The 230,686-nt window shown below is 45.5% G+C and carries 214 protein-coding genes, 1 tRNA gene and 1 other annotated feature (1 of these 216 cut by a window edge); of the genes, 125 read left to right on the top strand and 90 right to left on the bottom strand.

Annotated elements, in window-relative coordinates; all coding sequences use genetic code 11:
- Positions 1–35 precede the first annotated feature (35 nt).
- A tRNA-Glu gene (locus KO537_RS08770) sits at positions 36–111 on the top strand.
- A 280-nt stretch (positions 112–391) separates the two neighbouring features.
- Here KO537_RS08770 and KO537_RS08775 read toward each other — a convergent pair.
- Positions 392–532: a hypothetical protein gene (locus KO537_RS08775; protein WP_219234270.1), complete on the bottom strand. Its 141-nt coding sequence runs from the start codon at positions 530–532 to the stop codon at positions 392–394.
- Between the two features lie 165 nt (positions 533–697).
- Entirely contained in the window at positions 698–2,527 is a 1,830-nt protein-coding gene (locus KO537_RS08780; RefSeq protein ID WP_219234271.1) for an ABC transporter ATP-binding protein, read from the bottom strand.
- A 172-nt stretch (positions 2,528–2,699) separates the two neighbouring features.
- On the opposite strand from KO537_RS08780, the gene KO537_RS08785 reads away from it, so the two are divergent.
- The 7 genes from KO537_RS08785 (at position 2,700) to KO537_RS08815 (ending at position 9,963) form a co-directional block, all read left to right on the top strand.
- Positions 2,700–4,391, top strand: a complete 1,692-nt coding sequence (locus KO537_RS08785) for an Ada metal-binding domain-containing protein (protein ID WP_219234272.1) — start codon at positions 2,700–2,702, stop codon at positions 4,389–4,391.
- Positions 4,392–4,494: 103 nt separating this feature from the next.
- Positions 4,495–5,052: a methylated-DNA--[protein]-cysteine S-methyltransferase gene (locus tag KO537_RS08790; RefSeq protein ID WP_219234273.1), complete on the top strand. Its 558-nt coding sequence runs from the start codon at positions 4,495–4,497 to the stop codon at positions 5,050–5,052.
- Between the two features lie 47 nt (positions 5,053–5,099).
- Positions 5,100–6,383, top strand: a complete 1,284-nt coding sequence (locus KO537_RS08795) for a DEAD/DEAH box helicase (protein WP_219234274.1) — start codon at positions 5,100–5,102, stop codon at positions 6,381–6,383.
- Positions 6,384–6,455: 72 nt separating this feature from the next.
- Positions 6,456–6,926: a dual specificity protein phosphatase family protein gene (locus KO537_RS08800; RefSeq protein ID WP_028761083.1), complete on the top strand. Its 471-nt coding sequence runs from the start codon at positions 6,456–6,458 to the stop codon at positions 6,924–6,926.
- A gap of 139 nt (positions 6,927–7,065) precedes the next feature.
- A complete protein-coding gene (locus tag KO537_RS08805; RefSeq protein ID WP_028761082.1) occupies positions 7,066–7,965 on the top strand; it encodes a chemotaxis protein CheV in 900 nt (299 codons plus the stop codon).
- Between the two features lie 171 nt (positions 7,966–8,136).
- Entirely contained in the window at positions 8,137–9,363 is a 1,227-nt protein-coding gene (gene sstT, locus KO537_RS08810) for a serine/threonine transporter SstT (RefSeq protein ID WP_113941009.1), read from the top strand.
- Positions 9,364–9,438: 75 nt separating this feature from the next.
- Complete coding sequence (locus tag KO537_RS08815; RefSeq protein WP_173243988.1) at positions 9,439–9,963, top strand: CIA30 family protein; 525 nt, start codon at positions 9,439–9,441, stop codon at positions 9,961–9,963.
- Between the two features lie 169 nt (positions 9,964–10,132).
- Here KO537_RS08815 and KO537_RS08820 read toward each other — a convergent pair whose 3' ends face one another.
- Positions 10,133–11,512 (bottom strand): Gfo/Idh/MocA family oxidoreductase, encoded by a 1,380-nt coding sequence (locus KO537_RS08820; protein ID WP_168824295.1) that lies wholly within the window; start codon positions 11,510–11,512, stop codon positions 10,133–10,135.
- Positions 11,513–11,864: 352 nt separating this feature from the next.
- Here KO537_RS08820 and KO537_RS08825 point away from each other — a divergent pair, with 352 nt between their 5' ends.
- A complete protein-coding gene (locus KO537_RS08825; protein WP_131523165.1) occupies positions 11,865–12,305 on the top strand; it encodes a hypothetical protein in 441 nt (146 codons plus the stop codon).
- Positions 12,306–12,403: 98 nt separating this feature from the next.
- On the opposite strand, the gene KO537_RS08830 is transcribed toward KO537_RS08825, so the two are convergent.
- Complete coding sequence (locus tag KO537_RS08830; protein ID WP_028761077.1) at positions 12,404–13,075, bottom strand: pseudouridine synthase; 672 nt, start codon at positions 13,073–13,075, stop codon at positions 12,404–12,406.
- A 75-nt stretch (positions 13,076–13,150) separates the two neighbouring features.
- Entirely contained in the window at positions 13,151–13,774 is a 624-nt protein-coding gene (locus tag KO537_RS08835) for an acyl carrier protein phosphodiesterase (RefSeq protein WP_173243991.1), read from the bottom strand.
- A gap of 207 nt (positions 13,775–13,981) precedes the next feature.
- Here KO537_RS08835 and KO537_RS08840 point away from each other — a divergent pair, with 207 nt between their 5' ends.
- From KO537_RS08840 to KO537_RS08885, 10 genes are all read left to right on the top strand, one after another.
- Positions 13,982–14,191, top strand: coding sequence for a hypothetical protein (locus tag KO537_RS08840; protein WP_105252070.1), 210 nt, complete (start codon positions 13,982–13,984; stop codon positions 14,189–14,191).
- Between the two features lie 62 nt (positions 14,192–14,253).
- A complete protein-coding gene (gene queA, locus KO537_RS08845) occupies positions 14,254–15,291 on the top strand; it encodes a tRNA preQ1(34) S-adenosylmethionine ribosyltransferase-isomerase QueA (RefSeq protein ID WP_198572755.1) in 1,038 nt (345 codons plus the stop codon).
- A 161-nt stretch (positions 15,292–15,452) separates the two neighbouring features.
- Positions 15,453–16,577 carry a tRNA guanosine(34) transglycosylase Tgt gene (gene tgt, locus KO537_RS08850; RefSeq protein ID WP_006082277.1) on the top strand — a complete coding sequence of 375 codons (1,125 nt, stop codon included), beginning with the start codon at positions 15,453–15,455 and terminating at the stop codon, positions 16,575–16,577.
- Positions 16,578–16,604: 27 nt separating this feature from the next.
- Positions 16,605–16,937: a preprotein translocase subunit YajC gene (yajC, locus tag KO537_RS08855; RefSeq protein WP_007649452.1), complete on the top strand. Its 333-nt coding sequence runs from the start codon at positions 16,605–16,607 to the stop codon at positions 16,935–16,937.
- Between the two features lie 17 nt (positions 16,938–16,954).
- Complete coding sequence (gene secD / locus KO537_RS08860) at positions 16,955–18,805, top strand: protein translocase subunit SecD (protein WP_113941670.1); 1,851 nt, start codon at positions 16,955–16,957, stop codon at positions 18,803–18,805.
- A gap of 12 nt (positions 18,806–18,817) precedes the next feature.
- Positions 18,818–19,765: a protein translocase subunit SecF gene (gene secF / locus KO537_RS08865; protein ID WP_173243997.1), complete on the top strand. Its 948-nt coding sequence runs from the start codon at positions 18,818–18,820 to the stop codon at positions 19,763–19,765.
- Between the two features lie 234 nt (positions 19,766–19,999).
- Positions 20,000–20,317, top strand: a complete 318-nt coding sequence (locus KO537_RS08870; RefSeq protein WP_028761071.1) for a DUF2007 domain-containing protein — start codon at positions 20,000–20,002, stop codon at positions 20,315–20,317.
- A gap of 128 nt (positions 20,318–20,445) precedes the next feature.
- Positions 20,446–20,805, top strand: a complete 360-nt coding sequence (locus KO537_RS08875; RefSeq protein ID WP_131523169.1) for a rhodanese-like domain-containing protein — start codon at positions 20,446–20,448, stop codon at positions 20,803–20,805.
- 19 nt (positions 20,806–20,824) lie between these two features.
- The gene (locus tag KO537_RS08880; RefSeq protein WP_219234275.1) at positions 20,825–21,736 is read left to right on the top strand and encodes a bifunctional precorrin-2 dehydrogenase/sirohydrochlorin ferrochelatase; all 912 of its coding nucleotides are present in this window, start codon (positions 20,825–20,827) and stop codon (positions 21,734–21,736) included.
- A gap of 176 nt (positions 21,737–21,912) precedes the next feature.
- A complete protein-coding gene (locus tag KO537_RS08885) occupies positions 21,913–22,458 on the top strand; it encodes a YaeQ family protein (protein WP_219234276.1) in 546 nt (181 codons plus the stop codon).
- 83 nt (positions 22,459–22,541) lie between these two features.
- Here KO537_RS08885 and KO537_RS08890 read toward each other — a convergent pair whose 3' ends face one another.
- The 17 genes from KO537_RS08890 to KO537_RS08970 all read right to left on the bottom strand — a co-directional run bounded on the left by KO537_RS08890 (position 22,542) and on the right by KO537_RS08970 (position 44,261).
- Positions 22,542–24,998 (bottom strand): S8 family serine peptidase, encoded by a 2,457-nt coding sequence (locus tag KO537_RS08890; protein ID WP_219234277.1) that lies wholly within the window; start codon positions 24,996–24,998, stop codon positions 22,542–22,544.
- A 721-nt stretch (positions 24,999–25,719) separates the two neighbouring features.
- A complete protein-coding gene (locus KO537_RS08895; RefSeq protein WP_219234278.1) occupies positions 25,720–26,136 on the bottom strand; it encodes a rhodanese-like domain-containing protein in 417 nt (138 codons plus the stop codon).
- A 108-nt stretch (positions 26,137–26,244) separates the two neighbouring features.
- Positions 26,245–26,457, bottom strand: a complete 213-nt coding sequence (locus KO537_RS08900; RefSeq protein ID WP_105252075.1) for a DUF2892 domain-containing protein — start codon at positions 26,455–26,457, stop codon at positions 26,245–26,247.
- A 43-nt stretch (positions 26,458–26,500) separates the two neighbouring features.
- Positions 26,501–29,743, bottom strand: coding sequence for an efflux RND transporter permease subunit (locus tag KO537_RS08905; RefSeq protein ID WP_219234279.1), 3,243 nt, complete (start codon positions 29,741–29,743; stop codon positions 26,501–26,503).
- Between the two features lie 36 nt (positions 29,744–29,779).
- Positions 29,780–30,793: an efflux RND transporter periplasmic adaptor subunit gene (locus KO537_RS08910; protein ID WP_219234280.1), complete on the bottom strand. Its 1,014-nt coding sequence runs from the start codon at positions 30,791–30,793 to the stop codon at positions 29,780–29,782.
- Between the two features lie 176 nt (positions 30,794–30,969).
- Positions 30,970–31,686, bottom strand: coding sequence for an SIMPL domain-containing protein (locus tag KO537_RS08915; RefSeq protein WP_028761062.1), 717 nt, complete (start codon positions 31,684–31,686; stop codon positions 30,970–30,972).
- Positions 31,687–31,829: 143 nt separating this feature from the next.
- The gene (locus tag KO537_RS08920) at positions 31,830–32,216 is read right to left on the bottom strand and encodes a VOC family protein (RefSeq protein WP_173244012.1); all 387 of its coding nucleotides are present in this window, start codon (positions 32,214–32,216) and stop codon (positions 31,830–31,832) included.
- Positions 32,217–32,318: 102 nt separating this feature from the next.
- On the bottom strand, positions 32,319–33,635 hold the full coding sequence (locus KO537_RS08925; protein WP_105252077.1) for an outer membrane protein transport protein: 1,317 nt from the start codon (positions 33,633–33,635) through the stop codon (positions 32,319–32,321).
- Positions 33,636–33,988: 353 nt separating this feature from the next.
- Positions 33,989–35,440, bottom strand: coding sequence for a sodium/proline symporter PutP (gene putP / locus KO537_RS08930; protein ID WP_105253092.1), 1,452 nt, complete (start codon positions 35,438–35,440; stop codon positions 33,989–33,991).
- Positions 35,441–35,597: 157 nt separating this feature from the next.
- Positions 35,598–36,302 (bottom strand): DUF3379 domain-containing protein, encoded by a 705-nt coding sequence (locus tag KO537_RS08935; protein WP_219234281.1) that lies wholly within the window; start codon positions 36,300–36,302, stop codon positions 35,598–35,600.
- A complete protein-coding gene (locus KO537_RS08940) occupies positions 36,295–36,858 on the bottom strand; it encodes a sigma-70 family RNA polymerase sigma factor (RefSeq protein WP_006085483.1) in 564 nt (187 codons plus the stop codon). The genes KO537_RS08935 and KO537_RS08940 overlap by 8 nt, the downstream gene beginning before the upstream one ends.
- Before the next feature lie 72 nt (positions 36,859–36,930).
- Positions 36,931–38,652, bottom strand: coding sequence for a BatD family protein (locus KO537_RS08945; RefSeq protein WP_219234282.1), 1,722 nt, complete (start codon positions 38,650–38,652; stop codon positions 36,931–36,933).
- Complete coding sequence (locus KO537_RS08950) at positions 38,646–40,667, bottom strand: VWA domain-containing protein (protein ID WP_219234283.1); 2,022 nt, start codon at positions 40,665–40,667, stop codon at positions 38,646–38,648. Before KO537_RS08950 ends, KO537_RS08945 begins: the two co-directional genes overlap by 7 nt.
- Positions 40,667–41,686: a VWA domain-containing protein gene (locus tag KO537_RS08955; protein ID WP_219234284.1), complete on the bottom strand. Its 1,020-nt coding sequence runs from the start codon at positions 41,684–41,686 to the stop codon at positions 40,667–40,669. Before KO537_RS08955 ends, KO537_RS08950 begins: the two co-directional genes overlap by 1 nt.
- Positions 41,680–42,324, bottom strand: a complete 645-nt coding sequence (locus KO537_RS08960) for a DUF4381 domain-containing protein (protein WP_219234285.1) — start codon at positions 42,322–42,324, stop codon at positions 41,680–41,682. The genes KO537_RS08955 and KO537_RS08960 overlap by 7 nt, the downstream gene beginning before the upstream one ends.
- Positions 42,325–42,326: 2 nt before the next feature.
- Complete coding sequence (locus KO537_RS08965) at positions 42,327–43,280, bottom strand: DUF58 domain-containing protein (protein ID WP_219234286.1); 954 nt, start codon at positions 43,278–43,280, stop codon at positions 42,327–42,329.
- Between the two features lie 24 nt (positions 43,281–43,304).
- The gene (locus KO537_RS08970; RefSeq protein WP_028761051.1) at positions 43,305–44,261 is read right to left on the bottom strand and encodes a MoxR family ATPase; all 957 of its coding nucleotides are present in this window, start codon (positions 44,259–44,261) and stop codon (positions 43,305–43,307) included.
- 262 nt (positions 44,262–44,523) lie between these two features.
- On the opposite strand from KO537_RS08970, the gene fadI reads away from it, so the two are divergent.
- From fadI to KO537_RS23155, 3 genes are all read left to right on the top strand, one after another.
- Positions 44,524–45,834, top strand: coding sequence for an acetyl-CoA C-acyltransferase FadI (fadI, locus tag KO537_RS08975; RefSeq protein WP_028761050.1), 1,311 nt, complete (start codon positions 44,524–44,526; stop codon positions 45,832–45,834).
- A 5-nt stretch (positions 45,835–45,839) separates the two neighbouring features.
- Entirely contained in the window at positions 45,840–47,966 is a 2,127-nt protein-coding gene (gene fadJ, locus KO537_RS08980) for a fatty acid oxidation complex subunit alpha FadJ (protein WP_173244029.1), read from the top strand.
- Between the two features lie 379 nt (positions 47,967–48,345).
- On the top strand, positions 48,346–48,546 hold the full coding sequence (locus KO537_RS23155) for a hypothetical protein (protein WP_309247075.1): 201 nt from the start codon (positions 48,346–48,348) through the stop codon (positions 48,544–48,546).
- 298 nt (positions 48,547–48,844) lie between these two features.
- Here KO537_RS23155 and KO537_RS08985 read toward each other — a convergent pair whose 3' ends face one another.
- The 3 genes from KO537_RS08985 to KO537_RS08995 form a co-directional block, all read right to left on the bottom strand.
- Positions 48,845–49,312 (bottom strand): hypothetical protein, encoded by a 468-nt coding sequence (locus KO537_RS08985; RefSeq protein ID WP_219234287.1) that lies wholly within the window; start codon positions 49,310–49,312, stop codon positions 48,845–48,847.
- 106 nt (positions 49,313–49,418) lie between these two features.
- A complete protein-coding gene (locus KO537_RS08990; protein ID WP_173244032.1) occupies positions 49,419–53,678 on the bottom strand; it encodes an EAL domain-containing protein in 4,260 nt (1,419 codons plus the stop codon).
- Between the two features lie 284 nt (positions 53,679–53,962).
- Positions 53,963–56,752 (bottom strand): insulinase family protein, encoded by a 2,790-nt coding sequence (locus KO537_RS08995; protein WP_219234288.1) that lies wholly within the window; start codon positions 56,750–56,752, stop codon positions 53,963–53,965.
- Positions 56,753–56,921: 169 nt separating this feature from the next.
- Between KO537_RS08995 and sixA the strand changes: the two genes are divergently transcribed.
- On the top strand, positions 56,922–57,392 hold the full coding sequence (sixA, locus tag KO537_RS09000; protein WP_028761045.1) for a phosphohistidine phosphatase SixA: 471 nt from the start codon (positions 56,922–56,924) through the stop codon (positions 57,390–57,392).
- Positions 57,393–57,490: 98 nt separating this feature from the next.
- Here sixA and smrB read toward each other — a convergent pair whose 3' ends face one another.
- On the bottom strand, positions 57,491–58,021 hold the full coding sequence (gene smrB / locus KO537_RS09005) for an endonuclease SmrB (protein ID WP_028761044.1): 531 nt from the start codon (positions 58,019–58,021) through the stop codon (positions 57,491–57,493).
- An 80-nt stretch (positions 58,022–58,101) separates the two neighbouring features.
- Here smrB and prmB point away from each other — a divergent pair, with 80 nt between their 5' ends.
- The 6 genes from prmB (at position 58,102) to KO537_RS09035 (ending at position 63,823) form a co-directional block, all read left to right on the top strand.
- Positions 58,102–59,046, top strand: coding sequence for a 50S ribosomal protein L3 N(5)-glutamine methyltransferase (gene prmB, locus KO537_RS09010; RefSeq protein WP_011788895.1), 945 nt, complete (start codon positions 58,102–58,104; stop codon positions 59,044–59,046).
- A 124-nt stretch (positions 59,047–59,170) separates the two neighbouring features.
- A complete protein-coding gene (gene aroC / locus KO537_RS09015) occupies positions 59,171–60,265 on the top strand; it encodes a chorismate synthase (protein WP_028761043.1) in 1,095 nt (364 codons plus the stop codon).
- 91 nt (positions 60,266–60,356) lie between these two features.
- Positions 60,357–61,532, top strand: a complete 1,176-nt coding sequence (locus KO537_RS09020; RefSeq protein WP_219234289.1) for an MFS transporter — start codon at positions 60,357–60,359, stop codon at positions 61,530–61,532.
- Between the two features lie 60 nt (positions 61,533–61,592).
- Positions 61,593–62,771: an ATP-NAD kinase family protein gene (locus KO537_RS09025; RefSeq protein ID WP_219234290.1), complete on the top strand. Its 1,179-nt coding sequence runs from the start codon at positions 61,593–61,595 to the stop codon at positions 62,769–62,771.
- A 4-nt stretch (positions 62,772–62,775) separates the two neighbouring features.
- Entirely contained in the window at positions 62,776–63,060 is a 285-nt protein-coding gene (locus KO537_RS09030) for a YfcL family protein (RefSeq protein WP_011788898.1), read from the top strand.
- Complete coding sequence (locus KO537_RS09035; protein ID WP_219234291.1) at positions 63,050–63,823, top strand: RNA methyltransferase; 774 nt, start codon at positions 63,050–63,052, stop codon at positions 63,821–63,823. Before KO537_RS09030 ends, KO537_RS09035 begins: the two co-directional genes overlap by 11 nt.
- 96 nt (positions 63,824–63,919) lie before the next feature.
- Here KO537_RS09035 and mnmC read toward each other — a convergent pair whose 3' ends face one another.
- The gene (mnmC, locus tag KO537_RS09040) at positions 63,920–65,962 is read right to left on the bottom strand and encodes an FAD-dependent 5-carboxymethylaminomethyl-2-thiouridine(34) oxidoreductase MnmC (protein WP_219234292.1); all 2,043 of its coding nucleotides are present in this window, start codon (positions 65,960–65,962) and stop codon (positions 63,920–63,922) included.
- Between the two features lie 138 nt (positions 65,963–66,100).
- Between mnmC and fabB the strand changes: the two genes are divergently transcribed.
- From fabB to purF, 9 genes are all read left to right on the top strand, one after another.
- Positions 66,101–67,312 (top strand): beta-ketoacyl-ACP synthase I, encoded by a 1,212-nt coding sequence (gene fabB, locus KO537_RS09045; RefSeq protein WP_168824238.1) that lies wholly within the window; start codon positions 66,101–66,103, stop codon positions 67,310–67,312.
- Between the two features lie 159 nt (positions 67,313–67,471).
- The gene (locus KO537_RS09050; protein WP_173244050.1) at positions 67,472–68,602 is read left to right on the top strand and encodes a 4-phosphoerythronate dehydrogenase; all 1,131 of its coding nucleotides are present in this window, start codon (positions 67,472–67,474) and stop codon (positions 68,600–68,602) included.
- 2 nt (positions 68,603–68,604) lie between these two features.
- The gene (locus KO537_RS09055; protein ID WP_028761035.1) at positions 68,605–69,621 is read left to right on the top strand and encodes an aspartate-semialdehyde dehydrogenase; all 1,017 of its coding nucleotides are present in this window, start codon (positions 68,605–68,607) and stop codon (positions 69,619–69,621) included.
- A gap of 177 nt (positions 69,622–69,798) precedes the next feature.
- Complete coding sequence (locus KO537_RS09060; RefSeq protein WP_219234293.1) at positions 69,799–73,230, top strand: FimV/HubP family polar landmark protein; 3,432 nt, start codon at positions 69,799–69,801, stop codon at positions 73,228–73,230.
- Positions 73,231–73,332: 102 nt separating this feature from the next.
- Positions 73,333–74,118, top strand: coding sequence for a tRNA pseudouridine(38-40) synthase TruA (truA, locus tag KO537_RS09065; protein WP_028761033.1), 786 nt, complete (start codon positions 73,333–73,335; stop codon positions 74,116–74,118).
- Positions 74,119–74,162: 44 nt separating this feature from the next.
- Positions 74,163–75,434 (top strand): bifunctional tetrahydrofolate synthase/dihydrofolate synthase, encoded by a 1,272-nt coding sequence (gene folC, locus KO537_RS09070; protein ID WP_173244056.1) that lies wholly within the window; start codon positions 74,163–74,165, stop codon positions 75,432–75,434.
- On the top strand, positions 75,427–76,200 hold the full coding sequence (locus tag KO537_RS09075; RefSeq protein WP_219234294.1) for an SPOR domain-containing protein: 774 nt from the start codon (positions 75,427–75,429) through the stop codon (positions 76,198–76,200). Before folC ends, KO537_RS09075 begins: the two co-directional genes overlap by 8 nt.
- Before the next feature lie 115 nt (positions 76,201–76,315).
- Positions 76,316–76,804, top strand: a complete 489-nt coding sequence (locus KO537_RS09080; RefSeq protein WP_028761030.1) for a CvpA family protein — start codon at positions 76,316–76,318, stop codon at positions 76,802–76,804.
- Between the two features lie 57 nt (positions 76,805–76,861).
- Positions 76,862–78,376 carry an amidophosphoribosyltransferase gene (purF, locus tag KO537_RS09085; RefSeq protein WP_028761029.1) on the top strand — a complete coding sequence of 505 codons (1,515 nt, stop codon included), beginning with the start codon at positions 76,862–76,864 and terminating at the stop codon, positions 78,374–78,376.
- A gap of 126 nt (positions 78,377–78,502) precedes the next feature.
- On the opposite strand, the gene KO537_RS09090 is transcribed toward purF, so the two are convergent.
- Entirely contained in the window at positions 78,503–79,981 is a 1,479-nt protein-coding gene (locus KO537_RS09090; protein ID WP_212600669.1) for an alanine/glycine:cation symporter family protein, read from the bottom strand.
- A gap of 267 nt (positions 79,982–80,248) precedes the next feature.
- Positions 80,249–80,536 carry a hypothetical protein gene (locus tag KO537_RS09095; protein WP_219234295.1) on the bottom strand — a complete coding sequence of 96 codons (288 nt, stop codon included), beginning with the start codon at positions 80,534–80,536 and terminating at the stop codon, positions 80,249–80,251.
- Between the two features lie 166 nt (positions 80,537–80,702).
- On the opposite strand from KO537_RS09095, the gene KO537_RS09100 reads away from it, so the two are divergent.
- Both KO537_RS09100 and KO537_RS09105 read left to right on the top strand, forming a co-directional pair.
- Entirely contained in the window at positions 80,703–82,829 is a 2,127-nt protein-coding gene (locus KO537_RS09100) for a DNA topoisomerase III (protein ID WP_219234296.1), read from the top strand.
- 248 nt (positions 82,830–83,077) lie between these two features.
- A complete protein-coding gene (locus KO537_RS09105; protein WP_198572785.1) occupies positions 83,078–84,247 on the top strand; it encodes a porin in 1,170 nt (389 codons plus the stop codon).
- Between the two features lie 115 nt (positions 84,248–84,362).
- On the opposite strand, the gene KO537_RS09110 is transcribed toward KO537_RS09105, so the two are convergent.
- Positions 84,363–85,889 (bottom strand): sigma-54 dependent transcriptional regulator, encoded by a 1,527-nt coding sequence (locus KO537_RS09110; RefSeq protein WP_028761024.1) that lies wholly within the window; start codon positions 85,887–85,889, stop codon positions 84,363–84,365.
- 165 nt (positions 85,890–86,054) lie between these two features.
- Between KO537_RS09110 and KO537_RS09115 the strand changes: the two genes are divergently transcribed.
- Genes KO537_RS09115 through KO537_RS09125 form a run of 3 tightly spaced genes read left to right on the top strand, consistent with a single transcriptional unit; the run spans position 86,055 to position 89,713 of the window.
- Entirely contained in the window at positions 86,055–87,608 is a 1,554-nt protein-coding gene (locus tag KO537_RS09115; protein WP_173244074.1) for a flavocytochrome c, read from the top strand.
- A 41-nt stretch (positions 87,609–87,649) separates the two neighbouring features.
- Positions 87,650–89,287, top strand: coding sequence for an aromatic amino acid ammonia-lyase (locus KO537_RS09120; protein WP_173244077.1), 1,638 nt, complete (start codon positions 87,650–87,652; stop codon positions 89,285–89,287).
- A gap of 42 nt (positions 89,288–89,329) precedes the next feature.
- Positions 89,330–89,713 (top strand): cytochrome c3 family protein, encoded by a 384-nt coding sequence (locus tag KO537_RS09125; RefSeq protein WP_173244080.1) that lies wholly within the window; start codon positions 89,330–89,332, stop codon positions 89,711–89,713.
- Positions 89,714–89,920: 207 nt separating this feature from the next.
- On the opposite strand, the gene KO537_RS09130 is transcribed toward KO537_RS09125, so the two are convergent.
- Positions 89,921–91,210 carry an alpha/beta fold hydrolase gene (locus tag KO537_RS09130; protein ID WP_173244083.1) on the bottom strand — a complete coding sequence of 430 codons (1,290 nt, stop codon included), beginning with the start codon at positions 91,208–91,210 and terminating at the stop codon, positions 89,921–89,923.
- Between the two features lie 255 nt (positions 91,211–91,465).
- Here KO537_RS09130 and KO537_RS09135 point away from each other — a divergent pair, with 255 nt between their 5' ends.
- From KO537_RS09135 to KO537_RS09180, 10 genes are all read left to right on the top strand, one after another.
- A complete protein-coding gene (locus tag KO537_RS09135) occupies positions 91,466–92,110 on the top strand; it encodes an MBL fold metallo-hydrolase (protein WP_173244087.1) in 645 nt (214 codons plus the stop codon).
- A 145-nt stretch (positions 92,111–92,255) separates the two neighbouring features.
- Positions 92,256–93,995: a methyl-accepting chemotaxis protein gene (locus KO537_RS09140; protein ID WP_028761018.1), complete on the top strand. Its 1,740-nt coding sequence runs from the start codon at positions 92,256–92,258 to the stop codon at positions 93,993–93,995.
- Positions 93,996–94,316: 321 nt separating this feature from the next.
- A complete protein-coding gene (locus KO537_RS09145) occupies positions 94,317–95,333 on the top strand; it encodes an XdhC/CoxI family protein (RefSeq protein ID WP_028761017.1) in 1,017 nt (338 codons plus the stop codon).
- Between the two features lie 35 nt (positions 95,334–95,368).
- Positions 95,369–96,100, top strand: a complete 732-nt coding sequence (locus tag KO537_RS09150) for a nucleotidyltransferase family protein (RefSeq protein WP_173248602.1) — start codon at positions 95,369–95,371, stop codon at positions 96,098–96,100.
- Between the two features lie 3 nt (positions 96,101–96,103).
- The gene (locus KO537_RS09155; RefSeq protein WP_028761015.1) at positions 96,104–96,607 is read left to right on the top strand and encodes a (2Fe-2S)-binding protein; all 504 of its coding nucleotides are present in this window, start codon (positions 96,104–96,106) and stop codon (positions 96,605–96,607) included.
- Position 96,608: 1 nt separating this feature from the next.
- Complete coding sequence (locus KO537_RS09160) at positions 96,609–98,855, top strand: molybdopterin cofactor-binding domain-containing protein (RefSeq protein WP_173244090.1); 2,247 nt, start codon at positions 96,609–96,611, stop codon at positions 98,853–98,855.
- A gap of 260 nt (positions 98,856–99,115) precedes the next feature.
- Positions 99,116–99,607: a DUF1097 domain-containing protein gene (locus KO537_RS09165; RefSeq protein WP_028761013.1), complete on the top strand. Its 492-nt coding sequence runs from the start codon at positions 99,116–99,118 to the stop codon at positions 99,605–99,607.
- A 104-nt stretch (positions 99,608–99,711) separates the two neighbouring features.
- Positions 99,712–101,163, top strand: a complete 1,452-nt coding sequence (locus KO537_RS09170; protein ID WP_219234297.1) for a methyl-accepting chemotaxis protein — start codon at positions 99,712–99,714, stop codon at positions 101,161–101,163.
- Positions 101,164–101,666: 503 nt separating this feature from the next.
- The gene (locus tag KO537_RS09175) at positions 101,667–102,035 is read left to right on the top strand and encodes an SMI1/KNR4 family protein (RefSeq protein WP_168824216.1); all 369 of its coding nucleotides are present in this window, start codon (positions 101,667–101,669) and stop codon (positions 102,033–102,035) included.
- A 187-nt stretch (positions 102,036–102,222) separates the two neighbouring features.
- Positions 102,223–102,648, top strand: coding sequence for an SMI1/KNR4 family protein (locus tag KO537_RS09180; RefSeq protein ID WP_105252108.1), 426 nt, complete (start codon positions 102,223–102,225; stop codon positions 102,646–102,648).
- A gap of 992 nt (positions 102,649–103,640) precedes the next feature.
- Here KO537_RS09180 and xthA read toward each other — a convergent pair.
- The 16 genes from xthA to KO537_RS09260 all read right to left on the bottom strand — a co-directional run bounded on the left by xthA (position 103,641) and on the right by KO537_RS09260 (position 121,898).
- On the bottom strand, positions 103,641–104,453 hold the full coding sequence (xthA, locus tag KO537_RS09185; RefSeq protein ID WP_168824214.1) for an exodeoxyribonuclease III: 813 nt from the start codon (positions 104,451–104,453) through the stop codon (positions 103,641–103,643).
- Positions 104,453–104,752 (bottom strand): YciI family protein, encoded by a 300-nt coding sequence (locus KO537_RS09190; protein WP_028761008.1) that lies wholly within the window; start codon positions 104,750–104,752, stop codon positions 104,453–104,455. Before KO537_RS09190 ends, xthA begins: the two co-directional genes overlap by 1 nt.
- Positions 104,752–105,297, bottom strand: coding sequence for a septation protein A (locus KO537_RS09195; protein WP_028761007.1), 546 nt, complete (start codon positions 105,295–105,297; stop codon positions 104,752–104,754). Before KO537_RS09195 ends, KO537_RS09190 begins: the two co-directional genes overlap by 1 nt.
- Positions 105,298–105,410: 113 nt before the next feature.
- Positions 105,411–106,499 (bottom strand): siderophore-iron reductase FhuF, encoded by a 1,089-nt coding sequence (fhuF, locus tag KO537_RS09200; protein ID WP_219234298.1) that lies wholly within the window; start codon positions 106,497–106,499, stop codon positions 105,411–105,413.
- A gap of 123 nt (positions 106,500–106,622) precedes the next feature.
- Positions 106,623–108,827: a TonB-dependent siderophore receptor gene (locus KO537_RS09205; RefSeq protein WP_173496384.1), complete on the bottom strand. Its 2,205-nt coding sequence runs from the start codon at positions 108,825–108,827 to the stop codon at positions 106,623–106,625.
- Between the two features lie 96 nt (positions 108,828–108,923).
- A complete protein-coding gene (locus tag KO537_RS09210) occupies positions 108,924–110,852 on the bottom strand; it encodes an IucA/IucC family siderophore biosynthesis protein (protein ID WP_219234299.1) in 1,929 nt (642 codons plus the stop codon).
- Positions 110,853–111,617, bottom strand: a complete 765-nt coding sequence (locus KO537_RS09215; protein ID WP_219234300.1) for a GNAT family N-acetyltransferase — start codon at positions 111,615–111,617, stop codon at positions 110,853–110,855.
- A gap of 2 nt (positions 111,618–111,619) precedes the next feature.
- Entirely contained in the window at positions 111,620–113,134 is a 1,515-nt protein-coding gene (locus KO537_RS09220; RefSeq protein WP_173496381.1) for a lysine N(6)-hydroxylase/L-ornithine N(5)-oxygenase family protein, read from the bottom strand.
- Between the two features lie 733 nt (positions 113,135–113,867).
- Positions 113,868–114,152, bottom strand: a complete 285-nt coding sequence (locus KO537_RS09225) for a DUF2798 domain-containing protein (protein ID WP_028761002.1) — start codon at positions 114,150–114,152, stop codon at positions 113,868–113,870.
- 71 nt (positions 114,153–114,223) lie between these two features.
- Complete coding sequence (locus KO537_RS09230) at positions 114,224–114,655, bottom strand: glycerate kinase (RefSeq protein ID WP_105252115.1); 432 nt, start codon at positions 114,653–114,655, stop codon at positions 114,224–114,226.
- A 246-nt stretch (positions 114,656–114,901) separates the two neighbouring features.
- Entirely contained in the window at positions 114,902–115,723 is an 822-nt protein-coding gene (trpA, locus tag KO537_RS09235; protein WP_219234301.1) for a tryptophan synthase subunit alpha, read from the bottom strand.
- 5 nt (positions 115,724–115,728) lie between these two features.
- A complete protein-coding gene (gene trpB / locus KO537_RS09240) occupies positions 115,729–116,919 on the bottom strand; it encodes a tryptophan synthase subunit beta (RefSeq protein ID WP_063884781.1) in 1,191 nt (396 codons plus the stop codon).
- 180 nt (positions 116,920–117,099) lie between these two features.
- Complete coding sequence (gene trpCF / locus KO537_RS09245) at positions 117,100–118,578, bottom strand: bifunctional indole-3-glycerol-phosphate synthase TrpC/phosphoribosylanthranilate isomerase TrpF (protein ID WP_219234302.1); 1,479 nt, start codon at positions 118,576–118,578, stop codon at positions 117,100–117,102.
- 6 nt (positions 118,579–118,584) lie between these two features.
- Positions 118,585–119,631: an anthranilate phosphoribosyltransferase gene (trpD, locus tag KO537_RS09250; RefSeq protein WP_219234303.1), complete on the bottom strand. Its 1,047-nt coding sequence runs from the start codon at positions 119,629–119,631 to the stop codon at positions 118,585–118,587.
- On the bottom strand, positions 119,628–120,230 hold the full coding sequence (locus KO537_RS09255; protein ID WP_219234304.1) for an aminodeoxychorismate/anthranilate synthase component II: 603 nt from the start codon (positions 120,228–120,230) through the stop codon (positions 119,628–119,630). Before KO537_RS09255 ends, trpD begins: the two co-directional genes overlap by 4 nt.
- A gap of 9 nt (positions 120,231–120,239) precedes the next feature.
- On the bottom strand, positions 120,240–121,898 hold the full coding sequence (locus KO537_RS09260; RefSeq protein ID WP_219234305.1) for an anthranilate synthase component 1: 1,659 nt from the start codon (positions 121,896–121,898) through the stop codon (positions 120,240–120,242).
- 97 nt (positions 121,899–121,995) lie between these two features.
- Positions 121,996–122,103: a sequence feature (Trp leader region), on the bottom strand.
- 210 nt (positions 122,104–122,313) lie between these two features.
- Here KO537_RS09260 and KO537_RS09265 point away from each other — a divergent pair.
- The 5 genes from KO537_RS09265 to KO537_RS09285 all read left to right on the top strand — a co-directional run bounded on the left by KO537_RS09265 (position 122,314) and on the right by KO537_RS09285 (position 126,783).
- The gene (locus KO537_RS09265; protein WP_219234306.1) at positions 122,314–123,174 is read left to right on the top strand and encodes a PHP domain-containing protein; all 861 of its coding nucleotides are present in this window, start codon (positions 122,314–122,316) and stop codon (positions 123,172–123,174) included.
- Entirely contained in the window at positions 123,171–123,791 is a 621-nt protein-coding gene (locus KO537_RS09270) for an L-threonylcarbamoyladenylate synthase (RefSeq protein ID WP_028760994.1), read from the top strand. Before KO537_RS09265 ends, KO537_RS09270 begins: the two co-directional genes overlap by 4 nt.
- Before the next feature lie 159 nt (positions 123,792–123,950).
- Positions 123,951–124,739, top strand: coding sequence for a ScpA family protein (locus KO537_RS09275; RefSeq protein ID WP_028760993.1), 789 nt, complete (start codon positions 123,951–123,953; stop codon positions 124,737–124,739).
- 3 nt (positions 124,740–124,742) lie between these two features.
- The gene (gene scpB, locus KO537_RS09280; protein ID WP_198572804.1) at positions 124,743–125,339 is read left to right on the top strand and encodes an SMC-Scp complex subunit ScpB; all 597 of its coding nucleotides are present in this window, start codon (positions 124,743–124,745) and stop codon (positions 125,337–125,339) included.
- Between the two features lie 181 nt (positions 125,340–125,520).
- Entirely contained in the window at positions 125,521–126,783 is a 1,263-nt protein-coding gene (locus KO537_RS09285) for an integrase arm-type DNA-binding domain-containing protein (protein ID WP_219234307.1), read from the top strand.
- 8 nt (positions 126,784–126,791) lie between these two features.
- Here the strand turns inward: KO537_RS09285 and KO537_RS09290 are convergent, their stop codons facing one another.
- The 20 genes from KO537_RS09290 to KO537_RS09380 form a co-directional block, all read right to left on the bottom strand.
- Entirely contained in the window at positions 126,792–127,007 is a 216-nt protein-coding gene (locus KO537_RS09290) for a hypothetical protein (RefSeq protein WP_219234308.1), read from the bottom strand.
- A 47-nt stretch (positions 127,008–127,054) separates the two neighbouring features.
- Positions 127,055–127,342, bottom strand: coding sequence for a hypothetical protein (locus KO537_RS09295; protein ID WP_219234309.1), 288 nt, complete (start codon positions 127,340–127,342; stop codon positions 127,055–127,057).
- Complete coding sequence (locus KO537_RS09300; protein WP_219234310.1) at positions 127,339–127,641, bottom strand: hypothetical protein; 303 nt, start codon at positions 127,639–127,641, stop codon at positions 127,339–127,341. Before KO537_RS09300 ends, KO537_RS09295 begins: the two co-directional genes overlap by 4 nt.
- Entirely contained in the window at positions 127,638–127,835 is a 198-nt protein-coding gene (locus KO537_RS09305; protein WP_219234311.1) for a hypothetical protein, read from the bottom strand. Before KO537_RS09305 ends, KO537_RS09300 begins: the two co-directional genes overlap by 4 nt.
- Positions 127,832–128,110 carry a hypothetical protein gene (locus KO537_RS09310; RefSeq protein WP_219234312.1) on the bottom strand — a complete coding sequence of 93 codons (279 nt, stop codon included), beginning with the start codon at positions 128,108–128,110 and terminating at the stop codon, positions 127,832–127,834. Before KO537_RS09310 ends, KO537_RS09305 begins: the two co-directional genes overlap by 4 nt.
- A gap of 238 nt (positions 128,111–128,348) precedes the next feature.
- Positions 128,349–128,558: a hypothetical protein gene (locus tag KO537_RS09315; protein ID WP_219234313.1), complete on the bottom strand. Its 210-nt coding sequence runs from the start codon at positions 128,556–128,558 to the stop codon at positions 128,349–128,351.
- The gene (locus KO537_RS09320) at positions 128,555–129,331 is read right to left on the bottom strand and encodes a hypothetical protein (RefSeq protein ID WP_219234314.1); all 777 of its coding nucleotides are present in this window, start codon (positions 129,329–129,331) and stop codon (positions 128,555–128,557) included. Before KO537_RS09320 ends, KO537_RS09315 begins: the two co-directional genes overlap by 4 nt.
- Positions 129,331–129,456, bottom strand: coding sequence for a hypothetical protein (locus tag KO537_RS23245; RefSeq protein WP_276572367.1), 126 nt, complete (start codon positions 129,454–129,456; stop codon positions 129,331–129,333). The genes KO537_RS09320 and KO537_RS23245 overlap by 1 nt, the downstream gene beginning before the upstream one ends.
- A 9-nt stretch (positions 129,457–129,465) precedes the next feature.
- The gene (locus tag KO537_RS09325) at positions 129,466–129,765 is read right to left on the bottom strand and encodes a hypothetical protein (RefSeq protein WP_219234315.1); all 300 of its coding nucleotides are present in this window, start codon (positions 129,763–129,765) and stop codon (positions 129,466–129,468) included.
- Between the two features lie 11 nt (positions 129,766–129,776).
- A complete protein-coding gene (locus KO537_RS09330) occupies positions 129,777–131,549 on the bottom strand; it encodes a DNA cytosine methyltransferase (protein WP_219234316.1) in 1,773 nt (590 codons plus the stop codon).
- Positions 131,537–132,460 (bottom strand): MT-A70 family methyltransferase, encoded by a 924-nt coding sequence (locus tag KO537_RS09335; protein WP_219234317.1) that lies wholly within the window; start codon positions 132,458–132,460, stop codon positions 131,537–131,539. The genes KO537_RS09330 and KO537_RS09335 overlap by 13 nt, the downstream gene beginning before the upstream one ends.
- Positions 132,461–132,462: 2 nt before the next feature.
- Positions 132,463–132,816: a hypothetical protein gene (locus KO537_RS09340; RefSeq protein WP_219234318.1), complete on the bottom strand. Its 354-nt coding sequence runs from the start codon at positions 132,814–132,816 to the stop codon at positions 132,463–132,465.
- Positions 132,817–132,818: 2 nt separating this feature from the next.
- Positions 132,819–133,154 carry a hypothetical protein gene (locus tag KO537_RS09345; protein ID WP_219234319.1) on the bottom strand — a complete coding sequence of 112 codons (336 nt, stop codon included), beginning with the start codon at positions 133,152–133,154 and terminating at the stop codon, positions 132,819–132,821.
- Positions 133,151–134,215, bottom strand: coding sequence for a DGQHR domain-containing protein (locus tag KO537_RS09350; protein WP_219234320.1), 1,065 nt, complete (start codon positions 134,213–134,215; stop codon positions 133,151–133,153). Before KO537_RS09350 ends, KO537_RS09345 begins: the two co-directional genes overlap by 4 nt.
- Positions 134,212–134,460 (bottom strand): hypothetical protein, encoded by a 249-nt coding sequence (locus KO537_RS09355; protein WP_219234321.1) that lies wholly within the window; start codon positions 134,458–134,460, stop codon positions 134,212–134,214. Before KO537_RS09355 ends, KO537_RS09350 begins: the two co-directional genes overlap by 4 nt.
- Positions 134,454–135,023 carry an ead/Ea22-like family protein gene (locus tag KO537_RS09360; protein ID WP_219234322.1) on the bottom strand — a complete coding sequence of 190 codons (570 nt, stop codon included), beginning with the start codon at positions 135,021–135,023 and terminating at the stop codon, positions 134,454–134,456. Before KO537_RS09360 ends, KO537_RS09355 begins: the two co-directional genes overlap by 7 nt.
- Positions 135,020–135,484 (bottom strand): hypothetical protein, encoded by a 465-nt coding sequence (locus tag KO537_RS09365; protein WP_219234323.1) that lies wholly within the window; start codon positions 135,482–135,484, stop codon positions 135,020–135,022. The genes KO537_RS09360 and KO537_RS09365 overlap by 4 nt, the downstream gene beginning before the upstream one ends.
- A 30-nt stretch (positions 135,485–135,514) precedes the next feature.
- A complete protein-coding gene (locus KO537_RS09370) occupies positions 135,515–136,252 on the bottom strand; it encodes a hypothetical protein (RefSeq protein ID WP_219234324.1) in 738 nt (245 codons plus the stop codon).
- Between the two features lie 14 nt (positions 136,253–136,266).
- Positions 136,267–136,542 (bottom strand): hypothetical protein, encoded by a 276-nt coding sequence (locus tag KO537_RS09375; protein WP_219234325.1) that lies wholly within the window; start codon positions 136,540–136,542, stop codon positions 136,267–136,269.
- Positions 136,535–136,957, bottom strand: coding sequence for a hypothetical protein (locus KO537_RS09380; protein WP_219234326.1), 423 nt, complete (start codon positions 136,955–136,957; stop codon positions 136,535–136,537). The genes KO537_RS09375 and KO537_RS09380 overlap by 8 nt, the downstream gene beginning before the upstream one ends.
- A gap of 1,082 nt (positions 136,958–138,039) precedes the next feature.
- Between KO537_RS09380 and KO537_RS09385 the strand changes: the two genes are divergently transcribed.
- A complete protein-coding gene (locus KO537_RS09385) occupies positions 138,040–138,669 on the top strand; it encodes a tail assembly protein (RefSeq protein ID WP_219234327.1) in 630 nt (209 codons plus the stop codon).
- A gap of 66 nt (positions 138,670–138,735) precedes the next feature.
- On the opposite strand, the gene KO537_RS09390 is transcribed toward KO537_RS09385, so the two are convergent.
- From KO537_RS09390 to KO537_RS09405, 4 genes are read right to left on the bottom strand one after another with little or no spacing between them, the layout of a single operon-like run.
- Complete coding sequence (locus tag KO537_RS09390; RefSeq protein WP_219234328.1) at positions 138,736–140,058, bottom strand: PIN-like domain-containing protein; 1,323 nt, start codon at positions 140,056–140,058, stop codon at positions 138,736–138,738.
- Positions 140,059–140,064: 6 nt separating this feature from the next.
- On the bottom strand, positions 140,065–140,970 hold the full coding sequence (locus KO537_RS09395; RefSeq protein WP_219234329.1) for an exonuclease domain-containing protein: 906 nt from the start codon (positions 140,968–140,970) through the stop codon (positions 140,065–140,067).
- Positions 140,971–140,986: 16 nt separating this feature from the next.
- Complete coding sequence (locus KO537_RS09400; RefSeq protein WP_219234330.1) at positions 140,987–141,409, bottom strand: hypothetical protein; 423 nt, start codon at positions 141,407–141,409, stop codon at positions 140,987–140,989.
- A 26-nt stretch (positions 141,410–141,435) separates the two neighbouring features.
- Positions 141,436–142,170 (bottom strand): helix-turn-helix transcriptional regulator, encoded by a 735-nt coding sequence (locus KO537_RS09405; RefSeq protein WP_247651489.1) that lies wholly within the window; start codon positions 142,168–142,170, stop codon positions 141,436–141,438.
- A 105-nt stretch (positions 142,171–142,275) separates the two neighbouring features.
- Here KO537_RS09405 and KO537_RS09410 point away from each other — a divergent pair, with 105 nt between their 5' ends.
- From KO537_RS09410 to KO537_RS09470, 13 genes are all read left to right on the top strand, one after another.
- Positions 142,276–142,479, top strand: a complete 204-nt coding sequence (locus KO537_RS09410; RefSeq protein ID WP_219234331.1) for a Cro/CI family transcriptional regulator — start codon at positions 142,276–142,278, stop codon at positions 142,477–142,479.
- Positions 142,480–142,509: 30 nt separating this feature from the next.
- Positions 142,510–143,079: a phage regulatory CII family protein gene (locus KO537_RS09415; protein WP_251071069.1), complete on the top strand. Its 570-nt coding sequence runs from the start codon at positions 142,510–142,512 to the stop codon at positions 143,077–143,079.
- Positions 143,072–143,266 carry a hypothetical protein gene (locus KO537_RS09420; protein WP_219234332.1) on the top strand — a complete coding sequence of 65 codons (195 nt, stop codon included), beginning with the start codon at positions 143,072–143,074 and terminating at the stop codon, positions 143,264–143,266. The genes KO537_RS09415 and KO537_RS09420 overlap by 8 nt, the downstream gene beginning before the upstream one ends.
- Complete coding sequence (locus KO537_RS09425) at positions 143,266–143,523, top strand: hypothetical protein (protein WP_219234333.1); 258 nt, start codon at positions 143,266–143,268, stop codon at positions 143,521–143,523. Before KO537_RS09420 ends, KO537_RS09425 begins: the two co-directional genes overlap by 1 nt.
- A 72-nt stretch (positions 143,524–143,595) precedes the next feature.
- Positions 143,596–144,501 (top strand): replication protein, encoded by a 906-nt coding sequence (locus KO537_RS09430; RefSeq protein ID WP_219234334.1) that lies wholly within the window; start codon positions 143,596–143,598, stop codon positions 144,499–144,501.
- Positions 144,502–144,503: 2 nt separating this feature from the next.
- Positions 144,504–145,247 (top strand): ATP-binding protein, encoded by a 744-nt coding sequence (locus KO537_RS09435; protein WP_219234335.1) that lies wholly within the window; start codon positions 144,504–144,506, stop codon positions 145,245–145,247.
- Entirely contained in the window at positions 145,231–145,611 is a 381-nt protein-coding gene (locus tag KO537_RS09440) for a hypothetical protein (protein ID WP_219234336.1), read from the top strand. Before KO537_RS09435 ends, KO537_RS09440 begins: the two co-directional genes overlap by 17 nt.
- Complete coding sequence (locus tag KO537_RS09445) at positions 145,608–146,114, top strand: hypothetical protein (RefSeq protein WP_219234337.1); 507 nt, start codon at positions 145,608–145,610, stop codon at positions 146,112–146,114. The genes KO537_RS09440 and KO537_RS09445 overlap by 4 nt, the downstream gene beginning before the upstream one ends.
- Entirely contained in the window at positions 146,114–146,557 is a 444-nt protein-coding gene (locus tag KO537_RS09450; RefSeq protein WP_012587941.1) for a hypothetical protein, read from the top strand. Before KO537_RS09445 ends, KO537_RS09450 begins: the two co-directional genes overlap by 1 nt.
- Positions 146,554–147,123: a TIGR02642 family protein gene (locus tag KO537_RS09455; RefSeq protein ID WP_219234338.1), complete on the top strand. Its 570-nt coding sequence runs from the start codon at positions 146,554–146,556 to the stop codon at positions 147,121–147,123. The genes KO537_RS09450 and KO537_RS09455 overlap by 4 nt, the downstream gene beginning before the upstream one ends.
- On the top strand, positions 147,123–147,386 hold the full coding sequence (locus KO537_RS09460; RefSeq protein WP_219234339.1) for a hypothetical protein: 264 nt from the start codon (positions 147,123–147,125) through the stop codon (positions 147,384–147,386). Before KO537_RS09455 ends, KO537_RS09460 begins: the two co-directional genes overlap by 1 nt.
- On the top strand, positions 147,383–147,982 hold the full coding sequence (locus KO537_RS09465; protein ID WP_219234340.1) for a hypothetical protein: 600 nt from the start codon (positions 147,383–147,385) through the stop codon (positions 147,980–147,982). Before KO537_RS09460 ends, KO537_RS09465 begins: the two co-directional genes overlap by 4 nt.
- On the top strand, positions 147,982–149,199 hold the full coding sequence (locus KO537_RS09470) for a tyrosine-type recombinase/integrase (RefSeq protein WP_219234341.1): 1,218 nt from the start codon (positions 147,982–147,984) through the stop codon (positions 149,197–149,199). The genes KO537_RS09465 and KO537_RS09470 overlap by 1 nt, the downstream gene beginning before the upstream one ends.
- A gap of 65 nt (positions 149,200–149,264) precedes the next feature.
- Here KO537_RS09470 and KO537_RS09475 read toward each other — a convergent pair whose 3' ends face one another.
- Positions 149,265–149,999: a hypothetical protein gene (locus KO537_RS09475; RefSeq protein WP_219234342.1), complete on the bottom strand. Its 735-nt coding sequence runs from the start codon at positions 149,997–149,999 to the stop codon at positions 149,265–149,267.
- 378 nt (positions 150,000–150,377) lie between these two features.
- On the opposite strand from KO537_RS09475, the gene KO537_RS09480 reads away from it, so the two are divergent.
- The 37 genes from KO537_RS09480 (at position 150,378) to KO537_RS09660 (ending at position 181,284) form a co-directional block, all read left to right on the top strand.
- A complete protein-coding gene (locus KO537_RS09480) occupies positions 150,378–150,701 on the top strand; it encodes a DUF4406 domain-containing protein (protein ID WP_219234343.1) in 324 nt (107 codons plus the stop codon).
- A 75-nt stretch (positions 150,702–150,776) separates the two neighbouring features.
- Positions 150,777–151,061 carry a HEAT repeat domain-containing protein gene (locus tag KO537_RS09485; protein ID WP_219234344.1) on the top strand — a complete coding sequence of 95 codons (285 nt, stop codon included), beginning with the start codon at positions 150,777–150,779 and terminating at the stop codon, positions 151,059–151,061.
- Between the two features lie 200 nt (positions 151,062–151,261).
- Positions 151,262–151,690, top strand: coding sequence for a translesion error-prone DNA polymerase V autoproteolytic subunit (umuD, locus tag KO537_RS09490; protein ID WP_219234345.1), 429 nt, complete (start codon positions 151,262–151,264; stop codon positions 151,688–151,690).
- A complete protein-coding gene (locus KO537_RS09495) occupies positions 151,678–152,937 on the top strand; it encodes a Y-family DNA polymerase (protein WP_219234346.1) in 1,260 nt (419 codons plus the stop codon). Before umuD ends, KO537_RS09495 begins: the two co-directional genes overlap by 13 nt.
- A gap of 191 nt (positions 152,938–153,128) precedes the next feature.
- Positions 153,129–154,361 (top strand): polymorphic toxin type 44 domain-containing protein, encoded by a 1,233-nt coding sequence (locus KO537_RS09500; RefSeq protein WP_219234347.1) that lies wholly within the window; start codon positions 153,129–153,131, stop codon positions 154,359–154,361.
- A gap of 27 nt (positions 154,362–154,388) precedes the next feature.
- The gene (locus tag KO537_RS09505) at positions 154,389–154,889 is read left to right on the top strand and encodes a hypothetical protein (RefSeq protein WP_173496337.1); all 501 of its coding nucleotides are present in this window, start codon (positions 154,389–154,391) and stop codon (positions 154,887–154,889) included.
- A gap of 167 nt (positions 154,890–155,056) precedes the next feature.
- Positions 155,057–155,569, top strand: a complete 513-nt coding sequence (locus KO537_RS09510) for a lysozyme (protein ID WP_219234348.1) — start codon at positions 155,057–155,059, stop codon at positions 155,567–155,569.
- 249 nt (positions 155,570–155,818) lie between these two features.
- Positions 155,819–156,343, top strand: coding sequence for a hypothetical protein (locus KO537_RS09515; protein WP_219234349.1), 525 nt, complete (start codon positions 155,819–155,821; stop codon positions 156,341–156,343).
- A gap of 117 nt (positions 156,344–156,460) precedes the next feature.
- Entirely contained in the window at positions 156,461–156,736 is a 276-nt protein-coding gene (locus KO537_RS09520) for an HP1 family phage holin (protein ID WP_219234350.1), read from the top strand.
- A gap of 76 nt (positions 156,737–156,812) precedes the next feature.
- Complete coding sequence (locus tag KO537_RS09525; protein WP_219234406.1) at positions 156,813–157,013, top strand: hypothetical protein; 201 nt, start codon at positions 156,813–156,815, stop codon at positions 157,011–157,013.
- The gene (locus KO537_RS09530; protein ID WP_219234351.1) at positions 157,010–157,345 is read left to right on the top strand and encodes an HNH endonuclease signature motif containing protein; all 336 of its coding nucleotides are present in this window, start codon (positions 157,010–157,012) and stop codon (positions 157,343–157,345) included. The genes KO537_RS09525 and KO537_RS09530 overlap by 4 nt, the downstream gene beginning before the upstream one ends.
- 8 nt (positions 157,346–157,353) lie before the next feature.
- Positions 157,354–157,866: a phage terminase small subunit P27 family gene (locus tag KO537_RS09535; protein WP_219234352.1), complete on the top strand. Its 513-nt coding sequence runs from the start codon at positions 157,354–157,356 to the stop codon at positions 157,864–157,866.
- The gene (locus tag KO537_RS09540) at positions 157,823–159,562 is read left to right on the top strand and encodes a terminase TerL endonuclease subunit (protein WP_219234353.1); all 1,740 of its coding nucleotides are present in this window, start codon (positions 157,823–157,825) and stop codon (positions 159,560–159,562) included. The genes KO537_RS09535 and KO537_RS09540 overlap by 44 nt, the downstream gene beginning before the upstream one ends.
- Positions 159,556–159,726, top strand: a complete 171-nt coding sequence (locus KO537_RS09545) for a hypothetical protein (RefSeq protein ID WP_219234354.1) — start codon at positions 159,556–159,558, stop codon at positions 159,724–159,726. The genes KO537_RS09540 and KO537_RS09545 overlap by 7 nt, the downstream gene beginning before the upstream one ends.
- The gene (locus KO537_RS09550) at positions 159,727–160,980 is read left to right on the top strand and encodes a phage portal protein (protein ID WP_219234355.1); all 1,254 of its coding nucleotides are present in this window, start codon (positions 159,727–159,729) and stop codon (positions 160,978–160,980) included.
- Positions 160,971–161,921, top strand: coding sequence for a S49 family peptidase (locus tag KO537_RS09555; protein WP_219234356.1), 951 nt, complete (start codon positions 160,971–160,973; stop codon positions 161,919–161,921). Before KO537_RS09550 ends, KO537_RS09555 begins: the two co-directional genes overlap by 10 nt.
- Before the next feature lie 67 nt (positions 161,922–161,988).
- A complete protein-coding gene (locus KO537_RS09560) occupies positions 161,989–163,263 on the top strand; it encodes a phage major capsid protein (protein ID WP_219234357.1) in 1,275 nt (424 codons plus the stop codon).
- A gap of 63 nt (positions 163,264–163,326) precedes the next feature.
- Entirely contained in the window at positions 163,327–163,530 is a 204-nt protein-coding gene (locus tag KO537_RS09565; RefSeq protein ID WP_219234358.1) for a hypothetical protein, read from the top strand.
- Between the two features lie 5 nt (positions 163,531–163,535).
- Positions 163,536–163,880: a head-tail connector protein gene (locus KO537_RS09570; protein WP_219234359.1), complete on the top strand. Its 345-nt coding sequence runs from the start codon at positions 163,536–163,538 to the stop codon at positions 163,878–163,880.
- A gap of 4 nt (positions 163,881–163,884) precedes the next feature.
- Positions 163,885–164,223 (top strand): phage head closure protein, encoded by a 339-nt coding sequence (locus tag KO537_RS09575; RefSeq protein ID WP_219234360.1) that lies wholly within the window; start codon positions 163,885–163,887, stop codon positions 164,221–164,223.
- Positions 164,224–164,225: 2 nt separating this feature from the next.
- Positions 164,226–164,690, top strand: a complete 465-nt coding sequence (locus KO537_RS09580; RefSeq protein WP_219234361.1) for an HK97-gp10 family putative phage morphogenesis protein — start codon at positions 164,226–164,228, stop codon at positions 164,688–164,690.
- A complete protein-coding gene (locus KO537_RS09585; RefSeq protein WP_219234362.1) occupies positions 164,687–165,055 on the top strand; it encodes a DUF3168 domain-containing protein in 369 nt (122 codons plus the stop codon). The genes KO537_RS09580 and KO537_RS09585 overlap by 4 nt, the downstream gene beginning before the upstream one ends.
- A gap of 91 nt (positions 165,056–165,146) precedes the next feature.
- Positions 165,147–165,620 carry a phage tail tube protein gene (locus KO537_RS09590; RefSeq protein ID WP_168823852.1) on the top strand — a complete coding sequence of 158 codons (474 nt, stop codon included), beginning with the start codon at positions 165,147–165,149 and terminating at the stop codon, positions 165,618–165,620.
- Between the two features lie 89 nt (positions 165,621–165,709).
- Entirely contained in the window at positions 165,710–166,204 is a 495-nt protein-coding gene (locus KO537_RS09595) for a phage tail assembly chaperone family protein, TAC (protein WP_219234363.1), read from the top strand.
- A 38-nt stretch (positions 166,205–166,242) separates the two neighbouring features.
- A complete protein-coding gene (locus tag KO537_RS09600) occupies positions 166,243–166,386 on the top strand; it encodes a hypothetical protein (protein ID WP_219234364.1) in 144 nt (47 codons plus the stop codon).
- Positions 166,387–166,451: 65 nt separating this feature from the next.
- Complete coding sequence (locus KO537_RS09605) at positions 166,452–169,205, top strand: phage tail tape measure protein (RefSeq protein WP_219234365.1); 2,754 nt, start codon at positions 166,452–166,454, stop codon at positions 169,203–169,205.
- On the top strand, positions 169,205–169,540 hold the full coding sequence (locus tag KO537_RS09610; protein WP_219234366.1) for a phage tail protein: 336 nt from the start codon (positions 169,205–169,207) through the stop codon (positions 169,538–169,540). The genes KO537_RS09605 and KO537_RS09610 overlap by 1 nt, the downstream gene beginning before the upstream one ends.
- Before the next feature lie 24 nt (positions 169,541–169,564).
- A complete protein-coding gene (locus KO537_RS09615; RefSeq protein WP_219234367.1) occupies positions 169,565–171,709 on the top strand; it encodes a hypothetical protein in 2,145 nt (714 codons plus the stop codon).
- A gap of 2 nt (positions 171,710–171,711) precedes the next feature.
- Positions 171,712–172,377: a DUF4376 domain-containing protein gene (locus tag KO537_RS09620; RefSeq protein WP_219234368.1), complete on the top strand. Its 666-nt coding sequence runs from the start codon at positions 171,712–171,714 to the stop codon at positions 172,375–172,377.
- Positions 172,370–173,095 (top strand): phage minor tail protein L, encoded by a 726-nt coding sequence (locus tag KO537_RS09625; protein ID WP_219234405.1) that lies wholly within the window; start codon positions 172,370–172,372, stop codon positions 173,093–173,095. The genes KO537_RS09620 and KO537_RS09625 overlap by 8 nt, the downstream gene beginning before the upstream one ends.
- 173 nt (positions 173,096–173,268) lie before the next feature.
- On the top strand, positions 173,269–174,069 hold the full coding sequence (locus KO537_RS09630) for a hypothetical protein (protein ID WP_219234369.1): 801 nt from the start codon (positions 173,269–173,271) through the stop codon (positions 174,067–174,069).
- A gap of 199 nt (positions 174,070–174,268) precedes the next feature.
- Positions 174,269–174,985 carry a C40 family peptidase gene (locus KO537_RS09635; RefSeq protein WP_219234370.1) on the top strand — a complete coding sequence of 239 codons (717 nt, stop codon included), beginning with the start codon at positions 174,269–174,271 and terminating at the stop codon, positions 174,983–174,985.
- A gap of 80 nt (positions 174,986–175,065) precedes the next feature.
- Positions 175,066–175,569 (top strand): hypothetical protein, encoded by a 504-nt coding sequence (locus KO537_RS09640; protein WP_219234371.1) that lies wholly within the window; start codon positions 175,066–175,068, stop codon positions 175,567–175,569.
- A gap of 107 nt (positions 175,570–175,676) precedes the next feature.
- Positions 175,677–176,315, top strand: a complete 639-nt coding sequence (locus KO537_RS09645) for a tail assembly protein (RefSeq protein ID WP_219234372.1) — start codon at positions 175,677–175,679, stop codon at positions 176,313–176,315.
- Positions 176,316–176,320: 5 nt separating this feature from the next.
- A complete protein-coding gene (locus tag KO537_RS09650) occupies positions 176,321–180,250 on the top strand; it encodes a DUF1983 domain-containing protein (RefSeq protein ID WP_219234373.1) in 3,930 nt (1,309 codons plus the stop codon).
- Positions 180,247–180,570 (top strand): hypothetical protein, encoded by a 324-nt coding sequence (locus KO537_RS09655; RefSeq protein ID WP_219234374.1) that lies wholly within the window; start codon positions 180,247–180,249, stop codon positions 180,568–180,570. Before KO537_RS09650 ends, KO537_RS09655 begins: the two co-directional genes overlap by 4 nt.
- A gap of 3 nt (positions 180,571–180,573) precedes the next feature.
- Positions 180,574–181,284, top strand: coding sequence for a hypothetical protein (locus tag KO537_RS09660; RefSeq protein WP_219234375.1), 711 nt, complete (start codon positions 180,574–180,576; stop codon positions 181,282–181,284).
- Here the strand turns inward: KO537_RS09660 and KO537_RS09665 are convergent, their stop codons facing one another.
- The gene (locus tag KO537_RS09665) at positions 181,285–181,827 is read right to left on the bottom strand and encodes a hypothetical protein (protein ID WP_219234376.1); all 543 of its coding nucleotides are present in this window, start codon (positions 181,825–181,827) and stop codon (positions 181,285–181,287) included. It abuts the gene before it with no gap.
- Between the two features lie 322 nt (positions 181,828–182,149).
- Here KO537_RS09665 and rluB point away from each other — a divergent pair, with 322 nt between their 5' ends.
- Together rluB and KO537_RS09675 are read left to right on the top strand one after the other, a co-directional pair.
- Positions 182,150–183,025, top strand: coding sequence for a 23S rRNA pseudouridine(2605) synthase RluB (gene rluB / locus KO537_RS09670; RefSeq protein ID WP_028760991.1), 876 nt, complete (start codon positions 182,150–182,152; stop codon positions 183,023–183,025).
- Between the two features lie 101 nt (positions 183,026–183,126).
- Positions 183,127–184,092 carry an exo-alpha-sialidase gene (locus tag KO537_RS09675; protein ID WP_173244122.1) on the top strand — a complete coding sequence of 322 codons (966 nt, stop codon included), beginning with the start codon at positions 183,127–183,129 and terminating at the stop codon, positions 184,090–184,092.
- A 146-nt stretch (positions 184,093–184,238) separates the two neighbouring features.
- Here KO537_RS09675 and KO537_RS09680 read toward each other — a convergent pair whose 3' ends face one another.
- Positions 184,239–184,976 carry a YciK family oxidoreductase gene (locus KO537_RS09680; RefSeq protein ID WP_028760989.1) on the bottom strand — a complete coding sequence of 246 codons (738 nt, stop codon included), beginning with the start codon at positions 184,974–184,976 and terminating at the stop codon, positions 184,239–184,241.
- 262 nt (positions 184,977–185,238) lie between these two features.
- Between KO537_RS09680 and KO537_RS09685 the strand changes: the two genes are divergently transcribed.
- Both KO537_RS09685 and sohB read left to right on the top strand, forming a co-directional pair.
- The gene (locus KO537_RS09685; protein WP_219234377.1) at positions 185,239–187,722 is read left to right on the top strand and encodes a VolA/Pla-1 family phospholipase; all 2,484 of its coding nucleotides are present in this window, start codon (positions 185,239–185,241) and stop codon (positions 187,720–187,722) included.
- A 111-nt stretch (positions 187,723–187,833) separates the two neighbouring features.
- Positions 187,834–188,850, top strand: a complete 1,017-nt coding sequence (gene sohB / locus KO537_RS09690; protein WP_219234378.1) for a protease SohB — start codon at positions 187,834–187,836, stop codon at positions 188,848–188,850.
- An 87-nt stretch (positions 188,851–188,937) separates the two neighbouring features.
- Here the strand turns inward: sohB and KO537_RS09695 are convergent, their stop codons facing one another.
- Positions 188,938–190,005 carry a DUF3083 family protein gene (locus KO537_RS09695; RefSeq protein WP_028760986.1) on the bottom strand — a complete coding sequence of 356 codons (1,068 nt, stop codon included), beginning with the start codon at positions 190,003–190,005 and terminating at the stop codon, positions 188,938–188,940.
- Positions 190,006–190,150: 145 nt separating this feature from the next.
- Entirely contained in the window at positions 190,151–190,750 is a 600-nt protein-coding gene (locus tag KO537_RS09700; protein WP_028760985.1) for an arylesterase, read from the bottom strand.
- Between the two features lie 52 nt (positions 190,751–190,802).
- Between KO537_RS09700 and KO537_RS09705 the strand changes: the two genes are divergently transcribed.
- From KO537_RS09705 to lepB, 3 genes are all read left to right on the top strand, one after another.
- Entirely contained in the window at positions 190,803–191,531 is a 729-nt protein-coding gene (locus tag KO537_RS09705; protein ID WP_028760984.1) for an ABC transporter ATP-binding protein, read from the top strand.
- 2 nt (positions 191,532–191,533) lie between these two features.
- On the top strand, positions 191,534–194,044 hold the full coding sequence (locus KO537_RS09710; RefSeq protein WP_219234379.1) for an FtsX-like permease family protein: 2,511 nt from the start codon (positions 191,534–191,536) through the stop codon (positions 194,042–194,044).
- Positions 194,045–194,310: 266 nt separating this feature from the next.
- Positions 194,311–194,973 carry a signal peptidase I gene (gene lepB / locus KO537_RS09715; RefSeq protein ID WP_219234380.1) on the top strand — a complete coding sequence of 221 codons (663 nt, stop codon included), beginning with the start codon at positions 194,311–194,313 and terminating at the stop codon, positions 194,971–194,973.
- 74 nt (positions 194,974–195,047) lie between these two features.
- Here the strand turns inward: lepB and gltS are convergent, their stop codons facing one another.
- The 3 genes from gltS to folX all read right to left on the bottom strand — a co-directional run bounded on the left by gltS (position 195,048) and on the right by folX (position 198,147).
- Positions 195,048–196,271 (bottom strand): sodium/glutamate symporter, encoded by a 1,224-nt coding sequence (gene gltS, locus KO537_RS09720; RefSeq protein WP_113940752.1) that lies wholly within the window; start codon positions 196,269–196,271, stop codon positions 195,048–195,050.
- A 532-nt stretch (positions 196,272–196,803) separates the two neighbouring features.
- On the bottom strand, positions 196,804–197,697 hold the full coding sequence (locus KO537_RS09725; protein WP_219234381.1) for a TIGR01777 family oxidoreductase: 894 nt from the start codon (positions 197,695–197,697) through the stop codon (positions 196,804–196,806).
- A gap of 87 nt (positions 197,698–197,784) precedes the next feature.
- Positions 197,785–198,147 carry a dihydroneopterin triphosphate 2'-epimerase gene (folX, locus tag KO537_RS09730; protein ID WP_105252131.1) on the bottom strand — a complete coding sequence of 121 codons (363 nt, stop codon included), beginning with the start codon at positions 198,145–198,147 and terminating at the stop codon, positions 197,785–197,787.
- Between the two features lie 98 nt (positions 198,148–198,245).
- On the opposite strand from folX, the gene KO537_RS09735 reads away from it, so the two are divergent.
- A complete protein-coding gene (locus KO537_RS09735) occupies positions 198,246–199,355 on the top strand; it encodes an AI-2E family transporter (protein ID WP_219234382.1) in 1,110 nt (369 codons plus the stop codon).
- 6 nt (positions 199,356–199,361) lie between these two features.
- Positions 199,362–200,279, top strand: coding sequence for a class I SAM-dependent methyltransferase (locus tag KO537_RS09740; RefSeq protein ID WP_219234383.1), 918 nt, complete (start codon positions 199,362–199,364; stop codon positions 200,277–200,279).
- 814 nt (positions 200,280–201,093) lie between these two features.
- Here KO537_RS09740 and KO537_RS09745 read toward each other — a convergent pair.
- From KO537_RS09745 to ackA, 3 genes are all read right to left on the bottom strand, one after another.
- Positions 201,094–201,528: a hypothetical protein gene (locus KO537_RS09745; RefSeq protein ID WP_219234384.1), complete on the bottom strand. Its 435-nt coding sequence runs from the start codon at positions 201,526–201,528 to the stop codon at positions 201,094–201,096.
- 478 nt (positions 201,529–202,006) lie between these two features.
- Positions 202,007–204,160 (bottom strand): phosphate acetyltransferase, encoded by a 2,154-nt coding sequence (gene pta, locus KO537_RS09750; RefSeq protein WP_028760976.1) that lies wholly within the window; start codon positions 204,158–204,160, stop codon positions 202,007–202,009.
- A gap of 111 nt (positions 204,161–204,271) precedes the next feature.
- Positions 204,272–205,471: an acetate kinase gene (gene ackA / locus KO537_RS09755; protein ID WP_219234385.1), complete on the bottom strand. Its 1,200-nt coding sequence runs from the start codon at positions 205,469–205,471 to the stop codon at positions 204,272–204,274.
- 141 nt (positions 205,472–205,612) lie between these two features.
- Here ackA and yfbV point away from each other — a divergent pair, with 141 nt between their 5' ends.
- A complete protein-coding gene (gene yfbV, locus KO537_RS09760; protein ID WP_081729091.1) occupies positions 205,613–206,056 on the top strand; it encodes a terminus macrodomain insulation protein YfbV in 444 nt (147 codons plus the stop codon).
- 44 nt (positions 206,057–206,100) lie between these two features.
- On the opposite strand, the gene pflA is transcribed toward yfbV, so the two are convergent.
- Both pflA and pflB read right to left on the bottom strand, forming a co-directional pair.
- Complete coding sequence (gene pflA / locus KO537_RS09765; protein WP_105252135.1) at positions 206,101–206,841, bottom strand: pyruvate formate lyase 1-activating protein; 741 nt, start codon at positions 206,839–206,841, stop codon at positions 206,101–206,103.
- A 63-nt stretch (positions 206,842–206,904) separates the two neighbouring features.
- Positions 206,905–209,187, bottom strand: a complete 2,283-nt coding sequence (gene pflB / locus KO537_RS09770) for a formate C-acetyltransferase (protein ID WP_219234386.1) — start codon at positions 209,185–209,187, stop codon at positions 206,905–206,907.
- A gap of 1,219 nt (positions 209,188–210,406) precedes the next feature.
- On the opposite strand from pflB, the gene focA reads away from it, so the two are divergent.
- On the top strand, positions 210,407–211,402 hold the full coding sequence (gene focA, locus KO537_RS09775) for a formate transporter FocA (protein ID WP_028760971.1): 996 nt from the start codon (positions 210,407–210,409) through the stop codon (positions 211,400–211,402).
- A 152-nt stretch (positions 211,403–211,554) separates the two neighbouring features.
- Here focA and KO537_RS09780 read toward each other — a convergent pair whose 3' ends face one another.
- The 4 genes from KO537_RS09780 to cysK all read right to left on the bottom strand — a co-directional run bounded on the left by KO537_RS09780 (position 211,555) and on the right by cysK (position 218,358).
- Positions 211,555–214,269: a TonB-dependent receptor gene (locus KO537_RS09780; protein WP_028760970.1), complete on the bottom strand. Its 2,715-nt coding sequence runs from the start codon at positions 214,267–214,269 to the stop codon at positions 211,555–211,557.
- Positions 214,270–214,962: 693 nt separating this feature from the next.
- A complete protein-coding gene (locus KO537_RS09785) occupies positions 214,963–215,961 on the bottom strand; it encodes a TDT family transporter (protein ID WP_219234387.1) in 999 nt (332 codons plus the stop codon).
- Between the two features lie 152 nt (positions 215,962–216,113).
- Entirely contained in the window at positions 216,114–217,187 is a 1,074-nt protein-coding gene (locus KO537_RS09790; RefSeq protein WP_219234388.1) for a methyltransferase, read from the bottom strand.
- Positions 217,188–217,389: 202 nt separating this feature from the next.
- Entirely contained in the window at positions 217,390–218,358 is a 969-nt protein-coding gene (cysK, locus tag KO537_RS09795) for a cysteine synthase A (RefSeq protein ID WP_113940761.1), read from the bottom strand.
- Positions 218,359–218,608: 250 nt separating this feature from the next.
- Here cysK and KO537_RS09800 point away from each other — a divergent pair, with 250 nt between their 5' ends.
- Both KO537_RS09800 and KO537_RS09805 read left to right on the top strand, forming a co-directional pair.
- A complete protein-coding gene (locus tag KO537_RS09800) occupies positions 218,609–219,811 on the top strand; it encodes an RDD family protein (RefSeq protein ID WP_219234389.1) in 1,203 nt (400 codons plus the stop codon).
- Positions 219,808–220,929, top strand: coding sequence for a beta-ketoacyl-ACP synthase III (locus KO537_RS09805; RefSeq protein ID WP_219234390.1), 1,122 nt, complete (start codon positions 219,808–219,810; stop codon positions 220,927–220,929). The genes KO537_RS09800 and KO537_RS09805 overlap by 4 nt, the downstream gene beginning before the upstream one ends.
- 99 nt (positions 220,930–221,028) lie before the next feature.
- Here the strand turns inward: KO537_RS09805 and KO537_RS09810 are convergent, their stop codons facing one another.
- The gene (locus tag KO537_RS09810) at positions 221,029–223,470 is read right to left on the bottom strand and encodes a carbohydrate binding family 9 domain-containing protein (protein WP_219234391.1); all 2,442 of its coding nucleotides are present in this window, start codon (positions 223,468–223,470) and stop codon (positions 221,029–221,031) included.
- A 144-nt stretch (positions 223,471–223,614) separates the two neighbouring features.
- Entirely contained in the window at positions 223,615–224,394 is a 780-nt protein-coding gene (gene cysZ, locus KO537_RS09815) for a sulfate transporter CysZ (RefSeq protein ID WP_219234392.1), read from the bottom strand.
- Positions 224,395–224,591: 197 nt separating this feature from the next.
- Between cysZ and KO537_RS09820 the strand changes: the two genes are divergently transcribed.
- The 3 genes from KO537_RS09820 to ligA form a co-directional block, all read left to right on the top strand.
- Entirely contained in the window at positions 224,592–228,008 is a 3,417-nt protein-coding gene (locus KO537_RS09820) for a chromosome segregation protein SMC (RefSeq protein WP_219234393.1), read from the top strand.
- A gap of 23 nt (positions 228,009–228,031) precedes the next feature.
- Positions 228,032–229,105 carry a cell division protein ZipA gene (zipA, locus tag KO537_RS09825; RefSeq protein ID WP_219234394.1) on the top strand — a complete coding sequence of 358 codons (1,074 nt, stop codon included), beginning with the start codon at positions 228,032–228,034 and terminating at the stop codon, positions 229,103–229,105.
- A gap of 117 nt (positions 229,106–229,222) precedes the next feature.
- A protein-coding gene (gene ligA, locus KO537_RS09830) for an NAD-dependent DNA ligase LigA (protein WP_219234395.1) crosses the window boundary here: on the top strand, positions 229,223–230,686 show its 5' portion. Its footprint extends 594 nt past the window's final position; only the first 1,464 of its 2,058 coding nucleotides appear in the window; its start codon is at positions 229,223–229,225; the stop codon falls past the right edge of the window.

Genomic DNA, 230,686 nt, shown 5'->3' on the forward strand with positions numbered 1-230,686 from the left:
ACAAAGCTCGGTTACGAGTTAAATCATAAGTCCGGGTCCCCTTCGTCTAGAGGCCTAGGACACCGCCCTTTCACGGCGGTAACAGGGGTTCGAATCCCCTAGGGGATACCAATTTTAATCAAAGTTTATCGAAACTTTGGTTAAAGACAATAAACCACCTTAAGGTGGTTTTTTTGTGTCTGAATTTTGAATATTAAATCGAGATCTCCCCGATTCATTTACGAGTCATACGCCCCGAGTTATTTGCCGAATTTACCCAACAATTCAAACCATCCACATTAAGATAAATAATGCTTCGAGAGGCTTACTTAGTGTGGTGAAGTTATTCTGTTCAATCGTGTGATAAGAATTATTTAAGTGTTTTCCTGCTTAACCTTGCGCTAATCCAGAGCTAAAACTCACCTTTCGGATTGTTCAGTGTGTTGGCACTTTGAATGCTGCCACTTTCAATACTGATAAGTTGAATCGTTAAGCGCGATTTATCTCTTGTTTCCAATCGTTCAACGAGTGAAGTTTGAAGTGAGTCGTTCACACGGTCGCCATTGTAATAGATGAATCGTGTATTACTGCGTGAATATGAGGACGAGTGTAAGAGTGAAGCTTTGTGGGAAGAGGGCAGAAGTAGGCGGAAACTTATTTGAGATAAAAAAGGCGACACTCACTGCTGAGTGTCGCCTTTCGTCATCTTACCTTTGGCTTAGTCTACACCTAAGAATCCACCGGTTTGGTGGGCCCATAATTGAGCATAAATACCGCCTGCGGCGATGAGTTCATGGTGCGTGCCTTGCTCAACGACTCGGCCTTGATCTAATACAATTAACCTGTCCATCGCGGCAATAGTAGAAAGTCGATGGGCAATCGCGATCACTGTCTTGCCTTGCATTAATTCATACAAACTTTCTTGGATTGCAGCTTCGACTTCGGAATCTAGCGCAGATGTGGCTTCATCAAGCAGTAAAATGGGCGCATTTTTCAATAAAACCCGCGTGATGGCGATACGCTGTCTTTGGCCACCAGAGAGTTTTACGCCGCGTTCACCCACTTGGGCATCTAAGCCATGATTACCGTTAGGATCACTGAGTTCCTGAATAAAGTCATAGGCTTGAGCTTGTTTAATCGCGCGATCAAGTTGCTCTTCACTGGCACTGGGATTGCCGTAAAGAATATTCTCGCGAATGGTGCGGTGCAAGAGGGAGGTATCTTGGGTCACCATGCCAATTTGCGAACGCAGTGAATCTTGCATAACCATCTTGATGTCTTGATCATCGATATTAATCTGACCTTTTTCAACATCGTAGAATCGCATTAGTAGATTCACTAGGGTCGATTTACCCGCGCCAGAACGCCCCACTAAGCCAACTTTTTCACCTGCTTTAATATTCAAATTCAGATCTTCAATCACGCCAGTCTGCTCACCGTAATGGAAACACACTTGGTTGAAATCAATCTTGCCATGATTGACGACCAGCGCCTTGGCGTTTGGCTCATCTTGGATGATCGTTGTTTTCGATAAGGTGTTCATTCCATCGGTAACCGTGCCGATATTTTCGAATAACGAACTGATTTCCCACATTATCCACTGTGACATGCCGTTTAAGCGCAGTGCTAAACTGACCGCAATGGCGATGGCGCCGACCGTGATTGCGCTATCGGTCCATAGGGCTATCGATACTGCTGCAATACTAAAGGCCAACAGATAGTTGATGATTTGCACGCTGACGCTGATGCCCGTCACTAAGCGCATTTGGCGATAAACCGTGTCTAAAAATATCCGCATACTGGATTTGGCGTATTCGGCTTCTTTCTGTGTGTGGGCGAATAGCTTCACTGTGGTGATGTTGGTATAGCTGTCGACGATACGGCCTGTCATGGTTGAGCGCGCATCGGCTTGCTCGGTAGAGACACTTTTTAGTCTAGGCACAAAGTACCATTGCAGACCAACATACAGTGCAAGCCAGACGAGCATAGGTATGACTAAGCGCAGATCAGCGCTGGCGATCATCACTAGCATAGAGGTGAAATACACTAAAATGTATACCAACACATCGAGCAATTTCATCACAGTTTCGCGCACGGCTAAGGATGTTTGCATCACTTTCGTGGCGATTCTGCCAGCAAAATCATCTTGATAAAACGATACACTTTGTTTTAGCAAATAACGGTGTGCAAGCCAGCGGATCGACATAGGATAATTGCCGAGCAAGGTTTGATGCATGATAAGCGCATGCAGTAATACCAAGATTGGCATCACAATCAGCACCATGCCCCCCATCAGCATTAAGGTCGTGCCTTCGTCTTGAAATAAGGTTTCGGGATTTTTTTTCACAAGCCAATCCACTAATTGGCCCATGAACCCGAACAGTGACACTTCAAGCATGGCCAGCATGGCGGTCAGCACTGACATTAAGATCAGCGGCAGTTCGTAGCCCTTAGTGTAGTGGCGACAAAAAGCATAAACCCCTGTGGGTGGTTTAGTGGGTTCATCATCGGGTAGGGCTTCAACCCAGGATTCAAATCGTTTAAACATGAATTAACTCTATGGTGAGATAAAAAATAGTCGGCTCTAGCATATAGGATTTCATGCCCTAAAAGCATTGAAATGATTGAGTTCCGTTTTCCGCTAGTGCTACATGCTAGTTTTACGTAAAGTAATGAACAAGAAATTAATTGTGAGCGAATATTGTCGGGCGTGATGAAAAATGAGTGCAGATAGAGTGTCTGAGAGTGCGATTAAGCGTGATGAAATAGATTCGGTGCATTCGCTGGAGTCCTATTCGGGGCAACTTTCTGCGTCCATTTGCCGTGAGGCGAGGATGAGCCGCGATCCGCGGTTTGATGGTAAGTTTTTTGTGGGCGTATTAACGACCGGCATTTATTGCCGAACTGTGTGTCCCGCCGTCGCGCCAAAAGAGCAAAATGTGCGTTATTTTGATTCGGCCATTAAAGCCGCGCAGGCGGGATTACGCCCATGTTTACGTTGTCGGCCCGACAGTGCGCCGGGATCGAATCCTTGGAAGGGGACTGGCACAACGTTAGCGAGGGCCATTAGCTTAATCGAAGCGGGCGCCTTAGCGGGAAAATCATCGGGAGAGCCAGCCTCGACAGTAACACAATTGGCTGACCGATTAGGGATCAGCAGTCGTTATCTCAATAAGCTCTTTACCGAAGGCTTTGGCACTTCGCCAAAACAATATGCCTTATATCGGCAGTTACTGTTTGCTAAACAATTATTGCACCAAACCCAATTACCTATCACTCAAGTCGCGATGGCGGCAGGTTTCAACAGTATTCGCCGTTTCAATGAGGCGTTTAAGCAAACCTTGCAATTGACGCCAACGCAGTTAAGAAAGAGTGCATTAACCAAAGCGGCAAAGGAGTCCATGATTGAGCCACTAACAGGATTATGTGAGATTGATACTATGGGTGAATTTGTGCCGCACTATGGATTAACCTTGTATCAGTATTATCGTCCGCCATTGGATTGGACATCACAGCTGGCGTTTTATCGATTACGTGCGGTAACAGGGATGGAATGGTTCACACCGCAGATGAGTCATCCACAAGCGAGCGATGTCGTTGGCGATGAGGCGTCCGTGGTAGATGAGGCCAAAGCTGGCGATAATGGGCTCGAATATGGTCGCTGTTTTGCCCTAGGTAAGATGCGCGGCACAGTGCACATTATCCATGAGCCTAAGCTAAATCGCTTCAAACTCGCGATAATGTTGACCGAAGACTCTCCTGTCGATGAGCTGCAATTGCTGGTCACTGAAGTGCGACGCATTTTAGATCTCGATGCGGATATGCTGCTGATTGAACAAGGCTTAAGTGCGCTACCAAGTTTAGGATTAACACCGTTTTCGGGATTACGCATTCCCGGTGCAGGCTCCTTATTTGAGGCGGCCTGCCGTGCGATTTTAGGCCAGCAAGTGACGGTAGTGCAGGCGACTAAGCTACTTAATCAATTGGTTGAAGCCTATGGCGAGCGCTTTAGTCTCAATGGTTGCGAGTATCGTTTATTTCCTACTCCCGAGGCCATTCGTGAGGCGAGTCTAACAGAGCTAAAAATGCCCGGCGCTCGTAAATTAGCCCTCAATGCGCTCGCGGCGTTTATCTGCGATCATCCTGAGGCGAGTGTCGATGATTGGCTCAGCGTTAAGGGCATAGGTCCTTGGACAATCGCGTATGCTAAGCTTCGCGGTTTGGGCGATCCCAATGTGTTTTTGCATACCGATTTGATTGTTAAAAAGCATTTGCTGGCCTTGTATGGCAAGACCCATAGGCTGGATGAAGCCGCTGTGGGTGCGCTTAACTACCCGAAGCTGTGTCAGCAACTGAGTCAAGAAATCGCGCCTTGGGGCAGTTATTTAACCTTCCAGCTTTGGCATCAATAACCATCAAGCCGCCTCACATTTAACTGCTAGTTTAAAAAGATGATTTAGCGTTAAGTTAAGAACCAATTTAGAACCAAATTTAGAGCAAACAAAGAGACAGATTATGAAACATGCGATTCGTCAATTGAGCCAAGCGCCGAGTATTGCTGCGTATCAGCCCTGTGCCGTAGATACTTTTATGAGTCCTGCCGGAATATTGCAGTTAAATGCCAATGCCTATGGGCTGAGTCATTTAACGGTTATCGGCTCGGATCGCACTGAGATTGCGCTTGCTAAGGTGAGTGAGGATGCCCTCAATCAAGCTAAGGCGCATATTAGTGAAACTCAAGTGCAGCTCGCGCGTTATTTTGCAGGTGAACTGATTGAATTTAATTTAAAGCTCGCACCTAAAGGCACTGAATTTCAGCGTGAAGTTTGGCAAGCTTTGCTCAATGTAGATTATGGTCAGAGCTGCAGCTATGGGCAGATTGCCGAGCAAATTGGTCGGCCTAAGGCGGTGCGCGCCGTGGGCGCTGCCAATGGTGCCAATCCCATTGCGATTATCGTGCCTTGCCATAGAGTGATAGGCAAAAACGGCAAGTTAACGGGTTACGCCTATGGGCTTGCGATGAAACAGCAGTTATTAACGCTGGAAACTGCCAAGCATTGCCTCGATATTTAAGCTAGAATAGCCGCCTATTAAGATATTGGTGAGCAGTTAAACTTTCTATGACTCAGGCTTCTTCCTCTGCGGCAAGCTTTGCCCAACTCGGCATTATTGCACCTCTGCTAAATCGATTAACCGAATTAGCGTATGTTTCGCCTACATCAGTACAGGCGGCGACGATCCCCGCTGTGCTTGCGGGGCGCGATGTGTTAGCCGGTGCTAATACGGGCTCGGGTAAAACGGCAGCCTTTGCCGTGCCGCTGTTGCAACAACTTGTTGAAGCAAAAACAGAAGATAAGACAGGCGTTTATATTCGTTGTTTGGTCTTAGTCCCTACCCGTGAATTAGCACAACAAGTCGCTGACAGCTTTCTGTCCTATGCCTCACATCTCAATGGCAAGCTAAAAATTGTCGCTGCGTTTGGCGGTGTGTCAGTCAATGCGCAAATGCAGAGCTTACGTTCTGGCGCCGACGTACTAGTAGCAACGCCGGGTCGTTTGTTAGATCTGTTGTCCAGTAATGCCATCAAACTTAACCGCGTTAGTGCCTTAGTGCTCGATGAAGCCGACCGCATGTTAAGCCTTGGCTTTACCGAAGAATTAGCCCAAGTGCTCGACGCTTTGCCCGCCAAGAAACAAACCTTATTATTCTCAGCGACATTCCCTGAAGAGGTCCGTGAGTTAACGGCAAAACTGCTTAATAATCCACTTGAATATCAATTGCAAAGTGAGCAAGAAAGCACGATTCATCAACGGGTGATTACGGTTAATCGTCCGATGAAAACCGCATTATTGGCGCATCTGATTAAAGAACATCAGTGGTCACAGGTGTTGATTTTCGTGAGTGCCAAAAATACCTGTAATCACTTAGCGCAAAAGCTGTCTAAACGTGGGATCACTGCCGAAGTGTTCCATGGCGATAAAGCCCAAGGTGCGCGTACGCGGGTGCTCGATGGCTTTAAAAATGGTGAGATCAGTGTGTTAATTGCGACCGATATTGCCGCCCGTGGTATCGATATCGATAAACTGCCTGTGGTGATCAATTTTGATCTGCCAAGGAGCCCTGCAGATTATATGCATCGTATTGGCCGTAGTGGCCGCGCCGGTGAAGCAGGCTTAGCCGTGACCTTGATTTCCCATGAGGATTATCACCACTTTGGCGTGATAGAGAAAAAGAACAAACTTAAGTTAGTGCGTGAGCAAATTGTCGGTTTTGAAGCCGATGATGAAATGCCAGCCGAACTGTTAGAACAAGCTAAACCTGTCGCCAAGCCTGAAGGTATGGGTAAAAAAAAACGTAAACAGTTACCGCCTGCCAATGCTGAATTTTGGGGTAAAAAATCTTAAGTCGTTGGAAACAAGCTATTCTTAGCTTATCTCTGGCGTTCCTTGTCATCTCACTTGTCGTAGGTAAGGTTTATGCAACACTTATTCTGGTTAGTTGAAGGTAAAGTCGCAGGGCGCAGTGGCCCTAATAAAGATCCTTGGGATTTACAAGCGCTCAAAGAGGCCGGTATTGGTGCCATTCTGTCGGTCAATGGGGGCGAGGGCTGCGAGCCGAGTGCGTTTAAGCAGCTTGATTTACGTTACGAATGTATTCCCTTTTCGCGCAATGTGCCGCCCCAAGATGGGGATGTGGCGATTTGTGTCGCTCAGTTGCCTAAGGCACTCGCCTTTATTCAGCAATGTGAAGCCGATGAGCTGCCTGTCGTGATCCATTGTCGCTCGGGCAAGGATCGCACCAGTCTTATCATGGCCTATTACTTGATGGTCAATGGTGCTGCGCCATTACATGCGGTGAGCCAAGTTCGTAATATTCGCGATATCGCTTTTACTGCCGAAGGTTGGGATCAATTTGCCTTTGATGTCTTGTATGCATTACAAGACTAAGCACTTGTCGGCGATTGGCGTCGAACCTATTAATAAATAGGTAATAATAGTTTCATTCGTTTGACCTTAGTCATCAAAATTTTACTGTGTTAAGGTTAAGCTATCCGAAGGTTGTTTTTAGTGAGTTATTTATCTAATTATGAAAAGTAAGGCAAGTCAGTCACAGGGATTACTACTGTTTCGGTTATCACAGACTCAAGTGTTTGCCTTAGGCACGTTGAAAGTGCGTGAGCTGGTGCCGTACACACAGCTAAGCAAAATTCCCCAATCTCATCCGACGATTCTTGGCGCTTCAACGATTCGTGGCCATACGATTCCTATCATAGATATGGCGGCTGCGATTGGCTATCGGCCGATAGCCCCTGAAGAGCGCGAAAAATGCTACATCATCATCACTGACTGTCAGCGGATGATCATTGGCTTTTTAGTGCGTGGTATCGATAAGATTATCGAATGTAATTGGCGCGATATTGAGGCACCTTCTGCCAATTTGGGCAAGAATGCTTACTTGACTGGCGTGACTCGTTTTGAGGACCAGTTAGTACAATTGCTCGATGTTGAGTTATTGCTGTCGAAAATTTTCCCGAATAACCCACAGGCAAATCGGGCAATCTTGACCGATGTGCAGCGTGAGAAACTCAAACCCATGAATATCCTGTTAGTGGATGATTCTAAGGTGGCACGTAAGCAGTTATCCGATGCCCTTGATATGATCAACATCCCTTATCGAGTGACCGCCGACGGTAAAGAAGCCTTAGTCATGATGGAACAAGCGGCACTAGAGCATCATCCCATAGATATTCTGGTGAGTGATATTGAGATGCCGGGACTAGATGGTTACGAACTGGCGTTTGAGGTGCGTGATAATCCACTGACCGCCAAGGCCTACATCATTTTACACACGTCTTTATCCAGCGAAATAAGCGTGAGTCAGGCCCACCAAGTGGGGGCAAATGAAGCGCTGACTAAGTTCGATGCTCACGAGTTGATTGATGCCATGTTGCGTGGTGCCGATTTAGCCATGAAGCAGCGCCAATAAGGCGCTTGTTAGTTTTTTGTATGCTTTTTGCGGGACAAGGGTAATTTAGTTAGCTTATTTCCCCGCAAAACTAGACAAGTCTAGTCACATCCTATAAAAACCTTATTGGCCTCATTTCCGAAGGTGCGCGTTGGGGATCTCAACCGAAATATAATAACGATAGGTTAAACCATGAAACAAGAATCATCATTATTAGCTAAGTTGGCTAATGGCAGTCTCGTATTACAAATCTTATTAGGGATTATCGCTGGTGTGGTGTTAGCGAGTTTTTCACCCGATAGTGCAAAAGATATCGCCTTCTTAGGCAGTTTATTTGTTGGAGCATTAAAAGCGATTGCTCCAATACTGGTATTTATCTTAGTAGCATCGTCGATTGCAAATCAAAAGAAAAATACGCAAACCAATATGCGCCCAATTGTGATCCTGTATTTATTGGGGACCTTTGCCGCGGCGTTAACTGCTGTGATTTTAAGCTCTATCTTCCCCACGACTTTAGTTTTGGTTGCTGGTGTGGAAGGTACAAGTCCTCCACAAGGTATTGGTGAAGTGATCCATACCTTATTATTTAAACTGGTCGATAATCCAGTGAATGCGTTAATGACGGGCAACTATATTGGTATTCTTGCTTGGGGTGTGGGTTTAGGTTTAGCCTTACATCATGCTAGCGATTCGACTAAGCAAGTATTTGCCGACATGAGCCACGGCATTTCGCAAATGGTGCATTTCATTATTCGTTTAGCACCTATTGGTATTTTTGGTTTAGTTGCTGCGACGTTTGCTGAAACCGGTTTTGCCGCAATTGCGGGTTATGCGCAGTTATTGGCTGTGTTATTAGGTGCGATGGCCATTATTGCCTTAATCGTTAATCCTTTAATTGTTTACGTGAAGATTAAACGTAATCCCTATCCGTTGGTATTTCGTTGTTTGCGTGAAAGTGGCGTGACGGCATTTTTTACCCGCTCGAGTGCGGCGAATATTCCGGTGAATATGGCGCTGTGTGAAAAATTAAATCTGCATGAAGACACTTACTCAGTCTCTATTCCGTTAGGTGCCACCATCAATATGGGCGGCGCGGCGATCACTATTACGGTATTGACCTTAGCTGCAGCGCATACCTTGGGCATTCAAGTCGATTTACTCACCGCATTGTTATTGAGCGTTGTCGCCGCTATTTCGGCTTGCGGCGCCTCGGGTGTAGCGGGTGGTTCATTACTGTTGATCCCACTGGCTTGTAGCTTGTTTGGTATTTCTAATGATGTCGCCATGCAAGTGGTCGCTGTCGGCTTTATTATTGGTGTGGTTCAAGATGCAGCCGAAACCGCATTGAACAGCTCTACAGACGTTATCTTTACCGCTGCCGCTTGTGAAGCCGCTGAGAATAAAGCTAAACTGAGTTAACGAGTGCTGTTATTCGTATTGAAAAGTATTATGGAAGCAGTCACTTAGGTGGCTGCTTTTTTTATGGGAGTCGTTATGATCTTTTTTGATTTTAGAGTGCTAGATGCTGCAAAGCCCTGGTATGGGATAAATGACACTGTGATGGGCGGTTTGTCTCGCAGTAAGATGACGGTGTCACCTTTAGGCTATGGTGAGTTTAGTGGCCATGTATCGCTGGCCAATGGCGGCGGGTTTGCTTCAGTGCGTTGTGAGTTTAACCCTATTGATGTCAGTGGGTTTACTGGGATCTATGTCGAACTCGATGGCGACCGACCTAAAGATTATAAAGTGAATTTAAAGGATATCGACACACCACAAAGTACGGTTTATCAAGCGCCTATGCCAGCGCCAAGTCATCAAACGTTTGGTGTGAGTGGCGCTAGAGTCATGAATTGGCAGCGGATAGAAATTCCCTTCAGTGACTTCTTGCCCCAATGTCGGGGTAAACCGATTTCCCGAGTGGCAATGGATTTAAGCCAAGTTTGTAGTCTAGGGTTAGTGATTGGTGCCCAGCAGAGTGGTGATTTTTCTTTGAAAATCAAAGAAATTGGCTACTATTAGCGTTTATAGGTGGTTTCTTATCATGAGTTTTTTGCCCCTAATTGCTTGTCCCTTATTGCTTGCTATTGATGGTGCGGGCATCACTAGGCTTCATTTAAGAAAAAGGATAAGGCCGAGGCACTTATCCTTATGGTGAACCCATCATAATGAGTTTGGCGAAAGCCGCTGCTTAAGCGCCTACAATCCCTAAGGGGTTGGCCGTTTGCCACGCGCCGCGGGTAAAATCTGGGAAGGTGACTGAATTACTGCGGTTATTGACTGAATGTTCACTTAAGATATTCACCACCGACCAAGACGCACCATCGTACACATCCTGATCTAAGGCCTCGCCATTGCGCAGGCAATAAATCATGCGCCATAACATCACAAAATCCATGCCGCCGTGGCCGCCGTTAATCTCAGCTTCTTTGCCTATGCGTTGCCACAGAGGGTGATCATATTTGTCATACCACTTTTGCATGTCCATATCCCACTCGTGGTAACTTTGACCAAAGCCACCATTTTCGACGGCGATACGATTCGGGAAACCCGCAAACACGCCATTTGTCCCTTGGATTAAATTGTGGCGACTGTAAGGTCTTGGGCTCGTCGTGTCATGCTGCACCATGATGGTCCGGCCCTTAACGGTCTTAATCAGACTGGTATTGATATCCCCATTGATGTACTTGAGCTGATTACGCTCATGATCGGCGGGGAATTCACGTTTAGCATAGAGCGCACGGCCAAGAGCGGGCGAACTCATCGAGGTTAGATAATCAAATCTATCACCGCGGTTGATGTTCATATACTGGGAAACTGGTCCTAAACCGTGGGTCGGGTACAAGTTACCGTTGCGCTTGGTATGCCAATAAGTCCGCCATGAGCCCGTCTTATGGTCTATTTCCTTCATCTGCCAACGTAGCTCGTGGATATAAGCGGCTTCACCGTGGAGCAACTCACCAAACACACCTTGGCGTACCATGTTGAGAACCATAAGTTCTTCACGGCCGTAGTTGACGTTCTCCATCATCATGCAGTTTTTCTGAGTGCGTTCAGCGGTATCCACAATTTGCCAGCATTCCTCTACTGTGAGTGCTAACGGTACTTCGACAAAGGCATGTTTACCGCTTTCCATCGTCTCTATCGCCATAGGCGCGTGCCATTCCCATGGAGTAGAAATGATCACAATATCAATATCATCGCGGCTTAAGAGATCGCGATAGCTCAGGTCATTACCTGTATAGACAGCCGGTTTTGGCCGATTCTGTTTAACGATATGATCCACGGCTCTGTCCAGCACCGCTAGGTGAGTATCACAAATAGCTTTAAGTTCAACGCCTTCTAAATGACAGAATTGCTCGACATGGCTAAAGCCACGCTCGCCAACACCGATAAAGCCAACTCGAACCACGTCCATCTTGGGTGCTATGAGTCCGATAACGGATTTACCCGCTTGCGGTTTAGGGGCAACACTACTGGCGTAGGCGTTGAGGGCAATATTGGCTGTGACGAGTCCGGCGGTAGCGGCACCCGCTGCCTTAAGAAAATGACGACGATGAATGTTATGCATAGCGCTTCCTGCTTTATTTTTGTTTTGTAGGGATATTGAAATATCACTTGGTCTTATTTGTGCGGTAATTCACTTATGGGTTATATCAGAAACCCTATTAAAATTGGCAATAAAAGATGTAACAAACCTCATTCATCTAGGAGGATAAGTCTTTTAGCTGCCTTTACTTTAGCGATAAGTAAATAGTGATAAAGATCGCGTTTTTATTTTTAGATTGAGCTACACTGCCGATTAATTAGTCAAAGGTATTTATCTTTTATATTTTAAATATTTAGCAAATTTAAATTAACCAAAAAATTACATTTGACGGGCGATTTGAAGTAATTTGCTGCTGTGGGGAGTAAAGAGTTAAATGGGTTCTATGCTTAATGTACTACCACAACTGACATTCACTTTAGGTGATTGGGTATTGCATAAGGATATCAGGATGTCTGGGATTGAAAAACGCCGTCGCCTTCATTGGCGGGAGACAGATATGCAAAATCGTGAAATTATAGGTCGTTGGTTAGATGGGCGTCCTTTATTGGGTGACAAAATTACCCTCTATAAAGAAGACGATAAATATTTTTTAGAAACTTGGTTTAGCGATGGCTGCCATAGTTTAGATGAAGTCTATATGACGCAAACTCCTGAGGGCCATAAGCTGGAAGATGTTGGCGGCAATTTCTTTGGTGAATTTTTTATCGTGACATCGTCGCAGCAATTACAATTTTGTAATGAGCAGGGCTGTTATTTCCAAGCAGAAAAATTAGCGGCTGATGTCGATTTTGGTCAAGGTATACGCGTCGCTTAAACGACGACAGTCGAATCTGTAAATAACTAAGGTCGCACGATAGCTAAGAGCTAAGTCGCGACCTTTTGCTTTTATGGAATTGTAGCGAGTGGCTTAAGTTATTCAGTAAATGGATGTTTACTGCTAAAAAACAGCGGTTTACCCGAATAGGGATGGGTCAAACTTAAGCTTTGTGCATGTAAACATAAACGCGGTTTGGCCTTGATAACCTCGGCATCACCATAAAACTCATCACCCAAAATCGCATGGCCTAGGGCAAGCATATGCACACGCAATTGATGGGTGCGGCCTGTTTCTGGCGAAAGCTCGACTAAGGTGCTGTTTTCTCGGCGCTCTAATACACGGTAGTGAGTGAGGGCGCTTTTGCCGCCAGTCTCTCCCGCCTGTAGCGTTTTTTGATAGGGCGGATGTTCAGTGTCTGGCACTATCGCGAGGTCAATAATCCCCTGATCTTGCAGCACATGTCCCATCACTTCGGCAATATAGACTTTCTTACTCTGTCTATCTTGAAACTGTGTTTTTAAATGCGACTCCGCTTTTTTATTACGGGCGAACACCATAATGCCCGAGGTCGCGCAGTCGAGCCTATGCACTAAAATCGTTTCTGGATAAAGGGCTTGTAAGCGGGTTAACGCGCAATCGAAGGTGTGAGCCGCTCGACCCGGATTAGATAATAATCCCGAAGGTTTATTGATTATAATCAGATCTCTATCTTTATAGCGTATGTCTAGCCAAGGAACTGCTGGGGGCTGGTAATCAAATATCTGCATCTTGTCCTCATTTTTGCGCGGCCATACTAGCAAAATTTACGCAGGCACACAGCATAATCTCATGCTTGCTTATTCTTAGAGGGGTGAGGGCAAATATTCTACAGGCGTCTTACGGCTCCAAATACGGGTATAAGCCATCAGCTGCGGATAAAAAGTGCGGAACGCGGTTTCGATTTCTATCTGCATTTTATTGATGACTTTATGGGCATCTTTAAACAGTGCGGCTTGCGGATGCTGTTTGGCCACTTGTGCTAAGGCTTGTTGTAATCCTTTTTCGGTGGTGTAGCTGCCTAGCCAATCGGCGCTGCGCATTGTGGGCAAGAGTGTAAATAATGCCTCTGGATGGTATGGATCAACGCCTTGCGTGGCAAAAGCATCTAACGCGTCATAGGCCTTGCTGCTGAATTCATCCAAGGGTTGGTGGTGATATTCTTCCCAATAGTAAGCTAAATAGTGATCGAAACTCACCGCCATGAGTTCTGCTGCTATGCTTCTTAAGGGCGCAGGGAAAGCTTCCATTAATTCAATCGTCAATTCATGGCTGGCGCAGAGGGTATTAATCTCTTGGTTTAGCCATAAGGCTTGGCGTAACTCCATTGGGGCTTGCGCAATTGGCGCTTGAATATAGTTACCTGCTACGTTGGCAGCAAGGTGGGTTTTACTGATGTCGGCGAGATGTAAGTGTGTAAGAAAGTTCATTATTTGTGCTTGGTTAACCACGTCGGTTCACGGTATCATGCACAAGCGCGCTTAGGAAAGCGCCGAAGCTAAAAATGCAGTATTTTTTCACTTTTTATTGATAATGACATTTGATTCGCCGTGAATAATTATGGCTGACTTAAACGTTGACATAGTAATCGATAAGGGAAAGTGAAATAAAATCAATAACCTTTTTTAGGATCATGGATGATGTGGAACTGGTTCACCAAAATGCTTGGTAAAGACGAGCAGCAGAAGCGCAAAAAAGTGCTAATAGAAATCCCCTTTGAACAACACCGTTTCAGCATGGATGACTTTAGTCGCTCGCGGCTAAAATTCGATGCCGATGACAATCAGCCCCAAGATGGCATCAATCCAGTGGAACCCGAGCAAGAAGTGGACACTGGCAATAAGTAATCTTGATCTTATTGGCCTCTAACCATAGACTAGCCGCCGTTCTAAGCTATCTAGAGGCCAATATGCGCGTTGCAGACTTTTCTTTCGATCTTCCCGATGAGCTGATCGCTCGTTATCCTATGGCGCAGCGTAACGCATCCCGTCTGTTAACCTTAGACGGCAACTCTGGCGCGTTAGGCGACAAACAGTTTACCGATTTGCTGGGGATGATTAATCCCGGTGATTTAATGGTGTTCAACAATACCCGAGTGATCCCCGCGCGCATGTTTGGTCAAAAGGCCAGTGGCGGTAAGTTAGAAATTTTAGTTGAGCGTATGCTCGATGATAAGCGCATCCTCGCCCACGTTCGTAGCTCTAAATCCCCTAAAGTGGATTCGTTAATCCATCTCGATGGTGGCTATCAGATGAAGATGGTCGCCCGTCACGATACTTTGTTTGAACTTGAGTTGTTATCCGAGTTAACCATCTTAGAAGTGCTTGAAGCAGTAGGGCACATGCCTTTGCCTCCTTATATCGATAGACCCGATGAAGATGCCGACAAAGAGCGCTATCAAACTGTGTATAACCAAAACCCTGGTGCAGTTGCCGCGCCAACGGCGGGTTTACATTTTGACGATGCCATGCTCGATGCATTAAAAGCCAAGGGCGTGAATGTCGCGTTTGTGACCTTGCATGTGGGCGCGGGAACATTTCAGCCAGTGCGTGTCGATACCATTCTTGAACACAAGATGCATTCCGAGTGGGCGAATGTACCGCAGGACGTGGTTGATTTAATCGCGCAAACCAAAGCTGCGGGTAAACGTGTGGTGGCCGTAGGGACGACGTCAGTGCGCTCCTTAGAAAGTGCGGCACGCGCAAGCCTTGGCGAACTCAAAGCTTTTAGCGGCGATACCGATATCTTTATTTACCCAGGTTATGAATTCCAAGTGGTCGATGCTATGGTGACAAATTTTCATCTACCTGAATCAACTTTGATCATGTTAGTTAGTGCTTTTGCCGGTTTTGATCATGTTATGGCGGCGTATCAACATGCTATCACGCAAAAATATCGCTTCTTTAGCTATGGCGATGCGATGTTTGTGACGAAAAAAGCCCACTAGACCAAGATTTTGTTTTAAAATAGCCGCCCAAAGTGAGATTGTGCGGCAATTTTTTTCGTTAAAAGATTGAACCTTTTAACCCTGTCCCCATCTCTATTGTTAATCAAAATGGCATTAGCCATTAAAAATGTAGTCAGACTGTTTATCTGGCGAGGTGAATTATGAAATTTGAATTAGACACTACCGACGGGCGTGCGCGCCGTGGTCGGTTAATTTTTGATCGTGGCACAGTAGAAACCCCCGCTTTTATGCCGGTAGGAACCTACGGCACAGTGAAAGGCATGACACCGGAAGAAGTTCGTGCCACTGGCGCGGATATTTTGCTCGGTAACACTTTCCATTTATGGTTGCGCCCAGGCGAAGAAATCATGCGTAAGCACGGTGACTTGCATGACTTTATGAACTGGCAGCGTCCTATTTTAACGGACTCGGGCGGTTTCCAAGTGTTTAGTCTTGGCGATATCCGTAAGATCACCGAAGAAGGTGTGCATTTCCGTTCGCCTATAAATGGTGAGAAAATCTTCTTAGATCCTGAAAAATCAATGCAAATTCAAGATGCATTGGGCAGTGATGTGGTGATGATTTTTGACGAATGTACCCCGTATCCTGCCACTGAAGATGAAGCGCGCAAGTCAATGCAGATGTCTTTGCGTTGGGCGAGACGTTCGCGTGATGAATTTGACCGTTTAGAGAACCCTAACTCACTCTTCGGTATTATTCAGGGCGGTGTGTATGAAGATTTACGCGACGAAAGCTTAAAAGGCTTAGTCGATATTGGTTTCGACGGTTATGCCGTCGGTGGTTTGGCCGTAGGTGAGCCTAAAGCAGATATGCATCGCATTCTTGAGCATATTTGCCCGCAAATTCCTGCAGACAAACCTCGCTATCTGATGGGGGTCGGTAAACCAGAAGATTTAGTTGAAGGTGTACGTCGTGGTGTTGACATGTTTGACTGTGTGATGCCAACCCGTAATGCCCGCAACGGTCATCTGTTTACGAGTGAAGGTGTGATCAAAATACGCAATGCGCGTCATAGAGATGACACGTCACCACTTGATACTAAGTGTGATTGTTATACCTGTAAAAATTATTCACGGGCGTATCTTTACCACTTAGATCGTTGTAATGAGATTCTGGGTGCGCGTTTAAACACCATTCACAACTTGAGATACTATCAAATGTTAATGGAAGGTTTGCGCGGTGCGATTGAGACGGGTACATTAGACGCCTTTGTGGCGGACTTCTATACCAGTCAAGGTCGCGAAGTACCAGAGTTAGTCGATTGATTTTTTGCTAATAAGAAGAGAAAAACTATGTTTATTTCAAATGCATATGCAAGCGCTGCCGGCGCACCACAAGGTGGCGGCACGATGGAACTGATTTTCATGCTGGCGATTTTCGGCCTGATTTTCTATTTCATGATTTTCCGTCCGCAATCAAAACGCGTTAAAGAGCACAAAAATCTGATGTCTTCATTAGGCAAAGGCGATGAAGTGTTAACCAGTGGTGGGATTTTAGGCAAGATTGCAAAAATCAGCGACGAAAGCGATTACGTGTTACTGAGCTTGAACGACACAACACAAATCACGATCAAAAAAGACTATATTGCAGCTGTATTGCCTAAGGGCTCTATCCAGTCGTTGTAAGCCAAGAGGGCTCAGGCGTGTTAAATAAATACCCAATGTGGAAAAACATTATGGTGATGCTCGTCATCGCCATAGGTTGTTTCTATGCCGTACCTAACCTTTTTGGTGAAGATCATGCGGTGCAAGTGGTGGCGACTCGAGGTGCTGAAGTAACAGCATCTACCCAAGCCAGTGTGAACGAGCTGTTAGCCAGTAAGAGCATTGCGGTAAAGCGCTCTGAGCTTGAAAAAGGTCAGTTGTTGGTCCGTTTGCAAAATGCGGATCAACAGCTACTGGCGAAAGAAATCATTGCTGACAGTTTAGGTGACAAGTTTACTGTGGCACTTAACTTAGCGCCTGCGACGCCTAAGTGGCTCGAGTCCATGGGCGGCAGCCCAATGAAGCTCGGTCTTGACCTTCGCGGTGGTGTGCATTTCCTCATGGAAGTGGACATGGGCGAAGCGATTCGTAAGATGGAAGAAGCTAAAGTCGCTGATTTCCGTTCACAATTACGTGAAGAAACCATTCGTTATGCTGGTATTCGTGTTAATGCTACTGGAATTGAAATCAAGTTCCGTGATGCTGAAAACTTAGCGACTGCCGAGCGTTTCCTTAAGACTCGCAATAAAGATATGGTGTTCACCGACGCTAGCCGTGGCGAAGATTTCGCGCTGCAAGCTGTGATGAGTGAAGCTTATCTAAAGCAGATTAAAGAAGAAGCACTGCAACAAAACATTACCACAATTCGTAACCGTGTTAACGAGTTAGGTGTGGCTGAGCCTGTAGTACAACGTCAAGGCGCCGAGCGCATTATCGTTGAGCTGCCAGGTGTGCAAGATACGGCTCGCGCTAAGGAAATCTTAGGTGCAACCGCATCAATTGAATTCCACATGGTGGATGACAAAGCTGATCCGAATGCTGCGCAATCAGGCCGTGTACCTGCGGGTTCTGAAGTGTATCAGCGCCGCGAAGGTGGCACTGTGATATTGAAGAAAGAAGTGATGTTGACGGGTGACCATATCACTGGCGCGCAACCTAGCTTTGACCAGTACAGTCGTCCTCAGGTCAGTATCAACCTCGATGCTAAAGGCGGTACCATTTTCTCTGACGTGACTAAAGACAACATAGGCAAGCCTATGGCGACTTTGTTCATCGAATATAAAGACAGTGGTGATCGTAATGCCGATGGCAGCGTTAAGATGCAGAAAATCCAAGAAGTGATTTCTGTCGCGACCATTCAAGCCCGTTTAGGCCGTAACTTTGTGATCACTGGCTTAAGTCATGGTGAAGCACAAAACCTTGCGCTATTACTGCGTGCGGGAGCCTTGATTGCTCCTGTATCAATTGTTGAAGAACGTACCATTGGTCCAAGCTTAGGTGCTGAAAACATTCAAAGCGGTGTGCAAGCTATGGTATGGGGTATGGCAGTTGTCTTACTCTTTATGTTGGTTTACTACCGTAGCTTTGGGCTTATTGCTAACCTGGCTTTAACCGCAAACTTAGTCATGGTTGTGGGCGTTATGTCTATGATCCCTGGCGCTGTGTTAACCCTACCCGGCATTGCCGGTATGGTGTTGACGGTCGGTATGGCGGTTGACGGCAACGTGCTGATTTATGAGCGTATTCGTGAAGAGCTTCGTGCCGGACGTAGCGTGCAGCAGGCTATCCATGAAGGTTATGGTAATGCTTTCTCAACTATCGCCGATGCGAACATCACCACCTTCATCACTGCGCTCATTTTGTTTGCCGTAGGTACTGGTGCGATTAAAGGCTTCGCTGTGACCTTAATGATAGGTATTGCGACTTCTATGTTTACCGCCATCGTGGGTACTCGCTCAATCGTTAACGCGATTTGGGGTGGTAAGCGCGTGAAGACTCTGTCTATCTAAGGGGAAGTGACAATGATTGAAGTTTTATCCTTAAAACATACAGTAAACTTCCTCCGCCATGCACTGCCTATTAGCATTATGTCGGCAGTGTTAGTGCTGGGCTCGCTGATATCGCTCGCAACTAATGGCGTTAACTGGGGTCTTGATTTCACTGGCGGTACTGTTGTTGAAATGGAGTTTACTCAGCCGGTTGATTTGAATGCGCTGCGTGTGCAACTGACGACGCCAGATTCCGAAGGTGCGATCGTGCAAAACTTCGGTTCTAGCCGTGACGTACTTGTACGTTTACAGGTGAAAGAAGGCGTTAAGAGCGATGTGCAGGTTAAGTCTGTCATGGAAGCCGCACAGAAAGTTGACCCACAAGTGCAGCAGAAGCGTGTTGAGTTTGTTGGCCCACAAGTGGGCAAAGAACTGGCAGAGCAAGGTGCATTGGCGGTATTAGTTGCGCTGATTTGTATCATGATCTATGTGTCGTTTCGTTTCGAATGGCGCTTAGCGTTTGGTTCTGTAGCGGCACTGGCGCACGATGTCATCGTGACCTTAGGTGTGTTTTCGTTATTCCAATTGGAATTTGACTTGACCGTATTGGCGGGCTTGTTGACGGTGGTGGGTTACTCACTTAACGATACTATTGTGGTATTTGACCGTATCCGTGAGAACTTCCTTAAGCTGCGTAAGAGCGATCCTGAAGAAATAGTTAACATTTCAATCACTCAAACTATGAGCCGTACCATTATTACAACGGGCACGACTTTGGTGACTGTTGTGGCCTTGTTCCTTAAGGGCGGCACTATGATCCATGGCTTTGCGACTGCATTGCTGTTGGGGATTTTTGTGGGTACTTATTCCTCTATCTATGTGGCGAGCTTCTTGGCCGTTAAACTGGGTATCAATCGTGAACACATGATGCCAGTTGAGATTGAGAAAGAAGGCGCAGACCAACCTCCTATGATGCCTTAAAGGTTAATTTGGAGTTAAAAAGCCACCTATGAGGTGGCTTTTTTTTGCATCAATTTTGAGGCGTATCTGACATTCTGCTAGCAAACTCACAAAGTTATAGTCAGTTATGCTGTAAAAAGTGAATGTTAATTTATTTAACAACTGATGTAAAAATCAGCGCTCGACAGCCTCGGCTATTTAGCAGTAGGATGTCGGCAACCCATATTCTAGAGAGTTGTAGCCGTAGGATGTCGCATGGAAGAACGTAAAGTGTTAGTTGCTGGTGGTAATTTATTGCAGGCCCACACATGGAAAGGTTTATTGGAGGCCTGTGGCATTCATGTTGAACTCAGAGGTGAAGCGTTATTAGGCGGCATTGGTGAACTCCCTACTGGGATGCAAAACGTCGAGTTATGGGTAGGTGAGTCCCAATACGCGTCGGCACAAGTTCAATTGAATGCGTTGGATGTTGAAAGTCCGCAATGGCAGTGTGTGCAATGCCATGAGACTAATGAAGGCAGTTTTGAGCTTTGCTGGCAATGTAGCTCAGAGCGCAGCGAAAGCCACAACTAGCCTTTCACTGGCAACCTTCTCAGCTTTGCGGTGAGGCTGAAAGATTGCGTCTGCAGGATGAGAAGATTACACTTTGCTGATAAGCTGACATTCATTATGTCATTCAATATCTTATCTAGGAGTTAGTGATGCAGCATCCCAATGCATTTTCCGCCCTTGTTGACGCTATTCTGCCTAATATCACTGAAGTGACAATCGAAGCTTATCAGGCCGATGACCGCTGGCACCTTGTTGATGTGCGTGAGGATCGTGAGTGGCTGCAAGATCATTTACCCCAAGCGAAACATTTAAGCCGGGGTATTTTAGAGCGTGATATCGAAGCGCGTTTCCCCGATAAAAATACACCCATATTACTCTACTGCGCGGGTGGTGCGCGTTCCGCCTTGGCTGCCCATAATCTGCAACTTATGGGTTACACCCACGTTGCCTCTATGATTGGTGGCTATAAGGGCTGGGTACAGCGTCAACTGCCAGTGGTGCAGGACTAAGCGTTCAGGATCTCATCTAATGCAATATTTTCCCTTGTTTGTCGATACGGTTAATTTGAATGTTCTACTGGTGGGCGCGGGCGATGTGGCTAGCCGTAAGTTAGCACTGCTGACACGTACCGAAGCCAATATCCACGTGGTAGCGCCAGAGGTGAACCCAGAAGTGCAACGTTATGCAGATGCTGGCCGTATTTTGTTATCCCAGCGTGAAGTCGTCCATGCCGACATTCAAAATTATGATTTGGTGTATTTAGCTACGGCAAACGACAGTCTTAATGCCGAGTTAGCGACCTTAGCTACTGCGCGTGGTATCTGGGTTAATGCTGTTGATAATCCCGCCTTTTGCCGCTTTATCACTCCTTCTATTGTGGATCGAGGTCGTTTAGTGGTCGCGATCAGCACTGCGGGCGCAGCACCGGTATTTGCACGCACGATTCGCTCGCGTTTAGAATCTAGCCTACCGCAGTCACTCAAACCGTTATTCGATTTTGTCGCCGATAAACGTGTCGAAGTGCAAGAGAAACTCGATTCAACCTCGAAACGCCGCTTATTTTGGGAGCGTTTTTTCGATACCAATGGCGACCGTTTCGATAGTCGTACCACCGAGCATTACCATAATGCGTTTAATAACTTAGTCAGCCGCGGCGAAATCCTTTTGTTGGATGATGCAACCTCTGTGGACTTACTGCCGCTCGCCGCCATGCCATTATTACAGCGCCTCGATTGGATATACAGCCAAGGGGATTTGAGCGTCGAACTCACTGAACTTGTTCGCCGCGACGCAGATCGCGGTTTTTTACCCGCTTTCAGTGAATTGAGTCAACAGTATGAGTTAGGTACGCGCATGCTACTGGTAGCGGATACGCAAAAAATTAGCTTGCTGAAAGCCCATTTCCCCATGGCTAAACATCTGCGACCCGGAGCGATTTAATTTCTTACCGATTCAGCCTTGGGTTCGATTTAACCTTCTGTTCGATTGCACGTTTTGTTCGATTTCATGGGCGTATTCTATTGTTCGTTTGAGCTAATGCCGAGTCTCAGGTAGACTCGGCAGCCTTATTTTAGGATTTCGCTGTTTCAGGATTTCACTCTGCATTTAGGATGACTATGGCCCTCAAGGCGACCGTGTTTAAAGTCAATTTACAGATAGCCGATATGGATCGGAATTATTACCAAGACCATCAATTGACGCTTGCCCAGCATCCTTCCGAAACCGATGGCCGCATGATGGTGCGTTTACTCGCGTTTATTGTGAATGCCAGCGAAACCTTAAGTTTTAGTAAAGGTCTGTGCGTCGATGACGAGCCAGAGCTATGGGACAAAACCCTATCCGGTGAAATTGATCTGTGGGTTGAGTTTGGTCAGGCCGATGAAAAATGGCTGCGAAAGGCCAGCGGCCGTGCCAAAGTCGTGCAGCTCTTTACCTATGGTGGTCGCAGTGTACCGATTTGGTGGAAACAGAATCAGCAAGCGTTAGAGCGTTATCAGAATTTAAAAGTGTGGAATATTGCCGAAGAGTCCGTCACGGCGATGGAAGCGTTTGTTGGGCGTAATATGGCATTGCAAGTTTCGATTAGTGAAGGCCAAATTTGGTTATCGGATAATGAAACCAGCGTGTTGATTGAGCCTGAAATTCTCAAATATATTGAATAACATGTTTTGTAAAAAAAGAGCCTGCAATTGCAGGCTCTTTCCGTTTATTACTTTTAAGTATCAGTAAGAGTATCGATTTTGATTTATTTGAAGCTCAGTTCCCAGCCATCGATATAACCAACATCACCACGCCCACTGTCTACGACTTTTAACTTCCATACGCCGTTCGAATTCGCACCTGTCATATCTGCGGTATAGCTCTTGTTGATATTGTCTGCACCAAGACCTGTGTTGTTATGCAGGGTAACCGTTTTTCCTGAAGGGCTAATCAGCTGCACTTTTAAGTCACCAATGTAAGGGTGGACTATGTTCACGACTGCAGTCACAGTACCTGAATCACCTGTGCGAGTAACCGTGATTGGGCTAGTGATCCCCGCCGCTTTGTTATCAGGAATATTATAGTTATCAGCATTGGTATAGCTCGTTGGCGTACCGCCGCCATTAGACGCTGTGTAGTTCGCCGTTAACGACACACCAGTGAAAGCCGAATCGCCTTTCACCATGGCATAGTAAGTGCCTGATTGTACATTGGTGATTGGACAAGACTCACTATTGCCACTTTTATACGGACGGCAATCGTAATTAGTGGTGGTTGGCGCCGCGCCATATTGCACATACAAGTCCGCATCACCTGTGCCACCGTTCATCACAAAGCCTAGGTTCGTTGCACCTGCTGGAACTTCAAATGAAAAATGTAATTCTTCACCTGTTGCGCCTGCTAAACCTGTTTTCGCCACACCGTTCACCAGAACACTATCGCCCGGTTCAGTTGGATCGACAGGACCCGTTGGACCAGTACAAGATGCGTCTAGGAAGGCTTTTGCTGCAACTGCATTAACTAAACCGTAACCATAGTAATTGTCACGACCTGCAGTTCCGAGATCTTCGGCGGTCATTTTCAATGCGTTACGGACTTGCGCCGCACTACATTCTGGGTGGTAGCTCCACACTAAGGTCGCAACACCTGACACATGCGGTGTCGCCATAGATGTACCATTGTAGTACTCGTAATCTTTATTGCCTTGGTTGCTGACAGTGACTGTGGCGCCCAGTTGATTGCGCAGTGCTAAGCCTGTTGCACGATCAACAGATACAGAAACCATATTGATTTCGTTGTTAGCATCGACAAGGAAGGGGTTTTGTAAGCCGGGTAATGCCGCGTTACTGTAAACAATCGTCGCACTGGCACCTGCATTCTTACAGGCTTTAGCTGCGTTAATTTCAGGGTAGCTAGTGCCTTGATTACCAACACGTTCCACTAAACAAATCTTATTGGTCATGTTGCCGCAGTTGAAGCTTGTGCCGCTAACGGTACATTCTGCCAAAGTTGCAGTGCTGGTACCGTTAAATGGTGCGGGGACATAGCTGCTACCAGAAGGTATCAGGCGATTGTGCGGTACGACACCTGAGTCAAAGTAAGACTGATTGCCGATAGTGATATCGGCTAAACGGCCTTCGCCACGGGTAACAGTCGATAGAACTGCTTCACCAGGGCCAGATATTTCCACTTGGTTGGTGTATTGGGAGAATGCTGAGTGGTCTTTATGGCTATCCACAGAGGCGACAGACATGACGCCATCGTAGGATGCTGGGTAGCTGTGAGTGCTATTCCCATCGTTACCCGCAGCAGCAATCAGGAGAACACCATTATTATAGTGGGCGGCCAGAGCGTTACGCTCAGTGGTGCTAGAACCTGAACCACCTAAACTCATAGTGACAACATTGGCGCCATTGGTGACACAAGTGTCTACGGCAGCGACTAAGGATGAAGAGTAGCCCCAGCCAGATTCATTAAACACTTTGATCACATGAATATTGGCATTTTGATTTGGCATAACGCCGATCACGCCATCATTGTTAGCAATCGCCGCAATCGTCCCCGCAACGTGGGTACCGTGGGCGTTATTATTGCCCGGCTCAAACCAGTTACCCGTGCCTGAGTTATTGGTCCCTGTGACATTGTTGCCACCTAAGTCGCTGTGACTACGGTCGTAGCCTGAGTCGATAATACAAATAGTGCGGTTGCCCGCTTGGCTGTCGCTTAGCTGGGTTGCTCCTACAAAAGTTTGGCCCCAAGGCGTACTTTCACTTAGAAAGCGGCGTGGCATATCTTCTTCGACATATTCCACATCAGCACGGGTTTTTAATGCATTGATCCCTTTGGCATCGAGTTTCACCGAGTAGCTGTTACTGCGGCCGATACGCTTCATTTCCTTCGCTTGTACTTTATTTAATGCGGTATGTTGGGCACTGATTTCAGCCATTTGTGGCTGATAATTCATTGTGGTTGGTAGCGTATCTGTTGTCGCGTCATTGAGTGACTGCAGATCACTCGTTGATTGCACACTATTGGCTGACATGATGGCCGCGGCATCAGTGTTTTTAAACTTCACAATGTAACGCTTTGGCAGTGGGGAGGTTTGTGCTTGTAATGCTGCGGCAAAACCTGGGGCTTGTGGTGCTGCTTGTACACCAGCTGAGATCGCAATAGCTAAGCTTGAAAGGCTTAACGCTATTTTAGTGGTTCTGTTGATTGTCATGTTCTTCTTCCATGGTCAATTTAGTGTTAATCATTATTATTTTATGTTTCATAAGAATAACTACGACTCAGATGCTACTCGGTTAGTGAATTTATCTGCGACCACGTCATTTGTAAATCAATTGTTAACGGTATGGCGGTTGGTAAGTGTTTAGATTTAATAGTCATTTATAGTGCATATAAATTCAAGTTGTAACGATTTGTAACCAAATTTTATTAAAATATTTGTTTTTTTATGTGATAAACGTGAATAAGTGAATACGAATTTACGACTTCATATGAGGGCTTTTGATTGATTTTACCGTTATCAATGCATTGAAATTTATATATATATTTTTTTGTAATTAAAAATAACAAAAACAAACTTTAAGTTTTCATCATAATGATAATATTTTCTCAAGTGATTGATTATGCGAAATTGTTGCAAAAGGCTGTCAATAGGGTGGCAGTTGCCAATTGATTGACTTTACTTAGGCTTTTGGGAATACGGGTGTTACTTATTTTATAGAACTACTAAAAAATCCTGTGCTCTTTCGTCCACAATGAATCTGGTAAGAACCTATTAATCCCCCCCCTGCTTAATTTCGATATTTTATTTAGACAATAAAAAAGCGCCCTAGGGCGCTTTTAGCCGTTAAGCCTTGAATGGCTAGAGCGAGGTGAGAGTACTAAAGTGATTTATTCTTACTTCCCCACACTAGAGCCAATTTGATGGTAGTGAATTATTTAGCGGGCACTTTTTGCACTTCAACTAAGGTGGAATAGCCGCCACCATTATAGGTTTGGGTGTATCCGGCAGCGACTAAGGCTTCGGTCGCAATACTGCTACGACGACCGCTGCGGCAATACAAGACGACGGGAGCATCTTTGGCGATGCCACGCTTAGCAAACTCCTCTGTCACTTGCTCAAAGGGAATATTGACCGCATTCGCTAAATGACCTTCGGCAAATTCTTCAGGCGTTCTAACATCGAGCACCATAGCGCCTGCGGCAATTTTATCCCATGCGATTGCAGGATCTTGGTCGGCGGCGCTGGCTATCATGGGCATTAGCAGCAGTGGCATGAGTACCAGTGATTGCAAGCTTAATAGGGCTAAGCGCATTAGACTTTGGCCACGGGTTACGAGGTTGTGGGTCACTTTATCTCTCCTTGACGGCTTTTCGGCACGCTTGTATTAGCCAAGCGTGTACTTGCTCACCTAACTCTTATCTCTTATCTTAACTCTTAAGTAGTGACTGTATGTGGTTTAGCTTTGTTTAGCAATTTCAGCCTCTGATTTTACACCCAATTTGCGTAAAACCATGGCGGCAGGACAAAAACCGGTAAAAGCACTTTGGAATAGGTTAGCGCCAACAAATGCGGTTAACCACAGAAAGTTGTGGTGCACATAGGCGGTTAACACCAGTGACAGTAACACCATCAATCCGGCAAAAGCCATAATACTGCGTTCTAATGACATACCTTACTCCTTGAAGCCATCTTGGTGATGGCCTTTGTTGTGGTTAGTTTTGTGTTTGTATCTGAATAGTATTCATACGGTTTTTCATGGCCGTGTAGTACAGCACAGGGATGACAACTAAGGTCAGTATGGTCGAGATAAAAATACCAAAGATCAGACTGATCGCTAAGCCATTAAAAATCGGATCATCAAGAATAAACAATGCCCCTATCATGGCTGCAAATGCAGTCAGCATGATAGGTTTAGCTCGCACGGCACCAGAGTGGATCACTGCCCGCTCAAAGGGTACGCCGGATGCGGTTTCTTGATTAATAAAATCGACCAATAATATCGAGTTACGCACAATAATCCCCGCCAGCGCTATCATGCCTATCATGGACGTTGCCGTGAATTGGGCACCGAGCAGGGCATGTCCAGGCATTACGCCAATCACAGTCAGTGGAATTGGCGCCATGATGATAAGCGGCACCAGATACGATCTAAACTGCGCGACCACCAATAAATAAATCGCAATCATACCGACCGCATAGGCGATACCCATGTCTCTAAAGGTTTCGTAGGTGATCTTCCATTCGCCATCCCAGAGCACGGCGACTGAGTCTAACCCTGTGGGTTGGTGAATATAATGCTGATCAAACCCTAAGCCATCGGCGCCATCGATTTTGCCCGCCATATCGAACATGCCGTAGAGCGGGCTGTCCAGTGGTCCCGACATATCGGCGACGACCATGATCATAGGGATCATATTCTTATGGATAATTGGTGCATCGATTTTGCCGCGTTTGATGGTCACCAGCTCAGAGACAGGCACAGATTGCCCCGTTTGGCTCAGTAACTTCATATTCAGCACTTGCTCTAAATCGACTTTCGCGCCTTCGTTTAATTGCAGGCGGATCGGTATCGGTTGTTTTTGCTGGGCTTGATGTAAATAGCTCACATCTTTGCCGCCAACTGAGGTGGCAATCAAGTCGACAATATTGCTGTAGGGCACGGCCATCAGGCTGGCTTTACTGCGGTCGATCATCACTTGCCATTTTTGCTGGGCGGCGGGTAAGAAAATATCGATATCGACCACATCTTTGGTTTCATGGAACAGCGCCTGCATCTCATATGCGGCTTGCTCGCGGATAGCGGAACTTGGGCCATACACTTCTGCAACCAGCGGCGACCACACTGGCGGCCCTGGTGGCACTTCAACCACTTTGATATTGGCTTGATATTGCTCGCCAATTTGCTGCAGTTCGTCTCGCACCGATACCGCTATGCTGTGGCTGTCGCGCTTGCGGTGTTTCTTATCCACTAGATTCACTTGGATGTCGCCAAGCTCTTGGCTGTGACGCAGGAAATAGTGGCGCACTAAGCCGTTAAAGTTCATTGGCGCGTTAGTGCCCGCATACAATTGCAGATGCTCGACTTCAGGGACGGTTGTTAGGTAGCGACTCAAATCCTGCAATACTCTTTGTGTTTGCTCTACGGGAGTGCCTTCTGGCATGTCCACCATCACTTGAAACTCGGACTTATTATCGAAGGGCAGCATTTTCAGTACCACGAGCTGACCCACGGGGAGCGCGACAGCGATACCGATCAACACAAATACGCCGGCAGCCAGTCCCACTCTTGCCTTACGGGCATTTTTACCCAGCAGGAAAGGACCAATTAAGTGAGTAAAGAGGCGCACCATCTTAGTTTCAGCTTCATCCTCGTGCGAGGCTTGGGCAGTATCGTGTTGGTCATTATGTTTCAGCAGTTTACGACTGAGCCAAGGAGTGACCACAAATGCCACAACGAGGGAAATTAACATGCCCATACTGGCGTTGATGGGGATCGGGCTCATGTAAGGCCCCATTAAGCCCGATACAAAAGCCATCGGCAGCAAGGCTGCGATAACTGTAAATGTCGCCAGAATCGTCGGGCCACCGACTTCATCGACCGCCACTGGGATAAGCTCGCTGAAGGACTTTTTGCCGAGCGCCATATGCCGGTGGATGTTTTCTACTACGACTATGGCATCGTCGACCAAGATGCCGATGGAGAAAATCAAGGCGAACAAGGACACGCGGTTTAAGGTAAATCCCCACGCCCAAGAGGCGAAAAGGGTGATCGCTAGCGTGATAATAATGGCTACACCCACGACTAAGGATTCGCGTGCGCCCATGGTTAAAAAGACCAGTACAACTACGGCGCTGGTGGCAAAAATCAGTTTTAAAATAAGGGTGTTAGATTTATCCGCCGCGGTTTCGCCATAGTTACGTGACACTGTGACTTCGACATTTGCTGGGATCAACACATTGTCGACCTTAGCTATCCGCTCAATCACACTGTCGGCGATGTCGACGGCATTTTGGCCTGCTTGTTTACCAATTGCGATTGTGACAGCGGGATAAATGTCGGTTTTATCTGCGTGCCAAACGCTCTGTTTAGGGATATCACTTTTTAAGCTGATTTCAGCAATATCCGCCAAATAAATCGGAATATTTTTGCCTTGTTTGTCTTGATAGACACTGACGACTAATTGCTTGAGATCGTCGATGGATTGTAAAAACTGCCCAGCTTGGACCTTTATCTCTTGATTGCCTTGCACTAAGGATGCAGGCATAGAGACCATATTATTGTCATTCAGGCTTTGTCTTAACTTGTCGTAGGTCAGATTAAAGCTGTTCATCTTGGCGGGATCGATACGTATGTTGGCCACCATATCGTGCTGGCCAACGGTATCGATTTCGCGAGTGCCGGGAATACGCTTAATTTCGGTTTCTAATCCAAGGGCGACATGGGTTAGCTGCTCAGCAGACACTTGCCTGTCCTTTGACCATAAGGTCAAACTGACAATGGGCACATCATCGATGCCGCGTGGTTTAATTAGCGGTTCACCCACGCCAGCGCCCCTTGGTAATTTATCCATGTTGGAATAAATCTGGTTGTATAGGCTGACGATGGCATCATTGCGCGCAACACCGACCTTAAAGATGACGATGATCAGCGCGCCATCGGGTTGGGAGAACGAGTACAGAGTATCTATGCCTTTGATTTCGGAGATCACTTGTTCCGCTGGCAGGGTGACTAAGTTTTCAACTTCCGTGGGTGTCGCGCCGGGAAAAGGGATAAACACATCGGCAAAGGTGACATCAATTTGTGGCTCTTCTTCTTTTGGTGTCACCAAAATGGCGAATAAGCCAAGTAAGAGCCCGAGAAGTGCTAATAGCGGCGTGATGGCGCTATTTTGAAAGGCAGCGGCAATTCGTCCGGAAATCCCAAGTGTGGTTTGTGGTACTGGAGCATGTTTCATAAAACAACCTCGACAAAGCTTAAGTCGCTAGGGAATTTATTGCTTCTTGCTGAGCAACACTTGGTAGGCATCAACGGCCACCTTGTCACCCGACTTAAGGCCCGCAAGCACTTCTACCTCGCCATCTAAGGGGTCAGTGACACGGACTTGGGTCAGCACAAAGGCTTCGCCTTGTTTAAGGTAAACGCTGCTCAGTTCGTTCATTGTGAGCAGTGCAGAGGTGGGCAGTTGGATTTTTTCCCGGTCGCCATTTTTAAAGGAAGCTTTTGCCCAAGTACCGGGTTGAAGATTGGCTTCATTTTCTGGCAGATTAATTCGCACTTGATAACTGTGGCTGACGGGATCGGCGAAACTGAAAATCGTGAGATCAGTTGAGGTGAACTCACGCCCATCACTTAAACGGACGAGAAATTCGGGGGAATTTTTAAGTTGGTTAATGTAACGCTGTGGTACTTGGGTAATGGCGCGCATTTGACTCGCGGAAAACCCTGAAAGTAGTGCTTGTCCTGGGCTTACGGTTTCGCCAAGTTCGACAAAACGCTCAGTGACTATGCCACCAAAAGGCGCTGAAACGACAGTGTATTTTAAGGATTCGTTGGCTTTGATGACACGGGCTTGTGCTGCACTGACGGCTTGCTCTGTTGCTTTAGCATTGGCGGTGGCTTCATCCATCGCGCCCTTAGAAATCGCGCCTTGGGGAAATAGCTCTTTATAACGTTTGTATTGTGCCTGAGCTTCGACATTTAAAGCCTTCGCTTTGGCTAGATCAGCCTCAAAGCTTGCCAGTTCAGCACCTTGCTCTTTACTGGTAATTTCCAGCAGGGCGGCTCCTTCGGGGACGACATCGTTAACATCGTAGTTGAGTTTGACAATACGGCCAGTGGTTTGCGCCGATACCGTCGCTGCTTTTATTGCTTCAATGGTGGCGTCTAAGGTGACCCAATTCGGATAGGGTTTATTTAGGACTTCGATGGTTTCGACTGAGGCAGCCTGAGCTTGAGTACTGGAAAGTGCCAGCAGTAAGAAAAAAGCACGAGAAATTGATGTCATAACTTATATCACCCCAGATGTAATTTATGAGAAAATTCTAATGGAGTTGTTTTCAATAGGCAATCAATATTTATTAGAAAAATTTAATGTAGTGTTTTTACCTAATTTAGGAATAAGGAATAAGGCCTATAGCGCCTTATTCCTCATGCTTCAGAGTTTCAAATTAAACCTAAAATTTAGTCATTTAAATAATAGGTTAGTGTGGAAACGATGCGAATTTGTTTAATGTAAGGCGTGCTGCTGTCGCGGTCTGAAATGGTGAACTGGCCTTGACTCGCACTTTTAATTTTTCCGAGGCGAGAATCCGAATCCTTAGCAAATTTTTCAGCCACTTCGCGGGCATTTTGAGTCGCTTCTTGCACCATGATAGGTTTGACTGAGTTGAGATCGGTAAACAGAAACTCAGTGCGATTATCATAATCTTGGCTAGCGATCGCTATACCTTCTTTTACTAAGTTAATCATTTGCTTACGGGTGTTCAGCATGAGATCAATCTGTGGGGTATAAACTGATAGGTTCACTTTTGCCGAGTAACGGTATCTGACGTTGGGATCGACATAACCTTGGGCTTGGCGATCTTCAATTGAAGGCAAAGAGACAGTAATTTCGCTGTCGCTAAAGCCTTGTTCCTTTAAAAACGCCACAACACGATCGGTTTTTTGCTGAACCGTCTCATAGAGTTTAGGCAGATTGTTATCGACCTCAGTGAAATTGATTGGCCAAATTGCCACATTGGCTTTGACTTCTTTTTCCGCTAAGCCCTTTACCGTGACAGTGCGTTCCATGGCTTTCATTTGCAATAGTGCTGAGCTTGCTGTCTGGCCTACATAAACAAGTCCAGCGCAAAGGAAACCACCTAACAGCAGGGCAGGAAGGATGTTACTTTTTTCCATAAAAAGAATCTCTTGATTAGATGAACTCAGTCTACGATACCGAATAAACCTCAGTCATGCACTGGGTTTATTCGGAATAGATGCCGCTTAAGGCAGAGGAGATTATGTTGAGAGATGAGTTTTGAAATATCTGTTTAAAGCATTTATTTTTCAGGAGGAATCGCGCTTGGCTGCCATAATTCGACTTTATTGCCATCAGGGTCAATAAACCAGCCAAAGCGGCCAAATTCTGAATCTTCAATACCACCAATCGGTTGACCGCCACCTTGCTCTACTTGTAGGAGTGCTTGCTCTAAATCGTCAACGACAAAGTTGAACATAAACCCTTTATCTGAGGGGGCGAAATAGTCCGTGCTATGGGCGAAAGGAGTCCAAACATGGTAGCCAAGAGTTGATTTATCTGTGTGATAAAACGCGGCGCCTCCCCAGTTTTCAATAGGGACTTGAAGATGGGTTTTGTACCAAGTTGCCAAGGCAACGGGATCGACACTTTTAAAGAAAATTCCACCGAGTCCAATGACTTTAGCCATAGCCGTAGCTGCATTTACAGGAGTATGAATTAACTTTAGGCAATAAATGCTTAAGATACAAAAAAGCCGCAAAAAATGCGGCTTTGGTGTTAGGAATTTATCTTAGAACTGGTAGCTGTATTGAACTGAGTAGTACATACCACTTGATTCAGTAATCGCATTAACAGGGCCTGCGATTGCGCTGTTTTCGATCAGGTGAACTTCTTCACCTTTAATATAAGCGATACCAAAGTCAACCGTGTTTTGTGGGTTGATGTGGTAGCTCATACCCGCTGTATACCAGTTACGGTCAGAGTCTGGGAATGAAATAGAGCTGATTTCGTCCACAACGCCTTGGTCATGCATATAACCCGCGCGCACGGTGAATTGTTCGTTGATTGTGTAAGTGCCACCTAGGCTGAATAACCATGAATCTTTCCATTGGTATTCTTTCAGAGCAACGTCGCCAGCTTGCAGTTGAGTACCTGCACCCGCTTGACCTGGAATAATAGTGGCTACGCCATCTTTAGCCGTGATTTGTTCAAAGTTGCTCCACTGGGTGTACTGCGCAGTGTAGTGCACTGCAAACTTAGGTGTGAGCTGATGGAAACCAGCAACTTGGAAAATATCCGCAAGGGGTACGTCTAAGCTGTCAAAGCTTGTCGCTAGTGCTGTTTTTGAACCTAAACCAACGGCAGATAGATCTTTAGTGCTGATTGTGTTGATATCACCTTTAACATTCACTGTTGGGCTGAAGCGGTAACTGATACCGAAACGATTGTCTTTATCTAACTCAATTGTGGCACCCACAATACCACCAAACGCCCAACCGTCAGCGTCGACGTCAACCAGAGGTGTCGCGCCCATGTTACGGGTTAAACGGCCTTCACCGTAAATGGCATCAATACCAGCACCGATACTGAACATGTCATTAATACGGTATGAAAGGCTGGTGTTAAAATTAACCGTTGTTACTTCTGTTTCGCCAAGCAGATCATAAGGTGCTGGTGAGCCTGCTGGTAAACTCTTTGAAAGTGAGCTGGCATCGGTACCGGTACCAAAGTTAGAGAAAGCGGCAAAGCCTACGGCGAACTTATCGTCGATGGGGTGGATGTAGAAAATATTAGGGATAATTTTAGAGCTACCCGCGTCATCGATGCTGCCTAAGTCAACGGCACCACCGGCAAAGTTAACGTCTTTAACATCAACAGTAATATCGGCATAAGTTAAGCCGAAGGAGATCGCATCTTTATCGAATAATGCCATAGCAGCAGGGTTACGTGATAACACAGAAGCGTTATCGGCAATAACCGCATCACCCGCAAATGCACGGCCCATACCCGTTGCTGATTGGCTGTTTAGTTGAAAACCTGAAGCTAAGGTTTGTGTGCTTGCTAATGCGACAGAAACGGCAATGAGTGTCTTGTTGAATGTTTTCATTATTATTCTCTCTATTTTTTATAAGTATTGGATTTTTATTCGGTCCTAGTCCGCCGAAAGTATTTAAATCCATTTATTAGTCTCCGGCATCTTATGGATTCAATGTACCCTCAACAAGTCCGACCAGAAGTGAAATATGTTAATTTTCAGTTAATTAAAAGTCTTTAAAACAAGAGTGATACTTTAGTATGCTTGAATGGTCTGGCCAGATGCTTGATATGAAGGGCTTTGGGTGCCGCTATGGGTTTCAATTGAAGTTAACGGTTTGTAATGGTGCGTAGGGTATTTAAAAGGATACAAAATGTAAAAAGCGCACACTTATGCGCTTTTAAACATATGGAAACATATCTAGATTAGAGTGCAGATTTAAATTGTTCGAACTCTGTCGTTACTTTTTCACTTGGAGCAGAGAATTTACTGACTAAAATACCCGCAATAGTCGCGAATATAAACCCAGGAAGGATTTCATATACTTCAAAAATGCCACCAGTGAGTTGCTTCCAAATCACCACGGTTAATGCACCGACAATAATAGTGGCGATAGCGCCATTACGGCTATATTGCTTCCAAAACAAGGATAACAAGACTACGGGACCAAAGGCCGCACCAAAGCCTGCCCAAGCATAACTCACTAAACTGAGCACGCTACTTTCAGGATTGAGGGCAATCACACCGGCAATTACAGCGATAGCGAGTACGCCTAAACGACCTACCATCATTAGCTCGCGATCATCGGCCTTTGGGCGCAACCATTTACGGTAGAAATCCTCGGTGATGACACTTGAGCAGACTAAGAGTTGTGAGTCGATAGTACTCATGATTGCCGATAAAATAGCGGCGATTAATAGCCCACCAATCCATGGGTTAAACGCCGCTTGAGCTAAATGGATAAACACTGTTTCAGAATTGGCTAATGGCTCTTTGGCGAAATAGAGCGAGCCTGCGATACCTGTGGCTAATGCGCCAATGAGAGATAACACCATCCAGCTCATGGCAATACGGCGTGACAAGGGCAGGGCATCGGCACTGCCTATCGCCATAAAACGCGACAAAATATGTGGCTGACCAAAATAACCTAGGCCCCATGCGAGCAAAGATAACATGCCGATGGCAGTGGTTTTGTCATTGACCAATGCCAACATCGCGGGATCGATCGTTTCAATACCTGCATGGCTTTCGGGGTGAGCGAAAACGGCGAAAGGGACAATCAATAGGGCGATGAGCATTAAACTGCCTTGGAAAAAGTCAGTCCAACACACGGCAAAGAAACCGCCAATAAAGGTGTAACCGACTATGATGGCCGAGCCAATCACGAGGGCTGCGGTGTAATCAAGCCCAAAGACCTTCTCAAACAAAATCGCGCCACCGACCATGCCAGAGGAGGCATAGAAAGTAAAAAACACCAGAATAGTGATTGCGGAAACGAGCTTGAGATAGCCTTGGGTATCGTGGAAACGTTTCTCGAAAAAATCCGGTAAAGTGAGGGCGTTATCGGCGAGTTGGGTATAAATGCGCAGTCGTTTGGCAACAAATAACCAGTTTAGCCAAGCACCAATAATTAATCCTACGCCAATCCAGGCTGCACCTAAGCCGCTTAAGTAAACTGCGCCGGGTAACCCCAGTAACAGCCAACCTGACATGTCAGATGCACCCACGCTGAGTGCGGTCACTGCGGGGCCCATTTTGCGGCCACCTAAAATATAATCATCAACAGTATCGGTAGCACGGTAAGCCCAAAAACCTATGCCCATCATCAATACTAAGTAACCAACAAATGTGATTAAAATCGGGGTTTCAATCGTCATCTTGCCTTTTCCCATCTTTTTATTATTAAAAGTGGCAAGCATGCTACCAGATGTTTGAACGTGCGCCCATTAGCAGATGTAAGTGTGATTGAAATCTAACCTCCAATAACATAAAAATATCGGAGATTGATTTTTAAATGCAATTTATAACAATGGCTTAAATAAATATATTCTTGATTTCGTCTTTTATATAGCGAAGGTCAGCTTGATCCTCACCTATGAGCAAAATAAATGCATCGGGCGTTTCAAAGCCCATTCCTTGATATTTACCGTCGGCGAAGGTTTTATCCAACACCATACGTTTCTCGAGTGGCACGATAAAGAGTGTCACCTTACTTTGTTCGCCCTGAAGTACTAAGTGCAGGCTTTTTACCCCTTGAAAATCGCAATAAGAGGTGTAATACACTTTGCCCGGTTGTTGGGTAAATTTGGCATTGCCAAAGTCTTTTATCGACGCAAGCTGGGCATTGACTTGACTAAAATTGACATTTTGATCGACATGCAAGGCAATATCTTCATGGTAGACATGGGCCAGTGCATGTTCAGCCAAATCAATAGGCCCTAAGCGTAATAGGCTGAAGCTGATCCCTACCACAAACGCAACCGAGGCTGCCATGGCCACTAAAAAAAACGTTTGCCGGCGCTGTTTATGGTGCTGTTGTAACTGCTGACGCAAAATGAGTTTGTCGGCGAGATCCTCAGCCACATCCACTTTCAATGCGTTGCTCAGTTTGGCATCAAGGTTTTTAAGCTCATTGATTAGGGCTTGGTTTTCTGACTTGGCATTGATTTGTGCCAGAAAGTCAGCATCTTGATTATGAGGATCTTCATAAGCTTGACGTCTAAATTTAAGCTCATCCATTGGATTGACCTCTCACATCATTCTTCTCAAGTAATTCTTTCAATTGGCTCCTCGCCCGAAATAAACGCGTCATTACGGTGTTGCGATTGAGCTCCATCAGCTCGGCGATTTCATCGCCGCTAAAGCCACCAATGAGCTGGAGTAAGAGTGGTTCGCGGTATTCGATATCCAGCTTGCCAATTTGTCGACGGATCAGATATTGCTCGGTCTGCTCTTCACTGCTATTGGAGATATTGTCTTCCAATGTATCTTGCTCAACGTCGGAATAATCGAACTGTTTACGCTCGAAACGCCGCGCATTTTCACGCCTAAGAATCGTGATCAGCCAAGCTTTCGCCGCTTTATCATCCTTGAGGGAATCCAAAGAGCGCCACGCTCGCAAGAAGGTTTCTTGGGTAATGTCTTCAGCCACGTGCTTATCGCCGCATAACCAATAGGCGTAGCGGAAAATGTCTGCATGTAGCGCCTTGACTAGGCTGTTGTATCGTCGTTGTTTGCTTAGCATGTCAGAAGAGACCGCGGGCTCGACGGATTTCTTGCGCCAGTTAGCAAACATTTTTTATCTTTGGGCTTTTTGGCGGAATATTTAGCATGGTAGCACTCGCTTCTTTGTCATTAACCCCATCATTTATTTAGGATTCAGTGGGCTTAATGGCGCTGATTTTGTGTTTGAATGTTTATGCTCACAGGCCTTAACCGCGTTAAGTAAGGCGGTACATTCGGCGCTTAAGTGGCTATTTGTATTGTTAGAATTCGCACTGCTCGTATTAGCACTGTCAGTATGGTGGCTCTTATCGGCCTTCGCACTGTAGGCTTTGATTTGCAGTTGCTGTATCGCTGCTGCCAGTTGTGGTGACTGCTCAGCAATCTTATCTAATGTCATAGGCGTTTGCTGTAACTCACTGAAATATCGCTGCAATTGCAACATAATTCGGCTTACATCGCCACTGGCGCAGGCTTGCTCTAATCCTTTCAAGCCGGAGGCAGTCACTGATTGTGCTGAACTGATTGAAGAGTTTACTGAAATTGGGGCGGCCGTTTGATTTTTTAAGACGCGGCGCCAAGCGACTAAGGTGATAATCCAAGCGACTAGAGTGACCAGCCATAGCGCAGCAAAAACCGTGGTTAGCCAAGACCAGCCCTTATCGGCCGCGGAGTTGGTTTCCCATGTTGGTTGAGCTGGCGTATCACTGACAGCACCACCTTCAACGATTATGGTACGTGCGGGCAGCGTTGCAGTTTCTTGACGTTTAAGGCGCGGATTCCACCAAGGCACTTTGATTTCGGGCAAGGTAAAGGTGCCCGCTTTGCTGGGAACGATTGCCGAAGTAATACTGTACTGCGAAACAATTTGTGCATCGCGCACAAAGGTCTGCCGCTGGGGTTTTTCTGGGTATGACTTGAGTTCATCGGGCAGAGTTTGCACTATATCAGGCAGACTATTTTCATCGGCATTGGAAGCCAACAGCGTAATAGTGCGGGTGATAGGGCTACCGACGGTAAACTTTTTAATATCCTCAGGGAAGTTTTCTTTTAGCGCCACTAAATCGGCAACCAGCCATTGGCCTTGGAAACTTGTTGGTGCGGGATTCACTTGAACTGTCAGTGAGGGCGCGCCTGCTTGCATTGGGCGGCTTTCATTAAAGCCAAACATGCCGCCGCGGCGTTGGGATTCTACCAGCACATCGCCAGCAAAGGTTGCACCTTTGATATTCACTTGGCCGGGCAAATCGGGAATGATGCCATAGGTGCGTTCAATCACGCGGTAACGTCGACCATCGACTATCTCTGAACCATCCCTATCTTCACCGATTTGTTTGATCTGTGCGCCTTCGATCACAGGTGCACTCAATACGCCCCTTTGTAATTCTACCGCCAGATAGAGTTTCACCTTGTAGGTAATGAGCTGCCCAACATAGGCTTCGTCGGTCGAGACTTTGGCGTCAATGAACAGATTGTTCATTTGCGCGGGCTGGCTACCAGTTTCGACCACTTTGAGTGGAATAGGCGATGAGCTGACGCCGTCAATACTAAAGGCTGGAATGGTTAACTGGCCTTGTTGTTTTGGCGCGAGCAGTACTTGCCAGCGGGTTTCTTTGACCGCATCGAAGTTCATGATTTGCGTGCTGCGACTCACGCTAGTACGGCCGACAATAAAATCTTTCAGTAGGGCGGACGTGTCTAGCTTACCGGTATCGACTTCGTCATCGACACTGATGTTGAGCACAAAGTATTCGCCCTCCATCACTGGGTTGCGATCGACCGAGGCCTCAATTTTGCTAAGTGCAAAGGCGGGATGGGCCACTCCGATGGCAAGGAGTAGCAGGATAAAAAATTGTCTCGTCACCACTGTTCGTTATCCTTTGATATTTGGCCATTTTGACGGCGTTTTTGATATTCCAACTGCATCTTGTTGCGCAGTAACACTTGCGGGTCTTCACTCACGCCCCTCAGTGCTCGTTGCATTTCTGCGGGCAGTGGCTCGCTATTGGTTGGCGGTGCCTCGACCGATTCACTCATCGCAGCCTCTTGTTTATCTTGCGCATTTTGCTCAGGAGCTTCTTTGGCGGCAACGCTTTGCTTTTCTTGCTCAGCTGACTTTTGCTCTTCAGCATCGGCTTTAGCCTGCGCTTGCATCTTAGCTTCATTGTCTGCAGGTGAATTGTCTACAGGCTCATTTTCCTGCTGAGCTTCATTCTGCTTGTCCTGAGCATTGCCATTTTGCTTATCTTGCTCAGACTGTTGATCATCCGTTTTTTGCTGTTCAGGGCTTTGATCCGCGTCGGCATCGTCCTGTTGATCCTGAGATTTTTGTCCCGCTTGATCTTGCTTATTTTGTTGAGCGCTATCTTGGTCAGATTGCTGTTTATCCTGCGATTTTTGGTCACCGGATTGTTGGTCGCCAGACTGTTGATCACCTGATTTGGGATCATCGAATTGTTGATCCCCTTGTTGATCTTGGTTCTTATCCTGTTGCTCGTTTTTACCTTGTTGTTGCTGTTCTTTTAATAACTTTTCAGCCAGTTCAAGGTTGGCCTTGGCCGCAGGGAAATCAGCTTGTTTCTCAAGCGCGGCTTGATAGCGCTCCTTGGCCTTATCGGGTTTACCGAGCTGCATCAACGCATTGCCTTGATTGTAGAGGCCTTGGGCTGAGCTATCTTGCTCGAAGGTTTTCAGTGCTTGCGCAAAATCACCGGCTTTGTATTGGGCGCTGCCACGCCATTGGGGCGACTCAAACTGCTTAGCGGCGTTTGCGTAATCTTGGGATTGATAGGCCTGCATCGCTTGTTGATCTGTGGTTTTCCACACATTGTCCCACACACTGGCATGGGCTGGCTGAGGCACAGCCGCGAGCAGTAAGCTGCCAGCAAGAGTGACAAATCCAACACTGGCCACGATTCCTTGTCTAAAGCTGAAAAGGGCGGGTAGCAGTAATAATAAGGCGAGGTAAGGACCGAGATCCTGCCAAGTTTCACCATCAAGATCTGTGGCTTTCGCATCGCCAGCATCGCTTAACCATTGCTGTAATTGGGCGAGATCATTACCGTCGGTGCGATTCTGGATCAGAACGCCTTTGTTATTCGCGGCCAGTTTTTGCAGCAGAGCGAAATCAGTGCTGGCCACAACGACTTCGTTGCTGCTGTCGCGTTGTAATTGTCCATCGGGTAGACGGATTGGCGCGCCTTGGCTGGTGCCAAAAGCGATGACGGCGAGGCGATATTGGGTGCCACTTAATGCCGAGTTAGCCTCATCGAATTGGGATGCTGTGATGCCATCTGTCATCAGGATAATATCACCGCGAATATGCCCACCCTGAGCCAGTAGCGTTTTGGCTTGGGCCAAGCCTGCCGCTAAGTTTGAGCCACGAACGGGCATGATCTCAGGACTTAAGGTCGGCAGTAAATTGAGCAATGTGCCGGTATCACGGGTTAATGGGCTGATAGTAAAGGCATCGCCGGCAAAGGCGACTAAACCTGTTTCACCTTCTTTAAGATTACGCAGGAGATCCGTTGCCCTAAATTTAGCTTGGGTTAACCGATTCGGCGCAAGATCGGTGGCGAACATAGATACGGACATGTCCATCACCAGTACGCGGCCTTGTTCGGCGGCAAACACAGGTAAGGATTGTTTATTAACGGCAGGTCCGGCGAGTGCCAAGGTCGCAATCAACCAAGTTAAGGCTAATAAATGCAACGGACGGCGGGATTTCTTATTGCCTTGGGTGACCAATATCTTGGCTAAGTGCGGCGCAATATAACGATTCCAAGCGCTGTGGCTCTCGTGTTGCCGCCATAAACTCAACAAGGCTAAGGCTAGCGGCACTAGGGCGAGTAGCCATTCGGGACGAATAAAATGTAGGCTCATTATTTGATGTTCCCCTGTGAAGTGGTTGCGACAGAGGGTTTAACGCGGCGCGCTGCAAAGAGTGGCAATTGACCTAAGGTAATCCACAGACTCGTCAGTAATGCCAGTGCCAGCGGCCAGTAGAACAGATCTGCCTGCGGACGATAGCTTAACTGATCGCGACTCACAGGTTCGAGTTTATCGATTTCTTGGTAAATCTGGTCTAGCTCTTGGCTGTTACGGGCGCGAAAATAACGGCCGTGGGTGACGTCGGCGATATGCTTAAGTTGGTTTTCATCTAGATCCATCGAAGGATTAACCCGCTCGCGGCCAAAGAGTGTGCGGCGCTCCATCACATCTGCGCCCACACCAACCGTATAAATGGTAACTTTACGATTAGCGGCAATTTGCGCTGCTTGCTCTGGTTCGATATTGCCCGCGTTGTTAGAACCGTCGGTCAATAAAATCAACACTCTATTACTCTCGTCCATTTTATCGAAACGCTTAACGGCTAAAGCGATGGCTTCACCTATGGCGGTTTGCTTACCGACTAAGCCAATTTGTGCTTCTTTTAAAAATTGCGCCACTGAACGTCTATCTTGAGTGAGCGGCGCCTGTAAATAGGCGTGATCGGCAAAGAGGATCAAGCCGATACGATCACCCTTGCGGCGCTCGATAAAGTCACTGACGACGTGCTGAATTAAAGTGAAACGGTCGACGGTTTTGCCATTCACCACCATGTCTTCAATCTGCATACTGCCGGATAAATCCACCGCCATCATCAAATCGCGGCCTTGGCTTGGCAGTTCGATAGGTTCACCAAGCCATTGAGGACGAGCAATAGCGAGCACTAACAGGCACCACATCAGCCAGTAGCGTTTGCGACTCTGGCGCGTGTTGGCCGCTAAGCTTTGTTTACCCGTTTGGCTTATTCCGGGTAATTGCAGCCGGCCACCATCCACTTGTAATGTGTGTTGGCGCCAAAAAATCAAAGGTAAAGGCAATAATATCAATAGCCAAGGCCATGCAATTGTTAACATTGTGCCTCCGCTTTTTCAGTGTCAGCTTGCTGGGTTGTCGCTTGGCTTTTAGCTCGAGCGTTGCCACTAGCTTGAACGTAGCCCTTAGCTTGAACAAGAGTCGACTCAGGCGCACTCAGTTTTGCTTTCGATGCCAACCAAGCCTGTGTGAGTTGATGCAATTCATTGGCTTCAGCTAAGGTCAATGGCGTTGCCTGATGGCGTTTGGCTAATAAGGGGCCGATACGTTGGCGTTTATGCTCGGGTAAATAGCTGTCTAACCAAGCCGCCCAAGCTTCGCCATCTAAGGAGGCTATTGCTTCTCTGCTGAGGTAACTCATGGCGGTGCGCTTTAATAGGCTGTTGACGTCAGAGGCATAGGACGTCGCTTGTTTATCGAGCTGATTAAGTAACTGTTTAGCGGCTTTTTTCGGCGCAAAGTAACGGGCGCGTTTTCTTAGCCAGATAACTAAGAGTGTGATGAGGGCAATCACAAGTGCTAAAACCAGCCAATAACCGATTGCCCAAGGCCAAGCGCCGATCGGATCGGGATGAATAATATCCTGCAGTTGTGCAAGGGCTGGGTTTGACGCCGTAGAAGGCATAGGTACTGTTGCCTGTGGATTTGCTATTTCTGAATTCACTGTTGCTGGATCCATAGTTAACGCAATAATTCCAATTGATGGGCTAGGGGAGCACCCGCATCTATGAGCTGGGTACGTACGCGCAGTTGCTGCATCATGGCGATAAAGTTGTTTTGTTGACGTAACTGAATGTCGAGCCAAGCCTGATAACTGTTGCGGGTAAGCACTAAGTCCTCATCCCCATCCCGTACCGGCAAATTAAAGTTGTGCGGTAACGGCAGTGTGCCTTGACGCAGAGGATCGGTAATAAGATAGGCACCCACATCGCAATGACGCTTAAGCTCGGTGAGAGGCGCGATACATTGGGGGCTAAAATGGCTGCCATCTGTCACTATCCAAACTAAGGAGCCGGGTTTAGCGATACGTTGTAATCGCTGACAGGCACGCAGGATATGGTCAGGATCGCGCTGGCCACTGCCAACATGATTGAGCTGATTTTCGTGTACACGGCGCAGGCCTGAGATCAATTGCAATATGCCCTGACGACGGCTGCGGGGTTTGAGCTCTAAATGCTCAGACTCGCAGGCGATCAAGGCGCCGAGCCGATCGCCATGGTTAATCGCATTCCAACCTAAGGTGGTCGCAAGGTGTCCTGCTTGCACCGATTGCAGCAATAAACTCGAACCAAAATAGAGGCTTTGGCTCAAGTCGATTAACAATAAAATAGGGCGCTCACGTTCTTCGACAAATAACTTAGTGTGAGTTGTGCCCGTACGAGCGGTAACGCGCCAATCAATGGTGCGCACATCGTCGCCCTGTTGGTAGTGGCGCACCTCGGCAAACTCCATACCGCGGCCTTTGATTAAGCTGCTGCGATGGCCCGCTAAGTTAGCGCGGGCACGGCTATAACGCTCTGGCATAGCACGGGCGATATTTTGGCACGCCAGCAGCTCTTGCTCGGTTAAATGCAAGCCATCGGCAAAAAGCGGCAAGCCATCGACTGAGGCTGAGAGTCGCGCTGTGTCACTCATCTTATTTCACCTTTATCTTCACCGTTAAGGTACTGCAACTTGACTTAAGATGTGGTTGATCACGTGATCGCGGCTGACACCTTCGGCCTGTGCTTGGTAGCTGAGTAGGAGTCTATGGCGTAATACATTTGGCGCAACAGCTTGAATGTCTTCCGGTGAAACAAAGTCCCGCTCGTGCAGCCAAGCGCGGGCGCGGGCACAGCGTTCTAATGAAATAGTTGCGCGCGGGCTGACGCCGTACTCAAGCCACTTAGCTAAGTCTTCGCTGTAACGTAAAGGCTCACGGGTCGCCATCACGATTTCGACTATGTACTTTTCGAGCGGCTCGGCAAGATAGATTTCCATGGCTTCGTCACGGGCGGCAAACACATCTGCTTGTGCAATCGGCTCAGTGGTTGGCAATTCGTGGGTAAGCGCTTCTTTGCGGGATTGACGCAGAATTTCGATTTCAGTCTCGCCGCTCGGGTAATCAAGGTTTAAGTGCATCAGAAAACGGTCAAGCTGTGCTTCGGGCAGCGGATAAGTGCCTTCGTTCTCTAATGGGTTTTGGGTGGCCATTACTAAAAACAGCGGTGGAAGTTTATAGCTGTGCTTGCCAACTGTAACTTGACCTTCGGCCATGGCTTCTAATAAGGCTGACTGAACTTTGGCTGGGGCACGGTTAATTTCGTCCGCCAAGATTAAATTGTGGAAAATCGGTCCGGCTTCAAATTCGAAGGTGCCAGTTTGCGAGCGATAGATATCTGTACCGGTTAAGTCGGCGGGCAGTAGATCTGGGGTAAATTGAATGCGGTGAAAATCGCCCTCAACCCCGTCACATAAGGCTTTAACTGCACGGGTCTTTGCCAGTCCCGGAGGTCCTTCAACTAATAAGTGGCCATTGGCAATTAAGGCAATGAGCAGATTTTCGGTCAATACTGGCTGCCCTAAAACAACCTTATTTAGGTAAGTGCGTAATGCGTGGAAGCGACTCAAAGGCATGATGCTACTCGTTTTATTATGTTGAAAATACGTGTGTGGGCTATAGACAACAGCTATGGTAAAGAATTCCCTTAGGGTTTGGCTAGTGTTAAAAAAACAAACAGGTGTTTAAAACTTGCTGACAAGAAGTTAGAATCAGATCACACTTTAATGGTCAGACCTGTTATTGGGCGTTTTTCGCCGTAAAACAATGGGTCAAACACGGAAATAGCTAGCGCCGCCTGAAATCTCTCAGCGATTGCGCACATAAAGAGGGTGACAAATGAGTGATAGACAACAGGTTACGAACGCCAAGGGTGAACGTATCGCCATTGTAGCGGGTTTAAGAACGCCCTTTGCAAAGCAAGCCACGGCATTCCACGGCGTATCGGCGCTCGATATGGGCAAAATGGTGGTCAATGAATTATTGGCGCGCTCAGAACTCGATCCTAAGCTGATTGAGCAATTAGTCTATGGACAAGTCGTGCAAATGCCGGCTGCACCTAACATTGCCCGTGAAATCGTACTCGGTACTGGCATGAATGTGTCGACCGATGCCTATAGTGTCACTCGCGCCTGTGCAACTAGCTTTCAATCTGCCGTAAACGTGGCTGAATCTATCATGACGGGTAATATCGAAATCGGTATTGCGGGCGGCGCCGACTCTTCCTCTGTATTGCCTATCGGTGTGTCGAAAAAATTAGCCCATGCGTTAGTCGATCTGAATAAAGCCCGTAGCTTTGGGCAAAAATTACAAATTTTCCGTCGTTTAGGCATAAAGGATTTATTACCTGTGCCGCCTGCGGTGGCAGAGTACTCAACGGGCTTGTCTATGGGACAAACCGCCGAGCAGATGGCAAAAACCTACAATATTAGTCGTGCCGATCAAGATGCCTTAGCGCACCGCTCACATACCTTAGCGAGTGAAACTTGGGCTTCGGGCCATTTGCGTGACGAAGTTATGGTCGCGCATATACCGCCGTATAAGCAGTTTATCGATCGCGATAACAATATCCGCGAAAACTCGGTACTGGAGTCATATGCTAAGTTGCGTCCTGCATTCGATAAACAGCATGGTACTGTGACGGCGGCTAACAGTACGCCACTGACGGACGGTGCCTCAGCGATTATCCTGATGAGCGAAGGTCGAGCCAAAGCCTTAGGTTATCAACCTATTGGTTACATTAAGAGTTACGCCTTTAGCGCCATTGATGTGTGGCAAGATATGCTGATGGGACCGTCCTACGCGACGCCACTGGCGTTAAAACGTGCTGGAATGGAATTAGAAGATCTTACTCTGATTGAAATGCACGAAGCCTTTGCTGCGCAGACATTAGCGAACATGCAGATGTTTGCTTCGAAAAAATTTGCCGAAGAAAAACTCGGCCGTAACCGCGCGATTGGCGAAATCGACATGAGCAAGTTTAACGTGCTCGGTGGCTCGCTCGCCTATGGTCATCCCTTTGCGGCAACGGGAACCCGTTTAATCACCCAAGTGTGTCGTGAGCTTAAGCGCCGTGGTGGTGGAACTGGCTTAACGACGGCCTGTGCTGCCGGTGGTTTGGGCGTGGCTATGATAGTGGAAGTGGAGTAATCGGCATGGAAAAGACCTTTAATTTAACCCGCCGCGACGACGGCATTGCTATTTTGACTATGGATGTTCCTGGCGAAACCATGAACACCCTAAAAGCACAGTTTGGCCCTGAAATCAGTGAGATTCTGGCTGAGATTAAAAGCGATCCTCATATTCGTGGACTCGTGCTGATCTCGGGCAAGAAAGATTCTTTCGTTGCGGGCGCGGATATTTCCATGCTCGATGCCTGTAAAACGGCGGGCGATGCCAAAGCCTTATCCCAGCAAGGGCATGTGGTTTTTAATGAGTTAGAAGCCTTAAAAATTCCTGTAGTTGCGGCAATCCATGGTGCCTGTTTAGGTGGTGGTTTAGAGTTAGCCTTAGCTTGTCATCAAAGGGTATGTAGCGACGATGGTAAAACCATGCTCGGCGTACCGGAAGTTCAACTTGGCTTATTACCTGGAGGCGGTGGGACTCAACGTTTGCCTCGTTTAGTCGGTATTACCACCGCCTTAGACATGATGTTGACCGGTAAACAAATCCGTCCTAAACAAGCCTTGAAAATGGGCTTAGTGAATGATGTTGTACCGCAGACCATTTTGCTGCAAACCGCAGTTGAGATGGCGCTTGCAGGTAAACGTGCACCGAAACCTGTTAAAAAGTCACTCGTTAATCAAGTGCTTGAAGGCACGAGCTTTGGCCGTAACATTATTTTTGATCAAGCGACTAAACAAGTCGAAAAGAAAACCCAAGGTAATTATCCAGCACCAGCCAAGATTATTGACTGCGTACGTCAAGGGATTGCGAAGGGGATGCAAAAAGGGCTAGAAGTCGAAGCGAGTCACTTTGCTGAATTAGTGGTATCAAAAGAATCTGAAGCGCTGCGCAGTATTTTCTTCGCCACCACTGAAATGAAGAAAGAAACCGGCGCTGAGGGTGCTACACCGCGCAAAGTGAAGAAAGCGGTGATCTTAGGTGGCGGTTTAATGGGCGGAGGCATTGCCTCTGTGACGACTACTAAGGCTAAAATCCCCGTTCGCGTCAAAGACATCAGCGAAAAAGGTTTAAGCAATGCATTAGCCTACGCTTATAAGTTGTTGGATAAAGGGGTAAAGCGCCGCCATATGACGCCTGCTGCCCGTGACAACTTAATGGCGCTGATGACCACAACCACTGAGTATAAAGGCGTTAAAGATGCCGACATCGTTGTGGAAGCGGTATTTGAAGACTTAGCGCTTAAGCATCAAATGGTGAAAGACATTGAGCGTGAGTGTGGTGAGCACACGATTTTTGCGTCAAACACCTCATCTTTGCCGATTAGCCAAATCGCCGAGGCGGCGACGCGTCCTGAAAATGTGATTGGTCTGCATTATTTCTCGCCAGTAGAGAAAATGCCGCTGGTGGAAGTGATTGCCCACGCTAAAACGTCGCCAGAAACCATTGCGACTACTGTCGCATTTGCCCGTAAGCAAGGTAAAACACCGATAGTGGTGCAGGATGGTGCGGGTTTCTACGTGAACCGTATTCTGGCGCTGTATATGAACGAGGCTGCGCAATTATTACTCGAAGGCCAAAGTGTTGAGCATTTGGATAAAGCTTTAGTGAAATTTGGCTTCCCTGTGGGACCGATTACTTTGCTCGACGAAGTGGGTATCGACGTGGGCGCAAAAATTTCACCGATCCTTGAAAAAGAATTGGGTGAACGTTTTAAAGCGCCAGCCGCATTTGACAAGCTTTTAGGTGACGATCGTAAAGGCCGCAAAAATGGCAAAGGATTTTATCAATACGGCCAAAAAGACTCTAGCAAGAAAGCGAAAGTCGTCGATGAGAGTGTTTATGGCGTGTTAGGCATTAAGCCTGGCACCAATAAAGACGCAAAAGCGGTTGCTGAGCGTTGTGTCGTACAAATGCTCAATGAAGCGGTGCGTTGTTTAGATGATGGTATTATCGCATCGCCAAGAGATGGCGATATTGGTGCAATTTTCGGTATTGGCTTCCCGCCATTCCTCGGTGGCCCATTCCATTATATTGACACTTTAGGCGCCGCGAACTTAGTGAAGATCCTTGAAGGTTATCAAAGTCAATTCGGTAACAGATTCGAACCTTGTGAGCGCTTAAAAACCATGGCGCAAGAAAACGCGCACTTTTTCTAAGTTTCAGTGAATCTAAGTCATAGTTAATCTAGGTCTTAGTTAATCAAAATTGAACAAAAAAGCGGCAGGTTATTGCCGCTTTTTTTATTGCCACAAGGCATGCTTTTGCCTAAAAAATGTTCACATTGGGGATGTGGATCTTGTATAATCCGAGCCCTTTATCGAGAGTTCGGTGTTACGTGTTCTGTACTGAGAGCGTAGCGATGAATGAGTGTTGCTCGTTTATGCATAGTGCGGAAAACTTTTTATCCTGCCGTTAAAATGACGTATTTAACATGTGCATCAATCACCAAGACTACGCGAGTAGCATTCGCATTTTGATGAGGAATTAATTTCTCTACCTTTATGATTTATTTAGTTGTTTTTAAAGAGGTGGTTTGTGATTTTGCTGGTTATCTTTATCGCATTAATCTCGGCTTGGTACTTCGGCTTAGCTGCATTTACCGCAGGTCTTACTGTTAAGCATTGGGTGCTGCTGGGTTTTGTGCTCGGGCCTCTGGCTTATCCACTCTTTACGACACACCTCCATTTAGCCTTGAGGAAAATCCGTTGTAGTGAGGAAGGAATATTAAATAGCTAATTTATCAATCTGTTATGTAATTTACATGACTATTTAGTACTTTTATATTCTCTTAAAACTAAAGGGAGCCAATGCTCCCTTTATTGTTTCTAAGTCGCGCTAACTTAATTAACTATCACTGTACATGAGTTAGACTCATGTCTACAGAACTTAAATTAGTTCCACCAACCTTTTGCAGAAATCACTTCAAGGTGATTCAAGCCTTCAGGCAACTTAACTTTTTTACGCGCTGGCTTGGATAAACCGAGTGCTTTTTTGATTGAATTTAACATAGTCACTCTCCTTAACCTGATTAATGTTATGCAACTTCAGAGTTAATGAACTTCACGCATGGATGACCTGCAACTTCAAGTGATTTGAATTTCACAGCAGGATGACCAGCAACCTCAAGTGATTTGAACTTCACAGCAGGATGACCAGCAACCTCAAGTGATTTGAACTTCACAGCAGGATGACCAGCAACCTCAAGTGATTTGAACTTCACAGCAGGATGGCCAGCAACTTCAAGTGATTTGAACTTAACAGCTGGATGACCTGCAACTTCGAATGGTTTGAATTTGACTGCAGGATGACCAGCGACCTCAAGTGATTTGAACTTCACAGCAGGATGGCCAGCAACTTTGAGTGGTTTGAATTTGACCGCAGGATGACCAGTAGCTTCAAGCGATGTTTGTCCAGAATTGGAAGTCGCTTCAAGTGCTGCAGAATTTGCTACAAAGCCAATTGAAGATAATAGAGTAACTGTTACTAGGATTCCTTTAATCATTCTAATTCTCTCAGGGTAGTTGATATTGATTTATTATTGACACTGATAGTGCTATTGCACTTGTTGTGCCAATGTTGTAAATCAAAATCAAATTGAGAGTAAATGATTAAGTAATGTTACTCCTAGTGTTTGGCTTTGCCATGTCTTCTTGGAGTAGCAGGGTAAATTCGGTCTCCTTTATGGCCTTACTAAAAATATAGCCTTGAATTTCTTCACAGTTTAGTGCCCGTAAAATGTTCAATTGTGCTGTTTGTTCTACCCCTTCACCCACAACAGAAAGCCCCATGTTATGGGCGATGGTGATAATAGAATCGACCATTTTGAGATCGCGATCAGATTTATCTATATCGTCAACAAAGGCTTTGTCAATTTTTAAAGTATGAATAGGAAAGCGTTTTAAGTATGAAAGGGACGAGTACCCTGTGCCGAAATCATCGAGTGCTAAACTGACGCCCATTTTAGCCAATTGCTGCATGACGATAATCGCCGTTTCCGGCTGTTTAATGACGGTTCCCTCAGTTATTTCTAATTCAAGATGACATGCGGGGAGTTTAGTGAGTCTTAATATTGACTCTATTCGCTGTTGAATATCAGGCAGTGCAAATTGACGTGACGATAAATTGACGGCGACTCTGCCGCTGAATATGCCTTGTTCACGCCATTTTTGCGCTGCGAAACAGGCCTTGCGTAAGACAATTTCACCAATTTCAACAATCAAACCGTTTTCTTCAGCAAGTGGAATAAAGTCATTGGGGGGAATTAAACCATGTATTGGATGATTTAATCTGACTAAAGCCTCCATACCTGCAATTTTACCGCTTTTAAGATCAACCTTAGGTTGATAATAAACTTCAAATAGATCATCTTTTAAGCCTTCACGGATAAGATTTTCTATTTCTAATTGCCTAATTGCATGTTGGTTCAAGGACTCAGAATAAAACTGGTAGCAATTACCTCCCGCAGACTTAGCATGGTACATAGCAATGTCAGCCTTTCTCAGTAATGCTTGCTCGCTTTGTTCATCTTCTGGGAACAGCACTATACCAATACTTAATCCTAGGACTAGCTGTTCATTGCTAACGTCAAATGCAGGTTTTAGCCCTTCAATAATACGGTTAGCTATTGCTGCACTGGCGCTTATATCTGAACCCTTGTCTAATACAATGGCGAATTCATCTCCGCCTAGACGATAAATACTGGTATTTTTAGGAAGTAAGGACTTAATGCGGGTAGCAACGAGCTTTAATAAAGTATCCCCAATTTGATGGCCTAGGGAATCATTAATACGTTTAAAATTATCAAGATCAAGCACCATAAGCGCATGAGCTATTTCTCGATTCACTAGGTTATTTAAGGTCACTTGTAAGTTGGAGCGATTAGGTAGTCCGGTTAAGAGATCGTTATTGGTTAATTTTCTAAGTTCTTCTTCTTGCTGCTTACGTCTTGATATATCAGAAAAAACACCGACATAGTGTGATAATTCGCCTAACTCATCATAGATCGCATCGATCGTGAGCTCCATATGGAAGTGACTGTTATCTCCTCTGGCTGCTTCGACTTCATTTGCCCAGCGACCTTGCTGTTTTAACATAGTTCTAATTTGGGTGGAGAAGGTTTCTGGATATAAATCAAATGTGAGTAAGTTGCCAATAAAATCAGTTCGGTTACGTAATGAAATTTTACAGCAAGCTTCGTTGACTTCGACAAAACGGTATTCGTTGTCGAGGATAAACATACCTTCCGAAATGTTTTCAATTGCTTTTTCAAAGAGTTTTAGTTGTTCTTCCTTTTGTTTAAACTGACTAATATTTTTAATCGTTCCAGTCATTCGCAGGGCATTATCTTTGTCATCCCGCTCTACAATTTTGGCACGGTCTAAGATCCATACCCAATTGTCGTCTTTGCCTTTTACCCTATATGCGGCTTCAAAATGATCTGTTTCACCATAAAAATGCTTATTAAGCGCTTCACGGACACGTTCTTGATCCATAGGATGTATATTACTCTCTTCATCCGATTTTCCAGAACGATGCCCATCACGGGGAAATTCAAGAGCTCCCCAGATATTGGAGCGAAAAATATTGCCAGTTTCTATGTCCCAGTCCCACATTTCATCACCACTTCCCCAAAGGGAAAGTTTTAATCTTTCTTCGCTGAGGACAATTTGTCTTTGCGTTTCTCTACGACGTAAAATGGCTTTTACTATTATAAATGAAATAAATATTGTAATTACTACATATATCGATTTTGCTTGAAATGATGACCACCAAGGAGGCGTTATAATGACATCAAGCTCTTTTGTTACAGATTTTTCACCGGAAAGTGAATCAACGGCATAAACTTGAAAAGTATATTTTCCAGGTGATAAGTTTGTATATGTAGCAGAGTTCGTTCCATTTGCTGATATCCATGTATCAGAAAGGCCATACATCCTATAATGGTAGTTGGTAGATGAGTCGTCTGACATAGGTGATATAAAATTAAATGAGAATGGATAATCTGAATACTTTAAGGTTATTTCGTTTTTAGTTGGATTTTTTTTGTTAACAAAGTTACTTTCATTTTCTTGTATGATATTAAAGACTAAGAACTCTGATATTTCCGTTTTGTTTGTTTTTCTATTATTAATGTAGTTTACTACATTAATAGGAGATACCAAGCTAACTCCATTGATACCTGCAAGTAAAACATAACCATTAAAATCTATTCCACTCGGCGAGTTATATTCATACTGACTTCCATTTGACGTTTTTAAAGTGTATGATTTCTCATTTTTCTTTTCATATATAATCACTTCGCTTAATGATGCAGCAGTCAAAAAGTTATTGCTATTAACTATGGAGTAAATTTCTTTTTTGTTAGAAAATATTTCAGAAGTTTTATTGTTATTTTTATTGTAGAACATTAATGATGTAGATGTTCCAAAATAAATTCCATGATCACCTTTTACTATGCTGTATGTTATTTCTTCACTTAAATTTTTTAATAGCCCATTTTTATATTCTTTAAGGCCTCCCTGACCAGCAGTATAGATAACATCTGTCGACTCTAATTCAATGTCAAAAATAGGCTCATTTTTTTTAGTATCAACACTACGGATTACTTCTCCTTTACTGATAATCAATACCTTTCCATCAGATGTACCAGCAGCTATTAACGAGTTGTCTTTATTACTAGATAGTGATGATATTGATTTTTCACTAATCAACTTTATAGTTCCAGCAGTCTTCAGAAATAGCCCCGTGCTAGTGCCAAAATAGAGCCCGTCATCATTCAATATAGCGTATTTATATCCTTGGCTTTGAGTGTCGAAACTTTCGATTAAATTAAAGTTTTCGTCAAAAAGTTCTATCATTTCAGATTCAGATGATACTAGAAAACCCTGTGGATTTTTTGTAAGATGCCAAGTGTTATCTTTTATTAAATTAGTTTGTTGTACTAAATTTTTTACTTTTTTTATAAAAACAACACCTTGATCAATACTGCCAAGTATAAACATATCTTCGGTTGCAAAAAATGAAGATGTTTTATCTGTGCTATCTGTGGCTAGAAGTCCTACAATGCTATTTTTAGAAATATTAACTATATTTTTATTAGTGATACCATAAATAGTGTTTTTGTTTTTCGTGAGTTGAGAAAATACTCGTGGATCAATTTTTACTATTTTATTGTCCTTATACTTATATAGTCCATCACTTAATGATATGAGTAGTGTTGAGTGATCTTCTTGCTCGAAATCAATTGTTTTTTTAGCTATCTCTTTTAATTTATTCTGGGTTAACTTGAATAACGTACCTGCATAATCTCTTATATAATAATCGTCGCCTACTTTTATCGTTTTTTTGATTTCACTTAGGCCTTCATTTGAAAGTTCGTATGTTTTTTCTTTGCTATTTATATCTATAATTGCTTTGTTAGTTCCAACAATTAAACTCTTATCACTTGAGTTGAGGCTCCAAACAGGAGAGTTTTTTACCGACAGGCCATAATGAGAAAAGGATTCTTGAAGTTTATCATATACGACTAAGCCACTATCTGTTCCAACATATAAAATGCCTTTATCATCAATAAGTAAACTTCTAATAAAAGAGCTGGGAAGGCCTGTTCTAGTATCATTAGCATAAAAATGCTTAAAGTTTTTCCCATCAAATCGATTTAATCCATTAAATGTTCCTATCCATATATAACCATCATTGTCTTGAACGATAGACGTAACAGTGCTTTGGGAAAGTCCTTCTGGGACACCAAAAGATTGTGATTGGAGAATAATAGGAGATTTATCAGAAAAGGGAGATGCGTTTACGTCTTCGAATGCATGCAAGCTAAAAAAAGCGAGCAAGACGATTTTAAAGAGTGCTTTAGGCATAGTGTTTGTTCTTATTATCCGAGGATGCCATGAAACAATTGTGTTACATCACTTTTCCAGAAAGTGAGCGGTTTGTCAAAGTAGAGTCTGCAGAAAATCCTTTTAACAGCATGTAGATGCAGTAAAATTGTTCGGTGCTGAAGTGGTAGAACATGGGCTAGCCATGTTTTACATCAGGATTACGTCCAACACTGAAAGATACGACTATAGTTGGACTGATTTGTAGCGGTTCTGTTTGTTTACCTAACTTTGCTCACAAATGTGTGAGCAAAAGTGTTTTTTGTTTAGAAATTAAACTTCTCTGCCGTTTGCTTAAACGTTTTGAGATCTGTGATCATTTTTTCTGACTGTAACGCCGCTTGGGTTCTGTGTTGTTCACCTGTGCTAAATAACACTAAGCGATCGCTGTGCTTAGTACGCATTTTACGCATCATGAATTTGAGTAAATCAGTGCGGGTGAACTTAGTGATTTCGTCTACGACGAGTTCTCTTTGGTTAAATTGATAATCTCTATTGCCGACACTGACCCAATAACGTTGACTGCGAGTTTTGAGGTTCGCGTCGTGCTCCATGATTTGATTAATCAGACCTACCTTTGTGCTTTCCCATTCTTCGTTGGTGATTTGCATCACTGCATAATTAAAGTCGGCAATAAACTCGTCGATGGCTTCTAATAAATGCAGGGGCCCAGTTGTGGGTGACTGAATATAGAAAATAAGTCCAGGATGACGATTGAGCGGCAGGTAACCTGTGCCTACCATATAGCCCAACTGTTTTTCAGTACGCAGCTCATGGAAGAAGGTGGACGACATAGTGTGATTCAGTAAGCTAAATAGCGCCATTTTTTCGGGTGTTGCCACGGCAGATTGGTAATACACAATAATTGCGCTATCTTGATGATCTATTGCGAGTTCTCTCAGTAACGTGCCTTGGCCTGTTAAATTCACTAATTCTCTGGTGGACTCGGCGCTCGGCGTCGAAACTAAAGATAAAATGTGCTCTAAACGTTTGCCAAGAGCTTGTGCTTCAGAGACTAGCCAATCCCCGTAGACTAACCCTTCAAGATAGATCTTTTCGTAGAAGGCGCGTACATGGTTATGTAAATCTTCTAGGCTAATATCTTCCAACATTTGAGCCATGCGTGCTGGTTCATAACTGCTTTTTTGCAGTGTAACAGTCAGGCTAGTAAATAATTGTGAAATCGGTTTAGCCTGTGTTTGATTCTGCCAACTGCGCAGTAGCTGAGATTTTATGAGGGCAAAGCGCTCTTCGGTAAAATTGCGCTCTCTGGCTTTATGGATTAATAGCGCTAATAACGTTTCTTGATTGCCGGTAAAGCCAGATAAATGCAGTGTAATTCCGCCTTGATGCGGATAAATGTTATAGCTTAAGCCTGCAACTTCGGCCTGATAGGTTGGCTCGGTGAGATAATCGAGTAGCATTTCAACATACAAGCGGGTGAGGGCGGCATGCCTTGGTGTTTTACTTGCCTGCTCTGAATCCAGCGATAAATACATGTGACCTTTTGGCACATTAAACTCATCATCTTTCTTATGCCAAATGCGGTATCCAGTTGATTCAGCAACTATCACTGGCACGTCAACATCGCTCTTATCCGGACGGGCAATTGAGTCGGCGACAATAAAAGGATTTGCAGCCGGTAGCTGTAATTCAGGGCGAATACTGTTCACTTGCCAACGAGCTAGGGACTGTGGCGCAATTGGGCGGACTTTGTACGGCGTGTGATACCAGTTAGCTTTACGATCCGTTTTAACCGATTGGGCGATAAGCTGCAGACGCATATTCTGTGGCACCATGAGCTCAAGTAGCTCAATGGTTTCAGGGATATCCAGCCCATCCATCCGATAATCGCCAAAGACCAAGTCTTCGACCTCATAGTGATGCATATTGATGCTGAGATGGCTGGCTAAATCGAGTGATTTAACTTGCTCTTGATAACGAAACGCCATTTTGAGCAGGTTTGCACGCTCCAAATAACGCCATTCATCTAAGCCTTGGGTTTTGATAAGTTCAATATACTCAAAACAGCAGCTGATAATTTCATCGAGATTGCCTAGCCCTTTATCGGTTAACTGTAAACCGATACTGTAATCCTTGAAGTTATAACCATTTACACCGCCGCCCGCAGACAAGTTGTTCACTAATCCTTGTTCTTTCAGATACGACAACAGACTGCCATGACTCTCATTGCCTAAAATATGGCTGATATAAGTCAAAGGCTTACGTTTGTAGTAGTGATCAATTCCTGGGAAATTAAAACTGATGCTTAAGCGTTTTTGCTCCTTAAGCGGCACAATATCGATTTGCCTCAACAGTTCTTTTTCTGAAAATAGTGGTACTTGAGGATAGTTTTTCACTAAGTTCAAGTTTCGGATCCCACTAAAATAGTGACAGGCTAAATCTTGTAATTCATCAAGGGAAAGCGGAGCGACTAAGCACAAGGTCATTAAATTGGCGCTGTAATGGCTTTGATAGAAATCGAGTAATTCACTACGTACTTGTGCCTGTTCTCCGCCTAAGGTGACTAAGTTACCCACGGAAAATTTCGAAAATGGATGCAGTGGGTTGACTGTCTCTTTGAGTACTTGATAGGTTCGACGGATATCATCTTTTAGTTTTAAACTAAATTCAGATTCAATAGCTTGGCGTTCTCTATCGACTAAATCTAAATCAAATTTTGGGGCGATAAAAAATTGGCTGAATCTGTCTAAGGAGTCGGCAAACACTTCTTCATTGATGGTGAAAAAGAAGTTAGTGTGCTCTGTGCCCGTCCAAGCGTTATTGCTGCCGCCATGTTGGTTGATAAAGGCGTGATACTCGCCTGAGTCTGGGAATTTCTCAGTACCTAGAAAGAGCATATGCTCTAAAAAGTGCGCCATGCCGGGTCTATCTGCGGGATCATCAAAATGACCCACGCCTACAGCCATAGATGCGGCAGCTTGGCTGGCATCTTGGTCTTCAACCAATAACACCCTGAGTGCATTATCTAATACAAGATAACGATACTGGCGGTGATCATTTGGACTTTTATATATGGACTGAGAGGCTTGCAAAGAGACACTCCGGTAACGATAGCTTGTTATATATTGATAGTCTTAATGGTTTTTAGCAAATATCTCTTGTGTTTATCGACTAAAGATTAAGTCTTGTGAGGTTTGTTGAAACGGATTTTAGGGCTACAATTGGGATAAAACAAAAACAAGTTTGAGTCGCGAGAGAAGTATGCAGCTATTTTTGATGAGACATGGTGACGCCGGATTTAATGCTCAGTCTGATAGAGACAGAACACTGACCGATGTTGGAAGGCACCATACTGTGTTGATGAGCAACTGGCTAGCTCGCAGTGTGGCTGATTTCGATCTTGTTTTAGTTAGTCCTTACTTACGAGCACAGCAAACGTGGCAGGAACTGAGTCAGCATTTTCCTGAGCCGCGTAAGTGGTTAGTCGCCGATGATCTTGTGCCTTCTGGCGATCCCGCCAATGTTGCCGCCTTGGTTGTGGCTTATGCTGAGTTATACAAAGCGGATAAAGTACTAGTGATTGCTCACATGCCGTTACTGGGCTACTTAGTCAGTGAGTTAGTGGCTGGCGTTGAGCCGCCATTATTCGCGACGTCAGGCATTACGCTCATTGATAAACATGCCGAGCAAGCCTCAATCGTGTGGCAGCACGCCCCGCATAGTATTAGCTAATCTAGGTTTATATCTCTTTTACAAAACAAACGGCCCACATTAAATGGGCCGTTTGTTTTCGCTAAATAGTAAGTGTTAAAGCCTAAGCCGATAGCTAGCTAACGTCTATGCGGCTGCTCGCCAATATCAATCAGCACTAATAACGCCGCATCGCCCCCCCATTCTTTAGGCGCCTGATGGAAAGCTTTCACCATAGGATGCTGCACTAACCACATGGGAACTTGTTGTTTCAATATGCCACTGCCATAACCATGCATAATGCAGCAGCACAGGCTCTGTTGTTTGACGCAGGCTTGGATCAGTGCCGCTAACTCAAGTTTGGCTTCCGATTGGCGATAGCCGTGTAAATCCAGCAGTAAATCTGGCTGGTAATCTCCACGTCTGAGGCGTTTGAGTTCTAAACTGTCAACACCTTCTTCTAACCAACGCATCGGCCCTTGTACAGGCAGTAGTGGCTGATAAGTATCTGAGAAATAACTGTTAGCATGCAGTTGCTGCTCTTTCAGTTCTATTTCCTGTTTGGTTTTTAAGGGCATGCGAAAGTGTCGCTTATTTTGGGTGATGGGTTTAATTCCATCAATAAGCTTTGAGAACATCGCCAAGCCTTCTTTGTCGTCGTCTTTATTCATGGCGGGTATTCTATTGAATCCTATGGTTTCTGAATAGAGTTCAGTTACAATGTTTGCGAACAAACTAGCGGGAGCACGTTTTGGATAAGATCTTTGTAGATGAAGCTGTGACAGAATTACGTACTATTGGCGATATGTTACGTTGGGCCGTGAGCCGTTTTAACGATGCCAATGTGTATTATGGTCATGGTACTGATAATGCGTGGGATGAAGCCATCGCCTTAGTTTTCCATGCCTTACACTTACCCGAAGAAATCGGTCAGCAAGTGATTCTAAGCAACTTGACCAGCAGTGAAAAGCATAAAATTGTCGAGTTGATCATTCGTCGGGTGAGAGAACGCTTACCTGTGCCTTACTTGACCAACAAAGCGCGTTTTGCTGGGCTTGAATTTTACGTCGATGAGCGCGTGTTAGTGCCACGTTCACCGATTGCCGAAATGATCGCTAACCGTTTTAGCCCTTGGTTATATAACAAGCCAGTCACACGTATTTTAGATTTATGTACTGGCAGCGCTTGTATCGCGATTGCCTGTGCCTATGAATTTGAAGACGCCGAAGTCGATGCGCTGGATATCAGCGAGGATGCCTTAGATGTAGCGCAAATCAATATCGAAACCTTAGGTGTGATGGACAGAGTATTCCCGATGCAATCGGATCTGTTCTCGGCCATCCCAGAAGGGCCTCAGTATGATTTGATTGTCTCAAACCCACCTTATGTGGATGCCGAAGACATTGGCGACATGCCTGATGAATATCATCATGAGCCTGCCATTGGTTTAGCCTCAGGTCGCGACGGGTTAGATTTAACCAAGCGTATACTCGCCAATGCAGCGCAATACCTCACGCCAACGGGTTTACTCGTTGTCGAAGTCGGTAATTCTATGGTGCATTTGATTGAGCAGTTTCCAGAAGTGCCATTCACTTGGATTAACTTTGAAAATGGTGGCGATGGCGTATTCGTACTGACCCGCGATCAACTGGTTGAAAATCAGTCGGTATTTGGTATTTATCGCGACGCACAATAGCCTAAGATAACAAATTAGGTTGAGACTTTTCCCGCTGCCAGTTAGGCTTGCAGCGGGAAAATAAATTGTCCAGTACTCGCTGGGCGCGGAGCGATGAACAAATAACCTAAGGTGTACAAAGCGGATGTCTGGAAACAGTATTGGTCAAAATTTTGTAGTGACGACGTTTGGTGAGAGTCACGGTGTTGCTCTGGGTTGCATTATTGATGGTTGCCCACCAGGGCTTGAATTAACCGAAGCCGATATGCAGCACGATCTTGACCGCCGTCGTCCTGGGACATCCCGATATACCACGGCACGCCGTGAGCCCGATGAAGTGCGGATTTTATCCGGCGTCTTCGAAGGTAAAACCACGGGCACCTCGATTGGACTCTTGATTGAAAATACCGATCAACGCAGTCAAGATTACTCTAATATCAAAGATTTATTTCGCCCTGGGCACGCCGATTATACCTACCAGCAAAAGTACGGTATGCGTGACTACCGCGGTGGTGGCCGCTCTTCAGCCCGTGAAACTGCGATGCGGGTTGCGGCGGGTGCTGTGGCTAAAAAGTATTTAAAGCAAGTTCACGGTATCGAGATCTACGGCTATATGTCGCAGCTGGGTCCTATTTGTGCGCAGACCATTGATCTTGACCAAATCGAGCAAAATGCCTTTTTCTTCCCCGATGCTAGCAAGCTGGAAGCGCTCGATGAATACATGCGTGAGCTGAAAAAATCCGGTGACTCGATTGGCGCGAAAATCTCCGTTATCGCGACAGGTGTGCCAGTGGGTTTAGGTGAGCCAGTATTTGATAGACTCGATGCCGATATCGCCCACGCGCTGATGGGTATTAATGCCGTCAAAGGTGTTGAGATTGGTGATGGTTTTGGTGTCGTGACGCAAAAGGGCTCCGAAGGGCGTGACTTAATGTCGCCGCAAGGCTTTGAATCTAATCATGCGGGCGGTGTGCTCGGTGGGATTTCATCGGGTCAGCCGATTATTGCCCATATTGCGTTAAAACCCACCTCCAGCATCAGCGTGCCAGGTCAAAGTATGACGGCGCAGGGTGAAATGGCTGAAGTGGTCACTAAAGGTCGTCACGATCCTTGTGTTGGGATCCGCGCGGTACCGATTGCCGAAGCTATGCTTGCCATTGTGTTGATGGATCACTTATTAAGACACAGAGCGCAAAATCAGGATGTGCGTAGTCACACGCCCGTGCTTGGTATGCGATAGGCGAATGAGATAGGGGTATGAGATAGGCGCATGAAATAGCTGGTATGCGATAACGATACAATGAGTGGCATGAGATAAATGGAATGCGTTAATGTCAACTTCTTCTAGCACAAGCCGGCAATTGCGCTGGCTTTGTGCCTGCTATTTTTTCTTCTTTTCTATTCTCGGCACTATGATCCCTTATCTTGGGGTCTTCTTCGAAAATCGCGGTTTTAATCCTCAAGAAATTGGCTTTTTACTCGCCATCCTGATGGCGACGCGCATCGTTGCGCCGAATGTGTGGGCTAAAGTGGCTGACCGAACAGGGATGCGCGCCGAGCTGATCAAAATGGGCGCGGGAGCCGCCGCGCTGGCGTATTTGAGTTTCTTCTACCATGGTGGTTTTGTGTATATGGCGCTGAGTTTGGCCCTCTATACTTTCTTTTGGAATGCGATCCTCGCCCAGCTTGAAGTGATCACCTTAGAAACCTTAGGCGAGAATGCCAGCCGCTACGGTCAAATTCGCAGTTGGGGCAGTGTCGGTTATATCTGTCTTGTTGTCGGTGCGGGCTTTGCCATTGGTCAGTGGGGCACTGAGGTGTTGCCTTATATCGGTTTGTCATTATTTATCGGCATGTTAGCCTGTGCGTTGCCACTACCAGCAAATCGTTTAGTGCGCGACACCAGCCAAGTGCGGCCGCCATTGCAATGGAATCGGGCGATTATTTGGTTCTTAGTCTCGGCGATGTTGCTGCAAATGAGCGCGGGACCTTTCTACGGCTTCTTCGTTTTATATTTAAAGCAAGCGGGTTACTCCGAATCCTCGGCGGGCATATTTGTCGCCCTTGGCGCTATGGCCGAAATCGTGATGTTTATGTTCGCGCCGCGTTTACTGGGTCGCTATGGTGTGAATACCTTATTGATTGTCAGTATCGGCATGACTTGCCTACGTTGGTTATTGGTTGCCTTCGGGGTAGATAGTGTGTTGTGGCTTGGTTTTAGCCAATTATTACATGCCTTTACCTTTGGTTTAACCCACGCCGCATCGATTCAATTTGTGCATAAACATTTCGATGCGAGTCACAGAAGCCAAGGTCAAGCCCTATACGCCAGTTTAAGTTTTGGGGTTGGCGGCGCGCTCGGTACTTGGATTTGTGGCTTTATTTGGGGCGATGGTAGCGGGGCTGTTTGGTCTTGGGTATTTGCCGCAGTATGCGCCTTTGCCGCTATGCTGGCGGTATTCTTTATCCCTAAGGATAAACCGAGTGTTGCAGCCCATACGGCCTAGTCATATCCATTAAGATAAAAATATAAAAAAAATCAAAGTATTGCGTTAAGTGAGGTAAAGGTGATTCGGTTTCGTTTAGGGTTAGTTATCAATCCATTAGCTGGCTTAGGTGGCAGTGTTGGCCTTAAGGGCAGCGATGGCGTTGCGCAAGAAGCGCTCGCCTTAGGCGCTGAACCCAAAGCCGCCTTGCGTATGATGCAGGCCCTCGATGTTATCCGTGATTATAGTGATGGCATTGAAGTCATTACCGCTTCAGACATCATGGGTGAAGACGCCGCTAAAACACTCGGTTTTACCACGCGAGTGGTGTATCAAACTCCGGATAAAACTCAGGCGCTGGATACGCAGGCCGTTGTGCGTGCGCTGCTGGATGAACCGCTGGATTTACTGCTTTTTGCTGGTGGTGATGGTACGGCCCGCGATGTTTACTCTGTATTTGAACAAGCCACTATCGACGACAAACTCCCTGTGCTCGGCGTGCCTGCTGGGGTGAAAATTCATTCCGGCGTTTACGGTATTACGCCCCATGCGTCTGGCATGGTGGTCAAGATGTTACTCGATGGCGAACTTGTCAGTTTGATGTCCGCCGATGTGATGGATATTGACGAAGTGGCTTTTCGCCAAGGCACAGTGCGCGCTAAACGCTTTGGTGAGCTCTTAGTGCCCGCCGAGCCGCGTTATGTGCAAGCGGTGAAGATGGGCGGCAAGGAAGTCGATGAACTCGTGCTGGCCGATATCGCCGCCGATGTGATCAATCAAATGGAAGATGAACTGTACATCATGGGCTCTGGCAGTACGGTTGCCTTTGTGATGGAAGAGTTAGGCCTCGATAATACCCTGCTCGGTGTTGATCTTATTCAAAATAAAAGTTTAGTCGGCAGTGACTTAACCGCGAACAAATTACTCGAACTGACCCAAGATAAGCCGACTAAGTTGGTGATCACTCTGATTGGCGGTCAAGGCCATATCTTAGGGCGCGGTAATCAACAATTGTCGCCCGAGCTCATTCGGCGCATCGGAAAAGACAATATTATTATCCTTGCCACAAAAACTAAGCTAAAAGCACTTGATGGACGACCACTAATTGTGGATAGTGGCGACCCTAAATTAGATAGCGAGCTTGGCGGCTATTACAAAGTGACGACGGGCTACCATGATTACGTCATGTATCAGGTGGCCAATCCAGATTTATTGGTCGCAGCAGATGTGTCGGCCAATCCAGTATTAATGGAGAGTTAGACCCATGTTAGAGCATTACGAAGACGCATTAGAACAGTGGATCGCCAGCGTTGTTAGCCATGGTGATGACGATGCTTTATTTGCCTGTGGCTATTTACAGGGCCATGTTGCCGTAGTGTTGTCCCAATTGGAAGCGCAGGGTGAAACGGATCTTGATGCGTTAATGCTAAAAATGACCGACTGTCTAGCACTCGCGCGCCAAGAATTAAACGATGCCGATTATGCCTTGGTTGAACAGGCATGGGCACAGCTGCAGGCAAAGATTATAGGCGAATTGGATGTTGCCTAGCTCCCAGCCGATGACTGACAACGAGCACGTGACTAATACCGAAGTAACGAGTGTAGAAATGCCGAGTGCTGAATTAGCCTGTGAGCAAACGCTCGATGCCAGCGCGGTATTTATCGGTTTAGTGAATCCTAAAACGCCCGTTAACGTCGGTGGCATTATGCGCGCATCGGGTTGCTATGGCGTCGATGGCGTCTTTTATACCGGCAGGCGCTACGAGTTAGCCGCGCGTTCGGGCGCAGTGCAATACCATGTTGATACTAAAGATGCTGGAGAGCGCATTCCGCTCACGGGCGTCACTTCATTGTTAGCCGCGATTCCGGCGGACACTCAGCTTATCTGTGTCGATTTGGTGGTTGGCGCAACGCCGCTGCCGGATTTTGTCCATCCCGCAAAAGCCTTTTATGTGTTTGGTCCTGAAGATGGAACCATAGGCCAAGAGATTATCGATAAAGCCGATGCCGTAGTGTATGTGCCTACGGTCGGGTGTATGAATCTTGCCGCATCGGTCAATGTGTTGCTATACGACAGATTGGCTAAATCCCACCGTGAGGCTGCAAGCCTGACATCGAGCCTAGCATCTGGTCTACCTTCGAACTTAAGCGGCGATGCACTCATCCGTCAGAGTCGTGATAACAACAATCGTACTCGGGTGAAAGTGGCCAGAGCGCCGCGAAAACCTCGACATGTTGAATCCAGTAGTGTCGGGTCTAGCAGCCTTGAACCTAGCAGCATTGATAACGCGATAGCCATCACAGCAGCTTAATTGGTTTAAAAATAACATTTTTAAAAAGGGATTAAGCCATGGCTTAATCCCTTTTTTATAGCGCTCAAAAACGTTATTTTTCTAGCGATTGATTGCCTAGAGCGCTTTGCCCTTGAGCAATTTTCGCAGCCACATACGATTAGGGTTGAGTTTACACAGAGTCGCTTTATCAAGTGGTATTGGCTCGCCGCAAAGCTGCGCCGCGAGACATTCGGCGGCCAATGGCCCAGAACTTAACCCCCGTGAGCCTAACCCGCCGAGAATATACAACCCTTCGTGCACCGGCGCTGGCGTGGTTTGCCAGTAGTGGCGACTTTCTTTCGTGAGTTGATGTTGCGCATAATCTTTAATAATTTTTGGCACATCGGGCGCGCAGCCCATCATAGGGAAATGATCCCGCGTGACCATACGCACGCCAACACGGGCATTGTTGCCACTCATGTCGATATCTTCAAGCCAAGGCTGATTGGGATAACTCTCGTGCATTTTGGCGAGGTTTTCTTGTTGCTCCTGCGGGCAAAAATCTAGATGCTTAGGTTCTTTAACGTAACTCGCGCCAAGGCAGTGGAGTCCTTCGTGACTCGGGGTTAAATAACCGTTGGCGCACAGCACAGTCGCGAGCTGACTCAATTGAAATTGAGCGGGTACATGGCTGACTTGGCCGCGAAAAGGGCTAATTTGTAATTTGTTGCTGGCATCAAATTGCGTGAGCGCTGCGCCATTGGCGAGCACAACTTGCGCAAAGGGGCCAAAGCGATGCTTAGCGGTGATTAAATACCAACCTTCACTTTGATGCTCAATTTCAAGGATCTCAGTCTCCAAATGGAGTTTGACCTCGGTAAGCTGCTGCGCTTTTTGTATTGCGGCTTCGGCATATTCGTAGGGACAAACCCAGCCAGCCAGCGGATAGAAAAAGCCTGATTTGTCAATATTAATGTTCGCAAGAGAATTAGCCTGCTGCGCATCGACTCGATAGGCAATTTCACTTGGCCAGTTCTGGCTTTGAATAATTTTATCGAGTCGTAATTGGCTGCGTTCATCGTGGGCGGTTTGCAATACCCCGCAAAAGTCATGGGAAATCGGCGTTTGATTTGGGGCGGGGGCAGATGTCAGCGCTTGTACTCGACGGCGGCTAAATAAAAATGCTTGCTGGAAGAAGCGGCTTAATTCATCATTTTCCGGTGTCAGCAGCGGATAAATCGCCCCTTGGCGATTGCCCGAGGCGCCTTGGCCAAGCTTGGCATCTTTACAAAAGAGCTGCGTACTTTGGCCGCGTTCCGCCAAAGACAGTGCCAAATGCGCCGAGGCTAACCCGCCGCCTATGATGGCAATCGAGCTGGGCCCGTCCGAGGGTAAGATTGCAGCCATAGGATTAAAGGCATAGGCTTTAGCATCTTGCTGGCGTAAGACGTGGCGCTCGTGTAACAAAATGGCATCAGGCTGATGGTTTGTCTGTATTGCAGCGCAGGTAAAATCCCTCTCCTCAAAGCCGCAGGCTTGGAAACGGCTCACAGGAGTTTCGCTTAATCCGCTTGATTCGTTTAATCCAATAGTTGCCACAGTGGCGCCATCGTCACTGAGTTTTGCCATCTGCCAATGGATCTGCTGATTTAACCCATTTTGTAGATGGGGCAATACCAGCCAGTGCTGAACGGGGTGAAGCGGAGAATGGATGAGTGAACAGAGCTGGGATTGAATATCACCAAAGTGCAGGTCGATTGTGATACGACCGTCATCAAAAATTAATCTCTGGCAACCTATAATAGCCGTCGGCTCTGTATGAAGTAAGCGTTGGGCAAGTGGCTCAAGTTCAGGCACTTTGGTTAAACAGGCGGATTGATCCCAAAGTAATTTAAGTTCGTACGCATTAATCGGATTGGGTTCGAATACGTTAAGGAGTAATCGTTGGTTAGGATTTGTCTGAGTGCGCCACCAAGATAAGAGTTCAAGCCCGTTGCCTAAACCTATTTGCCCTAATACTAAGAGTTTTTGCTGTGAATGAGCCTCAAATACCCGCTGCTGATAAATGCTCAACTTGCTGAGATAGTGTGCATCAGTGTGAGCTGTTGCGGGATAAAGGTTGATTAATTGCGGGTAATCGCGCTTAATTTGGCAAGGTTTATTGGGCTCTGCAGTCAAAGAAATTTACTCTCGGTCTCATAATTGGCATTATTTTACTCGCCTTTATGGAAAGCTGACCACTTAATTGAGTCAAAACAGATACTATTGGCTCAGCGAAAAGTAGGTACTGACATGTACACAATGGATAGCAATAAAATGAAAAGAGTCGTGATCACCGGAATGGGTGTTGTTTCAAGTATCGGTAATAACAAGCAAGAAGTGACCGAGTCACTGAAAGCGGGCCGCAGTGGTATTACGCATTCAGCTCAGTTTGAAGAGATGCAATTACGTAGCCATGTATGGGGTGACATCAAGTTAAACCCTGCTGAGCATATCGATCGTAAGGCATTGCGTTTTATGGGTGATGCGGCAGCTTATGCCTACATTGCTATGCAAGAAGCGGTTGCCGATGCCAATTTAACTGAAGAACAGTATTCAGATCCGCGCGTAGGTTTGATTGTGGGTACAGGCGGCGCATCATCGTCTAACCAAGTACAATCTGCCGATACATTGCGTGAAAAAGGCGTTAAACGCGTAGGTCCGTATATTGTGCCTCGCATCATGTCGAGCACGGCCAGCGCTTGTTTAGCCACGCCATTTAAAATTAAAGGCATGAATTATTCTATCAGTTCAGCCTGTGCTACCAGCGCCCATTGTATTGGTCATGCCGTTGAACTTATCCAAATGGGTAAGCAAGACATGGTGTTTGCCGGTGGTGCTGAAGAAGTGGATTGGACACTGACCATGGGCTTCGACGCTATGGGCGCACTGTCAACCAAGTACAATGCCACACCCGAAAAAGCCTCTCGTACCTATGATGCAGACCGTGATGGTTTTGTTATCTCTGGCGGCGGCGGTATTTTAGTGGTTGAAGAGTTAGAGCATGCTCTGGCTCGCGGCGCAAAAATTTACGCTGAAGTGATTGGTTATGGCGCGTCTTCAGACGGTTATGACATGGTGGCGCCATCGGGTGAAGGCGCTGTGCGTTGTATGCAAATGGCGATGATGGATGTCGATACCCCAATCGATTACATCAATACTCACGGCACTTCAACGCCAGTAGGCGACGTGCGTGAATTAGAAGCGCTACGTGAAGTTTTCAAAGACAAGTGCCCACCGATTGCATCGACTAAGTCTATGACAGGTCATGCATTAGGCGCCGCAGGCGTACATGAAGCGATTTACAGCTTAATCATGATGGAAAACAGCTTTATTGCCCCAAGCATCAATATCGAAAATCTGGACGAAGCGGCGAAAGATATGCCTATCGTGCGTGAGTATCGTGATGCTGAGCTGACTACAGTCATGAGTAACAGCTTTGGTTTTGGCGGTACAAACGCCACGCTAGTGATGCGCAAATTCAAATAAGTTTGTTTATCAAACACGATAGAAGGGAAGCTTAGGCTTCCCTTTTTTATGGGCGTTTTTTGTAAACCTGTTGCATCGACAAGGATTTATCCCATTAGTCTTGTTAGAATACCGAGCATCTTGATGCCTTCCATTCCCACTTTTTTAGATCAGGTGCCCATGAAGATTTTAGTCGATGAAAATATGCCCTATGTTGAACCGCTATTTGGCGATCTCGGGGAAATTATTCCTGTTAATGGCCGCACGTTAACCGCAGCGCAAGTGCGCGATGCCGATGTGTTATTAGTGCGCTCAGTCACCAAAGTGAATGCCGAGTTGCTCTCGGACAATCATCAACTGAAGTTTGTCGGCAGTGCCACTATAGGCACAGATCATGTGGATTTAGCCTACCTTGCCGAGCGTAATATCCCCTTCTCTAATGCGCCAGGTTGCAATGCGACTGCGGTTGGGGAATTTGCTTTTATCGCTATGCTGGAGCTAGCACAGCGGTTTGATTCGCCGCTTAAGGGCAAGGTCGTCGGCATAGTGGGCGCGGGCAATACCGGTACTGCAACAGCAAAATGTTTGCAAGCCTACGGTATTAGCGTGTTGCTTAATGATCCCATCAAAGAGAAACAGGGCGATCCGCGCAGTTTTGTGAGCTTAGAAACCATCATGGCGCAGGCCGATATCATCAGTTTACATGTGCCAATCACGCGAACGGGCGAGCATAAAACCAAACATTTATTCGATGAGGCGCGCTTAAAGGCGCTCAAACCCAATACTTGGTTAGTGAATTGCTGTCGTGGTGATGTGATAGATAACAAAGCACTTGTCAGAGTTAAACGCCAGCGTGATGATCTTAAATTAGTGCTCGATGTGTGGGAAGGCGAGCCAACACCGATGCCTGAACTCGTACCACTGGCTGAATTTGCCACCCCGCATATTGCAGGTTACAGCTTAGAAGGTAAGGCGCGCGGCACTTTTATGCTCTATCAAAAGCTGTGTCAGTTACTTAATATTACTGCCGATAAAATTCTGCTGGATCTCTTGCCAAGCTTTAACATTAAGGCGGTCGAACTTGCGACTGCGCCGAATGAAAAAGCGTTATTACAGCTCGCGCGTTTTGTCTATGATTTGCGCGATGATGACAAGATGTTCAGAAATACATTCTTAAATGAGAATGGCTTCGACACTATGAGAAAAAATCACCAACATAGACGCGAATTTAGTGCATTGGCGCTGGCTTATGACGGTCAATCTGAGGTAGATTGGTTGTCCAATTTAGGTTTTTCAGGAGTCGGTCAGTAGCTATGTCACAGGAATTTAATGTTGTCGTTTTAGGTGCATCGGGCGCAGTGGGTCAAACTATGATAGAGATCCTCGAAGAGCGTAATTTCCCGGTTGCCAATTTGTACCCTTTAGCCAGTAGCCGCAGCGCCGGTGAAACGGTCAGCTTTCATGGCAAACAAATTACCATTCTCGACGTAGAAACCTTCGATTGGACCCAAGCTCAAATTGGTTTCTTCTCTGCAGGTGGTGATGTTTCCGCCAAATGGGCACCGATTGCCGCTGAAGCAGGCTGTGTTGTGATTGATAACACCTCTCACTTTAGATACGACATCGATATTCCTTTGGTTGTACCTGAAGTGAATCCGCATGCTATCGCTGATTTCCGCAATCGCAATATCATTGCTAACCCAAATTGCTCAACGATTCAAATGCTGGTGGCACTTAAGCCTATTTATGATGCCTATGGTATCAGCCGCATTAATGTGGCAACGTACCAGTCAGTATCGGGCACAGGTAAAAAAGCCATTGAAGAATTAGCGCATCAGTGCACTAAATTACTGCAAGGTTTACCTGCTGATGCTGAAGTCTATCCAAAACAAATTGCTTTTAACGTATTGCCACAAATCGATAAATTTATGGATAACGGCTATACCAAAGAAGAAATGAAAATGGTCTGGGAAACCCAGAAGATTTTCGGTGACGATGAGATTTTAGTGAATGCGACTGCCGTACGTGTCCCTGTATTTTATGGTCACTCAGAAGCCATTAATATCGAAACTCGTCAGCCTGTTGATGCCGAAGACGTTAAAGCTTTACTGCGTAATGCCGAAGGAGTGGTATTGTTTGAATCCGATGAGGATTATCCAACAGCAGTGACAGATGCCGCAGGAACCGATCCGGTTTATGTGGGTCGCATTCGTAAGGATATTTCTCATTCTCACGGGATTAACTTGTGGGTTGTGTCAGACAATATTCGTAAAGGCGCAGCCTTGAACAGTGTGCAAATTGCCGAGATCTTAGTGAGAGATTATTACTAAGCATTAGATTGCATTTGATGCCCATTGAAAAGCCTGCTGTCAGCAGGCTTTTTTTGTTTTACAATTGTGAACAGTAGCAGGGCGGGGATTTCTGGTTTATAGTAATCTCAATAAATACAATTGCCTAAAGCCTGTTATCAGTGAGATAACTTTATAGCGCTTCAAAGGGAAGGATTGATGAAATTTCGCACTTCGTATCTTGTGGGTCTAATGGCCACTGTTTTAGCTGTTTCTTCTACCGCTTATTTTATTGATCCCGCCGTTGCTGCAGATACACCAAGATTAAAACCCTTAAAAATCATGGGGCCAGACGGACAGATCCGTCAAGTTAACCATCAATATGGTCCAACGACATCGAAAGACACTTTTTGGAGCATAGCGCAAAAAGTCCGTCCTGATGCCAGTGTTAGCGTCTATCAGGTGATGGCCGCCTTATACGATGCTAATCCTCATGCGTTTAACTCTGCCAGTTATAACAGTTTAGAACGCGGTATGATCCTGCTCATTCCGTCTAAAGAAGTCATGCTGTCGATCCCCAATCGTATGGCGATAGCCAGAGCAGAGCAAAGTGATAGACAATCTAGGGCTCCGGCGAAAGCAACATCTAAACCGCCAGCTAAGGTGACGACAGCTAAAGCGCCAGTCACGGCTCCTGCGGTGATTGTTGAAACGAAAGTGACACCACCTAAAGCGGTTGCTGAAACACCTGTTCCAGAAAAGCCCAAGATGCTGAGTTCAGATGTGACGGCGCGGTTAGAAGCGGCAGAAAGCAAAAATCTGTCATTAACCGATGAATTAGCCCGCACGCAAGATCAACTCTCAGTGCGCACTTCAGATGTTGAAGCGCTAAAAGTTAAAGTTGAAGAATTAAATCAACGGATTGCGGTGCTGGAAGAAACACTTCAAGCCAGCAAACTACAAAACCAAGCCTTGAAAGCCGAAGTTGAAGCTGCGCAAGTGCCAGAGACGACAGCTGTTGAAGCTGAAGTAGAGGCAGAGGCACCTATTGAGCCCGATGACTTGTGGCGCAATATCCTTAACAGTCCTGTGTTATTGATTGCCGCGGCTGTGATCCCTGCCTTGTTCTTACTGCTTGCTGTGTTCTGGTTCCTGCGCCGTAAACGCAATAAAGAACGTCGTGAAATGCAGACACAAGAAGCGGTTATGGCCGCCGGTGCCGCTGGGATTGCGGGTACCGCCATCATGGATATGGATGATGACGATTTAGACGATATGGCGGTCCATTTAGATTCTGACCATGCGGACTCCATCGATAGTCTTCTTGATATGGGCAGTGTCGATTTACAACCTGAGCAAGATTTGACTGACTCCCACGATCAGATGGATATGGCTTCTGAAATGTTTGTCGATCCGGGGATCTCTGCCGAACCTGAGGTTGAAGACGAAGGGCAATCTCTTGATGACCTGTGGGCAGAAGCTATGGGCGATCAGGAAGAGGATATTGTTGAGGAGAAACCCAAATCTGGCAATATTCTTGAGGAAGCCGATCTTGATGCACTATTAGCTGGCCTAGGTTCTGACGACAGCACTTCTGAAGACAGCACCGAAGCCGAAGAGGATTTAAGTGAATTAGAGCGTAACTTTGCGAGCGATTTAGCTCAAGAAGATGACAGTAATGATATTACTTCTAAGCTGAATGATGTTGAAGTCGCAGACACTAAACCTGCCGATGAAGCCATCGCGGATGACGATGATCTTGATGCATTACTTGCCGAGTTTAGCGTTCCTGCTGAAGATATTGAGACTGCACAAGCGCCAGAAGTTGTTGCGTCTGATGATGAAGATCTCAGTGCTGCCATAGCCGCAGACCTCGGTGATGAGCTAGATGATGAACTTAGCGGAGAAGACGTTGATGATATCGATGCCTTATTGGCTGATTTCGATAAACCAACGCCAGCCGCTGAACCTGAAGTCGAACCTGATCTTGGCGCTGAAATTGCTGCTGAACTAGATGCGGAGCTTAATGAACTGGGCGTAGAAGACACCGATGACATCGATGCCCTGTTAGCCGATTTCGATAAACCTGTAGAACCTGAAGTTGAACCTGATCTCGGCGCTGAAATTGCCGCAGAGCTAGACGCTGAGCTTAATGAACTGGGCGTAGAAGATACCGACGACATTGATGCCCTGTTAGCCGATTTCGATAAACCAGCAGAACCCGAAGTTGAACCCGACCTCGGCGCTGAAATTGCCGCAGAGTTAGACGCTGAGCTTGATGAACTGGGTGTGGAAGATACCGATGATATTGATGCTCTGTTAGCGGATTTTGATAAACCGACACCAGCGGCTGAACCTGAAGTCGAGCCCGATATTCGTGCTGAAATTGCCGCTGAGTTAGACGATGAGCTTAATGAATTAGGCGTAGAAGAATCCGATGATATTGATTTACTACTAGCGAGTTTTGATGCTGAGCCTGAACTCAAAGTCGATACAGAAGATGATGATATCAGTGCAGAAATTGCCGCAGAATTAGAAGCTTCGTTACCGGAAGACATAAAAGGTGAAGCGTCAGGTGATGATGATTTAGATGCACTCTTAGCTGAGTTTGATGTGCCGGAGCAATTGGATGCCGATGAAGATGAATTCGACTTTGATATGGAAACGGCGCAACTCGATTCAGAAGACAATTCAGTTGACGAAGATAATTTACTTAAAGGCATAGGTGCGGCTCACTCTATCGACGGCACCGATGATACTTTTACATTAGTCGAGGAATTGAGTGACGATAACGACGCTGATGTATTAGCGACGGCCGCAGTCACTTTGGCCGCTGCTGCAGCCGCGGCCAGTGTTAAAGAAAAAGAATCTTCTTTCTTTAATGATTTAAAAGCCAATAAGAGCAAAGATCCCCATGTGCTCGATTGGGACTCAGAGCTAGATTTTGCGCCTAAGGCTAAGCCTGCGGCAACGCAAGCAGATGTAACGGCTAATGATGTTGAGCCTAACAAAGATGCCACAGCGCTCGATTATGCTTCTCAAGAGAAGCCCATTAAGGCTACGCGTAACGATATTGATTTTAATGAAGATTTTAAACTTGATATCAAAGAAGACGCGGATGATTTGGACCTTGAGCAAGGGCTCGACTTAAGTGACGATAATGTGCTCGCCGCTTTTACAGCCAATACAGATTATGACGATGAAGATGTGTTGACGTCGGAAGACAGTTTCTCTCTGGTCGATGATCATAATCTTACCGTCGATGAAGCCTTGGCTGCACTCGATGCCCAGGAGTCACGAAAAGCGCAGAAAAAGTTTGTTCCTGACCATGATTTAACCAGTTTTCAAAATGAAAACGGTTTTATCGACATCGACAAGTTGCTGAATGATGCCGATGAAGAGGGCGCAGATACCGATTTGTATTCGGAAGTTGACGTTGAGATGAGTGATGTCGGTGCCTTAATCGGTGATGCCGCGATGATCGATGTTGATGATGAAGAAAACTCAGTCAACGCTAAGCTGGATTTAGCGCGTGCTTATATCGAAATTGACGACAGCGACAGTGCGAAAGCCCTGCTCAAAGAAGTGCAAATTGACGGTAACGAGCGCCAGCAGGATGAAGCTGGACGTTTGCTCAAAGAGATTAGTTAATCCCGGTTGAGAGTGTTTCAATCTAACGGCGCCTTCAGCGCCGTTTTTTTTATGGGCTGCTGTGATAAAATGCGCCGCTAAATCAATTGTGAGGATAAGTGGATGCGGATTGCATTAGGTATTGAATATGACGGTAATGGTTATTTTGGCTGGCAACGTCAGGCCGAAGTCGATTCAGTACAAGGGCAATTAGAACGGGCGTTATCGATAGTGGCTAATGAGCCTATCGGCGTCTTCTGCGCTGGCCGTACCGATGCGGGCGTGCATGCCACAGGCCAAGTGGTCCATTTTGAAACCAATGCCATTCGTAATGAAGGCGCATGGACCTTAGGGGTTAATGCTAATTTGCCCGACAATATTGCCGTACGTTGGGTCAAAGAAGTCGACGACAGTTTCCATGCGCGCTTTTCGGCCACCGCCAGACGCTACCGCTATGTGATTTATAATCACACTTTTCGCCCTGGGATTTTACGCCATGGTGTAAGCCATTATCACGGCAATATCGATGCTGACAAAATGCACCAAGCGGCACAGGCACTCTTAGGTGAGCAGGATTTTACTAGCTTTCGCGCTGTTCAGTGTCAGTCGAAAACACCGTTTCGTAATGTGCATTGCGTTAATGTCACGCGCCAAGGTATGTATGTGATTGTTGATATCGCCGCGAATGCTTTCTTGCATCACATGGTGCGCAATATTGTCGGTTCATTGTTAGAAATCGGTCTAGGTAATCAGCCACTGACTTGGATGGGCGATTTGCTCGCGTTAAAAGACAGAAACCAAGCCGCAGCAACGGCTAAACCCCATGGACTCTATTTAGTTGATGTGACTTATCCAGAACAATATCAATTACCTAAGCTCGCCCTTGGGCCATTATTCATGTTGGATTGAAAAGATCTTATTTGAGAGATAATCGAATACGAGGATATACGGACATGCTTACAGTACCAGCGTCAAATGCAGCATTGGAACAGTGGTTGGATTATTTGCTATCTATACATCCAACCGAAATCGATATGGGGTTAACCCGTGTCTCTAAGGTCGCGCAAACCCTTGGTCTTTTGGATTTAGGTCCAACCAAGATAGTGACAGTGGCGGGGACGAACGGCAAAGGTACCACCTGCGCCATGCTCGAAAATATTCTGCGCTTATCGGGTTTGACGGTGGGCGTATACAGTTCGCCACACATGCTGAAGTACAACGAGCGAGTGCGTATCAATGGTAGCGATGTCAGTGATAGCGATTTTGTTACGGCATTTGAGCAAATTGAAGCCGCGCGCGGCGATATTTCTCTGACATTTTTTGAATACGCTACGCTTGCAGGCTTGATACTCTTTAAAGCCGCTAAGCTTGACGTGGTTATCTTAGAAGTCGGTTTAGGTGGACGCTTAGATGCCACCAATATTATCGATGCCGACATTAGCGTACTGACGTCGGTCGATTTAGACCATGAAAGTTATCTCGGTAATACCCGTGAGCTTGTGGGCCGTGAAAAGGCGGGCATTTTCCGCCGTGGTAAACCTGCCATTGTCGGTGAACCCAACTTGCCACACACTGTCAATGATGTCGCCAATGAGGTTGGCGCCATCTTGTATCGTGTCGGTAATGAATTCAGTTATCAAGCCCATGGCAATCTGTGGGATTTTCAAGGTCAAGTGCTCAAACTGCACGATTTAGCGTTACCAACTTTGCCATTACCTAATGCGGCGACTGTATTGGCAGTGATTGAACAGGGCTGGCCGGATATCACGCCTTCAATTATTGCTGAGGGTATTAGCACGGCTCGGTTAACGGGTCGATTAGAGCGGGTGAGTGAGCAACCGTTAGTGTTACTCGATGTTGCCCATAATCCCCATGCGGCGCGGTTTTTGGTACAACAGTTAGCGCCAATCGTTGTGGGTAAGCGCGTGTTCGCCCTTTGCGGCATGTTGAAGGATAAAGATATCGCAGGTGTGTTGCCTGTGATCAACCCTCTGATCGACACTTGGTATTTGGTCAGTCTGCACGGAGAGCGTGGCGCGAGTTCGGCCATGTTACGCAAAACATTAGCCACTGAGGCTGCTGCATTTGAGTTTGAGGACATATCTGAGGCTTGGTCTGCATTAAAAGCGCAAATTAACCCAGATGATGTGGTAATTGTGTTTGGCTCCTTTTACACTGTGGCAGGTTTTAAGTCTCAATTTATGCAGGAAGTCAGTTTTGTCTAGCCAGTTTCATAATCGTTTAGTCGGCACTGTGGTGCTGGTTGCGCTTGGGGTAATTTTTTTGCCGGATATTTTGGATGGCAAAAAAGATCGCCAAGAAGAGCAGTTTTCCGAAATTCCTTTGCGCCCGACCGTGATTGAGCAGCAAAAAGCCGACGATGATATGTTTGAAGTCTTGTCGGCCGAGGATGCTGCTGCGCTGAATGGGACTGAGGTCGCCCTAGCCGAAATGCCAGTTAATGCTGACAATGAAAAGTCTGCCGTTGCGCCAGTAATCGAAGTCGCAAAGCAAGATGTTAAGAAAGACGTTAAGCCTGATGTTAAAAAAGCAGAGCCTAAGCCTGAAACGAAACCTGAAGCTAAAAAAGAGCCGCCTAAAGCCACTGTAAAAACTGAGCCGGCTAAAAAAGCGGACGCTAAAGCGACTACTGTGGCTAAGGCTGAAAAGCCTAAAGCAGAAACGCCCAAAGCCAGTGCAGCCAAAGAGGATGCCGTTAAAGTGGTCAGCCGTGACAGCTTGAAAAGTGGCTTTACTTTGCAGCTTGGCAGTTTTAACAACGCAACGAATGTTAAAGCTTTGGTTGCACAGCTGCGTAAGAGTGGTTTTAAAGCGTACACTATTCCTGAAAACCCTAAAGATGGCGTATTAACTAAAGTGTTTGTCGGACCCGATGTGTCTGAGGCAAAGCTGAAGAAAGTACAAGTTGAGGTGGAAAAACTTACACGTCTCAAGGGCTGGATTGTTCCTTTTAATCCCTTAGAATCTTAATGGTGATACAACACTCGAGACTGAAAATGATTTATTTACCTCACTAGGGGTGAGAATCGTTTCAGTCTCTGGTAGAATCGCGCCGTCTTAAAGCCCATGTCGGAAAGCCATCTCAATGGTTTGGATTGATTACGCTATCATATTCGTCATCGGATTATCGACTCTCATCAGTCTGATCCGTGGATTTGCCAAAGAAGCCATGTCCTTAGTGGTATGGTTTGCGGCTTTCTTTGTTGCCAGCCAATTTTACCAAGATCTTGCCGTTCACTTAACACAAATGAACGATGAGATGCTGCGTAATGGCGTTTCTATTGCCATCCTCTTTATTACCACTTTGGTACTCGGTGCCTTAGTTAACTATATTCTCGGACAACTTGTTGTCAAAACCGGATTATCTGGCACTGACAGGCTTTTGGGCTTGTGCTTCGGTGCTATTCGAGGCGCGCTTATTGTGAGCGCCTTGTTGTTTTTCATGGATGCTTTCACAGGCTCTCCCAACTCCCAATGGTGGAAAGATTCTGTGCTAGTACCCGAATTTGGCGTTGTTATTCAATGGTTTTTTGACTATTTGGAAAATACCTCCAGCTTTGTACCCAAACTATAAGAAAGAAAATAAAATAATCCTAAGTGATAGAACATCTTACAATGAGGAAGCTTACCCATGTGTGGTATCGTCGGAATAGTTGGCCAATCATCGGTTAATCAGACCATTTATGATGCACTGACAGTGTTGCAGCACAGAGGTCAGGATGCGGCAGGTATTGTGACCATTGATCGTGGTGCTTTCAGACTACGTAAAGCCAATGGTTTGGTTAAAGACGTTTTTGAAGTCAAACATATGCAACGCCTACAAGGTAATGCTGGTATTGGCCATGTGCGTTATCCAACTGCGGGCAGTTCAAGCGCATCTGAAGCGCAGCCTTTCTATGTTAACTCGCCATTTGGGATCTCATTAGCCCATAACGGTAACTTAACCAACACAGTCGAATTAGCCGAAGGGCTGATCAAAAAACGTCGCCACGTGAACACCACTTCGGATTCTGAAGTCTTGTTAAACCTGTTGGCCGACGAACTGCAAAAAACCACGAGTTTGACCCTGACGTCGGAAGAAGTGTTCGATGCGGTCGCTAACGTACACCAACAAGCTCGTGGCGCCTACGCGGTTGTTGCCATGATTATTGGTCAAGGCTTAGTCGCGTTCCGTGACCCATTTGGTATTCGTCCTTTGGTATTAGGTAAGCACGAAACTGCCACTGGCACTGAGTACATGGTGGCTTCTGAAAGTGTGGCACTCGATGCAGTTGGCTTTGAAGTGATGCGTGATGTAGCACCGGGTGAAGCGATTTATGTTTCAATTGACGGTCAGCTGTATACCCGTCAATGTGCAGCCGAGCCTAGCTATGCACCTTGTATCTTCGAATTCGTCTATTTTGCCCGTCCAGATTCGACGATCGACAAAGTGTCTGTATATGCAAGTCGCGTCAACATGGGCGCTAAGCTTGGCGAGAAGATTAAGAAGGAATGGTACGATCACGATATCGACGTGGTTATTCCTATTCCTGAAACCTCTTGCGATATCGCGCTGGAAATTGCCCGTTGCATGGACTTACCGTACCGCCAAGGTTTTGTGAAAAACCGTTATATTGGCCGTACCTTCATCATGCCTGGTCAACAGGAGCGCAAGAAGTCAGTGCGTCGTAAGTTGAATGCCATTAACACTGAGTTCAAAGGCAAAAATGTCCTGTTGGTGGACGACTCTATCGTTCGCGGTACGACCTCAGAGCAAATCATCGAAATGGCCCGTGAAGCAGGTGCTAAGAAAGTGTACTTTGCCTCTGCCGCACCGGAAATTCGTTTCCCGAACGTGTACGGTATTGATATGCCAACATCGAATGAGCTTATTGCACACGGTCGTGATGCCGATGAAATCGCCAAGTTAATTGGTGCTGATGGCATTATTTTCCAAGACTTGCCAGATTTAATTGAAGCGGTAAGAATGGAGAATCCTGCGATTAAACGTTTCGAAACGTCCGTATTTGATGGTCACTACATCACGAACGACGTTGACCAAGCGTATTTAGATCACTTGACGCAACTGCGTAATGACGATGCCAAAGCCGATCGAAATAAAGATATCGGCACTAACTTAGAGCTGCATAACGTCTGTCACCCATAAGGATTGTGGGTAATTTAGTATCGTAAAGTTTGTGTCCTTTTTGTTCCAAACGATACAAAAAAGCCAGTGAGAAATCACTGGCTTTTTAATGGCTTATATTTGCTTAACGGATCATCGTGATAACGTCTACGTATTTATGCGTTGCGCTGTTTCAGTCATTACATTTTCTTCAGCGTGCTTACGTTCAACCCAGTAATCCGCATTTTTAATACCCAATTTTACCGGGTCAAAAAGTGGCTCTATGCCAAGTGCCTGCTGTGATTCATAATCTTTAAGGCAAGTGAATGCGGTTTTCCTCAATAGAATAATGGCAATAATATTGAGCCATGCCATAAGTCCTACACCAATGTCACCCATTCCCCAAGCCATATCAGCCGTTTTAACTGTGCCGTATACGGTTGAGCCAATGATCACTATTTTGAGAACGACCATGAACCAAGGATGATTTACTTTACGGTTAATATAGGCAATGTTGGTCTCGGCAATGTAGTAATAAGCCACTATGGTCGTAAAGGCGAAGAAGAACAGTGCGATAGCCACAAAGATATTGCCAAATCCTGGCATCATACTTTCCATTGCCGTTTGTACGTAGCCTGGTCCTGCAGCGACTCCGGCAATGCCGGTATAGAGCGCCGCACCGTCTGGGCCCTGAACATTATACAGTCCTGTAATGAGCAGCATGAAACCTGTTGCAGAGCAAACGAATAAGGTGTCGATATACACAGAAAAAGCTTGAACTAACCCTTGTTTGGCTGGATGGCTTACCGCCGCTGCAGATGAGGCATGTGGCGCTGTACCTTGACCCGCTTCGTTGGAGTAAATACCTCGCTTTACCCCCCACATGATGGCTAAGCCTAAAATGGCACCAAAACCCGCATCAAAGCCAAAGGCACTTTTGATAATTAACCATAAAATACCCGGTAGCTGGCCAATATTTAGCGCTATGATGACACAAGCCACTATGATGTAACCCAGTGCCATAAAGGGGACGACGGCACTGGCAAAGTGAGCGATACGTTTTACACCGCCAAAAATGATAAAACCAAGAAGCATAGCCAGTATGGCTGCAGTCACATTAGGATCTATGTTGAAAGCGGTTTTTAAACTTGAACCAATCGAGTTAGCTTGTACGCCCGGCAGCAGGATCCCGCAAGCAAATATGGTCGCAATTGCAAATACCCATGCATACCATTTCATGCCTAAGCCTTTTTCAATATAAAAAGCAGGCCCACCACGATACTCGCCATTGATTTTTTCTTTATAGACTTGACCTAAGGTAGATTCAACGAAGGCGGAGCTGGCACCGAGAAAGGCAACCATCCACATCCAAAATAAAGCGCCAGGACCACCAAAGGTGATTGCTGTGGCAACCCCTGCAATGTTACCTGTACCGACTCGGCCCGCTAATGTCATCGCGAGTGCTTGAAAAGACGACACTCCCGCATCAGTACTCTTACCATCAAACATCAGGCGGATCATTTCTGGCAGATGACGCAGCTGTAAAAATCGAGTGCGAAGGGAGAAATAGAGCCCGACACCTAGGCAAAGAAAAATAAGTGCAGGGCTCCAAATTACACTATTGATCGCGTTGACAATCTCATTCATAGACTCCGATTCCTTTATTGTGTTGTTTTAGCAGAGTTTTTAGGTTTACGGTTATTCAACAGATGTTGAGTTAGGACATTCACTTTTGATTAAGACATTTTTTGTAAATATCCAAGATACTCAACATAACTATTTTTTAGGGAGCTTCATAGCTAAAGTGTTAAATATTTGAAATCAATGTGTTTTGAAATTGAGTTTTAACATGGGTAAATAGAGCGGAGGGGCGAGTTAACTCGAAATACGGTAGTGATTTATTATGAATGTCAGTTATCCCATTACCCAAAGTAGCATCCACACGCCGAATAAGCTGCTTAAGCTATGGCGCGTTATTTGATGGCTGAGTAATAGAGATAAACTCACAGCAATAGGAATGACGAGAATGAATCCCCATGCTAACGGCATATCGATGATTTTCATTTGTCCCAGCCAGGTACTGGTGAGCATGCTTATTGCGAGTAACATTAAGCTATGGAATATCAATAACTGATTGAATCTTAATATTAATGCTGGAGTTATTGTCATAGCCTGTCGCGCATTTATTGCAAACTGTTTCATAGTCACTCCTTAGTCATTTAGTGTATCTTATGCCTTGTTGAGAATAATTCGCAATTGAATTTACACTTAAGCTTTTACATTTAAGCTCGGTTTACTACAGAAATTTGCACTCAGCTGGCGTTTGGGCTAAATTATACTGTAATTATATCCAGTGCTTGGTGTTTATATGATTCTCTATATCGCAGAAAAACCTAGCCTAGGGCGGGCCATTGCCGATGTATTGCCTAAACCCCATAAAAAAGGCGATGGATTTATCGAAGCCGCCAATGGCGATTGTGTGTCTTGGTGTGTCGGTCACTTGCTCGAGCAAGCAGAACCTGATGCCTATAATCCCGAATTTAAGTCTTGGAAATTCGAGCATTTGCCAATAGTGCCAGACAAGTGGCAACTAAAACCTAAGGCTGCGACCCGCAGCCAACTCACAGTGCTAAAACGATTAGTCAAACAAGCCAACACGCTGGTTAACGCGGGCGATCCCGACCGTGAAGGGCAGTTACTCGTGGATGAAGTGATTGCCTATCTTGGCGTGACGGGGGACAAGCTACATCAAACCCAGCGTTTACTGATCAGTGACTTAAACCCACAAGCTGTAAAACGGGCTCTAACGCAACTACGCAGTAATCGCGAGTTTATTCCTTTATCCACATCTGCCTTAGCCCGCAGTCGTGCCGATTGGCTCTATGGCATGAATATGACGCGTGCGTACACCATCCAAGGTAAAAAGGTCGGTTATCAAGGCGTGTTATCCGTCGGCCGAGTACAAACGCCATTGCTTGGGCTAGTGGTGCGCCGTGATGAAGAGATTGCTCACTTTCAATCTAAACCTTTTTATGAAGTACTGGCGCATTTGGCGACCGAGAAGCAAGAAACCTTCAGCGCCAAGTGGCAACCTAGCGAAGCTTGTCAGCCTTATATGGATGAAGAAGGACGAGTGTTAGCGAGAGGGCTAGCGCAAAATGTGGTGAGTCGCATCAGTGATAAACCCGCTTTAGTCACTCAATTAGTGGCTAAGGACAAGAAACAGAATCCACCATTGCCCTACAGCTTATCCGCGTTACAGATTGATGCGGCCAAACGGTTTGGTATGAGTGCTAAGGATGTGCTCGATACCTGCCAAAGTTTGTATGAACGTCATAAACTCATTACTTACCCACGCTCCGACAGTCGTTATTTACCCGTTGAGCAACATAACCTTGCGCCTTCGGTACTTAAGGCGATCAGTAGCGGTGCTGCTGAGTTATTGCAAGGTGCTGATGCACCCGATCCCCGTCTTAAATCTAAAGCATGGGATGATAAAAAAGTGGACGCCCATCACGCAATCGTCCCCACAGAGAAGACGGCTAACTTATCTAGCTTGAGTCAGCGTGAGAGGCAGTTATATCTTCATGTTGCTCGCCAGTACTTAGCCCAGTTTTATCCGGCTTATTGTTACAGTGAAACCACAGTGCAAGTGACAATCGAGGGTGGCTTATTTAATACCAAGGCGCGTCAGGATAAATCCCTCGGCTGGAAGCAACTCTTTGCCCGCCAAGAGCCAAATGGCAGTAAGGCGAGTGGCAACAAGTCGACGGAAGAAAGCGCAGGTAAGGACGATGAGGAGAATGACGAGTTTATCGGCCAATTACCGCCTTTGAAATTGGGACAGGCTTTGCATTGTACTCGAGGCGAATTGTTGGAGAAAAATACTCAACCACCAAAGGCCTTTACCGATGCCACTTTACTCGGAGCTATGACGGGTATTAGCCGTTATGTGACCGATCCTGAGATCCGTAAAATTCTTAAAGAAACCGACGGATTAGGTACAGAGGCTACCCGTGCAGGTATTATCGAATTGCTGTTCAAACGCGGTTTTTTACAACGCTTAGGTAAATCTATTGTCTCGACAGACGTGGGGAAAGGATTGATTAACAGCTTGCCCGCGAGTGCGACTACGCCGGATATGACAGCGCTTTGGGAAGCGAGTCTGAATGGCATTTGCCATAAAGAAACCTCTTATCAAGCCTTTATGCAGCCACTGCTCGGCACCTTATCCACGCTTATCCAGAATGCAGGCGCACAACTGCCAACCGCGCTTAATGGTTTACAAGGCCAAGGTTATCGTAAAACGGCAAGTAATAAATCTGGTTATCATAAGTCGTATTCTAAAAAATCAAGTTCAGCGAAAGGTATCGGTACAACAAAAAACGATGGTTCCAACAAATATGCTTCCCAAAAGACCAGTTCCAAAAGTTCGGTAACTCGATCAACCAGTCGTTCAGCTTCTAATAGCCGCAAATCTACAACAGCAGTGTAATGACACACTTGTTGCATATATGTCGTTATTGTCTTTTGATGTAATAACGACATTTAATTTATCTAACGGTATTTAACAACCGATAATCACGATATTTCGAGATTGCCTGATCCGTATCTAAAAAACACCTTGATTTTCAGCTTTTCCTCCCGGTGGCATATAACCTGCTTACTATTGATTGGGGAAAATAATATATCAAATAAATCATGTAATTATATGTGGTTTCGCTGAATTTAAAGGTAGATGAAATGAAAAAGACATTGCTCGCTTTGATGATCCCAAGCTTATTGTTAATGGGAACTGCTCAAGCCGTTGAGTTGTATAATGACCAAACTAACAGCGTTAACATGATAGGTTGGTTAGGTTTTGCCGCGTTAAATGATGGTCATGAAACTTCCGTTATAGATAATTTTTCTCGTGTTGGTTTTCGTTTCGACCGTCAAGAGAAAAATGGCTGGAGCTCCTTTGCCCATACGGAATGGGGTATCAATATGGTGACCAGTGATGACGGCCTTATATACACGCAAGGCCAAGGTGGCGGTCAGTTATCTGCATCTAAAAATTCAGATTTTTTATTCAATCGACTGGGTTATGTAGGGATGTCCCATGAGAAATGGGGAAAGATCAGTTTTGGTAAGCAATGGGGGGCTTACTATGATGTTGCTTACACAACCGATGTGCTCAATGCTTTTACGGGGTGGTCAGTGGGGGCCTATACCTTCGGTGACGGTGGTTTAACAGGGGCAGGACGTGCCGATGCTGCGCTGCAATATCGTAATACTTTTGGTAATCTAAATGTCGCAGTGCAGTATGCCTCTAAACAAAATAGCGATGTTGCCTTGTATGATGGCAGTGGTGCTCCCTTGAAAGATGGTTCCGAATTGAGTTTCGAACCTAGCTACGGTGCAAGTGTAACTTACAACTTTACTGATAAATTTAAAGTGCTAGCGGGATTTAATCGTGGTGATTTTACCGGAAATCTTGCAGGCCAAGAGGTTGATAACACTAACCAAATTATTGGGATTGGCGCCCAATACGGTAGTTTCTATCAATATGCTCCAGGTCGTGATGCTGACGGTTTATACGTAGGTTTTAACGCCCATAAGAGTGAGCAAAACGAATTAGTGGGGGGAGATTTATATGATTCAACTGGAGCAGAGTTTATTGTTGCTTATCAGTATGATAATGGTTTCGTTCCAACAGTATTACTGACATATCAAGATCTTGATACCGATGTAGATACTGCGATCCAAGGAAAATGGACACGCCAATTTGCAGTGTTAGGTCTGCATTATCGCTATAGCCGCGACACAATTATGTACGTTGAGGCCAAAATAGATTTCAGCAGTATGGATGATAAAGCCTATGAAGATCTACAAGATAACAACTATGCGGTGGGAATCCGTTATTTCTTCTAGATCCTATGGTTATCATTAATTTTTCAAAGGTCACTTATGTGACCTTTGTTATTTATGCACTTTGTTAACCGATGCTTTCTATTTTTGTTATAGCGCACTCGTTAGCCTTGAAAGATTATACAATCCCCAGTTTCTTCATTTTGCTGCGCAGGGTATTGGCATTGATGTCCAATAACTCAGCCGCACCTCCTGGACCATAGAGTTTTCCACCTGTAATCCTCAGTGCATGACTAATATATTTTCTGGTCATAACATCAAGGGGCACAAGTTTATCGCTCGCATAGTTTGGATCTATGATAACGGTTTGATTTGCTTGGGTCGTAATTTCCTCACCCTGATGTGGAGCAAGGAAGCCAAAATCTAACGGTCCTGAAGGTTGTTGTATTATCGCCCGTTCGAGCACGTTAATGAGTTCTCGGACATTTCCTGGCCAAGCGTATTGATTCAGAATATTCAATTGTTCCGGTGTAACTCTTGGTAATTGAGGCAGGTTGAACTTTGAACTCAGTTGCTCGATAAAATGCTGTACGAGTAAAGGAATGTCTGTACGTCTTTGTCTTAATGAAGGGATTTCAATAGGGAAAATAGCTAAGCGATACCAAAGATCTTCCCGAAACATTTCTCTGTGTACCATAGCTTGTAAATTTCTATGGGTGGCAGCCACTATACGAATATCCAGCTGTACAGCATCATGCCCACCCACACGGGTAATACTGCTATTTTGAAGCACACGGAGTAATCGAACCTGTGCGGATAGTGGTAGCTCACCAATTTCATCGAGGAAGATAGTGCCGCCATTGGCTTGTTCGAAGTAGCCAATTTTACGGGACTCAGCCCCAGTAAATGCCCCTTTTTCATAACCAAAGAGTTCGGAGTCAATCAAAGTATCTGGAATGGCGCCGCAGTTGACCTTGATAAAGGGCTTATCCGAACGTTCAGAAAGTTCGTGAATAGCATTAGCTATCACTTCTTTTCCACACCCCGTTTCACCCAGCATTAGGACGGTCGTATTAATCTTGGCAATAGATTGCACTTGCTGCATGACGTGTTTCAAGCCTGAATTGGCTCCCACTACGCCATTCTGGACATCCAGTGTTCTGCGAAGACTCACATTCTGCTTTGAGAGTGCTTCATTTTCTTTAAGTAAATTACGTCCGCGTAGATTTAGTGCAGTGATTAAGGCTAATGCATGCATATGCGGAGCAATTAAATCAGCATGACGAGGGCGAAAAACGCCTGTCGTTTTGGCATAAAATCCGACTATCCCAAGGTGGGTATTTTCGATAGACATTCTCAAAATGATCAGCGAACGAATACCACTGATCACCTTAGGCGCAACTAAAGCTGTGATTGGGTCGTGCTCAATATCATTAACAATTCTCACGCGTGGGCGTTGAGGATCATCTAAGCACTTAGCCAGTTCTTCAGGGATAGATATTTGCCTATCTAAGGTACATGATTGGTTAGCATTGACATGAGCAATAAATTGTATGTCATTAAATTGTTTGCGAAAAATATTAATAAATAGCCCATCAATAGGCAGTTCATCCCGAATAAACTCGAAGTAACTTTGCAGGGACTTTTCGAGTTGTAGGCTACTGCATAATCTCAGTGTCGATTCGTGATAAAAGTGTTTTTCCATTGATATTTCATGTTAATCATTAAGTATCGTGATTGTAGATCTTTATATTTCGTGATTCCGTGCCTCCAATCAAAGTTCCCCACTTAATTACCTCTTTTTAGGTGCTTGGCACAGCGCATGCACTTCCATGCAGACAAGTTCCAGCCATTATTGAAGGAAGTAAGCATGAGTAAAACTCAAGATATTGATACAGGCCGTCGGCAGTTGCTAAAAGGTGGGGCCGTGATGGCTGCTGGCTTTGGGGCTGCAATAGCCTTACCTGCAACAGCCAATTGTGGTGTTGCTCCTGAAGTATTTGATGAGATTGTGGATGTATTAGTTGTCGGCAGTGGCTTTGCTGGGATGTCTGCGGCATTACAAGCTAGAGAGGCTGGTGTGAGCGTTATGGTTGTGGACAAGATGCCAGTCTTTGGTGGTAATTCAACTATCAATGGCGGTGCCATGGCTGTGGCGGGCTCTGAGTTGCAAAAACAGGCTGGAATTAATGATTCTGTCGATGAAATGGTCGCCGATATGATGCGAGCAGGTCGGGGCATGAACGATGTTGAGATGTTAAAACTGGTGTGTAATGGCACGGCTGAATCCTGTCAGTGGTTGATTGAACATGGGGTTAAGTGGAAACCTTTTGTGCAGCATTTTGGTGGACACTCAATACAACGAGTCTTGCAAACCGTTGAAAGTTCAGGGGCAGGTATTATCAGACCGCTGATTAACGCCGCGAGAGATAAAGGCGTGGTGATGAGAAATCAGACCAAGCTCGAAAGCTTTGTGAAAGATCTCGATGGTCGCGTGATTGGGGTCGAAGTTCGTGAAGGTTTTTATTTCCCTAATGAGCGAACCGGTAAAATACGTCGCATAGGCGCGCGCCGTGGTGTTGTTATGGCAACGGGGGGCTTTGGTCGCGATATTGAATATCGCATGATGCAACTACCTGAGTTAAATAACGACTTAGATTCCACCAATCATGCTGGTGCAACTTCAGAAGCCCTAAAGCAAATGATGCTCTTAGGTGCTAACCCTATTCATTTAGACCAAATTCAACTCGGCCCATGGGCATCTCCCGATGAAAAAGGCTTTGGTACTGCATCCCAGTTCAACACGATTGCGACCTATCCCCACGGTATTGTGGTGGATGTGCGCACTGGTGAACGTTTTTTCAATGAACTTGCAGATCGTAAAGCGAGAGCTGACGCTATCATGACTCGCCGTGATGAACATGGTCAGCCTGTTTATCCTATTGGTTTCACTAATGCAGAAGGGGCTAGTAAGGCGCAAACCTTAGATTGGGGACTGAAATATAAGGTGATTAGTAAAGCAGAAACCTTAGACGAACTTGCTGCTATTTATGGTATGCCAGCCAAAGCACTAAAAGCTCAAGTCGCCCGTTGGAACGAAGCGGTAAAAAATGGTGTTGATAAAGAATTCGCACGTCCTCTGCAAGAAGCCATTGTGCTAGATAAAGGGCCTTGGTATGCCGTTCGTATGTGGCCAAAAGTTCACTATTGCATGGGCGGCGTTAAAGTGAATACCCGATCAGAAGTACTGCATTTAGTCACCTACCAAGCCATTCCAGGGCTGTATGCCGCAGGTGAAGCAACCGGAGGAATTCACGGTGCTAGCCGTTTAGGCGCTTGTGCTGTCGCAGAGGGCGTTGTTACTGGTCGCAACGCGGGCCGAAATTGTGCCGCGGCAAAGGCGGCGGTGCTTAAGCAAGCATAATTAGATTTTTATTAAAAATTACAATGTATTGGAGAATGGTAATGAATAAATCAGTGTTGATGGCATCGCTTACTTTAAGCCTACTCTCTGGGAGTGCTTTAGCGATGGAGCACGTTGTCCTCGATGGTAAACATTTAACGCAAGAACAAGCATGGGCAATCGCCGATGGCGCTAAAGTCAAGATTGCATCTCAAGCGAAAACCCAACTCGTTAAAGCTAATAGTTTGTTGATGGAAGCTGCTCGTTTAGGTAAGCCTGTTTATGGTCTTACTGTGGGCGTTGGTTTGAACAAAGATCACAAGTTATTTGATGCCAATGGCAAGTTAAGTGATGAAGTGCTTGAGGCATCACGTAACTTTAACTACAGCACTTTTCGAGCTCATAGTGCAGGAGTCGGTGACGCTGCACCGATTCGGTTAACTCGATTAGCCTTGGCGGTACGCTTAAATACTATGCTCGCGGGACAAACAGGGGTGCAACCTGTTGTGGCTGAACTCTATGAGGCATACCTTAACAAAGGGTTAACGCCAGTCATCCCCGCCCACGGTACTGTAGGTGAAGCGGATATTTTGCTCTCATCCCATGTCGGGTTAGCTATGGTGGGTGAGTGGGAAGTATTCTACAAAGGACAACGTGTTAGCAGTAAAGATGCTATGGCGGATGCCGGAATTACACCACTTGTGCCTATGGGGAAAGATGCACTATCAATTCTGTCTAACAATTCGTTTTCAGTTGCTTATGCGATGCAAGGTTACCGTGAGGCCAAGCAATTACTCTCTATCTCGCCAACGCTATTTGGTTTAAGCCTTGAGGGATTAAATGGTAACGTGGCGCCATTTTTACCACAAACCAATGATATTCGTCCTTTCCCTTATATTAAAGCCAGCACAAGTGACATTCTAAAACAGTTAGATGGCAGTTATTTATGGCAGCTTAATGATGAACGTCCTTTGCAGGACCCTCTCAGTTACCGAACGACAGCATACACGTTAGCCAGTGCTGAACAAGCGTTAGCAGAATTGAATGATGTGGTAAATATTCAAATAAATCATTCGGATGATAACCCTGCAGTTATTGTTGGCGCATCGAATGAGTATGCGAAGTTTCCACAGGTTGCTAAGTATATTGTCGAAGGGCAAGGTGGTGTGTTCCCAACCACGAACTTTGAACCTTTGCCTGTTACACTGGCAGTACAAAACTTGAGCGTGGCGTTGACGCATGTATCCCATAACAGTGTCATGCGCACTATCCACTTATCCGATGATCACTTTACTAAACTGCCACGCTTTTTAAGTGCTCCAGGTAATAATGGCCATGCTTTTGGCGCGATTCAAAAAGCTTTTGTAGATATGCAGGTTCGTAATAAACAGTTGGCGACCCCAGTGTCATTTGATGGGATTTCAATTGCGGGGGGAATTGAAGATACTTTCACTAACCTGAAGCTTGCTGCGGACAATTTGATCCAGATTGTTGACAACACACGTGTGATCTACGGTTTAGAGTTGCTGCATTCAAGTCAAGCGATTGATTTACGTAAGTTGGCCACTCCAGATCTTCATTTAGGTAAAGCGACCGAAGCCATGTACAAGGCTTACCGAGAAAAAGTGCCATTTGTTGCTCAAGATCGCCCATTCACGCCTGATATCCAAACTTCAACTGAATTTATCGCAAATTATTAATATGTTATGCGGGGCAGTATGCCCCGCTATAGGAAGAGTCTGATGTTAAAACCCTTATATACACTTTTACTTGGTTGCATGTTCATGCTGCCAATAACAACAAATGCGATGAATATTAAGGATTATCATAAGGATGTGATGACAAGTGAGAATGGTCAGGTCGACTGTACTGCCTGTCATGGTGATGTAAAGCGTAAGACCATACCTGATGCCGCAGTGTGCGCTAACTGCCATGGTTCTCCTCAGGATGTGGCTAAACTGACTAAGCGACCTGAAGACGCGGGGCATTCGGTCGAGCCCAATCCCCATGACAGTTTACATTACGGTTCTGATTTACCATGTACCTACTGTCATCAAGAACATAAAGAAAGCAAAGTTTATTGTAATCAATGTCATGAATTTACTTATCCTAAAATGAAGCGATAGTTTTAAGATTTTGTCACTTTGCTTTGTCGTCTATTTTATTGGGCAATGCACTCGCCGAAGGTGAGTGCATTTTTTGCAAAAAAAAGAGTAAACCAAAACGGTTTACTCATACGGAAATGGGTCGTTAAAGCTTGCCAAAATCACTCAACTGATGAGGAGCAGGCATATAATCTCAGCATTAACTTAATTAGCCCTTAAAGCTCATATTTATCTTAGGGTGTCGCCTCGGTTTAAGCTGATGAGCTTATCCAGTATGCGTTCTCCATCCATGCGGATGCCGTTATGTTCATATTCTGATGTTAACCAATACTTTAGCCTGCCAACTTGTTTTGTGGTTTCTAAACTGTATTGCATCTCTACAAACATATCTTCACTGTAAATGGCCGCTGCAACAGGGACTCGGTTTTGTGCCAGTTGCTCTAGATTGTAAAGTGTTGGCCAATCTGATTTATGGGCAAGGATTTCTGCCGCGGCTTTAAGCGGCACTAAGTGACTAAATTGGTCAAACATCCATGGGTATATCATCTCACCTGTGAATAAAAACGGTTTACCTTGTTGATAGTTAAAGACGGGGAATTGCTGTCTAACCCTGTGTGCCGACCATTGTGAAGCCGAGTGTTGACAGTAGATGGCTTCATGCAACAGGGCAAAAATAGGGTTAGTGTTGTAATCGAGCATTTGACCGAAATGATTTAAAAATAACGGGTTAACGACTGTCCCTGAAGCCGTGTTGATCAAGGCTTGTTCAAGCAAATAATAAACCGATTCAGGCCCTTGCTCCATTCCAATATTAATACCCAGCAGTTGCAACATTTCAACCGTGAGGCGTTCACCCGTTGCCAAATACACTTCATTTTCAAGCAAATGTTTTGCTAAGCGAGTGACGAGATGTTGAGCATCGTGGAAGCGTTGGAAAAATTGTTTATTCTTCGCCAGTACGCGTTGATAAGTCGCAAGATAGACGTCGTCGCTGCTACGGGTTAATGATGGTATGCCACCCGTAATATAGGCTTCGCTGACGCCTTGAGGGGCGGCGCTTAAATAATGTAACACGCAAAATCCCCCGAAACTTTGGCCGAGAATCGCCCACTTATCGGCGGGACAAAGCTGGGCACGAATCGTTTCGGCATCACGAATGATATTGTCAGCCCTGAAATGGCTTAGGTAATCCGCTTGAGCTGCGGGATCTAAATGTTGCAGGCTTTGGTAATTAATCGGTGTTGATAAGCCTGTACCACGTTGATCGAGTAATAACACTCGATATTCTTTTAATGCGCGGCGGATCCAGCCGCTGTTGCTGGCGGGACGCATGGCCGCAAATCCAGGGCCGCCTTGAAAAAATACGATATAAGGTAGTTTTTTATCTTTGTTTTCTGGGCTACAGAGTTCTCTGGCAAACACTTGGATTTGCTCTGCAATTGGATTTTGATAGTTGAGGGGTAAGGTAAAAGTGTGTTTCTTCGCCAGCACTCCGGCGAGAATAATATCGGGTTTCATCAAACAACCTTAATGGCAGAGGATCATGTTATTGTGATTGGCAGATTGTATACCCAAATAAGCTGAAGATGCAGCAACCTAGGCTACCTGAAACGCGTATCTTCAGCTAACTTGGGTATAGACAAAATAGTTTATGTCGTAAGCTAGGATTATTTGATTAGCTTTTGGTGAAGATCAATTTTTTGGATACAAATTTGAGCCATGATGAGTTTCTTAGCGTAATCTATCGCTTATGGATAACACGAGATTGAAGCTATGAAGTATCAGATTATTCCAGTGACACCTTTTCAGCAAAATTGCAGCTTGATCTGGTGTGAAAAAACCAAGTGTGCTGCGGTCGTGGATCCCGGCGGGAATATTGACAGGATCCAAAACGAAGTGGCGAAACTTGGACTCGTCCTCGAAAAAATCCTCCTTACCCATGGGCATATCGATCATGTCGGTGGTGCACAAGCCTTAGCGAAAGCCGCCAATGTGCCGATTATTGGCCCGCATATTGCCGATAAATTCTGGATTGATAACTTACCTAAGCAAAGCCAAAATTTTGGTTTTCCCCATTGCGATGCCTTTGAACCGGATCAATATCTGCAGGATGGCGATATTGTTAAAGTGGGCGAGCAAAGTTTATCTGTGCTGCATTGCCCTGGGCATACGCCGGGACACATTGCACTTTTCTCTGCCCAATCTAAGTTGGCGTGGGTGGGGGATATTTTGTTTCGAAGTTCTATCGGCCGCACCGATTTCCCCCAATCAAATCATCAGGATTTAATTCACTCGATCACCGAAAAACTGTGGCCCTTAGGCGCCGAGGTTGAATTTATTCCTGGGCATGGTCCTATGTCGACTTTTGGTGAAGAGCGCGAGCATAACCCCTTTGTCGCGGACCAACTTTTACTGTAATTGAGACGCCATTCAGCATTGCTTGATTTGTGAGCGATAATCACTCGCAAATCAAATGATTATTTCAGCTAATAAACCAACCTTTTTTATGTTTTCTGTTTTTCCTTCTAGACTTAAAGCAGTTCTTCCGTCTACTGGGGTAAGTATGAAAACAAAAACAATGATGAGCGTGGTCTTTTCGACCATAGTCGCGAGTGCCGTGATTTCTGCGGTATTGAGCTTCAATGTTAAGTCTAAAATCGATCTCTTTAATGATGCGGCTAGCGTCCGATATCAGTCCTATCAAGTTGCCGATGAGTTAAGACAAAGTTCCGATGACCTAACGCGTCTCGCTCGAACTTACGCTGTTACGGGTGATGAAAAATACGAAAAAATGTATATGGATATTTTGGCTATCCGTAATGGTGAGAAGTCTAGACCTGAAAAATATCACCAGATTTACTGGGATTTGGTGTTGAGTTATGGCGATAAGCCAAAGCCCGACGGTGCTAGCATTGCGATAAACACGCAAATGAAGTCCCTCGGTTTTTCTGATGAAGAATTCCGTTACCTTGAACAAGCTCAGCAAAACTCAGATGCGTTAGTCGCCCTCGAAGTGAAAGCCATGAATGCCGTCAAAGGTATTTTTATGGACCCCAACACCCAAACTTACACGATCAAAGGTGAGCCTAACTTAACTATGGCGAGGGAGTTATTACATAGCGACCAATACCACAGAGAAAAAGCTAAGATCATGCAGCCGATTGATGAGTTTTTTACAGCATTGGATAAACGTACCGATGGTGATGTGAATAACCGACTCGACTCCCTGCATGCTGCATTAAACTGGTCCCAACTGGTGTTATTTATCGTGATTTTAGCCGCCGTTGGCGGATTTATTATCGTTAAAAGCAGGATTGTGACTCCCTTAGTGCAGACCTGTGTTGAATTGCTCGATATTCAGCGCTCTAAAAATCTTGCGCGGCGGATCTCTGTTACGACTCAGGGGGAAATTGGCGAAATCGTTAATCAAATCAACTTGTTTATATCCTCCCTTGCCAGTTCATTATCGACGACGGATGGCATTGCAAAAGAGGTGGCTGATTTAGCTAAGCAAACTAAAGCATCAATTCAAATTTCGCGTGAAAGCTCAAATCGGGTGGCGAGAGAACTGGATGCCAGCGCCAGTGCGATGGAAGAAATGACCACGACCTTAGTGCATGTGAGTGAGAGCACTTCGAATGCTGAAAGCCGCGCCGCCGAAAATGAAACGCATGTCACTGTAGGTAAACAGACAGTATCGGAAGCGTTGAAAGCCATGTCGGTATTAGAAACTGAGTTTAGGAATACTCAAGACTCTATGTCACATCTAGTGAACGAAAGTACCCAAGTCAGCAATGTGTTGAGTGTGATTAAGGCAATTGCTGAGCAAACGAATTTGCTGGCACTGAATGCCGCGATTGAAGCCGCACGGGCCGGTGAGCAAGGACGAGGCTTCGCTGTGGTAGCTGATGAGGTTCGATCATTAGCCCAGCGCACTCAAGATTCCACCAAGGAAATCGATGATATTGTCGCAAGCCTTCAAAGCCGTACCAATCAAGTGGGTACATCTGTGACTCAAGCGGCGACGCTAATGCAAAAGGCAGGGGTAGAACTGCAACGTATCGTGGCAGTATTTGAGGATATTCGCCATAGTACGGAAGCGATTCATGGGATCAATACTCAGGTTGCCGCTTCAACCGAAGAACAATCCTTGGTTTCTAAAGAAATCGCTTCGAGCATGATGGTGATCCGCGATAATTCCCGTGAAGTATCACAGATTATCGAACAGATTGAATCGACATCCATTAGTCTAGACAACCAATCCCAGATACTGCGCACTAAGGCGGGCGAATACCAGTTTTAGATGAAATGTGGTTGATTCGCGAACAAACGCCACTCAGACATGGACGTCAATTCTTCCTCTTTAACTTCCCCTGAACATATTTTATGCTTCAACACTTTTTGAAATCTATTACTCCTTTCAATACGCACACGCCTTTGCTAACTTGGTTGTCCATATGTTTAATGCGAGCGTTTGACGAAGCGGTTTTATTTGCTGATAAAACTTGCGTCAAGCTTTGATGACAAATAGACGTCGATAGCTGCGTTATTAACAGTGATAGTTTCAATAGCGATAAGCGCATTAAATTTTTTAAATCTCCCTAACCCAATGGAGTCCTTGCGGATGGATCACCAAATCGAAGATTTACTAGAGCATTGGCTACCGCTGGCAGATGACGCTTGGGTGCTTGCGGTGATCACCCAAATTCAAGGTTCGGCCTATCGTAAACCCGGTGCCATGATGTTGTTCCATGAGTTTGGTCAAGGCGTAGGTATGTTAAGTGGCGGCTGTTTAGAAGCCGATTTACGCCGTCATGCTCAAAATGCCATGCAGACTAAGCAAGTCATGTGCGTCACCTATGATGCAAGCGATGAGTCCGATGCCAGCTATCGACTCGGTTGTGGTGGCATAGTAGATATCATGTTGATCCCTCTGCTAAAAGAGAATCATGATCTTGGCTTAGTTGAGCTAGTGCAGGCATTTCGCCACGGTCGGTCGGGTTTTTACCAATTGCCTTTAGTCAAAGCGGGGACGGATGCACGCCAGTATCACGCTGCGTTTTATTCTGAGGAGTTGACGCCATTCCCCGCCAGCGATTTTGTACGCACGGGCGTTTTCACCCAAGACGCGGGAGAATCACTGATTATTCCCTTGAGACCAAGATTCCATCTTGGGATCTTTGGCGGTGGTATCGATGCTAAGCCCGTTGCCGCCATGGCCCACACTTTAGGTTGGCAAGTGACTGTTTTCGATGGTCGTACCGCCTATGCCAGAGCGGCGGATTTCCCCCATGCCCATATAGTGAAACTGACCGCGGGGGAATTAACCGCGAATCATATCGCTCAATTGGATTGCGCCGTGGTGATGAACCATAACTTGGGCTTAGATGCTGCGGCATTAAAGGTTATTCAAGCGCATCCGCTAGCCTATATCGCCTTGCTTGGTCCCGCCCATCGACGGGATAAAGTGCTTGGAATGGCAGGGCTCAGTACTGAATCTTTTTCTGGGGTATTTTCTGCTCCCGCAGGGCTTGCCCTTGGCGGCGAGTTACCGAGTGCCGTGGCGTTAAGTATTTTGGCCCAGTGCCACGGCGTGCTCCATGGCGCAACCTTAAAACATCTCGATGAGATAATGCGTTGATGACATTGCCGCCAGTACAAAAGCCTTCTGTACTAATGTCTACAGCGCCAAAGTCGGCAGCGCTAACGTTGACAGAGAAAACGCCACTTTCATCCAAGCGCCTGCTGATTGTGGTACTTGCGGCGGGTGAGAGTAAGCGCTTTGATGGGGTAAAGTTAGCGCAACTTCTACCATCACATAGCGCTACGGAAATTCGCGAACAAACCATCATTAACACTCATGTTGAGCGTTTACAGCAGCTTAGTTGCCAAGATTTAGGTTTGGATCGCAAAGACACTCATTCGCTCCAGCATACGCCTTTGTTAATCATACTCGGTGCTCATCAGTACATATTGCAGCCATTATTAGTCGAGCTTCATTCCCGCCAACCCTTTGATATTTTAGTTAATCCACAGTGGCAAACAGGCTTGGCATCCTCAGTGAGTTTGGCGGCAAGCTATGCCAAAGAGCAGGGCTTTGATGCCATGCTGCTGACATTGGCAGACCAAGTGGCCTTGAGTGCAGACGATTATCGACAACTGATTTGGACATGGCATGAAACCGGTAAAGACGTTGCCGCCCATTATTTGGATGATTTAGGCGTACCAGCTATTTTTAATGCCTCTACATTACCGCAGTTCACTCACTTGAGTGGTGATCGCGGGGCGAAATCGATTCTAAAACAACAAGCACAGCGGGGAGCGTTAGTCGCTATAACACTACCCCGCGCCGCAATTGATATTGATACCCAAGCCGATCTTGCGTCGTGGTTGGCACTTAAGGAGTGAGTTATGGCAGAAGTATTATCAACCACTGCAGTTATCAAGGAAGCCAGTACCGCCGCTTCCACCCAAACACTTTTCATCAACGGTAAATCATTTACCTTAGATGCCGATCCTAAAATGCCAATCCTGTGGGCGTTACGGGATATTTTAGGGCTCACGGGCACTAAATATGGTTGTGGTGCAGGGCTATGCGGTGCTTGCACTGTGCATTTAGACGGCCAACCTGTGCGCGCCTGTTTAACCAGTTTGGGGCAGGCACAAGGAAAACGTCTGACAACAATTGAAGGGCTGGATAATCAAAAGCTTAAAAATGCATGGGCCGAACATAACGTGCCCCAGTGCGGCTATTGCCAAGCGGGACAACTGATGTCGGCTGCGGCGTTAGTGGCGCAGCATCCGAAACCTTCTGAAGCACAAATCAACTCGGCCATGTCGGGTAATATCTGCCGCTGCGGCACCTATCCTAGGATCAAAGCCGCACTGCAAAACTATGCCAAACAGGAGGGCTAATATGAGTACTTTTACTGCCGTAGAAAATATCAGCCGCCGCGACGTGTTAAAACTGTTTAGCGCAGTGGGGGGCGGATTAGCATTAGGGGCGAGTGGACTAACTTGGAGCCCTATGGCGCTGGCGCAGGATAAAGAAGCGCGGCTGAATCTGTTTATTGCCATTGGTGAAGACGACAAAGTGTACCTCACTTGCCATCGCTCCGAGATGGGACAGGGGATCAGAACCGGCATTCTGCAAGTCTTAGCCGAAGAGTTAGACGCGGATTGGGATAAAATCGTCCCTATTCAAGGCTTAGCCGATAAACGTTATGCCAGCCAAAACACTGACGGTAGCCGCAGTATTCGCGAAAATTACGACCGTATGCGCCAGATGGGGGCGATGGCAAGAACCATGCTAGAGCAAGCCGCCGCTGCGCGCTGGAAAGTCCCCGTGAGCGAGGTGCATACCGCCGACCATAAAGTGTTGCATGCAAAATCGGGCCGCTCGGCCAAGTTCGGCGAGTTAGCGTTAGCCGCATCAGAGCAACCCGTACCTGCCGTTGAGTCATTAACCTTTAAAGAGGTTAAAGATTTCAAGCAGATTGGCGCATCACGCCAAATCGTTGATATGGATGCCATGTTAAGCGGCAGCGCGATTTATGGTTACGATATCAAACGCGACGGCATGCTTTACGCCAGCATAATACGCCCACCGGTGCTCGGGAGCGATGTGGCAAGCTTGGACGATACCGCAGCGCGTAAAGTGTCCGGGGTAGTGGATGTGTATCGTTTGCCAGCCGCTAAGGGCGCACCCGCTTTTCAGGCTTTGGGCGGCGTTGCTGTCATCGCCACAAACACTTGGAGTGCCCTTGAAGGGCGCAAAGCTTTAAAAGTCACTTGGACTCAGGCCGACAACAGTCAGCATGATTCAAGTCTCTATTTGAAAGAGTTGGTCGAGCGGGTACAGCAAAGCGGTAATGTTGTGCGCCAAGTTGGTGATGAGATCAAAAACTGGCACGAAGCGAATACGTTAAAGGCGGTTTATACCGTGCCTTATTTAATCCATTCCTCTATTGAGCCGCCCGTTGCAACTGCCCATGTGACTGGAAAGGGCTGTGAAATCTGGGCATCGACCCAAACGCCGCAAAGTACACAGCAAAATGTGGCCGCTGCGTTGGGTATGGAAGAAGATGCGATTAAAGTGAATGTCACCCTATTGGGTGGTGGTTTTGGGCGTAAATCTAAACCTGATTTTAGTGTTGAAGCCGCGCTGTTATCGAAGCAATTCAAGTGTCCAATTAAGGTGAGTTGGAGCCGCGAAGATGAAATTCAAAACGGTTATTACCATGCTATCAGCGCCCAGTCCTATCAGGCGCTGTTTGATGCCAGCAACAAACCGACCGCGCTTTTAGCCCGTACGGGATTCCCATCGATCAGTTCAACCTTTGCTGAAGGGGTGGAATATCCCTCTGGCGGTGAGTTGGATTTAGGCTTTGTGGATGTGCCCTTTGCTTTGCCAAATTTAAGATACGAAGCGGTAAAAGCGCAGGCGCATAGCCGTATTGGTTGGATGCGCTCTGTGTGTAACATTCAGCACGGTTTTAGTGTCGGCAGTTTTGTCGATGAAATGGCTCATCGTTCTCAGGTTTCTTGCCCTGCAATGTGGCGTAGCCTGTTAGGTGAAGCAAGGCGTGAGACCTTTACCGACCAACAGTTTAAATATGGCAACTATGGCGAAGATCTTGATCGTCATCCCGTGGACGTCAGTCGCTATTTTGGGGTAATCGACGCGGTCGAAAAAGCCCAAGCTAAGGCGCCCAAGGCGGGTGAAAATCAGGGCTGGGGTTTTGCTGTACACCGCAGTTTTGTGAGTTACGTCGCTGTGGCTATGTTGGTGGAAGTGAGTGAGGATAAACAGCTTAAAGTGCTTAATGCCATCGCAGCCATAGATGCGGGCACGATAGTTAACCCTGATAGGGTAAAAGCACAGACAGAAGGTGCGATTGTATTTGGCTTGAGTTTAGCCTTGATGGGGGAAATCACTTACAAAGAGGGCAAGGTGCAGCAATCGAATTTCCACGATTATCCTTTGCTGCGACTTCCCCAAACTCCCGATATGGAGATCATCATTATTGAGTCTGATGCTGCGCCAGCGGGCGTGGGTGAGCCGGGTGTGCCGCCCGTTGCCCCGAGTTTAACCAATGCGATTTTTGCGGCGACGGGGCAGAGGATCCGCGATCTTCCCGTGAATAAACTATTGCGAGTGTAAGTGTCGGCAAGAGGGTTAACTGAAAGCCGTTTGAACAAAAAAGCGCCTAATAAGCGCTTTTTTCGTTTTTTTACCACAAAAAAATTGCTTGTTAGCGATTTTACGGGCATTAATGCCGAAAATTAGCAATAGATCAGGTTTTTGTTACCAAAATAGAGGTAATTTAACCAATATGTTTACCCAAGCCACCTCAAAATACACATTTTAGAGCGCCCAAGGGTATTAAACTTCCGTGAATAGAATTACTAAAGGGGTCATCCATGGAAAATCGTTGGCAAGTCGCTATTTCTGCCGGCCTATTGGCGGCTATTTGGTGTGGCGTCGCAGATGCTTTTCATCTGGTCACTTGGATCGGCTTTTTAGGTTGTAGCACTTTTTTTGCTCAACCTAAGGCTGGCTTTCAGGGCGTGATGATGGCGTGGTGCACAAACCTGTCCGGTGTATTTTGGGCTTGGCTCATTATCTCGGGTAGCAGCTTTTTTATTTCGCCCGTATTTGGGTATATTTTTACCGGCATAGCCACTTCGGCCATGTGTTTACAGGCAAGTTATCAAAAGCTTAGCTTTATTCCCGGCGCATTTATTGGCTGTTGCACTACCTTTGCTATGGCGGGTGATGTGGCCAATGTCGTGCCGTCGTTGATCATTGGTGGCTTATTAGGTTTTAGCATGAGCCTGTTAACGGGGCAGTTGGTTACTCTGACACAAAAGTGGTCTGCCGCCACACGTAACCAAGTTGCTAGCGCGGATTAGCATAATACCTGCTCAGATCTTATGACTGACATAGTTGTCGTGGCAATCTGAGCTATACTGCTGATTTAGTGCCAAATAGCATTTTGTTCTTAGGAATTATCAAGATGAAACAAATCCAGTTTCGTACCATTGATGCCATATTGATCAAGTTCAGTCTCAACGGAAAGTTTTGGGTAGTGTGTTCTATGGTGGCGCTGATCACGGCCGCCGTGGCACTTGTCAACTATCAACATGCGCACCGTAACCTTGAGCAGGCCTCTATCGCTCGGGTTCAAGCTAGCGTCGATACCTTAGCGCAAGTTGCAACGGCGCAAAAGCTACAAGCTGACGCCTTATCTCAATTTGCCAGTCAATACGGGTTAACTGTAACTTCAAAGCAAAGTGACGCGCAGCGTCAAGGGGATAAAGTGACGGCCAGCGCTAGTGTGTCAGGCCAAGCCTTACAACTGACGCAGAATGTCCACGAGTGGGAAGCCGATGCGCGTAGCGATGCTAACTTTATGTTCTGGTTAGCATTAGTGGGCTTGTTGCCTTTATTCCAACTGAGTTACTGGATTTCGACTTCACTCGGTGGTGGATTATGGGACATGTACTTAGCCATCAAACGCTTAGCCGATGGTGATTTGAGCTTTAGATTAAACTTCTTTGGTACTGACGATTTCAGTTTGATTGCCCGCGAAATCGATCGCTGCGCCGACAATATGAGTGAAATGGTGTCAGCCATTGGCAAAAATGCACAGACCTTATCATTGGCATCCGATGAATTTAATCAACAGGCGGCCACCAGTGATAAACTGATTGGGTTCCAACATCAATTCCTCGATTCCGTTGCCGTGGCGATGGCGCAAATGACCTCAGCGATTGAAGAAGTCTCTGTTAATGCAAGTAATACTTCGTTGCAAACCAAGGAAAATTCAACCCAAATGTTGGCCAGTCGTGGGCGTATTAGCCACACAGTGGAAAGCATTGGCTTACTTTCAACTAAGATTGGTACGGCGTTTTCATCGGTGGAACAATTGTCTAAGGATGCGGCGAGTATTGATGCTGTAGTCACAACCATTAACAGTATTTCCCAGCAAACCAATTTGTTAGCCTTAAATGCGGCCATTGAAGCGGCCCGTGCCGGTGAGCAAGGTCGTGGCTTTGCTGTGGTAGCCGATGAAGTGCGTACCTTAGCGGGTCGAACTCAACAGGCCACGGTAGAAATTCAGGCCATGATTGAAGGTTTACAATCTGGCACGACTCGTTTATCGAGCATTACCATGGAGATAGTCGATCAGGCCGATGAAGGTCGCAGTGCGATTATCGCCGTCGGTGATGATGTTCAAGGCATGGCGCAATCGGTCAATGCGGTATTTGATATGAGCAGCCAAATTGCCGCCTCGGCGGAAGAGCAGAGTGTCGCCGCTCGCGACATTGCCGGACAATTGAATGAAATCCGCCATCAGTCGGAAACTATCAAACAAACAGCCCAGCGCAGTGTGACCTTAGCCAATGATCTGCACCATGCCTCGGTCGAGTTAGATGGCATTTTAAAGCAGTACCGCACGAGTTAATGTGTCACCTTTAATGTGAGTCGTCGGTATGGGGTGTTGAGCAATAACGCCCGATACTGAGTCTCATGTTAAGTAGTAACGTATCATCCGACAATGGCGGAAATCTTAGATTTCCGCCATTTTAATTTGGAAGTACCCAAAGAACTATTTAGTTATATTGCCCCATTCCGTTCTATCAGCGTGACATTATCTAACAGCGTGACATTATCTAAATTGACGGTCATAGATTTCAGGGGAGAAAGTTATGTCTGAAAATGTCCTTTTTGCGGAGGGTATTTCACTGTGGTTGGCGGTGGAAATCTGTGTTTTGTAAAAATAGAATTTGGGGAAATTGATGGTTTCTATATGGCTGATTGTGTTAACCTTTATCGGAAATATTTAAGAAAAATATCAAGCAATTTTAAATTTTTTGTTGATGATAAACGTTCACCAGAGTATCATTTTTTCGCCTCTGTCAATTAAAATTGGCTTGGGACGCCGCTTAACGTTAGGCAACAATAATTATGAATAACGATCCATTTCGAAACCCGACAGATACCGAAATAGCTAGCGCAGAAAGCAAACTGGGCATCAGTTTTCATGACGACTACCGATCATTTTTGAAGTCTGGCAGCGATGTTGCAAACGCTACCTTTGAGCCTGCGGTAATTTTACCCGGCTCTGGCCATCTTGATATCTTTGACATTGCTGAAACAGCCTGGAATGTCATGGGTCTTCCAAGAGACCTTTTGCCATTCATCGAGGATAATGGCGACTATTTCTGCATAGCAAAGACGGGTGAGATAATTTATTGGTCTCACAACGGCAGCACTATGGAAGAATGGCCGAATCTTTCTGCATGGCACAAGCAGGTTTGTGTAGACCTTGAGTAACTGTGATAGCCTAAATAGTGGTTCAAATCGTTCGCTCCGCTCTCAGTGATGGGTTAAAGCCTGCCCCTTAGCCAAACGTTAACCCATACAAGCATTTAAAGCGGGACTGCTAACAGTTTGCTCGACTTCGCTTCGCTACACAATTTTAGCAAACGATTATCAGCCCCTTAAATGGGCGTTAAGCATTATGAGCAAATATCGAGATAAATTCGAATATCCGGAAAATCCAGCAAGTGCTGAAGACATTCAGGCTCTTGAGAAATGGTTAGGAACAGATCTTCCGAGTGAGTATAAGAAGTTCTTGCTTGAAACTAATGGGGCAGAAACTCCGATTGGCGTGCAAGAACCAGATGACTCAGTTGTGCTCTGGAGCGCTAAAGAGATATCCGAATTAACAGAAGCCTATTGCTACGAGCAATACTTGCCTGGGTTGGTTGCTATTGGTTCAGATGGTGGGGGAGAGTCAATTGTCTTCGATACCACACATAATATAAGTTCAGAAGACTGGCCAGTTTATAGGGTACCTTTCGGCGATTTAACGAAAGAGTCTATGGTATTGTTGGCGGAAAATTTCAATGAGTGGGTTTCCAGTGGTTATTCGCTCAAGTTCTAAAATGTTTAACAAGGCCAGTCAATCTGACCTCCGTAAACTGTCTTCTTTTTTGCAAAAAGACGTAAAAAAGCTTCCAACTCACTCCGGCAGTTGCTGGCGGCGTTATGTTTAAAGCGGTAGAAATTAGAAAGAGGGCATCAATATGTCAGGAGAGCGAATATCGGGTGATGGAGAACGAGAACGATGTCCTGTACATGGGCATACGAGAAGGCTATCTAGCAAAGAAATTAATGAGATTAAGCACGCTGTAGAAGTTGCTAACTCACAAGCTAAACGTAAGGGCGTTACACCTAAAGATCCTCAAATTGGTCTTTTCAGTTGTAAATGTAATTGCTTCTATGTGAAAGTTGAATAATGGTCAATCAATATGTTGATAGTATTATTAGAATTCGAACATAACAAATTGCTGCATCTGACATTTTTCCGTTCCTTCTTTTTTGTTTGATAACACAAAAGCTTCTACTCCAAAAATGCAGCTGAGCAAGGCGTTACACCATAGAAATTTCTATGCGAAATTCACCTGTTATAGCTGATGACCTAATACGCTTTTGTCCCAAAGCATGCTACCTATTTCTTTAAAAACAAACAGGTTTCGCCAATGCTAAACAGGTGAGCCTTGGTGATTTGCGAGACTACCTTCCGCCCCATGGCCGCTCTTTGGCGTCCATGCCATCGCGGCATTTGTGAATCCTTTCACATCAGATGGGGCGGTCGAGCATCCACGGATGGACTGGCTGCGAGTCGACGAGCAAATACCATGGCAAGCATGTGTGAGTGGATATCAGCAAACGCTAAACTCCCCACAACTAAAATTATTGGTCCCCAAACACTCGTCTTCAAGACATATCTGTCCAAAAGTGAATTACGTTCAGTTTCAAACCTGACTCATTGACTATTCATCGAACGACAAAGATAAAATATGTTTCGCCCATAAAAAAACATCGACCTAAGCCGATGTTTTATGTCTACTAAGATGATCGAACGTTAGCGGGTTAAGCCTCTTTGAACGTGCTCCAGATGGGCGCGTGATCTGAGGGTTTATCTATGCCGCGCAGATCGTAATCGACGTCGGATTCGACTAAACGTGCTGCCAGTGAAGGCGTTGCTAAAATCACATCAATTCGCAGGCCGCGGTTGTCATCGAACCCTTTGCTGCGGTAATCGAACCAAGAATAACGTTCGATGCGCTCTGGGTGTAATTGACGGAAAGTGTCGATTAAGCCCCAGTCTTGTAAGGTTTTTAACCACTCACGTTCTTCCGGTTGGAAGCTACATTTGCCGGTTTTCAACCAACGCTTACGATTGACTTCACCTATGCCTATGTCTAAATCGGTCGGCGAAATATTGATGTCACCTATGATGGCGATATCTTCATCGTTGCTGTGATTTGTCTGCAAGTAGTGCATTAAATCCTGATAAAACTTACGTTTAGCAGGATATTTTGTTGGGTGGTCTATGCTTTCGCCCTGGGGGAAATAGCCGTTGAACACAGTCAATGGACGACCATTCGCTTGGGTAAATGTGCCGATAATCATGCGGCGCTGGGCATCTTCATCATCGCTTGGAAAACCCTTTTGCAGTTTTTCTGGTGCGATTTTAGACAGCATGGCAACACCATAGTGAGCTTTACCGCCGTGGTAATGCACTTGATATCCCATAGCTTCGACTTCGGCTAATGGAAACGCCTCATCGTGCACTTTGGTTTCTTGCAGGCCGATAATGTCGGGCTGGTGGCTATCGATTAAGGCTTGCAATTGATGCAAGCGTGCCCGCAGACCATTGATGTTAAAGGACACTATTTTCATTAAGGCAGGACTCGTTTAAAGGGTTTAACCACAACACTTTGGTAAACGCCCGCTTCGATATAGGGATCGGCATCGGCCCAGTGTTTTGCTGCCACTAAGGATTCAAAATCTGCGACAACCAGTGAACCACTAAAGCCTGCATCACCAGGGTTTTCACTGTCGATGGCTGGGTGTGGGCCAGCGATCAGTAAACGACCTTCATCGGCGAGGGCTTGTAGGCGAGCTAAATGGGCTGGGCGTGCGGCTAAACGTTTTTCTAAACTATTCTCAAAATCTTGAGCTGAAATCATATACCACATTATTTGAGTTCCTTGCGTTGATCTTCGGGAAGGTGTTTATAAAGATAAAATACGGTCAGGACAGTATTAATTAAGGTTAAAGCGGTTAAACCAAACACTTTAAAATTGACCCAAGTTTCTAATGGCAAACTAAAGGCGACATAAATATTGACTAGGCCACAAGCGGCGAAAAAGATCACCCAATACCAAGTTACGCGAGCCCAAATTTTGTCGTCTACTTGCATTTCTTTGCCTAACATCGACTTTAATATCGATTTATTGAGCAATTGACTGACACCTAAGGCGATGGCAAACAAACTATAGATAATGGTCACTTTCCACTTGATAAAAGAATCATCGTGAAACACTAAAGTGAGTGTGCCAAACACTGTCACCATAGCAAAGGTGATTAAGTGCATCTTTTCAAGTTTCTTATATAGCGCATAGGTCACGATCAATTGAAGCGCGGTGGCTGCGATCAATGCGCCGCTGGCGATATAAATATCGAAAAATTTATAAACGGCAAAAAAGATGACGAGGGGCAGGAAATCAAGCAGTTGTTTCATAAATAATCATGTTAAAGAGACATGGGCTTGAGTGTAGCATGTGCAACATAAGGGCAAAAGCACCATGGGCCTAGGATTGCGATCTTGCCCATTAAATGGGTTTAATGGGCAAGTTAGACTTGTGCCTGTTTGGTTGCGTTTGTCTTAGCGTTAGGACGACTTAGTAGTGGGCAATCGTGGCATTGGCCGGTGTTGGCGAGTTGATACCTTAGGCAGCAAGTACGGCGAATGCATTGGATGTTCGTGCTGCCTTCTTTGGGTTCAACAATCAAATTGATGCTGTTATACAGTGGATTTTGGGTGCCATCAAAAAAGGTCGTTCTGCGAAACAGAGCTTGCTTAAGTTGCTGACTTTGTTGCTGAGATAATCCCAACTCTCCTAGATACCAGTGGATCAGATAGCCTAAGTGACTCCAATATAATTTAGCGGGCACGGGGCTCAAAGTGAGTAGGCGCTCAACACTCGGTTGCAGTAAGTTTAAGATAAAGCCTTGTAGGGCGAGTTCTCTATCAACTGGCGGCTTATATGAAGTTAATGACGAGTGTACCTCAATGTCTATCTTGTTACTTGGCTTAGTGTTTATTTGGGAAAGTGGTTCGATGCCGTGGTGTTTTTTAAAGGTCAAAGCGGTATTTGGCTGGCGCTTTGCGATGTTAAATTCAAATTTTGCCACTCGGCCACTGGCGTGTAGCTGCATAAACACGGACTGTGGCTGCCAGTGAATAGGCTCGAAATCGGCTTTTTTTGCGTTAAAAATCCACTCCATCACAGGCGGAACTAAAAGGCCAAAATACCATTGACCCCAAAGTGAATGCAGCGCTTTGCGAGTGTCTTTTCTACTGGCCGTAGCGCTTTTACTGACTAAGGCGCTTTTACTGGCGAAAGCGTGCGCTCGGCTGTTTGCAGCTGTTTTAGTCGCCTCGGTTTCAGCTTCAGTTACAGTTTCAGTTTCACTCTGAGTTTCTGCGCTAGGGTGTGCGATGGCAAAACGTGCAATGAGTTTTTGATAAGTATCGGCGCAGCTCCATTCATCAAAACTGAACCCAGTAGGGGACTGCGTTGCGCGAAGGTGCTCGCCATAGAAGGGTGCCCGTTGATGTAACAGCTGATTGAGTGACAAAATAGTTTGATTCAACGCGTTGTGGCTTGGCGCTGTATCGCACAATGTTTGCAGTCTGGTGTCTCTCCGTTGGCTTGCCATAGTGACTCCTTAATGGCTGTGATTGATTGCCGCGGTTATCGATAAGTCCATGTAAATGATTACCTTGTGAGCCCAAGATTTGGGCTCACAAGGTTTTTCGAACGATCTCAATATAAATCTGACTTAGAAGCGATAGTCTAAGGTTAAGCTGGCACTTCGCGGCGTACCGTATTGGAATTGGCTGTATTGACCGACTTGGCTGTAGTAGCTTTTATCTAAGGCGTTGTGCAGGTTTGCGCTGAGCTTAAGTTGCTCGGTGAAGGCGTAACTCGCCATTAGACTCGCTAGCGCGTAAGAGCCTTGCTCGACTTCGACTTTGCCAAGTGGCGAATTAACTGTTTGGTAGACGCGGCTCTGCCAGTTAACCCCCGCACCTATTTGCAATTTATGCCAATCACCGCCAAAGGTATAAGTGGTGAAGAGTTTTAATTGCTGGCGTGGTGAAGTGGTACTGACACGTTTGCCTTCAGGATCTTCGCTAGTGAACTGGGTGTAACCTAAGTAAAGATTCCAGTCATCAGTGATTTTACCCGTCGATTCAAATTCGAATCCCTGTGTTTTTGTACCGTTTACGCCTTCATACACTTGCGTTGTTGTTCCTGGGATCACATCGCCAGTGCTGACTCCGACATTGTCTTGCCTGATCTCAAACACCGACAGCGACATATCTAAAGCCTCATCGAACAGGCTCGCCTTAATCCCGCCTTCGTAGTTTTTCCCTTTGACTGGATCTAGGTAGCTTTTATCGATTCTTTGCTTAGTTTGCGGTGCAAAAATATCCGTATAACTGGCATAGAGCGAATATTGCTCGGTCAGGGCGTAGGTGAGGCCGAAGTAAGTGGTGAGTTCGTTGCTGATGTTGAAATCGTAACGGCTGCCAAAATTATCTTGGTCGGTTTCCCACTCATTGAGGCGTAATCCGACGAGGACAGCTAACGCGTCGCTGAGATTAAGCTGAGTCGCCACATAGGCTGCACTCTGTTTGGTTTCGCCAAATGAACCCGTGGTATAGGTTTCCTTCCATTGAGGTTTTGGATATTGGAAGTTCGGATCGCGAAAATCCCCCAAAGGCGGTACTGCCGCAGTGGGATAATAGTAGGGATTGGCGAACTCTTGGCGTTGGCCATTCCAGCCAAACATCAATTGATGTTCCTGACCAAAGAGTTGGTATTGTCCTTCGGCGCGCAAATCCACATTGTGTTGGGTGCGACTGCCGTCGACATAGGCGATAGAGCCTGCAGTGGCGCCGATATTGGTTACAGGATCAGGATATCCCGTGGCCCATAGTACATCGAACTCCAATGAGTTATCGCCGTAGGTGTAAGTCCCTTTTAGGTTCCAACCGTTATCTAATCTGTGTTCGAGACTCGCAAAGGTGTTGAGTCCTTGGGTATGCGCCGAGCCCCAATCGGGCGCCGTTGAAGTGGCACGATCATAATTAGTGCGACTGCCATCACTGTAAAATAGCGGTAAACCGCCCGACATAGTGCCGCTCGGCGTAGCATCTTGGTAATCGACACCAAGGGTGAATAAGGTGCTATCGCCAATATCGGTTTCGACTATGCCGTATAGCGTTGTGCGCTGCTGCTCGTACCTGTCTTGGAATGAATCTTTATCCTGATAGGCGGCCACCACGCGACCGCGCACAGAACCCGAATCATTTAAGCCGCTGGAAACATCGACCATACCGCGCACATTATTCCATGAGCCCACACTTAACGAGGTGTTGCCCATAAACTCTTGAGTCGGGCGTTTACGGATAAGGTTAATGGCCGCCGAGGGATTACCGGCTCCCGTCATGAGGCCAGTCGCGCCGCGTACCACTTCTACTCGCTCGTAGATGGCGGTGTCGATCAGATTATCCCCATAGTTGAAGCGGGTGTCGTAGGTGGTGGGCACACCATCGTACAAAATGCTGGTCACGGCAATGCCGCGGGCACTAATACTGTATCTGTCGTTATCCATTGGGCGGGCATTGATCCCCGCAACGCTGGTCATGGCATCAATGACACTATTAAGCTGTTGATCGTTCATCATTTGGCGGGTGATAGACGTGACCGATTGCGGCGTTTCTAGATAGGATAAATCGAGCCCAGTTGCCGTGTTCATCGCTTGGGTTTTATAACGGTTGTCGTGTAAGTCCTTAGCGCCAATGACATTGATGACTTCAATTTCTTTCTGGTGCTTTTTAGTCTTACTATCCGCATCGACAGTGTCAGCTGTGGCATGGGGAACCGTAGCTAACATGGCTGAGCACAGCAATAGCTTCGGGTTAACGAGGGCTTGCCGACAGACGAGTGCGATGCTGGAGAGAGGAAAAGTCTTCATAATGTTGATCTTTAATTCCGTTTAGGTTGGGGGTTAAACAAGCTGGGCCAACATTGGCCCATGCTAAAGTTTCGGGGTTATCCACTTTGTGGTGTGTTAACGTTTCCTTTGCTCAGCGCTGCTAAGCATAGGGCGCTTAAAGGCATGGCTTTGTCTAAAGGCCGCCAAGGGATTGTCGATGCCGCCGGCGAAACGCAGGTTTTTCTCCCTGTCGGCGAGGTCTATCATTTGCTGGTTATTATTCAATTGGATACGATTGAGGCACGTGCGTACAAAGCTGTCCTTAAACAGATCGTATTGGGCAAACTTGTCGGCCAAATGTGGATGCTGGGCTTGGTAATCACGTACATTGTCCGCCACTAACTCCCAGAATTGGCTTTCACTGACACTGGTTTGCTCATCGAGCAGCGGTGCTAAGTAGCGGAAAATACAGTCAAAAATATCCAGTAAGATGTAGTTAAGCTTCATCTCTTCTTCAATGCTTACTGCAAGGCGTTTTACATCATCAGGTAGCGGCTTCGCGCCATTGAGTACCGCGACTTCTTCACCTATGTCTTTCATTAAAATCTTGACTGGCACGTATTCATCGAGCACTAAGATCAGGTTTTCCCCGTGCGGCATAAAGACCAGATCGTAGGCAAAAAAGGCATGTAACAGCGGCGATAAATACAGGTTTAAGTAGCGACTGACCCAATCCTTTGCTGGTAAGCCTGAGGCGGCTATCAAGGCTGCAATAAGGGCCTTATCTTCATGATCCGTATGCAGTAGCGCAGCCATGGTCATCAGATTTTGTTTAGGCTCAATGTGTGGCAGTGGGCTTTCGCGCCACAGGGCAGAGAGCATTTTTTTGTAGGCGCTATCTTGGGTGAGCGCCTGCTCGTAATAATGGTGGTGGTAACCTATGGCGGCAATTTCCTTAAGGATCACAAAGCCTTGTTGGGCAAAGTAAGGATCGTTTTCAACCAAGTTTGCAACCCACGCATTAATTTGCGGTGTGCAGCTCATGTAAAGAGGCGATAGACCACGCATAAAGCCCATATTTAGGATAGACAGCGCGGTTTTGACATAGCACTTTTGCGGTGATGCAAGATTGAAAAAAGTGCGTATCGATTGCTGCACTTGATATTGCTCATTGCCTTCACCAAGATAAACTAGATCGCCACGGGCTATATCGCCGGCAAAGACGCGGGCGATTTTTTCACGCCACTGCCAAGGGTGCACAGGCATAAAGTAGAAGTCCTGTGGATCATGCTGCTGGGTTTTAAGACGTTGTTGGAAGTCAGTGAACTGCTGGCCAAGCTCTTCCTTTAGTAATGCGTTGTGACTCAAGTTTTCGAGGGCGGCAAACGTGGTTTTGTTTTTGCGGACTCCAAGCCAGACTAACTGCATCGGCATCGCGCTTTCAGGGGCAAATTGACGGTAATCCTGCATATCAAAACCAATCCGGCCATTATTGGCAATAAACACCGGATGGCCTTCTGTCATACCCGCTTCTATGCTCTGATAATCAGCTCGCGCCAGGGTGGCGGCGGGGATCGCCTGATGCGCTAACTTGTACGCCTTGCTGTAAAGGGTGCTGGTGATTTCTTCTAAATAGGTTGGTAGTAAGGTTTCGCTGATCCCTAAGTCATTTTTAAGGGAAATGATCAGCGACATCGCATCAAGGATTTGCTCTTGTCCTGCAAGTGAAACGCGGATGGAATCAGCATCGATAGCAAGATGATCGAGCTGATAGTGCCGCGCACTAAAATAATAAGTGCTGTCTTTGAGCCGCAGTTCATAGTGATTGAGCCCCGCTTTTTGCCCGTACAGGGTCGGCGTAATGAGCTTCTCGTGGGTGAATTCGCAGAGGATTTTCTTCACTAAATGACGATTAGCCGCTTGCCAATAGGCGGGAGTCAAATGTTCTGGCATAGAAGTTGATGTTGTCGATAGCGCCGAGCTTTGTTGAGCATGTACTGCTTGAGCATGATGATCTTGCGTTGGCAATGGTTTCATTAATAAGGCTTTTGTGGGTAAGTTCATCTAATTCACCTGAAGAGTCGATAATGTCATGGGAGAGATTGCAGATGCCGCGTGCGAGCTTGGCTTTGCTAGGGTTGGGCTTGCTAAGTATTGTTCTGCTAAGTATTGTTCTGCTAAGTTTGGCAGAGCAGGCATTGACTGATCTGAGCTTGGCAGGGCTGAGGTTGTTTGGGCTAGACTCGTCAAAGAGGGCGTGCTCGATGGTCGAAGGCGCTGGGCCGCAGTGCAAAATCCGAGGAAAGCCGTTTTAGTGCTTAATTGAATCGCTTTTTCATAGCGAATGCCTATCAGGCTATTTAAGCGATGAATTTTGCTATTGAGTTGATCGGGTTCAACCACCAGGCGATTAAAGGCCAGTTTTTCAAGCACGAGCTGCGCTATCGCATCCATCACCTTCAAGGATAAGCCGCTGACGGGTTTACCATCTGGCGGCGCGATAATGAGATGCATACCACAATCACCCGGCGCAACACGATAGTGCTGACCGACTTCATCGTGGACGGGATCGTAGAGTTCCACCATAAATAGCGCTTTGGCCTGCCATTCACCTATCAAGACAAACTTGTGTTCTGTTGTTGCTAACAGATTTTTTATGGCATCAAGGTTCAAGCCCTGCATACCCCAAAACTTGGCGTAATCTTGGTTAAACCAAGACTGTAGTGTTGGAATGTCTTGTGTAAGGTCTAACGCTCTGAACTGAAAACCATTAATGCTCGAAATAGCGGATAGTTGCGTTAAACAATGGTTACTAAATTGGCTTGCCATTATTATGCCTCCTGGTTCGGCGCCATTAAAACCGGCATATTGGTTCCCGCGCCTGAACTCACGGTTGAACTTGCGCCAGAACTTGGAATCTTGGTTGGAGGGATAGTTTGTGGCGCATCAACTTGAGTTTTTCTGTGTGGCGCCTTAGGAAAATGTCTTGGATTAAGATCCAACGTGTTAATTGCATTGGCGCCGCAGGGCTGATGACTGGCAAGTTTGGCTGGATCGAAGGTTTGAAACGCGATATGTTCCTCAATGTGGTAGGGCGCATAACCGAGCACAGCTTTTAAGATGGTGCCGTTGCGATAACAGCCCATACCCAGATCTGGAGAGCTTATCCCATGGGTATGCAAACCGACATTCTGGACAAAAATATCCCCTCGAATATCTATGCTGTAATCACGCTGCACGCTAAGTTGTCCGGCGTCATCGAATTCGACTTGTTGTTTAATACCACTGATAAACTCGGGTAAACGATAGTGGTAACCTGTGCCTAAAATGACGGCGCCCGTTTCTTGCTCAAAGGTGTGATTTTTTTCATTGTGGTGGAAATGCAACTTGAGCATATTGGCTTGGGGCTCGATATGAGTCAGCGCCGCATTCGTCATCAGTCGGCATTGAAAATCGGCCAATAGGCGCTTTTGATATAACAAATCGTAAATGTCGTTTATCAGCTCAGAATTTATTCCTTTGTAGAGTTGTTTCTGGCTGGCGATCAGTGAGCATCTTTGATTAGGGGTCAACTCGTGGAAGTAATCGACATAATCTGGCGAGGTCATCTCTAAAGTAAGCTTGGTATATTCCAAGGGATAAAAACGCGCTGATCGTGTCATCCAATTGAGTTGATAACCATAGGTATCAATATCTTGCAGTAGATCGTAAAACACTTCCGCCGCACTCTGGCCACTACCAATTACTGTGATGGCACTCTGACTCTGCAGGTAGGTTTTTTGCTGCATATAACTGGCGGTATGCATGACCCGTGCATCTTGGATTGGGCAATCCTTTGGTAGATAAGGTTCAGTGCCAGTGCCTAGCACTAGCTTTCGGCATTGATAGGTATGGGTTTTACCACTGCGCCTATCAAAACCTGTAACTCGATAAATACTTTCACCTGCGTTGTAATCCACTTGAGTGACCTTAAAACCAAATTTAAGGTTGCTGAGTTGTTGGCTCACCCATTGGCAATACAAGTTGTATTCGTGGCGAGGTAAAAAGAAATTCTCACGAATATAAAAGGGATAAAGTCTGCCCGTTTGCTTGGCAAAATTAAGGTAACTGTAGCGGCTGGTGGGATCGGCCATAGTCACCAGATCCGACATAAAGGGTGTTTGCAATCTTGAGGATTTGAGTAGCATGCCTGGATGCCAGTCAAAACTGGTTTTAGCATCTAAAAATAAGCAGTTAAAGCCGTCAATAGGTTCTGATAAGGCGGCGAGGCCAAGATTGAATGGGCCAATGCCTATGCCAAGTAGATCAAAGATTTCGCGATCCATTTCTCTTTGCTGTGTACTCACTTACGCCTCCTTGGCAACATGCTGCTGCGTGTTGCCGATCCAGTAATCAGTTACCTAAGGACGCAAACCAAAGTGAATGCGGTTATCAAAATAGACTGTTTGGCTATTTATCTTGCGTTGATCAACTCACTATTTTTAGCTCAGTCCTTAGGCCATTTCCTGCTGTCTCTGTCCCGACAACGGTAGGTAAATTAGCATGTGAAAATATTCAAATGCAAACCATTCTCATTTGTGTGGGGCTGTAGGTTAATACTTTTAACTGATAAATAAGGGGGGCAGATACGGTTAATGGTACAAATAAGTAAATGATAAAGGAGTGATAATTAGGCAGCGTTTTGGGGATGTATCATTTAGGATTTTACGAGCTCTATTTTTATAAAATATATAAATACAGTGGGTTACATTCATGCTTGAGTTGGTTCGAGAGCAGAGGAAAATTGATTTAGGTGGGAGTCATGTCATCCTTATACAATAAACATAGGTGCCGCTAAACGGTCAGTGTAAATCCATTGTAAAGCGTGGACAGGGGGCTCAATGAGCGCTTTGATTTAATACGATTGGTATGATGTAGGTCGTACTGTTTTAGTTTAAGTGAATATGGGCAGGGTAACAGATCGAGCAATTATCGATGTAATTTTTAGTCGCTGTACGCATAAGAGAAGGAGTTCAAGATAAAGCCGTCCTAAAACGGCTTTGAAATAAAATAGTTAAATCGGAAGATTAAGTCGTAAAACTAGCGTAAATCGACAAAATGAGCTGTGATTTTACGCACCAAAGGTAACACCATCAGCAGTGTCGGAAAGGCGACAACCCATGAGATCAGCCAAGCGCCGAGCCAGAGTTCGAGAAATTGCGGTGAAGCGCCAACGCCATTGAAAGTGCTGATCCCAGAAACGATACAACTCATGAGAATAGAGAGAAAAAATGGCATCACCACAGTGGCATACTTGGCCGGTAATTTGGGTGTTCCCAAAAAAGTACGAGGTTTGTTATCGGGTAAAGATTTAGAAATGGTCATCGGATCCTCTAATGGATATGTATCAGGCGAATGATTTGTTACAGGCTAGCACTATACCTTTTTTTATCGACTCAATTCATCCAATTTGTTACCCAAAGCTCGCCTGTTACATTGACCCAATGGCCTAGCGAAATAGGGGATTTCCCAAGTTCATTATCAAAGGGGAGCGGTAGGTTTGATTGCAACAGGTAAATTGTATCTTCGGGTGTTTGGCTGATGTCGATGATTTGTCCTGAAGCTTCAAAGTGACAGTTATGCAGCGGAAACTTCAGATGCTGGTGTGGCGTTTGTTTAATCATATCAGCTTGAAGACTTGCACTTGCTAATCGGCCAAGCAATTCAACTGTGACCCATTGGTTAACCGGAAAGCGAATTTCGGCCTGCTGATCGCTACCTTGGTAGTAAAACCAAATTGGTGCACCATTATCGCATTTACCTGCAACTTCACCTTCAAAACCACAGCCCCAAGGCGTTAATTCGAGAATATAGATCCGATACTGCATAAAAAGTCCGTTTTTCTTCGATAGGGCATTCTATCGAGGAACTGTGACTAAATAAATACGCTGTCAGTGTAGTACTGCGTGAGTGTCAGTATTGCCTTGATAGATTGTGTTTGAGGGAGATAAAGGCTGAGTAAACATAGAGCTTGGTAAATATAAACAAAATAAGCGAGGCGACGAGTCTACCTCACTTATTTTATTTGTAATTGAATTCTTGATTTATATTGGATTATTTAAATCAAGACTCGCTTAGGTTGCAGCCTTCATTGTGCGAGTAAATTCCCCAAGCGTTGCAAGTAGCTTAACTTCATCGTGCTGGTGGGTTTCGATGATTTTTACTACGGCAGAGCCAGAAATCGCCCCCGCAGCGCCCGCTTTGATGGCGGCGCTTACCTGTGAAGGCTCGGCAATACCAAAACCGAGGAGCGGTGGCGGGGCGTTAAAGGCTTTTAATTTAGATAAAATTTCCTCTACCGGCACGCCAGCTTTCGTGTCTGTGCCTGTGACTCCTGCGCGGGATAAGAGATAGGTGTAACCTTCACCACTTTTACTCACTTGCTCCAGGGTTTCACTGTCAGCATTGGGCGGTGCGATAAAAATCGGCGCAATACCATGTGCTTTAGCGGCTTCGCTAAAGGGCGCTGATTCTTCCACTGGCACATCGGCGATAAGTACTGAATCCACACCCGCTTGTTGCGCTTTGGCGTAAAACGCATCTATGCCATTAGCAAACACCAAGTTCGCATACAGCAGCAAACCGATTGGAAGTTCAGGATATTTTGCACGCACTTGCGCCAGTAATTCAAAACACGCCGTTGGAGTCGTGCCTGCGGCTAAAGAACGCAGGTTAGCCCCTTGGATCACAGGGCCATCGGCCAAGGGATCGGAAAACGGAAAACCCAGTTCTAAGGCATCGGCACCGTTTTGTACTAAGGTATCGATAATTTTTAGCGATAACTCAGGGCTAGGATCGCCAAGGGTGACGAAGGGGACAAAAGCGCCACGACCTTCAGTTTTGAGTTTGGCAAAGGTGGCTTGGTAACGGCCAGTGTTGGTAGACGTGTCACTCATGTTTATTATTCCTCTTTACCATTCAAAATGTCAGAAACGGTGAAAATATCTTTGTCGCCACGACCGGAAAGATTGACCACTAAAATGGTTTCCTTGGTGCACTCGCGCGCCATTTTCACGGCATAGGCGATAGCATGCGCCGATTCTAATGCGGGGATAATCCCTTCACAGCGCGCCAGTTGTTGGAAGGCTTCTAAGGCTTCATCATCGGTAGCCGATTCATAACGGGCGCGGCCTGTGGCATTAAGATGCGCGTGCTGCGGGCCAACGGAGGGGAAGTCCAATCCGGCTGAAATCGAGTAAGATTCTTCGATTTGCCCTTCGCTGTCTTGCATCAAAGGCGCTTTCATGCCGAAGAAAATACCAGTCTTACCGTGTTTAAGCGGCGCGCCGTGCATTGGCGTATCTATGCCTTTACCCGCAGGTTCGACGCCAATCAGTTCGACACTTGGCTCGTCGATAAAGTCAGCAAACATACCGATAGCGTTGGAACCGCCGCCAACACAAGCGATAACGGCATCGGGCAGGCGACCTTCACGTTCCAGCATTTGTTTCTTGGTTTCTTCGCCAATAATGCGTTGGAATTCACGCACTATGGTTGGGAACGGATGTGGCCCCGCAGCGGTGCCCAGAAGATAGTGGGCCTTTTCGTAGCTGCCAGACCAGTCTCGCATCGCCTCGTTACAGGCATCTTTTAGGGTGGCAGAACCTGAGGTGACAGGGATCACTTCCGCACCCATCAAACGCATTCTAAATACGTTAGGTGATTGGCGCGCAACGTCTTTGGCACCCATATAGACTTTACATTTTAAGCCTAACAGCGCGCAGGCAAGGGCGGTGGCAACGCCGTGTTGTCCTGCGCCGGTTTCAGCAATAATTTCTTTTTTTCCCATGCGCTTAGCCAGCAGGGCTTGGCCTAACACTTGGTTGGTTTTATGGGCGCCGCCGTGGAGTAAATCTTCCCGTTTAAGGTAGATTTTCACCATAGGATTTGGGCTTAAATTGCGAGTTAAGGTGAGTGCTGTTGGGCGACCCGCGTAGTTTTTCAATAAATCGGTAAACTCGGCTTTAAAGTCGTCATCTTCCTGTGCTTCCACAAAGGCAGTTTCTAATTGCTTAAGGGCTGGCACTAAAATCTGTGGCACATACATGCCGCCGTATTCGCCGAAATAAGGGTTAAGCTTTAACTTTGACATACCTTTTTCCTTATCTTATCAATCAGTTTGTCAGTGGCTTCGATTGTGCTAACAGCGTCTTGGTGTTAACCGCGTAATAGTGTTAACTGAGCCGTTATCTATTTGGCCACTGGCATTAATAGGTTCATATTGTTTGTCGAGCACCAACTGCATCTAGGGCTTCTTGCTTAGCGCGATAGGCTAGAGACGTAAATGGGCAAAAGCCGTTTGGATCAGTTGCGCCGATTTAATTCCTGCTGCGGTTTCTAGGCCAGAATTAAAATCTAAACCGTAAAATCCTTGGGCATTGGCACTGGCCGCATTGTCGGCGTTGAGTCCGCCCGCCAACATGGCATAGGCCTTTTGTGGGCAGAGGGATTTCACATCAATGCTTTGCCAATTGAAGGCTTGGCCCGAGCCGCCAAATTGGTCTGCCGTTTTACTATCAAAGAGATATCGCGATGCTCCCTGAGGTATGTTACCAAGCTCACCCGTTTGCGCATCGACGCTGACGGCTTTCCAAATTTGAGTTGTGAGTCCCGCTTGCTCAAGTCGCTCTGCGAGTTGTGCGATTTCAAGTTCAGTTTCAGTGCCATGCAGCTGTACGGCAGATAACTGCAAACAGGCTGCGGTATCCGTAATGGTGCTTGGCGCGGCATTAACAAACACGCCGACGAATTCAATGGCGGGAGCCGCGGATGCGCGATATTCCCTGAGCAATTGTTCAGCGGCGTTAAGGGTTAACGCGCGCGGGGATTTTTCGGCAAAAATCAGCCCGGCATAGACGGCGCCTGCTGTTGCTGCGGCGCGAATATCTTCCATGCGGGTGAGGCCGCAGACTTTATTGTGACCGAAGATCAATTTACGGCAGGCTAAGTCGATATCAGCCTCAGCCATAATTGAGCTGCCGACGAGGAAACCATCAACCAGTGGACTCAGGCGGCGTACTTGCTGATTGTTGTAGATGCCTGATTCGCTGATCACCACGCGGTCGCTGCCAATATGTGGCGCCAGCGTTTCTGTGGTGGCGAGATCGGTACTCAAATCCCTTAAGTTACGGTTATTGATCCCGATAATCGGCGCATCTAATGCGATGGCGCGTTTAAGTTCTTCTTCGTTACTGACTTCGGTCAGCACATCGAGTTGATACTTAGCGGCTTCTTTCGCTAGGCGGTGATATTGCGCATCATCGAGTACGGATAGCATTAACAGAATGGCATCGGCGCCTTGGTGGGCGGCGAGTTTAATTTGGTATTCATCGACAAAAAAATCTTTGCACAGAATAGGTTGGTTCACCCGAGCGCGCACCTTAGGGATATAGTCCATATCACCTTGGAAAAACTGCTCGTCGGTTAATACCGAAATGCCCGCCGCATATTTTCCGTAAATATCGGCAATGGCTTCTACATCAAACACATCGCGGATAAGCCCTTTGGACGGGCTGGCTTTTTTACATTCTAAAATGTAACCCGCCTTGGGCGCCTTGAGTGCGGCAAATAAACTGCGGTCAGAGATTTTTGGCGACAGACTGGCCTCGGGGAAACGCAGCTTCAGGGCGGCAATATGGGCCGCTTTGGTGTCGACTATACGGGTTAACACATTACTTTTTGGCATAGGGTTTGTTTCTGCCTGTGGCTGAGTTCTCATATCTTGGCTATTTGTTATCAGTTCTTGAGTCATTGCCACTTATTCCTTTGTTTCACTGCTGACTTTAGCTAATTGGCTTAACAATTCAAAGGCTTTACCGCTTTGTATGGTACTGAGCGCAAGTAAGGTTCCTGTTTTCACTGAATCAGCAATCCCACACACATATAAAGCACAACCCGCATTGATGGCGACCGCATTGGCATGCGCATCTGTGCCACAACCTTTCAAAATTGCCTCGGTGATCAAGGCATTCTGCGCGGGTTCGCCGCCTTCTAAGTCACTGATTTGTGCTAAAGGCACACCTAAATCGGCGGGCGTGAGTTGATACTCTATGATGTCGCCGTCTTTTAATTCGGCCACTTGGGTGTTGCCGTGCAGCGCGACTTCATCTAAACCACTGCCGTGCACTACCATAGCGCGTTTTGTGCCAAGCGCCTTTAATACTTTCGCTATCGGTAAGACTAACTCAGGGCTATAAACGCCAAGTAACATAAATTCGGGGCGGGCAGGATTGATAAGTGGCCCTAACACATTGAATAAAGTGCGCGTTTTCAGTGCTTGCCTGACCGGCCCCGCATGCTTTACTCCGCCGTGGTAGTGGGGCGCAAATAAAAAGCACAGGTTCAATGCGTCGAGGCAACGACTGGCGGTGTCTGGTGACATGGTTAAGTCAATGCCAAACTGCGCCAAAAGATCCGATGAACCCGATTTACTCGACACGCTACGATTGCCGTGTTTGGCGACCTTGGCGCCCGCCGCCGCGGCAACAAAGGCCGCAGTGGTGGAAATATTAATGGTATTAAAGCCATCGCCACCCGTGCCAACTATGTCAACGATGCCATTGCTAAGGTTATCGCCATTCGAGTAGGGAAACGTCTTGGCGGCGGCGCGCATCGCATCGGCGGCGCCGCTGATTTCATCAATGGTTTCGCCGCGCATCTTGAGCGCGACTAACATGCCAGCCATAGTGGCTTCACTCATTTCACCGCGAATTAACGCGCTAAAAATCTCAAAGGTGTGCTCGCGACTTAAACTCTTACCTTGGTATAAAAGGTCGAGTAAAGGCTGAATATTGTTTGTACTCATGCATTTACTCCTGCTGTCATGTCTTGGGTCAGAAATGCCAAGGTTTGAATGAGCAGTGTGCTGCCCAGCGTCGTCAGAATTGATTCTGGGTGGAACTGAAACCCAACGGCTCTGTGCTGCGGGTGCAGAATTGCCATAGGCATATCTTCAGTGGTTGCGATCACTTGCAGGCAATCCGGCACTTGAGTGGCGACGAGACTGTGATAACGGGCAACGGGCAGGGGAGAAGGCAAACCGGCAAATACGCCAGTACCGTCATGGAAAGTCGGACTTGCCTTGCCGTGCACCACAAAAGGTGCGCGTGCCACTGTGCCGCCGTAATATTCCACCATGGCTTGATGCCCAAGGCAGATACCCAGCATAGGCACCTTACCCGCAACTTTGGCGATAAGTGCCATCATAGAACCCGCCTCATGGGGTGCGCCAGGACCAGGTGATAACACGAGGGCTGCGGGTACTTGTTCGTTAAGCAGTTTTTCAGCAATAAAATCGGCGGCAACATCGTTGCGGTAAATCACCACTTCACAGCCAAGGCTGCGAAATTGATCCACTAGGTTGTAGGTAAAGGAGTCAAAGTTATCGAGTAGATAGAGTTTCATGTTTGGCTCCTATTTATATTGCACTGAAGAGGATTGAGCTGACGATTCATTTACTGGCGATTCATTGACTAGCAGTCCAGCGCCCATCTTGATGGCTGAAATCACAGCTTGGGCTTTTTGACGGGTTTCATCTGCCTCGCTTTGGGGATCCGAATCAAATACCACGCCAGCGCCCGCTTGAATAAAGGCGGTGCCATTTTTAACAAAGGCGGAGCGGATAACGATGCAAGTGTCCATGTCACCAAGGGCATTAAGGTAACCCACGGCGCCGCCATAACTGCCGCGGCGGGCTTTTTCTGCTTGGCGTACCAGTTGTGATGCACGTACTTTTGGCGCACCGACTAATGTCCCCATATTCATACAGGCCTGATAAGCATGCAGCGCATCTAAATCTTGGCGCAGTTGACCCGTTACGCGGCTGACGAGGTGCATCACGTGGGAATAACGGTCAACTTTTAATAGTTCGGCGACTTTGCGGCTGCCGCTTTGGCTGATGCGTGCGATATCGTTGCGCGCTAAATCGACCAGCATTAAGTGTTCCGACAGTTCTTTTTTATCTAAACGCAGTTCAAGTTCAATACGGCTGTCTAAGTCAAAATCAATCTCGCCCGTGGCGGTTTTACCGCGTTTACGGGTGCCAGCAATCGGGTAAACTTCCACTTGATTACTGCTGGCATCAAATTTGAGCGCACTTTCTGGTGAGGCACCAAAAAGCGTGAAATCTTGGCCTCTGAAATAAAACATGTAAGGGCTAGGGTTCGTCAGGCGCAGGGCACGATAAGCCCCTAAAGTATTCGGGCAAGGCAAACTAAAGCTACGGGATGGCACCACTTGGAAAATATCGCCCGCAATAATGTGTTCTTTCAAATCGATAATGGTTTGTTTGAACACCTCATCGGAAATATTGACTTGCTCAGTTGCGTCAATGGCGACCAGTGTCGGTATATCGGCAGGTGAATTACCCAGAGTTTTACATTGTGTGCTTAAACGCTGTACTCGCTCGCTTAGCGCTGCGGTAATGGTGGCATACTGGTCGGAATCGCCACTAAAATTATGGGTAATGATGTCAGCTTGTTTCAGTTTATGGTCAATAAGGATTAAGGTTTCAGCGAGGTAAAATAAGTAGTCTGGGCAATCGTTATCGCGGTTCGGTACGGCAGGCAGTGGTTCGACAGTATCAATCAAGTCGTAGGCCAGCACGCCACCTAAAAACAGATCCTCAAAGGCGGGCTTGGTCTGGCTGTCAGTATGGGCGCCACAATCAATCTGCTGGATAAACATCCGCAGGCCATCGAGTGGCGAGGTCGATTTTAAGCGTGCATCTTCATCCTGCAGCTGAGTGTCTTTTTGCAGCGTGACCACTAAGGTCAAGTTATCTCTGGCGACATTAACAGCAGTACTAAAAAATAGCGCGATGGGAGTAAGTAAGCTCGCGCCATTGTCGGTCAGTGCGGTGAAGGTCAGCTGATAACCGTCACAGCGGATCATCATGGCGGCATGGGTCATTACCATGCTTTTTAAGTGATCTTTACTGTCGATTTCGGCCGATTCGAGCAACATAGTATGGGGCGCATCTTGGGTTATATGCTGATATAAGCGTAGTGGATCGCTGTGGTAGGTTAATGCCGCCTTGAGTGTGCTTGAGCGTGCGAATGTCTGTTTGGGCATGTTCATATTCCAGCTACCTTATAAAATGTCTTTAACATCATGAGTTATCTCGCTTTCTTAATTTTTTACCCGAGTCTGCCGACATTTTTCGCACCTAACAAAAAAGCCCGCATTTCTGCGGGCTTCTTGTTGATTCTGGTCACTTTCAAATGAGCACAGAGCTTCACACCACCCGCTATGTTGGGAAGTGCCACCACCAAATGATGTTTAATGAAGCGTTAATGTGTGTCATTCAAAAGGGTCTCGCTAATTCAGTAATTGGTGTATAGAAAACCTTAGCTGGAGCTGAATGTCAATTGAATATTTTTCACTTCCTGCGATTTATTCGCTGCAATGATGCATAAAATTGATGTTACTCAGCCACAAAATACGAGATAGCAGCGCATTTGTTAACAAGTTCGCGTACAATAGCGCCATGAATACTCAAAGCATATTGGCTGATCTACATAGCCACACGACCGCGTCCGATGGTCAGTTAACGCCGTCTGAATTGGTGGCAAGAGCCCTTGAAAAGGGTGTGCAGTTATTTGCCATTACCGATCACGACACAGTGGCTGGTTTACCTGAAGCCCGTGCCTTTAATCAGGCTCAATCTACTCCATTGAAATTGATTTCTGGCGTGGAAATCTCTACTCGCTGGAACAGTTACGATATCCACATAGTGGCGCTTAACTTCGATGCTGATAATCCAGCGTTATTAGCATTTTTAGAAAACCAGCGTGAATTACGTGAATTACGGGCTCAAGAAATTGGTCATAGATTAGCTAAAGCCGGCATTGAAGGTGCCTACGAAGGTGCTAAGGCGTTGGCGGGTGATGCGGCATTGAGCCGTGGACATTACGCTCGCTGGATGGCTGAAAATGGTCATGCTGTGGATATGCCCAGCGTCTTTAAACGCTACCTTGCCCGCGGTAAAACTGGTTATGTGCCTAATAATTGGGGTGATATGGCCAGTGCCATTGATATCATCCATAACGCAGGTGGATTAGCCGTGTTGGCGCATCCCAGTGGTTATAAGTTATCAGCTAAGTGGCTTAAGCGCTTAGTGCGTGAATTTAAAGAAGCCGGTGGAGATGCCATGGAAGTGGTGCTTGGCCAGCAAACATTAGACGACAGGGCCAATCTTGTGGCGCTGAGTGTCCAAAACCAGTTGCTTGCATCGATAGGGAGTGATTTTCACTTTCCGAGCAATTGGATAGAATTAGGTAAAAATCTGTATCAGCCCCAAGGTATTGATTGGGTCTGGCAATCGGAATCTTGGATGGAACGACCATGAGTCAGTTTTTTTATGTACATGAAGTAAATCCGCAAACGCGGCTTATTAGTCAGGCGGTTGCCGTATTGAAAAGCGGCGGTGTGATTGTTTATCCCACCGATTCGGGCTATGCCTTAGGCTGCCTGATTGGTGAGAAAGACGCGATGACGCGGATGGCGAGAATTCGTCAAATTGAGAACGATCATAACTTTTCCTTGATGTGCCGCGATTTATCCGAGCTTGCGACTTACGCTAAAGTGGATAATCAGGCGTATCGCATCCTAAAAAGTTGCACGCCTGGGCCTTATACGTTCATTTTCAAAGCGACTAAAGAAGTACCGCGTCGCTTACAAAATGACAAGAAAAAGACCATAGGTATTCGTGTGCCCGACAATGTGATCGCACTGGCGTTGCTTGAAGCCTTAGATGCGCCGCTGATGTCGACTAGTTTAGTGATGCCGAATGCAGAATTTGCCGAGTCTGATCCTGAACAAATTCGTGATTTGCTCGAGCATCAAGTGGATGTGATTATCCACGGTGGTTATTTAGGCGAAAAACCAACGACTGTGATTGATATGTCTGAAGATGGCGCCGAGATTTTACGTGAAGGCGCGGGTGATATCACGCCGTTCCTCTAAATCTGCCACATTAGATTTATCGCTAATGGATGCGGGTAAGTGATTCGGATAGTGGTAGTCAACATTTGGCAGTTTTATCGCCGTAGATTTACAGGTATAATCGCGCGTTTGGCGTTAACCTAGGTTGGATAGCGCAGTGTTAACGGAGCAAGATAGCGGATGCAGGGCACGCAACAAAGTTTACCCTTAGCCGTTATTCGTGGTCAGGCAATGACCGAAATGCCGCTGGATTTGTTTATTCCGCCGGAGGCATTAGAAGTATTCCTCGAGTCCTTTGAAGGGCCATTGGATTTGCTTTTATATTTGATCCGTAAGCAAAAATTAGACGTTGTCGATTTACCCATTCAGCAAATCACCGCGCAGTATTTAGAATATATTACGTTGCTGACTCAGGCTCGAATTGAACTTGCCGCCGATTACTTAGTGATGGCGGCAACGCTTGCCGAGATTAAATCCCGTTTGCTGCTGCCGCGTATGGTGGCCGAAGATGAGGTTGAGGAAGATCCACGGGCACAGCTTATTCGGCAGCTTAAAGCCTATGAAGTGATTAAAGAAGCGTCGCAAAAACTCGATGATTTACCGCGGCTCGAGCGGGATGTATTTCAAGCCAAAGCAGTGGCAGCACCCGACATTAAGCCGTTAATGATCCCGCCAGAAGTTTCGTTGTTTGAAATTGCCCGCGCCTTTGGTGATGTACTCAAACGTATCGATGCCTATGAAGATCATCATGTTAAGCGTGAACAGTTATCGACCCGTGAGCGCATGAGCCAGATTTTAGCCATGTTGAACTCGGAAGATTTTACGGCATTTGAACGTTTATTTACCGTAGCAGAAGGCCGTGCCGGCGTGGTAGTGACCTTCTTAGCTTTGATGGAATTAGTCAAAGAATTATTGGTCGAATTGTACCAAACAGAGCCGTTTTCAACTATTTACGTTAAGGCCTATTAATTGATGCAGATAAATCCGACTCAATTAAAACAGCTTATTGAAGCGAGTTTGTTTGTATTGGGGAAACCCTTGTCGGCGAAAATGTTGAAAGACACTGTATTGGTGGATTTCACGGTTTCCAGAGACAAAATAAAAGCTGCATTGGATGAGCTGCAGCAGGATTATCAAGACAGAGGTGTGCAACTTGTGAAAGTCGCTGGGGGTTATCGCTTCCAGACCTTAGAAGTCTTGAGTCCTTTTTTGCAACCCCTGTGGCAAGAAAAGGCGCCTAAATATTCGCGTGCGACATTAGAAACCTTGGCGGTGATTGCTTATCGTCAACCTGTGACTCGCGGCGATATTGAACAGGTGCGCGGTGTGGCCATTAGTAGTCACATCATAAAAAGTTTGTCAGATAGACATTGGATTAAAGTAGTTGGCCATAAAGAAGTACCGGGGCGACCCGCGTTATATGCCACTACCTTAGAATTTTTAGCATATTTTGGCTTAGATACCTTAGCGGATTTACCGCCGCTGTCGGATACTGAGTCATTGCAGGCGGTTTTTTCAGGTTTGAAATCATCGCCAGAACAGTCAGAAGAGCAAAATACTAATGAGTGATTATAACTAGCTGTTTTCATATTCATTCGCTAGCATTCGTTTTATTGTTCGTTTCGTTGAAAAGACTGGTAAAAAATGGATTTAACAGCAATTTTTAATTCAAATCCGTTCATTTCCATTCACAACATTTGTGTACATAACAGCGTACACAAAAATGCCATGTACACACTGGAGAACGGATATGGCACTTTCTGATTCTTGGCTGAAAGCAGCACTGAATAAAGAAGTCGAGAAGCCATACGAACGAGCTGACAGAGACGGTCTTAGTGTGCGCGTATCTTCTAAAGGTGTCATCACTTTTCAGATGCGTTATCGCTGGCTTGGTAAAGCCGCCAGAATCGACATTGGGCCATATCCCTTACTATCACTCAAAGAAGCGCGTGAAGCCTGTATCATTCAGCGTAAGCTGCTGCTCGATGACATTGACCCGCGTGATGCCAAGCGTGAAAAGGCGGCAAAGGCTCGGGCTGATGATACGACGATAGAGGGCGTATTCAGGTCTTGGCATCATTCCCAGTTCGGCGAAGGTCGCTCAAGTATTAAAGCGACAACATCGGACCTTTACCTGCGTTCGCTAGAAATTAACGTATTCCCCATCTTTGGCAGCAAGCAGGCAGATCATGTCACGCTTCACCAGTGGCTTGATTTGTTCGAGTCGATGGCAGCAAAAAAACCAACCATTACCAACTTAACGCTAACGCTGAGTCGTCGGGCGTTAAAATGGGCGGTGCGTAGACGTTTAATTAAGACTAATGAATTAGCGGGGATCGAGTCTAAAGAAGATTTGAATATCTCGAAGAAAAGCCGTTCTTGCACGCTCAATGATGAACAGCTGATCATACTTCTGCAGGCAATAGATAATGCAAAAAGACAAAGGTTAGGAAACCGGATAATGGTGTTCTTAGCGTTGTTTTTTGGTTGTCGGGTAGGGGAATTGAGGATAGCCAATAAAGCTGACTTTGATTTTGATAAGATGATTTGGACTGTGCCGGTTGAAAACCATAAGACGGGTTATATGATGCAGCGGCCACTTTTGCGGCCGATCATCGATGAGATTAAGCCAATGCTATTGCTGGCATTCTCTTTGAGCAAGTGTGACTTAGCTTTTCCTACTGCTAAGGGTGAGGTTTATTCAAAGGCAGCAACAACTCGCATGTCTTTCCCATTAAACACTTGGGCAAAGATGAACGGTACGCCGCTGCCTGACGATTGGGTATTACACGATTTGCGCAGAACACAACGAACAAACATGAGTAAGATCACGACAGTTGAAGTCGCTGAAACCATGCTTGGGCATAAGCTCAGTGGCATCAAGTCAATTTATGATCATCATGATTATTTAGAAGAACAAGCTAAGGCTTATAAGATTTGGTGGCAAAAGCTACAGCGATTGAAGGACCCTGCAGCTTATCCAAATGTGATCGAGCTTAAGGCCGCGCAATAGCGGCGGCATTAAGACTGCTGCTCATAAATCCAGTTTGTGACTTCTTGCAGGTTGTATTTATTTCTAAAGTGAGGGTTAGTGGTGGGTTTTGGAAAGTCTGGCGCTTTAAATAATTGATAAAGTTTAGTGGTACCGATGCCCAAGGCTTTAGCAAGTTGGGCAGGTGAATAAAACTGCTGAGTTACTTGCGGCTTGTTCATCGCTTCAATTTCTTGCTGGAACATTATTCACCTCCACTCCATAATTTTGTTGAGTAAGTTGTTCATGCTCATCATTCGCCTGCCTTTCTAATTCTTGATGAGAAATCATCTATTGCTTGCCTAACAGTCTTCTTCATTGGATCGCTATCGTGCAGAGAAATTCTGTTATGGTTCCAATGAATCGCCCAACCGTAGATGCTGCAATTCTTCTTATTAAATTCAGTATTGACGGCATCCAGTAAATCCAGCCTTAGCTTGTCCTGATTGAGCTCGCCGAACTTAGTCAATATTTCAAGACGTTCTGCTTTAAGCTTGGCGTTCTCTGCGATAGCTAGGTTAAGTCTGTCATTCATATTCATGCTTCACCTACCTGAAGTTCAACTTGCTCGTCTCTAAACTCCATGCAAACTAATTTTAGAATTTTCTTTTGCAGATCAACTCGCTTAAGCATTGCATCGTTCAGCACTGCTTGGGCAAATGTTTTCTGGAGGTTATTACAGTATTTATCGAAGTAAGGCTCTGAGTTGCCATTCATTTTAAATGGTGAGCTATTTTTGATTTTGAATGACATTTGAACGAAACACATCAGTAATGCCAATTCATTTTCTTTTAATATCATATCGTTAAGGTTTTTCAGTTCATCTGATGTCAGCATCATGCACCGTCCTTATTTTTACCAACTGGTTTGACTTTGGCATCAGGTTTAACGTCGATGTACCACGCTTCACCTTCTGCGTTAATAACGATAAATCGCCAACCGAAAAGCCACTTCATTGCTATTTTTTTGCCAATCCATGTGAATAAAATCCAGATAATCGGAAGCAGCACAATACAGATAAAAAATGTGGTCATTTAGCACCTTCCTTCATTGTCTTAATGACTTTTTTACTTGCCACTTGCCAAGCTTTAAGTTGACAGCTTTCACCTTGTTGAAGCTCTATATCACGCTTTATCGCTGCTTCTAACTCGACGAGTGCCGCCCAAGTATGCGGACAGCGACCGCCGCCGATCATGTTTCTGTAGCGAAGTAGCCTAAACCCATTTAAGCCCACCCACATATCGCCATCAGGACCACGGGTAGCGGTGAGATATTGTTCTCTGTCATCATCGCTAATGATGTTTGCCATCACTCACCACCCTTAGCTGCTTGCCTTGTTATCCATTCTTCTGCAAGGTCCTCTATAAATGGCATTTCGCAACCTTCAGCCGATTCTTTTGCAAACTGTCGGATAACCTTGGCGCGGATATCGGAAATTGATTTTGAATAGCGGTGTTCTGACTCATAGTGCTCAGACCATTCAAGAACATCACAGTCATTGACTGTATCAATATCAAAGTGCTCGTTGCTTACATCCTTTTTGCAAGCTAAATACCCGTCATCCAGCCATCACCGAGTGCATCGACGTGCATCGCTTTAAGTTCTTCAGCCTGCGCCGCTAGCTGGTCGCGTTCTGCGGTGAGCGAATCAATTGCTTGAGCGGCTTCTGCGGAAAGGTTCTTTTCACCACGACGAGATAAATCATCTTGATCTGTAGCGAACTGGTTTAATCGTTCTGATAATGAAAGTGGCTTCATGCTGCACCAGCCTTATCAATATTGATAACTTGATGAGCGTGCATATCTAGCTCTTTATCTAGAAAGCGAAACGCTATAATTGATATTGGATTCATGGTATTCAGTTCAATGAAATTACATTCATGACCACCATCATAAACAACATATTTTGCGTAACACTCACTATCATCAGCAGTTTTTACGCAATACTTTTGCCCTGAAATTAATTCAGGATGTTTTGAAGAATCTAAATATTCTATAAATTTAGGTAATGAGCATTTTGCTATTGGTTTCTCTGCTAGATGTTCTCCATCATTCATAAAACAATTAAAAGTTTTGCTATGTGATGTGTGCACATACATGGTTGCTACGTGATTAGCTAATGCGACAAATAGTTGCTTTGGATCTTCTTTGCGCTGGTGCAGCATCATGGCGAAGTTGGCAACATCTTCAAATGTGCCATCGTTACCTTTGCTTAAATGTTCAACCAATGCCGCGGCTAATTGCTCGCCTGAGCACAGCGATTTATCATTCCAACCGCTGCGTCCTTTTGATCTGGCATAGGCCATTTTTAGGCGCATCGCATTGGTGAATCTGTCGATGCCGATATCATCGATATGCGTTGAGCGTTCCAACTGCATTGCGTTTACTTGGTCTTTCAATTGCTGAATCTCGGTACCCAGTTTTTGTTTAACATCGAGTAGATCGGTGGCAGGAACGTAAGCACCAAGACCTTCAACATTGATTTGGCTTGAGCCGTTACCGTCTAAAAACACTCTGCGTTTAGTTGTCATCACTTACCTTCCTTTGCTAAATCTTCTGCTAATTTTTTCAGGAAATGTTGACAGCTTCCTGAGGTTTCTTTGGGTGCCTTGTACCACTGGCGCAAGGCGTCACGGATTACTTTTGATTGCTTCATGCCGTTTCCTTAAGCTGTTAAGTCGGATGGTCTAAGGCGCATCTTCTTTTCTAGGGCTTTCTTTCGTTTCCCAGCCCCGCCATACCAAACCAGCCAGCCAAATGGCCCAAGCTCCCAGTCTTTATCGCTGATATGGCAAAACATGGGGCCGTTTGCTACCCATAATTCAATGCCTTTTCTTTTGGCGGTAAAACAAGTGAACTGAGCCTTAAACTCATACTTATAGTGGCCTTCAAACTCCCATTCTTCGGCTTTCATTTGGCGGATAATCGCCATCGCATTTTTGAACTGTTGAATAAGTGTTTTCAAAATAAAACCTCCTATGCTGCTTCGGCGGTTTGTGTGCAAAGCTCGGGGAGATTTGCGCGGGTGAGTGCTTCGGCAAATTGCGGCGGTACCGAGTTGCCGACTCTGGCGACTTGCTGCTTTTTGGTCGATTTGCCGTTGTAGTTGTTGATGATGTAGTCAGGGGTGAAACCTTGGCAGGCGAATAGCTCATGGGGTTCGAGCATGCGCATACCGATATCGATTATTTGATAGGGTTCACCCTTGATCATCACTAGGCCAAAGCGGTCATTGGTGGTGATGGTGTGCAGTGGTTCGTTACAGGCCACGCCGTCTTGTTCGTTGCCGTAGTATTTGATGAAGAACGCGCGCACTTCGCCGAGGTGTAATCCGCCAGCGGTGATCGTGTGTGCGGGTTCATCCATCGGAAAGCCGATGTTAGTACCGCGCAGCTTGATCATGTGGCTGGTGATCAGCTGTGATTTATCTGTTCCAGCCATTACCGTTCCAAGCGGGTCGTCAATGGCATGACCAATGCTATTGCCAAATTGTCTGCAGATATTAGCGGCAGCAATCACGGGTTGAACCTTAATCATGTGGCTGGTGATCAGCGCGTTGTGATCAACCGTTGTCACTGTCGGCAAAGGGTTGTTTAGGTCATCACCTGGTCCTGTGTAATTGCCGCCGTAATGCTTGCAGATATTGGCGGCAGCAAGTACAGGTTGAACCACGGCAAAGTGACCGCCTTTGACTTGGGCGCAGATAGTGCGCAAAGGTTCATCAACTGGCATATTGCGTTGATTACTCGCATTCGCGTGCTCGGTGATGAATGGCGCTAGTGTTGGTACCACAATCCCATGCGCTTCATGTGCAGCCGTAATGGTGTTGAATGGCTTATCTAAACCTTGACCGCGAAACCCATCACCGCCGTGATTGCAAGTGACAATAAACGGCTCTTTGGCATCAATCACAAAGCGTTGAATGCCTTTAGCAATGCGCTTCATGGTGTTTTCAGCCAGCGGCTTTTTACGGCCAAATATTGATTTGCAGGGCAGTGACCAGTCTATGCACTCGGCGGCTGTGCGCCACGGTAGCAGCTTGCCCGATTTAACCGCTTCGCTATCCGGTGCGCCGTGGGTAGGCTCAGGCCAAACAATTGGCTGACCATCACAACGGGCGATCATGAATAGGCGCTTACGGATTGTCGGTGCGCCGTAGTCACAGGCCCTTAGCTCGCGCCACTCGACCTTATAACCCAGCCCGTTAATCAATTTAGCGGTATCGAGCAAGCCTAAGGTTTCAACGCATTCGGCTAGTGCGGGGTGATCTGCATCTATACCTGTGCTTAACATACTGACAAAGGCGTTAAAGGTTTCGCCTTTGCTCTCAGGGCAGGGGTGCATTGCATCCGTTACCGGGCATTGAATTAACGGCCCCCACGTTTTAAATTCTTCGACGTTTTCGAGCATCATCACGCGAGGGCGTACTTTCATCGCCCAGCGAACCGTTACCCAAGCTAAGCCGCGTATTTCTTTTTTAACAGGCTTGCTGCCTTTGGCTTTACTGAAATGTGTGCAGTCGGGTGAGAACCACGCTAAATCCACCGGCTTACCTGCAGTTGCTTGCACTGGGTCGATATCAAATACCGACTCGCAATAGTGCAAGGTGTTCGGGTGATTCGCTATGTGCATTGCAAGCGCATCAAAGCAATGATTAATAGCAACATCAACACTACGACCAAGCGCCCAGCCCATGCCAGTGGAAGCACCGCCACCACCCGCGAAGTTTTCTACGATTAAGCCGCGCATGATTTTGTCTCCGTTGGCATGTTCATTACTAAGTCGTCAATGATTGAGTCGGTGGGATAACCGTCTAATCTTTGTCTGTTGGCTTCTTCGCAGATTTCTTGAAATTGGGTTTCAGTGGTTTCTGATATCGCAATGCCGCAAAGCGCGAATACTTCTTTTGCAATGTTCAGTACTTCAATCGGCCATACGCTGTTTGAAACTGTGCTATCCCGCGCGATTTGATCTTCGATATCGAGCTGCTTAGCTTGATTTCGTTTCTTTCTAGTCTGTTTTGGTTGAATGGTGCCAACCTGATCAGCTGATTTGAGCGGGATATCAATCGATCCTTTTACCTCGTTACCAAACACATCCCAGCCTTTAGTTTTTGTCCTGGCGAACATTTCAAGTCGAGGAACATCACCCATTAGCTCAACGCATTTATCACGAAATTCATCAGGCTTTTGGCTGTGGCGAATGTTTTGATATGCGCCTACGTAGCAGAGGTGTGCGAGCACTTCATCAAGGCTTTCTGGGTCATAATTGCCCACTGCGCGAACGCTGCGGCATGCGGGTGTTGGCTTTCCTTTTACTGCGATGATTGCCGATTCACTACCTGCACGGGACCAAAACCCCATACCAAAGAATGGATTGTTGTTCACTGTTAGCTTGTTCCACACAAAGCCATTCATGTTTTTAAGGGTGAATCCCCAGCTTTTAACGAGATCAATGGCATCCTGCGGCATGGCGCCCACGTACCACATCACCAGCACGCAGTTATCATCGGCAATGCTGCCCACATCGAGGCGCTTTAAGTCTTCAGTGGTGGCGACTGTGTACTTGGCTTGGGCGCTGGATTTCATCGAACCGCCAGTGTTTTGGTTGCTAAATGCCCATGGCGGATCGGCGTAAATCAGCTGATATTTTTTGCTCATGGTTATTTCCTATGCAAACTGCTTACGATGTTAAAGTGGTTGTATGAAATGGCTCCGGCTTTAAGTACGTTATTAGCACCAGAAATCATCAATCTCTTCCTTAAAGACCACTCATCCATTAATGCTTCAAACCTTACTTGCGTTATTGTTCCCCATGGATTACTTTCCAAACTTTCATACTGAAAACATAAAGATGACCATCCTTTATCAATTTCTGGTATGTCAGCTTCCGACATAAACTCTCTAAAATCTGTTAATTGCTCATTGAAGTATTTATGGGATATAGCTCCAACATCTGCAGCAATGCAGCCATTCCCACCTTGCCAGACTCTTGGTTGTTGAATGTTCGTGTACATATTCACCTCTGATAACTGGCTAATTGGGTTTCTAGCTGTGTTTCGAGCTGTGCGATCCGCGCATTGGCCTCGGCTAACTTGGCAAGATGCTTTTCCCTGTCGATTTCTTTGATGGCTTCGATAGTGGCCGCAACTTCTTCGAGCCGTTCTTGTCCGCGTACAAAGTTCGAGAGTTGAACATCGTGCTTTATTGCTGCTCGCCAAGGTGCACTTTCCAGATAGGTGACGGTGTAGTGCAGCATCAGCGCTTTGATTAGGTTGTCTGAGCTGATTTTGGTCAGTGACAGCATCAGCTCTATGCGCTTTGGTGATTCAAAGCCTGCAAGGAGAAGGTTCATGCTGCCTCCTCTGGGAAATAGGTTATTTCAACGCTGGCGCGAACGGGGTCGAGCTTTTGCTGCATCGTTTTTAGAATGAGGTTTGATGTCAGCATCACGGCATCGGCGTTCGCGAGTAACTTGCCTGTTTTGGAGCAAATGCAGCGGCCTGTAAAGTCTTGGCTGTTGCGGGTCCAGACGAGATTTTGGTAAGCATAGCGCCAGTGGCGTTGGCCGATTGACTCAGCCACGTTTGCGGCGCTGGCTAGCGCTTTAAGCATTACCGTGGTGGTAAATAAGCTGGTTTCGCGCTCTTTACTGCCAATTGATTGGAGCTCCATTGCTGCGCCCATGGTGTTCCAAAAGTCATAGGCAAGGGTGGCGTGAAAGGGTTCAAAGTTTTTCTTGGTGCCGAGCATGATGGCTGTGGCGTCTTTAATTTGTTTAAAGGACCAATAGCACTCGCTCTGTGCCGTGGGTTTGTTTGTCGCAAAATCAACACGGCCTTGCATCCAGTCGATTTGGTTCACTAAATCCATGGTGAGCTTTGATAGCTCATCCCTGTGGTTATAGGTATCTGACAAACCTTGAGGCGGTTTGCTGGCATTTTGGTTGATATCGGTAAACGCTTGCTGGCGTTCTTGCAGCGATAAATTCATGTATAGGGTGATAGAGATTGAGTCTTGGGCAAGCTCTGGTGATTTTTCGAGTGCCTTTGCGATACCTGTGGCGCGGTGCTGTCCATCGAACAACTTGATAATCGAATCAAGGCCGATTTTTAATACACCAACCACACCGCTGATTTCGGACGCTTCGAACTTTGGCGCGTCGCCACCTGTTGGCACTTCAACCACGCCGATAATGCCTGGCAGATAATACCCCGTCGGATTCGTTACCATGTAATTGCCAATGGATTTAGCACGGGCTGGGTTAACTTTGCGTTGGCTGCGGTCGAGCACACTGCCGGCATCGTCAATGCGTAACATACGAACTAGTACACGCATTGACATGATCACGGTGTAAAACACTTTCCCGCCTTGTACGCCCACCACAGCGGGCATTGAGTAACACATATCCATCATGCTTCTCCCTGTTCTAGTTCGTTTTCTTTAAGTTCATTCACGCATTTGGGGCACACGCAGACAAAGTATTCATTGTCGTTGATGGCCTTTTGCCAACCTGAGTGGCTTAGGCCTTCGGTGATATCTGCCAGTACGTTTAGGCTCTTGCGTGGAATGAAGTGCGTTTTAGTGCAGCTGGTGCAGGTAATTTGGTAGCCTTTCACTACCTCGATTTCTTCAAAATCGGGAGGGGATAGGGTTAGCATGCTGCCACCTCTGGTTTAGTCAGTGACATGATCCAGTTGCGTAGCTCAATCATTTGAGGGCAAAACACCATTGATTCGACGTAGGTGTAAAGCTTTGGATAGTCGTGCTGTTTGCGATTGATGAACCAATCAGCGTCGGATTCTGTCAAGCAAGACTTAACAATGTCCTCATACTCTTCAACCCAAAAAGTTTCAATTCCTTCCAGATCGTCATAGTCTGAATCAAAGTTTTCAATAAAATAATCAATCTTTCCCTGACCGCTAGAAATTCCAGCGCAGCGATTATCAACCCAGCTTTCCAAGCAAACTGGTAGATCATCCTCATCACAATCCAAGTAATTTACTATTTGCTCATTTATGTCACCTAAAAAACTGTCAGCAACTAAAGAGAAATCATTTTCACGATCAACAACATGAAATCTATCTGAATAATTTCTATCTGTCGGTCTGAATCTTTTGCAACGAACCTGCCAAATTGGATCGGCTGTACATCGATTATCTTGCGAGTGCATCTGCTGCGACATTTCAAGCAGGAATGCGGGGACTTCGATTAGCTGGCTCATGCTGCACCGCCTTCGATAACTACACCCTCGAATGCTGGCGGTTGATAGTTCGCCCATCCAAGCAATTGATAATCACTATTGAAATCAATCTTTTCATAGTAATTATCAAAGTCTGTGTGTTGGCGATTCATCACCCAACCGACAGAATCGACATACTCACCATCAACATCAATAAGAAGGTCTTCATCACCTATTGGCTCCCCATCTTCATCAAGATTCACTGGTCTATTTTGGTATTGCGCTAAATAAACGTGAGTTTTGTTGGTGCACTGGCTATGAACAGCAATCCAAAACTCTTGCTCTTCACCAACATGAACGGCTGGAATAGTTTCAGGCGATTGCCATAATGGTTTTAAAGCAGCTAGCTCTAATTCCAGTTTGCGATAATCACAGTATTGAACCAATGCACCACGCGCATCTACTCGACAAGTGCTAGGGGCTTTAAATCTAATTACGTTCATGCTCTATTCCTTCTTTCGTGAATAACGTGCTTACGCGGCGCTTGATTGTTCTGGCTCGGCTGAGGTGGTTTCGCTGGCTGATTCGGTTTTTTGATCGGCTCGCTGATGACCTGCAAGGAAAACAAAGTCAGCTGGAAGTGCTCGATCTTCTTCGTTCATTGACATGGGCATGATCACTGCGACAATCTCTTTTTTTAATCCCATCACAGCAATCAGATTGCCCTTTTCAGATATGTGTAAAACTGCCCCTTGAAATTTGGAATGTTTCAATTTTGATAGGCGGCTAAGTAGATCAACATTCATTCCGATTGTTGATGTTGGCTTTGAATTTTCTTCACTTAAACAAGATTTAAATATTTTTCCTGCATTTGGGAATAGGCCATCGATGGGACTAATAAACTCAATGTGGGTAATGAGATTGCGGTGCTGTTGTTCTAACGCCTCAAATTTAGTGAAAGAATCTATAATGTCGTAAATCGATGTGAGCATGGCCACGCCATCGTTGATCATGATATTTTGCAGGGGTAGCGATTGCTTTTTGTTGGCTGCTTTAACTAATTCTTTGCTGATGGGGTAAATGTATTCGCCATCGCTAAATCCGTCCTCGTCGCGGATAGTGACGAGGCAATGTCCGTCGGTGGCGGTGAGGATCACGCCTTTTTCAGGATGCGGCTTTACATGAAAGCCTTTTAAGTAGGAACGAACATCACATTTTGCGGCGAATGCGGCCAGCATTGTCAGGTATTCAATGTTGAATTTGGTTTTCATGTTTCACCTCAAAGTTATCTGGCGAGTCGTGCATATTCAGCGTTGAGCAGGTCTTGCGCGCTGCGCTGTCCGTGTTTTTGCTTTATCTCTTGCCAGCGTTCAATCAGTCGAACCCAAGTGTGTTTTGATTCGGGATAGTCGATGATCAGCTGGTTTAACTCGGCTATCGAACGGTCGCAGTGGGCGGACATGGCATTTTCACGTTTACGCACTTGGGCTTCTTGCTTGAGCTGGTTCGCGAGCATTCCCACTAATTTTTCGCTGGTGGCATGGGCTTGTGCATCAAACATGGGGCACCTGCTTTAGGCTGCTAATGACTTGATGTTGAAAGCAGCGATTTATCCAGCTGCAGGTTCGGTCGCTGACGGTGATTTCGGTCGCGGTTGGCAGGGCGACTCGGGTAAGTTTTACGCGGCCGCTGCGAGTTATTTGAATGTTGGCCACTTCGTTTAGTGGTGTTGTTTTTAACGGGCTTTCATCCAGCTTGGTGACGTGGAAACGCTGGCGAAATGCACAGGTGCAAATGTTGTTTTGCAGGTATTGCTCTAATGCATTTTTCCGCTGAATAACGGTTGGGCAGTGCATTAGGTTGGTTAATTGGGCGAGGCGACAGGCTATGCCAAGGTGCATTAGCAACTGAGCTTCGGTTGTGGCACGTTTATCTTGCGCAATGGCGCATGATTGCGCTGCGATTGAGTGTTGCATAGGTCACCTCGCTAAATCGTGGTTAGGTTTTGGCTGGCGTTAAAAGGCTAGAAATTAAACGGAAGGTATCGCGTTATAACAGGTCGAACGGGATCAACTTGGCGAGTAGCATTAGCACTAAGTCGAGAAAGTCGGGTTGCTGAGTTTTCATGGTTTCACGTCCTGCAGATGAACAACATCTTTGAACTATCCGGTAATTCCGGATGGTTCGATTTTATTGATTGCCGGTTACGTCATCCGGCGCCCTAGTGCCGTCGTTCTGTCGCGTTATGCCTCTAATAACAGGTGTGCATCCTCTAGGTGTATGCACTGCTTTACCTGCATTACTTTGTTGCTAACCCTGACCAGTGAATGACTCTGGCTAGCAACACTTGTGCTACTCGGGGCATCTCTTACGGGTTGCTCGCTAATTGGCCGCTTCTAACGGCTGGTTAGTCACATTGGCTTATCCTCTAGTGAAATTGCCTGCTGGTGCCGCAGGCTGGCGTTATTCGCATTGGTGAAGGTGGTTTTATAGTTGATAGCCTTTCAACTGCTTAATCCCATGGAGAAGCACTGCGCGGCACAGTCAAACCACCTTCCCAATGCACCCTGTTGCCAAGGCGATTGTCCATCTACCACACCGCCGATGGTTGGCGGGGCTATACACATATTTGGGTCATGCTCGCAGTGAAACCATTTAGTACCTGTTCTTATGGGCTCTTCCCACTCAAACAGTCCGGTCGCCAATAGCGGTGTATAGGTCTGTTTACGCGGATTACTATCCTCCGCCGCGTGATCCTCGGAGTAACCTAGTCCGCTCTAGGCGGGTTTAGTTGTTCATGGGCCAGTCTGTTAAAGAGCGTGATTAGTTTTCTGTAAGTACAGTTTCCAATCGATGAGTCAAATGTTAGTTTGCTAACTTTTTAATGTCAACACAAAAAGTAAGTTTGCTAACATTTAGTTTGTTGGTGTGATATATTCCGTTGTGGCACTTAGGTTTCTAATCGATTTGGAGGTAGCGATGGGCATAAATAAGATGGGTAAATTTTGTTGGCTGGTAAAAATGGCAGATAAAAATTGGACTTATGGAGGTAGTGTTTATGCATAATGATCAATACACCATTATTAAGTTGTCTGGCTCGCTAGCCAAAAAGTTTGGCCGTGAGCACAAGCGCTACTTAGATACTGGAACGACTACAGAGGCATTTAGCGCCATTAAAAATACGGTGAAGGGGTTTGAGCAGTTCATTAAGGAACAGTCAAAGCTTGGGTTACGCTATGCAATTTTTCGCAATGGTAATAATGTTGGAGAAGGTGAATTCGATCTGTCTGGTACGCGTGAAATACGTATTGTTCCTGTCATTGGAGGAAGTAAGCGCGGAGGAGTATTACAGACGATCGTAGGGGCAGCTTTGATCGTTATTGGCTATATTTTCCCTGCTGTTGGTGCATACACTATACCCGCTGGTGTGGGCATGATTGCCGGTGGAGTAGTCCAAATGTTGAGCCCACAAGTTAAAGGGCTTAATGGCAGGGAAGCAGCAGAAAACGCCCCAAGCTATGCTTTTGGTGGCGCAGTGAATACTACTGCTGCTGGGAATCCAGTTGGCATAGGTTATGGAAAGCGTAGGATCGGCGGTGCCATTATCAGTGCGGGTATTTATGCAGAGGATGTTGCTACCACTAAGCGGCCAATACAAACCGGTGGTGGTAATCACAATCAAGAGTAGGATTGTTAACTTATTGAAAAATGACCAAGTTACAAATACATGGTCATTATTCAATATACATGAAGATTATTCCAAAGAATTGAGTCTAGTTCGTAATTTATCTTCTCTAATGCTAAGTCTTAAAATGGTATTTATTAATCTTGAACACTCTTCCTCAAGTGTATTCCTGATTTCATTTTCCTTTTCATTTTTTATAATCTCATTAATTTTACTGATCTTGGATTTTAAGAATTCAATTTTTTCTCGAACACTGTCTAATTCAATCTCCAATTTTTTCCTAACGTGGCTAATAGTAATATAATTAATATTTTTACCGTATGTGCTTGATGATTTAATTTTTTCTAACCAATTGGATTCATTTTCATCTTTATATTTTTTGCTAACAATTGACTCGTCAAAAGATACAGATGGCATTTTATCGTCAAAAATATTAATCTGGGTAAGTTTAGATATTTCTTTACTGTCATAACTTGGAATAGATGTCAAATATACATCTTCAATAGTATCTTCTGAAACAGAATTCTTTAAATATTGTTTTGATTCTGTCAAAAATCCTGCAAGTGAATATGCCTTGAAGTTTTTTAAATTAGTTGAGGATAATATCTCGTCAATTAGTTCTATTCTAAAATTCGTTGTTTTGCCTTGAGTTATTTCCCACCAATCTTCTTTATTGTCATCCGTAACAAAAATAAGATATTTTATATCCAGCTTCTTCATATGATCGATAATTTGTTTCCATACAATTAGATCGCCAAACTGCTTCTCGTATGAAACACTATTATAAGTGTATTTATTATCAATATCTTTTTCTTTAATGGCATCCTTATAACCTGGAGGAATGAGGGCTTTATATCGTTCCCTACCTTCATCCATTATTTTTCGGATATCATCATTGGTTGGTTTTTCGCCCAATCTGTTGTTAAAAATTGACTCAATACGTGAAAGTAATAAATCTTTTGAATCAACTTTTATACATTGGTTCTCTTGTTCAGTTAGTTCATCAAGATACTCAACCATTAATTTGTTTATGCCATCTATAAGTGGATTTGGATCTATATGGCTATGTCGCTTGTCTAGCTGCAAGTTAGCTAACTCTTTCTTTAATCCATCAAGCGCGTTTTGAATGGCTTTACGGGTTTCGTCAAATTTTTTATGTTGTGAGGATATAACACTAAGCCGATTACGATGAAACTCCAATGCAACATGGTAAGGTATCCACACTCTGTCTTGTAATTGTTCCATTAACTTAAGTACATCTTCGCAGGTGCTGGCTTTATATCGATAAACACTGTGGAGTACATTTGTGTCAAAAACAAAAATGGCATCTTTCCATAACGTTTTTAATTCAGCATCAGTTGTTTTTTTGAAACTACGGAATAGGTTTTTCATTTTTATTTATCTTGTAATTGAATTTAAAATTTTATAAAGCTCAGTTTCATTAATAACTTTAATATTAACTCCTGACTCTCGCAGAACCCCAACTCTTATTTGCTTGCTTGATAAGCCGCTTTGACCTACAACACTCAGATCCTGATCACCAACAACAAGATAGTTTGTTCTTTTTGTTATCGAATTTTTAATCTCAAATCCTATTTCTGAAACTGCTGCAAAAGCTTCAGCTCGTGTCATTGATAATTCACCCGTAAAGACGATGGTTTGGCCGAACATGGGACCAAGTTCGTTAGGTGGGTATGATCTATGGTCTGTGCCTGAGGATTTAGTATAAGCTTTTTTAGGAGGATTCTCGTTTATGTGACCTAATGTTACTGCGGCGCACATAAACACACGGCCCGCTGCGATAGCATCGGCTTTAGCTCTATGCGCTTCATCAAGCTGGATATTGCAGTGTTCAGCCACTGTTGCTAATTTGTAGTTTGGTAGGCTAAATGCCACCTTTGATAGCTTCATTGCACAAAGGAATTTATTGCCGAAGAAAATACCTAAGTTGGCAAATTCTTCTTGTATGAATCCTTTATCAAATTTGGCGTTATAGACCACTATCGGTAGGTCGCCAATAAACTCTTTCAATTCATTTGCTATAGTGCCGAAACTCGGTTTGTCAGTTAGCATGAGATTGGTTATGCCAGTAAGACTGGTGATCTTGGGTGATATTTTTACGTTAGGATTTATTAGCGTATCAAAAACAATATGGTCATTTTTTCGCAGATCGAACTTAATTGCTGCCAACTCAATAACTCTGTCTATTCCTGCATCTAGCCCAGTTGTTTCGACATCTAAAGCAATAAACTTAGTTGGAATATAAGGGTGTCTTACTAAAAAATCTGCAGTTAAATCATCCATATGTTTGCCTATTCCTTTAGCTCTTAGTTATCCCAGATGAAGCAATCTCCACGTTACCATTTTGGTCAGTAATGACGCGGTATATCTTATGCTGACCTTGCTTTATTACAGTTTCTAAATGTTTAACACTGGTATTGAAACATAAGCCTTTACCCGACGTCTGAGCCCCAAGGTATAGCTCGCCAGAATTGACTTTTAATGTCACTTTTTCAGAAACATCAAGTGTTGCTGCCAGCTCATCATAAAGATAGACGTTGATATTGCAGCCACTGCCTAGGATCCCACTATCACGAATGATGGTAACAGTTGCATTGCCGTCATTTAAACCTTTAATGAACTGTCGTTCAGAAGGTACTGGTTTAGCAGCATCAATGGTTACTGCTGAAGTTGCACAACCAGTGAGCATAAAGAGTAAGAAAGTTAAGCGGATTATCTTCATTTATATAGTCCATTATTAAATAAATATTAGTTAGTCCATACGTTTAGCACTGACCACCAAAACACCCAACCAATTATTTTAATCGTACTCATTTGCTCAGGCTGGATAAATTCATCTGGGTATTCATCGTTGTTGTAACTTTTAATGCGAATGCCGCCGCCAGGTATGCGATAGAGTATTTTCACTCGTAGCATGCCATCGTGATCAATGGCATACATTTTACCATCGACTATATTTTTTTTACTGGTGTCGACGCCAACTGTGGTGCCGTGATGTAAAACTGGCAGCATGCTGTCACCAGAAACGGTCACACAGGCCGCATATTGCGGATCCACATTGCTCTTTTTGAGGGTTGATTTAGCAAATCGCAGCTTACAGCCGCCATTCTCTTGTACAAAACTAGAACCATTACCTGCGGCTAATTCTACTTCACGGTAGAAAGGTAAAGCCACTTCATCATCCCTTAATGGGGTATCACCATCCCACAGCTCAAAACCCGGATGCCACTCTGCATTAGATTCTGTATTAGCATTGTTATTTTCAGTTTCAACGCTACCAGAAAGCAGCCACTCAGCTGTGCAATCAAGCGTCTTACTTAGATTGATAAGGTTTTTCCCTTTTGGCGTATTCATACCAAGTTCCCATTGGGTAATGGAACTTGGTGTGATTTGAAGCGCATCCGCAATATTTTTTTGCGTCAATTTAAGCTCTTTTCTGCGCCGTCTAATTCTGTCGCCAATCTGCTCGGCTTGATAACTCATAACAAATATCTCATTAGCAAAATCTTTATCGTTAGTTATCTTACATTCGTTTGACATTAGAATCCTTTTGTTGATAATGTTAGAAAACTAACTTTAAGGGTGAGTATGAAAACATCTGACGCTGTATCTTTCTTTAAAACCAAATCTAATTTGGCTAAGCAACTCGGCATAACTCACTCATCTATCTCGCAGTGGGGCCAAGAAGTTCCTGAGCTTCGAGCCTTTCAGCTTGAGCGCTTAACGGGTGGTGAATTGAAGGTTCATGCTGATAAAGCCCTTGAATCCAATTCAGCATCTCAGGTTGCCTAGCTAAAGTGTCTAAACAGGATAACTAACCCAATGAGTAAACTCACATTAAAGCGCCAAAGTCTCTCATGTACCGATCCACTCTATGCCGCCCATGCGCTTGGGCACGATTACGGTGTAGATAAGCTAGCGAAGGATTTATTCCAGCAGCCCGGTGTGATGTACAACAAGCTCAACCCTGATAACGACAGCAATCACTTGTACTTACGTGATGCGATTCATCTTACTGCGCTGGCTGATGACGATCGCATTGTGTCTGCTTGGTGCCATAGCCGTGGTGGCGTGTTCGTTAAGCTGCCTGAGGCGGTTAACTGTGATGAAGAGTTGAGCGATCAGCTGTTATTGATTAGCGAACAGATGGGGATCGCACTGGCTGAAATCCGTGACTCCCGCGCCGACGGGGTGATCACCCCTGACGAGTTTGAACGTATCGGCCGCGAGCTGACCAACACAGTACGCGAAGTGTTGTCACTTAAAGCCGTGGTGAGCAGCCAAGTGCGGGAACTGCCGCAAGTGAATGATTTTAGTATTGAGCTGCAACCTAACAAGCCTTTGACTGTGGCTTTTTCGCAAGCCTTATCAAAGAGCGCATCCAATGAGTGATATTGCAGATGCCGCCGCTATCGAAAATGAAGTGCATGTGAAGGCTGCGCTTGGCGTTCGCCAGCCGTCATTGCCGTTTACTGGCAGATGCCACTATTGCTTAACCAAGATTACAGGCGCAAGTCACTTTTGTGATACCGACTGTCGCCATGACTATGAGCGCCTAAAGGCTAATGGGAGAGCGTGATGGCAGGTAGAAGCTTAGTCTTTACACCGCAGCTTAATTTAAATCAGTTAACTGATAACTCCTGCGCAAAATCTTGTACCGACATCCCCTACACACCTGAAGAAGATGAAGCATTTGCACGGATTCAGCGCAATCAAGACATTGCTTTGCTGGCGAATGTGATCAGGCAGTCACCGACTACGAGTGCTGAAGCTATTGCGGCGCGGGTACTGGATGCGGGGTATCAGTTTTCAGGTAGTGCAGTGCAGTTGAAATAAGAAAGCCCACTAGAGCTGTGGAGGCCATGGGCTTAATACCGAGCAACGTTACAAGAAGCCGAGGTAATGCAGATGTTACAAGAACAAGAACTTAGCGTCAATCATGATGCTGGTGGCAGCAATGTGGTGCCGTTAAGGCCCGTTGCTGACCACAAACAACAAGCGCGGGGTGGGATGGTGAAAGCAGATTTGGATGATGGGTATTTACGACTCTCCAATACGCTGGTGGATGCCCTGTGCCGAACGAAATTGAGTGATCGTGAAAGCCGTGTTGTGTTTGCTGTGATCCGTAGAACCTACGGCTATGGCAAGGCTACTGATTGGGTTTCTTACAGCCAAATTGAAGAGATGACCGAGATTGACACCGACAATGTATCGCGGGTGGTTGGCGGGTTATTAAAGCGCAATGTGCTGGTAAAAGATGGCAAGAAAATTGGTGTTAACCCGACTGTTTCTTCATGGGCTGTTAAACCAACTAAAGCCAAAACTGTCAGTTCTGACAGTGAAAATAACCTGTCTATTCTGACAGTAAAAACTGTCCATTCTGACGGCGAGACTGTCGGAACTGACAGTAAAACATGTCTAGATAGACCCCCACAAAAGAAAGACATTAATACAAAAGACAATACAAAAAACATATGTCCTAAATCAGCGTTTAATCCCTTTTTTAAACTGTACCCAGTGCATCGCAAGGGCGGTAGTGATTCAGCCGCTTGGTCAGCGTGGAAATCTGAAAAGCTTACTGAAGCCGATTGTGAAGCTGCAATCCTATGGCTAACTCAAGCAGCTGCTAGCGATTCAAGTTGGCAAGCAGAGGCCAATGGTCAATACGTGCTTGGCATCACCAAGTTTATCCGCCAACACCATTGGAAAACCCCTTTGCCACGTCCTGCTGCATCACATTTTGATATTGCTGTGCATAGCAATGCCAATGATCGTTTTGACTCAGTTGCTGATGCATTTAACACGGATCTTTAGCCATGATTAATGTGAGTAATGACCTAAGCCGTTTATTAAAAAAAATGGGTGCACCAGAAAATATTAAGCCAATTTCACAGGCAGATATTCTTGAGTTAAAACGCCGTGATGAGCTCCGAGCCGCTAGCGAACATCGGCAGCGCATAACGAATGCATTGTTTGGTAAGAGTGGCTTAAGTCAGCACTTTTTGAGCTGTAATTTTGATAACTACGTTGCTGAAACGGCTGAGCAAGCAAAGGCGTTGAATGTGGCAAAGCGCTATGCCGAAAAGTTTGTTGAGCTAGCAGCCGTTGGCAAAGGTTTCTTGTTTATTGGTACGCCAGGAACAGGAAAAAACCATTTAGCCGCCGCTATCTCTAACGACCTGATGGCAAAAAATCACTCTGTAGTCTTGTTAAGTGTCATGGATTTGTTTGCACGTTTTCGGGCGAGCTATAACGACCGTTCGCTCACTGAAGAACGCTTGATCGCAGAGTTTATGCGCCCTGAGCTATTGATCATTGATGAAATTGGATTACAGCGCGGCAGTATCGACGAAATGCTGTGGCTAACACGCATTATCGACAAGCGTTTATATGGCCTTAAGCCCACTGGCTTTATCACTAACTTGGACTTAGTGGCTTTACAGAGCTTATTGGGTGAACGGGCATACGAGCGCTTACAGGATGCGGCCACTGTAGCGGTGAAATTTAATTGGTCTAGCTATCGCGGTAAAAAAGGATTTGCCAATGGCTCTGGCAATTAAACCGTTACCTGCAGATGCGCCTGACTTTTATAGCGCGATTGTGGCGAAAACTGAGGCTGCTATCACGGTTAAAGATGCCGTTAACGATGCGGTGTTGTTTGTGCCGACTCAGTACTCTGCCGTTGATCTACTCGCACAAGGCTTTCGGTGTGCGCATGAATACCCGCTGTTTTATCACTGCCGTAGTGGTGATTCAGACGCCAAGCGGATTCAAAAGCACATGTCTGTTATTCCTCAGCAGTTTAAGCATTCAGTGTCGATCGAGTACGAACGCTTATTTGCCATTGGTGGGCGTGATGGTCGATTTCAGGCGAATCGGTTTTTAGTGCAGCAGTCGAAGCATTTTAGAGGGGTAGAGGCGTGATTCGAATAGGTATTGATCCTGACCTCACTAAAAGCGGTGTGGCGTCTGTCGTAAACGGCGAAATAGTGATGCTTAAAAGTATGGGGTTTAGTGAGCTGATTGAGTTTGTGGTTAGCAGTGCTACGAGCTCGCCTTGCGCTGTTTTACTCGAAGATGTGGATAACAAGAAGCCGGTATTCCCTAAGCGGTTAAGGCAGTCGGTCAAAGGGCAAAACCCATTGCTTGCCTACGTTGGCCATGCACCTAGCCAAAGCGGATCCAATGCCAAGGTGAACATGAGTATTGCCGAGGACCTAGGCAAAGTGAAAGCCACGGCCAGACTGATTAAAGAAGTGCTTGAGGATAAGGGCATCAAAGTCACTTTGGTAAAGCCGCTGCGTGGTCCGATTAAAAAAGCCAAGGATAGCAGTGTTTATTTTAACAAGATCACCGGTTGGACGGGGCGCAGCAATGCCGACACTCGCGATGCTGCACTGATCGCCATGTTTGGGCAGGGGGAATAATGACAACTCTAAAATTATCGTTTGATGAGCGCATTGATAAAGCGATCGCATTCTATGTCACTCAACAGTTATCGGTCATTGATTCTGCCCAGCGTGCTGACGTTAGCAAAGGCGCACTCACTAGAGCGCTCAAAAAGCGCGGGGTTTTCCGTGATAGATCAGTTTTATGTGCTTCAAATCTTGAAAAGGCCATTGATTTATATGTTGGCGGCTATTCCATTTTAAAGGCGTGTAAAGAGGCTGGTGTTAGTAATTCAACGCTCAGTGATGCTTTGTATTTAAGAAAACTGGTTAGAGAAGATGTGACTCGCAAGCCTGAAAGCTCGGTATCGCGCATTGATCCGCTGGAATCGAAAGAGAGTCGTGTATTTCGCATGGCGCTGGCAATTATTCACAAAAGTGCGGCCCCGACTGCGCCATCACCTCAAGGGACTGACAGATGATATCGATAGAGCGCTTATTTGAGTTGTTGTCGCCCCGCGGTGTTGCGATTGGCGCTGCAGTCGGTGGCAAAGGGGTTTTTAGTAAGGAGGATGCTATGGGTGTTGTCGCGCAGGTGCAGGGTAAGTATTTAGTCGGCGTTAAAGTATTAGAGGCCAGTATTTGCGGCGATATTGATGCCGAGAATTTGCTGATCAACGCCTTAGCCAAACAGTATGAAACCGACTTTAGGCCTGTTGCGGCGACTGCGTTGGCAAAGCTGGCAGTGAATGAAGTGTGCGGAACCCGCATTTGCAATATGTGCGAAGGAACAAAACTCAATTATCACCGCAATGGTGAGTGCAAACACTGCAGTGGTACAGGAAAGAGGTTGAACACGGTTGAGCAGCTGACTAAATCGTTTTGTAATTTAAGCGGTACCAAGATCACCACAGAACAATTTAGCCAGCATTTTTACGACAAGTACATGAGCGGCGTCGACACACTGCACCATCATCAAGCCGATGCCGAACGCCATGCAAAGCGGGTATTGCGCTTAGTCGCTGCTGAAAATGAGCAGGTGAACTAATGAGTACACCAGATAACAGACTTAAATTTAATCACGTCATTTGGAGGCAAGGCCACGTACTTGAAACAAGGACGACTCGTCTTTGGAGTAAGCAAACACTTGAACAAGTCAGCCGGATAGAACGCCGCTGCGCCTTTGCTTACTTTTGTGCCCATGATGAAGGTCGCAGCCGTGAGCTTGTGTATCAATTTGATAGCGCTGAAGAGTGTGCGAAAGCGGTTAATGAGCACAATAAAGCGCTAGCTGAGGCACTATCTAAATGATTGAGACAGTAAACGACTTAGTTAAGCGCCTAGTTAAAGAGGCCGATCAACTCGAGTCTATGGGATCGGTTGATTTGGCTTGTGGCGTTGAAGCTGCAGTGCGGGTGATCCGTGATGAATTAGATGCTAATGCCGCGATTGGTAATGCTGACAGCCACCGCATCGAGCCACTAGAACGCCAGAACAAACGCTTGATGGCGGTACTCGCTAAGCAGTCAGTATTGAATGAACGCTTTGATTTGCTCTGTAAAGACAGCGTGTTATCAACGCCTGAATATAAAGCTATGGTTCTTGCCAAAGAGGCGATTAAACGCCAGATCAATGCGCTGCCAAAGTGCAGAACCTGCCGTGGCGTTGGCAAAGTGAGGCCGATGTTTGCGCTGCATTGCTGTGATAAATGCGGCGGGATCGGCGTGAATATTGCGGCTAATAACGAGCTGGTTAAGCTGCAGCAATCCTTGATCATGACTGAGTTTGAGTTGATTGAAAAACTGACTGCTGACTTGTTTAAGGTTGGGTTATCACCTGCAGATAAAGAAGCCATTGCGATCGAGTATTTTTACGCGGATTGCCGCACTAACCTGAGGTGTGACTAATGGCCGTGACCTGTATTGCGTTAAGTGACGCCGCCATTAAACGGGCGGTTGCCGATCAGTCTATTACTGAAATCAGGGACCCAAGGTTTCCGCTGCGACTGCGTTTGGCCAGTTCACGCAGCCGTGGTAGCTGGCATTTAATCACCTATAAAGACGGCAAGGCCAATTGGGCTAAGGTAGCCGACTGGCCACTAGTGAGCGCTAAGGCAATGCTGGATGATCTACCGTCGTTAAGCATGCAGCATAGGCAAGATCAGAGTGTGAAAGTTAATACCTGGCTAAGTTGCGGCGGGTTATTAAATTGGTATTTAAGCCGGTCACAAACAGACACCAGTTTATCGTTGAAGCGCAAACGCAACATCAAGTGCGCCATCACTAAACACTTAATCCCTGTGCTGGGTGATGTGATGCTGAGTGAGCTTAATCATCATAAGGTTGATGAGCTATTGATTTGGCCCCTGCAGGCTCGCTACGCATTGGGCAGCGTTCGCCAGTATTACGCTATTTTACGTAAGGCCTTCAAACAGGCGACAGTGCTTAAGTTGATTAGTGATGATCCGCTGGCATCATTGAGTTTTACCGATTTTATCTCGACACCCATTGCGACTAAGCCGCCAAAACTACAATCCACTGATCTGCTGCAGCTGCTAACGAATATAGGTAATGCTAACGATGGCGCAGCCATGCTTATATTTATCATGCTGGCTTACGGTACCCGTATCGGTGAAACTCGTTTACTGCGCTGGACCTACTACGACGAGTCCAATGCTAAGCTGGTGATCCCTGCCGACATTACGAAGACACATGCCCAACTGACTATCCCGATCACTCCATTAATGGCTGATGTATTACGTTGGCATAAAGCCATGCAGGAAGCAGCAGGGTATCGTGGTGGGTATTTATTCCCGCATCCTTGTCGCAATGGTGGATTAGATGAACGGTCGGCGAATAGTTTGGTTAAGCAAGTGAGTAACAGTGAATGGACTGCCCATGATTTACGCAAGCTAGCAAGGTCGTGTTGGGCTGACTTAGGCATTGATTACATGGTGGCCGAGCAGATGTTAAACCACTCGATGACCAAGCTAGATCAAGCCTACATTCATACCTATTTAGCCGACCAAAAGAGAGCAGCAATTGAGTTGTGGCACAGTCATTTAATGGCAATTTATAACCCATTTATTGCGTGGTTGAATAAACAGACTCATATCGAGATTTAAATTTTTAAGAAGTTGGCAGCATAGATTATTTTGCTGCCAATGTAAGTTTTTGAGTAAAATAATGTTTACGTGAGAAGTGGAAATCCATGAGTGCTGAAGTAAGCAATGGTACCAGTAGCCGCAGTTGCAATAGCCACTGTATTTGCTAAGTCAGCAAGCATTTGAGATATACTCTTTCCCGTATCGGTATTTTTTAATTCATCCTTAAATGATTCGTTCAGTACGGCATGACCAAGTGTTGCTTCAATTGCATCCATAACAGGCATTGCACCTGAGATGAGGTAATCGTTTATTGCGTTTAAAATTTTATTTAAGTAATGAGTCATAAATTTTTTAAATTCAGTCGACAGATTAGACTTAAGTGTTTCATTAATAAGCTTTTTAAGCTTTTCTCTAAATAAATTTAACTTTTCATTTTCGATAGTTGTTGTTTCAAGCTTTTGATCAAGTAAAGCAGAGATCATCGACAAAGTATTTAAACTATGGCTATCTATATGCCGAATAAAAGTATGCCAATTTTCATTTAAGTTTTGATTTAAAAATGCCGCTTGGATTTGATTGAAGGAATACTGATATCCAGAAATTTGTGCTGGATAATGAAGTGAAACTAAATTTAATATGTCATGTGGAAGTAACATGACTTTTCCAAGCTTACTTAATAAGATTGAATGAGAATTTAGATTATCCCCAGGTACTTCAAGTACTTGCATCCAAGCTAATTTATTCGGTTTTTCTATGCCAATTTTTTTGCCATTCTCAAGGATTTTTAACAATCTTTCTGCAGGGTTATCAGTCATCATAAGTATATGTAGGTAAAGGTTTTAGTTTCAATGGACTTTATCAGTTGTCTGCAATAATAACAATAATTTAAAGACAGGCTGCAAGTTCAAATCTAATGTTTTTATTACTCAAGACAGTATCAAGACAGTATCAAGACAGTATCAAGACAGTATCAAGACAGTATCAAGACAGTATCAAGACAGTATCAAGATAGGAAATAACAGTAAAACTGCTGAAAGCCTTGCCGATAGCGGCTTACAAGGCAATATATGTATCTTCCAAAGAGGAAGATATTTAATGAGTAAAGTGAAGGTTTTAAAAGCTGTTGGCTACATGACAGAGCATAAAGCTCCTGCCAACAAAATAACATCAATCATGAACCCGCCAGGTGATGATTAATGATTACCACCTATATCGCAGGGCCGATCAGTGGCAACGTCAAGGCCAATAAGTTAGCGTTCTTTAGTGCAGAAGAGGAACTGGCCGCAACGGGAAGAGTAGTGTTGCACTCTGCAGGGTTGCCCGTTGGGCTCACAGAACCCCAGTACATGGATATCTGTTACGCCATGATCCGCGCCTGCAGTGAGATAGTGATGTTGCCCGGTTGGCGCAAATCAGCTGGCGCCACCGCCGAGTATTACTACGCCAAGAAGATAGGGCTTAAGATTGTGTTCGTCCCAACTGGAATAGACATTGCCTATGGGATGAGTTTAGTATTTTGATAGCTTAAAAATTAGATTAATGAGTGGCAATATGCTAAATATTGAGACTATTTTCTAATTGAACATAAGGTAATCATGAATTTAGCAGTAAAGGAAATTGTCGAAATTTATACTTCTAATCCTAACTATAGGGCTGAAGTTATCGAGTCTCTTGGGTATGCGGGTGGTGACGATGCCGTTGATGCAATCATGGGAATCTATGATCTTTACCCCAGTTTTAGGATTGACGTACTAAATGCCTTAGGGAAAGCAGGTGGTGATAAAGCTGTGCAATCTATAATGAATATTTATACTAGTAATCCTAGCTTAAGGGATAAAGTTCTGCAGGCATTAGGGCAAGCAGGAAGAGGTTGTAAATAATCTTCGATTTAGCTCTATCTAATGTAATTTAAATTTTTGAGAGCTAAATATTGATAGTCACTGAGGATTAGACATGTAGACATTATCAATGTTTAGTGACGTCAATAATCAGTTAACTGATAACTAAATCATTCAAAATTTGCTAACTACAGCTCAAGCGCTATAATCACTGTAATTATATACAGTGATTTGGTGCTTTTATGCGTGTTTTGCCCTTTATAGCTGTACCAGCACACGCTGGGGTTCATGGCTTTGAAAGCCCTGCAGCAGAATACACACAGCTCGGTTTAAGTCTAGACGAGCTTTTAGTGCAACATCCTAGCGCTACTTACATTGGTATAGCGCAGGGGGATTCGATGCAAGGCGTTGGCATCTTTGACGGTGATGTACTCATTGTGGACAGGCATGTTACAGCTCAACAAGGTAACGTTATCGTTGCAACGCTGAACGGCGAGTTCGTGTGTAAAATCTATGATAAAGCCAGAAAAATGCTTTTATCATCTAATGAACAACAGCAAGCCGTAGAGGTTAAAGATTACGATGACTTCCGTATTGAAGGGGTTGTAACTCGGTCTGTTAGGTTGCACACCCATTGTTCTATATTGGCGGAACAACTATGTATGCCTTAGTTGATGCCAACTCATTTTACTGCAGTGCAGAGCAAGTCTTTCGACCAGATTGGCGTGGCAAGCCAATAATCGTACTAAGCAACAACGATGGATGTATCGTTGCCGCGAATAGGCAAGCCAAGGAAGCTGGTATACCTAAATTTGCGCCTTACTTTCAAGTAAAAGATCAGTGTCAGAAACTCGGGGTAATTGCTTGCTCTTCAAATTACGAGTTGTACGCCGACCTATCGTCCAAGATGATGGAAATTATTGGTCGGTTTGCACCGGATCAACATGTGTATTCTATCGATGAAAGCTTTCTATCCTTCAAGCATTGTTATCCAGCGATTCAGTGCCTAAAGACGCAAGGACAGTTAATCCGCCGTGCAGTATGGAAAGAGGCTTGCTTACCTGTATGTGTTGGCATTGCTGCTAGCCTTACGCTGGCTAAAATTGCCAACCACGCAGCTAAAAAGTTACCGGGTTATAGCGGTGTTTGTGTCATTGATAATGAGACAGAACGGCTAGCCATTTTAAAGCAAACACCCGTTGGTGAGGTGTGGGGAATTGGTCGGCGGATTAGTAAAAAGCTTGAGTTAATGAACATCAACACCGCGCTAGATCTTGCTAAAATGCCAGCAGGACTTGCGAGAAAGCTATTCAGCATTGAGGTTGAACGCACAGTGCGTGAACTCAATGGACAAGAATGTAAACAATGGGACCAAGCCAGAGCGGATAAACAACAGATATTCTCCACCCGTTCGGTTGGCGAAAGGATTATGGATTTTGATTCACTCCTGCAGGCCTTGAGTAAACATGTCGCAATTGCCGCTTCTAAGGCAAGGGCGCAAGGATCAAGTTGTAAATCAATGCTACTGTTCGCCAGCAATTCTCCTTATGACGAACATCCTGCAAGTTTTAAATCTATTGTTCACTTCCCCTGTGCTACTAAGTGCACTGTCGAAATGACCAGAGCGATGACAGCTGCTGCACCTAAATTATTTAGAGAAGGTGTGAGGTATTACAAGATCGGCATTGGGCTCATTAATCTAAGTTGTGACAAGTATCAGCAATTCGACTTATTTAACGCACCGAAAGCAGATCCGGCTTTGATGCAAATACTTGATGGCATTAACTTACGCTATGGCCGTGATACCTTGTTCTTAGCTGCTCAAGGCATAGAACAAAAGTGGGCAATGCGACGTGAACTACTGACGCCACAGTACACTACCAATTGGGCAAGTTTGCCGAAGATTAAATGTTATTAAGTTTAATACGAAAATTATGTGCTTAATCGAATTAATAAAAATGCAATACGGAATTATACCGGATTCTATTTGTTATAAATCATGGTCAATCATGTCTTAAATGTTGGTTAAATTTGTTGACACTGATATTTTTTGTGATATTTTCGTGCTTCACTTTATGGGTGTTAAATAGAATGGAGTTCTGTAATAATATGAGAGTATTAAGGAGTTTTCTAGTTTTTGCATCAGTGATGTTATCATTCAATGCATTTGCAAATAATTGTATTGTATTAAACCCTAACTCAAATATTGAGTTGTATACGCAATATCAAAATCAATCTGCATGTATTAGCTTTAAAAATGTTAATATACAAAAAACATATTTTGTTGCAGACCCAAGCCTTGATAAAGATGCTGCTTATAAGATAAAAATACAAAGCGCAAACGGAAGTGTGATTTTAGACAAAACTCAGTCTGCAGCTGGGGTCAGTACTAATGCTAAACTTAATACAAATTATAGTTCAGAGATTTTAGTTACATTGACCCCAATGACTCAAAATATAGAATATAGATATTTTGTTATTCATGATGAAAATACAACTAGTGGTGAAACTTCTATATACATAGGACTAGCATCTAGAAAAACAATCTCCAATATTCCACCTACTAAGCCTTGTAAAGGGTGCTATAACTCTGACAGTGTAGGCACATTACCCTTGTATATGGCTAGTTCTGCAGGCTCAATGAATGAAGCCTCTCAATGTACAGACGCTAATAGACCACCTGAACCCGCGCCTAAAAATAGAAATACAAATGAAGAGTTAAATATAAATGCTGTATTAAAAGTATCTAGGCAATGGAAAAATGAAATTAATAAGACTCATACGCTTGGTGCTCAAATATCAGCAGCTTTTGCTAGAATGTATGTAATGCATAGAGGTGGAGGCGCTTTGGATGTTGCTCATGATTTATCTAGCAAGTACGGAGGTTCAGCAGAAATGGGGAATTTTCTTTATGGTGCTAATGCAAGAGCTATGGGGCTCCCGTCCTCTTTTATAATTAGAGGTTCTGCTGGTTATCAAGCTATTAGTGATTCAGGCTGGGCAGGCTTTCCACAGGGTGTTTACAATTTCATATCCAATGATGGTGATAATTTTGGAGACTCTGAACAGACTATGAGAGGAATTCGTTACTACGACGAAGTACATCAAAATAACCAAGGAGACACTTCTTCGACATCATGCCAAGATTCTCAAACTCTTAATGGGACAAATAATACTGGCGCAGGAGGAGTAGGAGGCGGGGAAGGCGGTGGTAACGGTGGCGGTGGTGTTAATACATTCCCTGGCGGTGGTGCAGGTTGGGGCGGCGGTGGCGGTGGCGGCGGATGTGCAATGTGGTTAGTTCAAAAAGGCTATCCGCCTCGTTGTTTGTCAAGTAAATAGTATTCAATTCAATATAAGGTATCTAAAATGAAAACTATTTTAGGAAGTTGGCCGTTGTTAGTATCTTTTCTGATTCTTGTTGGCTGCGAAAGCGAACCTACATTTGAAACAATGAAAAAAAATTTTGAAGTTAATAGAATTGCCTTTAATGAACTTCAAAAAATTGCTTGTGAATTAGGAAATGTAAAACAGGATTTTAGTTATACAGATGAAAGGTATAGTTATAATCCAAGTAGGATTGATGATAAATTTAGAAATAAAGACTTAGATAGATTACTCAGCATAATTGGAGGACAGGCTATAGTTTATGAGAAAAACAGTTCTAAAGAGTGTAGCCTTGCAGTTCCATATTTTTTTACTGGAAATGTTGGCGCTGGAAAAACATACGGATATAGCTTTCAGAGAAATGGATTTGTCCTTTTTGATGAAAAGCTACATACCGTAGAGAATACCTTAAAGGTTGGAATGGATTTAAAGTATGATAGACCAATTGAAGATGGTTGGAATTTTTCATTTACGCAATTTTGAACTAGTTAGCAGGTATGCATTGACCTAGTAATTCAAATCCTTTATTGTGTTATAACAATGCGGGTTATAGCATCTAAAGCCACCGAACAGGTGGCTTTTTGCTATCTAGACCTTCTGAATTATTCAAGCCTCAGCACCTGCTGGGGCTTTTTTTTGGGGCAAATTCAATGCGCAATAAGATGATAGTCACAGGCCTTAGCCTATCAGCTGCAGCATTCATTACCTTGATCACCTCAGAAGGGTTTGCGCCACTCGCTACAGTGCCGGTGCAAGGAGATAGGCCGACTGGCGGCTTTGGTTCTACGTATCACGCCGATGGCAGGCCAGTAAAGCTTGGTGAGAAATTCACCCCTATTAATGCGTTGACAACAGCTAAGGCTCACATCTCAAAGGATGAGGAACGCTTCCGCAATAGCTTACCGAATACCGAGCTTAACCAAGCATCTTACGATCTCTATATCGATTGGGTTTACCAGTATGGCATTGGCCGCTGGTCAGATTCACCTATGCGTGATCACGTAATCAAAGGCGAATATCAACAGGCATGTGATGCGCTGCTACTGCCAAAGTATCGCACTGTCGCTGGCTATGACTGTTCAACCCCTGGCAACAAGCGCTGCTATGGCGTCTGGGTTCGAGTGCTAGAGCGGCATCAGCGCTGCATTGATTCACTGAAGTAGATTCACTCAAAATAATATCCAACACAACGCGATTAGAAGCGATTACAGAAGGAGTTAAATTCATGATGCCAGCGGTCAAATCATTCGGTAAAGGCTCTGAAATCAACGCCTATGAATCTGTTGAGGTTTTGTCAGTGGGGGTGGGGCGGGTCGAAACCTTGGGGCTTTTGCCTAACTGACCGTGCGCTCCCATCTTTATACAAAACCGCGAAATGAAACCTTTTTTTCTGGCGCAGGAAGGTCTTGAAAATGTTCAGTACATTAAAGAATAAAATCATTGCGTTAGTTATCGGTTTGTTGGTCGTTTCCATTTTTGCTTTAGGTGTGTTTTTGAGGATAAATCAGGGGCAAATAGCACTGTTAAAGAGTGATTTGGCTAGATCTGAACAATCAAGGGCAAACTTGCAAAAGGATTTGACCTCTGTTTCAGCCTCGCTTGAAGTTGCTGAAAAAGATAAAGAAAACTTGTTATCTAGCCTTAGCCTATTAGCAAAAGCATTAAGCGATCGAGAACGTGATCGAAACGAAATTAAGCAGGAATTTGCAGCAAGTAATAAAGAATTGAAGCAAATTTTTAACGGGGCCATTGATGAAAAAACGAAGTCTTGGGGCACTGCTGATATCCCTGCAGATCTTAATAGGGTGCTCGAGCGTTCAGCCAGGTGTGCGAACCGTTACCGTCACCAAGATAAAGTATGTTTTCCCGCCACAGGAACTGATCAGCCAGTGCCTAGCGCCACGATATTCCAGCAAGAAAAACCAAGAACTTTCTGAATACACCAATTCGTTAATCGAAGTGATTTCATTGTGTGACCGAGATTGGTTAGCACTAGAAAACTGGATTAACGAGCAAAAATCTAAACTGTCTACCGAGTGATCGGGGGGCTAAGTATGAATATCAGAGCGATGACGCCAATTATGGATAAAACAGTGACAACCGGAAGCTATATTGCTTCTATCTCAACTGCCATCGGCGGGTTTTTATCATTGAGCAATATTGCTCTGCTGCTCGGTATTGCCTCAACGGTCGCATTATTTGTTGTGCAGTATCGTCGCAATAAAGCAGCGGAGAAGCGCGATCAGGAATATCACTTAGCACGTATGGCAGCGCTTAAGAGCAATGCTGTGGAAGTGATTAGCTCAGATAGAGGCAGTTGTGATGCATAAAACAACGAGTGCGATAATTAATGGAAAGATGATTTCAGCCCCGTTAAAAACAACGAGTGCGATAATTAACGGAAAGATGATTTCATCCCCGTCAACACCTTCTGAAACTGCGGTTTTAGTTGAACAACTCAAAGCCTTAACCGCGGCCATTAACGCCCAAACCACAGCGATCAGTCAGCTGGTAAATAGTAACCTTGAAATCGTTGATCAGATGATGGCCACAGAGCCAGAAGAAGAAAAACAATCAGGCTATTTAGATGGCTCAGATGAGTTATGAGTCAAAAACCTAGCTGGCGTGATGACAAGCGTAAAACTGCTGAACGTGGGTACGGTGGACGTTGGCAAAAAGCCAGAGAAACATTTTTAAGTCGCCACCCGCTTTGTTGCTACTGCGAAGAAAATGGCAAGATCACAGCCGCAACTGTCGTGGACCACAAAATTCCACACCAAGGTGATCAAGCCTTGTTCTGGGACACCAACAACTGGCAACCGCTTTGTAAGCTTTGCCACGATAGCACTAAAAAAATAATGGAGAATCGAGGGGTAAAGCCTGGTGCTGATGAAAGCGGCAAGCCTACAGACCCTAACCACCATTGGAACAAGTATTGAGGTGAAAAGTGGCAGTAGGAAGAAAATCCACCCCCACTGCGCTCAAGCTAGTTACAGGCAACCCAGGCAAGCGGCCACTCAATAAAAAAGAGCCGAAATTGCAAGCCGGTATTCCTCGCATGCCAGCTCACTTAAGCCCAAGAGCCAAAGCCGCATGGAAGAAACTCACCCTACTGCTTAAAGACATGGGCGTTCTTACCCTTGCCGATGGAATGGCCCTTGAGCGTTTATGTGATGTTTATTCCGAAATCCTTGAGCTCAGAGACGAAATTAAGCAAAACGGTCGAACCTACCAAAGTATCAAAATCATCGGCGAAAACATCGATGAAGAAACCAAAGAATTTACGCAAGTCGAGCAAATGCTAATGAAGGCTAACCCAGCCGTGCAAATGCTGGCTGATGCCGATCGGCGCTTTAGAGCCTATCTCGTTGAATTTGGGCTAACCCCATCAGCCCGTAGCAAAGTACAGGTAACTGATGGCGCCAAGAAAAAAGACGAAGTCGACGAATTCTTCGGATGATATAGAAGATCGCGTCACTCGTTGGGCCACTCAAGTTGTATCAGGTGAGTTCTTAGCGGGACCAGACATCCGCAACGCCTGTAAACGGCATTTAAAAGACTTAGAAACAGGCCACGAACGTGGCCTTTATTTTGACTTAGCCGCAGCAAACCGAGCAATCAGCTTTTTCCCTAAAGTATTGTGCTTAAGTGGCGGTGATCATGAAGGTAAGCCGTTCCACCTGCTAGATTGGCAAGCCTTTATTGTTGGCTCGTTATTTGGTTGGAAAGATGCCGACCATACCCGCCGATTCCGCATGTGTTATGTCGAAAGTGGCAAAGGATCAGGTAAATCACCACTAGCAGGTGGAATAGGGCTTTATGGTTTAGTCGCTGATGGCGAGGCTAGCGCGGAAATTTATGCCGCCGCGACCAAAAAAGATCAGGCCATGATCTTATTCCGCGATGCGGTTTCCATGGTCAACCAGTCGCCGCAGTTAAGCTCAAGATTAAAAAAATCGGGAACGGGCCAGAGTGTTTGGAACCTTGCCTATCTCGAAAAGAACTCATTCTTTAGGCCAATCAGTTCGGACAACGGTCAATCAGGCCCACGTCCGCATATGGCGCTGATTGACGAAGTCCACGAACACAAGAACAACAACGTCGTTGAAATGATGCGCGCCGGCACCAAAGGCCGCAAACAAGCGCTGATCTTCATGATCACCAACTCAGGCCACGACCGCACCAGCGTTTGTTACGCATACCACGAATATGGCAAGGCCATTTGTGCGGGATCCAAACCAGATGATTCCTTCTTCGCCTTTATCTGTTCTCTCGATGAAGGTGACGACCCAATCAATGATGAAAGCTGCTGGCCAAAAGCTAACCCGTCACTCGGGTATACCTTCACGCACAAATACCTGCGTGAACAGGTCACCCAAGCTAAGGGTATGCCAGCAAAAGAGAGCATTGTTCGGCGCTTAAACTTCTGCCAGTGGGTAGATTCTGCCTCGCCTTGGCTATCAGCCGACACATGGACAGATTGTGAAGATGATTTTGATATCAGCGAACTCGTCGGCGAAGAATGCTACGGCGGACTCGACTTATCAGGTACCCGAGATTTAACGGCATTAGCGCTTTACTTCCCGCGAGTAAAAACGTTGTTAGTCGAGTTTTGGACGCCAAAAGACACCTTGCTTGACCGAGAACGCACCGATAACGTGCCGTATTCAGCATGGTTAAGGCAAGGTTTTATCCATGCACCACCCGGGCATGCAGTGGACTACAGCTTTGTCGCCGAACGCATCGCCGACTTATCAGCCCAGTTCGATATCAAATGCATCGGATTTGACCAATACCGGATTAACTACTTAACGCCAGCGCTAACAGAGGCAAACGTGTTTATCCCACTGGTTAAACATGGGCAAGGTTACTACAAGGCATCAGAGTCAAACCTGTGGATGCCGCGCTCAATTGAAGAGTTCGAAAAGCTGATCACCAGCAAGCAGATCAGAATCAAAACCAACCCATGCCTAAGGTGGAACGCAGCAAGCGCAGTGCTTGAGGCCGACGCCAAAGACAACCGTATTTTTACCAAGAAAAAATCCACAGGCCGCATCGATGGCGTAGTCGCCGCCGCAATGGCAGTGGGAACGGCTGATCCAGTAAGTGATGTTCAGTCAACTTCTGTTTACGAAACTTCGGACGTTCTATGTTGATATATATCGCTTTTATTATCGGGCTCGCAGGTGCTCTCTTAGTTTCGTATGGCGCTTGGATGCTGATCCCCGCTGTAGGATTTATCACGCTTGGTAGCTTATGCCTGCTTTGGTCATGGATGGTGACTCGGGCAATGAGTGCAACCAAAGGACCAGGTGAATAAATGTTCATTCCACAAATGTTTAGGGGACCGCGTCAGCAAGGCAATGACGGTTGGCGATGGGTTAGCGCTGTTGGTGGTAGCAATACAGCATCAGGTATACACATCACCCCAGAAAAAGCCCTCGCAATATCAGCTGTTCGCGCCTGCGTAACGTTATTGGCAGAGTCAGTTGCTCAGTTACCTTGTGAGCTTTATCGCAGAGATGGAGAAGGAAGAGTAAGAGCTACAGATCACCCACTGTATGACATTATTCATAACCAGCCAAACCAAAAAGACACCAGCTTTGAATACTACGAGCAATCAATGGGCTGTCTGGGTTTGCGCGGTAATAACTACGCATTAAAAGAATATGATAGCGATGGATACATCAAAGAACTGATCCCGCTAAACCCAGATAAAGTTCAAGTGTTAAAAGGGCCTGATGGCCTGCCGTACTACTATCTTGTTGATATTAACGAAACGCTTCCTGCGAGATTAATCCATCACATCAAAGGCTTTAGCCTTGATGGTTACATTGGCGTATCGCCTATTCAAACCAATCCAGATGTATTTGGGTTGTCATTAGCTACAGAGCAACATGCAGGTAATGTCTTTGCTAATGGCACCACACTCAGCGGCGTGATAGAGCGTCCTCATGACGTCAAGGCAATTGACTCTCAAGAGAAAGTTGACGCCATATTAAGCAAGTTTAAAGAGCGTCACTCAGGCCTACGCAATGCTTTTTCAGTTGCGATGCTGCAAGAGGGAATGAGCTACAAACAGTTATCGATGGATAACGAAAAAGCCCAATTGCTTGAAAGTCGTGGCTTTGGTATTGCGGAAGTGTGTCGCTTATACAAAATTCCGCTGCACATGGTGCAGATGACGGAGAAAACTACCTCTTGGGGATCTGGTATTGAGTCGATGTCGCTTGGGTATGTCATTTACTCGCTCTTGCCATGGCTAAAACGTATTGAGGCAGCACAAACCCGCGATCTACTTTTACCGTCTGAGCGTGGCCAATATTACATAGAGTTCAACGTACAAGGATTGTTACGCGGTGACCAAAAATCCCGATATGAGTCTTACGCAATCGGCCGTAACTGGGGATGGTTAAGTGTTAATGATATTCGTCGCCTAGAAAACATGACACCCATTAGCGGGGGAGAAACTTATTTAACCCCACTCAACATGGTTCCAAGTAATTCAATGCAACAGCACATGAACGCCACCCCAGAACAAATGCAACAGATAGAGGCAATTCTATGCAAGTAAACTATCCAAATTTAGCCAGCATGGTATTCAATACCCCATTGCTAGCGACAAGAACTGCAGTTGATGCCGTTAAATCTGTACTTATCCCGCGTATTATGGGCAATGGCAGCATTGAAATTCCATCATTACAACAAAACCAAACATTACCAGAACCATTAGCCGCAGTTGCTGATGATGACTGTGATATTTCAGGCATGTACACCACTGCAAATGGTCGAGTAGCTGTTATTCCCATTCATGGTCTGTTAATGGCTCGCCGTGGGCATATCACAGCAGCATGTACTGAGCTTAACAGCTATGAAAAGCTGCAAAACCGTATGACTCGGGCGCTTAATAACAACATGATTGAAGAGGTCGTTGTTGACTTCAATACTGGCGGTGGAATGGCAGTAGGCTGCAAAGAACTGGCTGATTTCATCTACCAATCTCGCCAAATAAAGCCCATTAATGCCATCGTTAATTACAACGCCTATTCAGCAGGCTATTACCTCGCTTCTGCCTGTTCAAAAATCATTGTGTCATCAACCTCAGGAGTTGGTTCTATCGGCGTGATCATGGAACACATGGAGTCCAGTAAGTTAGAGGAAAATATGGGACTAAACTTCACGACTTTCTTCCGCGGTGATCATAAGAATGATGGCAGTCCACACGAACCCATCACCGAACAAGCCATTATCGAAATCAATGCTCGCCTTGATGAAACCTACCGCATGTTTACCGAGTCAGTAGCCCAATATCGCAATATTGATGTTCAAAAAATCATTGATACTCAAGCCAGACTTTTTGGCGCTAAAGAAGCCATCACTATGGGGCTTGCTGACGAACTTATGTCGCCATTTGAGGCGATTAATGCGATAGCAAAACCTTATATGTCCCAAACAACAAGAACCAGAAGCATTGGGATGCAAGCTAAAGCTATGAATATGACGAACCAGCTCTAGCCAAGCGGCGGGGCAGTAATGTGCAGCCAATTAGGCTGCATTTTTTTTACCTGAAGGAGATTCACCCATGTTTAAAATCGAAGAACTTCGCCGCAAACGCGCAGAGATTAATGCTCAAGTGCAATTGCTAGCGACAACCGATGCTGAAGGCACGTTAAGCGCTGAACAGCTGGCATCATTCGAAAGCTTATCTGCAGAGTTTGAGTCACTGAGCTCTCAAATCGGTCGTTTAGAAAGTGCTGAGCGTATGAACGCCGCACATGCTAAACCTGTCAGCAAAAATACCTCTGCTGCAGTGCATACCAAAAAAGAAGCCGATCAGTATCAAGGCGCAGCATTTGCTCGTGTAGCCATGTCGATTGCTGCATCGAAAGGTGATCTTGAAGGTGCCGCCCGTTTTGCTAGCGATACGATCGGCGATAGTGATGTATCAATGGCAATCGAAACCTCTGCAGGTTCTGGTGGTGCATTAGTGCCACAGAATACTGCGATGGAAGTGATTGAGTTATTGCGCAATCGCACTATCGTTCGTCGCCTTGGTGCGCGATCTGTGCCATTGCCTAATGGCAATATGACATTGCCACGTATGAGCGGTGGCTCAACATCGACTTACGTTGGTGAAGGCAGCGATGTGTTGGCATCAAATCCAGATCTGGACGATGTAAAGCTGTCAGCAAAAACGATGATCACCTTAGTGCCAATTTCAAACCAATTGATTGGCCAAGCAGGTCGTAACGTTGAAAGCCTGATTCTGCAAGACATGATCGCCTCAATGGCCGTGCGTGAAGATAAAGCTTTTTTACGTGATGATGGCTCAGCATCAACACCAACAGGCTTTAAAAAGACTGCAGAAGTTGCATTAAGAACAGTTCCTTGGTCTGGTGTAGCATCATTGGCCACTATCGACGCATTCCTTGATAGCTTGATTTTAAAGCTGATGGAATCTAACTCCATGATGATCACTCCTGGTTGGGGTTTGTCGCCACGTACTTACATGAAGCTGTTTGGCCTGCGTGATGGTAACGGCAATAAAGTTTACCCAGAAATGGCAACAGGGTTACTGAAAGGCTTCCCTATCCAACACACCAACACCATCCCATCAAACCTAGGTACAGGCACCAACGAATCTGAGATTTACTTTGCAGATTTTAACGATGTCCTTATTGGTGAAAGCGGTAATTTCTCAATCGATTTCAGCCGTGAAGCAACCTACAAAGATGCCGAAGGTAATTTGATCTCTGCCTTTAGCCGCAACCAATCATTAATCCGTGTAGTAACGGACCACGATATTGGTTTCCGTCACCCAGAAGGCCTAGCGCTAGGTACTGCAGTAACTTGGTAATCAGTTAACTGATAAGTAAATCAATAACGGGGCATGCGCCCCGTTTTATTTGAGGCAAATATTATGGCAAAAGCACCAGTGACTAAAGCGACTGATACGGATAAAAAAACGGTATTGGTCACTTTTAAGAAAAATTGGACCCGTTATTCTCCCGGTGATCTTGCAGGGTTTGACGAGTCTGTCGCTACAAAACTAGTTGAGCAGCTAAAAGTTGCTGAACTCTACGAAGAAACACCTGCTGATACTACTGAAGGTAAAAAGGAGTAACTAACATGCCGCTGGTCACACTGGAAGCTGCTCGGCGGCAAGTTAACCTGCTCGAGTCAGAGACGTTTCAAGATACATATTTAACACAACTCATTGCAGCAGTAGAAGCCCATATTCGCCGCCGTTTAAGCTGCACCTTTGTTGAAACCACTGCTGAACTTGAAGCAATGGACCCTAAGCCAGTTAAAGCCATTATCATTGACCAAAGCCAAGATTTAACTCTTGCAGCTCTGCTGTTAATTGGGCACTGGTTTAATAACCGAGAAGCAGTATCAACAGAACAAATGGTCGAAGTGCCAATGGCATTTGAAAACCTCATATTTGAATTTAGAGACTTGGCAATAGGGTGATCTCATGTCTAGCGGCAATTACCGGCATAGAATCGATATTTACACCGCCACAAAACAGCAAGATCCACTATCTGGTGAAGAGCTTGACCAATGGACGCTAGCATTCCAAACCATGGCTAACTTTTCTTCACTATCGGTAAGAGACTTTATTGCCGCCGCAGCAGCGCAATCAAAAATATCGGGTGAATTTACTCTCCACTATCGTGACGGTTTCCCAAGTGAATTTAGAATTAAGCATGCTGGAAAAATCTATAAGCCAGAAGGTGTTATGCCAGATGATAAATCTGGTCGTCAAAAACTGATTATTCCAGTGTCTGAATCAACTGATGTTTTAGTAGGTTAACCATGGCGGCAAAATTCGATTTTAGTCTCATTGGCTTAAAAGAAGTTAAAGCCAAAATGAACAAGGTTAGCCAAACCGTGCTTGATACTGGTACTCGTACCGCGCTGCGTAAAGCCGCTGGCATAGTCAAAAAAGCGGCTCAAGAAAATTCGCTCAATGTGGACGATCCCAAAACAGGTAGGCGCATTCGCGACAACATCACACTGCAGTTTGCTAGCCGGCTATTTCAACGCGAAGGCGTGATCATGTATCGAGTTGGCATTGCCACCAATCGAGGCCGTATTCCTACTCCTAACGCCGACGAAGGTGCGCGCGGTAATACCCCACACTGGCATTTAGTCGAGTTTGGTACCGAACACGCCCAAGCACAGCCATTTATGCGTCCAGCACTGGCCAATAACATCAATCAAGTGATCGGCCGTTTTACGGTCGAATTTGATAAAGAACTCGATAAGGCACTTTCATGAGTATGGCGCCCATTTTTGTCGTGTGCCGAGCAAGCACGGCAGTGACTGATTTACTTGGCACCAATCCGACAAGACTCTATCCATTCGGCCAAGCGCCGCAAAACGTAGCCAAACCTTATGCGGTTTGGCAGGTGATCGGCGGTAGCCCTGAAAACTATATCTCAGGCCGACCAGATACCGACACCTTTGCACTGCAAGTGGATGTATATGCCGATTCAGGCAGTTCGGCTAATGCCGTGGGTGATGCAATTCGCTTCGCCACTGAATTAGAGGCGCATACCACCAATTACAACGGCGATAGTCGTGACAAAGAAACAGGCAATTATCGTCACAGCTTTGACATCGATTGGATAGTCACAAGATAACCAAATAAACACCATTTCATAAAACCCAAAGCCTCTGCAACCGCAGGGGCTTTTTTGTATCTGCCGTAAGGCTATTGTTAGGAGCACACACATGAGTATGAAAACGCAGGGCACACAGCTCTATGCAATCGATCCGGCAGATGATTCCATTTTAGGTGTCATCGCTGTGACCAGTATTGATGGCATTGACAGCCCAGTTGATCCCATCGAAACCACCCCATTAGAAGCTATGGCCCGTGAGTTTGTGGCAGGTTTGAAATCACCTGGTGCGGCCACGTTTGGTATCAACATCGACCCACGAATTCCAAGCCACCTACGCCTGCACCAAATTAAAACCGCAGGTACAACCATTAAGTGGGCGATTGGTTTTAGTGATGCTGTTGGTACTCCGCCAACTGTCACCACTAAAGAATTCACCTTACCCACAACCCGTACTTGGATCACCTTCGAAGGTTTCATGACGGCCTATCCATTTACGTTTGCACAAAACGATGTGGTTAAGTCCACTATCGGCATTCAGGTATCAGGCGATCCGATTCTAGTGCCTGCCGCCGTAACGCCTTAATCATAGACACGCCTGATTAACCTAAATGAAGCCCACTTAATCAGTGGGCTTTTGCTCAACCGTCTTAACTTAATCCTAAAGGAACAATCATGGAATTAAGTGTTGCTAGCCTTATTCAGTCAAATTCCTATTCTCCTGCAAAGCCAGAACGCCGCGAAATTTCGTGGATCAACCCCGCTGGTGAAACTTGTACCGCATCGGTATATATCCGTAAAAAGTCATTCGCCACGGCTAATATAGAAGCCAATAACTACCACAGTGGTATTGACTCGCTCACCTCGCGCATTGTGTCCAGTATTGTAGATGAACACGGAAAACCCTTATTTGAGATTGACGACATTCTAGGCAATGACGCCCATGGCCCAATCTGCGACTCACTCGGTATGGCGTTAATCGGAGCGATTAACGAAGTGAATGGTTTCGGGTTAAAACCGGACCCAAAAGCCTTACCGCCGACGACGAATTCTGGCACGAACTCGTCCTCGCAGGCGTTGGCGGACGAACCATCGAAGAAGCCCAGCAAAACCTCACGCACCGAGAAGTCATCAACTGGATTGCATACCGAGAAAAGTTCGGCCCCTTAAGCCTTCAAGCACGGCAAGAACGCATTGCAGCAGCGCAAATGCACCACCTCAATATCATTCACGGCGGCAAAGCCGATCTTGAACACTTCATGTTGTACAGCCAGTTGAATGAAGCGCCGCAGCAAGAAGCCACAGTTGATGATGTGCTGCTGATGCTAAAAGCCAGCGCCATCAAAAAGTAATTCAAATTAGTAGCAATAAGGCCAAGGACGGCCAACCAACATACTTAAACCAAGCAGGAATCCCCATGGCAAATAAGTCACTCGGCACGCTAACGCTAAACATGGTTGCTGAAACGGGCAGCTTTGTTGAAGGTCAGTCTAAAGCTGAGCGCGCATTAGCTAAAACCGAAGCTGCCGCAGCAAAGCAAAAAGCTGAGCTAAATAGGCTTATGGGCCAGATTGATCCTCTGGTTGCTGAATACAGCAAATTAGACAAAATGGAGCAGCAGCTTCGCCGTCACCGTGAAGCCGGAAACTTAGGCCAAACGGAATATGAATCCTACACGCAAAAAATTGCCAAGATGCGTAGTGAGGTGGGTAAGACTAGTGTTGAGTTTGATAAAAATGGAAAGTCAGCAAAGGAATTAGCCTTTGTGACCCGTGGTTTGCCTGCTCAGTTTACCGATATCGCCGTATCGCTCCAAGGTGGTCAAAACCCATTAACGGTATTCTTACAGCAAGGCGGTCAGCTTAAGGATATGTTTGGCGGCGTTGGCCCAGCGGCTAAAGCCATGGGTGGCTATATACTGGGATTAATTAACCCATTCACCATTGCAGCCTCTGCGGCTGGCGTAATGTCGCTGGCGTATTACCAAGGCAGTGTTGAGGCAGATAGGCTACGTAATGCATTAATACTGACAGGCAATTCTGCAGGTACCACTTCAAGCGAATTGATGGAATCCGCCAAGCGCATTGATGCCATTAGCGGTACTCAGCGCCAAGCCGCTGCTGCATTAGCTGAGGTTGCAAATACAGGCAAGTTTACCGCCAGCCAAATAGAGCTTGTTGGCCGTGCTGCAATACAAATGGAAAATGTTACTGGCAAAGCGGTAGCCGATACGGTCGCCGAGTTTGCCAAACTAGCTGATGATCCCGTTAAAGCGGCTGAAGAACTCAACAAAAAATATAACTTCCTCACTGCATCTGTGTATGAGCAGATTGTAGCGCTTAAGGAAGCGGGTAAAAACACCGAGGCATCAGAGTTAGCTTTTAGAGCCTATGGCGATGCTATTAGCCAAAGAACGAAAGAGATCACCAGCAATCTTGGCAGTATAGAGAAAGCATGGAAGGCAATCAAATCGGGCGCTTCTGAGTCTTGGGATCAACTGCTTAATATTGGCCGTATCGATACACTAAAAGAAAGACTAGCCGATAATGCTAAAGAGATTAATAAGTTAGTTTCTCTAGGCAAAGGCTCTGGCTTTGAGTCAACTCGCCGTGAAAATTTATTATCTAAGCTTCAGGCAGAAGGTAATGAGCTCGTTAAGCAAATCCAGCTAGAAGATAAACTTGCAGAGGAACAAGCAAAACGGGCAAAGATAAACCAAGACTCAATCGAGGCTCAGCGTGCCATTGCCAAGGTGACCGAGGAAACCCTTACCAACGAGCAAAAGCGCACTAAGGCAATAAAGGAATATAACAACAATATTGAAAAGGTGCGGAAGGGCGATGCGAATAGTGCCTTGCTGGATCCTGACAAAATTAAACGTGATCTCGCCTCGATAGAGGAAAAGTTTAAAGATACCGCTAAAAAGACCAAAGCTTTTGCTGACGATGCCGCCACTACGTATCTCATGCGTTTGCGCGAAACTCAAGCAGGCTTGCAAGGTCAGCTAGAGTCAAATATCAAGCTTACTCAGTCGCAAAAAGAGTTAGTGCAGTTTGAGCAGCAAATCGCTGATATCAAAAACAAAGATGTACTTACCGCACAACAAAAAAGTTTGTTGGCAGAACAATCAGTGATCCGCGCTCAACTCGAAAAGAACGTGGCAATCGATGACGAAATTAAAAAGCGCAATGAATCAATCCGCCTTCAAAGCTACAGCGCCAATCTCACAGCTAACCTAGCCGCAGAGCAACAGCGCAACGCCGATAAGCTCGCTACCTTTGGCCTTGGTGACAAAGCCCAGCAACGCCTAGGTGATCGCCAAGGGATTGAGCGCGATATCGAGCGCGCTCAGGGTAAAGCGCTATCAGATAACCTCGCAGGCCGAACGACTGATGAAGAGTATCAACAACAACTTGCTATGTTGAAAGATAACCTATCTGCACGCTTGGCCGTTCAGGATGAATACTATTTAGCCCTCGACGCCAAACAAGCCGATTGGACTAACGGTGCCCGTTCATCAATGCAAAACTACATTGATGCCGCGGCTGACATGGCAGGCCAAACCAAAACCCTCATGGATGGGGCTTTTGGCGGCATGACAGACGCGCTTACCGATTTTGTGATGACGGGTAAGGCTGACTTTGCCGGGCTCGCTAAATCCATCATTGCGGATATTGCCAAAATTGCCATGCAAAAAGCCATTGCAGGTATGGCAAGCAGTATTTTTGGTGGATTCTCTGAAGGTGGTGCTGTCGGTGATAGTGGGTTCTCATCTGGCGGTTTTACTGGCTTTGGCGGTAAATACGAGCCTGCAGGCATTGTTCACAAAGGCGAGGTCGTTTGGTCGCAGCGTGATGTTGCAGCAGCTGGCGGCGTGGCCACAGTGGAAGCCATGCGCAAAGGCAATAAAGGCTACGCAAATGGCGGCATAGTTGGCGGCGCAGCCTATAACGGCGTGCCAGCATCGGCAACGGCTGGCGCTGGCGTTGTGCATGTTGAGGTCAACATAGATCAAAGTGGCAATGCCACAACCAAAGCCGATACCCCTGCCTTAAATCAGTTCGGCAGCGAGCTGGGTAAGTTTGTCGAGCAAAAATATCGAGAGTTATTGGCGAAGGATTTACGCCCGAATGGTCAAATTGGCCGCACTATGGCTGGAGGTTATCGCTAATGCCGCAGACATTCACTTGGACACCCGATAATGGTGCCACAGGCGATACCCAATATCGCACCCGCACCGCACAGTTTGGCGATGGTTATAGTCAGGCAGTTGGCGATGGTATCAACAGTAAAGTTCAAAGCTGGCCACTGACGTTTACAAAAAATAAAGCCACTGCTGAAGCGATCACCGAATTCTTTGATGATCACCAAGGCTTTAAGGCTTTTGCGTGGACCCCGCCACTCGGTACCGCCTCACTGTGGAAAGTGACTCAGAAAACAAACACCCCGCTAGGCGGCGGCATGTACCGCATCACCGCCACTTTTGAACAAGCATTTCATCCTTAACACTTCGCTATCGGACGTAAACACATGGCATTTGAAACTATCAGTCTTGGCACCCAGCCTGCAGGCACGGGTGGCGATACCGCACGTACCGCTTTTGAAAAGGTTAACCGCAACTTTATAGCCGCCGATGTACTCGCCGCAGCCATGTCACAAGCGCAGTTTGAAGCCAACCGCAATGCAAATAAAGAGCTCTATGCCGCCAGCGGTTGGGTAAGTTTTGGCAATCATGAATCAGGCAAACAAGTCAACGAATGTAAGCCGGGACTTTATACCGCGCTCACTACGCCTAACACTTTGCTGATTGGAAAAGCTGGCGGGGTAGGTGGCTCAAAAACTGATTATGCTTCGGTACATATTGATGGAGTTATTTTCAACTTTACCAATCAATTTGTACTAACTCTGCCATCACCCCCCACATCTGCTATGCCAGAACGAATGGATATGTATGGTGTTGAGGCGGAGAAAGTAGAGATAAGCGCAGCATCACCAAACGCTTATCAAGGCGGACTACGTGGAGTAGGTGCAGCAGTTAACCTATTTAGTGCTACAGAACAGCAGAAAAAAGACTTCTTTACTCAAAACTCAAACACTACTTTTATAGGCTCTGATGGGAAAATCTATCAGTGGCAGGTGTACAAGATTGCATTTGCTGGTTCGACGGATGGATTGCCATCCCCTACGGAACAGGGGTATTCACTCAATTCATTTGGTGATCTATGGCTTAAAGCGGGTAAAAACTTACTCTATTTTGGTAATGTGCTGCGTTTAAACGATGGCGGATACCATCCATCCCATAACCCACTTGGAGCTGCAAAGTTTGTAGGGGATACTTTTTGGTACAACACTACTGCTAGTATCACATCAAGATCAGACTGTTTTAATCCATCAAAATTACTCGCAGGATCTGGCTCAATTGCAAGTGGAAAATCTGGTAGATTCCACGACACACGATACTACGATGCTGTTTATGCTTATGGTGAAGGTGGTCTGTGTCGTGATATGCGCTATAAGGCTCAACAAGTTAATCAAATAGATTTCGACAATGCAGAGTCTGATTTTTATAACGGTATATATAAAGGCTTTGAAAATATAATTTTCACAACGGTATACAGCAACTCTTTTGGAGGAGATAGCAGCCCAGTAAATGAGACAAATATTGTTGTTGATTCAACAGCTAAAATGAAGGTTGGTGACTCTGGATATATATTATCGTTCGATGGAGCCACACCGTTAAAAGTTAAGATAAAAACTATTTATGATGAAACTATAATAGCATTGATTCCTTTTTACAGTGGAGAGCTAATAACAAGAAGGCCATTCACTCCGTTTATCCACGAAATGGTTCTTCCTTTTTTAGTAGGTGGCTATTTTTCACAGACTGATGTTTTAGCTCATCCAGATGAGATAAATAATCGACAGTCGCTTAAAAACGGGTGGTTTGGTAAGTGGATTCCTGATTTAAGGATAGGTTATAACATATTTAAACTAACCAGAAAGCTAATGTTAGATGGTGGTTTTGCTTCTGTTTATTTATCTGACTCTGACAATTCGTGGTCAGCAGGTAGCGTAATAGCTGATGTCCAAACAAATACAATTGCAACAACACTGCCAAGCACCAGCAGAGTAACAATATTTCAATACCAATCAAACTCAAAACAAACTGAGTCAGCAATTAATTCCTCAGTTTTTGGTAAGTATTCTGGAATTGGAAGAATGTATGTAACAAGTATGTATACACTATCTTTCTTGTCTGAGACTTTAATTGGAAAATTACTTACAAGCTCCGGTGGGAATTCACCATATGAGCAAAGTTTATCGGTTGATCCATACATAATGGGCCGTGGATATGCATCATCACCATCATTTTGGGGAAAGTTAGCATATTTCGGTGATGATTACGCCACAAAACATGATGAAATAAAAATTGGTGCCCCAACAGGTGGCGATATTGGCTTAAAAGTCCTTAGGTATAACACCGTAGAAAATAGTTACGCATCTTTAAGTTTTGCAGCGACAGAATTAAAGTATAGCAATGGTAATTGGGGCGATGACGGAAAAGTGACGACTGTTGACAACCAAGCTACTAAGACAGATTTAAATGGAAATACTGTGCTTGTTGGTACTGCAAAGTTAAAGGAGCCCCTAGGCTGGCTCAGGAATAAGGTGTAACCATGAATTTAACGATTTTTTACGAACTCGATGATTCGGGTTCTCCTGTGCTCGATGAGCACAAACAGCCAGCATTACGCCATCGGCCAGAGTCAAAAACTCTGGCCGATGTGCTTTTGGTCACTCGCTTACATGCCGCTCATCCGGCAATGCACCATGTGATCGGTAAGTTTACCGAGCTGTATGCTGTCACTCTTCAATGGGATTGGTTTGAACAGTATCAATCATGGCTAAAGCGTAAAACGGATGCTGAGCTTAATGCGCCAGCGCTACCGATAGAAACCCAAGATCAACAAGCGATTGAAAGTCCATTATTTGCGGAGCCTGAGCCTGTTCGTCCTGAACTTAAAACGATTGAGCAATATCGCGCTGAAATATTGATTGATGGCATTAGTATTGATGAATACCAGTTCCGCACCCAACGGTCCGCAGCGGTTAATTCAATTACTGTTGAAGTCGATGGACTGGTGTTTGATGGTGACGAACAATCACAGCGCCGAATGTTGGCTGCAATTCACGCCTCTGAAGATGCTGGGATTGAAAGTACTATTTGGCGCTTAGCAGATAACACCGAAGCGGCCGTCACTGTGGAGCAAATTCGCCAGGCGCATTCATTGGCGATTATCGAGCAAGGTAAACTCTGGACTAAAGGTGCCACCGATGCTTAGTGCCGATATTCAAACCCTCGAACCGGGCAATGAGGTTATTCTCTATGAAATAGATGGTACCGCTTTTGGTGCCGATATCCTTCGCTTTCATGCCCACAATATTCCGTACTCAGATGCTGACCTTAATCAACCAGAGTTACCAGCGCGCATCATCCATTGGCAGAGCGAACAATACAGTGCATGGCCAGCGCAGTTAGAAGGGGTGGAAGTTAACTCTGATGGCTCACCCAGTACACCCACACTAACCGTTGTTAACATCGATGGCAGTATCAGTGCCCTGTGCTTGTATTTTCAGAACATGGAACAAGCCAAGGTTACGATCCGCCGAACGCTGGCTAAATACCTTGATGCGACCAACTTCCCCAGTGGCAATAGCGAAGCTGATCCAACCCAAGAGGCGATAGAGATTTGGTATGTTGATAAAAAGGTGAATGAGGATAATGTCGCTGTCACTTTTGAGCTATCAAACCCTGCTGACTTGTCAGGCTACAAAATCGGCCGACAAATGACTGCCTATTGTTCATGGTGCCAACGCGGTGAATATCGCGGTGCCGATTGTGGCTACACAGGTGAAGCCATGTTTACCGAAGATGACGAGCCGACTGATAACCCAGCACTTGATCAGTGCTCTGGCACGATAGCCGGTTGCACTTTACGATTTGGCGAAAACGAAGAATTACCCCACGGCGGATTCCCCAGCGTTCGGCTTATACGTTAATCGTTTCATGATAAGTATTGTTTAGCTGGTTTAGGCAGTAATGTTAGGACTACGAGTATAAACAGGGGTTACCCCTTGCGGCATTGTAACACGATGTTGCAATTGCGTTCTATTTGATGTAGTTTTTAGTGGTTTTGTGGATTTTAAGTGTATTAATTAAAAGGATTTATGTAATGAATAAAGTGTTAATGTTACTTTTGCTAACCACCGTGCCTTTTACTGCAATGTCTAAGGAGCCAATATCAGGTGCAGTTAGTGCAGTTAGTGCAGAGAAAAGCGAACTACGCAATGTTGACTCTATTTTTATGAAAAGCACACAGCAAAGATTTTCATCAATTGCTGAAAAAATTGGTATTTCTGAAGAAAGTTACTTATATGCATCAAGGGCATATATGAGAATTTTTAGTGAAGAAAGTATAGAAGGTCTTACTAAAATACAAAATCGAGAACTTTACCAATCACTTTTAGGCAAGGAAACTGATAGTGAATTTTCATCCAGTTATGTAAGGTTAAATAATGAGATCAAATCTGATCTGGCAAGCTTTCTTCAGTTAGATGTCACTAAACTGGATAAATTTATTGAAGTAGTTCATAGCCTCCATTACACAGGTGAGTTTGAAGACGTAAAAGTAAATTCTAATTTAAATAAAACAGCAGATGTAGAAATTAGCGCTGTGGGGGAAATGGTAAGGATTCCGGTCGTTTGTGATGAAGTATGTCAAAGTGGCGCCCGTCAAGCACCTTTTAATCCATTTGGTTCAACTATGCCATTGAATATGTATATTTATAATAAGGCATCTTCTCAAGGTATTCTTCCAAATACAGTTCGTAATCCTAATTCAACGTTTACGGTGAAATTTGTGGATAACAATACTGGCGACACTATTGCCGCAGAAGTGTGGAGTTATAATGATTTTAGTGGGGCATGGAAAGTATCAAATGCGCCTTGCGGAAACTGTCACTCTGACCGCTAATTCAATATAGCTTTCAACTTGACCTCATTAACTTTTAAAAAGCTGTTGAGGTCAAGTATGATAGTATATTTATTTTACTGACACCTAATTACATTAATTAATTTCTCTGCTTTACAGTTCAAACTTTGTGTCTTTCAACATTCACCAAGCATTTTCCCGCCGTCGGCAAAATGGTCTAACACAACCTAAGCAGGTCCCTATGCATCAAACGCTCTTGCATGCTTTTACTCAGCATGCGGTCAACTGCTACCCCAATGAATGCTGTGGGCTGATCATCCAGCAAGGTAGCAAGCCTTTTTATGTGCCATGCGATAACAAGGCAACTAACAAAGCCGATGAGTTTTTGATTGATCCACTGCAATATGCTGCTATTGAAGATCAAGGGCAGATCATAGGTATCTGTCACAGCCACCCAGATTCGAGCGCGAAACCAAGCCAGCGTGATATTGCCATGTGTGAGGCCAGTGGCTTACCTTGGCATATCCTAAGCTGGCCAGACGGCGATTTACGTTCTATGGTGCCAACGGGTGAACGTCAACCCTTGTTAGGTCGTCCTTTTGTGCATGGGGTATGGGATTGTTATAGCTGTGTTCGTGACTGGTACCACGATGTTCAAAGTATTTTATTGCCAGACTTTGAGCGCCAAGATGGATGGTGGGAAGGTGAGCAAGAGCTTTACCTCGATAACTTTGCTAAAGCTGGATTTGTGGCGCAACCCAATATCAACCTTGCCGATCTGCAAATTGGTGACGGCATCTTAATGCAAATTCAAAGTCAGAGAGTCAATCACGCCGCTGTTTATGTCGGCGAGGGTAAAATCCTGCACCACCTCTATGGTCGCCTTAGCCGCTACGATATTTACGGCGGTTACTGGCAGCGCAATACAAGGGTGATTGTGCGTTATGCTCAGAAATAGGCTAAAAACTTTACAGTCAGTTATGTCATTGGCATAGTAGTAAATTGTAATTCTTTATAAATCTAACTAATGGATTGAAAATGTCGAACATTAAATTAGTTTTTTTATCTTTGATAGTGTTTTTTTATGCAAATATGGTTAATGCAGATAGTGATTCCAAGCTTATTGGTGTTGGAAATATTATAGTTTCAGCAATGGTTTCTGATGATGCCATAAGTGCATCATTAACTGATAGTAAAGTTAAAACAGAAGTTGAGCTTTTACTTCGAACTTATGGTGTTGCACTAGCAAATAAAGATGACAGTGTTGATGCAGTATTAAGCATTGATGTGCGTTCATTTTTTGAGTACACAGTATCAGGTAAGCTGCAAGGTTATTATTCAGTAATAGATGCTAGTTTGTATGAAAAAGCATTGGTTGATAGAGGCGGAAGATCATCGAATACGTCGCAAATAGTAACAACGTGGAATTACTCAAAATCTGTTACCGGACCAAAAGATTCATTGGTTTCACAAAACATGGAAGCTATTACTGATATTGTAAAAAAATTTTCTAATGAATATTTGAAAGATAATAGAAAATAAAATATTGGTTTTTATCTTATATTAAATTTATAAAAATTCCCGCCACTAAAGCCACCTCTTCAGGTGGCTTTTTTATTGCCTAAAATTCATGCTTTCGCGGAAACACCATGAGCACACATACCACTATCAAGCTATCAGGATCCTTGGCTTCTAAGTTCGGCCGCATTCACCAGCGTTTACTAGAAACGGGGACCACAAACGAAGCCTTTAGCGCTTTAAAAAATACCCTGTATGGATTTGATCTGTTTATTAAAGAACAAGCAAAGCTTGGGCTGCGCTATGCCATTTTTCGCAATGGACATAATACGGGTACCGATGAGTTTGATTTAGCTGGTACGACTGAAATCCGTATTGTCCCTGTCATTGGTGGCAGCAAGCGTGGTGGCATTCTTCAAACGATTCTCGGTGCTGTGATGATAGTCGTTGGTGCTTATTTTGGCCAAGGGTGGCTAGTGCAAGCGGGTATTGGCATGGTCGCTGGTGGTGTGGTGCAAATGCTCTCACCGCAAGCAAAAGGACTTAAGGGCAGGGAGGCTGCGGAGAACGCGCCAAGTTATGCCTTTGGTGGAGCAGTTAACACAACTGCAGCAGGTAACCCCGTCGGCATCGGTTACGGTAAGCGCCGAATTGGTGGCGCCATTATTAGTGCAGGTATTTATGCCGAAGATATTGCTACATCAAAGCGCCCAATCCAATCGGGTGGCGGTAATGGTGGCAATGGTGGCGGCAGTCAACAGGAGCAATAATCAGCATGGGTATTCCTGCATTAAATCAACAACTGACTATTCATGGCGCTAAAGCGGGTGAAGGTGAGCAGCGTTCGCCTGTCGAATCCCCTGATGATCTGCGCTCAATCGCTAAAGCCAAAATCTTACTGGCGATCGGTGAAGGGGAGTTTGAAGGCCAATTATCTGGACAGAATGTCTTTTTAGATGGTACGCCACTACTGGATCCTAATGGCGCCGAAAACTTCCCCGGTGTTATTTGGGACTTTCGCCCAGGCACTGCGCATCAAACTTACATCCCCGGACTGCCATCTGTTGAAAACGAAGTAGCCTTAGGTATTGAGTTAAAATCAGATCAACCTTACACCCGCGCCATCACTAACTCATTACTCTCTGCTGTACGTGTGCGCTTTCGCTGGCCAGCACTGCAACAACAGCTCGATAACGGTGATGTAAACGGCTATCGCATTGCATACGCCATTGATCTATCCACTGACGGCGGCAGCTATCAAACCGTGTTAAGCACAGCGGTTGATGGCAAAACCACTCAACCATACGAGCGCAGCCACCGCATTGACTTGCCAACTGGCAGTGGCTGGCAAATCCGTATTCGCCGACTTACCCCAAATCAAAACAACAATCGTGTCGCTGATTTAATGCAAATTGCGGCCATAACCGATGTGATTGACCGCAAGCTAAAGTACCCCAATACGGCACTGTTATATGTCGAGTTCGACGCCAGCCAATTCCAAAACATCCCAGTGATCTCCTGCGAGCCCTTTATGCGCAAAGTAAAGGTGCCCACTAACTACAATCCACTGACTCGTGATTATGCTGGCGTGTGGGATGGCAGCTTTAAAATTGCATGGACCGATAATCCTGCATGGGTGAGTTACGACATCATCCTCGATGACCGCTTTGGCACTGGTCGCAGGATTAATGCTGCGCTGGTGGACAAGTGGGAGCTTTACCAGATTGCACAATATTGCGATCAGCTGGTTCCTGATGGCAAAGGCGGTATGGAGCCGCGCTATATTTGCAACATCTACATTCAGCAAGCTACTGAAGCGTGGCAGGTATTGCGCGATTTAGCGTCTATCTATCGGGGTATGACATATTGGTCAAACGGCCAAATGTACTCAGTGGCCGACATGCCGCGCGATATGGATTTCATTTATAACAATAGCAATGTGATCGATGGCAAATTTAGCTATTCATCAAGCAGCGAAAAAGTTAAATACACTCGAGCAATAATCAGCTGGGATAACCCTGATAATGCTTATGAATCCGATGTTACCTCTGTATCAGATCAATCATTACAGCGCCGCTATGGCGACAACGTGATCGAATTATCGGCCTTAGGTTGCACCCGCGAATCAGAAGCGCAGCGCCGCGGCAAGTGGGCCATTTATACCAATAACAATGACCGAGCAGTCAATTTTAAAGTAGGCATGGATGGCAGCATCCCATTACCTGGCTTTGTGATTGGAATTGCAGACCAACTTATTGCAGGTAGTCGTATTGGTGGGCGAATTTCGGCCGTTAATGGCAAGCAGATCACTTTAGATCGTGCAGTCACAATTGCGGTTAATGATCGACTCATCATCAACTTACCCAGCGGTAAAGCGCAGGCGCGTACTATTGAGGCCGTTAATGGTCGTGTGGTGAAGGTAACAACCGAGTACAGCGAAACGCCACTGCCGCAACTGCTATGGTCGGTTGAATCAGATGAGCTAAAGCTGCAGCAATTTAGAGTTCTGCGTGTCGCCAAAGCCAACAGCGATAGCATTGAGTACGAGATCACAGCAGTTGAGCACAACCCAAGCAAATATCCGTATATCGATACAGGCGCACGGTTAGAAGAACGCCCTATAAGCAAGTTGCCGATCGGTGCCCAAGAAGCTCCGGCTACTGTCACCATTTCACAGTCAGTATTCACCGAGCAAACACTCGCAGTCACTACTATGACTATTCAATGGGATACGGCAAAAAATGCGGTTGCATACGAAGTTGAATGGCGCAAAGACTCTGGCGAGTGGATAAAACTGCCAAAAACCAGCAGTACATCAGTCGATATCCGTGGCGTTTACACCGGGCAATATATTGCTAGAGTTCGTGCAATTAACTCAGTTGATGTTTCGTCGGTACCAAAGTCATCAGCGTTGACCAACATCACAGGTAAAACGGGACTGCCTCCTGCGGTAGCTTCATTCACTGCCACACCATTAGTGTTTGGTATCGGCTTAAATTGGTTATTCCCTGCAGGAGCAGAAGACACGCTTCGTACCGAGCTTGAGTACGGGCCCAATAACAGCGAAAGCGGCATGATTAAATTGGGTGATTTTGCTTACCCAATTGCAACTCACACCATGACGGGATTAAGTGCAGGCGCTAATTTTTGGTTTAGGGCTCGGTTAGTCGATCGCACAGGCAACGTGGGACCATGGTCAGGATTTGTCAGCGGTCAATCATCGACAGATCAATCGCAATATGATGCGTATTTCAGCGAGCGCATTACATCTTCAGCACTAGGGCAGGAGTTGCTCAGTGAAATAGAGCTGATCCCTACGCTAAAAACTGAAACCGATAAAATCCCCGATATACAAACAACGCTAGATCAAACTCAAAATCAAATTGAGCAAATGCAGGCTGAAATTGCCGATATCACTGGTGCAGCAGAATGGGATAGCGGTACCGCTTATCTCACTGGTCAGCTAGTAAAATATCAAGGCAAACTCTATACCGCAAAACATGATGTGCCTGCAGGTACATTGCCAACTAATGCAACGTATTGGACGAAAATAGGTGAATACTCATCTATTGGTGAAGCGCTGGTGGCGTTAACTTTGCGTGTTGATACGGTTGAGTCATCAATAGAAAATATTGATGGGAAATTGACGGCAGAAACATCACGAATAGATGGCATTTATGCGCAAGTTAACCCACCACTCGCTGGTGACATCAGTTGGAATGCCGGAACAACAATGGTATTTGCTGGCGTATGGTCTGAACAATATGCCAGAGCATCAGCTGATGAAGCATTAGCTAAGAGTATTGATGCTGTCGCCGTAACCCTTGGTCAAAATACTGCTGCGATTATTGCAGAAAGAACAGCAAGAACGACTGCAGATGAGTCATTGGCAAGTCAGCTCCTCACTATATCAGCGACAACCGCTGGAAATGCTGCACTAATAAAAGAGGAACAAACCGCTCGTACAAGTGCTGATAGTGCCTTAGGCCAACGTATTGATACAGTGCAAGCAACTACAGGGGCAAATACTGTAGCCATTCAGCAAGAGCAAACCGCTCGTACAAATGCTGATAGCGCCTTAGGCCAACGTATTGATACAGTGCAAGCAACTACAGGGGCAAATACTGTAGCCATTCAGCAAGAGCAAACCGCTCGTACAAATGCTGATAGCGCCTTAGGCCAAAGAATTGATACGGTACAAGCCACAGCAGGATCGAATACTGCAGCTGTGCAGCAAACATCAACCGCCTTGGTAGAGTTAGATGGAAAGCTGCAAGCGATGTATTCAGTAAAAGTTGGCGTGACCGCTGACGGTAAATACTATGGCGCGGGCATGGCAATAGGTATTGAGAACACGCCAGAAGGGATCCAATCTCAAGTTCTATTTACCGCAGACAGATTTGCAATCATTAATCAAATATCTGGTACATCGACCATCACCACGCCATTTGCAGTGCAAGGTGGTCAAGTATTTATCAACACAGCGATTATTGGTGATGGCACTATCACTAATGCCAAGATCGGCAGTTATATCCAATCAACAAACTACGTTGCGCAAACAACAGGATGGAAACTGGATAAAGCTGGCGTATTTGAGATTAATGGTTCTACAGCTGGTCAAGGACGCATGCAAATTTCAAATAATAGAATCGATGTCTATGATCCTGATGGAAACCTTGTAAGCCGAATGGGTAAATTAACATGAGTTATGGACTAGCTGTTTATAACGGCGGGAAAGAAGTGCTTTACAGTGCAACGCCATACAATCTGTTTTGGGTGCTGATGGTTAAAGACCTTTTCCCTGGCGTTCACTCTGTCACACTTCCATCAAATGGCGTTGGAGGAAAGCTTTCATTTGTATGGGGGTTAGAAAGAAGCACACCAGATCAAGAGGTATCATTAGGCAGTACTTTTAGAGTCAAAATAAATAGCCTAACAATCTCTGGTAACACTGTGACGTTTGAGCTGGAACAAGATGCCTTTGGTGCTAGCAATCTCTTACTTTCATTCTTTTACTCTCGGTGATCTATGTACGGCTTAGAAATTCGCAATAAAGACCTGTCACTGTTTTTAGGTACCTATGAAACGACTTTCCTTTATTGGGGCTATAAGGATGTCACTCACACCAATGGGACAGATACTTATATCGACCTATTTGGTATTCCGGTTGGTTACGATATTCAAATTTATACCTATTGCAATACCCAAGGTGAACAGTACCCTTACCTAAGGGCTGTACACGTTATTCTTGATGGCAATGCTAGTACTTGGAGGGGATGGGTTAGTTCTTGGATGTATTCAGGTACCGCACGAATTTATGTATTTGCTTCTGCTAAAGCGATCAACTTACCAAAATATGGACTAGCGATTTATGACACCTTAGGTAATGTACGGTTTCATAGTGCTCGTCCACCAGTGTCTATAAAATTGCTCGGAGAAGTCATTTACTCTCAAGGTAAGCACAGAACTAATTGCAGCTTTAAGCCTGCATGCAAACCAACAATTGCAAGAGTTGAGGCAGAGTATGCCGGAACGCCTGGGCAGTACTTTGTCGAGTTTTCACGATTCAATGGATTTTACAACAGCACAGAGGAAGGGTATCAGCACGGATGGACATTACAAACGCAAGGGCCACGCGGTGGCCCATCACGTTATCAACCAGCAGACACAATGAATTACGCAGTTATCGACGCATCGTACTATGAGCAGTTCACTAACTTGGGAAGCTTCCCTCAGTAATTATTTATTGATTACGCTTAGCTCAGAAACTGGTGTGTTCGGGGGATTATTGTAAATTGTAGCCAGAGCGCTATCAGCCAATGCGCTCTGAGCTTTAAGTACTCGGTAAGTGTCTTTGTTAGTTCGATTCAAGCCAAAAATTTTATAAGCAACCAAATCAAAAGTGAAATTAGGGCAAGATGCCATATCACCAACTTTAATAGTGTATTGCCAATTACCAAGCGGAATTGAAGTGATACAACCAACAGTTGATGATCTAATGGTGATATCTGGCTGCTCGGTACCATTTGAATATCGAATGATCTGATAGCCGGCAACTTGTTCAATACGTTCTAACGACAGCAAAATTTTGTCGATATCGGAAGACTGTGACTCCACTTTTATCACAAGCGGTAAATCAGCATCACTTGGTCGAACACTTTTCCCGTCAACCGCATTTGTGCTAGAAATCAAATTTTTGATATCTGCACCCGCGTCATCATCTCCGCTACCACTGCATCCTGCGAGTGAAAACATTAAAGCCGCAATTGCTAAACGTTTCATGAGCACCCTCTCTTAAGTAATTTATCTAGCACAATCAATAGTTAGAATAACATATTGTTTATATAGTAATAAGTATTTAGCCTTTGCCTTCCGCATTCCCTCATTTTCACTTAGTTTCAAAATTATCCAACATGAAAATATCACTACCATTAATGTGAGGTTGTCTGATTTTTAATGTAACTTTGCGCCAACAATGCATAGCGCGTATAATTAGGTCACTTTTGGAATTGTGTACATCACTGCGTACATACAAACAAAATATACAAAAAGCGAGGTGATAAACTCCTTGTTTTTAAAAAGAATACTAGTAAAGAGTTAACTAATGAGTGAAAAATTGCAGAAAGTCTTGGCCCGTGCAGGCCATGGCTCCCGTCGTGAGATGGAGGCATGGATTGCTGCAGGCCGAGTTAGTATTGATGGTGAAATTGCTAGCCTTGGGGATCGTATTGAAGCTGATGCTAAAGTGCGTATCGATGGCAGAGCCATTTCGTTAAAGTCTGCCGAAGACGTGATTTGCCGTGTGCTGGCATATCATAAACCTGAAGGCGAAATTTGTAGTCGTAAAGATCCTGAAGGCCGTCCAACGGTATTCGATCGCTTACCTAAAGTGCGTGATTCACGCTGGGTAGCAGTGGGTCGTTTAGACATTAACACCTCAGGCTTATTGTTGTTTACGTCAGATGGTGAGTTGGCGAACCGTTTAATGCATCCATCGAACGAAGTCGACCGCGAATACGCAGTGCGTACCTTTGGTGAAATCCCTGAAGCGACAGTGCAACGTTTACGTACTGGCGTCATGTTAGAAGACGGCCCTGCGCAGTTTGATAGCATCAAGCCAGCGGGCGGCGAAGGCATGAACCAGTGGTGGCATGTGTGTTTACGCGAAGGTCGCAACCGTGAAGTGCGCCGTTTGTGGGAATCCCAAGAAGTGCAGGTGAGCCGTTTGATCCGTATTCGTTATGGTATGGTCGAACTGCCAAAATCACTGCCTCGCGGTGGCTGGGTTGAATTGCCCGTAGAGCAAGTTAACTACTTGCGTAAACTGGCGGGTCTTGAGCCCGAAACTCGTACTATGCTTGCTGCCGATAAACACAGCGTAGCCCGTGCTCAGGTGAAGAGTGCTAAAATTCGCCGCGCCGTACGTAAGCATAAAGTGACCGGTTCGGGAAAACCTAAGCCATCGCGTCAGCGTAGCTAAGTTGTTTTATCCCAATGAAAAAGGCCGCTAAGCGGCCTTTTTGCTTTCTGTTATTTGCAGCTATGTTATAACAAGTCTCAGTTGGATTGAGGAGTGAATGAATGAAGCTAATTTCAGTGAAACGGATTTGGGAACACGCTGCCCATAATGCGTTTACCGATTTAATCACGTTTCAGGGGGCACTGTTTTGCGTTTTCCGTGAAGGGACAGCCCATGTGTCACCCGATGGTGCGCTACGAATTCTACGCTCAGCGGATTTAGGTGACACTTGGCAGAGCGTGGCGCTGATCCGTTCGGATGAGGCGGATTTACGCGATGGCAAACTGATTGAGTATCAAGGGGAATTACTCTTACTCGGCGGCGGGACTTTACACGATAAGTCCGGCTTACAATCACATCTTTGGCGCTCAGCCAATGGGCTAGCGTGGTCGGATGCGTTAAAAGTCGCGGATAAAGGCTATTGGTTATGGCGCTTAACCGAGCATCAAAATGCACTCTATGGCGTGGGTTATCGCGCTGGGCCTGATGGCGATACCCGCTTGTATAAAAGTGATGATGGGGTGCAGTTTGAGACTTGGTTAAAGGTGTTTAATAATCAAGGTTATGTCAACGAAACTGCCATTGTTTTTCATCAAGAAAACGGCTTTTGTCTATTGAGGCGCGATCCCGTATGGGGCCCAGAATTTGTCGGTTTACTCGGCCGCAGTCAAATGCCATTCACTGATTGGCAATGGCAAGAACTCGATAAGCGCATTGGTGGGCCAGTGATGTTGATGTATCAATCCCGTTTGTTGGCTGTAGTGCGTTTATACGATGAGCAAGTTCGTACGGCTTTAGTTGAAATTCATCCAGATACTGGCGTGGTTCAAGAACTACTGACACTGCCATCGAAGGGCGATACCAGTTATGCGGGCGTTGTGATTGACGGAAATGAGTTGTGGGTAAGTTATTACTCCAGCCATGAGTTAGCTGACTCACAGCTGGATACACAAAATTCGCTTGATGAGTCAAACAAAGTCGCCAAAGCTAAAACGATGATTTATTTTGCAAAAATTCAGTTAAGCTAGGATTGGCGGTGCGGTATCTTTGTCGTACTTAATATCATCGACAAGTTCTGGGTTTCATTTTGAGAATATCTAAAATAATAAAGAGCCATAAATAGGCCCTTTAATATTGCTGAATCATACCGGCAGAAACTCAATAAGCGATTCGATTACTGTGCGTTAAACTGCTGTCCGTTGACGGCACTAGAATCTTGCCCCATCAAATAGAGATAGGTCGGCATGATCTCTTCAGCGGTTTTGAGATCCAGTGGATTCTCTGCAGGGTACGCTTTAGCGCGCATCTCAGTGCGGGTAGCTCCAGGATTGATGCTGTTAACTCGAACTGAGGTGCCATCGCATTCATGGGCGAGAACTTGCATCATGCCTTCGGTGGCAAACTTAGAGAAGGCATAAGGTCCCCAATAAGCGCGGCCTTGACGACCCACACTGCTCGACGTAAAGATAATCGATGCACTGGGTGCTTGGCGCATCACAGGTAGTAATGCTTTAGTTAGCATGACTTGGGCCGTGACGTTCACTTTGAGCACGTCTTCGAGTGATGGAATATCTATGTGTTCAAACGGACCTAAGGCACCGAGTAAGCTAGCATTATGTAATAAGCCGTCTAAATGATCGAATTGCTCGGCTATGGTATCGCCCATATCGCGATAATTTTGTTCCGTTGCGCCCTTAAGATCCAATGGCACTATGGCAGGTTTGGGATAACCGGCTTGTTCTATTACGTCGTAAACTGCTTCCAATTTTTTCACTGTTTTACCAAGTAAAATCACAGTGGCGCCGTGTTTTGCAAACTCAATGGCGGCGGTTCGGCCTATGCCAGCACCAGCGCCTGTGACTAAAATTGTCTTGCCCTTGAGTAAATCTTTTGCTGCTTGATATTCCAACATGAGTCTCTTTTTCCTCTTGGCGAGAATGCCCGCCACTTCTAGAGTCGCCGAAGTGATAAACGCATGTTTCAAACAAATGAATGAAACTTTGTTATCAATAGCTAAAATCTTTGTGACAAACTTGTGGCTAACTCAATATTTTTACGTTAACTTGAAATGAGTTAGGGGCTAACATAAGCCCTATTGGTCACAGATCTAAAAGCTATTGTGACTAATTTCTTGGGGAAAACAAAACTATTACAACAAGATTTGGGGAAAAAAGATGAAAAGACTCATTTTGGGTGTTGCGATTGCATCTGCACTGGGCCTCACAGGATGTGGTGAGGACAGTTTTAATGAACTCAAGGATAAGACAGAAGTGCTCATCCCTGAATCGCACATGGTGTTCGACCCTGCTAATTCAAAAGTTCCATTACCGAATGATTTGCTGTTCAGTGGCACCAAAGATGGCACATTATCAATTCCGGGTGAAAGCTCGGGCAATTATGTTGATCCACAAATAGCGCTTGGGGCGTTAGATGGGTGGTCGACAACATCACCGATTTCTATTGATATCGATTTGGCGAAAAAACATGACGGTACACCGCTAACCTTAATGGCGGCATCGGTTGCGCAACCGGGTGCTGTCAGAATGTTTGAAGCCACAGTAGGCGGCGCATTATCATCTGATCCCGAATGTAAGGCTAAACCGTCAGTTTCAGCCTGTAAAGTGGGCGCTGAGTTGCAGTTTGGCGTTGACTTTATATCAACCGCTTCGGGCAAAAAAGTGGTGATAATTCCGCTTAAGCCACTCAAAGCCGGGCAATCTTATATTTATGCGACAACGAATCTTATTCAAGATTCTGAAGGTCGTGGTATCGCTCCTTCAACGACCTATGGTTTGTTGAAGCTGGATATCAATACGTTACCTTTAGAAACGCCAGATCAATTGATGCTGCAAACCTTAGTGAACAGTTATGAGAAAGGGATTGCTGCGGCCCATAAGGTCGATCCTTTAACCATCAGTTACTCTGGCTTATTTACCACTCAGTCTGTTGCTAACGTCTATGAAACCACCAAATTGCTGATGGCGAAGGGTGCTCCCTATGCACCAAGCTTTGCCCAGATGCCAACACCGACTGGATTGACTGTGGCTCAAGTGGCGGGCTTAACACCAGCTGCTGGAGCTGCCTATGTTGCCGCAAACTTGGCTGATGTGTATACGGCAAAAATTAAACTGCCTATTTACGGTGATTGTTCTTCAGTTGGTTGTTTATCCGCTGAAGGTAAACCATTAATTAATGGTCATTGGAAAGCACAAGGTGATAGCCCTGTCTCTGTGCTACTAGCACTGCAAGCGGGCACACTCAGCCAGAATAATTTTGGTATGCAAGCGGTGGCTAATGGTATTGCCAACCCTGCTGATGCTTTAGCCAATCCCTCGTTAATGGCGGGTAAAACATGGGTTTTAGACGATGGTACGGCAGTTGATAAAACCAAACATCTGACTAAATTCAATCCTATTCCAGCAATCAAAGGTTATGAAACAGTATCTGTGCTGATTTCTATGCCCAATGCAACGAAATTGGCCGCTTTTTATCAACAGCAAGGTCGTGAGTTTATTCCTCCTACATCTGGTTGGCCAACAACAATCGCACTGCATGGTTTAGGCGGCGGTAAAGAAATGTCATTGGCCTATGCCGGCACGTATGCAGCAATGGGGGTTGCGACTGTGGCTATTGATATGCCACTTCACGGTGCGCGTTCATTCGATGCTAACGGTGATGGTATTTATGAAGTCTCTGCGACAGATCCTGCCTTCGGTGCAGTTGTCGGTAAACCGGACGCCTTTAAAAATGGTAACCCGTTGGTGTTTGTGAATATTTCTAGCACTTTGTCGGTGCGAGATAACTTCCGTCAAGCGACGATGGACCATTTAGGGGTGCGTCTTGCCCTTACGGGCTTAGCACAGGGCTTAGCACAAGCAGGTCAGCCGCAAGTATTTGATGTGACTAAAATCAGTGCTCAAGGTCTGAGTTTAGGCGCCATTGTGGGCACCGATTTTGCGACCTATGCCAGCACAGGCATGAAGAATCCAGCAACCGGCGATGCCTTGCCAAATGCTTATGCTATCAATGCTGTATCCTTAGTTGCGCCAGCAGGTGGATTAGCAGGATCATTCGCAGGTTCTGCAACCTTTGGCCCAGTACTGTTTAGTAATATTACGGCATCTGCAACTTTCCAAGCACAGGTCGATGCGGCTAATACAGCAGGTTATGAGCCTGGTAGCCCTGAATATGCGGCACTGGTGCAGGGGGTATATGCCCAATTTATTCCGACGTTTGCCTTTGCGGTTCAAACAGCGGTAGATTCTGCAGATCCTGTTAACCATGCTGCTATGTTAAAAGCGACTGGCTTACCTGTGCACTTAATTGAAGTGGCGGGTGATGGTAACGGTAACTTAGCAGATCAAGTGCTGCCTAATCGCGTCGATAACTTCCCATTATCGGGCACTGAGCCGCTGATCGCTGCCATCGGGCTACCTTGTGCCGATAGCACGAGCAAAGGTCATGGCGTTGTGCGTTTCGCTAAAGGTCACCACAGTTCGATTGTTGATCCTAAAGAAAAGGAATCAACGGATGGTATGGCCGCGGCTGCCACGGTTGAAATGCAGACTCAAGTGGCAACCTATGCTGCTACTGCAGGTAAGGACGACGTGACGATTTTAGTGACAAACAGTGGGGTCATTGCGACTTGTCCTAACTAATCTTGCCTTAATCGGAAAAACCCAGCCTTTGCTGGGTTTTTTTATGGGCCTTTAGGCTGTTAGAATAGCGCGCAATTGACTGAATGATGTAACGCCCTAACGGAGAACACTTTGGAATTTTTATACGAGTATGGAATGTTTTTGGCGAAAGCCGTCACAATAGTGGTCGCAATCGTTGCCGTTATTATTGTTGTGTTGGCTTCCACTGTAAAACACAAGTCAGATAAGGGCGAGCTGAGGATCACTAACTTGTCTGAAGAGTTAGAAGAACTTAAGCATGGCTTAAAAGAAGAACTTCTGTCAAAGAAACAATTCAAAGCCTATGAAAAGCAATTAAAAGCTGACGAAAAGGCAAAAGACAAAGCCGCAGATGAAGCCTGCACGGGCAAAGTGTTCGTGATTGATTTTAAGGGCAGTATCGATGCCGCTGAGGTTGCATCACTGCGTGAAGAAATCAGTGCAATTATCGCTATCGCAGAAAAAGGCGATGAAGTGGTTGTCAATGTAGAGAGTGGCGGTGGTATGGTGCATGGTTATGGTTTAGCCTCCAGCCAGTTAGATCGCTTACGTCAAGCTGATATTACATTGACTGTCTGTGTTGATAAAGTCGCCGCCAGTGGTGGCTATATGATGGCTTGTGTAGCGAATAAAATTTATGCTGCACCTTTTGCCATTGTTGGTTCTATTGGTGTTGTTGCTCAACTGCCTAACTTTAATCGCCTGCTGAAAAAGCATGAAATTGATTATGAGCAACATACGGCCGGTAATTTTAAGCGCACCTTGACAGTATTTGGTGAAAACTCCGATGAGGGAAGACAGAAGTTTCAAGAAGAACTCGAAGAAACCCACGTCTTATTTAAAGCGTTTGTTGGTAAGTATCGCCCTGAGTTGGATTTAGTGAAAGTCGCCACTGGCGAGCATTGGTACGGTCAGCAAGCTATTGAATTAGGTTTAGTTGATGCGATTTCGACCAGCGATGATGTGATAATGTCACTCGCCACAGAGCGTACTGTGTACAAGATACGTTATCAGGTGAGAAAGAAACTTGCCGATAAAATTGCCCACGGTGCTTCTTTGTCTGTGAACGCTATTTTCAATCGCCTCATAGAAAAAAATCGTCCTATGTAATTCTGTCTATTGGTGAATAAAAGTAAAAACGCCTGCATTTGCAGGCGTTTTCATTTGCTTAGCTTTCGCGGCTAATACCGAAGTGGGTTAGATTTGATAGCTGATATGTTGATGGAAGCGTACGATGAGATCTTCACGCTCCGGATCGACACCTATGTCCGCAGCAAAGGCCTTCAGGGCTGTTTCAACATTGTTCATAAAGCGACCGAAACCCGAATCGTCACAATCCTTAGTACCTGCCACTATGGTAAAGTGCGCGGCTTCGACTAAGTTATCGGCATCCCAGCGACGGATAACTTGTTGCTCAGTCGCATTAGGATCGAACCCTATCATTTGTACTTCGGCTTTGCTGTCGAGCTTTTCAAACTTACTGTTACGCACAAGCGGTGTTAAGCCGTTCGCTATCATAGCAAGGCGTGTCAGCTGTCTATTAGCTGCCGCTTTGAGGAAGCAGTCTTCAAGATGCTGATATAAAGGCGTAAAGTCAGTGGCTGAGTCAGGTAATAAACCCTGTTTGAGTTTGCGACTCAGCGGCAAGCTCACAGTCACATAGGTGAGAGAGCTAACGTTCTCTGGTAATTCGCACTTTCTGGCTTTATATCTTGGGCCGATGGCGCGCAGTTTATAACCATAGGTTTCTTTATAGCCCTTAGCTTTTGCGAACAGATCATAGGATAAATGCTGATGGTCGCGGACCTTAACCTTAAGATCGCTTATTGGCATTAAGGGCATTAATTCAGTGAGTAACTCACGCACCTTGATATGGAAACTGGCGGAATTACTGCGAATATCGTCACCTGTGGCGAGAAACACAATGCGCAGTTTACGGGCGCGATAGTTTTCTTGCGAGAATAAGTTTTGGGCTTCGTGGTAGGCTGGGTTATAAAAAAATAGAATTTGTTCAGTGGTTTGGAAGCAATATGCTTCGGTATGGTAACGCACTACTGGCAGTTTATCGTTAGTGATCACGTGAACATTACGGAGATCGTGTTGTTCTGCCAAATTAAATATCAAACGGCTTAACGTTTGATAACAGCTTTGATAATCGGGATATTGATTGAGTAGCTCATCCGTCACCTTGATTTCGGCTGTGATGTATTGATTTGTACGGGCTTCCTTGGGTATGTACACTTTTTGCTGATGGCTAAGGGACATATTGACTCCTTGTTTGAGTTAACCATTTGCTAACACGAATTTTACTGTTTATCTATAGGCTGAATCTTGCGTTAGAACACGTTTTTATCCGTTGAACATGAGTTTAGCTAAGTAAGCGGTTCGTTAGCTTAAAATAGCAGCTATTTTATTGGGTTAACGCATTTTCTATCCATGGTTGCATCCAAGCCGCAATCTGAGCTTGCGCCTTTTCGTTGGGATGAATGCCATCCCTTTGCATTAATTCTGGATGGGGCGCGATATCCTGCATAAAGAAGGGGATCAACACTATATCCTGGGTTTTAGATATGTCTTGATACACTTGGGTGAACTTTTGGGTATAGCGAGGGCCATAGTTAGGCGGTACCATGATCTCGGTCAGCAGCACTTTTGCGCCGCTATCTTTGGCTAGGGTAATGATTTGGATTAGATTATTTTCGAGTTGCGTTGGGGGGAATCCACGTAAACCATCATTACCTCCCAGTTCAACGACCACAAGGTCGGGAGCAACAGAATCGAGCAAGGCGGGTAATCGGCGTAGGCCGCCCGCTGTGGTTTCGCCGCTCACTGAGCCATTGGTAAACTGATGTTCGGGCAGATTTTTTTGCAGTAGTGCTACCCAGCCTGACTGTTCTGCCATGCCGTAGCTAGCGCCTAAGCTATCGCCGAGGATCAGTATCTTTGCCGCGTGAGCGGGCGTGACCATGAGTACACTCAGTAGGATGAATGCCCCTAGGGTCTTCGCCATTGATTTTAATCTTAGCGATTGATACCAGAACGATTTATATAAGAAGGATCCTATGTCTAACGTCATCTTAAAAAACAGTGCCATTAATGTTGTTAACCTCGAAAAATCAGTGATTACTCAGGAAGGAACGCTCACTATCCTCAAGGGCATTAACTTAGATGTCAAGCAAGGTGAGAGTGTGGCTATTCTCGGCCCATCAGGTTCAGGCAAATCCACCTTATTGGGATTGCTTGCGGCGCTTGATACGCCTACGTCGGGGGAGATTTGGCTCGATGGTGTGGCATTATCACCATTGAATGAGGAGCAAAAAGCGGCACTGCGTAAACAGAAGGTCAGCTTTATTTTTCAATCCTTTATGTTAGTGGATACCTTAACTGCACTCGAGAACGTCATGTTACCCGCCGAGCTTGCGGGCGTGAGCAATGCCAAGGAAAAAGCGCAGGCCATGTTGGTGCGGGTTGGTTTATCCCATCGCTTGACCCATTTACCCAAACAGCTTTCGGGTGGTGAACAGCAAAGGGTGGCGATTGCCCGCGCTTTTATCTGTGAGCCTACAGTTTTGTTTGCCGATGAACCAACTGGCAATTTAGACAGCGTCAACGGCCATAAGATTGCCGATATGTTGTTTGAGCTTAATCAAGAAAGCCATACAACCTTAGTCCTTGTTACCCATGATCTGCTGCTGGCCAAGCGGTGTGAGCGTCAACTGGTGATGGATAACGGCCATTTACAGGAAGATATCACTCAAACAGAACTGCTAGCTGATGTTAAGGAGGCTTAATAATGGAGTTAAGTCTGGCATGGCGCCTGTTTAAACGCGAGTTACAGCAGGGACAATTGTTACTGATTATCCTCGCTATTACGCTCGCGGTTTTGTCTGTGAGTGGCTTGGCGCGGGTGAGTGAACGTCTGCAAGTGGCAATTAGTGGTCAAGCGTCACAGTTTATTGCTGCCGACCGTATTATCGATTCGCCGGTTAAAATTGATGCGGCGATTTTATCCAAAGCCGAAGCGCTTGGGCTTAAGCATGTGACTAACATGCAATTTAATTCCATGGTCTATTCGGGAGATAAGTTTCAGTTAGTCACAGTACGCGCCGTAGAATCGGGTTACCCGCTTAAGGGGGATATTGAACTCACCAGCGGTAAAACCAAGGCGTTACCTCAAGCGGGCGAAATCTGGTTTGAGACTCGCTTAGGCGGACTTTTGGGTTATCCCAAATCCATCGAACTAGGTAATAGCGAATTTGTGCTCAGCAATGAGATCAGCCGCTTACCCGACGCAGGTTTTAATCCTTTTGCTTCATCGCCTGTGGTATTGATGCGGATGGAGGATGTCGCCAAAACAGGTGTTATTCAACCAGGCAGTCGCGTGACTTATCTGTATCAATTTGCTGGAGATGAAGCCTCGCTTACGGCCTTTGAACAAAGTGTTAAACCGCTTTTGAATAGCACCCAGCGTTGGGTCGATGTGCAATCCGGTGACTCGCCGATTGCGGGAGCCGTTAAGCGAGCGGAGCGCTTCTTACTGCTGGCAAGTTTGATGGGCATTGCATTGGCCTGCGCGGCGATAGGTATTGCCGCCCAGCGTTATTGTCAGCGCCATTACGATGTAGTGGCCATGCTGAAAACCTTTGGCGCCTCGGCAAAGCAAATTCGCCTGTTGTTTGGTACTCATTTATTGTTGGTAACGCTACTGGGAATTGGTCTAGGTCTTATTGGGGGAGGGTTACTCGATTTTGGGATCAGTTATCTCTTGCCACCCGAAATTGCGGCCTATTCACCGCCACTCATACGACCATTATTACTCGGCATCAGCACAGGGCTTATCAGCGCCTTTATGTTTTCGGCTTATCCATTGATGCGTTTACTGGCTATTCCGCCACTGCGGGTGTTGCAGCGCCAGTTAGAAGGCTTACAGCTTGGTATGTGGCTGCATTTGCTACTGAGTCTAGGGGCTATGGCGCTATTGGGCTATTTGTATTCCCAAAGTTGGACTTTGACTCTGACTGTGGTCGCGGCTGTGCTATTGCTGGCTGCGCTATTAAGTCTGCTTGGATTTGTGATGATACGAGCAGGACACAGTGTTGGTATGAAGACTACCAATCCTTTGCAATTAGCGCTGGCGGGGCTAAGGCGTCGTGCGCGGCAAAATGCGGTGCAATTGGTTGGCTTTAGCGCTGCACTGGTACTGTTATTGACGATTTTAGCGCTAAGACAAGATTTACTTAACGAATGGCAAAAACAGTTGCCCGAAAATGCGCCTAATTATTTCCTTGTCAATATTGCGCCTGATGATGCAAAGCCCTTGAATGATTTCATGACGGCGAAGGGAATAGTGGCGACGGACATTTATCCGGTGATCCGTGGCCGGTTAACCCAAATTAATGGTGAAGCGCTGATTTCGAATGAACAGTCCGAAGCGGGTGAAAAGGGGAGAGTGGGCATTTCGCGCGAGTTAAACCTAACGTGGCGCAATACACTGCCTGCTAACAACGAACTGTTAGAGGGGCATTTTAATCAAGCCGCTGATGAAGTGTCGGTGGAGTCCGGCGTGGCGGAGCGTCTAGGTATTGGTCTTGGCGATAAGCTGACTTACGTGATTGATAATCAAGAGCTCACAGTTAAAGTTGCCAGTATTCGTGCCGTACACTGGGAAACGCTGCAACCGAACTTCTTTATGATTTTCACTCAAGAAGCGCTCGCGCCTTTTGCTTATACTTCGATGGCGAGTTTTTATTTAAATGACCAGTCAACAAATGACCCCGCAACAAACGGCCAAGCGCTGAGTGCCGATGGTACGCCTAAGGATGCAGTGATCCTTGCGCTTATTCAGCAATTTCCGACGATATCTATCATAGATGTTGGCGCTATGGTGGGGCAGTTGCGGCAGATAATTGAGCAAGTGTCGCTGTCGTTGTCTTTAGTGCTGGCCTTAGTGTTATTAGCCAGTGCCTTAGTCTTGATTGCACAGACTGAGGCTGGCATGGCAACTCGGCAACGTGAACTGGCGGTGTTACGTACCTTTGGTGCTTCAGGATGGTTATTGCGCAGTGCAACGGGTTTAGAGTTCGCCTTACTTGGCGGTATTGCGGGTGTGTTAGCCGTAATTGTGGCCGAATTTGCGTTATATCTACTTAAGACGCAAGTATTTGAACTTAATGTATACATGCACTGGCCTTGGTGGGGTATTGCCCCTGTTTCTGGAGCCTTAATCGTCGCCTTACTAGGGGTTTGGCGTTGTCGACAATTGCTCAGCCAATCTTGCTCTGAGCTATTAAAGGCTGGGAGCTAGGGCGGTTTGTGAACTCTGTTGATGGGCTAAAACATAAAGCTTATTAAGACAACAAGCTGAGCCAACATTAAAAGCACTGATGCGACATAAGCTCAGTGCTTTTTTGTTATGGGGTTGATTCTGCTGCACTTGAATTGAATATGCTTTTTACATCGGCTTACAAATTGATCTGTGCTTAAGCAGGTAGCAACAGAACTTAGTGCAACGCGATGGGTCTATCTAACTGAGAACAGCGACTAGCTTATATATGCCATAGAGGGAATATTATGTTCAAAGGAATAACAAAACTGCTTAAGGATAATCGCTCCTTTTTTCTGTTTATCAGCTTAATGTTAGTGTTCAGGAGCGCTGTGGCAGATTGGAATACTGTGCCATCGGGTTCTATGCTGCCGACTATCGTCGAGGGGGATCGCATTCTTGTTAATAAGATGGCTTATGATCTTAGGGTGCCATTTACGCATATCGCATTAGTTAAACTGGCAGATCCTGCTCGTGGCGATATTGTGGTATTTGACTCGAAAAAGGCCGATAAAAAGCTGATTAAGCGGGTAATAGCTGTGCCAGGCGATACTGTGATGATGCAGGATAATCGCTTGTATTTAAACGGCGAACTGCTTAGCTACACATCCCAAGCATTGAGTGCTTATGCTCCCGCTGATGTGACAGAAATGCAGGAAAATTTACTCGGTATGGTCCACAGTATTCGCCTTAACCCTGTACCCTCAAGGCTTGCCAATTTTGGACCTGTCACAGTGCCGGATGCGCATTATTTAGCACTGGGTGATAACCGTGATAACAGCGCAGACTCTCGGGTTATTGGCTTCGTGCCCCGTGATGAGATTGTTGGCCGTTCAAGTTCAGTCGTTTTCTCCCTTGATTATGATGATTATTACCTGCCTCGGCCTGAACGCTTAATGCGTGAATTCTAGTCTTAACTATTTTGAACCATGAAATAGGGCGCCAAAGTCGGCGACTTATTTTTAAGTAATTGAGTTATAAGCAACTATTTCATAAAGCTCAGATAGCCCTGTAAGACAATTAAGTTAACTATGTCGATAAAGAAGGCTCCGACGATAGGTACTACCATAAAGGCTTGGGGTGATGGCCCTGTGCGTGAGACGAGCGCGCCCATATTCATTACTGCTGTTGGGGTTGCACCCATACCAAAGCCGCAGTGGCCACCAGTGATCACCGCAGCATCGTAATTACTGCCCATGACTTTGAACGTCACGAAATAGGCAAAAATGGCCAACACTGCGGTTTGTACCAGTAAAATCACCAGTAGCGGGATCGCTAAATCAAAAATTTCCCATAATTTTAAAGTCATTAAGGCCATTGAGAGGAAGAGTGACAGCGCGACAGTCCCTATCACATCGATACTTTCGGTATGGGGTTTGTAACCGCGGGTGAGTTCTGTGAGATTAGCGATGAGCACGCCAAGAAAAAGAGCATATACAAAGTCGGGCATTTTTAGCCATGCAATACCCGATTGGCTGATCCACAGCGTGAGCCATTTTGATCCTGCAACACACAACAACAGCACAAACAGAGTTTCTAATATGGTTTTGGCGGTGACTTGGTCTTCTTCTAAGTGATCATAAGTGACTAAATGCGGATGTTCACTGTGATGCTTGCGGCCAACTCCATAGCGAGAAACAAGATTATGCTTACCGATTAATCGCTGCGCGACGGGCCCACCGATGATCCCACCCATGATCAAACCAAAAGTTGCCGCGGCCATAGCAAACTCTAAGGTGTTGATACCGTAGCGCTCAGCAAAGGTTTGTGACCAAGCGACGCCGGTACCATGGCCGCCCGACAGGGTAATTGATCCTGCGATAAGTCCCATGATGGGATCGAGCCCCAATAGGCTGGCTAAACTGACGCCGACGGCATTTTGAATCACAATATACACTGAGGCCACACCTAAAAAGATGAAGACTTTTTTACCACCGCTGAGCAATAGCTTGTAGTTTGCCGAGAGGCCAATGGTGCTAAAAAACATCAGCATTAAGGTATTTTGCAGTGATAGGCTGAAGTCGAGACTGATATTTTGAAAGTGAAGAAATGTGACTCCCGCGGCGACAACTAGGCCACCCACTATGGGTTCGGGGATATTATATTGCCTGAAGACACGTACATGGCGATTGATAGAGTGGCCGATAAACAGCACGAAAATGGCAATTAAAAATGATTCTAGCTCGCCAATCATATAGGTCGTGTGCATGAAAATTCCTTACAAACTGTCTTAGTGCGGGCGTTTCATTGGGCACAATGTCCAATGAGAAGTAACCCATCTTGTTATTAAGTACCTGCTAATGCTGGATGTTAAGCGCTTGATGTCGAGGACAGATCAGTGTCAATCCGATAAAAAATTTAAAGGACGAGTAGGCGCGAGTGTGTATCGTTTTATGGTCTACAGACCAAGAACAGCAGATTAAATAGCCTGTTCCTGAGCATAAATAACTGTCTATTTATGAGGTGTTGCTGAGTCTATCTGTGGTCAAGGCTGAGGCGGTTAATGCGTGCCTCCTATGACCGAATGGAGGCGAGTTTAGCAGAAAATGGACGGATTGTCGCTAAATCATAATAGAAATCATGATGTTACATTCTTGTTTTTCTAGTGTTGCTAAAATAATGGCAAGATTGACGCTACAATATACCTGGTTGTTGAGCGGATTTAAGCACTAAGATCCGCCTGCATCAGCGACTGATTTTATCAGCATACTAAAGCTGAGTTTAGGCTCTAGCGTGCTAGCCTATTTGGCTAACACGTTTGTTAAGGCGTTATCAAGATCACTGAATTGAAACTGAAAACCCGCTTCGAGGGCACGTTTGGGGTAAACAAATTGCCCTTCTGTCAGTAGCTCCGACATTTCGCCCATCGCTAAGCGTAATGCAAGCGGTGGGGTCGTGATTAACGCTGGGCGATTAAGTGCTTTTCCGAGCGCTTTGGTAAACACAGCGTTACTCACTGGATTGGGTGCTGTGGCATTAAATATGCCTTTACAGTGTTGTTGAGTGAGTAAAAAATCAATAAGGGAAATGAGATCCTGCACATGGATCCAGCTCATACCTTGGCGTCCATGGCCAATTGGGCCACCGAGTCCGAGTTTAAATGGCGGTAACATTTTCTCTAAGGCACCACCTTTACCTAGCACAATACCAATACGGATAATGCAGACGCGTGTGTGCTCTGAGGTTGCATTTAGCGCTTCTTGCTCCCATTTTCGACAGATGTCATGGCTAAACTCAACATGGGCACCACTAGACTCATCGAGTAATTTATCATCGTGCCGCCCGTAATAACCGACTGCCGAACCACTCACCATGATCTGAGGAGGAGTGCTACTCTGTTGTATTAGCTGAGTTAATCTTGCCGTAATATCCCAGCGACTATCACAAATGCGTTGCTTCTGATTTTTACTCCAACGTTTAGCGACTATGGGTTCACCCGCAAGATTTACGATGGCATCAATGTGATTTAAGTTGCTTAGCACATCGAGACTCTCGAGGTAATGGTGCTGATTGCCGAGCACTTTTTGTGTTTGTTGCACTGAGCGAGTTAATAACGTCAGTTGATGATATGGCGCCAGTCGTTCGACTAATTGGCGACCAATAAAGCCGCTTGCGCCGGTGATCAGTATATTCATGGAACCTCTCTTAATTGGTTAAGCTCTGCGGATATATACCAAAATGCGGTGTGCAACGATCACTTAGTCGGAGTATTTTTAGCCAGATTATTTTTGATAACATAACTCCATCGAGACTGAATCGGCAAAGCGTAGTGCATGGGGTTTGTCTATTTCGACACTGGCAAATTCAACCCAAGGATGCTCACTGGCGATGGCCAGCGTTTGGCTGGTGAGATTTTCGAGTAATGAGAAACGGTTATTCTCAATCAGTTCAATGATCTTTTTGGTGATTGTGCGGTAATTGAGCGCATCCTCGACATTGTCACTGTTGCGGGCACGTTCGGCACAATAATGGATCACGACATTAATGATCACGTCTTGGCGATTTTGGATTTCATCGTCTTTAATGCCAATAAAAGTACGAAGTCTTAAGTTTTTAATGCGTATAATCGCGGTTTCTGGTTTCATAATGACAAATGGCTATCTTAAGCTAAAGTTTCTGAGGTTAAGTGGTTTCAAGGGTTAGCCTAACAATTTTATCTAAGATCAAGAAGGATTTTTAATAAATGACTCGACCTAATGCGCCCTCTGCTGCTTATCGTGGCTTTGCGGTTATGGCCTTTGTAGTGATTATTTTGGCAGGGATTAAGGCGGCGAGCCCGATTGTGGTGCCGTTTGTGCTGTCCAGTTTTCTTGCGGTGATTTGTAATCCTGCAATCGGTTTGATGACAAAGTTCCGTGTGCCTAAATGGCTGGCAGTGATCCTCTTGATGGGTTTTATTGTGTTGATGGGCCTATGGTTAGCCTCAGTCGTTGGCAGTTCTGTCAATGAGTTTTCTAAACAATTGCCCCAATATCGCGATCAGCTGGTGGAGCAGTTTTCGTGGATTATCCATAAATTACAGGCATTAAATATTCAGATTTCGAAGGATCAGGTATTAGCCTATTTTGATCCTGGCATGGCCTTGTCTATGACCACAAATATGCTATCGGGTGTCGGCAATGTGATGGCGAATTTATTTCTGATCATCCTCACTATCGTCTTTATGCTGTTTGAAGCTCAGTCGCTGCCAAAGAAATTGCACCTGGCATTGGACGATCCCGATATGCGCTTAAAGCAGATTGACCGCTTTTTACAATCTGTGAATCAGTACATGGTGATCAAGACCTTAGTGAGTTTGGCTACTGGGATCATCGTCGGTGTGGGATTGACCTTCATCGGCGTGGATTACGCCATGTTATGGGCGGTGATTGCTTTCCTGTTTAATTACATTCCCAATATTGGTTCTATCATTGCCGCCATTCCAGCGGTGTTGTTGGCCTTTATTCAGCTTGGCCCTGCGGCTGCGGGGGGGACTGCACTTTTGTACGTGGGTGCCAACATGGTGATGGGCAATATCATTGAGCCTAAATTTATGGGGCGCGGTCTGGGGTTATCGACCTTAGTGGTGTTTTTATCATTAATTTTCTGGGGCTGGTTATTAGGTTCTGTGGGCATGTTGCTGTCAGTGCCATTGACTATGGTGGTTAAAATTGCCCTCGAATCGAGTAAGAGTGGTAATTGGTTAGCCATTTTATTATCGGACGATATTGAAGATAAGTTCTTGGCCAGTAACACGGAAAATGCAATTCCCAATGGCGATGAAGCCAATACAAGTGCAACTGAGAGTAAGTAGTAGAAGATGCAAAGTTTTATACAAGCGCTAGCGACAATTGAGTTAGGTAATGATGCGGTGCGGTTATTCCACGGCCGCGGTGGGCATTACGTGGGTTGTGAGCACCTATGTTTAGATTGGTTTGCACCCGTACTATTGCTGACCAGCTTTACTCCCTTGGAGGATACGGATTTAACCCTCTGCCAACAGGCGATTGCAGCGCGCTGGCAAGCTATTAGGCCAGATAGCCAATTGAATTTAGTCTACCAATACCGTAGTGCGGGGGAGACGTTTACCCAATTATTGCAAGGTGAAGTGCCTGAGCCGCATATCGTTAGCGAAAATGGTGCACGGTTTCAGGTGCACCTAATGCGCGGACAAAACCACGGACTCTTCCTCGATATGGCTAATGGTCGTGAGTGGGTTAGAGCAAACGCCCGTTATAAAAAGGTGCTTAATTTGTTCGCTTATACCTGTGGTTTCTCGGTCGCGGCATTACAAGGGGGCGCCGATGAAGTTGTGAATATGGACATGAGCAAAGGCGCATTAGGCATAGGTAAGCAGAACCATTTGCTGAATGGCTTTAGCGCGGGAGCCCGTTTTTTAGGCCATGATATTTTTAAATCTTGGGGCAAACTGAAAAAGCTCGGTCCCTACGACATTGTTGTTGCCGATCCACCGAGCAATCAAAAGGGCAGTTTTGTCGCGACTAAGGATTATGTGCGTTTAATTAGGCGTTTACCTGAGTTGCTTGCCGAGAATGGCGAAGTATTACTGTGTCTAAATGCACCTGAACTCGATACCGCTTTCCTGCGTCAACAGGTAGCGGAAGCAGCACCTGCACTCGAATACATAGAGCGCTTAGCCAATCCGCTAGCCTTTATGGATGTGTCGGAAGAGAAGTCACTTAAGGTGCTTCGCTACCGCTTATCGACTCAAGCCTAGGCCTGATTTAGCTTAACTGGCCAGTATTAACTGGCCTTTTTTGTCGGCTTAGGTTGAGTGTTTAGTTTTTTACACTGTCGCTTATTACACAGCACTTATTACTCAGCACTTATTATTCAGTAGCTTAATCGCTCAGATAGCTGCGATCGCCCATAGGTTTCAATCACTTTACTGACTTGATGTTGGTCTAAGTGTTTGAGGGCGAAATTTCACCATAAAGCCTGCCCTGAATATCTAATGGCATTCCCTAGATTCATTTTGTGTAAGCGATTTCTGTTAATCGCTTTTGTGTATAAAGCGAATGATGAAATGGCGTCAGCATGGCCTCAATACCCTCGTAGAAAGTGAAAGTCTTTCATGTCGAATCACTGATTGTGAGCTATTTAAATGATAACCAGCCTTAAATGCCATGTTTGGCGATACAAAACTGAAAGTTTTCTGTAATTGTGGCTTTTGCTTTGTTATACTCCAGCCCACGGAATGTATCCCTTTCCTCATAGGCAAAATGTCAGCATAGAATGGCAAGCCTCTGCGACCTTACCCAATCAAGCAGGAGTTGTTATGGAAGTTCATGAATACGAAAATGCTTATTATCAAGTGAAAGACGATGTACTAACGTCTTTACCTGCTGAAAGCGAAGAAGAAGTGATCCAGGCTTAATCGATAACGATTAAACTGACGGTACTTATGAGTCGGAAATAACAGAACAAGCACAAAAAAATAGCAACCTTAGGGTTGCTATTTTTTTGGCTGAAAGTAAGCAGGATGATTGTATGACAAGGTATGCGCGGTGAAAGCAGGCAAGAAAGGGGGGTTAACCGTTAACTTTGCGCTTTTCAGGCAGAAGTTCGACGATAATCCATTGGCTACCAATTTTGTGTAGGCGTATGGTCCTGTCATCAATCCATGGTTGACCACCTTTAAGGCCTTTCATTTTGACCACAACAATGACGTCTTTGGTAAATTTGCGGAAGAAGTCGATATCGATATCATCAATTTCCATTTCAACATTGGTCATAGATAGGCCGAGCATATTACGCTGTACGGCTGCGGCAATGTGGTAATGGGTGAGCACTTGTTTAATGGGATCGTCGACGAATTGCTTGGCTTGTTCAACATTACGATCAACATAAATCGCTTTAAAAAAGCCTAAGCTCACTTCTTCCGGTGATAACTGGCGTTGCTCTTGCGTTGAGGGATCGCCACAACCGAAGAGGAACAGGAGAGAGAAAAAAAATAGAGTTCGCATAAGTTTTAGTTATTGGAATTTGTTCCGAGTATCGCGATTTTAGCTGTAATGTACAAGTCTTGTCGTGATTCGCTGTCTATTGTGAAAAGCATTGACTCAAACCTCATGTGTGTGGCATATAGTTAGGAGTCATATAAAAAGGTTATCCACAGAAACTGTGGAAAACTATGTTGAAGACTTCAGTGATACTTTGTAAGTCACTGATATTGTCTTGCTTTATTTGCTGGTTAAAAAGTGACGCTTTTCTGCTTTCCATTATGTTCCACTTCTACTTGTGGATATTTTTCGCAATTTGCCGAGCTTATTCACACTGCATAATTCGATATTTCTCGTTTTTTTCTTCATCTTTTGCAATTTAGACTTATCCATTAAGCGATTCTTGCGATCAGCGGTATGGTTTACGCTAAATTTGAGAATAAAAAAGCACCGGTAATAACCAGTGCTTTTTTGTGCGTAACGTTATGCAGATTTAATGCTGTTAGCCTTTAGCTGCGTCGTTCTGTGCGGCTTGAATTGCCGTTAGTGCGATAGTGTAGACGATGTCATCGACTAACGCGCCGCGAGACAAGTCGTTCACAGGTTTGCGCATACCTTGCAGCATAGGACCGATACTGATCAGGTCCGCGCTTCGCTGTACGGCCTTGTAAGTCGTGTTGCCTGTATTAAGGTCTGGGAACACGAAAACGGTAGCTTGACCAGCGACAGGGCTATTAGGTGCCTTAGAGCGTGCAACGTTTGGCATGACTGCCGCATCGTATTGCAATGGACCATCAATAATCAGATCTGGGCGTTTTTCTTTGGCAATACGGGTTGCTTCACGCACTTTATCCACATCAGAACCTGTACCTGAGTTGCCAGTTGAGTAGCTGATCATTGCCACTCTTGGCTCGATACCGAAGGCTTTTGCTGATTCCGCCGATTGGATGGCGATATCTGCTAACTGCTCAGCATTGGGATCTGGGTTAATCGCACAGTCACCGTAAACAAGCACTTGATCTGGCATCAGCATAAAGAAGATGGATGAAACTAAGCTTGAGCCCGGTGCCGTTTTGATCAATTGTAGTGGTGGGCGAATGGTATTGGCTGTGGTGTTAACCGCGCCAGAAACGATACCGTCGACTTCGTTTTGCGCCAACATCATAGTGCCGAGCACCATGTTGTCTTCTAACTGTTCACGGGCAACGACTTCAGTTAAGCCTTTGCTGCGACGCAGTTCCAACATAGGTTCTACGTAACGGTCGCGCACCTCTTCTGGATCGATAATGATCACGCCTTCGCCAAGCACCACATCTTGCTGTGCGGCGATACGCAGGATTTCATCTTTTTTGCCTAAAAGTACACAGCGAGCGATACCGCGTTCGGCACAAATGGCCGCCGCTTTAATGGTACGCGGCTCATCACCTTCTGGCAGTACCACAGTCTTGTGGGCGGCGCGCGCCAATTCCGTGAGTTTGTAACGGAAAGCTGGTGGTGATAGGCGATGCTCACGGGGTGAGTTTTTAGTCACGCTTTCAATCCACGTTTGGTCAATGTGACTGGCCACATAATCCTGCACCAGATCGATACGAACTGCGTCATCGACGGGTACTTCATGGTCGAAACGTTGAATGTTGAGCGAGGTTTGCCAAGTGTTACTGTCGATCAAGAACACAGGTAAACCGGTTTCAAAGGCCTGCTCACACAGCTTAAGGATTTCTGGCTCTGGCTCGTAGCTACCTGTTAATAACAGGGCACCAATTTTCACGCCGTTCATGGCCGCAAGACAGGCTGATACGATCACATCTGAGCGATCGCCTGAGGTTACAAGCAAGGAGTCAGTCTTAATATGAGTGACCATGTTCGGGATACTGCGTGCACAAAACGTTACTTTACGCAGGCGGCGGGTATGCATTTCACCAGCATTCAGAATGCGTGCGCTTAAATGTTTCGCTAAATCCGAAGCACGAGGAGCGACAAGATCAAGATTGTAGGGCACGCTGCCTAAGATACGTAGTGGGCTCTTACCCGGCAGTTGGAACATGCTGGCCGCATCTGAGCGTTGAACACCTTGGTGATCAAAGACTTCAGATAGATCTGGGCGCGCGCGACCTTCGTCGTCAACGGGTGCTCCAATCTTGTTAATTACGGCGCCAATTAAGCGTTTATTCTTTTTCCCGCCCCAAGAGTTATAGGCGATTTCGAGGCGATTCATTAGCCCTGTGGCCGTATCACTGCCTGGTGTGGCAATAAAAATCACGTCGGCATCCATGGCTTTAGCAATGGCATAGTTCACATCATCGGCGAAGGGATGATTACGCGTTGGCACTAGACCTTCGACAATTAAGGTCTCTGTGTTGCTAGCGCAATCGGCCGCACGGGCGATGATTTGCTCCATTAAGACGTCGATTTGGTCGGCGCGAATTAAGGCTTCGGCATGGGCCATGTCGAAGGGCTCTAAGGGATTTACTGTTGGCGATTTGCTCAGAATAGTGGTTGAGCGTTCTGGGCCATTATCGTTTGGACGAAGCTGAGAAATAGGCTTAAAGAACTGAACCTTAACCCCGTGGCGCTCCAGTGCGCGCACCATCCCAAGGCTTAAGGAGGTCAGGCCGACTCCGGTACCTATGGGGATTAACATAATATTACGAGACATAAAAACCTCTAGTTTCGATGGTTTTTGGCAGAATAGTTTCTGCAAATTTGCTTGTGAGTACGGCTACGTAAGGTATAAAGCCGTTTGGGTGAGCAAACGGCTTCGGCCTTTTTATTTGTTGATAAGTTTAATGGAATCTTCGGCGATAACCCATTCTTCGTTCGTTGGGATCACCATGGCAATCGTGCCTTTATCTTGGGTGATGATACCTTTCTTACCGAAACGCGCCGCTTTGTTGCGCTCACTATCGACATGGAAATTGAATATTTCCAGCATGTTGAGCACTTTTTCACGGATTAAATCTGAGTTTTCACCAATACCACCGGTGAAGACGACTGCATCTAAACGGCCCAGTGGCACAGTGTAAGAGGCGATGTACTTGGCTAAGCGGTAGCAGAAGATTTCTAAGGCTAAGGTCGCGCCTTTATGGCCCTCGGCGTAACCTTCTTCGATGCCACGGCAATCGTTGGTCAGCTCGGAAATACCCAGCAGACCACTTTGCTTGTTCATCAGGTTATTCACTTCTTCTAAGGTGTAACCCAGTTGATGAACTAAGTGGTAGATGATTGAAGGGTCAATATCGCCACAACGCGTGCCCATAACCAAACCTTCTAATGGGGTTAAGCCCATAGAAGTGTCGACACTTTTGCCGCCTTTGATGGCAGTCACTGACGCGCCATTGCCTAAATGAGCACAGATCACGTTGGTATCTTCGATGGGCTTGTTGAGCATTTTTGCCGCTTCACGGCTAACGAATAAATGACTCGTGCCATGCATGCCATAACGACGGATACCGTGTTCACGGTATAACTTGTAAGGCAGGGCGTAGACATAAGCTCTGTCTGGCATGCTTTGGTGGAAAGCGGTATCAAATACAGCAACCTGTGGCAATTTAGGGAAAGAGGCCATTGCCGCGCGGATGCCGATAAGGTGAGCAGGATTGTGCAGTGGGGCTAATGAAGCACAGTCTTCGATGCCTTTGATCACGCTCTCATCGATGATCACTGAGCGAGTGAATTTCTCACCACCGTGAACGATACGATGGCCAACGGCTTGAATTTTTGCTGCTAATTCAGGTTGTTCCGCAAGAATTTTATTAACAATGTATTCAACTGCTTCACGGTGAGCCGTAAATGCACCTAAGGCTGCTTCATGTTTTTCGCCGTTGATTTTCCATTTAATGCGAGAGTCTTCTAAACCAAAACATTCGGCTAAGCCAGAAATTTGGTCGTCACCTGTTTGCGCGTCAATGACGGCAAATTTGAGAGAAGAGCTACCGCAATTGAGAACTAAAACCAGTTTATTTGACATGTGTAAACCCTTTGCCATTGTGTTTAATATAACGATTCAAAATAATGAGGAACTGCGGTGTTTTTACCATATCAGTCTTGGGGCGATTCGCCAGATTGTGCTATGGTAAGAGCAGTATTCCATTGTAGTTGGTGTCTAAGATTGAGCATTAAGATCCTCAAAACCTTAGGTGATGGTCATCAGTATATGAAGACTTGGCCTATGGTTAGACAACTGGGTTTTTATTTTCCTGAGTATCGGGTCGTCCGAGCAACTCAGCTCGCCATACTGGTGATGCCAGTGCTGGCGATTTTTGTGAGCATGAGCCAGCTGTATATTCACGGTTGGGCATTTCTGCCCCAAGCTGTCACTCTCGGTTTATTTTTCATCAGCTTACCGTTACAGGGGCTGCTGTGGTTAGGCTGGCGAGCTCGCCATCCATTACCGTTAACGCTGTTCGACTGGATTAACCAGTTGAGTGCGAAGTTGTCATCCATGGGTATCAATTGCCACACTTTAGGCGCTAAGGCCTGTTACCTCGATATGGCACTGATTTTAAAAATAGCCTTTGAGCGTTTAGATGCCAGTTATTGGGAAGAACTTTAGGCCGTTGCCGCGGTTATCCGTTTTGGCTTTTCTATTACTGTGGATTAATAAATCGCGTTAATCCCTTGTTGGACAAATACCGCTTTGATCTTTTCCATGGTTTCTCGACTCGGGGGGGATATCCCATCGAGTTGATAGCTTTCGCCCATGGCTTCCCACTTATGTTTACCTAATTCGTGATAGGGTAGTAACTCTACCTTTTCAATGTTTTTCATGGGCTTGATAAACTCGGCCAGTTGTAATGCCGATGCTTCATCGTCGGTAAATCCGCCCACTACGACATAACGTATCCATGTCGCTTGATTACGCTCTGCTAAATACTGCGCAAACTGTAATGTTCTATGGTTGCTGACTTTAGTTAACTCAATATGTTTTTCATCGTCCATGTGCTTGATGTCGAGCAGGACCAAGTCAGTATGGTCGAGCAACTCATCAATCACTGGCGTGTACTTACGTACAAAACCATTGGTATCTAAACAGGTATGAATACCTTCTTGCTGACAGGCTGTGAATAATTCGGCGACAAATTCGGCCTGTAAAATGGCTTCACCACCACTGGCCGTAACACCACCATTGCTGGCATCGAGAAAAGGCCGATAGCTGATGATTTGACTCATTAACTCATCGACCAGAACTTCTTTTCCGCCATCAAGATCCCAAGTGTCACGGTTGTGGCAATATTGGCAGCGCATTAAACAGCCCTGCATAAAGGTGATAAACCGTATGCCGGGACCATCTACTGTGCCAAAGGATTCCACCGAGTGGATCCGACCGATAACTGCCATTGTGACTCCTGTTAAAATAAGTGAGGCTGTAGCACAGTGTACTACAGCCTTGACTAATTTAGCTTACAGACCTTTTGTGAATGTACGCGTGATCACATCTTGTTGTTGTTCTGGCGTCAGTGAGTTGAAGCGCACTGCATAGCCAGAAACACGGATGGTCAGCTGTGGATACTTGTCTGGATGCTTAACGGCATCTTCGAGCATTTCGCGGTTCATCACGTTGACGTTCAAGTGTTGGCCACCTTCTTTTTTGTCACTGTGGTCGAAGTATCCGTCCATCAATGCCGCTAAGTTGGTACGGCGAGCATCATCATCTTTACCCAGCGCATTTGGCACGATTGAGAAGGTATAAGAAATACCGTCTTGAGCGTGGGCAAATGGGAGTTTTGCCACTGAGGTTAAAGAAGCGATTGCGCCTTTTTCATCACGGCCATGCATAGGGTTTGCACCCGGTGCAAATGGCGCACCTGAACGACGACCATCGGGTGTGTTACCGGTTTTCTTACCATAAACCACGTTTGAGGTGATGGTCAGAATTGACTGCGTTGGGATCGCATTGCGATACATTTTACGGTCACGAATTTTCGCCATAAAACGTTCAACTAAGTCACAGGCGATATCATCAACACGTGGGTCGTTGTTACCAAATTTTGGATAGTCACCGCTGATTTCGAAATCAACTGCAATGCCATTTTCATCACGAACCGGTTTTACGGTGGCGAATTTGATGGCAGACAGTGAGTCGGCTGCGATAGATAAACCCGCAATACCACAAGCCATAGTGCGACGTACGTCTCTGTCGTGCAGCGCCATAAGCGCGGCTTCGTAAGAGTACTTATCGTGCATGTAGTGGATTGAGTTCAGTGCAGTGACATATTGAGTCGCTAACCAATCCATTAAACCGTCTAAGCGATTCATCACATCATCAAAGTTGAGCACTTCGTCTGTGATCATGTCTGCTTTAGGGGCAATTTGGATTTTCAGTTTTTCGTCTACGCCGCCGTTAATCGCATACAGCATGGTTTTCGCTAAGTTAGCGCGAGCACCGAAGAACTGCATGTGTTTACCCACAACCATAGGGCTCACACAACAGGCGATTGCATAGTCGTCTGATTGGAAATCTGGACGCATTAAGTCATCGTTTTCGTATTGGATTGAGCTAGTGTCGATAGACACTTTGGCGCAATATTTTTTGAAACCGATTGGCAGTTTATCTGACCATAATACTGTGATGTTTGGCTCTGGACTTGGACCCATAGTGTAAAGGGTGTTCAAGAAACGGAAGCTTGATTTCGTCACTAACGTACGGCCATCTAAGCCCATACCGCCGATTGACTCCGTTGCCCAAATTGGGTCGCCTGAGAACAATTCGTCGTATTCAGGGGTACGTAGGAAACGCACCATACGCAATTTCATCACAAAATGGTCAACCATTTCCTGAGCTTGTTGCTCAGTTAAGGTGCCATTTTTTAGATCACGTTCAATATAGATGTCGAGGAATGAAGAGGTACGACCTAATGACATGGCAGCGCCGTTTTGGCTCTTCACTGCAGCTAAATAGCCGAAGTAAGTCCATTGGATCGCTTCTTGTGCATTGGTCGCTGGACGAGAAATATCGAAGCCATACTTGGCAGCCATTTTCTTCATTTGGCCTAATGCACGGTGTTGCTCGGCAATTTCTTCACGTAATTGGATAACGTTAGATAACTCTTCACCCGCTTCAAACTGCGCTTGCAGTGAGCTAAATTGGGCAAACTTATCTTTCATCAGGTAATCGATACCGTAAAGTGCCACACGGCGATAGTCACCAATGATACGGCCACGGCCATAAGCATCGGGTAAGCCCGTTAAAATACCTGATTTACGACAGGCCATAATTTCGGGGGTGTAAACATCGAACACACCTTGGTTATGGGTTTTGCGCAGTTCTGAATAAACGTATTTAACATCTTCATCCAGTACACGATCGTAGGCGGCGCATGAGCTTTCCACCATACGAATACCACCGTTAGGCAACATAGCGCGTTTTAGCGGCGCGTCTGTTTGTAAGCCAACGATAGTTTCTAATTCTTTGTTGATATAGCCAGCGTCGTGGGAAGTGATGGTTGAAACCATCTTAGTGTCGAAATCAACAGGCGCGTGGGTACGGTTTTCCTGTTTGATGCCTTCCATGACTTTATCCCACAATTTTGTGGTCGCTTCGGTGGCACCGGCGAGGAAGGACTCGTCGCCTTCAAAAGGCGCGTAGTTTTGTTGGATAAAGTCACGTACATTGACTTCAGATTTCCAATCGCCAGGAGTAAAGCCTTCCCATGCGTTGGCAAACAGTTCAGTTTTGTCGGTCATCGTACTAATACCTTCTGGTTGAGATAAAAGGTTATTGGCGATCAGCGTTAAGCAATGCTGAGTATAAGCCAATAGCTAATTCCTGAAATAAAGCTCCCTTCATGATGACGCCCTATGATGGGAACTGGATTTTGAAGCGCTCGTCACTCCAAAAGTCTGTCTATTGATACCCGATAAGATGACAAATATTCGCTTACTTTGATTATCGGCTACTGATAAATCTTTATAATTGGTAAGACCAATTGTCCACAAGCATATTAACATAGGTCTGTCGCTATCGCATCTTAAACGGCTTGGTTTATGCTCTGTTAATACCAAATTTGCTAGCTAGGTAGCATTTTTTTACCACAATAGGGAATACGGCACGCTTTTTAAGTTGGTGTGACATCTGAACCCCATTATCTCTTAAATCAGCCTGCCTATATTGTTCCCATTTACTGTCCACCTTTAGCGAGGATAAATCTATCCTCGTATAGGCTGATTTTGATTGGTGGGAGTCACGGCTCGATAATGGGAGCTGTCACAGTAGGCGCAGTGGTTATGATATTAAAAATAAGTTTGATGTTAGCTATTTGTATTAATTTATTTTTCTTTGCTAACTTAGTGTCGATTTAGGATACGGCATGTCATAACGCCATCAAATAAAGCATGCAATACTTAAATCATTCAGGAAGGGTTAGAGAGTGGCTAAATATGGTAGTTTGCAATGATGCAGGCAACTTGTTACTTGCTGTTGGACTGAACTGTCAATGCTAAATTATGGGTTATAGTGGGTTCAATTTAATGAATACCGAGATACACGCGTCAAGCTATTGGTCATTTAATGTGTCATTGCTGAGGTTAACTTGAATCTATAGCGCATTAATTTAAGCGTTAGTTCGCTAAATATGAGATGGAAACGTGCAGGATATGCATTGTATACCATCTTAATTAAGCCACATTCTCGCGATGAAAATCGGGTTGGCATGGTAAGACCAATTAACCTTTTGTGTTTTTGGCTTCAAAGTTTTCACATTTTGGGTGTGAATAGCATCACGCTTTAGCAATATCTGCTTCACAGCATAAGCGTGTTGTATGATACAAAGCGAGACTTTAGTGAATCATCATTTAAGCAGCAAATCATTATCTCGGTTTTGATTCGTGTTATCTGCGCAATGGCGCTGCTGGAGATACCTATGCTACGCGTTCAAGTTTGTTTATCTGAAGTTGGAGTTATGCAATGAAAAGCCCAAATCCATCGTCATCAGTTCCAACTGTGACAAACAGCGCACATGAAGCGCCACAGGTTTCAGCTCATTTTAGTTGTTACAATCAGGCTGAAATTTACGGGACAAGCAAAGTGGTTAAAGCACCTTGGCAGTCCTTTGGCTTAGCCGTGTTTGCTGGCGCATTTATCGCTTTAGCCTTTGTTTTTTATTTAACCGTAACTACTGGCGCAGGCGATGCGTCTTGGGGTTTAGTTCGTTTCGTTGGCGGAATAGCCTTTAGTTTAGGTTTAATCTTAGTGGTTGTTTGCGGTGGAGAACTGTTCACCAGTTCTGTACTCAGTACCGTCGCCTGGGCACAAAAACAGGTCACTGGCGCTGAATTACTCAAATGTTGGTGCCGCGTGTATGCCGGCAATTTTGTCGGCGCTATGTTGATGGTTTGCTTGATCACTGCCGCAGGTATGTATGATCTCGATGGTGGTAATTGGGGATTAAATGCACTTAAAGTGGCACAGCACAAACTGCACCATACTTGGATTCAAGCCTTTAGTTTAGGCATTTTATGTAACATGTTGGTGTGTTTAGGTGTGTGGATGACCTTTGCTAGTCGTGATGTACTGACGAAATCGTTACTGTTAATTTTACCTGTGGCTATGTTCGTTAGTAGTGGCTTTGAACACAGTATCGCTAACTTATTTATGGTGCCTATGGGCATGATGATCCAATCTATCGCCAGCCCAGAGTTCTTCGTGTCTTTAGGGGTTACTCAAGCACAATTTGCCGATTTAACCGTGGCAAACTTTATATTCAATAATTTAATACCTGTAACCTTAGGCAATATTGTCGGTGGCGGTGTGATTGTTGGTTTAGGTTATTGGTGGATAGAGCAGGGTAAAGTCACCTTGGCTGAACCACACAAAGCTCATCATGAACATTTTTCTGCACCACATTCGCATGCTGAAAAATCTCAGCATCAGAGTGAGATTAAGCTGACTAAACATTCCTAGAACGCCTTTAATTATTAGTCTGAAGTGAAAGTGCCCAGCAGGTAGCTGGGCATTTTTATGTCGGTTTACTATGATGTGTAAATAATGAAGTAAATAAAAACGGCATCCGAAGATGCCGTTTTTTGATTAGGTTCTAACTCATAAACACCATATTAGAATTTAACTTCGCCTTCGATAAACCATTCACGACCACGCGCATCATATGATGAGCGGTTATAGTGTGGCCAGGCTGTATCTGTTGGATCAAAGTTTGGTCCAACATTAAATAAGTTCATTACACCGCCAGTCACTTTAATTGCGTCTGTGATGTTATAAGCCGATGTTAAGTTCCACTTCGTTTGTGATGCAATTTCGTTTGCACTTTCATCGAATGCCAAACCTTTATCTAATGCAGCTTTTTTAAACGATTTATATCCAACACCATGCATTCTTGCTGTGTGGTAAGCGCCTAAAGTTGTTTCAAAATCGTTTATATACCAACCTAAAATGATATTGGCTTTATATTGCGGTAAACCACCATCATCGATGTCATCATCAATTGCAGCTGTAGGATCTGTTTGTCCTTCAGAAAGAAGAATATAAGTACCATTAAAGTTTAGTTTTAACTCACCAAAGTCAGCGACATCCCATCCGTAACCAGTGGTTAAGTCAATACCACGAACTTTCTGATAAGCAAGGTTTTGTGCGACGGTATTAATGTGAGTAATAGTACCTAATGCGTCACGGGTGATCATGTTTGCATAAGTTTCATATTCACGAGCAGCTTTGCTTGCAGAGATGTCACTTACCATGTCATCCAGTTTCCACTCCCAAATATCGAGTGAAGCATTTAAGCTATCGCCACCATATACAGCACCTATGTTGGCTGTATAGCCTGTTTCAGCGCTAAGATCTTTGTTAGCACCAGTAGTGATATCAATATTGAGTTCATTACAGATTTTGTTCAGTGTTGGATCTGGATTTTTCTGAGATGGAGTTCCACCTAGAGCTTGGCACTGTTTAAAATCAATGATATTGCTATATGCTTTAGTTGCATCTCCATATACGCGATGCATATCTGGTGCGCGGAACACTTTACTGATAGAGCCACGAACTAATAATTCATCAAGTGGGCGATACTCTACGGTTAATTGAGGCGACAAATTTCCACCGAAATCATCATATCGGTCATAACGTAAGGCCGCATCAAGTGTTAAGTCCTCAAGAACTGGAAGCTTTAATTCCATATAGGTTGCCCAGTATGAACGCTCACCAGCACCTGATGAACCACCACGGCTTAGAATATTGCCTTTAACAGATTCTGAGTCAGATTCTGATGAGTAGTCTTGAGTGGTATATTCCGCCCCAAAAGCAAAGTCTGCTGAACCTGCTGGCAGTTCAAATGCTGGACCTGTGATATTTGCTTGAATATTTTTTTGAGTTGATTGAGCTTTTTCAAACGGAGTGTACGCTATACCGCTGACATCATTTGTGCTGATAGGCGCAAGCAGTGATTTACCGTCAGTACCTTGAGCTAGATAATTAAATAATCCACCCACAGTCGCAAAGCCACTATTGAATACATCCACATTAGTACGGCCGTAATTTACGGATGTATCCCAACTATAATCATCAGCGATCACGCCTTCCAAGCCCGCGGTGAAGAAATAGTTACGGGTACTTGTTTCTCCTGCGCGGTTGCCGAATTCGTGCAAACGACGAATATAGTTGTAGTCACCATTTTCGGCATTTTTAAAATCTCCACCAAGACCTGTATTCTTGTCGAATGTTTTTGTCAGTGAATCATCTAAATCAACGCCTAAAGTTACTTTGTCTCCTGCAACATTGACTGTGTAGTTATCGATACCCATAGGTTCGATACGTGTTGTTGATTTTGCTTCTGCAAAATCAAGACGTCCTACAAAGTTCAAATTATCTGCAAGTTCATAGTTAAAGTTCGTTGAACTGATAAAACGAGTGCTTTCTGGTGATAGATCGCGCCACTTTGAGCGATCAAAGCCACATGCGCTACCTGTCCAAAGAAAACCGCCCGCTTCGCATTCACTCGCAGTTAGGACACGTTGGCCTTTTGGTGTTGTTCCACCAGCAGGTTTTTTACCTGTAATGCCAGCCCCATATGAGCTGTATTGTGAATATTTACTATAAGGTACTTTGTCTGTATCTAATCCAAAAACAGCTCTATCAGTTGCATTCAAACGCTCAGTATCAGTAAATTCGATGAAGGTTGAGACGTTACCACGTTCGGAAGATGAACCCAGAGATAGCGCAATTCGATCGCTTCCACCACCGCCTTCAGTAGTATCACCATGTCGATATTTTAATGCGACGCCATCAAAATCTCTTTTTAAAATAATGTTTACTACGCCACCAACAGCATCTGCACCATAAATTGCTGAACCACCAGATTGTAATATCTCAATACGAGCAACAGCTTCCATTGGTAAGTTTGCGGTATCAACAAAGTTGTCTGTACCACCTGCTGGTTTAGGATATTGGTTGAGACGTTTACCGTTAATCAATGTTAGCGTTCTGCTTGCACCCGCATTACGTAAACTGATTGATGACGCAGCTGGTGTAAAACCATGTACTGATTGAGTTGTCATTGCTCCTGTTGTTGAAGTCAGGCTCTGCAATGCATCTTGTACGTTAGTAAAACCTTGTTTTGCCATATCATCAGCACTTAGTACTGTAACTGGGGTTGCGGTTTCCATATCGGTACGCTTAATACGTGAACCTGTTACTTCAATACGTTCAACTTTGGCACCATCTTCAGCTGCATATACTATCGAAGTGGTTAACGCGGCAGTAGCTGCTCCGCTTATTAATGCAAAGCGAACGGCTTTGGCTAATGTAGAATTTGCACGCATTTTATTCTCCCTTAACACATGTTGTATGTTTATTTTTTATTTTTCTTAAATGGTTACTTATGTAAAGAATTAAGCTCTCATTTAATTGAGTTCAGGATATAACCACAAGAAAATAACAAGTGCAACATTGGTCATGCTGGAGTTTTGTTTAAAATTTGTTATTTACTCTCTTTTTAAAATGCAGACATAAGTAGGGTGTGTGTGTAATCGGTGGCAGATAAGGTTTTAATCTGAGGGTTTTGTTTTTTATTTGGCTTTTTGTTTTTATTATTGGTTCTTTGTGTTTTTTTATTGTTGCTAATTTTTTGTTTTATTGTGTTTTAATTTTGTTGTTTTCAATAATAGTTTGAAACTATTTTATGTGAAAAAGTAAAAATTAATAACGATATGGTTTGTCATTCCATATATTTTAGATTGGATGATTGAGGAGTGTTATCAATAAGGGTTTTCATGCGGTTTAATTTTGTATGGTGATATTTTTACACCGCGTCAGGAAGCTAGAAGTAAAATTATGGAATGAAATGTTGTAAAGAGTAAAAACTAATCAAATGCTATTTCTGATTATTTAATTTTGACTGTTTAAATATAAAATTGAAGTGAATATCTATTCACTTCAATTTCGGTTTATTGTTTAGTTTTTTGAGTGAACAATTCATTTGTATGGTTAATGATTTTTACAAAAAGCTGTTCTGTTTATTTGCTATTTAGAACTGATTTGTGCTCTACCACGTTAAATTGCAGTGGAAAGTAGTGTCCTAAATAACGTAGGGCGACATAGGCAACCACTAAGGTGGCGATTACCAGTTCGAATTCTGCTAAGTATTTTATCCATATCGCTAACTCACCCATGTTATTGAACTGCGTTAACCAAGCTGCGGTTTTAAAGAGGGCGGTTGCACCGATCACCATAGGGAAGGTAAAGGCTGCGTAGCCTGGGCTAAAGGGCAGTTTTAGTAGGTGAAAGAAGGCCAAGTAGATGATGCTGGTCATCAGAATGGCGATACTCAGTAGTAAGGCGACTAAGGGAATTGATGCCTGCTCACAAACAGTCAGATAGCCCGCGAGTGATAAACTGGCGGGAGCTGCAAGAATGGCAATGGTTGGTTTAGCGGCATCAGGTATCGTCTGACAGAAAATGAGGCGATAGAGCATCAAAGGCAGCATGATTAAGTAGGCTAACATTCCAAAAACCAAAATGGCGTTTGCTAACCATTGGTAATCAGACACAGGGAAAGACACCGCCGCGACGATAATGCCAATCGGTGGTACAAACCAGCTTGGAACCATGTGCTCGAGTTTAAAATCGATGGCGCGAAAGTAGATAAACGCGCTTAGGAAGATCACATGGATACCAATGGCGACTAGCCACAGAGTTAAGCCTGCATTGGGGAAATAATCGCCGAGTGATTTAGACACCACCATCAAGCCCATGGCGAAGGTGGGGATCACACTACCAATCACTGGGTGGCTTAGCTCGTCCTTTAAAATATTAGGATGAAGCATGAATTTACCCATGAGCAATAACAGTAACACAGAGGCTATGATGGCCCCTGTGAGTTGTCCTGCGCCATTAAGTGAAGGTGTCATGTTCTCCCATGTCCAACCTAAGCTGGCAATTGCCAGTGCCAACCCAGCCATAGGGCTGGGAAGTTTAGCTGCGTGGGATGTCCAGCGTTTGCGTTTTGAAGTCATTTTGAATACCTCTCAATACTGACAATGCTTAACATCGCTTTTTTAGGGCGCTGTTTTGATGTATTTAGTGTACTGCGGGTATCAATGATAAATAAATTTGATTAATTTTATTCATTGCATAAGTTTTGTTTACTTTGATGTTGCTATTAAACTTAAGGTTTGAGTTTACAACGCAGTAGCGTGTGCCCTAGGCCAAGATTGTCTGTATCTTCATCCACATACAGTCCCGCTTGGTGAAGCAGGGCCAATAAATCCTTAGAGTGATACATGCGGCTGTTGCCATTGGCTATGGCGCTGAAATAGAGGCTAGTGGCATTTACGCAATAGGCGGAGGCGGCCGATGGCTGTCTATCCCAAAAGGTTTCGACGATAAAGAGTTGGCTGCTTGATGTCATTGCCTTTGCCGTGCGTTGTAAAATGCTCAGGATTTGGCTTTTTGAGAAGCAATCCAGAAATTGACTCATCCAGTAAGTATCGGCGCCTTCGACAAAGGGTAGTGAGTCGTCCAGCAGATCGGTGGCAAAGGTATGCACGCGTGCTGCAAAACCTCGTGCGAGTGCATTTTGTGTGGCTACCTCTAGTTGCCCCGGAAAATCCATAATCGTGACTTCAACGCTTGCGTCATAATCACAGCAGCTCAGTGCCCATTTTCCCGTATTGCCGCCTATATCCACTAAATGGCTTGGCTTATGGGCAAACACTAATGGCAGAAGCTGTGGAAAGGCATGATCCGAATAGTAATGATCGAAGGCAAACCAGCTCTGTTTCGCTTTGGGTGGTAGATCTTTTAAGGCGGGGTAGATGGTATTCCAGTCACCGAACACCTTAAGTCCTGCGGCCTTGCCTTCGAGTAGCGCGGTATCAAGGTTAAAAAGGCCTTGATAGCAAACATCCTGCACAAAGTTAAGATTGATGGCTGCCATGTCGTCATGGAGTAAAAAGTGCCCAGTTTTGTCGAGCACATAGCCATTTTCATTTTGCCAAACGAGACCCATACTGAGCCCCATATCCAGCAAGACTCCAAGGGCGTACTCGCTCAGTGGTGTCGATTGGCTTAGCTCGGCGGCAGTGATCCCATGCTCGGCCGCTTTATCTATTTGGGCTAGCACATCGAATTTGAGTAGGCAGTGGGCGACTTGAAAGCTGATGGGGCCAAAGGCAATTTTTTGAGCTTCAAACTTCGCATTGAAGGCGCTGATATTACTTGGTGTTCGGTAAAAAGACATAAAAAGGAATGAATTGGCGAGCGGGTCCGTTCTTTATAACCAAGTTAGCCGTGAAAGCCAGTTGAGATACAAAGAACTATGAGCTGTATCCAAACTTGAGCAGTAACTTGTTTATGCTCTGTAATCGAGATCTAAATAATGGAATGCCATAAATAAAAATACCCAGCCAAAGCTGGGTATTTTAAGGACGATAAAACGTCGTTTATTGAACGTTTTCTTCGTCGCCGAATTGGCCTTGGAACAAGACTGAAGATAGGTAACGCTCGGCAGCCGATGGCAAAATAACCACAATGGTTTTGCCTGCAAACTCTGGCAACTCAGCGATGCGGTTGGCGGCGACAACGGCGGCACCCGATGAAATACCCACTAAAATGCCTTCTTCTTGCATTAAGCGGCGGGCCATGTCGATGGCTTCATCGTTAGTAACAGCTTCAACACGGTCAATCAATTCTAAATCTAAGTTACCTGGGATAAAGCCAGCACCAATACCTTGGATTTTATGCGGCCCTGGTTGCACAGGTAAGCCAGCTAAGGTTTGAGCTATAACAGGAGAATCTGCTGGCTCAACCGCCACTGAGGTGATGGTTTTACCGGCCACTTTTTTCAAGTAACGGCTTACCCCAGTAATTGTACCGCCAGTACCTACACCGGCAACAAACACATCCACTTCACCATCGGTATCATTCCAGATTTCTGGACCTGTGGTTTTTTCATGGATTTCTGGGTTAGCAGGGTTATTAAACTGCTGCAATAAAATGTATTTTTCAGGAGCCGATTGGCGAATTTCTTCCGCTTTATCAATCGCACCTTTCATGCCTTTCGCGCCTTCAGTCAGCACGAGAGTTGCGCCTAAGGCTTTGAGTAGCTTACGACGCTCTAAACTCATGGTATTTGGCATGGTCAGGGTCAGTTTATAGCCACGGGCCGCGGCAACATACGCTAATGCAATACCTGTGTTGCCTGATGTCGGCTCAATCAGCTCATGATTTTTTGTTAATAGACCTTTCTTCTCGGCATCCCAAATCATATTGGCACCGATACGGCATTTAACACTGAAACTTGGGTTACGGGCTTCGACTTTGGCCAGCACTTTACCTTGGCTAACACGGTTTAAACGTACTAGTGGTGTATTACCAATAGTATATGAATTATCTTCGAAAATTTTGCTCATGGATTGCTTGCTCCTATGTTGGCACTACTGAATCATAATCTGCTGTGGCGCTTTTAGAAGTGATTGTTTGTTCTTCTTTATTCGATTTGGTTATTAAAGGCTGTTCTGTTATTCGCAAACCCTGATTGGCAGCCAGTTTAACTGTGTTAACCTCTTACTAACATAAAAAAGATTGTGGCATTAACAGGGATAACTTCTTGATGTCTCAATCGTAAAACTAGCCTATCACTCGTATCGGACAAGCGCAAAGATGAAGCAGCAACAAATGGATCTGGGTAAAGATCCAAAAACGATGGTAACACCAAAGGCATTTACCATTGCAGCAGCCGTGTTATATACCCCATTGGCGACACCGTTGAAGCGGATGTTAGCCATACTGATTGATGGTTTGCTGATCACTGTGTTAGCTGAGCAGATGGATTGGATGTTTGTCTTGCTGGTGGTCAGTATTATCTGGATTGAAAAGCACAGTCGTAAGTTTGGTCGTTTACTCAAGTGGGGACTTTATGCCCTGATGTTGGTTTTTATGTTGCTGACAACCGCCAATAATCTGTTTGATTTTAATGGAACAGACGTTAAAAGCAGTGAGGGAGTAGAGCAACAATTGGCATTAGGTGAACAAATCATTACGTCACTACCAGCATTGATGTCGTTGAGCCAGTGTAATAATTATGCTTGTGGTAAAACTCAAGTTCAGTCCCTACATGAAGCGATAAAAAATGCTTCAGGATCAAAGGGCATGACAGAAAATGATCAACGTGAAATAGTGCTAGCAACCATAGCCAACAGTAGTTTGCCTGCCATAGACAGTGAAAAGTTACAGGCGGAAGTGCTTAATGGCAGCCTATGGCCTGTTATTACGCTTCCTGTTGAGTTGGCGACAACAGATTCTCCGCCTGAGCCACTTCAGCCTATTCAAGCTATTTCGCCGGATGTACAGCCGCAAAGTGCGGTGGCTGATGCAGTGAATGTGAGCCCTTCGCAATATTCTCGCCTCAGAACCGTTGATGAAGCTACAAGCCATAGTGTTGTCGCTTGGGTGAAAGGCTTTCTGAGTGATATGGGGCTGGGTTTTGGGTGGGCAGCGTTTTACTTTACCGTCTTTACTGCACGATTTGATGGTCAAACCTTAGGTAAGAAGATGCTGGGCATTCGGGTGATCCAGCTCGATGGTGCCAACATCAGTTTATGGGCCGCGTTTGGCCGTTATGGTGGCTATGCCGCAGGCTTTACCACAGGCTTACTTGGCTTTATGCAAATATTTTGGGATGCCAATCGGCAGGGGATCCAAGATAAAATATCTTCAACAGTCGTGATAGACTTAGTGCAAATGCATAAAAAGCAACGATTAGAGCAACAAGCGCAGGGGCAAAATGAGTTAGCACCTGTGCTTACGAGTGATGATGCATCCTCTGCTCACCTTACAACCAGTACCCGTTTGGAGCATTTATGAAACAGGTCGTCATTTCGGGGAGTGGCCTATTTACGCCGCCCCACAGTATTTCCAATGAAGCCTTAGTTGAGAGCTTCAATGCTTATGTGGATATTTTCAATCTTGAAAATGCAGGTTTAATTGAGCAAGGCCATATTGCGGCTTTGTCCTATTCATCGAGCGAGTTTATTGAAAAAGCCTCCGGCATCAAGCACAGATATGTGATGGTGAAAGAGGGCATTCTGGATCCCGAAATCATGATGCCGTTGATTCCTGAGCGCAGTAGTGACGAATTATCGATGCAGGCCGAGATTGGCCTTGAAGCTGCCTTGATGGCACTAAAGAATGCCAATCTCAAGGCTGAGCAAATTGACTTAGTGATTGTTGCCTGTGCTTATACTCAGCGTGCGTATCCTGCTATGGCGATTGAAATTCAACGTGCACTGGGTACGCGGGGTTATGGTTACGACATGCAGGTAGCGTGTTCATCGGCGACGTTTGCAATTGTCGCCGCGGCTAATGCCATTGCTACGGGTTCTGCCTCAAGAGTGCTAGTGATCAACCCTGAAATTTGCTCGGCACAGGTGAATTATCGCGACCGTGACAGCCATTTTATCTTCGGTGATGTGGCGACGGCTCTGGTACTGGAAGAACAAAGCTTAGCCCAGTCTGACCATGTGTTTAAGATCCTCTCAAGCCGCTGTTTTACCGATTACTCGAACAATATTCGTAGTAATTTTGGCTTTTTGAATCGCTGCGATCCGAGTGCGGCCCATCAAGCCGATAAGTTATTCCACCAACAAGGGCGCAAGGTATTTAAAGAGCTGTTGCCGATGATTTATCAGCATTTGGATGAACATCTGGTCGAACAAGCGTTAACGCCACAGTCCTTCAAACGTTTGTGGTTACATCAAGCCAACATCAACATGAATCAGTTTGTAGTGAGAAAGTTGCTTGGGGATGATGTGTCAGCGGAACAAGCGCCCGTGGTACTAGATGAATACGCCAATACGGCTTCCGCGGGTTCTGTTATTGCATTTCATAAGTTTTCCGGTGACTTTAAGACTGGCGATTTAGGTTTATTGAGTTCGTTTGGCGCAGGATATTCTATTGGCAGTGTTATTCTGCAGAAGGTCTAAGATTCTCACCGCCATAATAAAAAGCCCACATCGAGGAAGATGTGGGCTTTTTATGTCAGTTGTTTGCCTAAGTTGCTTTCTGTTTAAGGCAATGATTGTTTATAGCAGCCATGCGTAACTTAACTTCATAAAGTAGGTTTTCTCGTCCCGCGTCAGGCGGCTTAACTCATCATTAGCCTGCAAACTATCAGAGTATCCAAGGTAGAACACACTCTGCGGATTGAGTTTATAACCGTAGAGGAGTTCATTACCTAAATGCGCTTCCTCACTCTGAGGCGCCGAATATAAATACTGCGCCACATTGCGATTTATCCGGGTGTAAATGCTAGAAAGGCGAATAAAACTGTGTAGACTGAATTGCCAGTTGAGGCGTACATCGCTCAGATTCGCGGTAAAAAGCGCACCTTGTTCCACATCCATTTGCTGATAAAGATGGGAGATATCGATAGAAAGTCCATTAGCAATTTTCCAATTGATACTCGGGTTCATTTGCGTTTTAGTGCCCAGCCTATCATTGATAAAATCAATTTCATCGCCGTAGTACATTTCAAGCTCCATACTCAGGGGCGATAACGGGGTTACTGCGCCATAAAACCACACTTGGGTTTCATCATATAGTTGACTATTTCCGGCGATAGTGAGTTGTGAAGCATCGCGGCGAGGGCCCACACGTTCACGGGTTTCTACACCAAAGGTGATTTCGCTTTGTAATGCGCCGAGGATTTCGATGTAGGCTTCATACTCTTCTTCAAGTTGTTCGCCTGCTTGGTTATGAGTGATATCCCAATCTCCCGCTAACTCCACCTTGTTAAAGGTGCCCGTAGGATACCAAATCAAACCCGCACCAGCCTCAAAGGTGCGGTAATCGATTTTTTCGACAAAGCCTAAATCGGCACGAAAATCGGGATCAACTGCGTTGTATTCACTGTAAGCAAACCAATTTCGCTCTTCGTGTTTAAAGGTTAACTGATATAAATTGCCGCCAAAGCGGCTATCAGACTGGCTACGTAATACTTGTTCGTTGAGTTGGCAGTGACCGAGTTCGCAATCAAGCTGAGATTGGCCACAGGGCAACCCATTACTAGGATCATTTTCAGTATCAGTACAAAATTGACGATAGACTCCCGTGGGGTACTGAGTATCCGATTGGGCCACTTGTGCAGTGAAACTGTCCTGTGGTGTTGGTTGATATTTCGCATCCAGACTAATGACATAGTTGTGGTAATCGGGTTGGCTGTTGATCTCATAGTGCGGGTTATTTGCTGTACCATTGTGAGTGTTGTCACTGCTTGTTTTCGCGGTAAGTAATCCGCCGATGGAGAAGGTTTTGCTCATGTCGAAACGATAACGTCCCGCAAGGTTCAAACTTTCTTGATCAAGCGAGGCAACCTCTGAGCTTAAATTTCCCGGTACCAAAAACGTGGTTTGGCTATCGTTACTCGCTAGCAGAGCTAAGGTGTGATCATCGCTCTTACTTGTCAGTTTTATACCATAGTCAGGTGCAACAATATTGCGGGTGTGCAGCAGATTCACCTGTGTGTCGAAATAGTCTTTATTATCCAAAAAGAACGGCCGTTTCTCATCATAAAACAAGGAGAAAGTGCTGTTCACTTCAAGCTGGCCTGCATCGGATTCCACTTGGGAAAAATCGGGATTAATGGTGGCATTGAGTAAGGTGCTGGAATTAATGCCCCAGCGTAAGTCTACACCTGGCTCGAGATTGTTATCAGCTTCCCAGCCATCCGCCTGTTTATGTTCGTTACGGTTGGCGATAAAAGTCGGGGTGATTTGTACATCCTGTCCTTGTTCTGCCCCCGCCAAGCCAGAAGCCACACCTAACTGACAAAGTTGACAACTCGTATTACGGTCAATCTTATGGGTCGATAGGCGATGTTTTTCATTGCGTGGATAATAACGAATTAACTCAAAGCCCCATTCTTGCAGGCTTTTCTTGTCGTCAAAGTTGAACAGTCTCAGTGGTAACTCGACTTCGACCTGATAACCATCTGCGGTGATCTTGCCTGCGGATTTCCAAATACCATCCCATGCTTCGCTTTCTTCACCCGTTAGTTCGTTTTCAATTGAGTCTAATTGCACGCCAAGGGGATTAATAAAAAATTGGTACGCTAAACGGGCATTATTAAAAGTATCGAGTTTAATTCCGACTAAATCATCACTCCACAGCTTGTCTCTGTCCTTGAGTGTGGCCCGAATGAGTTTGGGATTAATGTCTTTGGCAGTAAATGCCACAAAAAGACTGGTTTTAGTCGCATAGACTCGCGCCTCGGTTTTCACTAATGCGGCAATGTTTTCCCCTGGTTGGGTTTCGTATTTGAGCTCTGTGACTGCGGCTTGTTGCCAAATGGCATCGTCCAACTCACCGTCGATATTGGCAGCACTGTTAAGTGTTGGAATGGCTAACTGAAATTGGCTGGCATAGCCAGCAATACAAGTTACAGGTAGAAAAGCAAGACTAGATAAGATGATGGCTAAGATTGATTTCAACAAAAAAGACTCAAATAACACATTCGTGGCGCGCATTTTGCCAGAAAACGTGAAGTTAACAATAGCGAGTAATTGTTACAAGGTTTGCGTTGATTTTAACGAGGCGAAACATGATTGGATTATTGGGGCTAAAAAAATTGGGGAGCAGTGCTGAGTCATGACTCAGCACTGCTGGTGTTACTACTCGGGTGCGATGGCATGGTTACGATACGCATCACGATACTTATCGACCCACATGGCCGTCGCGCCACAAATCGCCACTGGCATGACGATAAAGTTGACTATGGGGATCATCGAAAATAGCGTCACAGTGGCGCCAAAGCTAAAACTGGTGCCACGGGTTTGATTCAAGGCAAAGCGCATATCTTTAAAACTGACCTTGTGGTTATCGAAGGGATAATCGCAGTACTGAATCGCCATCATCCAAGCGCTGAACAGAAACCATAAAATCGGCGCCAGCGTCTGGCCTACCATAGGCACTAAAAACAATAACAAAAATACCAGTGCACGGGGCAGATAGTATTTGAGTTTGATCCACTCACGCCCAAGGATACGCGGTAAGTCTTTGATTAAATCAATACCAGAACCGGTATTCAACTGCTTACCAGTTAACTGCTGCTCGACTTTTTCAGCCAACAGGCCATTAAAGGGGGCGGCGAGCCAGTTCATGACGGAGCTAAATACAAAAGCAAGCATCACCAGCATAGTGGTGACGGCGAGGGGCCAAAGCAAAAAGTTTAACCAGCTTAAATATTCAGGGAGCTGGGCATTCATCCAAGTGAATAGCGTATCTAACTGGCCTATGGCTACATAAATGACGCCAGCAAACAGCAGTAGGTTAATCATTAGCGGAATAAATACGAAAGTGCGCAGGCCTTTACGTGTGATTAAACCAAAGCCATCGAGAAAATAATTAACGCCACTTTTGGCTGGGAAGGGCAAGGTTTTTTTCTGTGTCATATCGTTTTTCCAAAAAGTTAAGCGACAGCTATATGCGATTGTGATCAACTCATGGACAGATGACAAGCTAAAAGCCGCATGAATTCAATAAAAAGCGTTACAAAATGCTGCCTGCTTTGTTAAAGTTGCCAGCAGAATGCATTTGCACCGCTCGGCTCATTTTCGGGCCAGACTTCAGAGACGCGCTAACTGGCACCATGAGATTAAAACAGATAAAACTTGCCGGCTTTAAGTCGTTTGTCGATCCCACGAAAATTCCTTTTTTACAGGCATTAACCGCCATTATTGGCCCAAATGGCTGCGGTAAATCGAACGTGATCGATGCCGTGCGTTGGGTGCTCGGTGAAAGCTCGGCGAAGCACCTACGCGGTGATTCTATGGCTGATGTGATATTTAACGGTTCAAGCGCGCGAAAACCTGTGTCTGTGGCGGGTGTTGAACTTATTTTTGAAAACAAAGAGGGCCGTCTTGCTGGTCAGTATGCCAGTTATGAAGAAATCGCCGTTAAGCGTCAAGTGAGCCGCGACGGTGAGTCTTGGTATTTTCTCAATGGTCAAAAGTGTCGTCGTAAAGACATTACCGACTTGTTTATGGGCACAGGTCTTGGCCCGCGCAGTTATGCCATTATCGAGCAAGGCACTATTTCCCGCCTGATTGAATCTAAACCCCAAGACTTGCGTACCTTTATTGAGGAAGCCGCTGGGATTTCCCGCTATAAAGAGCGTCGGCGCGAAACTGAAAACCGTATTCGCCATACCCGCGAAAACCTCGAGCGTTTGGGCGATATTCGCAGTGAACTCGGTAAGCAGTTAGATAAACTCGCGCAGCAGGCTAAAGCCGCTAAACAATATCGTGAGCTTAAACAGGCCGAGCGTAAGACCCATGCTGAACTCCTTGTGATGCGCTATCAAGAGTTGCAAGCTCAGATGGCGAGTCTATCTGAGCAGATAAGTGCTATTGAAGTACAGCAAGCGTCGGCGCAGTCACTCGCGCAAACCGATGAATTACAGACCACTGAATTGCAAGTGCAACTCGCGCAATTGGCGGAGCAAGAGCAGCGAGCCGTTGAAGCCTATTATCTGACTGGTACTGAAATCGCTAAGTTAGAGCAACAGCTACAGAATCAAAAGCAGCGCGACGCCCAGCTCGAAACCCAGTTGGCGCAAGTCAAAGAGCAGATCCAACAAAACACCGATAAGCTTAACGGTTATAAAGCGAGTCTTAGCGCGTTAGAGCTTGAGCTTGCCAAACTTGGGCCACAGCATGATGAGCAACAAGAGATCATGGATGAGCTGCAATCCCAATGGGAAATGAGCATAGAACGCAGTCAGCAGCAGGCCGAAGTGGCGCGCCAACAGGCAGCGGATGTTTCTCAACATAAGTTACAGCTTGAACTGCGTCGCAGCCAGTTAGCGCATCAGCAGCAATTACTGCAACACAAACAGCAACAAAGTCGTGAGCAGCAGGCGCAACTTTCGGCGTTAATGGACGGTGATCTCGCATCGAGTATTACACCATTGCAGCAAGATATTGAGTCTTTGGATGATGCGCTCACACTGCAAAATGAAATTAATCATCAGCAAGAACAAAGTGTAAGTGCAAGTACGCAAGCCTTAGATGAAGCCCGCCATAGCGCTGAGCAAATTCAGCAGCAATTAACTGCGACTAAAGCGCGCCATGAGCTGGTTGAACAGTGGTTGACTAAGCAAGAACAGCAGAGTGATAAACCGCAGTTATGGCAGAGTTTAACCGTTGAAAATGGTTGGGAAACCGCGGCCGAACTCGCCCTAAATGGCTTGTTGACCTTGCCCGTTGGCGTAACTGAAACTGAAATGGGGTTTCAAGCGTTAGCGTCACAATCAAGCCAAAGTGAATTTTTACAGGCTAAGGTGAATCTCGCCCCTTGGTTAGCGGGGCTTAAGTGGGCAAAGGATATCCATGCAGCGAAAGAACTGCTGCCACAGCTAACATCCGATGAACGGATTGTCACTGCCGACGGTTATCTACTGGGACAAGGTTTTTTAATCACTAAAACAGAGGGCGCCCAGTCACTGGTGCAACTCAGTAAAGAGCAAGCTCAGTTAGCGCAAAATATCCTCGATTTGCAACAATCCCTGCAGATTCGGCAAGACAAGATGACAGATCTTGCGGCTATTTTGCAGCAACAAAGACTGCAACTGACCGATGGCGCGCAAAAATTACATCAATTGCAGTTAGACAAAGCGACTAAGTCGATGCAGCTTAGTGGTTTAATCGAGCAAGTGAAGGCGCACGTCGAACAGCAAAGTAAACTCGACGCGGCTTTAAGTACGAGTTTGATTGATATTGAACGCTTAAGCGAGCAATGCGAATTATTAGCAGAACAAGAAATGGAGCTCGATGAGACGCTGCAGGCTAGTGAAGATATTCAGCGGCAACTCATCCAAGACACACAGGCCGATAGTGTGCGCCATCAAGCATTAAAAGGGCGTATTACTGAGGTAGAACGTCAATTATCAGCCACTGCGACGGGTTTGCAAGCCGTGACGATGCGCATGGCCGTGAGCACGGAGCAAATTGAATTACAGCAAGTGCGTGTCAATGAACTCATCCACTCCCGCGAGTCTGTGTTAACAGAACTTGCCAAAGTTGCCCAATTGAGTGGGGTGCAAAATAGTGTGCAGCTGACTGAGCAGTTAACACAGTTACTAAAGCAACAACATGAGCAACAACAGGGCTTAAAAGAGGTTCGTCAGCAGCAAAGTGTGCTCACAGACACATTAAACCGTATAGGAATAAAGCAAAAACAAGAGCTTGGTAAGCTTGAGGACTTGACTCAAAGCCTGAGCACGTTAAAGTTACGTCGTGAAGGAATAAAAGGCCAAGCGAATAGTCAGCTGGAAGCCTTACAGGAACAGCAAATCATTCTGTCTGAAATCCTTGGAAACTTGCCCGCAGAGGGGATGCCAGACAAGTGGCAGAGTGATTTAGATCAAATACGGCAGAAAATTGTTCGTTTAGGTGCCATTAACCTTGCAGCGATCGAAGAATTTGAACAGCAAAGTGAGCGAAAATCTTATCTTGATCATCAAGATGACGATTTAAATAAAGGGCTTGCAACCTTAGAGGAAGCGATTCGTAAAATAGATAAGGAAACCCGAAGCCGCTTTAAGACGACATTTGACTCAGTCAACGAAGATCTTGGACGCTTATTTCCGAAAGTGTTTGGTGGCGGCCGAGCTTATTTAGCGTTAACTGACGACGATTTGTTAGAAACGGGCGTGACTATCATGGCCCAACCACCGGGGAAGAAGAACAGCACAATCCATCTTCTTTCGGGTGGTGAAAAAGCATTAACCGCTTTATCATTGGTATTCGCCATTTTTAGGCTGAATCCTGCTCCCTTCTGTATGTTAGATGAAGTGGATGCGCCATTAGACGATGCCAACGTAGAACGCTTCTGTCGATTGCTAAAAGAAATGTCACAGAGCGTACAGTTTATTTATATCAGCCATAACAAAATAACCATGGAAATGGCGGATCAACTTATTGGCGTGACTATGCACGAGCCCGGTGTGTCTCGTATAGTTGCGGTAGACATAGAGCAAGCGGTGGCGATGGCTGACGCTGGATAACTAGAAGAAAGACAGGGTAACCAATGGAAGATTTGCAACTAGTATTGTTTGTTTTAGGCGCCATAGCCATAGTTGCTGTGCTGGTGCATGGATTTTGGTCTATCAGAAGACAACAGCCTAAATCATTGAAAGATAGCCCAATGAGCAACTTTTATAAGAAACAGGCTGAGAAAGGTGAGCCGAGTCCGAAGCGGATCGATTCAGAAGGGTTTGATGCCGATGGTATTGGCGCCGTACGCGTGCGCAAAGCCGGTGAACTTGCACCTAACAATGAAACTCCTGCGGCCAATCCTTATTTGAAGCAGGAAGTAAAGCTAGAACCAAAGCCTGAATTTAAACCACAAGAGTTTAAATCAGCAGAATTTAAACCAGAGTTGAAAGTTGGCCCTAAACACGAGCCTGTGACAGCCCAGCCTGATTTTAGCTTGCAGCCACCCGTGGCAAAAGAGCAACACCGTGGCCCGAAAGTCTCGCGTCAAGAGCCCGTTTTGAACACTCAAGTGAGCACGCAAACTCCGCCAATGGGTCAATCTCATGCGGCTATCGTCGCGCAAAAAGCGGCTGAGCAGGAACATGCGTTACGTAGTGCAGCTCCGCAGCAAACGGCCTTGTTTGACGAAAATGAATATAAAGAAGATAGCTATCAAGAAGAGGTTGTCGAACAAGCCGCTGAAGATGAGTTAGGTGAACCACGCGACGTACTGGTATTACACGTGGTCGCTAAAGAGGGTCTACAGCTTAACGGAGCCGAATTGCTACCTTGTTTCTTAACCTTGAATTTTAAATATGGCGATATGAATATTTTCCATCGCCATGTGGATAATGCTGGCAATGGTAAAGTATTGTTCTCGATAGCGAATATGCTAAAGCCTGGCGTGTTTGATCCGGATAATATGGAGCAGTTCAGTACCCAAGGTGTGGTGTTTTTCATGACTTTGCCTTGCTACGGTGACGCCCTAATGAATTTCTCGATTATGCTTAACTCGGCGCGTCAACTCGCGGATGATATCGATGCGGTCGTGCTTGACGGACAACGCCAACCTTGGGGTGAGTTCACTAAGCAAGATTATTTACACCGCATTCGCGCTAACGCTTAAGCCGACGCCGCAACTTGGCGGTTAATACATTGATGAGGCCGCGATTGCGGCCTCATTTTTTGTGATCTACTTTTTGTGATCTACTTTTTGTGATCTAAAGAATTCTGGATAAAGAATATGCAAGACATTCAAATCGATACACTTCTGTCTAAAGACGTCACCCCAGAAAACGCATCGCAGGTGATGCAGGCGCTCAGCCAATCGCTGAACGAGCACAACATTCGTTACTATGTGGACGATGCTCCGAGCATTACCGATTCTGAGTACGACAGGTTGATGCAGCGTTTACTCAAGTTAGAAGCCTTGTATCCCCATTTGATTGTCGCTGATTCACCGACTCAAAGGGTGGGCGGATTGGCACTGGCTAAGTTTGAGCAAATCACGCACCTTAAGCCTATGTTGAGCCTAGATAATGCCTTCGATGAGGCGGATTTCAGTGCTTTCCATAAGCGTGTCACCGATAAAGTGGGTGAGGTGAGTTTTTGTTGTGAGCCTAAACTTGATGGCCTTGCCGTGAGTATCTTGTATCGCCATGGTGTGCTCGAGCGTGCGGCGACGCGCGGCGATGGTTCAGTGGGTGAAGACATCACTGAAAATGTTAAAACCATTAAATCGATCCCGCTTAAATTACGCGGTCATGATTTTCCCGAGCTCGTTGAAGTGCGCGGCGAGGCTTTTATGCCAAAAGCCGCTTTTGAAGCTTTGAATGATAGGGCGCGCGCCAAGGATGAAAAACTCTTTGTTAATCCGCGTAACGCAGCAGCCGGTAGCCTACGTCAACTTGACAGTAAAATTACTGCTGCCCGTTCATTGGCTTTTTATGCCTATGCGCTTGGTGTTGTTGAGCCGGATTCCCATCCGTTAGCTAAAACCCATTTTGAACAGTTGCAACAGCTTAAGTCGTGGGGTTTACCCGTTAGTAGCGAAATCAAAGTCTGCGCTGAATTAAGTCAAGTCTATGATTACTACAAAGACATTCTTACTCGTCGCGGCGATTTAGCCTTTGAAATTGATGGGGTAGTGATGAAAGTTAACGATATTGCCCAGCAGCAACGTTTAGGTTTTGTGGCTAAATCTCCCCGCTGGGCGATTGCCTATAAGTTCCCTGCGCAGGAAGAAATGACTCAACTTGAAGGCGTTGATTTTCAAGTTGGGCGCACAGGTGCTGTCACGCCAGTGGCGCGCTTAAAGCCAGTGTTTGTTGGTGGCGTGACGGTATCGAATGCAACGCTGCACAATGCCGATGAAATTGCCCGCTTAGGCATTAAAGTCGGTGACACAGTGATCATCCGCCGCGCTGGCGATGTGATCCCACAAATTGTTGCCATAGTGCCCGAAAGACGCCCTGAAACGGCGACTGACATTGTATTCCCGCACAATTGTCCTGTATGTGGCAGTTTAGTTGAGCGCCTAGAAGGTGAGGCTGTGGCTCGCTGTAGCGGTGGTTTATTCTGCGAAGCGCAGCGTAAAGAAGCGATTAAGCATTTTGCATCCCGCAAGGCTTTAGATATCGATGGCATGGGCGACAAAGTCGTTGAGCAATTGATTGATAAAGAGTTAGTTCAAAGTCCTGCGGATCTG

This window comes from Shewanella sp. NKUCC01_JLK, assembly GCF_019345615.1.
Lineage (GTDB): Bacteria > Pseudomonadota > Gammaproteobacteria > Enterobacterales > Shewanellaceae > Shewanella > Shewanella oncorhynchi.

Excerpts from the sequence above, each read along its gene's own strand:
- KO537_RS08795 (WP_219234274.1), top strand. The coding sequence starts at position 5,100 with ATGACTCAGGCTTCTTCCTCTGCGGCAAGCTTTGCCCAACTCGGCATT.
- KO537_RS09400 (WP_219234330.1), bottom strand. The coding sequence starts at position 141,409 with ATGAAGATAATCCGCTTAACTTTCTTACTCTTTATGCTCACTGGTTGT.
- truA (WP_028761033.1), top strand. The coding sequence starts at position 73,333 with ATGCGGATTGCATTAGGTATTGAATATGACGGTAATGGTTATTTTGGC.
- pflA (WP_105252135.1), bottom strand. The coding sequence starts at position 206,841 with ATGGCAGTTATCGGTCGGATCCACTCGGTGGAATCCTTTGGCACAGTA.
- zipA (WP_219234394.1), top strand. The coding sequence starts at position 228,032 with ATGGAAGATTTGCAACTAGTATTGTTTGTTTTAGGCGCCATAGCCATA.
- KO537_RS09345 (WP_219234319.1), bottom strand. The coding sequence starts at position 133,154 with ATGAACCTTCTCCTTGCAGGCTTTGAATCACCAAAGCGCATAGAGCTG.
- KO537_RS09150 (WP_173248602.1), top strand. The coding sequence starts at position 95,369 with ATGTCTACAGCGCCAAAGTCGGCAGCGCTAACGTTGACAGAGAAAACG.
- KO537_RS09800 (WP_219234389.1), top strand. The coding sequence starts at position 218,609 with ATGAAGCAGCAACAAATGGATCTGGGTAAAGATCCAAAAACGATGGTA.
- KO537_RS09585 (WP_219234362.1), top strand. The coding sequence starts at position 164,687 with ATGAGTATGGCGCCCATTTTTGTCGTGTGCCGAGCAAGCACGGCAGTG.
- KO537_RS08950 (WP_219234283.1), bottom strand. The coding sequence starts at position 40,667 with ATGAGCCTACATTTTATTCGTCCCGAATGGCTACTCGCCCTAGTGCCG.
- KO537_RS08840 (WP_105252070.1), top strand. The coding sequence starts at position 13,982 with ATGATGTGGAACTGGTTCACCAAAATGCTTGGTAAAGACGAGCAGCAG.
- KO537_RS09055 (WP_028761035.1), top strand. The coding sequence starts at position 68,605 with ATGTCACAGGAATTTAATGTTGTCGTTTTAGGTGCATCGGGCGCAGTG.
- KO537_RS08910 (WP_219234280.1), bottom strand. The coding sequence starts at position 30,793 with ATGACATCAATTTCTCGTGCTTTTTTCTTACTGCTGGCACTTTCCAGT.
- cysZ (WP_219234392.1), bottom strand. The coding sequence starts at position 224,394 with ATGACACAGAAAAAAACCTTGCCCTTCCCAGCCAAAAGTGGCGTTAAT.
- KO537_RS09650 (WP_219234373.1), top strand. The coding sequence starts at position 176,321 with ATGGGTATTCCTGCATTAAATCAACAACTGACTATTCATGGCGCTAAA.
- KO537_RS09050 (WP_173244050.1), top strand. The coding sequence starts at position 67,472 with ATGAAGATTTTAGTCGATGAAAATATGCCCTATGTTGAACCGCTATTT.
- KO537_RS09595 (WP_219234363.1), top strand. The coding sequence starts at position 165,710 with ATGGAATTAAGTGTTGCTAGCCTTATTCAGTCAAATTCCTATTCTCCT.
- KO537_RS09330 (WP_219234316.1), bottom strand. The coding sequence starts at position 131,549 with ATGCGCGGCTTAATCGTAGAAAACTTCGCGGGTGGTGGCGGTGCTTCC.
- KO537_RS09430 (WP_219234334.1), top strand. The coding sequence starts at position 143,596 with ATGTTACAAGAACAAGAACTTAGCGTCAATCATGATGCTGGTGGCAGC.
- KO537_RS09360 (WP_219234322.1), bottom strand. The coding sequence starts at position 135,023 with ATGAGCCAGCTAATCGAAGTCCCCGCATTCCTGCTTGAAATGTCGCAG.
- KO537_RS09790 (WP_219234388.1), bottom strand. The coding sequence starts at position 217,187 with ATGTCTTTTTACCGAACACCAAGTAATATCAGCGCCTTCAATGCGAAG.
- KO537_RS09460 (WP_219234339.1), top strand. The coding sequence starts at position 147,123 with ATGAGTACACCAGATAACAGACTTAAATTTAATCACGTCATTTGGAGG.
- fadJ (WP_173244029.1), top strand. The coding sequence starts at position 45,840 with ATGGAAAAGACCTTTAATTTAACCCGCCGCGACGACGGCATTGCTATT.
- KO537_RS09740 (WP_219234383.1), top strand. The coding sequence starts at position 199,362 with ATGCAAAGTTTTATACAAGCGCTAGCGACAATTGAGTTAGGTAATGAT.
- KO537_RS09375 (WP_219234325.1), bottom strand. The coding sequence starts at position 136,542 with ATGTTTGATGCACAAGCCCATGCCACCAGCGAAAAATTAGTGGGAATG.
- KO537_RS09275 (WP_028760993.1), top strand. The coding sequence starts at position 123,951 with ATGCAGGGCACGCAACAAAGTTTACCCTTAGCCGTTATTCGTGGTCAG.
- KO537_RS09725 (WP_219234381.1), bottom strand. The coding sequence starts at position 197,697 with ATGAATATACTGATCACCGGCGCAAGCGGCTTTATTGGTCGCCAATTA.
- KO537_RS08830 (WP_028761077.1), bottom strand. The coding sequence starts at position 13,075 with ATGCAGATATTTGATTACCAGCCCCCAGCAGTTCCTTGGCTAGACATA.
- KO537_RS09570 (WP_219234359.1), top strand. The coding sequence starts at position 163,536 with ATGCCGCTGGTCACACTGGAAGCTGCTCGGCGGCAAGTTAACCTGCTC.
- KO537_RS09295 (WP_219234309.1), bottom strand. The coding sequence starts at position 127,342 with ATGAATATGAATGACAGACTTAACCTAGCTATCGCAGAGAACGCCAAG.
- KO537_RS09170 (WP_219234297.1), top strand. The coding sequence starts at position 99,712 with ATGAAACAAATCCAGTTTCGTACCATTGATGCCATATTGATCAAGTTC.
- KO537_RS08965 (WP_219234286.1), bottom strand. The coding sequence starts at position 43,280 with ATGAGTGACACAGCGCGACTCTCAGCCTCAGTCGATGGCTTGCCGCTT.
- KO537_RS09605 (WP_219234365.1), top strand. The coding sequence starts at position 166,452 with ATGGCAAATAAGTCACTCGGCACGCTAACGCTAAACATGGTTGCTGAA.
- tgt (WP_006082277.1), top strand. The coding sequence starts at position 15,453 with ATGAAATTTGAATTAGACACTACCGACGGGCGTGCGCGCCGTGGTCGG.
- KO537_RS08925 (WP_105252077.1), bottom strand. The coding sequence starts at position 33,635 with ATGAAAACATTCAACAAGACACTCATTGCCGTTTCTGTCGCATTAGCA.
- KO537_RS09255 (WP_219234304.1), bottom strand. The coding sequence starts at position 120,230 with ATGAAACTCTATCTACTCGATAACTTTGACTCCTTTACCTACAACCTA.
- KO537_RS08885 (WP_219234276.1), top strand. The coding sequence starts at position 21,913 with ATGGCCCTCAAGGCGACCGTGTTTAAAGTCAATTTACAGATAGCCGAT.
- KO537_RS09225 (WP_028761002.1), bottom strand. The coding sequence starts at position 114,152 with ATGACCATTTCTAAATCTTTACCCGATAACAAACCTCGTACTTTTTTG.
- KO537_RS09155 (WP_028761015.1), top strand. The coding sequence starts at position 96,104 with ATGGCAGAAGTATTATCAACCACTGCAGTTATCAAGGAAGCCAGTACC.
- KO537_RS09530 (WP_219234351.1), top strand. The coding sequence starts at position 157,010 with ATGAGTCAAAAACCTAGCTGGCGTGATGACAAGCGTAAAACTGCTGAA.
- sixA (WP_028761045.1), top strand. The coding sequence starts at position 56,922 with ATGCAGCTATTTTTGATGAGACATGGTGACGCCGGATTTAATGCTCAG.
- KO537_RS09510 (WP_219234348.1), top strand. The coding sequence starts at position 155,057 with ATGCGCAATAAGATGATAGTCACAGGCCTTAGCCTATCAGCTGCAGCA.
- KO537_RS09500 (WP_219234347.1), top strand. The coding sequence starts at position 153,129 with ATGAGAGTATTAAGGAGTTTTCTAGTTTTTGCATCAGTGATGTTATCA.
- gltS (WP_113940752.1), bottom strand. The coding sequence starts at position 196,271 with ATGCACACGACCTATATGATTGGCGAGCTAGAATCATTTTTAATTGCC.
- KO537_RS09630 (WP_219234369.1), top strand. The coding sequence starts at position 173,269 with ATGAATAAAGTGTTAATGTTACTTTTGCTAACCACCGTGCCTTTTACT.
- KO537_RS09090 (WP_212600669.1), bottom strand. The coding sequence starts at position 79,981 with ATGAATGAGATTGTCAACGCGATCAATAGTGTAATTTGGAGCCCTGCA.
- pflB (WP_219234386.1), bottom strand. The coding sequence starts at position 209,187 with ATGACCGACAAAACTGAACTGTTTGCCAACGCATGGGAAGGCTTTACT.
- KO537_RS08780 (WP_219234271.1), bottom strand. The coding sequence starts at position 2,527 with ATGTTTAAACGATTTGAATCCTGGGTTGAAGCCCTACCCGATGATGAA.
- fadI (WP_028761050.1), top strand. The coding sequence starts at position 44,524 with ATGAGTGATAGACAACAGGTTACGAACGCCAAGGGTGAACGTATCGCC.
- purF (WP_028761029.1), top strand. The coding sequence starts at position 76,862 with ATGTGTGGTATCGTCGGAATAGTTGGCCAATCATCGGTTAATCAGACC.
- fabB (WP_168824238.1), top strand. The coding sequence starts at position 66,101 with ATGAAAAGAGTCGTGATCACCGGAATGGGTGTTGTTTCAAGTATCGGT.
- KO537_RS09810 (WP_219234391.1), bottom strand. The coding sequence starts at position 223,470 with ATGCGCGCCACGAATGTGTTATTTGAGTCTTTTTTGTTGAAATCAATC.
- KO537_RS09180 (WP_105252108.1), top strand. The coding sequence starts at position 102,223 with ATGAGCAAATATCGAGATAAATTCGAATATCCGGAAAATCCAGCAAGT.
- KO537_RS09680 (WP_028760989.1), bottom strand. The coding sequence starts at position 184,976 with ATGTTGGAATATCAAGCAGCAAAAGATTTACTCAAGGGCAAGACAATT.
- KO537_RS08920 (WP_173244012.1), bottom strand. The coding sequence starts at position 32,216 with ATGGCTAAAGTCATTGGACTCGGTGGAATTTTCTTTAAAAGTGTCGAT.
- focA (WP_028760971.1), top strand. The coding sequence starts at position 210,407 with ATGAAAAGCCCAAATCCATCGTCATCAGTTCCAACTGTGACAAACAGC.
- KO537_RS08890 (WP_219234277.1), bottom strand. The coding sequence starts at position 24,998 with ATGACAATCAACAGAACCACTAAAATAGCGTTAAGCCTTTCAAGCTTA.
- KO537_RS08940 (WP_006085483.1), bottom strand. The coding sequence starts at position 36,858 with ATGTTTGCTAACTGGCGCAAGAAATCCGTCGAGCCCGCGGTCTCTTCT.
- KO537_RS09315 (WP_219234313.1), bottom strand. The coding sequence starts at position 128,558 with ATGAAGCCACTTTCATTATCAGAACGATTAAACCAGTTCGCTACAGAT.
- KO537_RS09615 (WP_219234367.1), top strand. The coding sequence starts at position 169,565 with ATGGCATTTGAAACTATCAGTCTTGGCACCCAGCCTGCAGGCACGGGT.
- putP (WP_105253092.1), bottom strand. The coding sequence starts at position 35,440 with ATGACGATTGAAACCCCGATTTTAATCACATTTGTTGGTTACTTAGTA.
- KO537_RS09395 (WP_219234329.1), bottom strand. The coding sequence starts at position 140,970 with ATGGATGATTTAACTGCAGATTTTTTAGTAAGACACCCTTATATTCCA.
- KO537_RS09370 (WP_219234324.1), bottom strand. The coding sequence starts at position 136,252 with ATGAAAACCAAATTCAACATTGAATACCTGACAATGCTGGCCGCATTC.
- KO537_RS09080 (WP_028761030.1), top strand. The coding sequence starts at position 76,316 with ATGGTTTGGATTGATTACGCTATCATATTCGTCATCGGATTATCGACT.
- scpB (WP_198572804.1), top strand. The coding sequence starts at position 124,743 with ATGCAGATAAATCCGACTCAATTAAAACAGCTTATTGAAGCGAGTTTG.
- KO537_RS08990 (WP_173244032.1), bottom strand. The coding sequence starts at position 53,678 with ATGCCTAAAGCACTCTTTAAAATCGTCTTGCTCGCTTTTTTTAGCTTG.
- yajC (WP_007649452.1), top strand. The coding sequence starts at position 16,605 with ATGTTTATTTCAAATGCATATGCAAGCGCTGCCGGCGCACCACAAGGT.
- folC (WP_173244056.1), top strand. The coding sequence starts at position 74,163 with ATGCTTACAGTACCAGCGTCAAATGCAGCATTGGAACAGTGGTTGGAT.
- KO537_RS09305 (WP_219234311.1), bottom strand. The coding sequence starts at position 127,835 with ATGACCACATTTTTTATCTGTATTGTGCTGCTTCCGATTATCTGGATT.
- secF (WP_173243997.1), top strand. The coding sequence starts at position 18,818 with ATGATTGAAGTTTTATCCTTAAAACATACAGTAAACTTCCTCCGCCAT.
- KO537_RS09645 (WP_219234372.1), top strand. The coding sequence starts at position 175,677 with ATGAGCACACATACCACTATCAAGCTATCAGGATCCTTGGCTTCTAAG.
- KO537_RS09675 (WP_173244122.1), top strand. The coding sequence starts at position 183,127 with ATGAAGCTAATTTCAGTGAAACGGATTTGGGAACACGCTGCCCATAAT.
- KO537_RS08870 (WP_028761071.1), top strand. The coding sequence starts at position 20,000 with ATGGAAGAACGTAAAGTGTTAGTTGCTGGTGGTAATTTATTGCAGGCC.
- KO537_RS08880 (WP_219234275.1), top strand. The coding sequence starts at position 20,825 with ATGCAATATTTTCCCTTGTTTGTCGATACGGTTAATTTGAATGTTCTA.
- KO537_RS09660 (WP_219234375.1), top strand. The coding sequence starts at position 180,574 with ATGTACGGCTTAGAAATTCGCAATAAAGACCTGTCACTGTTTTTAGGT.
- KO537_RS09365 (WP_219234323.1), bottom strand. The coding sequence starts at position 135,484 with ATGAACGTAATTAGATTTAAAGCCCCTAGCACTTGTCGAGTAGATGCG.
- KO537_RS09475 (WP_219234342.1), bottom strand. The coding sequence starts at position 149,999 with ATGATGACTGATAACCCTGCAGAAAGATTGTTAAAAATCCTTGAGAAT.
- KO537_RS09420 (WP_219234332.1), top strand. The coding sequence starts at position 143,072 with ATGAGTGATATTGCAGATGCCGCCGCTATCGAAAATGAAGTGCATGTG.
- KO537_RS09265 (WP_219234306.1), top strand. The coding sequence starts at position 122,314 with ATGAATACTCAAAGCATATTGGCTGATCTACATAGCCACACGACCGCG.
- KO537_RS08985 (WP_219234287.1), bottom strand. The coding sequence starts at position 49,312 with ATGATTAAAGGAATCCTAGTAACAGTTACTCTATTATCTTCAATTGGC.
- KO537_RS08825 (WP_131523165.1), top strand. The coding sequence starts at position 11,865 with ATGGGTTCTATGCTTAATGTACTACCACAACTGACATTCACTTTAGGT.
- KO537_RS09210 (WP_219234299.1), bottom strand. The coding sequence starts at position 110,852 with ATGAACTTACCCACAAAAGCCTTATTAATGAAACCATTGCCAACGCAA.
- KO537_RS09710 (WP_219234379.1), top strand. The coding sequence starts at position 191,534 with ATGGAGTTAAGTCTGGCATGGCGCCTGTTTAAACGCGAGTTACAGCAG.
- lepB (WP_219234380.1), top strand. The coding sequence starts at position 194,311 with ATGTTCAAAGGAATAACAAAACTGCTTAAGGATAATCGCTCCTTTTTT.
- KO537_RS09380 (WP_219234326.1), bottom strand. The coding sequence starts at position 136,957 with ATGCAACACTCAATCGCAGCGCAATCATGCGCCATTGCGCAAGATAAA.
- KO537_RS09035 (WP_219234291.1), top strand. The coding sequence starts at position 63,050 with ATGTTGCCTAGCTCCCAGCCGATGACTGACAACGAGCACGTGACTAAT.
- KO537_RS09335 (WP_219234317.1), bottom strand. The coding sequence starts at position 132,460 with ATGAGCAAAAAATATCAGCTGATTTACGCCGATCCGCCATGGGCATTT.
- KO537_RS09435 (WP_219234335.1), top strand. The coding sequence starts at position 144,504 with ATGATTAATGTGAGTAATGACCTAAGCCGTTTATTAAAAAAAATGGGT.
- KO537_RS09190 (WP_028761008.1), bottom strand. The coding sequence starts at position 104,752 with ATGTGGTATATGATTTCAGCTCAAGATTTTGAGAATAGTTTAGAAAAA.
- KO537_RS09100 (WP_219234296.1), top strand. The coding sequence starts at position 80,703 with ATGATTCTCTATATCGCAGAAAAACCTAGCCTAGGGCGGGCCATTGCC.
- KO537_RS09135 (WP_173244087.1), top strand. The coding sequence starts at position 91,466 with ATGAAGTATCAGATTATTCCAGTGACACCTTTTCAGCAAAATTGCAGC.
- KO537_RS09355 (WP_219234321.1), bottom strand. The coding sequence starts at position 134,460 with ATGCTAACCCTATCCCCTCCCGATTTTGAAGAAATCGAGGTAGTGAAA.
- KO537_RS09550 (WP_219234355.1), top strand. The coding sequence starts at position 159,727 with ATGTTCATTCCACAAATGTTTAGGGGACCGCGTCAGCAAGGCAATGAC.
- KO537_RS08805 (WP_028761082.1), top strand. The coding sequence starts at position 7,066 with ATGAAAAGTAAGGCAAGTCAGTCACAGGGATTACTACTGTTTCGGTTA.
- KO537_RS09115 (WP_173244074.1), top strand. The coding sequence starts at position 86,055 with ATGAGTAAAACTCAAGATATTGATACAGGCCGTCGGCAGTTGCTAAAA.
- KO537_RS09610 (WP_219234366.1), top strand. The coding sequence starts at position 169,205 with ATGCCGCAGACATTCACTTGGACACCCGATAATGGTGCCACAGGCGAT.
- KO537_RS09580 (WP_219234361.1), top strand. The coding sequence starts at position 164,226 with ATGGCGGCAAAATTCGATTTTAGTCTCATTGGCTTAAAAGAAGTTAAA.
- KO537_RS09820 (WP_219234393.1), top strand. The coding sequence starts at position 224,592 with ATGAGATTAAAACAGATAAAACTTGCCGGCTTTAAGTCGTTTGTCGAT.
- KO537_RS09390 (WP_219234328.1), bottom strand. The coding sequence starts at position 140,058 with ATGAAAAACCTATTCCGTAGTTTCAAAAAAACAACTGATGCTGAATTA.
- KO537_RS09130 (WP_173244083.1), bottom strand. The coding sequence starts at position 91,210 with ATGAAACCCGATATTATTCTCGCCGGAGTGCTGGCGAAGAAACACACT.
- aroC (WP_028761043.1), top strand. The coding sequence starts at position 59,171 with ATGTCTGGAAACAGTATTGGTCAAAATTTTGTAGTGACGACGTTTGGT.
- KO537_RS09705 (WP_028760984.1), top strand. The coding sequence starts at position 190,803 with ATGTCTAACGTCATCTTAAAAAACAGTGCCATTAATGTTGTTAACCTC.
- KO537_RS09260 (WP_219234305.1), bottom strand. The coding sequence starts at position 121,898 with ATGCCCAAACAGACATTCGCACGCTCAAGCACACTCAAGGCGGCATTA.
- KO537_RS09410 (WP_219234331.1), top strand. The coding sequence starts at position 142,276 with ATGAAAACATCTGACGCTGTATCTTTCTTTAAAACCAAATCTAATTTG.
- rluB (WP_028760991.1), top strand. The coding sequence starts at position 182,150 with ATGAGTGAAAAATTGCAGAAAGTCTTGGCCCGTGCAGGCCATGGCTCC.
- trpA (WP_219234301.1), bottom strand. The coding sequence starts at position 115,723 with ATGAGTGACACGTCTACCAACACTGGCCGTTACCAAGCCACCTTTGCC.
- KO537_RS09525 (WP_219234406.1), top strand. The coding sequence starts at position 156,813 with ATGATTTCATCCCCGTCAACACCTTCTGAAACTGCGGTTTTAGTTGAA.
- KO537_RS09470 (WP_219234341.1), top strand. The coding sequence starts at position 147,982 with ATGGCCGTGACCTGTATTGCGTTAAGTGACGCCGCCATTAAACGGGCG.
- KO537_RS09030 (WP_011788898.1), top strand. The coding sequence starts at position 62,776 with ATGTTAGAGCATTACGAAGACGCATTAGAACAGTGGATCGCCAGCGTT.
- KO537_RS09450 (WP_012587941.1), top strand. The coding sequence starts at position 146,114 with ATGACAACTCTAAAATTATCGTTTGATGAGCGCATTGATAAAGCGATC.
- KO537_RS09270 (WP_028760994.1), top strand. The coding sequence starts at position 123,171 with ATGAGTCAGTTTTTTTATGTACATGAAGTAAATCCGCAAACGCGGCTT.
- KO537_RS09440 (WP_219234336.1), top strand. The coding sequence starts at position 145,231 with ATGGCTCTGGCAATTAAACCGTTACCTGCAGATGCGCCTGACTTTTAT.
- KO537_RS09415 (WP_251071069.1), top strand. The coding sequence starts at position 142,510 with ATGAGTAAACTCACATTAAAGCGCCAAAGTCTCTCATGTACCGATCCA.
- KO537_RS09195 (WP_028761007.1), bottom strand. The coding sequence starts at position 105,297 with ATGAAACAACTGCTTGATTTCCTGCCCCTCGTCATCTTTTTTGCCGTT.
- cysK (WP_113940761.1), bottom strand. The coding sequence starts at position 218,358 with ATGAGCAAAATTTTCGAAGATAATTCATATACTATTGGTAATACACCA.
- umuD (WP_219234345.1), top strand. The coding sequence starts at position 151,262 with ATGCGTGTTTTGCCCTTTATAGCTGTACCAGCACACGCTGGGGTTCAT.
- KO537_RS09520 (WP_219234350.1), top strand. The coding sequence starts at position 156,461 with ATGAATATCAGAGCGATGACGCCAATTATGGATAAAACAGTGACAACC.
- KO537_RS08790 (WP_219234273.1), top strand. The coding sequence starts at position 4,495 with ATGAAACATGCGATTCGTCAATTGAGCCAAGCGCCGAGTATTGCTGCG.
- queA (WP_198572755.1), top strand. The coding sequence starts at position 14,254 with ATGCGCGTTGCAGACTTTTCTTTCGATCTTCCCGATGAGCTGATCGCT.
- KO537_RS08915 (WP_028761062.1), bottom strand. The coding sequence starts at position 31,686 with ATGGAAAAAAGTAACATCCTTCCTGCCCTGCTGTTAGGTGGTTTCCTT.
- KO537_RS09175 (WP_168824216.1), top strand. The coding sequence starts at position 101,667 with ATGAATAACGATCCATTTCGAAACCCGACAGATACCGAAATAGCTAGC.
- KO537_RS09640 (WP_219234371.1), top strand. The coding sequence starts at position 175,066 with ATGTCGAACATTAAATTAGTTTTTTTATCTTTGATAGTGTTTTTTTAT.
- KO537_RS09590 (WP_168823852.1), top strand. The coding sequence starts at position 165,147 with ATGAGTATGAAAACGCAGGGCACACAGCTCTATGCAATCGATCCGGCA.
- KO537_RS08960 (WP_219234285.1), bottom strand. The coding sequence starts at position 42,324 with ATGGATCCAGCAACAGTGAATTCAGAAATAGCAAATCCACAGGCAACA.
- ackA (WP_219234385.1), bottom strand. The coding sequence starts at position 205,471 with ATGTCAAATAAACTGGTTTTAGTTCTCAATTGCGGTAGCTCTTCTCTC.
- KO537_RS08815 (WP_173243988.1), top strand. The coding sequence starts at position 9,439 with ATGATCTTTTTTGATTTTAGAGTGCTAGATGCTGCAAAGCCCTGGTAT.
- trpCF (WP_219234302.1), bottom strand. The coding sequence starts at position 118,578 with ATGACTCAAGAACTGATAACAAATAGCCAAGATATGAGAACTCAGCCA.
- KO537_RS09565 (WP_219234358.1), top strand. The coding sequence starts at position 163,327 with ATGGCAAAAGCACCAGTGACTAAAGCGACTGATACGGATAAAAAAACG.
- sstT (WP_113941009.1), top strand. The coding sequence starts at position 8,137 with ATGAAACAAGAATCATCATTATTAGCTAAGTTGGCTAATGGCAGTCTC.
- smrB (WP_028761044.1), bottom strand. The coding sequence starts at position 58,021 with ATGAATAAAGACGACGACAAAGAAGGCTTGGCGATGTTCTCAAAGCTT.
- fhuF (WP_219234298.1), bottom strand. The coding sequence starts at position 106,499 with ATGGCAAGCCAACGGAGAGACACCAGACTGCAAACATTGTGCGATACA.
- KO537_RS09505 (WP_173496337.1), top strand. The coding sequence starts at position 154,389 with ATGAAAACTATTTTAGGAAGTTGGCCGTTGTTAGTATCTTTTCTGATT.
- KO537_RS09215 (WP_219234300.1), bottom strand. The coding sequence starts at position 111,617 with ATGGCAAGCCAATTTAGTAACCATTGTTTAACGCAACTATCCGCTATT.
- KO537_RS09385 (WP_219234327.1), top strand. The coding sequence starts at position 138,040 with ATGCATAATGATCAATACACCATTATTAAGTTGTCTGGCTCGCTAGCC.
- KO537_RS09125 (WP_173244080.1), top strand. The coding sequence starts at position 89,330 with ATGTTAAAACCCTTATATACACTTTTACTTGGTTGCATGTTCATGCTG.
- KO537_RS09455 (WP_219234338.1), top strand. The coding sequence starts at position 146,554 with ATGATATCGATAGAGCGCTTATTTGAGTTGTTGTCGCCCCGCGGTGTT.
- KO537_RS09320 (WP_219234314.1), bottom strand. The coding sequence starts at position 129,331 with ATGACAACTAAACGCAGAGTGTTTTTAGACGGTAACGGCTCAAGCCAA.
- KO537_RS09780 (WP_028760970.1), bottom strand. The coding sequence starts at position 214,269 with ATGCGTGCAAATTCTACATTAGCCAAAGCCGTTCGCTTTGCATTAATA.
- KO537_RS09665 (WP_219234376.1), bottom strand. The coding sequence starts at position 181,827 with ATGAAACGTTTAGCAATTGCGGCTTTAATGTTTTCACTCGCAGGATGC.
- KO537_RS09685 (WP_219234377.1), top strand. The coding sequence starts at position 185,239 with ATGAAAAGACTCATTTTGGGTGTTGCGATTGCATCTGCACTGGGCCTC.
- KO537_RS09485 (WP_219234344.1), top strand. The coding sequence starts at position 150,777 with ATGAATTTAGCAGTAAAGGAAATTGTCGAAATTTATACTTCTAATCCT.
- KO537_RS09600 (WP_219234364.1), top strand. The coding sequence starts at position 166,243 with ATGCACCACCTCAATATCATTCACGGCGGCAAAGCCGATCTTGAACAC.
- KO537_RS09495 (WP_219234346.1), top strand. The coding sequence starts at position 151,678 with ATGTATGCCTTAGTTGATGCCAACTCATTTTACTGCAGTGCAGAGCAA.
- KO537_RS09560 (WP_219234357.1), top strand. The coding sequence starts at position 161,989 with ATGTTTAAAATCGAAGAACTTCGCCGCAAACGCGCAGAGATTAATGCT.
- KO537_RS09165 (WP_028761013.1), top strand. The coding sequence starts at position 99,116 with ATGGAAAATCGTTGGCAAGTCGCTATTTCTGCCGGCCTATTGGCGGCT.
- KO537_RS09620 (WP_219234368.1), top strand. The coding sequence starts at position 171,712 with ATGAATTTAACGATTTTTTACGAACTCGATGATTCGGGTTCTCCTGTG.
- KO537_RS09405 (WP_247651489.1), bottom strand. The coding sequence starts at position 142,170 with ATGAGTTATCAAGCCGAGCAGATTGGCGACAGAATTAGACGGCGCAGA.
- KO537_RS09290 (WP_219234308.1), bottom strand. The coding sequence starts at position 127,007 with ATGTTCCAGCAAGAAATTGAAGCGATGAACAAGCCGCAAGTAACTCAG.
- KO537_RS09700 (WP_028760985.1), bottom strand. The coding sequence starts at position 190,750 with ATGGCGAAGACCCTAGGGGCATTCATCCTACTGAGTGTACTCATGGTC.
- KO537_RS09300 (WP_219234310.1), bottom strand. The coding sequence starts at position 127,641 with ATGATGCTGACATCAGATGAACTGAAAAACCTTAACGATATGATATTA.
- KO537_RS09230 (WP_105252115.1), bottom strand. The coding sequence starts at position 114,655 with ATGCAGTATCGGATCTATATTCTCGAATTAACGCCTTGGGGCTGTGGT.
- KO537_RS09060 (WP_219234293.1), top strand. The coding sequence starts at position 69,799 with ATGAAATTTCGCACTTCGTATCTTGTGGGTCTAATGGCCACTGTTTTA.
- KO537_RS23245 (WP_276572367.1), bottom strand. The coding sequence starts at position 129,456 with ATGAAGCAATCAAAAGTAATCCGTGACGCCTTGCGCCAGTGGTACAAG.
- KO537_RS09655 (WP_219234374.1), top strand. The coding sequence starts at position 180,247 with ATGAGTTATGGACTAGCTGTTTATAACGGCGGGAAAGAAGTGCTTTAC.
- KO537_RS09110 (WP_028761024.1), bottom strand. The coding sequence starts at position 85,889 with ATGGAAAAACACTTTTATCACGAATCGACACTGAGATTATGCAGTAGC.
- KO537_RS08900 (WP_105252075.1), bottom strand. The coding sequence starts at position 26,457 with ATGTCATTAGAACGCAGTATTATGGCTTTTGCCGGATTGATGGTGTTA.
- KO537_RS09340 (WP_219234318.1), bottom strand. The coding sequence starts at position 132,816 with ATGTACACGAACATTCAACAACCAAGAGTCTGGCAAGGTGGGAATGGC.
- KO537_RS08905 (WP_219234279.1), bottom strand. The coding sequence starts at position 29,743 with ATGAAACATGCTCCAGTACCACAAACCACACTTGGGATTTCCGGACGA.
- KO537_RS08935 (WP_219234281.1), bottom strand. The coding sequence starts at position 36,302 with ATGGATGAGCTTAAATTTAGACGTCAAGCTTATGAAGATCCTCATAAT.
- trpD (WP_219234303.1), bottom strand. The coding sequence starts at position 119,631 with ATGAGTACAAACAATATTCAGCCTTTACTCGACCTTTTATACCAAGGT.
- KO537_RS09105 (WP_198572785.1), top strand. The coding sequence starts at position 83,078 with ATGAAAAAGACATTGCTCGCTTTGATGATCCCAAGCTTATTGTTAATG.
- KO537_RS09160 (WP_173244090.1), top strand. The coding sequence starts at position 96,609 with ATGAGTACTTTTACTGCCGTAGAAAATATCAGCCGCCGCGACGTGTTA.
- KO537_RS08970 (WP_028761051.1), bottom strand. The coding sequence starts at position 44,261 with ATGCCTTTGAGTCGCTTCCACGCATTACGCACTTACCTAAATAAGGTT.
- KO537_RS09575 (WP_219234360.1), top strand. The coding sequence starts at position 163,885 with ATGTCTAGCGGCAATTACCGGCATAGAATCGATATTTACACCGCCACA.
- KO537_RS08835 (WP_173243991.1), bottom strand. The coding sequence starts at position 13,774 with ATGAACTTTCTTACACACTTACATCTCGCCGACATCAGTAAAACCCAC.
- folX (WP_105252131.1), bottom strand. The coding sequence starts at position 198,147 with ATGAAACCAGAAACCGCGATTATACGCATTAAAAACTTAAGACTTCGT.
- KO537_RS09515 (WP_219234349.1), top strand. The coding sequence starts at position 155,819 with ATGTTCAGTACATTAAAGAATAAAATCATTGCGTTAGTTATCGGTTTG.
- KO537_RS08785 (WP_219234272.1), top strand. The coding sequence starts at position 2,700 with ATGAGTGCAGATAGAGTGTCTGAGAGTGCGATTAAGCGTGATGAAATA.
- KO537_RS09635 (WP_219234370.1), top strand. The coding sequence starts at position 174,269 with ATGCATCAAACGCTCTTGCATGCTTTTACTCAGCATGCGGTCAACTGC.
- KO537_RS09785 (WP_219234387.1), bottom strand. The coding sequence starts at position 215,961 with ATGACTTCAAAACGCAAACGCTGGACATCCCACGCAGCTAAACTTCCC.
- xthA (WP_168824214.1), bottom strand. The coding sequence starts at position 104,453 with ATGAAAATAGTGTCCTTTAACATCAATGGTCTGCGGGCACGCTTGCAT.
- KO537_RS09625 (WP_219234405.1), top strand. The coding sequence starts at position 172,370 with ATGCTTAGTGCCGATATTCAAACCCTCGAACCGGGCAATGAGGTTATT.
- KO537_RS09480 (WP_219234343.1), top strand. The coding sequence starts at position 150,378 with ATGATTACCACCTATATCGCAGGGCCGATCAGTGGCAACGTCAAGGCC.
- KO537_RS09545 (WP_219234354.1), top strand. The coding sequence starts at position 159,556 with ATGTTGATATATATCGCTTTTATTATCGGGCTCGCAGGTGCTCTCTTA.
- KO537_RS08820 (WP_168824295.1), bottom strand. The coding sequence starts at position 11,512 with ATGCATAACATTCATCGTCGTCATTTTCTTAAGGCAGCGGGTGCCGCT.
- KO537_RS08800 (WP_028761083.1), top strand. The coding sequence starts at position 6,456 with ATGCAACACTTATTCTGGTTAGTTGAAGGTAAAGTCGCAGGGCGCAGT.
- KO537_RS09735 (WP_219234382.1), top strand. The coding sequence starts at position 198,246 with ATGACTCGACCTAATGCGCCCTCTGCTGCTTATCGTGGCTTTGCGGTT.
- KO537_RS09145 (WP_028761017.1), top strand. The coding sequence starts at position 94,317 with ATGGATCACCAAATCGAAGATTTACTAGAGCATTGGCTACCGCTGGCA.
- KO537_RS09095 (WP_219234295.1), bottom strand. The coding sequence starts at position 80,536 with ATGAAACAGTTTGCAATAAATGCGCGACAGGCTATGACAATAACTCCA.
- KO537_RS08875 (WP_131523169.1), top strand. The coding sequence starts at position 20,446 with ATGCAGCATCCCAATGCATTTTCCGCCCTTGTTGACGCTATTCTGCCT.
- KO537_RS09555 (WP_219234356.1), top strand. The coding sequence starts at position 160,971 with ATGCAAGTAAACTATCCAAATTTAGCCAGCATGGTATTCAATACCCCA.
- KO537_RS09020 (WP_219234289.1), top strand. The coding sequence starts at position 60,357 with ATGTCAACTTCTTCTAGCACAAGCCGGCAATTGCGCTGGCTTTGTGCC.
- KO537_RS09120 (WP_173244077.1), top strand. The coding sequence starts at position 87,650 with ATGAATAAATCAGTGTTGATGGCATCGCTTACTTTAAGCCTACTCTCT.
- pta (WP_028760976.1), bottom strand. The coding sequence starts at position 204,160 with ATGTCTCGTAATATTATGTTAATCCCCATAGGTACCGGAGTCGGCCTG.
- KO537_RS09140 (WP_028761018.1), top strand. The coding sequence starts at position 92,256 with ATGAAAACAAAAACAATGATGAGCGTGGTCTTTTCGACCATAGTCGCG.
- KO537_RS09425 (WP_219234333.1), top strand. The coding sequence starts at position 143,266 with ATGGCAGGTAGAAGCTTAGTCTTTACACCGCAGCTTAATTTAAATCAG.
- KO537_RS09465 (WP_219234340.1), top strand. The coding sequence starts at position 147,383 with ATGATTGAGACAGTAAACGACTTAGTTAAGCGCCTAGTTAAAGAGGCC.
- KO537_RS09310 (WP_219234312.1), bottom strand. The coding sequence starts at position 128,110 with ATGGCAAACATCATTAGCGATGATGACAGAGAACAATATCTCACCGCT.
- KO537_RS09285 (WP_219234307.1), top strand. The coding sequence starts at position 125,521 with ATGGCACTTTCTGATTCTTGGCTGAAAGCAGCACTGAATAAAGAAGTC.
- KO537_RS09540 (WP_219234353.1), top strand. The coding sequence starts at position 157,823 with ATGGCGCCAAGAAAAAAGACGAAGTCGACGAATTCTTCGGATGATATA.
- KO537_RS09350 (WP_219234320.1), bottom strand. The coding sequence starts at position 134,215 with ATGATGGATATGTGTTACTCAATGCCCGCTGTGGTGGGCGTACAAGGC.
- KO537_RS09805 (WP_219234390.1), top strand. The coding sequence starts at position 219,808 with ATGAAACAGGTCGTCATTTCGGGGAGTGGCCTATTTACGCCGCCCCAC.
- KO537_RS09695 (WP_028760986.1), bottom strand. The coding sequence starts at position 190,005 with ATGTCCCTTAGCCATCAGCAAAAAGTGTACATACCCAAGGAAGCCCGT.
- KO537_RS08955 (WP_219234284.1), bottom strand. The coding sequence starts at position 41,686 with ATGTTAACAATTGCATGGCCTTGGCTATTGATATTATTGCCTTTACCT.
- trpB (WP_063884781.1), bottom strand. The coding sequence starts at position 116,919 with ATGTCAAAGTTAAAGCTTAACCCTTATTTCGGCGAATACGGCGGCATG.
- KO537_RS09205 (WP_173496384.1), bottom strand. The coding sequence starts at position 108,827 with ATGAAGACTTTTCCTCTCTCCAGCATCGCACTCGTCTGTCGGCAAGCC.
- KO537_RS09745 (WP_219234384.1), bottom strand. The coding sequence starts at position 201,528 with ATGCGAACTCTATTTTTTTTCTCTCTCCTGTTCCTCTTCGGTTGTGGC.